Here is a 203,410-nt window from a genome sequence, read left to right as displayed (position 1 = left end):
GGCATGCATCGTGAGATACTCGGCGATGAGGCGCCGCATTGCGGCATCATCGTCAATGACAAGAACATGTTTCAACGGCACACCTTCAATCTTGAATCCCCTTGTCTAAACCTGTTGCCGAGCAACCCTGGGGCACCGACCCAGAACAGCTGCTCCTTGATACCACTCGCCGTTGCGTGCGGCCAATGTGAGGCCGTGCTCGTCCTGTTCTTTTCATCCCCAGCGAATTGACCGCACCAAGGCAGCCCGTGGCCACCAGACAGGTTCAAGCGCCGACATGACCCTGCCGTGTGGTCCTTCGCTTTTTCGCTTCGAGCTCCCCCGTTGGTGCAGGCCTGCCGATATCACTCGAGTTCGACCTCATGGATGCCAAGTTTCCTGCTATGCCCTTGCATCCTGGTCATCCTGGAGTTTGCGGACCTGGATCATCTCGATATCCTCCGGCTCGTGGATCCAGCTCGGACATGATTGAGCAGCGCGGCGTTTGGCTTGATCGGAGAGGCGGTCGGCGGAAGAAGACCGTGATTCGCTGCAGCGGCCTTGTGCCAAATAGTATGTCTCCTGCCAAGCCGGCTTCGTCCAAGGTGGCCGGCGGCCTCAAATGCTGTTCGGGCGACCGGCAGGTCGCCGGTTGCGGTGAACGTCCGGGCTAACATTTCTCAGTTACTGCAACTCCTCCATCTTGAGCGTGTCACTATGCTTGTCCATTGCGCCGTCGGACTCCGTCAATGACGTGCGGTTTTCTGCCGATGGGACTGTGCATGATCCTCCCTTTGGCGGCGGCGGCGGCCGAACAGCTGAACCAGGCTCGCACCAGGATGGGCTGCGCCGCCACGTCTTCCCAGTTGACCCTCGCCCCCGCGGATTTGCGCCTTCGAGCCAGCTTCGCGACGAGCTCGCGACTCAAGCAATGATCTGAGTGTGCAGGGCCGCGCATGGCTGCTCTTTAAGCACCGGCAGCATACCGGCAAAGTTGGGCTGCTTTATCGCCTTCGTCGATTCCCCACGGTGATCCCGACCCTGAACAAACCCGCCAAGCTCCCCATTTTGTCCTTGGCTTGGCGCTGACAGAAGTACCATCCATGGCGCCGAAGTCGCGGCCCACAGTCTAGGAGCAACGGACGGCCGGGACGAGCAATCCTGCACAGGAGTCATTGTACCAAGATGCTCCGGATGTCGCTGGCTGATCGGGCCCGCGCCACCCACGCATGCGCAAGATGCTCACCCACGCTGACACGAACACGGTCTTTGCTTCAGTTGAAACCGAAAAGCTGAACTTGAACATCACACAGTAACAAACCTCCCCGATAAGCGCGTGCCGGACAGGGCCAGAACCCGTCCGGCGGCTTGGAAAGGTAGGTGATAGGAAATGTTTATTGCAGCTTGGCCGCTGGCCATCGTCCTGTTGACATCCATGTCGCTCCCAGCCGAGCCCGCGCCACTTTCTCCGCGTGAGTTCCGCAGCCTGTCGCGCAAATGCGCTCCCTGGGTTGCGCCGTCCACCCTGGCCGCGATTGCCAAGATTGAAAGTGGCTTTGACACGCTGGTGGCTCATGACAACACCACAGGTGAGCAGCTTCGCTGGATAGACCACCTGGAAGCCACGCGGGGCATCAAGGAACGCCTCGAAGCACAACATTCTGTCGATGTTGGATTGATGCAGATAAACAGCAAGAACTTTGCCATTCTCAATCTTACGCCGGAAAGGGCTTTCGAGCCCTGCGCCTCGCTTTCGGCTGCCGCCCACTTGCTTGAAAGCCGGTATGCCGGCGGCACCACTGCTGTGGCACAGCAACTGGCGCTCCGCCGTGCCATCTCGGCCTATAACACGGGCGACGTCACGCGTGGCTTCGCCAACGGTTATGTACGCAAGGTCGAGTCGGCCGCAAAGGACATCTCAAGTCTCCTTGAGCGAACGCTGGAGCCGACTGCTCGAGATGTGCCGCACCTTGAGGCACCCGGTCGGAAAGCCGTGCCGCCTCTGCTCCAGCAGGGCCAACAGGCCAATAGAAAGAAGCAGCCCAACCAAGATTCTTGGGACATTTGGGGCTCGTATCAGCCAGACCGCTCCGGGGCCGATCCCTCCGGTCCGACAGGCAGCCAGGCTGCGAAAGCACGGGAACCCGCGAACCCGAACAAACTCGTATTCGATTGAAACATGGAGATGCAATGATGACGCCACTAAAGATACTTCGTGCGCTTAAAACGCGTGTTCCTTCGCCTTTTTCCATGCTGCGCATGGCGGCTGAATATGTACCGGCCGCTGCTGCAGGCGCGGCGTGGACGGTCTTCTACAGCGGGCCAGCTGCGGCTCAGGTGACCGGAGGGACGGATCCTGCCAAGATGGTCCAGAATATCTGCACGTTCATACTTGGCCCCTTTGGACAATCACTGGCCGTGCTCGGGCTCGTAGCCATCGGTATCTCTTGGATGTTCGGTCGTGCTTCACTTGGCCTGGTTGCGGGTGTCGTTGGAGGGATCGTCATCATGTTCGGGGCCAGCTTCCTGGGCAAGGCGCTCATAGGCGGTGGCTGATGAGCGACCGGTTGGAAGTGAGCACCCTCTATGTGGCGGCGACGCGCCCCGCACTGTTTCTGGGGGTGCCGCTGACGCTGGCCGGATTGCTCATGATGTTGGCTGGGCTTGTTATCATTATCCTTCAGAACCCGCTCTACGAAATCGTTCTCGCGCCACTCTGGTTCGGAGCACGGCTGGTTGTTGAGCGTGACTATAACGCGGCAAGCGTCGTGCTGCTCTATTTGCAGACGGCCGGCAGAAGCGTGGACGGGCCGGTCTGGGGAGGCGCAAGCGTCAGCGCCAATCCGATCAGAGTGCCGAAACGCGGAAGAGGAATGGTGTAATGTTCGGCGCCAGCGGCCGGACCGAGAGGTCTGGCGAGATCTACCTTCCGTATGTTGGTCACGTAAGCGATCAGGTTGTCCTTCTGGAAGACGGATCGATCATGGCCATGGCACATGTGAACGGTGTGCCCTTTGATTTGGAAGACGCTGAGATGCGCAACTCGCGCTGCCGCGCGTTCAACACTCTCTTGCGCAACATCGCCGATGACAATATCTCGATATACGCTCATCTTGTGAGACACAACGATGTGCCGGCGCCGGCGCCGCGCCAGTTTCAAAGTGCATTCGCTGGCAGTCTGAGCGAGGCCTACGAACGTCGTGTGCTGTCGGGAAAGCTCTTTCGCAACGATCACTTCCTCACTTTGATCGTGTCCCCCCGCACCGCAATCGGCAAGATCGGCTTGCGGATTGCCAAGTCCCGCAGACGGAATGAGCACGATCTAGCCACCCAAATGCGGAGCCTGGAAGACCTCTGGCACATCACTGCTGGCGCACTCGGCGGTTACGGTCTGCGCCGGTTGGGCATTCGTGAGAAAGGCAACGTGCTCTTCACGGAAATCGGCGAGGCGCTTCGGCTCATGATGACTTGCCGGTTTCTTCCGGTTCCGATGGTTACCGGCTCCCTTGGCGCCTCGATCTACACTGACCAGGTCATCTGCGGGAAGCGGGCGCTTGAGATTCGAAGGCCCGGGGATAGCTCCGTCGGATCATTGTTTTCGTTCCGTGAATATCCGGCGACGACGCGGCCGGGCATGCTAAATTCCTTGCTGTCCGCCAACTTCCCGCTTGTCCTGAGCCAGAGCTTTTCCTTCCTCACTCGCCCACAAGCTCATGCCAAACTAAGCCTTAAGTCCAGCCAGATGACGAGTGCCGGCGACAAGGCTCTCACCCAGATCAATGAACTTGCCGAGGCAGAGGACGCACTGGCAAGCAACGAATTCGTGATGGGTTCGCATCATCTGAGCCTGTGCGTCTATGCCGACAGCCTCAATAGCCTTGCAGATCGCGCAGCAAGTGCCCGCGCACGGCTGGCCGACGCGGGCGCCGTTATCGTCCAAGAGGGCATCGGCATGGAGGCCGCATATTGGTCCCAACTTCCGGGGAACAACAGGTGGCGCACGCGCCCGGGGGCGATCACCTCACACAATTTTGCCGGGCTCGTCTCATTTGAGAACTTCCCAAGCGGTTCCAGTTCCGGCCACTGGGGCAATGCTGTTGCGCGCTTTCGGACAAACGGTGGAACTTCTTTCGACTACATCCCCCATGAGAATGACGTCGGCATGACGGCAATATTCGGGCCCGTTGGCAAAGGCAAGACGACGCTGATGACCTTTGTCCTCGCGATGCTTGAGCAAAGCTTGGTCGATCGCAATGGTGCGATCGTCTTCTTCGACAAGGATCGGGGTGGTGAACTGCTGGTGCGAGCCACGGGAGGGACATATCTTGCGTTGCGCAGAGGCGCTCCGAGCGGCTTGGCCCCTCTGCGTGGACTGGACAACACCTCCGCCTCTCGGGACTTTCTGCGCGAGTGGTTGATGGCCCTGATCGAGAGTGACGGCCGTGGTCCGATCTCGCCGGAGGAAAGCCGTCGGCTGGAACGCGGCATTGTTCGTCAGCTTTCGTTCGAACCCCCTATGCGCTCACTTGCGGGCCTGCGCGAGTTCCTATTGCACAGCCCCTCCGAGGGCGCAGGAGCACGGCTGCAGCGGTGGTGTAGAGGGGGGGCGCTTGGATGGGCCTTTGACGGCGACGTGGACGAAGTAAGGCTGGATGCCTCGATTACGGGCTTCGACATGACGCAGCTCCTGGAATATGAGGAGGTCTGTGCACCGGCCGCCGCATACCTTCTGCATCGAGTGGGCGCTATCGTCGATGGTCGTCGGTTCGTCATGAGCTGCGACGAATTTCGATTCTATCTACTCAACCCCCAATTCTCGGCCGTTATCGACAAGTTCTTGCTCACGGTCCGCAAAAACAACGGCATGTTGATACTCGCAACGCAGCAGCCTGAACACGTTCTGGAATCGCCTCTCGGAGCTAGTCTCGTTGCGCAATGTATGACGAAAATTTTCTACCCATCACCGACGGCGGACCGCTCTGCATATGTCGATGGCTTGAAGTGCACTGCGCAGGAGTTCGAGGCAATCCGCCAGGGAATGGCAATCGGCAGCCGCAAGTTTTTGCTCAAGCGCGATAGCGGGAGTATTGTTTGCGAATTCGATCTTGGGCAGATGCGCGAGTACGTAGCCGTACTCTCGGGGCGGGCCAACACAGTGCGCTTTGCCGACCAGCTTCGTAACCAGCACGGAGACGCCCCAAGTGGGTGGCTCGACAAGTTCATGGCCCGGTACCATGAAGTTCAAGACTGACGGAGGAATATTCATGAAATTTGCCAAACTTGCAGTAACGACCCTTGCTGCTTCCCTTCTGCTTCACGGACAGGCCCGTTCGCAATGGATCGTCACCGACCCTGTAACAGAAACACAATCGACCTTAACAGCGATTTCCAATGCGGCGATCCTTGAGAGGTCAATCGAGACGCTCGCTACCACGATCGAAATGGTGACAATGCTGACGTCGTCATTCGCTGTCACGGGACTGCTAAGCTCACTGAACCAAGGAAATCATTACCCGTCGAGCAATAAGCTGGAGGAGCAGATGTTTGATGCTCGGGCGCCAGCTTCGATTATGGCCCGTAACATTGCGAAGGACCCAAATCGGATTGTCAACGGCACCGATTCAGAAGCGAAACTGTTACAGGGACAAATCGCCGGGGCCGCCAATGCCGCAGCTATTGCAGCCGACACTTTGGGCATGATGGACAAGCGCCTTAAGGATAACGCCGGCACGCTTGGTCAGCTTTCCCGCTCGGGAAATATTATGCAGGCCACCGTGACCAACGGTCTGGTCCTCAAGCAGATTCACGATGCGATGATCCAAAATGTCCAGGCCACGAGTCTGCTGACGATGGCCACTGCACAAGGGAGCCTTCACGCCGTGGAGGAGGCCGCCACGCAGCGTCGCGAACATCAGGACACCGCTAATATGTTTAGCATCCTCCCGTAAACCACACAGAGTTCATCAGGCTCAGCTGCGCTGATCAGGGACACATCAGGCTCACGCCATGAATTTCAAAATTCCCGCGCCATTCACGACTATACACACGATCTTTCATGGGGCCTTCACGTCCGGGCTGCACAAAGTGCTTGAAAACGTCCAAGCGGCGGTCAGTGCGCCTCTGGTTGCGTGTGTCACGCTCTGGATAATAATCCAAGGCTGTCTGGTCATGCGTGGTCAAGTCGATGCGCGCGGGGGTATCTCGCGCGTAATCATGGTGTCGATTGTCGTCGCCCTTATCTTAGGGCAGGCCAACTATCAGCAGTACATTGAAGCGCTCTTCGACGACACGATTCCGAGGTTGGCTCACGACATCAGTGGCAGCGACTTGCCCTTCATCGGAATCCCCCAGAAGCTCGATCTCATGTTTGCTTCAAGCCAGTATGTCTTTCAGCTGATTGCTTCCGAAATTGGGCCTATGAACGGCCAGGACATACTTGCTTTCGAGGGAGCGCAATGGATTTTCTACGGCGCGCTGTGGACAGCGTTCGAGATCTACGATGCCGTTGGAATTCTGACGAAGGTGCTCTTGACGATCGGCCCCCTGGTCCTTGTAGGCTACCTTTTTGATCACACTCGAGACATAGCCACCAGATGGATCGGCCAACTGCTCTCGTACGGGCTGCTGCTTCTCCTCCTCAACATCGTTGCAACGATAGTAATCGCTGCCGAAGCAGTCTCGCTGGCAGCCATGCTTTTGATGATCAAATTCTCGGGCACGACAGCAGCCAAGATCATCGGGCTTTACGAGCTCGACATGCTTTTCCTAGCTGGTGACGCTCTGATCGTCGCGCTTCCGACGATCGCCAGCAGCATCGCCGGCGGCTCTTGGGGAGGTGCGAACCGACCTCTTAACAGCCTCAATCGCCACTTTGCCAAAACGGCGGGTGGTTAATCAATCGACAAGCTCGGTGCCAAAAACATGAAATATTGCCTACTTCTGTCAATCCTCGCTTTGGCCGCCTGCAAGACGAGCCATGGGCTTGCGACGTGCGCGGGTGCCCCATTCCAACTGAACGTGGGACAATGGGAAACCACCCCTGAGGATCTTCAGGTCGAATGCGCGGAAGAGCCAAAGTGAAATTTCCTGAACATGCCCTTCTGGTGGAGAGAGAAACGCTAGCCGCCCACTATAAGAAGGTGGAAGCGTTTCAAACGTCACGAGCGAAGTCTGCGCGGCGCCTGTCAAAGGCCCTGATCGCCTTTGCCGCAGCGGCGGTCCTAGGAAATGTTGCCCAGGCATTTACCATCGCTGCCATGGTCCCGTTGGCCAAGCTCGTACCTGTGTTCCTCTGGGTCCGGCCGGATGGGACCGTCGACAGCGAAGTGTCAGTCTCTCGACTGCCGGCAACCCAAGACCGAGCCGTCATAAATGCTTCGCTGTGGGAATATGTACGCCTGCGCGAGGGGTACACAGCAGATACAGCCCAATACGCCTATGACCTCGTATCCAGTTTCAGCGCGCCGGCTGTGCGACAGCAATATCAAGATTTCTTCAACTATCCGAATCCCACCTCGCCGCAAGTCACGGTCGGCAAGCGCGGCAAGCTCGAGGTCGGGCATATTTCTTCAAACGACATCAGTCCGGACGTTCAACAGATCCGTTACAAACGTACGCTTGTTGTTGATGGGCAGATGCCGATAGTGACCACCTGGACAGCTACCATCCGCTACGAGCGCTTGACGGGTCTGCCTGGGCAATCGAGGCTCACCAATCCGGGAGGTCTACTCGTCACTTCTTATCAAGGCTCGGAAGATAGCGTATCGAACCTGGGCTATGTGCAGCCATGACAAAAAGAGCGTTTCTCGCGCTGGTCTGTTCACTCTTCTTAACGATGGAAGCGTCCGCGGAAGACACACCACTTGCCGGCAAGCATGATGCGCGCATGCGCTACCTGGCTTACCGTCCCGACGAAGTGGTGCGCCTGTCTACCGCAGTGGGGGCAACGCTGGTTGTCACATTCGCGGCCAACGAGACAGTCGCAGCCGTGGCCGTTTCCAATAGCAAAGACCTGGCTGCGCTCCCGCGCGCCAACTATCTCTTTTTTAAGGCTAGCCGGATGCTCCCGCCGCAGCCGGTCATCGTGCTGGCCGAGAGTGAGTCCGGTACACGGAGATACGTCTTCAGTATTTCAACAAGAGCGATGCCAAAACTCGATGAGCAGCAACCTGACCTATACTACAGTGTGCAGTTCACCTATCCTGCTGATGAGGCTGCTGCTCGGAGAAAGGACGCAGAAAGGCGCTCGATTCTTGGTCAGGCCCGGGCGAAAGTGCTGCACGACGAGAGAGTTCAGGATTTGTTGAATCGGCCCGCCGCAACTACCAGTCCGGACGAAAGCAATTTTCACTACGTCGCAAAGGGCGATCGATCGCTGTCGCCGCTGCAAGTTTTCGATAATGGCTTTACCACCGTATTTGGCTTCGCAAGCAATTCCCGCATACCCTCTCTCTACATTATCAATCCCGACGGCAAGGAAGCCGCTGCCAATTACACGGTCAAAGGGGACTATGTTGAAGTATCCGCAGTCGCCCGGGAATGGCGTCTGAGAGATGGCAATACGGTCTTGTCCATTTTCAACAGGGCTTATGACCCTGTGGGACGAGCGCCAGGGACCGGCACAGTGACACCCGACGTGTGGCGCGTTTTGAAAGGCTCGGCCGATGAATGAAACCGGCCCACAGTCGGGACATGATGTCCATGCCTCCGGATCGATGGTCTCGGAGCCGGCCCGCCGGCATGTTTCGGGATTGCAGAAGTTGGCCGTCGCTGCTCTTGTTCTCATCTCATCTCTATCGCTCATCTGGCTCGGAGGTCGTCCCAGCACACAAGACGAGCCAACTCAGCCAAAACCTCCAATTGTCGCCGACGCCGAGCCATTCCGCCCCGTGCCGATTGAGATTGCTCCCGAACCTCCAGCACCCGTACAGGTGGCGCAGGCAGGAGATCCTGCGCCATCTACGCCGCCTCCGGCGCCAGCTGATCCGCCGCCGGAGGAATCACCAATTTTCGCCTACAGTGGCAGCGGTCAAATGCCCAACGACGGTCAGCGGAGCGAAGACAACCATAGGGATGCTCCCGCAACCTCGGATGAGATTTCAGACGCTGGCGATCTGTCGGGGCGATTGAAGCCAGATATACAGGAGCCGAGCCGGGCCACACTTTTGCCGCACCCTGATCTCGTGATTACTCAAGGAACGATAATTCCCTGCATTTTGCAAACGGCAGTCGACACAAACTTACCGGGTTATGTGAAGTGCGTCTTACCTAAAGACGTCCGCGGCGCCACCAACAACGTGGTGCTTTTGGATCGCGGGACGACCGTGATTGGCGAGATCCAGCGTGGTCTCCAACAGGGGGATGCGCGTGTCTTCGTGCTGTGGACGCGCATCGAAACGCCTGACCATGCCCTCGTTTCGCTAGCATCGCCGGGCGCTGACGAGCTCGGCCGCTCCGGAATGCCTGGCACGGTGGATAATCACTTCTGGCAGCGCTTTGGCGGAGCAATGCTCATGAGCGTCATTCAAGGCGCGTTTCAGGCCGCCGGTCAATACGCTGGCAGCTCAGGTGGAGGAAGCGGCATCAACAGCTTCCAGAGCAACGCCGGACAAGCCGTTGACACGACCCTTAGAGCAACGATCAACGTTCCGCCAACTCTGAAGAAAAACCAGGGAGATGCTGTATCCATCTTTGTGGCTCGGGATCTCGATTTCTCAGATGTATACGATCTTAGAGCGACCGCCGTGGCGCCAGCCCCCCAACATCGTGAACGCCGGAGAGACAACAATGCGACCGGAGGCTGACCCTCAATTGCGTTTGCTTCTCAACCCTGTTCTGAAATGGCTTGAGGAGCCAAGGACCGAAGAGGTCGCTATCAACCGGCCTGGGGAAGCCTTTGTCCGACAGGCCGGCGTTTTCACGAAACATCCGCTACCGCTATCTTATGACGATCTGGAGGACATCGCGATCCTCGCTGGAGCGCTGCGCAAGCAAGATGTCGGACCGCAAAGCCCCCTCTGTGCGACTGAGCTGCCGAACGGAGAGCGGCTGCAGATCTGTTTGCCGCCCGCTGTTCCCTCAGGAACAATAAGCCTGACGATACGGCGTCCCTCAAGTCGTGTGACCGAACTCAAGGAAGTTTCTTCTCGCTACGAATACTCGCGTTGGAATCAATGGCGGTCACGAAAGGAGCGCCAAGAGCGGCAGGACGAAACGATTCTTCAGCACTACGACAATGGTGACTTGGAGCAATTTTTGCGAGCGTGCGTTTGCGGGCGGCTCACGATGCTGCTTTGCGGACCTACTGGAAGCGGCAAAACGACAATGAGCAAGACTTTGATCAACGCTATACCCCCGCAAGAGAGGCTGATAAGTATCGAGGACACGCTCGAACTTGCAATCCCGCACGAGAACCATGTCCGGTTACTCTATCCGAAGGACCGAGCAGGCGTAGGTGCGGTGACAGCCGAACAACTGTTGCAAGCCAGCTTGCGCATGCGCCCTGATCGAATATTGCTTGGCGAGATGCGCGATGATGCTGCTTGGGCCTACCTTAGCGAAGTCGTCTCCGGCCATGCGGGATCAATATCAACGATTCATGGGGCGGATCCGGTCCAAGGCTTTAAAAAGCTCTTTTCACTCGTCAAGAGCAGCCCGCAAGGAGCTGCTGTGGAAGACCACACGCTTCTTGACCTGCTGTCGGCTGCCATTGACGTCATTGTGCCGTTCCGTACCCACGGCGACGTGTATGAGGTGGGGGAGGTGTGGCTCGCCGCCGATGCCCGGCGACGCGGAGAGACAGTAGCCGACCTTCTTAACAAGCACTAAGGCTAGAGCATGTCGGGGATCGGTAAGTGGTTTGTGATACGATGGCGTAATTTGTTCAGATTGAACGTCCACTTTGATTTGACGGAGGTGGATAATGGGAGGAGGACTGGGCGTAGACCTTCGGTCACAAGTCTGAAGTCTTCGGGCGCCCTGTCGGCGAGGCAAGCTGCGGCACGATTCGACTGGGTGTATCGAGCGCGTCCGCTGAATTGCGCGGGCGACGCTCAGCGAGCTGGTGCCGATGCCTGCTTCAAAAGCGGCATCGACACCCGGCAGGTCGTACCCTTGATTTACCTAGCCGCGCTCAATGAGCGTGTTCAAAGCCGCCGAACGTGGTTCGGAATGACCGGTTGGTAAATCGGGAAGTGCCATATAGGTAATCCTCCTGGTGGTCCTCTCAATGAACAAAGCCGCAACCTGCCCTTGCGACCTCAGCTGGAGTTTGCGACGCAACCCATATAGGAGGATCGATGCGCAGAGAAATCGCACGCAGAGTCGGTGGCATTGTGGGCTGGCCGACCGACGGCTTCAGCCCGTCAACAGGTCTTCACGTGTTCCATCCCCGACTATTGCAGGCGTGCGGCTTGCATGCTCCCGCGATCACCCATCGGAAAGAGCGTTACGAACACTACGACGAGTTGCGCGACTTCTGCTGTCGCCCCGGTCTTACAGCGGACGGTGACCTGTCCTACCTTGATAGGACGTGAAATGCGAACGCTGCTCATTGATCATCATGTGGATCTTACGCGCGCCGTGCGAGCTGCGCTCGGGGATAGCGGTTTTGCCGTTGATGTAGTTGGCAACCTGGAACAGGCGTCGAGGGCATTTTGTTGCGCAACCTATGAAATTCTCCTGCTGGAGTTGGCTCTGCCAGATGGCGATGGCTTGGGCTGGCTGAGACAGCTAAGGAGCGACGGGCATTCAGTTCCAACCCTCATTATGAGCAGCATCAACGATCTCGAGAAGCGAATTGCAATTTTCAACGGTGGCGCGGACGACTTTCTGCTCAAGCCCGTCTCTTTCGATGAGCTCATCGCCAGAATGAGAGCCATTCTGCGCCGGTCGACACAGGTGACCGACCCCATCGTTGTATTTGGCAATCTCAATTTCGATCCGATCGGCCGACAGGTTTCCGTCTCGGGTCATCCTCTGAAGATCGCACGCCGCGAATTATGTATTTTAGAGCATCTGCTTATCCGTGCAGGCCGCATCGTGCCTCGTGCGCAGTTGGAAGATCACCTCTATTCGTTCAACGACGAGGTATCTGCCAACGCGCTTGAAGTCGGAATCTATCGCTTACGTGGACACCTGAGTAGGTCAGGTGCAACGCCACGGATCACGACCGTGCGCGGCATTGGTTACCTTCTTGAATTGACTGAGGCGGCATCCGCATAGTTGGTCTAAATTGAAAGAACAGACTGCCTGCCCGTCGTCAGGTTGAGCTTATATGAGGAAGGTAAAGACGGAACGGGTGTGTCAGGGCAACATTTCTTCACCTTCTCGATGTGTTGCGGAATCCATGGTCTGAGCCCGATGGCATGACGCGGCCCGTTTATCCGAGCCCAATCCAACTTATATACGGTCGCTGCTCGAAACAGCGGCACCAACATCCCGCTTGCGGCGGGTACGGGCTCAGGAGGACGGGACCATTCTTGTGGCGGGGCATTTCAGGCCATCCCAACCTTCGGTTCGTCCACCTGGATCCGCCAGGACTGATCAGGCCCTGGAAGAAGTGCTTAGTTCACATTCCATGGGTGAGCGGCAATCGGCATCAGGCGCTCTTCATGACCGCCCCCTCGATGACGACGCCGGCGTTGACGTATTTCCACAGCGCCACGAGTAGCTTGCGGGCGAGCGCCACAATCGTCGCCTTCTTGAGGCGCCCGCCGTTCTGCTTCACCCGCTCCTTGAACCACAAGGAGAGCGCCGATTGCGATTGATGGCGCAGCCATAGCCACGCGAGCTGGATCAGCGTAGTTCGCAGCCTTGGATTGCCGGATTTCGAAACGCCCTGGTCGTGTGAGACGGAGCCGCTTTGCCAGGGGGTCGCCGCCAGGCCAGGCCGGCGTAGGCGGCCAGCTGTCGTCGGTTGTCGTAGTGCCGCGACAGGCCCTCCGTCCACAGCACGGCGGCAAACTCCTGCCCGATGCCCTTCAGGTCGAGCAGCATGGCCGGGGCTGGCGAGGCACTCTGCTCGGTCGCAAGCATGGCGTCGCGCTCGGCCTCGACCGCCTTGATCTGTTCCATCAGCAGCTCCAGCCGTTCGAGTTCGCGATCAATCTGCTGCTTCAGATGGTCCGGCAGCGGACGCCCGTCGCCGGTCTTCAGCGCCTCAAGGCACCTGCGCCGATCGCGCCGCAACGGCTCGTAGCCGGAGACACCCTGTGCAAACAGCAGGCCTTTGATGCGGTTGACATGGCGGGTCCGCTCGTTCGTCAAGGCCTTGCGCTCACGCGAGAGGCGGCGGCGGTCCTCTTCCTCGGGGGTGGGCACCCGCAGCATGGCGCAGACGCGCGGCTCGCCCCTCTTATAGGCGAGCAGCGCGCGCACCAGCGCCTCGCCGTCGATCTTGTCGGTCTTTGCCCGACGCCGCCGGCGTGAGGTGGCAATCGAGGCCGGATCGACGACGTGGCTTTCGATTCCTTCGGCCTGCAGCACCCTGTGGATCCAAAAGCCGTCGAGCCCGGCCTCTTGGACGACGATGATCGGAAAGCATTTCCCGGTCCGCGCCTCGGCCTTCCGGTTGAGCTCGGCAAACCGCGCCAGCATGCCGGCCACGTCGCCGGCCGCCACTGCGTGTTTCGACATCTTCTCGCCAGCGCCCGGCGACAGCGAGGTGATCAGCCATTTCGAGCGGCTGAGTTCCAACGAGACGAAAATTGCGCCAAGATCAGTGCGGATGGCGGTCAACGCATCGGGTCGGTGTGCTGCAACGGGCATGCTCGGCCTCCAAGGTAGGGTGTCTAGGGTTTAGCAACCTCACCTTTGCCACAGCGCAGGTCGCTAACCACCCTCCTCATAGGATCTTGTGGCCATATTCGACATCGCGGCCGCCCTTGACGATGGTGTCGGCATGGGGTTCGAACGGCTCTGTCGCAAACCTTTTGGTAAGCGGAGCATGGCAAGAAACACTCCTCAGCTGTGGAGGAGCACGTGATGTTCAACGGCCACCATATCGACCAGTCGGTGATCCTGCTGTGCGTGCGCTGGTAGCTGGCCTACACTCTGAGCCTGCGCGATCTGGAAGAGATGATGGCCGAATGCGGCTTGAAGGTCGCCCATTCCACCGTGCATCGCTGGGTCGCCCACTTCTCGCCGTAGCTGCTGGAGCGCTTCAACCGGCGCAAGCGTGTGGTCGGCAGCAAGTGGCATATGGACGAGACGTACATCAAGGTCCGCGGCCATGGATGTATCTCTACCGCGCCATCGACAGCCTCGGCGACACGGTCGAGTTGTTCTTCAGCGAAAACCGTGACCTGGTGGCGGCCCAACGCTTCCTCCACAAGGCGCTGACGCGCCATGGCCGGCCGGAGCGCATCGTCATCGACGGCAGCCAGACCAATTACGAAGCGATCCTTTCCTGCGACGCTGAAAGCCGGCTGCGGCAGCGATCGCGGCGACCGCTGAAGCCGATCCGCATCCGCAATAGCCGGTATCTCAACAATCGGATCGAACAGGATCACCGGCGTATCAAGCGCCGCATTCGATCCATCGGCTTCAAGTCGCAGGCGAGCGCCGTGGTTATCCTCTCCGGCATCGAGATGATCCACATGATGGGCAAGCGACAGGCGAGGTATGCCTACAAGTCTGTCGATCGCTGTTTCGATATCCTAAATGCCGAGATGGGCGCCTTGCCACGCTCCTCAATGCCCCTCATGATTCACCGCCTATAGCTACCAACTGAATGAATCATCGTGATTGTCGCGCAGCGGAATCCTCAAGGATCGGGCAGTTCGTAGGGGGCGCCGGTTTGACCAGGTTGAGCCCGCGAATTGCTCGATCGGACAAGATCCTAATTCTGACGAGATCCTCGGGACGCACTCCAAGTTGTCGATCATGTTCGGCACACAAGGAAAGGGCGGCATTGCTGCCGCCCTTTCCGCTGTAGGTTGATAGGTGCTGGATTAGAAATCCATGCCGCCCATGCCGCCCATGCCGCCCATACCGCCGCCGCCCATGCCGCCAGGCATGCCGCCGCCAGCCGACTCCTTCTTCGGAGCCTCCGCGATCATGGCTTCGGTGGTGACGAGCAGGCCGGCGACCGAGGCCGCGTCCTGGAGGGCAGTGCGCACGACCTTGACCGGATCGACGATACCCATGGCGATCATGTCGCCATATTCGCCGGTCTGGGCGTTGTAGCCGAAGGTCGCGCCCTTGTTCTCAAGGATCTTGCCGGCAACGATCGATGCTTCCGCACCGGCGTTGGCCGCGATCTGGCGGGCCGGAGCCTGCAGCGCACGACGAACGATGTTGATGCCGGCGGCCTGGTCGGCATTGACGCCGGTGACCTTGATGTCGGCCGAAGCGCGCAGGAGAGCGACGCCGCCGCCTGCAACGATGCCTTCTTCGACGGCCGCGCGGGTCGCGTTGAGGGCGTCATCGACGCGGTCCTTCTTTTCCTTGACTTCGACTTCCGTCGCGCCGCCGACGCGGATCACCGCAACGCCGCCGGCGAGCTTGGCCAGACGTTCCTGCAGCTTCTCCTTGTCGTAGTCCGAGGTGGTCTCTTCGATCTGCTGCTTGATCTGGGCGACGCGGCCCTGGATCTCGGCCTTCTTGCCGGCGCCGTCGACGATGGTGGTGTTCTCCTTGGAGATCGACACCTTCTTGGCGCGGCCGAGCATGTTGAGGCCGACGTTCTCGAGCTTGATGCCGAGGTCTTCGGAGATGACCTGGCCACCGGTGAGGATGGCGATGTCTTCCAGCATGGCCTTGCGGCGATCACCGAAGCCCGGCGCCTTGACGGCGGCGATCTTCAGGCCGCCACGCAGCTTGTTGACGACCAGCGTGGCGAGCGCCTCGCCTTCGACGTCTTCCGAGATGATGAGCAGCGGCTTCGAGGTCTGCACGACGGCTTCGAGGACCGGCAGCATCGCCTGGAGGTTGGAGAGTTTCTTCTCGTGCAGGAGGATGTAGACGTCCTCGAGCTCGGCAACCATCTTGTCGGCGTTGGTGACGAAGTAGGGCGAGAGATAGCCGCGGTCGAACTGCATGCCTTCGACGACCTCGAGTTCAGTCTCGGCGGTCTTGGCTTCCTCAACCGTGATGACGCCTTCGTTGCCGACCTTCTGCATCGCTTCGGCGATCATCTTGCCGACCGACTCGTCGCCATTGCCGGCGATCGTGCCGACCTGGGCGACTTCCTCGGAGGTCTTGATCTTCTTGGCAGCCTTGCCGAGCGCCGCGACGACTTCGGTCACGGCCAGATCGATGCCGCGCTTCAGGTCCATCGGGTTCATGCCGGCGGCAACGGCCTTGTTGCCTTCCTGGACGATCGACTGCGCCAGAACGGTCGCGGTTGTGGTGCCGTCACCGGCGATGTCGTTGGTCTTCGAAGCAACTTCGCGGATCATCTGCGCGCCCATGTTCTCGAACTTGTCGGAAAGTTCGATTTCCTTGGCGACGGTGACCCCGTCCTTGGTGATGCGCGGTGCGCCGAACGACTTGTCGATGACGACGTTGCGGCCCTTGGGGCCGAGCGTGACCTTCACCGCGTCGGCGAGGATGTTGATGCCGTGAAGCATGCGCTCACGGGCATCGCGGGAGAATTTTACGTCTTTGGCAGCCATTTTTTTACTCCTGGGCATCTCGCCCGAAATTCAGATTTGATGGTGCGAAGGAAAGGCGGCAGCGTGTCAGCCGATGATGCCCATAATGTCGGATTCCTTCATGATCAGAAGGTCTTCGCCATTGAGCTTGACTTCGGTGCCCGACCACTTGCCGAACAGGATGCGGTCGCCGGCCTTGACGTCCAGCGGGACCAGCTTGCCAGCTTCGTCACGAGCGCCGGAGCCGACGGCGATGATCTCGCCTTCCTGCGGCTTTTCCTTCGCCGTATCCGGGATGATGATCCCGCCGGCGGTCTTGGATTCGGATTCGACCCGGCGAACGACCACGCGGTCATGCAGCGGCCGGAAATTCGACTTTGCCATTTTTGGATGTCCTTGGTGCAGATGTTGAACGGTTCTCCGTTGCCGGAGCGTGCTTAGCACTCAGCGGAAGCGAGTGCTAACGCGGCAATGAGATAAGCCGCATGCTCCTGCTAGTCAAGACGGAAGAGCAAAGAGCAAAGAGAAAAGAGCAGACAGCAAAGAGAAGAGAGCAAAGAGCGTGTAAGCATCGAGCCTTTTATGTGAACAATGTCGGGTATCAGACATATATGGGGCGGCTCACCCTTTGTATTTGAGCTTTATTCATATGGCACGAATGATGCAAGGGTGATGCATTTGATCTCATCCAGAGGCTCGCACGGGGTCGTGCTGCGTCAGCTCGATCATGTCGAGCTTCAGAAGGCCATTTTGGCATTGGTTCTGTTGCCCTATTGCCATTCATGACCAGTCCTGCGCGCGTGAGCCGGCCGGCTAGATTCCAACCACGAGAGCGCCGCCGCTGAGACCCGCACCCGCCGCCGACAGAAGGATTTTCTCTCCAGGCTGGAATGGCTCCGTCTGGTTGGCGAGCGAGAGCGACAGCGGGATCGTCGCGGCCGAAGAGTTGCCGTATTCGGCAATCGTCTTGACAATTGCTTGGTCCGCGATGCCGAGGTTCCTCCCGACCGCGTCGAAAATCCGAGTATTGGCCTGATGCGGCACGAACCGGCCGAGATCGTGTGGCCGCACTCCGGCAGCGGCTAGCGCGCTTGTCGAGCAATCGGTCATCATCTCGACGGCCTTTGCGAACACTTCGCGGCCGTCCGTCATCCTCATTCGGGTTTGCGCGAGATCGAGGTCACCGTGGAACGGCTTGTTGCTTCCTCCTGCGGGAATCTGGATCAGCCCGTATCGCGAGCCGTCCGAAGCCACCGAGGCACCGAGAATGCCCCGATCAGCATCATCGCACTGACCGATCACCAGGGCGCCGGCGGCATCGGCAAACAGGACCGAGCTTGCGCGCTCGGCTGGATTGATGCGGCGGCTGAGGATGTTGGCGGCGATAACAAGGCTCGCTTTGCCGTGCAGGCGGGTAAATCCGTCCGCAAACATCAGCGCATAGATGAAGCCGGCGCAGGCGCCTGTCAGATCCACCGCGCCTGCGCGGCCAAGGCCAAGCTTGTGTGCGACCAGCGGCGCGCTCGGCGGCAGAAGATGGTCGGGCGTCGAGGTGGCAAGCAACAGCAGACCGATGTCGTGGCGCGCAATACCGGCGTTCGCCAGCGCCATGTCGCCAGCCTGGGTGGCAAGACCAGACAGCGTGTCTTCGTCGGTTGCCCAGAAGCGCGACCGTATCCCGGTACGCCTTTCGATCCAGCCTGGATCAAGACCGAGATTGCTCTCGATTTCGGCATTCGCCACCTTGCGCCCAGGCGCATGATGGCCAAACCCGAGAATGCGCGACGACTTGCTCATGGCCTGGACCCGAAGCGTTCGCCCGCCTCCTCAATGGCGTCATAGAGTCGCTCGAGCTCGTCGCCGGTGATGCAATAGGGTGGCAGAAGGTAGAGGACATTGCCGAGCGGGCGCACAAGTAGCCCTCGCTCGAGGAAGAAAGCGCGCAGTTTCGGTCCGATCTCGGCGAGATAACCTGCGGAACCGGTTCGCAGGTCGAGCGCCGCGATCGTGCCGGTCGCCCGGCAGTCGGTGAAGAAGCTGTTGTCGCGAAAGCGTCGAAGCCCGGTGGCCTGCATTGCGCTCAAGGCCGCAATGCGCTCGGCCACCGGCTCGTCCCGCCAGATCTCGACATTGGCAAGTGCTGCCGCGCAGGCAATCGGGTTGGCAGTGTAGGAGCTCGAATGGAAAAACGTCTTCTTCCGGTCCTCGGAATAATGAGCCTGGAAGATGGCATCGGTGGCAAGCGTTACGGCCAGCGGGATGGCGCCGCCGGTCAGGCCTTTCGAGGTGCACAGGATATCTGGAGAGATCGATGCCTGCTCGCAGGCGAACATGGTTCCGGTCCGCCCCCAGCCGGTCATCACTTCGTCGGCGATCAGCAGCGTGCCGGAGGCCTCAGTGATCTTCTTCAATTCGGCCAGAACTGAAGCCGGATACATCAGCATGCCGCCGGCGCCCAGCACCAGCGGCTCGACGATTAAGGCTGCGGCTCGTCGATCGCGGGTCACAGCCTCTAAACGATCCAGCGTCTCCTGCTCGCGCCCCGCTGCCGGAAAGGGGATGGTGTCGACCTCGAACAGCAAGGGTTCGTAGGCGGCGTTGAACACGCCACGCGCACCGACGCTCATCGTGCCGATCGTGTCGCCATGATAGCTGTGATCCATGACGACGATGCGCGAGCGTGGGGCGCCGATGTTGCGGAAATAACTGAGTGCCATCTTCAGCGCTACTTCGACCGAGGTCGAGCCACTGTCGGAATAGAACACCCAGTCGAGTCCAGCGGGAGCGAGGCCGACAAGCGCCTTGGCCAAGCGCTCTGCCGGCTCGTGCGTGAAGCCCGCAAAGATAATCTGGTCGAGGCTCGACGCGGTTGTCTCGATTGCCTTCATGATGCGGGGATGGCGGTGGCCATGTGTGACGACCCACCAGGAGGAGATGGCGTCCAGGATGCGGGCGCCGTCGGCCCTGCGGAGATAGGCGCCTTCAGTCCGGACGATTTCTGGGATCGCAGGCTCGAGCGCGTGCTGGGTGAAGGGATGCCACACATGAGACTGCGACATCAGTCACCTCCAGTAATCGAGGCGAAGGCGAAGCCGGCAATCATTGCGTCCCTCAGTGTCTTGCCGGTCAGCAGATCGAGGTGCGGCAGCCTGCCGAGCTGCGGCGCACCGCTGAATTCCACGATGGTCCGTTGCGTATCGGCCATCTCATCGCCGATGAAAGCGATGCCGGCCAACGGGATGGATCGGGCGCGGAGCGCCTCGATCGAGAGCAAGGTGTGGTTGATGGTGCCGAGCGTGGTGCGGGCGCACAGAATGACGGGCAGCCGCCATTCAGCGAAGATGTCGATGAGCCTTGTGCGCCGGTTAAGCGGCACCATCAGGCCGCCGGAGCCTTCGATGACGAGCGGCGTCGGTAGCACGGGAAAAGCAAGATCGGCAGCCTTGATCGCCACGCCGTCGATCTCGGCCGAACGATGCGGCGACAGCGGGCTCCGCAAGCGGTAGGCTTCCGGCAGCACGCGCTCTGAGGGCAAGCCGGCAAGCCGCGCGACCACCTCGCTGTCGGTCTCGCCGTCGAGGCCCGATTGCACCGGTTTCCAGTAAAAGCCGTCGAGCAAACCGGCGAGCCCAGCCGCAAACACGGTCTTGCCAACTCCCGTGTCGGTTCCGGTGATGACGATGCGTTGGGTCATATCGCCTCCGGCAATCTTTGGGCCAACACCTCGACCAGCGCCTCGACCATGGCGGAAATGTCGGCTTCGCCGATATTGAGCGTCAGTGAGATGCGCAGCCGCGACGTGCCCTCGGGCACGGTCGGAGGACGAATACCGCGTATGTCGAAGCCGCGGGCCTGCAGGCGCGCCGCCACTGCCATGGTGCGCCTGACATCGCCGATTACCAGGGGCTGGATCTGCGAGCCGCTGGGTATCACGCCGCAGCGCTCGGCCAGCTGGCGGCCGGCGAGGGCAACGCGTTCATGCAGCTGAATACGCCGTATAGGCTCGTCGGCGAGCATTGCGAGTGCTTCGCGCACTGCCACTGCCATCAGCGGCGATGGCGCGGTGGCGTAGATGAATGGCCGGCAACGGTTGATCAGATACTCGCACAGTGTCCTCGGCCCGGTCACGAGCCCACCAGATGCGCCGAGCGCCTTGCCGCAGGTGTGGAGCGCGACGATGTTGTCGCGGCCCTCGAAAGCGGCGGCAAGCCCCCGGCCGTCCGGTCCCCAGACGCCGGTCGAATGCGCCTCGTCAATGACGATGAATGCGCCGTGCCGATCGGCAAGCGCGACCAGGCTCTCCAAAGGCGCGCAGTCGCCATCCATGCTGTAAAGGCTTTCCACCGCGATCCAGACGCATCCTATGCCGCCTTCGGCGCGCCAACGCGTGATCGCATCGTCGACAGCGTTGGCGTCGTTGTGCGCGGCCAGCACGAACTGTGCGCGCCCGGCCTGCGCACCCTCATGCATGCTGGCATGGGCGAGCTCATCGAGGACCAAAAGGTCGCCCTTCTGCGGCAGCGCCGTCAGTAGAGCGAAGTTGGCGATGTAGCCGCTGCCGAAGAACAGCGCGCGGTCGGCTCCAAAGAATGCCGCCGCGTCTGCCTCGAGCTGCTCGTGTTCCGGTGCATTGCCGCGCAACAGCCGCGACCCGGTGGCGCCAACCGGCGTGCCACGCGCAATCGCCGCCGCAACCGCTTCGCCAAGTCTTTTGGAGGCGGCAAGCCCGAGATAGTCGTTCGACGAGAAGTCGCGCCCGGCGCGCGGCTTCAGCGTCCGCAGCCGGTCCTTGCGCGCCAGTCCCTGCAAGGTCGCCTCATAGCGGGCAAGCGGTGCCCCGTTCATTGCGCCTCGAGTTCCATCGGCTCGATGCCAAGGCGCCGGAACAGCAGGCTATCCTTGTCCTCACCGGGATTGTCCGCCGTCAGCAGCGTGTCGCCGACGAAGATCGAGTTGGCGCCGGCAAAAAAGCACAGTGCCTGCATCTCGTCGGTCATGGCCATACGGCCGGCGGAGAGACGGATATGCGATTTCGGCATCATGATGCGCGCCAGCGCGATCACGCGCACGAATTCGATCGGCTCAATGGGCTTGGCATCGGCAAGCGGCGTGCCGGCGATCGGAATCAGCATGTTGATCGGAACGCTTTGCGGATGTTCCGGCAGATTGGCCAGCGTCACCAGCATGTCGATCCGGTCCACCGGCTCCTCGCCCATGCCGATAATGCCGCCGCAGCAGACCTTGATGCCAGATTGGCGAACGTGCTCGAGTGTCTCGAGCCGCTCGGCGAAACTCCGCGTGCTGATGACCTCGCTGTAGTAGCGTTCCGACGTATCGATGTTGTGGTTGTAATAGTCGAGACCCGCCTGCTTCAGACGAGCGGCTTGCTCAAGATCGAGCATGCCCAGCGTCATGCAGGTCTCCATGCCCAGCGCCTTGACGCCCTCGACCATCGCCACCATCGCATCCATGTCGCGCGCTTTGGGGTTCCGCCAGGCCGCGCCCATGCAATAACGCGTGGCGCCGGCGTCACGCGCTTTCTTCGCCTCGGCGACGACGCGCCTGACCTCCATCAGCTTCGACGCCTTCAGGCCGGTCTCGTGATGCGCCGACTGGCTGCAATAGCCACAATCCTCCGGGCATCCTCCCGTCTTGATGCTGAGAAGCCGGCTGAGCTGGACCCTGTTAGGATCGAAATTCTGGCGGTGCACGGTTTGCGCGAGGAAGAGGAGATTGTTGAAGGGGGCATCGTGAAGTGCCTGAGCCTTCTCCAGGGTCCACGCTCCAGGGTCAGGGGATTGAGCCTGTGGCGATGTCTGCGTTGGACTGGCTGTTTGCATGTCCATGCTGTTCCTCCGGTCTGTCTTGCGGGGTCTTTGCTATCTGACTGTCGACGATCGGAGAGGACAGTTGACCAAATCCTGTTCGTTACTCAGACAATCATGAGCCCCGATGGTCGAGGCCGATATCCAGGATCGGCGCGCTGTGGATGAGTCGGCCGACCGAAATCAGATCAACGCCGGTCGCGGCAATCGCTCGCGCTGTATCGGATGTGATCCCGCCAGAAGCCTCGGTGATAGCACGGCCGCCAACGATTGCGACGGCGCGGCGAAGATCGGCGAGGGACATGTTGTCGAGCAGAACCGCATCGGGAGCGAAGCCAAGCACCTCCTCCAACTGGGCCAGAGTATCGACCTCGACTCCGATCTTGACGAGATGACCGGCCCCTCTTCGTGCGCGCTCGAGCGCCGGGCGAACGCCGCCTGCGATGGCGATGTGGTTGTCCTTGATCAGAATTGCGTCGTCGAGGCCGAAGCGGTGATTGGATCCGCCACCCGCGCGCACCGCATACTTTTCGACTGCCCGCAATCCAGGCGTCGTCTTGCGCGTGCAGACGATCTTCGCGCCATATCCACGAACCGCAGCGACGATCGATGCCGTTGCTGTCGCGATGCCGCTCAGATGGCACAAAAAATTGAGTGCCGTCCGTTCGGCTGTGAGAATGGCCCGGGCAGGGCCAACCACTGATGCAATGACCTCTCCATCCATGACATTGCAGCCGTCTGCCCGCTCCACCGAGATTTCGACATCAGGATCAATCAAGCGGAAAGCGAGCATCGCCAGATCGAGGCCGGCGACAACTCCGGACTGGCGCGCCGCCAGCACGGTTCCCGCTTGGTGTTCCTTCGGGACGATGGCCTGCGTGGTCAAGTCGCCGGCTCTGCCAAGGTCTTCAAGAAGAGCTGCCCTTACAAGCGGCTCAAGCATGACCGTGGGAAGCGGCGAGAGCTTCATCACTTTGCCCCTTCGAGGCTTGGGGAGTGTCCGAGTTCCCGCGCAGCGGCCAAGGCGGCTTCGAGGGTGATTTCGGACCGTCTGGCGACAGTCGCATGATGAGGAAAGTCTGTCCGGTAGTGAGCGCCGCGGCTTTCTTCGCGCAACAGGGCGGCAACCGCGATCATCAGCCCGACAGCCGCCGGATCCGAGACCGCATCCTTGCTTTCGGCGAGCGGCAATAAGGCACGCGCGGCTGCTTTCAACCCTTCACCGTCCCGGACGATGCCGAGTGCGCGCGACAGGAAAACACGCACGGGTATCGGAGCGGGCGGTGGGTAAACGTTCGCAAACGCAGGTCTTGTTCTGCGAGCAGGCGTTCCGGCGACACTTTCAGCGACCCAGCGGGCGCACACGATTGCCTCGGTCAAGGAATTGCTGGCGAGCCTGTTGGCGCCATGCAGTCCTGTCGAAGCGACTTCGCCGCAGGCCCACAGCCCCTCGACGGAGGTCCTGCCAAAGCTGTCCACGGCAACGCCACCCATGTGGTAGTGTTGGGCCGGACGAATGGGGATGAGATCGCGCGCGGGATTGATGCCCGCTCCACGACAGGCTGATGCGATTGTCGGGAAATGTCGAGCGAATGCCGGGCCAGGCCGTTGTCGGGCGTCGAGAAAAACACGGTGGCCGTTCGCAAGATGGTTCCACACGGCGCGGGCCAAGACATCGCGAGGCGCAAGTTCCGCCCCTGGCACGCTTTGAAGAAAAGCCTGGCCGGTTTCATCGATCAGGGCAGCACCTTCGCCTCGGACAGCCTCGCTGACCAGGGCCATAGGGCGTTCTGGGCCGTCAAGCGCGGTCGGGTGGAACTGGATGAATTCGAGGTCGGCTAGGACAGCTCCAGCGCGGGCCGCAAGTGCAAGGCCTTGTCCGCAACTGCCACAAGGGTTCGTGGTGTCGAGAAACAGTCCCCCGATGCCACCGGTGGCGAGGACGACCCGCCGTGAGCCGAAGAAGAAAGGTCCGATCGAACAGCTCGCCCAGACGCCCCGGATCGCATTCTCTCGCACGGCCAGCCGGCGCGCTTCCACGGCCTCCACGACAACTATCGACGGAGTGGAACGCACAGCCGCGATCAGGGCACGCATGATCTCACGCCCGGTGCCGTCCCCATGCGCATGAACGATGCGACGTCGACTGTGTGCGGCCTCCAATCCGAGGCACAGTGATCCTTTCGGCGTGCGGTCAAAGGGAACCCCAAAGGCCGCAAGCCCCTCTATGGCCTTGGGCGCGGCTTGGAGGATGCGGCTCGCCACTTCTCTGTCGCAGAGACCATCCCCGGCAGCAAGCGTATCGGCCAGGTGCATTGCCGGATCGTCGTCTTCGCCGAAACTTGCAGCCAGACCCCCCTGTGCCCAGGTGCTCGAATTGTCAGCTCCCAGCAGCGACCTTGACAGAAGAAGCACCGGCTCCGGCGACAGTTGAAGCGCGGTCATCAGTCCGGCGATGCCGCCGCCGATGATGATGGGCCGCCCGAAGAAGCTGCGGAGGTCGGCGCTCAAACTGCCAGCATCCGTTCGACCGCAAGCCGCGCGCGCCCGGCGATCCCGGGTTCGATGGTTACGACATGGTGGTTCTGCTCGAGCGCCGTGCGGATGTTGGCAAGCGTGATCCGCTTCATGTGCGGGCACAAATTGCAGGGCCGGATGAACTCGACCTCTGGGTGCGCTAACGCGACGTTGTCGCTCATCGAGCATTCCGTCATCAGCACGACACGTGGCGGCCTTTGCCTGTCGACATAGTCGGACATGGCAGCCGTCGAGCCGGAAAAATCTGCTTCAGCCACGACGCCGGGCGGGCATTCGGGATGGGCGAGCACGACCACGCCGGGATGGCTTTCGCGCAACTCGCGGATGTCGGCCGGTGTAAAGCGCTCATGCACCTCGCAATGCCCTTTCCAGGCGACGATCTGCACATCTGTCTGGGCGGCGATATTCTGGGCCAGATATTCGTCCGGCAACATGATCACCCGGAGAACCCCCAGGGATTCGACGACCGCCTTGGCGTTGCCGGATGTACAGCAGATATCCGACTCGGCTTTCACTTCGGCCGACGTGTTTACATAAGTAATGATCGGAACGCCGGGATAACGCTGGCGCATCAAGCGCACGTCTTCTGCCGTGATTGATTCCGCCAACGAGCAACCGGCGCTGAGATCCGGAATGAGCACCGTCTTGTCCGGATTAAGGAGCTTGGCCGTTTCGGCCATGAAATGGACGCCGGCCAGCACGATGACTTGCGCCTCGATCGTCGCAGCCGTGCGGGCTAATGCCAAGCTGTCGCCGACGATGTCGGCCACGCAATGGAAAATCTCGGGCGTCTGATAGTTGTGCGCCAGGATGATGGCGTTGCGCTCGCGCTTCAGTGCAAGGATCGCCTCGATATCGTCGACGAAAGCCGGCCATTCGATCGGCGGGATCACTCGCCGGACGCGCTCGTAGAGCAACGCGGCCGCAGGCAGCATGGCGCTCATCAACCCCCTCCTGCTTATACTCTAATTGAAAATAACCAGCATATACTTGCTGTGAGTATAAGGGATGTCAACCCCGCGCCAGCGGCAATTTTGTCCCGGCGATGAGCCTATCGTCGAGAACGGCGTGGCGGAAACGGAAAAGCTTCGCTGGCCGGCCGCCGGTCTCAGTGGTGGCCTCTCCGGTCTCCTCGACCAGCTCCTGCTGTTCGATCAGTCGGCGAAAGTTCGGCTTGTGGATGAGCCTGCCGGCGAGCGCCTCCACGGTTCGCTGCAGCTGCAAAAGCGTGAAGACCGGCGGCATCAGCTCAAAGACGACCGGCCGGTATTTGATCTTGGAGCGCAGCCGCGCAATGCCGGTCGCCACGATGCGGCGATGATCGGCGACCATGGACTTGCTGGGCACCAGCGGAGGGGGCGCCGCGTCCCGCCCTCTTACGGCCTCTTGGACCAGGCCTGCTTCGTAGACTAACTCATAGCGTTGAAGCGTGAGTTCCTCGTTCCAAAGGCGGTCGTCGAAGCCGAAGGCTATCGTCGCCCGCTGCCAGCGTTCACGTCGCGTGGCCGAATCGCGGACGCCGTTTGCCCATTCAATCAAGCGTGGTCGCAGAACGTCCAGCACGACCGGAGGCGTGCCGGAGCGGTGGTCCTCCCATGGAAAATATTCATACCAATTCTGCCATCCGCACTTGGGCGAGCCCGCTGCCTGTTCCTTGCGGGTCAATGCAAGATAGCTGATGGAGATGACGCGCTGCTGGCGCTCGGCGCCGATGCGATCCCGATCAGCGAACGTGTAAAGTTGCTCAATGTACCCCAGCCGATGGCCGGTCTGCTGCTCGACCCACCCCCTCAAGCCGGATTGCAGCGATCGGTGCTCAAGCGCAAAGGGACCGGAGGGCAAGGTGTCTGCCTGGCCGATGGTGAGGACACAGGGTTCACTGTCGTTTACGGCGACGACAAGGGCGATCAGGTCCACTTTGACGTCGTCGGCCTTGAAGGCGGCTCTGTCTTTCCTGAGTCGTATTGCCTGATCGTCCATGTTCGCGAATTACTTGGCCAGCTCGGGGGACCTTAATCGATTTAGTGTAAGCGCGCCTGTCGGCACGTCAACACCCCACAGCTGCACGGGCATTTTTAGCTCTTCGCACCTGCACAGAAATGTGCCAAAGGCGACACCCGCGGTTGGTAACGTAGGGGAAGGAGGATCCATTGAGCGCGTTTGGTGACACCAAGGCGATCACACCGCCGGATATTCGTTCGCGCAAAGGTGGGACGCCGCTCGTCTGCCTTACCGCCTACACCACCCCAGTCGCCCGGCTTGTCGATCCCCATTGTGATGTGGTGCTCGTCGGCGACAGCGTCGGCATGGTTCTCCACGGCCTGCCCTCGACGCTCGGTGTCACGCTGGAGATGATGATCACGCACGGCCAGGCGGTGCGCCGTGGCATCAAGCAGGCGCTGATGGTGGTCGACCTGCCGTTCGGTTCCTACGAGGAAAGCCCAGAGCAGGCTTTCCGAAATGCTGCGCGCGTCATGTCGGAGACCGGCTGCACTGCCGTCAAGCTCGAAGGCGGCGAAACGATGGCAGAGACGATCGGCTTCCTCGCCGCACGCGGCATGCCCGTCATGGCTCATGTCGGCTTGACGCCGCAGGCCATCAACGCCATCGGTGGCTACCGCGTGCAGGGCAGGGGCGGGGATGCCGAGCGCATCAGGCGCGACGCAATTGCGGTGAGCGAAGCGGGCGCCTTTGCGGTCGTCCTGGAAAAGGTTCCTGAAGCGCTCGCCCGCCGGATCACCGGGGAGGTGGCGGCCCCGACCATTGGCATCGGTGCCTCGGCAGCCTGTGACGGCCAGATTCTCGTCGTCGACGACATGCTGGGCCTCTTCGGCGACTTCCGACCCAAGTTCGTCAAGCGCTATGCTGAACTGGGGGAGGCGGCTGCGGCTGCGATCGCTTCCTATGCGCACGAGGTGAAGGAGCGCCAGTTTCCGGCCGCCAAGCACGTGTTTGCCGATGCGCCCAAGCCCGCCGACACGGACGCCACCAAGAGCGGAGAAGCAGCGTGAGCGTGCCGATCGTCAGGAGCGTTGACCAGCTTCGCGAAATCGTCGCCGCATGGCGCCGCGAGGGCGTGAGGATTGCCGTGGTGCCAACGATGGGCGTCCTGCATGAGGGCCATCTCAGCCTGGTGCGCGCTGCACTCAAGAAAGCAGACCGTGTGATCGTGACGCTCTTCGTCAACCCGAAGCAATTCAATAGCCAGGCCGATCTTGCCGCGTATCCGCGCACCGAGGACGAGGATGCCGCCAAGCTGGCACCGGTTGGCGCGCACCTGCTTTATGCGCCAGATGCAGAGGAGATGTATCCGGCGGGCTTCGCCACCACCGTTTCGGTGTCCGGTGTCAGCGAGGGCCTGTGCGGTGCCTTCCGGCCGGGACATTTCGATGGCGTGGCGACCGTCGTCGCCAAGCTCTTCCTGCAGACCAGCGCTGACTTCGGCTTCTTTGGCGAAAAGGACTTTCAGCAAATTCACCTGGTCAGGCGCATGGCCCGGGATCTGGATATTCCAATCACCATTGTTGCCTGTCCGACAGTCCGTGAAGCCGACGGTCTTGCGCTATCATCGCGCAATGTGCGGCTCTCGCCAGCGCAACGCGCTGTTGCTCCCAAGCTATCATCGGTCCTGCTCAAGACGGCTGAGCGGCTTGGGCGCGGCTCACCCGTCCTGCCAACGCTTGCAGAATCTCGCGCAGCAATTCTGGCTGCAGGCTATCGCGAGGTCGAATACCTGGAACTTCGCGAAGAGGCAGATCTGCACCCGATGACAAGCTTTGATCGACCGGCACGGTTGCTTGCCGCGGCCTGGCTCGGCGGCACACGTCTCATAGACAACGTCAGACTATTTCGGATTGGTTCAACAGATTAGCCACGTTCTCGGCACGCGCCGTATCCGTCCGGGATCGTTTAAAACAAGGTCTCTGCCTGGCATTGAGCGAACGGAGGTTACGCACAGGGCAAATGCATCGCGTGTTTGAGAACTTCGTCGAGCAACTGTCTGCAAGTGTTGATGCTGCCGATCTCTGTGAGGCAATGGCCTCCGCTGCAGCCGGCTTCGACTTCCCGCTATTCGCCTATTTCACTTACCCGTCGGCCTCCGGCGACGCCCCCCAATTGATTTCAAACTATCCTTCATCCTGGACATCACGTTATCTGCAACAGCGGTACCACAGTCTTGATCCGGTCATCCTGCGCGGGCTGCAAGGCTGGGATACATTCGATTGGGGTGTGGACCGCGCTCGACACTGTCTGCCGAATTCGCAGCAACAAATTCTGGAGAGTGCGGCTGAGTTTGGCATCTGCGGCGGCCTGACGATGTCCATGCATGATCATCTCGGCCGGTTTGCTGCCCTGACCTTTGCTTCCGACGAGTCCCGTCCGCCTCTGTTGCGGTCACTGGCACGTTACGAAAAAGCATTGCAGCTGGTGGCCATAAACTTTCATATCCATGTCCGGCGCAGGCTCGCCGATGATCGCGTGGTGGATGGTGTAACGCTCACCCCGCGGGAGTTCGAGTGCCTGAAATGGGCGGCGCGCGGCAAGTCGGCTTGGGATATCAGCCAGCTTCTCGGCGTCTCAAAGCGCACCGTGACTTTTCACTTGGAAAACGCCAAGGCAAAGTTCGGCGTCCGAACGATCAACCAGGCCGTTGCACGAATGGCTGCCTCCGGCCAGACGAGATCCTGATTCTTCAGCCACGATACCTGTAAACCTCTACAGGCTGCATCGCTGTCAGCTTTGCCCTTCGATGGCGGGAACACATCCCACATGGAGGCGACCATGATGCAACTGATAACACCAGACTTTTACAACGAGTTTGCAGGCGAACTCAAAGAGATGCACGGGCTCAGGTTTCGGGTGTTCAAGGAAAGGCTCGATTGGGAAGTTGATACCGAAGACCAGATGGAATCCGATCCGTTTGATGCTCTGAAGCCCGTCTATCTGCTCCTCAAAGGATCCGACTGGCGAATTCGCGGTTGCGTGCGTCTTCTGCCCAGCACCGGACCCACAATGTTGCGCGACACCTTCCCGGTGCTGCTGGGTGCTGACGTCGTGCCCTCGACCACCGACATATGGGAGAGCAGTCGTTTCGCGCTCGATCTTCCTCCGTCGGCGCCCAAGGCTGCGGGCGGGCTGGCCCAGGCGACCTACGAGCTCTTCGCGGGCATGATCGAGTTCGGCTTGGCCAAGGATCTGACCCGGATAGTAACGGTGACGGATACGCGCATGGAGCGGATCCTCCGCCTGGCTACGTGGCCATTGTCGCGCATCGGAGAACCCAAATGCGTCGGCAAAACGCAGGCGGTGGCTGGGTTTCTCGAGATTTCCCACGCGAGCCTTTTGCGCATCCGCAGCAGGGGACGTCTGATTGGACCGGTACTGTGGCAACCGGTTCTAGGCTCGTCGGCATAGCGCCATAGTGGACACCTGAGCCATGAAGGATGCTGGTCTGTCCAAGGAAGCGACGGTCGGCCTTGTATGCTGGCCGGACTGGCGTCGCCACGACGCTTACCACTATGCCAGACGATTGCCACGCACTGGCTGGGCCTGGGAGTTTCTTCGGCGCAATCCACAATTCCAGCGCGACCACGCCAAGATGGCACCGTCCGCCTGCATTGTCGGACCCCAAGGCGACATGCAGATAATCGAGTTGACGACAGGATCAGCTCTCCTAAGACAATGGAGCCTTCTTTTTCGCCGACGCGCCACTTTCGGATGCTACATCGGCAAGGGTCTTTTGGGATCCGCGCGATTGCGCCTGTATTCTACGAGCGGCCGCGGAGCCGCTTGGGCTCGACCACGATTTTGAACCGCTTCACCTTTCTTCGCTCTCATGCTGCAAGGACATCCTGCTGACAGCTGCGGGCGTGCAGCACGTGCTGCTGAGGGAGAACTGCCGGAGTCTGCAGATCGCCGTTTCCGGTGCGTCCGTCCTCCGCCCGTTGCGGCTATATGTCGACGCGATCGTTCAGCCGCAGCACCTCAAGTTCCATGTCGCTGCCCTTCAGTTCTTGAACCACGTCAATGGTTGCGCCCGCCTGTCAGCTGCTTGCTTTCCGCCGGAACACCGCGGAGCGCGTCTGCGTATCGTACTCCAGGCTTTGGATGGCTCGCTTGCCGGAGCATCTCATCAGGAGGTCGCCATTGCCTTGTTCGGGACACGCCGCGTCGAAGAAGATTGGCGTCATCCAGGTGGCCATCTTCGCGATCAGGTACGTCGCGCCATCCAACGTGGCCGCTACCTGATGGGCGGCGGCTACAGACAGTTCCTGAGGTAATTGGGGTGGTTGTGATTGTCTTATTCGAACGCGCAACCTCCATTTTCTCACTGCAATTGTGCGTTGCGCAAAACGTGGCAAGCGCCTAGTTCTTCCCGCGGCGAATCCGGTTTCGGCGAAGCACTGAGACCCAACCTTCGTCGATGAGTGCATTCATGCCTTGAGGATCCCGATGACCACTTCGACCTGGACGACTGGCGGATGCTGAAGTTCTTTTTCTATCTGGTGCCCGTCGACGAGGGGACCGGTCCGCATATCTATGTTCGCGGCAGCCATGATCGCCGCGCCCTCAACACCAATTTACGCTTGTCGTCGGCCATCCAGCGCAAGAGATTCTGGACGTCTACGGCAAGCAGAGTCCGGTCACGCTGACCGGCGAGGCCGGTTTCGGTTTCGTCGAGGATCCGTTCGGGTTCCATATGGGCACCGTGCCGGCGCACAGGCCACGGCTAATGATGGAAGTTGGCTTCGGGGTTTCTCCTCCATCACGCCGCCGCTTCCATGCCGAGCCTGTGATCCGCTGATTTCGAAAAGTCCCGAAACAGCCTTCCCGGACCGCAAGTCTTGTGGGGCAAGATAAGGCTATGCCGCCAATCGATCTGTTCGGCGCCCAAAGCGGTTGTCTGCACATGCCTTGGACTGGGCTGGTGCAATGGAGTCGCGCCATTGCTCCAACCAGCGCATGAATGCCTGCTTAATCGAGGTTAGATGGCAGTGCGCCCAAGATACTCCTCGATATCGCCAGCCGCGCGAAGCTCAGATGCTCTTCGAAAACCTCCTCTACGGACCGGGTCATCTCGGGTCCCCTTTGCAGTGGCCGGAAGGTGGTGCACAGCCGTATCGTGCTTCGGAATCCTGAATGGATGCGAGGGGCGGTTTGTTCCTCGGGCGGCGCATGCAGCGGTGCCGGCATGACAGCTTCGTCTTGGATCTGATGCTCGGCAACGTCGGCGGTGAAGGCTCTGTTTAGGCGGCTTACCCGGGCATGGCCTCGATGCAGGAGATCGGCCATCTCCCTGTTCGAGCACATTCATTGGCGATCACCGTCGCGGCGCTACGGACGCCGCGGCGCCTGCGGCCAAGGCAGTTGGCTGATTAGCCGAGCGTATTCGGCTTCAGCCCTGCCATACGACCCGTCAGCCAGCGCAATCAGACGCGTGCGATCAAGGATAACGACCTCTCCTCGCATCGATCGTATCAGACCTTGCCCCTCTAACGTTTGCAGCGCTATGGTGACGCCGGGCCGCCTGACACCGAGCATGACTGATAAGAACTCGTGCGTAATCGCCAAGCGGTTTCCCTCGACGCGATCATCACACATCACCAGCCATCTTGAGAGCCTATCGACGATGTTCATCCGGGCATTGCTGAGCGCGGTGAAGCTTGCCTGGAGGTGAAAGTAGTGAACGTAGCGGAGCAGAAAAGTTCGCAGGGTTGGGCTTGTCAAAAGCGCCTTGGTGAAGAGGCCCGCGTCGATAACAAAGGCGCGGGCTTCTGATTGCACGTAACAATCGTGCGTTGATCGGTCATCGCCCATGATAAGCGCTGAGCCGGTCATGCCCTCACAACCAATGATTCCGATCTCAGCTTCAATACCAGGCCGCAGTTCGCCCACCACTGACCCGAGACCGCTCTCGAAGAAGTACACGGTTCTGATTGGTGACCCCGCCACTTCGAGATGCGTCTTCAGTCCAAGGGAGACGCTTTCCAAATGAGGTTGCAGCAATGCCAAATCTGCCGAGCACATTCGAAGCAGCAGCGAATTGCGATAGATGGAATTTTGGCGGGTGTCGTGTTGCGCGGCAGTGTGAGTTTGTGAACTGGAGTCTGTCATAGCTCCCTCTCCCTATTGGGGCGGAAGCATGTTGATCGCTCACAGCCGACGGACGCCCTTAGAGTTGCCGTCGATGGCACACTGTATGCCTGCGAACCCCGGATGTCCCATTTTTTTGATTAACTGCGTTGATCGGCGCGAGCCAAGGTTTGGCGCGCCCGCGCTAAGACGGCATTCAGATACTCCAGGAATTCGTCATCGCTTTTCGTTGACAAGCCGACTTGTCGAGCGCGAGTCACAATGCGCTGCTGGAGTGAAACCGCTGCCTCATAGTGGTCCACGACCAGCTGATATGAAGCGCCTACCGGGGCGGATTCAAAGGGCTGTGCCATCATCCCAAACGTAGTTCCACAATGATGAGAGTCCATCCCGGCTGCCGCTTCGGTAACAATCCTACAATATGCTCGAGACTGGCCGCGCTCTTTGTTATCCTCCCAGAAATCCAGCAGCCTTGCGTGTCGCAGCTTCGCTTAGCCCTTGAGGGTCTTGACCCGGCCGACCAGTCGAGCTTCAGCCACTCGGCCTTGTCTTCCTTATGTCACTTCGGAACCGGGCCCCCCTGCACACGTTCCCAGAGCGTTTGCCGCTTGTCGGCCTTGAAGGCTACCATCGCCCGCCCTTGTAGGGCCGCTTTCAGCCATGATCACCTGCGCAGCTTTGCCGCGTTCGTGTTGCACTCCAATGATGTCCATCTGCTTTTGCCCGAAGCATTTGATTTTGCGCCAGGCGGTCGTTTTGCCGCTTTGGTAGGGACTGTTTCTGAGCTTCGAGATCATGCCTTCGAGGCCGGCCTGATCAACCAGATGATACACCGCGTCATCGATTCCTGGCGTCGCTTCGCTGAATTGGGAACGAGAAGCGAAGGCTCTGGGGAAGCGATAGGTAGGCCAGCGTGCAGACCTTACGGAGGCCTCACCGCACAGGGCGGTGCGCACTCCGGCTCGACGACGGCTGTCGAAATCAGACTGCTGTGGATGCACTACCATTGACCGGTACTAGGATTCTCGACCTCGCCGATAAGCTCGTCTGTATAGCAAGCGACCTTCCTGCCTATCCCAATATCAAAAGTCAAACCCGTCCGCAGATGCATATGCCTGGCAGCATGTGTCGGTCTTTGGCCACGCATCTGCGACACCGAAATCAAGTAGCCCGCCATGGCGCGACCCTCAATCTTCCACTTCACGGAGCCTGCCCCTGCCATTCAAGGTCAGTCAGCACTTCGGCCTCCACAGTCATATTTTCCGCGAATTCACCGGCATGTTCGGCGAGAAGCTTTCTCGCCGCGACGACCGCTGAACGCTTTCCTTCGCACTTCTCGTGGAACCTGGCTACGCTCTGGCCTACGTGGTCGCCGTTCCATTTTATTACGCCCACTATGGCATACCAGACGCCTTTCCCGGTCCTGCGACGTCGCAGAATTTCGAGTCGCTGATCTGCCAACTGGGCGATGGCTTGGTAGAGAAGTTCGTGCTCCGGGCGGTCGGCACCTCTCGAACGAGCCTCATGGGCAAAGCCCTTCAGGCTAGGCTCCTTAAGTTCAGCTACTGCGTGCGAAATCTTCCACAGATTTGCGGTAGCCTCGTCGAGTGCGTGCCGAGCATCATAGGTAAGCGGCGGTCGCTTCACCGAAACCCCCTGCGCGGATCTCATCTTGTCCGACTTCACCTTCGGCCAGATGTCTGCGGCAATCCTGTCGAGTTCGGCCTTGCCCACTACCCAGCGGTGCTCCTCCTCAGCCCTCTTCTTGGAGAGCTTTGGCTGAAGTGCCACCACCGTTCCCTTGTTGTCGGAATCATTGAAGGTGGCGCTCATAATGTCGCTAGTCGACCGTGTGAGGCCTTTTCGGATATCGCCCGCAGCATCGAAAACCCAATAGGCTCCTTGGGCATCTAGAATCCGATTCGGCGCGGTGCCTTCGTTCTCAACTATCACCGAGACGACCCGCTGGCGTGTGCCGGCGTATTGCGGGAGAGCGTCCTTTCCGAAGATCATTCCCTCTACAAGCCGCCGCGATAGCCGCAGAGGTTCGCTGTTCTCCGGGAATATGTAGTGACGACTGGACACCCGGCTTCGCTCCTTCGATCGCCGAAACGCGATGGCACATTCATGGTAGGCGGCTGTCTAAAGATTGCAGTATCAAAACTCATTGGCAGCATTTGATCAACTATCGCTCACGCTGCTGGATACGAGCAGCTGTCGCACTTCGCCGGAGAACAAATAAGTCAACCGCGAATTGACTGTGAGAGGGATGAGTCCAATTTGGGTGATGCCTGACACTGGTGGAAGGCGAAACTGCAGGCGACTGGAAGCTCAGCAATGCCCATGAAATTGGGCAGCTGGTGCTGGTCCGCGCTATGACGTCAGACGATGGTATCTGCCGAATGACCTGGCGAATCTTCGGGGACGTCGAGGCCGACGTGGTCGGAAGCAAAATGAGTTACAGGCGGTGCGGCAGGAACGAGTATATGCAAGCTGAGACGCCTGTCGCCGTCGCCGCGTTCCAGGCCGACGTTCTCCGCATTCCGAGGCCTGGTGAGCGATACGGGTGCGCCTGAGTGTCAATGGCGCATTTAGCAAAGGCCCTGGCACATCATTCACCGCCGTGCGAGCTGATCCAAACTGGCTTGCTGGATTGCATCGTAATAGCGCCGCCCACCAGGAAACATTTTTCTATCGTTTGCGGTTAGGGCCGCATGGCGCGCTTGTCGGACGCAACAAGCCAGCTTGGGCAATAGGCAGCAGGCAGTCCACACTGTACTCCCTACTGCAATCCCTAGCCCCGAACGAGACCGCCATGCCGTCACCTCCCGATTTCACCAACGATTTTCGCGCCGGGCTGATCACGCTGCTGCGCTGGCGCAGGGATGTGCGGCGCTTCGAGCCGACGGCTCTGCCGGAGGGCAAGCTGGAACGGCTGCTCGAGCTCGCCAGCATTGCGCCCTCCGTTGGCCTCAGCCAGCCCTAGCGCTTCGTAGTGGTCGACAGCCTCGAGCGGCGCACCGCCGGTGAGAGACTGCTTCGAACGCTGCAATGCCGAGGCGCTCACGTGCTTTTCGGGAGAGCGCGCTGCACTCTATGCCCGGCTGAAGCTTGCGGTCTCAACGAGGCGCCCTGTCAGTTCGCGGTTTTCGCCGACCGCACGACCGGACAAGGCCTTGGGCTCGGTCGCATAACCATGCCGGCGACCATCGACTATTCGGCCGTCATGGCGGTGCACACACTGTGGCTAGCGGCGCGGGCGGAAGGCATCGGCATGGGCTGGGTGTCGATCCTCGATGCGACCGAGATGGCCGAGATTCTCGACACGCCGCCCGAGTGGACGCTGATCGGTTATTTCTGCCTCGGCTAGCCTACGAGGAGCACGACATGCCCACCTTGGAACGCGAAGGCTGGGAACATCGGCGGCCGCCGGTGGTGATCAGGCGGTAGGGGGGTTGCCCATCACTTCGTCTCTTCCCCGGCGATGAGCTTGACGCAGATCGGGTCGCCCTTCGCCATCGGGGTACATTGCCATTCCGGACCGAAGCCGAAGTTCGTGTTCTTGCCAAGGCCAGGAAAGAGCACTGACAAACCGGACCGCAGCGAAGATGGCGCTGGCGGCAACCGGGCTGAAGCCGGGCATGGAGGTGGTCGACCTCTGCTGCGGCGACGGCTGTGCCGATCGCCACGGTCGCCCGCCATGTCGTCGCCATAGACATCGACGCCGACCAGCTGGAGGCCACGCAGCGCCGCTACCGGCGCCGGCGTGACCAATTGCGAATTCGTCGCCGGCGACGCCTATGAACTCGCTACTCTGGTGTCACGCCCCGTCGACCTCGTCTTCATGGCCAACGCTTTCCATGGCGTCCCGGACCGACCGCGGCTGGCACGTGCCGTGCGCGAGGCGCTCGCCCCCGGCGGGCATTATGCCATCGTCAACTGACACCGGCGCCGCGCGAGACGACGACGGTCCTGGGCGAGCCGCGCGGCCCGCGAAGCGAACTCAGGCTGTCGCCGAGACAGACCATCGCCGATCCCGAAGTCGGCGGCACAATGCTTCTACATGCCGGACTGCCTGACTAGGGCTCGCAGGCCGGTCGTCCGTCCACTGTCCAAGGCTTGCTGGCCTTTCTGAGGCCGTGATCCTGCCGCGGGTGAGTCTGCGATTCTCATAAGAGCGTCAGGCGCGAATAGAACTTTAGGTCCCCACAGCAGCCGACCTATCCATGGGGTGGATGGTAGTGATCACTACAATCAATTGTACCAATATTATGGAATCCTACTACAAGGCCGCCACTTAAAGCGGCCGGATGGGTATCCGTCTCGCGTGGGCTGATGCTGCCCGCAAAAATGCGGAGACGAACATGTGCGGGATTGTTGGCATCGTTGGGCAACAGCCGGTGTCGGATCGGTTGATCGGCGCGTTGAAGGGTTTGGAATATCGCGGCTATGATTCCGCCGGCGTTGCGACGATCATCGACGGTGCCTTGCACCGCCGGCGCGCCGAGGGCAAGCTCGTCAATCTCGAGAGGCGACTGAAGGAAGAGCCGCTGAGCGGCAAAGTCGGCATCGGCCACACGCGTTGGGCAACCCACGGGGCCTCGACGGAACGCAATGCGCACCCGCACTTTACCGACGGTGTCGCCGTCGTCCATAACGGCATCATCGAGAATTTCACCGAGCTGAAGGACGAATTGGCGGCGGATGGCGCCGAGTTCCAGACCGACACCGACACCGAGGTCGTTGGGCATCTCTTGGCAAGATACCGCCGCGAGGGCATGAGGCCGCAAGAGGCCACGCGTGCCATGCTGAAACGCGTCAGGGGCGCCTATGCGCTTGCCATCCTCTTCGAAGATGAACCGTCGACCATCACGGCGGCGCGCAACGGACCACCGCTGGCGATCGGTCACGGCGACGGCGAGATGTTCCTGGGCTCCGACGCGATCGCTCTTGCGCCCTTCACCAATGAAATTACCTATCTCATGGACGGCGACTGGGCCATTGTCGGCAATTCGGGCGCCCATATCTTCGATATCGACGGCCATCCCGTCGAGCGTCCGCGCCATATCTCCACGGCCGCGGCCGATCTGGCCAACAAGGGCAGCCATCGCCACTTCATGGAGAAGGAAATATACGAGCAGCCCGAGGTCATCGCCCATGCTCTTCGTCATTACATCAACATCATAGAGGGTCGCGACATGGTTCCTGGCATCGATTTCGCCAAGGTTCCGAGCTTGGCGATCTCTGCCTGCGGGACCGCCTATCTCGCCGGACTGATCGGAAAATACTGGTTCGAGCGCTATGCGCGCCTGACGGTTGAAATCGACGTTGCGTCTGAATTCCGTTACCGCGAGATCCCTTTGCCGCCGCAGTCCGCGGCTCTTTTCATTTCGCAGTCCGGCGAAACCGCCGATACGCTTGCATCGTTGAGGTACTGCAAGGAGCGTGGGCTGAAAATTGGCGCTATCGTCAATGCCTGCGAATCGACCATCGCTCGGGAGGCCGATACGGTCTTCCCGATCCTTGCCGGACCGGAGATCGGCGTCGCCTCTACCAAGGCTTTTACCTGCCAGCTTGCCGTTCTAGCCGCACTCGCCATCAGCGCCGCCAGAGCCCGCGGGACCGTCCCCGAAGGCGAGCTGCAGGCACTCGTCAGGAGCCTCGCCGAATTGCCGCGCGTCATGGGCCAGGTACTCAACAGCATCCAGCCGGAGATCGAGTTCTTGTCGCGCGAACTGTCAAAGTGTCGTGACGTCCTGTATCTCGGCCGTGGCACCAGTTTCCCGCTAGCGATGGAAGGAGCGCTGAAGCTCAAGGAGATTTCCTACATCCATGCCGAAGGCTATGCAGCGGGTGAATTGAAGCACGGGCCAATCGCATTGATAGACGAGAACATGCCGGTGATCGTCATCGCGCCCCATGACCGCTTTTTCGACAAGACCGTCTCCAACATGCAGGAAGTGGCTGCCCGTGGAGGGCGGATTATCCTCATCACCGATAAAAATGGGGCAGCCGCATCGAAACTCGACACCATGCACACGCTCGTGCTGCCGGTAGTCGACGAGATTATCGCGCCAATGATCTTCTCGCTGCCGATACAGCTTCTTGCCTACCACACGGCGCTCTTCATGGGGACAGATGTAGACCAGCCGCGCAATCTCGCAAAATCGGTCACGGTCGAATGATTGTGAACCTGTACAGATGGCGAAGCTCTCGATGGAAAGCTACCCTTTGTCTGGATCCGGATGAAAACCAGATGACCAGTGTTTGCTGGAATTTGGAATCCCTTTTTTCGGCCGGTCGATCGGGGCACAGGGCGATCGAGCTTCCTAGAGCCGACGTCAGCACGCAGCCGGGGGCTTTCAAGAGTGGGTCTTTCGCTCCCCCGCCGGTGGAGATTGGCCGAAGGAAGCAGTGTCCGTACCGGGAGTTCGAGTTGGTGTTCAGAGTTCCAGGGCCCCCTCCTGAGATGGCCTGATCGGCTGTAGCGCATCCGACCTGCGATCCTTCGCGAATAATTCTCGCCGTTGGCTTTCTTGATTAGAAGGAGGTGAGCCGCCATATTCCGACCCAGCTCCTAATTCAGGCGGCCCATTCCATGGATGAGGCCGGTCCGGCTGAATGGACGTCCATTTTTTGATTTGCTTGGTCTGCGCCGCCGGGGGGGTATCTCCCGAGGGAGCTCCCATGTTCTTGGAGATGTTTATGAACGATTCGCGCATTCCCGAACCAGTCTTGACGGCTATGTCGCAGGGGACCCACATCGTCCGCGCTTATCGTGAGCACCTTGGGTATTCGATCGAGGACCTGACGGTCGCGAGCGGGCTTGCCGCTGAGGAAATTCAAAACATCGAGCGAGGTCTGAGGTACAACAAGGGATATCGGGATCGGATAGCGAGATCGCTTTCCATACCTGTGGGAATCCTTGAGGCAGAGTCGCACATTTCGGACGCCGCCTGATCAGTCGGATGATCCGCAATGGGTGGACTACCGCTCTTGTGATGTGAAGCTTGCGGCTGATTGTAGACGCTGATTCCGTTGGGATGCCTCTGGCGCAGTACCGCCAAGAGAATCTCGTCAACTTTCCGATGCAGGAACCCTTCACATGGGCTCGCGAACAACAAGGCGATATAGCCGCCCGGAGTGCTACGAAACGTGCACGAGGGCATCGGCTCGCGACGAAGGATTGTAACGGCGAACTCTTGGTAGTTCGGCGAGGCGATGCTGGCGCTTGAGCATCAACTCGGCCTACGAGAGTGGCTACTCCTAGGCTGAATCGGCCAACATGGCCGGCATCGCGCCGCTCTGAAAATAACATGGCGGGCATCCTGACGTTTCCGGGTTGACTATGGGTGTTCGAACCACGAAAAGGGGCCGCTCTTCGTGAGTGGCGTGCGCCGGCAGTCTAACCCCAAGCCCCCCCGCCCAGGCTGCCGGCGCGCTTCTAGAAAGATCGAGGTAGGCACTCGCTGCGCTCTGCCCGCCGACACCTTGTGCTTCCTCCAGCGAGTCCAGCGGACCACCATGGGTGTTGCCAGTTCTGGTGCTTACCCACGTCCATTTGCGATCTCGGGTCATTGAGAGTACCGCAAGCACCCTCTCTGCTGGATGGCAACGCGGCTCGCGCCGCCCGTATGCAGCGCAAGCTCCATGCATGAGGTCGTCCCTTCAAAATACTTGATGCAGTTGCGCTTGCGTAGCTCCTTGCACGCGCTCGATGCCAGGAGGAGACCTCTGTCTACGCTCGCATCGATGCAACGCCGTTGATCACCATCATCGCGGCGACCGCTTCGCGGGGGCCGCAGCCGTTTTGGAGCATGACGATCATGCCGGCGCCATCGCAGTGACGCACATGCAAAATTCACAGATGCATTCTCGCCCAATGCTAGGTGCCCAGCATATGTCCGGCATCCCGCAACGCGGCTACGAAGAGACGGGCATTGCCGTTGGCATCCATCTTGGCCTGCATCGACAGGGGCATCCTGTGCCAGCTCTCCAAGGACGCAATGTAATGTGAGAACATACCGTTAACGATGCAATAGTGGGTAACTAGGCCGTGTACATCCAACGCCAGCACGCCGAATTGGCCGCCGTGATATCGGATGGCTGCGACCCGCTGGACCTGCGCGTCACCGTCGATCCGCACGTCGAAAAGCAGGATTCCGCGGCTCCTGGTGGCTATCTCGGCGGCTTTTTCAGCGAAGCTCAACGAGAGCGAGCGGACGCTTTCGACTGCCATCTGTAAAACCATCAAGTTCAGTTCATCCACTGACATAAGGTACCTGTGCGCAAGACATGGGTGATTGCAATCGACCACACCGCTTGTTCACAGATGTCGGCTCATCACCGGTTATTCAGGGTTTGCCGGTCATCTTTGCGGCAAGCCATCCGGGCTCCTTGTACCCTGCAACCGTTGCAGTGGCGTCCCTCGGCGCTCGGAACCGCCAGGCTCTGCTCGTCGAGAACTTTGTCCGCGAGCAGCGGCCGCTTGAGCATTCCGCTGAAGCGTGACGTCTCATCAGTCCGTGTCCTTGCAGCTCACCGCGAGGGCGTTTTGCGCACCGCACGCAAGCGCACGAAACTGGTCTCCGTTCACTTCACAAAATGGTTTTCCTGAAGTACTGGAGCGCAGAGAAATCTCCGGTCGCAGCCTACCCGGTTAAAACAAGGACCCAACGATGAAGACTCTCGTCGTCTGCTCCGGCGGATTGGATTCCGTTACTCTTGCTCACAAGGTGGCAGCGGAGCACCAGCTTACCGGCCTGCTATCGTTCGATTACGGCCAACGGCATAGGAAGGAATTGGGCTTCGCCACCCTTTGCGCGGAGCGCCTGGGCGTCCCGCAGCGAATCATCGATATCCACGAGATCGGCGGCGGCCTTTCCGGCTCCGCGCTGACCGACAATGTGGACGTGCCCGATGGGCACTATGCCGAAGATACGATGAAGGTAACGGTGGTGCCCAACCGGAACGCCATCATGTTGGCCATTGCCTTCGGCCTCGCCGCAGCGCAAGACGCTGACGCGGTGGCGACGGCCGTGCATGGTGGGGATCATATTGTCTATCCCGATTGCCGTCCGGCCTTCATCGATGCTTTCCAGATGATGCAGGACCACGCGCTCGACGGCTACGCGCAGATTCGCCTTTATGCACCCTATGTGAACCTGACGAAGGCGGACATTGTTAGGGATGGAGCCACATACGGCACGCCCTTTGCGCAGACCTGGTCCTGTTACAAGGGCGCCGAGCGTCATTGCGGGAGGTGCGGGACCTGCGTTGAGCGGCGTGAGGCGTTCCACATCGCTGGGCACCCGGACCCAACCGAGTACGAGGACTCCGACTTCTGGCTCGGAGCGCTGCGAAGGACCACCGCGTAATGTTCCGCATCACCAAGGAATTCCACTTCTCAGCCTCGCATCAGCTCACCTCATTGCCACCCGATCACCAATGCGCGCGCCTGCACGGACATAACTACATCGTCGAAGTGGAGCTTTCAGCGAATGGACTGGACGATCACGGCTTCGTGCGCGACTACGACGATTTGGCGCCATTCAAACGCTACATCGACGAGAGCTTCGACCACCGACATCTCAACGACGTGCTGGGACACGAGCAAGTCACGGCGGAATATCTGGCCAGACATTTCTACGACTGGTGCAAGGCACGCCTGAGCGAAACCGCGGCCGTGCGGGTGAGCGAAACGCCGAAAACCTGGGCGGAATACCGGCCATGACCAATACGCATCCCGCAATCCGCGTTAGCGAGATTTTCGGGCCGACGATCCAGGGCGAGGGCGTGCTCATAGGTTTGCCGACGATCTTCGTCAGAACCGGCGGGTGTGACTATCGCTGTTCCTGGTGCGACAGCCTCCATGCTGTGGACAATCAATTCCGCCATGAATGGGAGATGATGTCCGTTGGGGCGGTGTGGAAAAATGTGCTTGCCCTTTCCGGTGGCCGCCCGCTGATGGTGTCGCTATCAGGCGGCAATCCGGCCATCCAGCCGCTCGGCGCGCTCATCGACCGGGGCCATGGTGACGGTTACCGTTTTGCGCTGGAAACCCAAGGGTCGCTTGCCAGGGACTGGTTTGCGCAGCTTGACGTGCTGATCCTCAGCCCAAAGCCGCCGTCAAGCCGAATGACGACAGATTGGGCCGCTGTCGAGGCGTGCCTCCAGGCGGCACAAGGCAAGCCCCAAGTCGTGCTCAAGCTCATTGTTTTCGACGAAAGGGACTACACCTACGCGAAAGACGCCGCTGCGCAATTTCCGCAACTTCCGATCTATCTGCAGCCCGGCAATCACACGCCGCCACACCCCACAAATGATGACCCGCCTGTCGACCTTGACGGAATATTGAAGCGCATGGAGTGGCTGGTTGACAGCGTGACCCGCGACAGATGGTTCGAGGCCCGCGTGCTGCCGCAGCTGCACGTTGTGCTCTGGGGTAACAAGAGAGCCGTCTAGCCCAGGCCCTTTCCACTGGAACTGCGCCGGCAGAATTCGGGTGAACGGGTGGTTCAGGTCGAAGGGAGCTGTCGCCGACAACCATGATCCGACAGGCAGGGCTCGAGCGGACGATATCGTCGCTGCGCCAAGACGCGTCTGGTCCGCTCAGAATCTTGTCTCGATAGACGGTCGCCGATCAACAAACGTACCGCGGTCCATGATCGACTGAGAGGCATGACCGTTCCTCTGAGTGCTCAGACTGCCGCCGAGTGCCTGGCCGTTCCAGCTTCGAAATATTTGTCGAACCTGGCCGCGATGCTTCGGACGAAAGGGCGACTTTCAGCCGGCACAACGAATCTGTCGCCATCAAGTTCAAGCAATCGAACCGGATCGTGGAGGGCCATGGAACTTGACTGAAGGAGGAGCCTCTGGCCGGCCTCGCCGAAGCGTTCCACCAGATCGATGGCCGAGAAGGCGAAGTCGCACATCAAACGTTCGATGATCCAGCCGCGAACGCGGTCGTCGTTGGAAAGTGCGATACCCCGAACAGCGGCCAGCCCGCCGTCATCAACCGTGCATCGATATTCGCTGGTCGAAGGCATGTTCTGCGCATAGCCCTGCCGAAACTGGCTGATGGACGATGGGCCTAGCCCAATCAAGGTTTCGCAGCAATCGTCGGTGTAACCCTGAAAGTTCCGGTGCAGTGTTCCGGCGCGGGCGGCAAGGGCCAGGGCATCGCCGGGTTTGGCGAAATGGTCGAGGCCGATTGCTTCGTACCCCTGGTCCACGATCGCCCGCGCCGCCAGTTGCAATTGAGCAAATCTCTCCGCGGGACCGGGCAGCCATGCCTCGTCTATCATGGTCTGATGTTTCTTGAACCACGGCACATGGGCGTAGCCAAAAAGCACTATCCTGTCGGGTTCCAAGGTCAGCGCCTGCGCGACGGTGGAGGAGACGCTCTCCCTCGTCTGGTGCGGCAAGCCGTAGAGCAGGTCTAGATTGACCGATTCGACGCCGCGCGAACGAACACCGTCGACGACCGCTTTGGTCTGCAAAAAGCTCTGCTCGCGGTTGATTGCCTTCTGAACCTTCGGATCGAAGTCCTGGACGCCGAGGCTCGCACGGGTCGTGCCGATTTCGGCAAGCGCATCGAGGCGGGCATCGTCCATATCATTGGGTTCGATTTCAACGCTGATCTTGGCGCCGGGAAGAAAGGCGAAGCTGTTGCGCAGGACGCTTCCCAGCGCCACAATATCCTCAGGTTCCAGCGTCGTCGGGGAACCGCCGCCGAAATGAACCGCGCGAACTCGGCCCTTGCCGGTAACAAGGCCGCCAACCGTGGCGATCTCCGCATACAGCGAGCGCAGATAAGCGGCCACCGGCTCGTAGTGGCGGGTCTGTTTGGTATGGCACGCGCAGAACCAGCAGAGCCTGTCGCAATAGGGAATATGCAGGTAAAGCGATATCTCGTCACCACCTTCGAGCGCCTCCAACCAGCCTCGGTAAACGACGGCATCGACGCCCGCATGGAAATGGGGCGCAGTCGGATAACTGGTATAGCGCGGGACGTTCTCGCCAAATCTGGCAGCTAGCTTTTGTCGCATGTCGTGGTCCACCGTGTTTGCGTCGCCCGAACTGTGGATGCTTGGATGAGCCTAAGCCCTGATTTCGATCAACCTTCAGCACGGACAAACTGCCGCAAGGATTTTTCTACCGTGGATTGCTATCCTGCCCGCACTGGACCGGTAGAGCGATCGAATGACATTACGGCAAGATATTCACAGTTCCGGCATTCCCGTTCTTTGCCTGCCTTGCGAGGCACGGCGCCGCGGTGTCTGTGGCGCGCTCGAGCCAGACGATTTGGCTCAGCTCGCCAAGACGTCGTCGCGGCACAATATCGAGCCGGGGGTCGAACTGATCGGCGACGCCGAGGCGGTGGACTGTTATTCAAACGTGCTTTCAGGCGTGGTGAAGCTCACGAAGAGCCTTTCGGACGGCCGCCAGCAGATCGTCGGCCTCCAGTTCGCGCCGGATTTTCTGGGACGGCCCTTCAAGATGAAAAGTGCGATCAATGCGGAAGCGGCAACAGCTGTCTCGCTGTGCTCGTTTCCGAGAGCGGCCATCGAACGGATGATGAAGCAGTCACCCGAATTTGTGCATCGCCTGCTCAAGCAGGCGCTGAACGAACTTGACGAGGCCCGCGAATGGATGGTGACTCTGGGGCGCAAGACCGCACCAGAGAAGGTGGCGAGCTTTCTCCTCATGATTGCCCGGAACATCGACTCCAATGTTGACCCGGCGGCTAGGTCGGCGTGCTTCGAGCTGCCGATGACGCGTGCCGACATCTCTGATTTCCTTGGAATCACAAACGAGACCGTGAGCCGTCAGCTGACCAGCCTGAGAATGGACGGCGTGATTCGGATCGAGAACAACCGCCGCGTCACCGTGGACAGCATGAGCCGGCTGGAACGGCGCTGCGGCGGCCGAGGCGCAATAGCCGTTTGAATGACACGAAGCTGCATGGCCCACGCCACTTACTTCATTCGGGGCAGGGCATGCTCGCGTTGGTCTCAGAAGACATCGCGTAGCGACAGCCCGTTCTAATTCCGATCGTATACGCCAGTTGCGTTTGGGCTCGTCGGCGAAGCATCCACACTTGGCCGAAGTCAATATGCCTCATACGCAGGCGAAAATCGCCGTCCAAACCATAAATGTAACGAAGGCAGCGCAACGCTGGCGCTGGCTGTTCCAAGGCATTGAAACGATCGACGTTCGGTAAGGCATCGGCCTGCTTACCAGCGTCACAGAAGGTGCGCTTGCCCACACGCCCGCGATCGCCTCCATACCCGGGCCCCAACTGGGGACGCCGGGCCTGTCCATAAACCGGCGGCCGCTGCTGCACTTCCACATTCGACACAGTCTGATCGCACCGAACTCGATGCTGCTCGAAGCAAAATGGTGCGGCTCTGACATGGATCAGGGCGAGCGGGCGACGGCTGCGCAATAAGGCACCGCGGTTTGGCATCCGCCGGAATTGGAAATCGGGGCTTGCGATGAAATTCGGCAAAGAAATCGTGCTTCTAAGCCTGTTCGCATTCGCGGCTTTGGTGGCCGCTGGCGCTGGGGTGGATGAACCCTTTCGCCAGCATATGTGGGTCTTGTTCTTCGCCTTGGCTGGCTTCACTGCGATCCTGTTGCGCAACACTGAGTTCAAGCCTGCCGCGCCGATCGACCCGTCCGCTTACATGGACGGGCCAATCCGCTATGGCGCCATCGCCACCATGTTCTGGGGCGTCGTTGGTATGCTGGTCGGTGTGGTCATCGCGCTGCAGCTCGCCTACCCCGATCTCAACATCCAGCCCTGGTTCAACTTCGGCCGTTTGCGGCCATTGCATACGTCCGGCGTCGTCTTCGCCTTCGGCGGCAATGCGCTGCTCTGCACGTCCCTGTATGTCGTCCAGCGCACCTGCCGAGCCCGGCTGTTCGGCGGCGATCTCGGCTGGTTCGTGTTTTGGGGCTACCAACTCTTCATCGTCATGGCCGCGACCGGCTATCTGCTCGGCATCACCGAGAGCCGCGAATACGCCGAACCCGAATGGTATGTGGACATCTGGCTGACCATCGTCTGGGTCGCCTATCTCGTCCTGTTCCTCGGCACGATCCTGAAGCGCAAGGAACCGCACATCTACGTCGCCAACTGGTTCTACCTGTCCTTCATCGTGACGATCGCGATGCTGCACGTGGTCAACAACCTGTCGATGCCCGCCTCCTTCGTGGGCTCCAAGAGTTACTCCGCCTTTTCCGGCGTCCAGGACGCCCTGACGCAATGGTGGTACGGCCACAATGCCGTTGGCTTCTTCCTTACCGCCGGCTTCCTCGGCATGATGTATTATTTCGTGCCCAAGCAGGCAAACAGGCCGGTCTATTCCTACCGCCTGTCGATCGTCCATTTCTGGGCAATCATCTTTCTCTACATCTGGGCCGGGCCGCATCACCTGCACTACACCGCCCTGCCCGATTGGGCGCAGACGCTCGGCATGGTGTTTTCGATCATGCTGTGGATGCCGTCATGGGGCGGCATGATCAACGGCCTGATGACGCTGTCGGGCGCCTGGGACAAGCTCCGCACCGATCCGATCATCCGCATGATGGTGATGGCCATTGCCTTCTACGGAATGTCGACCTTCGAAGGTCCGATGATGTCGATCAAGGCGGTCAACTCGCTGTCGCATTATACCGACTGGACCATCGGACACGTCCATTCGGGCGCACTCGGCTGGGTTGGCATGATCTCGTTCGGCGCGCTCTACTACATGGTGCCGAAGCTCTGGAACCGTAACCGTCTCTATTCGCTGCGGCTGGTCACCTGGCACTTCTGGCTGGCGACACTCGGGATCGTCGTCTACGCCTCGGTCATGTGGGTGTCCGGCATCATGCAGGGCCTGATGTGGCGCGAATACGACGAGCAAGGCTTCCTGGTCTACTCCTTCGCCGAAACGGTCGCCGCCATGCACCCCTACTATGTCATGCGCGCCATCGGCGGGGCCATGTACCTCTCCGGCGCCCTGATCATGGCCTGGAACGTCGCCATGACCATCCTTGGCTACCGGCGCGAGGAGGATCCGATGCCCGGCTCCGTTCCCGCCCTCCAGCTTGCGCGATGATGAGACAGAAAATGAGGTTGATGAACAGACACGCGGTCATCGAGAAGAACGCTACACTTCTTCTCCTCGGGTCGCTGCTGGTCGTGACAATCGGCGGCATCGTCGAGATCGCGCCGCTCTTCTACCTCGACAACACGATCGAGAAGGTCGAAGGCATGCGGCCCTACTCGCCGCTCGAACTCGTGGGGCGCAACATCTATGTGCGTGAGGGATGCTATCTCTGCCATAGCCAGATGATCCGCCCGTTCCGTGACGAGGTCGAGCGCTATGGGCATTACAGCCTGGCGGCCGAGTCGATGTATGATCATCCCTTCCAGTGGGGATCGAAGCGCACCGGACCGGACCTCGCTCGGGTTGGCGATCGCTACTCAAATCTTTGGCATGTCGAGCACCTCACGGACCCTCGTTCCGTGGTGCCGGAATCCATCATGCCGAGCTATGGCTTTCTGAAGGATACGCCGATCGCGGTGAAGGATTTCTCGACGCATCTGGTTGCCAACAGGCGCGTCGGCGTCCCCTACTCCGACGACATGGTCGCTAACGCCAATGCCGATTTGATGGCGCAGGCTGATCCCAATGCCGACACGTCCGGCCTCGAGGCCCGCTACGCCAAGGCCAGGATCGGCGATTTCGACGGTGATCCGCAGCAAGTCACCGAAATGGACGCCCTGGTTTCTTATCTCCAGATGCTCGGCACGCTTGTCGATTTCAAGAACTACGATGAGACCGCGGGCTACCGCTGAGGACAATGGCGATGACGTACAATTTCATGCGGGAGTTTGCCGACAGCTGGGGCCTGCTTGCCATGGCTCTTTTCTTCATCGGATCCGTTGCCTTTGCACTTCGTCCCGGCAGCCGCAGGCAAGCCGGCGAAGCAGCTCAAATTCCTCTGAAGGAGGACTGATCATGAGCAGCGATCACATTGACGAGGTTTCCGGCATCTCGACGACCGGTCATGAGTGGGACGGCATTCGCGAGCTCAACAACCCGCTCCCGCGCTGGTGGGTCATCACCTTCTACATGACCATAGTCTGGGCGATCGGTTACACAATTGCCTACCCGGCATGGCCGCTGTTGCACTCCGCAACAAAGGGTCTGCTCGGCTATTCGAGCCGCAACGAGGTCGGGAACGAGTTGATTGCCGCCGAGGTTGCCAAGGGCAAATACGTCACGGCAATAGAATCGAAAACCGTCTCGGAGATTGCCGCCGACGATACGTTGCGCGAATTCGCTGTCGCCGCCGGCGGCGCCGCATTCAAGCTCAATTGCGTGCAGTGCCATGGTTCCGGCGCCCAGGGCTCCAAGGGCTTTCCCAACCTCAACGATGACGACTGGTTGTGGGGCGGCAAGGCGGACCAGATCCAGCAGACGATCACGCATGGCATCCGCTTCGCCTCCGATCCGGATACGCGCCTGTCGGAAATGCCAGCCTTTGGCGACATCATCACCGCCGACCAGATCAAACAGGTCAGCGCCTATGTTGCCAGCCTGTCCGGAACCGTCAGCGATCAATCGTTGGTCGAGCCCGGGGCCAAGGTTTTTGCGGAAAACTGCGTGGCCTGTCACGGCGACAATGCAAAAGGCAACAAGGAACTCGGCGCTCCAGATCTGACCGACGCCATCTGGCTCTACGGGTCAGGCGAAGCGGCCATCGCCGCCCAGGTCACCGCGCCGAAACAGGGCGTGATGCCGGCCTGGGGCGCGCGCCTCGGCGAGACCAAGGTCAAGGAACTGGCGGTCTACATCCATTCGCTTGGCGGCGGAGAATAGGAGCAGAAGCCTATTCTCGTCCTCCCCCTCCCGCCAAGCGACGAGGCCCGGCGCAAGCCGGGCCTCGGCATCATCCAGAACCGATGAGTCGGCTTCCGGCGAAATCGTCGCTGGTGACTGGAGCTTCTCGTGCTCGATAACACGCAAATAGAAAGGATCGAACCCACGCCGGTCAACTCCGCCAAGGTGCGTCAGCCAATGTACGCCGCGCGCAAGAAGATCTTCCCGAAGCGGGCCTCGGGCAGCTTTCGCCAGTTCAAGTGGATCGTGATGGCGGTCACGCTCGGCATCTACTATCTGACGCCGTGGCTGCGCTGGGATCGGGGCTCGTTTAGCCCGGACCAGGCCGTGCTGCTCGATGTCGCCAACCGGCGTTTCTATTTCTTCTTCATTGAGATATGGCCGCAGGAATTCTACTATGTCGCCGGCCTTCTGGTCATGGCCGGCGTCGGTCTTTTCCTGATCACGTCGACTGTCGGCCGTGCCTGGTGTGGCTACACATGCCCGCAGACCGTATGGGTCGATCTGTTCCTGGTCGTCGAGCGCGCGATCGAGGGTGACCGCAATGCGCGCATAAAGCTCGACGCCGGTCCCTGGACCAGCCGCAAGCTCGTGCTGCGGGCATCGAAACACGTCATCTGGCTGGTCATAGGCGCGCTGACGGGCGGCGCCTGGATCTTCTATTTCGCTGACGCGCCGACGCTGCTCGGCGAACTCTTCACCGGCACGGCGGCTCCCGTCGCTTACATCACCGTCGCCGTGCTGACGGCGACGACCTACACGTTCGGCGGGCTGATGCGCGAGCAGGTCTGCACCTATATGTGCCCGTGGCCGCGCATCCAGGCAGCCATGCTCGACGAAAATTCGCTCACCGTCACCTACAATGACTGGCGCGGCGAACCGCGCACGCGTCATGCCAAGAAGGTCCAGGCCGCCGGTCAGCCGGTCGGGGATTGCGTCGACTGCAATGCCTGCGTCGCTGTCTGCCCGATGGGGATCGACATTCGCGATGGCCAGCAGCTCGAATGCATCACCTGCGCGCTCTGCATCGACGCCTGCGACGGCGTGATGGACAAGCTCGGCAAGGAGCGCGGGTTGATCGCCTACGCGACCCTCTCCGACTACAACGCCAACATGATGTTGGCGACCGCGGGCGGCTCCGGTTCAGTCAATCCGTCGCTGGTCAGAACGGATGACGGCCTGTTTTCAGACAAGCTGGCTCATTTCCATATCCGCAAGATCTTTCGCACGCGCACCTACGTATACATGGCTATGTGGTCTCTGATCGGCCTGGGCCTCCTCTACTCGCTGCTGACGCGCGACCGGCTCGAGATCAATGTCCTGCACGACCGCAATCCACAATTCGTGACGCTCTCCGACGGCTCGATCCGCAACGGCTACACCGTCAAGCTGCTGAACATGATCCCCGAACCGAGAACGATCGTCGTCACAATTCGGCGCTTGCCCGGCGCAGAGATGAGCATCGTTGGTGTCGACCTCCCTGCCGATCGCTCTTTTGCGGTCCAGGTCGAACCCGACCGGCTCAAGATGTTGAAGGTCTTTGTCCGCTTGCCTGCTCAGCAGATCCGTGGCGAAGCGCAGACCTTCACTCTTCAGGTCGAGGACAAAGCGAGTTTCGAGTCGAACGGATACACCGCCACCTTCAACGCGCCGGAGATCGCCAGATGAGCGCCACCATGCGAAAATCCCGCGAATTCACCGGCAGGCACATGCTGGCGACTATTCTTGCCTTTTTTGGGGTGGTCATCGCGGTCAATCTGACGATGGCGACCCTTGCCAACACGAGCTGGACCGGCCTGGTCGTCGAAAACACCTATGTGGCCAGCCAGGAATTCAACAAGAAGGCCGAGGCAGGGCGCGCGCAGGCCGCCCTCGGCTGGACCGGCCAGCTGACCATCGCATCGGGCGAAGTCCGCTACAGCCTCACCGACGCCGCCGGCAAGCCGGTTCCGTTGCATGGCGTCAAGGTGCTGTTTCGCCATCCCGCTTACGAAAAAGAGGATGAATCCATCAAGCTCGTCCTCGCCTCGGGTCAGCAATTCGCCGCGCTGCACACGCCGAAGGATGGTGTCTGGATCGTCGAAGTCGACGCCGATGCCGGCATGAAGGAATCTTATCGCGACGTGCGCAGGATCATGATTTCCCATGGAGCGCTGAAATGAGCTGCTGTGCGCCGGGCGCCGAAATGGCGCTGGATATGGTCAGCGTGACCTCGGCCCTGCCGTCCAGCCAGGAAATCAAGCTGGCGAGCCGATCACTTGGCGACGACCTTCATCAGACCGAGCTTTCGATACCGGCTGTTCGCTGCGGTGCCTGCATTCAGACTATCGAGACGGCATTGGGAAAGCTCGATCATGTCGAAGCCGCCCGCGTCAACCTGTCAACGAGGCGGGTGTCTATCCGCTGGCGCGGCGACGACGTTCCGCCATTCGTCGCTATCCTCGGACGCCTGGGCTACCAGACACATCTGTTCGAAGCCGACACCGATACAAAGGACAAGACGCTCTCGGAGCTCATCCGCGCCGTCGCTGTTGCGGGCTTTGCGGCGGGTAACATCATGCTGCTTTCGGTCTCGGTCTGGTCCGGTGCCGAAGGCGCGACACGCGATCTGTTCCACTGGGTCTCAGCGCTGATCGCCATTCCCGCGCTAGCCTTCGCGGGCGGCATCTTCTTCCGCTCCGCCTGGAATGCGTTGCGCCACGGCCGCATGAACATGGACGTGCCGATCGCGGTCGGCGTGTCGCTTGCCTGCGCCATGAGCCTTTACGAGACGATCACCCATGGCGACCACGCCTATTTCGACGCGTCGGTGTCGCTGCTGTTCTTCCTGTTGATCGGCCGAACGCTCGATCACGTCATGCGGGAGCGCGCCCGGACCGCCGTGAAAGGCCTGTCGCAGCTGGCCGCGCGTGGCGCAATCGTGCTGCGCGCCGACGGTGCGCGCGACTACCTGCCGGTTAGCGAGATCGAACCAGGAATGCAGTTGCTGATCGCAGCCGGCGAAAGGATTCCCGTCGACGGCAAGATCATTCGGGGGGCGTCGGATCTCGACTGCTCGCTGGTTTCCGGCGAAAGCACGCCCCGAAACGTGGCGCCAGGCGAACCCGTGCAGGCTGGCGTGCTTAACCTTACCGGCTCGCTGACGATCAAGGCGACAGCCGACGCGAAGGATTCGTTCCTGGCGGAAATGGTTCGGCTGATGGAGGCCGCCGAGGGCGGCCGGGCACATTATCGCCGGATCGCCGATCGCGTTTCAGCGCTTTATGCTCCGGTGGTTCATCTTACCGCCTTCGTGACGTTCCTTGGCTGGATGGCGGTGACCGGCGACTGGCACCGGGCGATAACCATCGCCATTGCCGTTCTCATTATCACATGCCCGTGCGCGCTCGGCCTCGCCGTGCCGATCGTTCAAGTGGTCGCCGCGCGACGCCTGTTCGAACACGGCATCATGGTCAAGGACGGTTCGGCCATGGAGCGTCTGGCGACGATCGATACCGCGGTCTTCGACAAGACCGGAACGCTCACGCTCGGACAGCCCCGCCTCGTCAATGCGTCGTCGATCGATCCGGCCATGCTGGCAATCGCAGCCGGCATGGCCGTGCATTCCCGCCATCCGTTTTCAAAGGCCATAGCCGGCTTTGCCGCGCCTGGCGGGCAGCATAAATTCGATGCGGTAACCGAGCAGCCGGGATTCGGCATCGAAGCCGCTGCCGCCGGTAGCACCTGGCGGCTGGGTCGACGCGGAGGATGGAAAGCCCGCACCGGCCGCGAAGGCAGACATGGCTATGGCGGGACGGTTCTGACGAAAGACGGGATCATTGTCGCGACCTTCGATTTCGAGGATGCGCTGCGCGTCGACGCCAGGGCAGCCATCGATCAACTGCACAACGCTGGTATGTGCGTGGAGATGCTGTCGGGCGACACCGCGAAAGCCTGCGCCGAGGTTGCGGACGGGCTTGGTGTCGATGATTTCGTTCCCTGCCTGCTGCCGTCCGGCAAGGTTGAACGCATCGAGAGGCTGGCGAGGGACGGGCACAAGGTTCTGATGGTTGGCGACGGGCTCAACGATACGCCGGCGCTGAGCGCTGCGCATGTCTCGATCGCACCCGCCACCGCCGCCGACATTGGCCGCAATGCAGCCGACTTCGTTTTCCTGCGCGAAAGCCTCTTGGCGGTCCCGCTGGCTGTTGACGTATCGCGCAAGGCGGGAAGCCTGATCCGACAGAACATAACAATTGCGATCGTTTATAATGCTGTTGCCGTGCCGATCGCCATTCTGGGCCATGTTACGCCTCTTATCGCCGCGGTCGCGATGTCAGCCTCGTCATTGCTCGTGGTTGGAAATGCCATGCGTCTGCAAGGCTTCGCAACGGGTGCGTCGTCCGCAATTGCGCGGCAAGACAGGCCCGCGCGGGCCGGCGCCTTGGCTCAATCGTCATGACGACGCTCGTCTACCTCATCCCCGTAGCGCTATTCCTTGGCGCACTCGGCCTGTCCGGCTTCCTTTGGGCGTTGAGAAGCGGCCAGTACGAGGATCTCGATGGCGCGGCGGAGCGCATTCTCATCGACAGCGACGACGGCGCGGAGAATGCCACTCGTTCCAAGTGACTCAGATCAACGCGCCGCGGGTCGGGATGTCCTATCGTCGTCCGAGGAAAAATCAGGAGGGTGAGGATGCAAGCCGAATCCATAATGACAAAGCCAGTCATCACAACGGATGCGAACGCAACAATCGCCGAAGCGGCCGAGCTCATGCTTTCAAACAAAGTCAGCTGCCTGCCGGTAACGGACAGCGACGGTGCCCTGGTTGGCATTGTAAGCAAAAGCGACTTCTTGCGCCGAGAGGAACTCGGAACCCAGCGTGTGCGTCCGCGCTGGCTGGAGCTTGATCTTGGCCCGGGCACAACCGCCCATGACTATGTGCGCTCGAACGGACGGATCATCCATCAGGTGATGAGCCCACAGGTCATCTCGGCGCCTCCTGGCGCCTCGATTGCAGATGTTGTCGACCTGATGATGCAACACCGCATCAACAATGTCCCGATTGTCGATCGGGAAAGGGTCGTCGGCATCATCACGCGAACTGATTTGCTGCTTGTCCTGATCCGCGCCATGTCAAAAAAGGGCACTACGCCACCCGATGACGACCTGATCCGCAAGGCTATCCTTGCCGAGCTGCAGGGACAAACCTGGAGCGGTGGTGACTTGATCGATGTGAGGGTCAGCGACGGCGTTGTCGAACTGAAGGGGACGATTGTCGACGAGCGTCAACGGAAGGCAGCGATCGTTGCGGCTGAGAAGGTTGCCGGCGTCGGGCAAGTCAAGGACGGCCTCCTCCTCAGTACGGATCCGTTCTCGGTGATGGTTTCATAGCTGCGAAAAAAGCGGGGACGCCAAGCAGAGTCCCTTTGGTTCTGCTCCCTTCCCACATCACTTGGACATGAGGCCGTCGGCGAGTTCCTTCGGCGTCTAGCGCGTTATGGTCGGAGAGCACGCTGTCGGCAGCAAGACGCCCGTCCTGACGGAAATGCGATGGCCGCTGCCTGTTTTGGTGGGGCTTGGACCGGGGCTTCCTGTGGATCTTGAAGAGCGGCCAATACAAAGATCTCGACGGCTCCGCCGAGCGGGTCCTTATCGATCGGGAAGAGCCGCGAGGCTGAACCGGTTGGCGGCGCCAACGACTGTGCGGATGCTGGTCGTCAGTCGACCGAATCTTTGCTGGCGATTGCCCGCGTCATGACGATATCGGCGCGCGTGCGAAGAACTGATCAGCCACAATACGTTGCCGAACCTTTGGCCAGGAGGGGCACGCGATTGGGAAGCCGACCATTCAGAATGCCCAGACATGCAGACGTTTTCACGGCAATCGACCACTCGACCGTGAACCCGCCGCTGCCGGGTTTGTCGAGCCTGGTTGATCCAGATCAGCGTTATCTCTTCAACGGCGTGGTTTCATTGACCCGTCTCTGAACGGAGAACGCATGTCTATCGACGCTGGGGAGATGAGCGGCAAACCGTGGGTGATTGCGATGCTTCAAGAGCGCTTCGTATCGCAGATAGCCGCTATGGCGGCACGCTGATGGCCGGCTCTGTGGAAACATTCGACATCATTGTCGTCGGAGCTGGGCCGGTCGGGCTTGCCTTCGCAGCATCGCTCGCCCGGAGCCAACTCAAGGTGGCAGTGGTTGAACGGCAGTCGCTCGACAGCCTGGCGAATCCGGCTTTCGACGGTCGCGAGATCGCGCTGACCCACGCATCAGTGAGAATCCTGCGCGAGCTCGGCGCCTGGGACGCCATCCCCGCATCGGACAAATCACCGCTTCATGGCGCGCGCGTGCTCAACGGATCGAGCCCTTTCGCCCTGTGCTTCGATGCTCTCAGCCGATCTGGGGAACCACTCGGATTTCTGGTCCCAAATTTTCAGATCCGCGATGCCCTGTTCAAAATTGTCTACTTCCAGGACCATGCCCGGCTGCTGTGCGGCAACTCGGTCGTCAATGCAACAAATAGCGAAGACGAGGCGGTCATAACGCTTTCTGATGGCAGGCAATTGGCCGCTCGGCTGCTCGTCGCAGCGGATTCGCGTTTGTCCGCGATGCGCGACCTGCTCGGCATTGGCGCAAACATCCATCCGCTTGGCCACTCCATGCTGATTTGCCGAGTGAGGCACGAGCGCTTCCATCACCAGATCGCGGTCGAATGGTTCGACCACCATCAGACCATCGCGATGTTGCCGCTCATGGGAGGCGTGTCGTCGCTGCTTCTGACTTTGCGCTCAAGTGAGGCCGACAGACTGTTTGCTCTCGATGACGAATTGTTCCTCATGGAATTGATGAACCGGTGTCGAGGACATCTCGGAGAGATGACCCTGGCAAGCACCCGCCATGCCTATCCGCTGGTCACGACCTGGGCGCACAAGTTCTCGGCTCCGAGTGCGGCACTGATCGGAGACGCTGCCATTGGCATGCACCCGGTGACCGCGCATGGCTTCAACATCGGCCTCAGCGGCCAGAAGCAACTCGCTCATAAAATACTGACAGCATGTCGCGCCCGCCGCGACATTGCCGATCCCGACATGCTCGGCAGATACGAAAGCCGGCTGCGGCTGTCGGCGGCGCCGCTCTATCATGCCACCAACATGCTTGTCGGTCTTTACTCAAGCGAGCACCCGGCGGCACGGCTTGCAAGACATGCTGGGCTCCGCTTTGCCCAACATCTTCCCTTTGTCCGCCATGGCATTTCGGCCATGCTCAGGCGGTGAATCGCACAGAGCGCTGCCGCTCTGGAACGCTGTCTCGGCGAGGCTTCCTTGTCTTGCTGGCGCGCGTCGTCGCGGGGCAAGGCTGTCTCCTGGTGACGTTGCCGATCATGGCATGATTCGGATCAAGGCACGCGCGCGGGCGAAGCCTTGATGATTCGGCAATGCTAAGCCAAAGGTGTGACCCGAAGCATGGTGAGCGCACTGGTTACCCTCGCTGGGTAGTTAACCCGTCCTTCAGTGGGCTTGCATAGGTTTGGTCCTCGCGAACAACGACGCAAGCAAGCTGGTCCATTCATGGCACCCCTAAAGGAAGAAGAATCGCTGGAGGCCAAAATCCGTCAGGATCAGCTTGCTGACCTGAGGGCCGGGCTCTTCGTGTCGATGCCGATAAGCGCGATCCTGTCAGGCCTGATTTGCGCGGTGCAGGCCCTTTCTGGCGGCGGCTTTGCCGCTGCAAGCTGGTTCCTGGTCGTCAATGCGCTAAATGCCGCCCGGCTTGCACTCGCCCGTTTTCAGCTAAAGGAAACGGGGCGCCATCAGGATTTGCTTGGCGTTTTGCCGCGCCTTCGCATGTTTGGCGTCCTTGCCCTTCTGGCAGGGTTTGCCTGGTCCTTCCCGGCCGTCCTGACTGTTGGATACACAACACCACAAGCACCGATGCATCTGGTCATACTGGCGGGCATTTCAGCTGGTGCGGTTACATATGGCAGTTCGTATGCCGCGGCGGCGACCAGCTTCATCACACCTCCACTCCTCATCACGGTGGCGTGCCTTTTGGCGAAAGGCAATTTTGAACGCTACATTCTGGCTTTCACCGTTCTGCTCTTCATGGGCGGCTTGGTCCGAGCTTCGTTTGTTGGGCAGGCGCGCTTCCGCGAAGCAAGCCGCCTGAGACATGAGGCAGAGCGATTTGCGTCGGAAATGGAGCGCAACTCCAGGGAGGACCATCTGACCGCCCTTCTCAACAGGCGGGGCCTTGAACACGCCATCGGTCGGTTCAAGACCGCGGATGGCCCCTTCGTGGCAATGCTGATTGATCTGGACGGCTTCAAATCTGTCAACGACACCTACGGTCACAGGACCGGTGATGAACTGCTTGTCATGATCGCCCGCCGCATAGAGCAGGAAGCACCCGAAGGCTCAACGCTCGCTCGTATCGGCGGCGATGAATTCGTGCTGGTTTTTCCCTCAACGAGAGCTTCGCTTTCTGCCAGTGATCTCGCCTCCAATATCATAGCCAAAATTGCTCGCCCCTATATCGAGGTCGCGTCCGTGCGGGTCGGGGCATCGATAGGGATATACTTGGCGCAGACGCCGAGCCTGACTGAAATGTTGTTGCGGGCGGATATCGCCCTGTATACGGCCAAGCGCCATGGCAGGAACGAATTTTGCCTGTTCGATGCCGAACTCGACAGGGAACTGCAACGTCGCCAGTCCATCGAACGGGATCTTCATTCGGCGATAAAGACGGGAAGATTGCAACCTTGGTTCCAGCCGATCGTGAAACTCGAAACCGAGACCGTGGTCGGTTTTGAAGCCTTGCTGAGATGGTGCCATCCGACGCATGGTGCCATCTCTCCACCCGAAATAATCACAGCCGCACGCGAAACCGGAATGCTTCAGCTGCTGACGCAAACCGTATTCGCCGACTGTTGTGCTTTTATCGACGGCTTGGTGAAGGCTGACTGTCGTAACATTCGTGTGGCGATGAATGTTTCCCCTCGCGAACTGGAAGCCGGCGATATCGACGACATGGTTCTGCATGGTCTGGCGGCAAGAGGCCTGCCTGCGACGATGTTCGAAATCGAGATTACCGAAGAATCGCCGGTGGACCCGGACAGAGTGGATGAAAAGCTCGGACGGCTTTCACATGCCGGTATTTCCATCGCGCTCGATGACTTCGGCACCGGCTTTTCTACCTTGGCATCTCTCAAGGACCGTCGGATACGCAAGGTGAAAATAGACCAGGGCTTCATTCGCGGCTTGGCCAAGTCCCGAGAGGACCGACTGCTTGTCAAATCAGTCATCGAACTCGGTGAGATGCTCGGGATCGAGGTCATGGCCGAGGGCGTCGAAACAGAGGCGGATCGGCAAACCCTGCACAAGCTTGGCTGCCGAACCGCTCAAGGCTTCCTCTTCTCCAAGGCTGTGCCTTTGATGCAAGCACTGGAAATGGCAGTCAAACAGCACGCGAACCAGTTGTGACCGCTCCCGCCGCGCCGGCTGTCGCGGCCGTGCGCTGCCGAATTTGGCTACAGAGACTTGCCTGCTCGAAACACGTGGCAGTGGGCGTTGTGCATCAGCCGGCGAACAGTTCCTTGTAGCCGGTCGTCACCATCCAGTTCGCACGGTCGATATGGCTGCGAAGAGCTTTGCGGGCGCGGACCGGGTCAATGGACGAGTCGATGCCGAGAATGCGCTCGGCCATCTCCTTTTCGCTGGCATTGTCGGCGCAGGCATCCAGGATCCGCAGGTAGATTGTGAAATGCTCCCTGTCGTAGCTCGTGAGGTTCTCCGACCAGGGGACTTCATCGCTCAAAGTTGAGCTTCGAGTCTCATCTGTTCCCATTGGTCCATTCATGCCTGCGAACCTCGCCTGTGAGCGCACGCAGTATATCCCAAAATGGGATAATCCGAAACCGGGATTAGTCGCTGATCCGGTCTTTACCCGACCGGTTCGCCTCCATGCCCAAATCCCTTCGATCGCCCCGCCACCAGCGGTTTCTGGCCCAGCTGGTTTCGCTGCGCAAGGCCAAAGGCCTGACCCAGGAGCAGCTGGCTGACAAGCTTGGTCGTCCCCAATCCTTCGTGGCCAAGTACGAGGGCGCAGAGCGGCGTCTCGACGTCATCGAGTTTCTCGACATAACTGCGGCCATTGACGCTGATCCGTGCGATATTCTGTCCAGCCTCCGGTCCTAGCGGGCGCGCCGCATCTATCATGATCCGGACAGGAATATTGTCTAGGACAATGCCTCAATTTGTTGAAAGGCGAGCGCTGGTTTTCGGAGGAAGCCGCGCGCACGGCGGCGGTGCCTGTGGGTTCTCGACGTAACTGCGCCGCCTGACCATGTGCGAAAAAACTTGGCTGCGCCCGCGCGCCTGACGACGCGCACCAGGTGCTCGTGAACCGAGCCCGCTTTTCTTCGGCCAGCTCAGGCGGTCTCGGCCATTCGGCTTCGCCCCTTGGCGTGGGCAGCCCTTCGGGCCGTGACGGCCGCCGCCCTTGTGGGCGGCGCGGTTTGTCTGTTGGCCTTTCCCGGCGGCGCGGGGTGGGCGGCACTCCCTTCTAGACCCGCCGCGGCAGCCCGCAACCCTTCGCGTGCCGGTCAGGGTCCTCCTCTTCGTTCCGGTCCTTCGGATGCGGTCCGCCTACCACGGCGGGCCTTTCCGGTCGCGACTCGCCGCCCACCCCGCTTCCGGGGAAAGGCGCGGCGATTGGTGAGCGGAGGATGAAACGATGCATACAAACAGCAAGCGTACCACCAGCGGAGAGGCTGGCGCAGGCAAGGGCAGGCGCCCGGGCGCCAGCCTCTATCAGGAGATCACAGACCGCATCATTGCCGAGCTGGAGCGCGGTACCGTGCCATGGGTCAAGCCATGGGGCAGCGCAAAAGCAGGCCTTGGCCTGCCGAGGAATGCGTCCACGGGGCGCAGCTATTCCGGCATCAATATCCTCATCCTGTGGGGCGCCGTCATCGAGCGCAGCTATCCCAGCCAGAATTGGCTGACCTTCCGGCAGGCGCTTGCCCTGGGCGGCAATGTCAGGAAAGGCGAGCGCGGCACGACCATCGTGCATGCCGACCGCTTTGTCCCCAAGGACGAGAAGGAGCGCGCACGCCACGAGGGCGATGCACCACAGGCCGTGCCTTTTCTGAAGCGCTTCACCGTCTTCAATGTCGCGCAGTGCGACAGTCTTCCGGAACCCCTCCATGCCCCCGCCGAGCCGCTGCCTCAGTGCGAGATCGTGCCGCAGGCCGAGACGCTCATTCGCGCCAGCGGTGCGGATTTCAGGGTCGGCGGCGATCGCGCTTTCTACATGCCGGGCAGCGACCACATTCAGGTGCCGCCGCAGCCAGCGTTCCACCAGGAGATCGACTATTACCGGACCTGCTTTCACGAGCTTGGCCACTGGACCGGCCACCCGACGCGGCTTGCTCGCGACCTCTCCGGCTCGTTCGGCTCCAAGGCTTACGCGCGTGAAGAATTGGTCGCCGAAATCACTGCCGCCTTCGTCTGCAGCAATCTCGGCATCGAGCCGACCGTGCGTCACGCCGATTACATCGGCTCATGGCTGAAGGTGCTGCGCGAGGACAACCGCGCTATATTCCGTGCCGCCAGCCTCGCTTCGAAGGCCGCCGATTTCCTGCTTGGCCTTCAGGCCGATGCCGAAGGCGAGGCGCAAGAAGGGATTGCGGCATGACGATGCACCATGCTCAACTGGCCGACGCCGCAAAGCGAGCAGATGCCCATTTCTGACGGCGCCGGAACTCACCGGTCCGATGCTGAACTATGCCGATCTGCATCGCCAAGGTGCGCCCCGAGCCGCAGCGCGCAGCCAACGAGACAGTGACTGCCAGCCTTGCCGGCTGCAAGGCTGACGCCGCATTCGGCAATATGCGGCACAAGCTGTTGGCCTGCCCGGTGGTGGCCAGCGGCAATCGCGACCCCTTGCTGCCGCCGGCATGTTCGCGCGCAAGGTGGGCGCATGGCGACGACAATATCGTGCGCGTCGTCGGCATATGGCGGCAACCGGACAATGGCGTTTCGATCGCTTGCGCGACAAGGAAATCGCCGATTCGATGCTCGCCGAAATCGGCGGCAAGCATGGCGCGGACAGCAGTTTCGCTTGGAAGGTCCGCGGCTTGCTGGTGGCGAGAATGGCCGCCGCCTCAAGTTGAGGCCTGGCTGCACGCTGGATCAAATTCCCGGCCGAAAGCTGCCCAGCTGCGAGGCCTTCCTATTCGCCGATCTGTGCGCAAGGAAGCAGTCGCTGTTCGTGGCGAATAGTCGATCAGGGCCCGAGCGGCGTTTTCTCGAGTACTGCCGCTAAGGACGCGCGCGCCGCTCCGGGCCGCGCCGGCTCCGATTGATCGTCTTGCCGAGCCAGTGCCGCGTGCGATAAATTCCAACGCCAATTCGCCCCCATTTCGGCAGCCCGCACCGGCCCGAATTGCTTGCTGAGGCGCTAGGCGCGTGGGTCCAATTGCCAATCCGATTGCCGAGAGAGCCCGCGCCGCCGGCCCCCCGCATATTGCCGCCTGCTCGTTGTGCCCCCGATCGCGCAACCTGTCTCCATTGTGTCTCAGGGACCATTCCCCTGCGCCTGGCTTGACGACCTATGGGCGGATCCGGCCCGCCCGAAACCCTCGCCGGCAGCTTTTTTCCCCGCCGCCTGCGGCGGCTTCCTCGCGCCGCTTCGCTTCAAAAAAACTCCCCGCTCGGGTCCTCCGCTATCGCTGCGGCCGTGCCGGTTCCGGCGGTCCGGACGCGCCCATCACGGTCCGCCATCGCAGGGGAATGGTCCCCTGCGAGCACCAAGAGGAGACTGAAAATGACCGCAATCGGATACGTCACCAAACAGGAAAACGGCGGCTACAAGGGCCAGCTCAAGACGCTCAGCGTCCGCGCCGACATCGACATCGTGCCCAATCAGGCAAAGAGCGCCGACACCCATCCCGACTTCCGGGTGCTGACGCAAGGGGTCGAAGTGGGTGCGGCCTGGATCCGCACCGGCGAGACCTCCGGCAAGGACTATGTGAGCCTGTCGATTGCGGCCCCCGAGTTTGGCCCGCGCAAGCTCTACGCCAATCTGGGCCGCGCCGCCGGCCAGGATGACGACGACACTTACGCCATCATCTGGAACCCGGTCGACTGACCGGCCGACCCGCAAAGCCCTGCGCCGCCCACCGGCGCAGGGCCTCTCTCAGGACCCGTGAGGCCGCCGAAGAGGCGGCGAAAACTCGCCCCCCACTCTTCGCCCGTCCCCAAAACGATCTCGCTCGCCGATCCTCGCCTCGCTTGCCCGTAACGAACCGAGGATCATCATGGACGACGAAAACGAACGCGCAGCCCGCGCCAAGAAGGGCAGTCCGTTTCTCAACACCGCGCAGGCGGCCTTCTATATCGGGCTGTCCCAGCGCACGCTGGAGAAGATGCGCCTCAAAGGCGGTGGCCCACAATTCCGCAAGCACGGCCGCTATGTCCGCTATCACATCGACGAACTCGACGACTGGTCGAAGGGGCACGCGCAGGAGACCGCGCCCGAGGATGGCGCGGACGAATCCGGCTCGGCCGGTGAGGGAGGCCGCTCATGAGCCGGCGTCCCACCATCCGTCTGATCGGCAGCCATCTGCGGCGCATTCGACGCAAGACGATCGTAGTTGCCACAATCGGACTTGGCCTGATCGGCTTCGCCGCCTTCGGCAAACCATCGCCCTGGCTGGTCTGGAACGCCTCGGCGAGTGCGCCGGTCGGCCTCTATCGCGCCGCATCCGGATCGCCCGCTCGTGGTGATCTCGTACTCGTCCGCCCACCAAGACCGGTCGCCGATCTCGCCGCCGAACGCTTCTATCTGCCCAGCAACGTGCCGCTGATCAAGCGCCTTGCGGCGCTGCCCGGCGAGCATGTCTGCACCTTCGGCGACGCCATCATCATCGGCGGCGAGATAGCCGCGCGCCGGCTTGCAACCGACACGCAGCACCGTCCGCTGCCTTGGTGGAATGCATGCCGAAAACTCGCCGCCGACGAGGTTTTCCTGCTCGGCAGCGATAAAGATCGCTCGTTCGACAGCCGCTATTTCGGGCCGGTGCCGACCGAAAACATCATCGGGAGGCTCGTGCCGCTATGGACCGAGTGACCCTCCTTATGCTGAGCATGGCGTGTCTCGCACCATGCTCCTGTTCCGCCGCGACCAACACGAAGCCGGTCGTCATCTCCCATAGTCCGCAGCTTGCAAGATGGCAGCCCTTCGTAGCCGAAGCAAGCCGGCGTTTCAGCATTCCACAGACCTGGATTTATGCCGTCATGGATGCCGAAAGCCGGGGGCAGACGACGCTCAATGGGCGGCCGGTCACGTCGAGCGCCGGCGCCATTGGCCTCATGCAGGTGATGCCAGCCACCTACGAGGAGTTGCGCGCAGAGCTTGGCCTCGGAGCCGTCCCACACGACCCTCGCGACAACATTCTGGCAGGCACTGCCTATCTGCGCGCCATGTATGACCGCTTCGGATTTCCAGGCCTGTTTGCAGCCTATAACGCCGGGCCGGAGCGCTACGAGCAGCATTTGCAGCGCGGGCGACCGCTGCCCAGCGAGACGGTTTCGTATCTGGAAGAGATCAAGGCGGCGGGCATTTCGGCCGGCGATATGGACGCGCTCACCGGCAAATCCCGTTCCAAAAGCGCGCCGGAAATCCCGTCCGGGCAGCCGCTGTTTTTTCTCCGAAACGGTGTTTCCGTGACCGGCCCGAATGGCCAACTCCTGGTGCCGCTCGGATCGGAGCGAGCAAGGTCAGGCCGGCCGGATCGCAGGTGAGGGAGCGGCTACCGTGGTTCGGGCGGGGGCCAGGGGGCAGGTGCGCGGAAGGCAAGATAAAGGCAGCGCCTCCTGGAGGCCGCGAAGTCTTTGTCTGCACATCGTTTTCCCAGGAGGTTGCCTCCGGGTCCAGGAGGGTCTGGCGGGCAAGCCTCTGATTTCGCTGCTGGTTCATCGGAGGCCGCATGCAGGATGACGAATTCACGCCGAAGCTCGGCAAAATTGGCTGGCGCGGCTCGAAGGCGGGCAAACGCTACGCTGGCCAGGTGCAGGCCGCGGTCAACCGAGCAGGCGGCAGGAGCGGACGCGGCAGCCGCTTCATCGGAAGCCGGGTGGGGCGCGGCGGGGCTGCTGCCACAGTTCTTAGAGCGCGCGACCGCCACGCGGCGTTTCGGCAGCGGCGCGCAGTCGTCAAGGCACGCATCGTCAAGCTGGCCGGCAAGGGAGTCGACGGGGCTCGTGCGCACCTCCGCTACCTCCAGCGCGACGGCGTCACCCGGGAAGGCGAGCGTGGCGAGCTCTACGCTGCCGACAATGACCACGCGGACGGCAGGGCCTTTCTCGATCGCTCGAACGGTGACCGTCATCAGTTCCGCTTCATCGTCGCCCCTGAAGACGGTATCGAGTATGATGACCTGAAGCCGCTCACCCGGCGCCTCATGGCGCAAATGGAAGAAGACCTCGGCACCAGGCTAGACTGGGTGGCCGTCGACCATTTCAACACCGGCCATCCTCACACCCACATCATCGTGCGCGGCAGGGATGATCACGGCGAAAACCTCGTCATAGCGCGGGACTACATCTCCTCTGGCTTGCGCGAGCGCGCAGCCGAACTGGTTAGCCTCGACCTCGGCCCGCGCACCGACCGCGAGATCGAGCAGCGCTTGCGCCAGGAGATGGAGCAGGAACGCTTCACCAGCATCGACCGGCAGCTGATGCGCATGCGCGACGATGAGGGGTGTGTCTCACCGGCCAGCCGAGACACCTTTCGCCAGACGCTGCACCAGGGCCGCCTGCGCAAGCTCGAGCGGATGGGCCTCGCCGAGGAGATGCCTGCCGGTCGCTGGCGCTTGGAGGATGAGCTCGAAGCCACGCTACGCCGCATCGGCGCGCGCGGCGACATCATCAAGACCATCCATCGCGAGCTGACCGGCAAGGGGCTCGTCCGCAGTGCCGCCGACCATCTTATCCACGATCGATCCGACGGGTCGGCTCAAACCGTGGTCGGACGTGTCGTCGGGCGCGGGCTGGCCGACGAAATCACTGACCGCCATTACCTCGTCGTCGACGGCGTGGACGGCAAAAGCCACTATTTTGATATCGGCAAAGGCGAGGCCACCCAACCGACACCAGAGGGCTGCATAGTGCGGGTCAGGCCGAGGGACACCGGGCCAAGAAAAGTCGACCGCACAATTGCCGGCATCGCCACGGTCAACGACGGGCGCTACAGCATCGATATCCATCTCAAGCATGACCCCTCGGCCACCGAACGCTTTGCCGAAACGCACGTGCGGCGACTGGAGGCGATCCGCCGTGCGACCGGTGGCGTCGAGCGCGAGCCGGACGGCACATGGACAGTCGCGCCCGACCATCTCAACCGCGTCGCGGATTACGAGCGTCAGCGAGCGAGGGCCCAGCCTGTTGTCGTCGACAAGCTCTCATCAATGCCGCTGGAGAGCCAAGTAGGCTTCGACGGCGCCACCTGGATCGACCAGGAGCTGGTATCAGCCCACCCTGAGTCCTTGCGCGACTCTGGCTTCGGTCGCGAAGTACGTCAGGTCCAGGCCCGCCGACAGCAGTGGCTGATCGCGCAAGGTCTTGCCCATGATGCGCAGGATCGGGTCATCTATCGCGCCAACATGCTTTCAATGCTGCGCCAACGAGAGCTGAACCGTGTTGCCAGTCAGCTCTCGGACGAACTCGGGCTCTCGTATTCTGAAGCACAGCATGGCAATCGAATAGACGGTACGCTGCGCCGCTGCGTCGAGCTCGCCGGCGGAAAATACGGTGTCATCGAGAAATCGCGCGAGTTCACGCTGGTGCCTTGGCGGCCGGTGCTTGAGCATCATATCGGCAAGGAGGTGTCTGGCATGGTGCGCGCCGAGGGGATTTCCTGGACGATCGGACGCCAGAGGAGCGGGCCCGGCGTTTCGTGAACTGGCTACAATTTATTCGTCCGCGTTGAAAGAGGTACTCAGCCCAGACGGAGTTCCTCCGCCTGCTGCTCGCTCGCAGGCATTCATTTGGCGGAGAGTCAGTGTTCTGCATTTTGTAGTTCGCTCTGTCAAAAAGCGCTGGGAACATGCATCATGTTCTGCGTTGACACGGAAGGCGCGCCGACAGGTGCTGCGGATCGGCTCCCGATGGCTGCCAGCTAGAAAGGTGGGCTGACTCGTGACAGCGCAAGGGGCTATGGCGGCCGCGATACGGCGACGCGAGCTCTGGCATCGAGAATGAAGCCGCACTTCCCGATCTTATTCTACTCGCAGGACCGGCAGACGCGGCCGTCGCCCCTGGGGGCAACCATGCGGTTGGCCCTGGCGTGAACTGGCAGTCCGTCCCGGGGGGACTTTGTAACGGAGAAAACTAGGCGGAAAGAGGCGCGCGGCCCGTCTCCCCAGCAACCCGCCTTGCGGATTCCTCCTCTGCCCGCTTCGCAGACGGGGATACCCTCCGCCCCCTTGCTATTCGTTGCCCGCCGCTATGCAAAGGACAGGCGACCTGCATCCGTGCTCAAGCCGATCTGGCGGCAGAGAGGGGGGTGTCGGGCTGAACATGGGCGTGATGGACATAATTGCCACGCGAATCCTCATGCTCGCCTAACCGGCCGGAACGATTTGCAATCCGGGCAGGCTCAACAAATCAAGGAGTAGCTCGTTCCGTGTCCAAGCCCAGACAAGTCTTGGTTTTCTCACGGGCGCGATACAAAAGGCACAGGCTGGACTTGGCTGCCGGGGGCGGGGCTTGTCGACCGCTCGATTGAAAGTGAGATGCGAGGCGGAGAATCACCCATGTGCAGAGCGGCAAGGCGCTCGCCTATGTCCCTGTCATTCACCGTTAGTCGATGGTTTAGACGAAGATAGTCCGTCCATGTCGGCGTGCGGAATGTCTCGGTCCAAAGCGTCGACTTCTGAAGGTCGCGCTGGAGGGTCCAGTCCCGCGCACCGGCGCGGCTCTGAACGCGCCGCCTTTCGCGCATGCAGCTCAGAAATTCATCGATACTCTCCTCGAGTATCGAGTACTCCATCTTGATCACGATCGGACCGCTCCTGGGCTTCAAAGGGAGGGCCAGTTCTGGTGGCCTGAAGTCGACGGCCGCTTGATCCGATTCCTCCCATAGCCGCACCGGCAATAGCTTTCCCACAGCCGCGACCAGCAACAGTGCCGCTGCAGCACCTTCCAAAGCCCACGTCAGCGAATAGTACTGCGCGACAGCACCCCAGATCCAGCTACCCGCTGCCATGCCGCCGTAGGTCAGGGCGTAATAGATGGACAGGGTGCGACCAACGACCCACCTTGGGCTTGCCAACTACACACACACGTCGGTTCCGGTCCAGGTGACAACCCAGCCAGCGCCACCGATTGCAAGCGCGATCGCCGCCACAGCCACCGACGATGTGAGGGCCATCAAAAGGCAGCACGTTGCGCAAGCAACGGATGCGAGCGTGATCAATCGGTTCTGGGACGTGATGCGTCTCAAGTAGCTGCTGCCAATGCCGGCGATGAAGGCGCCTGTGCCGAAGCCGGCCAATAGCACGCCGTACACAATTGGCCCTCCCGCCAGTTGGTCGCGAACCAGGAGGGGGAGCAGAGCAAGGATCGAGATGCTTGACAGCCCGAACAGGGTTGCACGCACAATCGCCACTCTGATCTCTGAGGATATCGCCGTGAATCGCATGCCATCATGAATGGCCGTAGTCATCCGCTCGCGCGGAAGAGGCGAAGAGCGAACTTGCCACTGTGAGCGCAGAACAGCGCTCAACGGGACCAGGTCACTTAGCGCAGCGAGGGCGAAAGCCGTAAGGGGGCCCAGCAAAGCTAAGATTACACCGCCCAGCGCCGGTCCTATGCTGCGAACCACGTTGTACCCCACCGACATCAGCGTCACTGCAGCGGGTATGTCGCGCTTTTCCAGGATATCGCCGACCGAGGCGTGCCAGGCTGGATCGTTCAAGGCAAAGCCGCATCCGGCCAAGAAACTCAGTCCCAGGATCAGCCATGGACTAGCAAAGCCCAGTCCCACAGAGAGTGCCAGCGCCGTGGATGCCAGTGCGATCAGGCAGTGTCCGGCAAGCATCACGCCGCGGCGGCTGAAGCTGTCTGCAATGGCTCCAGCAAGGATCGACAAGAAGAACGCGGGCAGTGTCGATGCAGCCTGTACGAGCGCAACCATCAGATCGGAGGCTGAAATCGTGGCCATGAGCCAGCTTATAGCCACGCTCTGCACCAGCCAGCCAAGGCTGGATATCTGCGTGGCTGTCCAGATAGAACGAAAGACCGGGTTGTGAAGAGGGATCAGTGTGTTTGCCGCAAAGCGCGGAGGATCTTGACGCCGCATCACTTCTCACCTCCACTGGGTGTCGTTCTTCCGCTCATTTGCTTACAGCGCACTGACTGCGTCACAACGAAGTTCCGAGATCGCGCTCGCAACAAGGACAATGTGGCATCCACGGTGCTGATGCGCGTTGAGGTACCAACCTGGCCGTTAGCTGATGGGTCCGCAGCCCGCTTGGTGCGGTCAGTTCTGCCCTGCGACTCTTGGCTTTGGACGGTGCTAGCGCCCCGATGGCCGGCTTGTCAAACTGCCGTAGTGCCAGCACATCCATCCCATCTGTTGACCGCGATCTCCGACGAGGTCGAGCAGGTCAACGGCAAATCTGGGTATTTCCGCTTCCGGTCGAGCGCGTGGCCATCGTCCGGAAACCCGAAGACGTTCATCACCCATGCGACCACGCGCCCGAGACGATGCGACACGGCGGTAGCGGTTCACCAGAGGACGTGCGTTCTACTCAGCAGGAACATTGTTCTGCCGATCGTCGGCTGCGCCAGCCGCCACGTTCGGCGCCAGAGTTCTTGCACCCGTCATTGGACTCCCGCTTTGCAGGTTTCGCCTAGGGCCTGCATCAGGTCATCGATAATGTCCTGAGGATGTTCAAGCCCTACAGAAATTCGCAGCAATCCGCCTGGCGCTTTGGACTTCGCACCTTCAACGGATGCGCGATGCTCTATCAGAGAATGCGTCCCGCCAAGGCTTGTCGCCCGGACAACAATCTTCAGGCGGCCGGCCACGGCCATTGCAGCATCGGCTCCGCCCTCGACGATAAAGGATAGCATCGCTCCGTAATGGCTCATTTGCCGCGTAGCAAGATCGTGTCCCGGATCAGTTTGCAGACCAGGAAAGAGCACTTTTTCGACGCGCGGATGAGACGCCAGGGCCTCGGCCACTTTCTGGGCGCCTTCGCAATGGGCGCGCATGCGGACCGGCAATGTCTGCAGGCCCCGCAACGCCAGCCAACAGTCGAAGGGCGCTGCGACGCTGCCCTTGTGTTTCTGGACCATCCGCAATGGGCGACCGAGGGGTGACGCGTTTGGGACAATGACGACACCGGCCATCAAATCCGAGTGGCCGCCAATATACTTTGTCGCCGAGTGCATTACCGCGTCTGCCCCGATTTCGAGTGGCAGTTGAAGCACTGGGGTGGCCCACGTATTGTCCACCACCGCCAAGGCGTTTGCCTCGTGCGCGATTGCGCAGATGGCCGCAATGTCGACAACGCGGATCATCGGGTTTGACGGCGTCTCGATCCAGACGAGGCCAGTCCGCTTCGATGTCACCGCGGCGCGCAAAGCGTCCAAATCGCGCATGTCGACTGGGGCAAAGTCGAAGCGAGACCCAATGTCGGTCTCTTCGATCAGCGAACGAATGCCGAAATACATGTCATCCGGCAGAACGATCCGACCCGCCGACGGATGGCTCTCGAAAACTGCAGCGATTGCGGCCATGCCCGAAGCGAAGGCGATGCCGTCTTCCCCTCCCTCAAGCCTCGCCATGGCCGCCTCGAACGCATTGCGTGTAGGATTTCCATCCCTTGTGTATTCGAAGCCGGACGGAAATGACCCGTTGGCGCCGCGTTCGAACGTCGTGCTGGTGTGCAGCGGCATGGATACGGCCCCCGTGAACGCGTCGACCCCTCGGCCGCAGTGGATCGCCTTCGTCTCAAAACGCATCGGTCATTTCCTTCCTGACGGGCAGTTGCAATTTCGCCCCGGTCATTATACTGACCGCAATAGGTGAGCCGAGGTCCTAAGTCAATATAATGACCGATGTTACGACAGCCTTTGATGCCGAGCAGGTCCTTGGGCAAGTGATAGCGGCCCGGATCCGAGACTTGAGGCGTGACCAAAACCTGACCCTAGATCGCCTGGCTAAACTAAGTGGCCTGTCAAAGGGAACCGTGGTCGCGCTGGAGCAGGGTAGGGCGAACCCCAGTATCGGCATACTGTGTCGGCTGGCGGCGGCGTTTTCGCTCTCGGTGGCCGATTTGTTGAACGAGCACCCTTCCACGGTGCGCCTTCCCATCGAGCGGTCAGAGACCAGGAGGCTTTGGACGAGCGCCAAGGGAAGCTCTGCGCAACTGCATTCGTCGACCTCGGGACGCACGATGTTCGAACTGTGGAGCTGGGTCATGATGCCGGGCGACGTGTTTTCCGCGGACGCTCATAGTCCGGATACGCGCGAGCTGATCTCGGTCAGTCACGGTGCCCTGAGCGTTGTGGTAGGTACCCATGTGGTCATTTTAAGCGAAGGCGAGAGTGCGCGGCTTGTCACTGACCAACCGCACTCATATGCGGCGGCATCTGATGTGCCCGCCCATTTCTCGATGGCGGTGCTTGAGCGTGGTGGACACCGAGATCCGGGGCACTCGTCGACGGCAGCGAAGATTCAGGGGCCCGTTCCGTAAGGCTCCGCCGATTACTAACAACCGCACATTCGCGACAGGAGATAAACCGTTGTACGTTCCGCCTCATTTTGCCGTCCCTGATCAGAACGCCCTGTTCGAGCTTATCGACAAACACCCGCTCGGTATCCTCGTCACCCAAAGCAAAGGCACACTGGACGCGAACCACCTCCCCTTCGAGCTTGACCGCTCGAAGGGAGACAAGGGCGTTCTCAATTGCCATGTCGCTCGCAAGAACCCAGTCTGGGAGGAAGTCGCCAATGGCGATGAGGTTCTCGTAATCTTCCGTGCGGCCGACGCTTACATCTCGCCGAACTGGTATCCGAGCAAGCATGAATTCCACAAGCAGGTGCCGACGTGGAACTATCTCGTCGTCCATGCCCACGGACGCATCACTGTCCGGGATGATGAGCGGGATGTGCGCCGCAACGTGGCGAAGCTCACTCACAAGCAAGAAACCTCGCAGCCGGTCCCATGGAAGATGGGCGACGCGCCGAAGGACTTCATCGACACGATCGTCAAGGCAATCGTCGCTCTGGAGATCGAGATCACCGGCCTGGTTGGAAAATCAAAACTCAGCCAGAACAAAGACTTGCGCGACATTCAGAACCCTGGTGAAATGCTGCGTGCCCAAGGGGCCATTGCGATGGGAGAAGCGATGCTCGCGGCTGCGGCGGCCAAATCCCAATAGCATGTGTCTTGTCCCGACAAAGCCGCTGGTGCCGGCCTCCGACGGGTCACTTAGCCCGCCTTGACGCACGGCAATAGCTTTTGACGGCCTGAAGCGACGCTGTGGTCACCGTTGTGATACTTTTCCACGCGCCTGGTCAGGCGGCAGGATTGCTCCGTAGTGGCCGACGGGTTCGTTTCAGTCGCCTGCGCCCCGTTGTATGTCGGCGACCACCCGCTACCGGTCTTGAATGAGGCGCAATCGCACGCGTTTCGAAGCCACGTACCTTGGGCGGCAAGCTCGACCATGCACTCGACGCAGCTCCCAAGTGGCGGCGCCGTCAACGATCTCCTTGAACCTGCGGAACTTGCCTGAAAGCACTTCTCTTACGGGAGATGATTGGCTATGTCGCCGAACCGACTGATGGAGATGGTGGCGGGCGCCGCCGTAGCGATCAGACCCGCCTTGCAGCGCAATGGCTACCCGGGCCCGACCGGGAGATGCGGGCGGGACTGTGGAACTGCGGAGACGGAGCGGATCGGCATGGAGCCGTGACCGCTTGCGGTCTGGCTCTGGAACGAGTTAACGAAGCGCGGACTTCCGATCGTGTCAAGCGCCGCCCTCTCGATGATGCCGAACAAATCGGGCCGCCACGAGCGGCGGGCCTTGCTCAGATCGGACGGACCGGATGGTTCGCATCAAGAGCCACGGCACCTGTGTCGTGCGGGTGCTGCTGTCGGCACGCGACCTTCTCGTCAGCCTAGTAGGCAAAATCGAGAACAGATGCCTGGCCTTCTTAAGGCCTTCGGCGTCATACTCGGCAAGAAGATCGATGCCCAGGTGATCCTGCACATGCTCAGGATCCAGGCGACGCAGGTCTACCATGATCCGCTGCGAGCCGGCATCAACGACGTGCAGGAACTGTCGAAGACACATGAAGCGATCGCCAGGGCCAAGACCGAGATCCAGCACCGCATCCTGACACACTACCTGCCGCTGTATTTTCCCGAGATCGATCGCTTCCGGGGGAACAGCCGCAGCGATTGGTTCTTTGCCTTCCTCCATGCCTTTCCGACCCCAGCAAGCATCACGGCGCTGACGAAGGAGGAGTTTGTGGCAGCAGCTTGGGATGTCGTCGGCCGCAAGGTCAGCAAGACACAGATTCTGATGGATGTTCGAGACGGCGCGCCCATCGATCGGATTGCCGCTGCCACTTGATGCGCCTGCCATTCGCATGTTCCGGATGGTCATTGACGAAGCACGCAGCCTGATCCGGCAACGCAATGAGATCGAAGCACAGGCCGACGATCTGCTGCGGCACAGCCAGGATTATCAGCTCCTGAGACAAATCCCGGGCATCGGACCGATCAAGGCATTGACCGTCATTGCCGAAGTCGGCGATCCTCGCCGCTTAGGTCATCATCGCCAGTTACTAAAGTTCTGCGGGCTGGACCTCTCGACACAGAAGTCCGGTCAATATCGAGGCCAGACCCGCCTTTCCAACCCAGTCTCCCCGGTTCGGTCCGAATGGACAACCTCCCGAAAACTCACAGCAAGCACACGACCCATTCAATAGCATTCCTAAGCATACTGACCAGGGCGACCTCGACCCCCCTAATCACAGCGGTGAGCTCGCAGGCGGGGTCGATGAACACTATTGATGGCCGAGCTTGAGCGGCATCTCTATCACATTGATAGCCTATTAGGCTGGTCCGGCGTTTGATCGGACCCATGATCCATCCGAGCAGCTTGTGAGGGATGCAGCCGAACCAGGCGCTGCTCCCACAGTCTTCGCAGGTCCTCCATCAGAGCTTCATGCTCAGCCTGATCCGGCGCAATTATATTGAGGTGATCGCTTAACACGGCTTCGCCCTCAATCCGCATCAGCAGATTAAACAGGTCGTTTGAAATTCGCACACTGTCGATGCTGGAGTGGTTCGGAATAATCTCGCAGACAGTCTCCTGATGATCTCGCGCTGTGTAAGCACGGGTTTGATGGAGGGAGACTGAGGGAGGCAATGAAATCGCAAGCGCAGTCCAATCCTGCAGCGTTGCAGCCCGTTTTTTTACCAGGAAGGGCCCGACCACAAGTCCATCCAGCTCTGTCGTCAAAAATGTGGCAATCGCGTCTGCAACCGTATCCACGATCGGTTCAGCATTGTTGTTAAAGGACGTATTGAGCAGAATTGGAGTGCCTGTCCGCTTCTTGAACGCATTGATGACCTCCCAGTAAGCGGGGTTGGCATCGCGCGATACTGTTTGCAGCCGAGCCGTACCGTCGACGTGCGTAATGGCACCCAACAAGGCGCGCTTTGAGTCACGCACGCGAACGACGAAATTCATGAATGGAAATTCGTGCTTACCGTCCGGGAGGTCGAAAAATTCGCTCGCATCCTCTTCCAGCACAGATGGTGCGAAAGGCCTATAGCCTTCGCGCTTCTTGACCATGGCATTGATCCGGTCCTTGTTTGCAGCGGGCCGAGGGTCGGCAAGAATGCTGCGGTTGCCCAGCGCACGTGGCCCAAACTCCGAACGACCCTGCACCCAGCCGATCACGGCGCCGTTGGCGATCCAGTCGGCTGCACTGCTCGCTACGTCGTCAGAGCGTTCAACCTCGAGATGTCCGGCCCATGCATTCAGTTCCTGTTCCACGGCGCGGTCGCTCCCGAGATCAGGACCCCAATAGACCTCCTGCAGTCGCTCACGCGGCGCGGGGCGGCCCATCTCGTTAGAGACTATCAGCGCAGCTCCCAATGCGCAGCCAGCGTCGTGAGACGCGGGTTGCACGAAGATGTCTTCGAAAAGCCCTGAATACAGCAGCTTGCCGTTCATCGTGCAGTTGTGGGCTACCCCTCCCGCCAGACACAACCGCTTCATGCCGGTGGCCTCACGGTGGTGCCGGAGAATGTGGAACACGATCCGCTCAAGCGCTTCCTGCAGTGACGCACTCACATCTCGATGCTGCTGGGTGAAAGGCATTCCCTTTCGCCTGATCTCGATGTTGCGGAGCAACGCCGGACCGATGCGGTCGAGGTGAACACGGTAGCCACCGTTGGCGGAGAGCTCGTAGAACTGCTCGAAGAGCTCGCGATAGGGAGCGGGGTCGCCATAGGGCGCGAGTCCCATTACCTTATACTCGTCGAACATGCCGTAGCCGAGACAGCGGATCGTCTCGAGATAAAACAGCCCAAGAGAATTGTCCTCCGGGAAAGCCTCGATTTGCGTAATTTCTGTGCCAGACCCTACCGCCACAAGGCCCGACAGGAAATCACCACAGCCATCAATCGCTAGAATGAGACTTTGTTCGAAGCCCGACATTGCAAAGGCGCTCACGGCGTGCGCCTGATGATGACCTACGAATGAAATACGCGAACTGTCCAACTTAGTGCCGAACTCACGCGCTAACAGGTTCTGCACCAACATTTTAGCATCCAACGGAGTGGAGAGAATGTCCGGTTGGGAAGCGGACATACCTTCAAGCATGGCGTTGGCGTAGGTCTCGCTGGCGTAGACCGCGACACGATCAATGTCGCTGAGCTGAACCCCGGCCGTCGAAAGACAGTATTGAATCGAACCACTTGGCAGCTTGTTCGAGTGCTTGATTCGATTGAGGCGTTCCTCTTCTACGGCGGCTATCACCTTTCCGTCTCGGACGAGCACCGCGGCGCCATCGTGCATAAAGGCGTTCGGACGCTCGAATCGGTTTTCATGGACTTGGTCAAGTCCGCCGCTGATTCCTAGACACAGCATTTCTTTCTCCAAATAGTAACGGGGAAGCCAAATTGGCCTACCTCGACTGTTTCCAACTAAATAGGCCGTGTTGTCGCCTGCAGCTGCGACCGCCCGTCAGGCATCAGCGGCATCGAAGAAAGCCTCATAAACGATCAATGAGATGCTTCGACTGTGACACCTACGGTGCCATCACGCCGAGAGCTTGGCTGGATCATCCAATCCTGAGCGGCTGCTGACATGTATCCGGCGCTGTCGTTTTCATCGGCAGAACCAACTTGCGATGCCGCCTGTTCTTGGGAAGGGCGGCCGTCGACGAATAACAGTACCGCCCCCGTGAACTGGCCCGATTTCATTCTCCGAAGCGACCATGGTCGCACCGCCCGACATTGTCGGCCAGTTGCAACTCACTTTCTCGGCACGACCTCCACTGCACGTCAGGGCGCATCGAAGATTTTCTCCTTTGGATTATTCCTAAGGCAGCTTTCGTCACGCGATAGAGCAGCGTGTGATTGGTGCGTGAGGCCCTTTTTTTGTCCATGCACGATTCCGGAAGAGTGATGAAATCGATTGTTTTGATCAAAGTCATCCACGCTATGAATAGTAGCCGCAGCACATGCGTTTTCAAAGCGCTTCAGGCTTCCCGGATGGCTACTCCGATGTGAAGCGCATGGCATTCCAAGCGCTCTGTCAACCAAACGATGAGTATCGGCGTCGACCCTCATTGCCTTCGTCTTCGCGACTCCGTGACAGCGGCTGGCATTGTGTTTGTAGGGCATCGGGCGAAGATCATGTCGATCGGCCATCTCGCCTGCCTATCGGCAAACCCTTGAACAATGATCCACGCACCAGCGCGATTGTGATCACGAGCGCCTCTGAGCTCGGGAGGTTCGGTTTTCTGAGGGTTCCTGGGTCTCCGAAGCGATGGAGGTAGCTAGCCTTCCTGGTGCTATACGGTTGTGCTCTTCATGGAGTGGACGCATTTGCGTCTCGAAAGCGGTTCTTCAGTGGAACCGGCGCCAAGGCCCGTCTGTGGTCGTTCAGAACACGGGGTGCCGTCTCCAAACCGGATATTGGAGCGGGCAGCCGCCGGAATTTGACCCATGGAGATGAGCGCCTGTCAGGAGGCGTTCGAAAACGGCGCGATCTTCATCGCGGCTGTTTCATGGTGTCATTCCTGACATGTTCTTTATAATCGGCAGCTTGCGGATAGTCTTGCCCGTCGCCGCCCGTAGCGCGTTGGCGACGGCCGGGCCGATCGGCGGCACACCTGGCTCACCAACTCCCGTGGGCGGCTCCTCGGACGGCACAATGTGCACCTCGACTCGCGGCATCTGCTCGATCCTGAGCGGTGTATAGGTATCGTAGTTCTCTTGGTCTACGACACCGCCCTTCAGGGTCAGCTCCTCCTGGAGGATCGCGCCTAGCCCGAAGCCGATACCGCCCTCCATCTGAGCGCGAATCTGGTCAGGATTTATCGCGGTGCCGCAGTCTACCGCGCAGACGACGCGGTCGACCTTGAAACCATTTTCATCGTTGAGGGTGATCTCCACCACATCGGCGACATAGGTCGAGAGGCTTTCATGCAGGGCCACGCCGCGGAAACGGCCTTCCGGCAGAGGCTTGTCCCAGCCTGCCTTCTCAGCAGCCACTTTAAGCACGGCGGCATGCCGTGGATGGTGACCGAGCATTGACAAGCGGAAGTCGACCGGATCACGGTTCGCAGCGGCGGCGAGCTCATCGATCAGGGTTTCCACCGCGTAAGCGGTGTGGGTGGAGCCTACCGAACGCCACCACAGCACTGGGATGTTCACGTCCGTGGTGGTCAGCTCGACCTTCAGGTTCGGGATCGCATAGGGCAGGTTGGTGGCGCCCTCTACGGAGGTTGGATCGATGCCGTTCTTGATCATCGCCGCAGAGGTCGAACCGCCCAAGACCGATTGGCCCACGATGTGGTCATGGAGAGCGACGACATTGCCTTTCTTGTCGAGCCCCGCCTTGACTGCGTGCACATAGGCCGGCCGGTACCGCCCACCCCGCATGTCATTCTCGCGGGTCCACTGCACCTTCACTGGCTTGCCGCGTCCCAGTGCACGCGCTGTGGAAACAGCTTCGATAATGACATCTGCATCCAAGACCGCGCGGCGGCCGAAACTGCCGCCGGTCTTCATCACGTGCAGCCTCACCTTGTCCGGCGTGGTGCCGCCTACCTGAGCGGCAGCCGCCTGATAAAGGTCGGGCATCTGGTGTCCGCCCCAGACGTCGATGGTGCCGTCTTCGTTGATTCGGGCGGCCGCGTTGAGTGGCTCGATCGAAGCATGGACAAGATAGGGGAATTCGTAGTGCCCCTCGATGATTTTCTCAGCACTGGCGAACGCTGCGGGAGTGTTACCGTCGTCGCGCGCGGTGGCCGCGCCCAGATCGTCTGCTGCCTTGTTGTATTCGGCCATGATCTCGGCCGTGCCGCGCTCTTCGGCCTTCTCCTCGTTCCAGGTCACCTCCACGAGGTCGCGGCCCTTCAGCGCCGTCCAGGTGTCCCTGCCAACCACGGCAATGCCTCGCGGCGTCTGGACGACATCGACAATGCCGTCGAGTGCCTTGGCCTTGGTTGCGTCGAAGCTCTCGATCTCGGCGCCGAACTTCGGCGGATGGATCATAACGGCCGTCTGGAGTCCCTCCATCATGAGGTCGATCGTGTAGGTCTGCGCGCCGTTGGTCTTGCCGGCGGAATCGTAGCGCTTGAGGCTGTCCGATCCGATCTGGGCCCACTTGTCGCGCGGCTTTAGCGGCACGTCGTCGGGAACCGGCATTCCCGCTGCGGCTTCAGCCAGGTCACCGTAGCGCGCCTGCATCCCTGAGGCGTGCGACACGACCCCGGAAGCGACTTTGATCTCGCCGGCTGGCACGTCCCACCGCTGCGCCGCGGCCGCCACCAGCAAGGCCCGTGCGGCAGCACCCGCCTTGCGGTAGCGTTCCCACGACGAGCCCATCGACGTGGAGCCACCAGTTGCCTGTGCGGCCCCGCCCCAGGCGAGATTGCCGTAGAACGCGGTATTGCCATATCCGCCGACCACGTCCACCTGCGCCCAGTCGCCGTCGAGCTCTTCCATAACCAGGGTGGCGATGCCGAAATAGGAGCCTTGTCCCATCTCGAACTGCGAGGAGTAGATGATGATTCGGTTCTCCTTTGTGATCTCGACATAGGTCTGGAAGGGGTTCGCCTGAACCTTTGCAGTAGTCGTTTGTGCGATGTCGGACGCCGCCAGCACTAGCCGGTAGCCCACGGCGAGGCCAGCGGTGGTGACGCCCGCGCCGACGAGGAACCGGCGGCGCGTGGGCCGCACGGAGTTATGCTTCGAGAGAAACTGCGACATGCCTCAAGTCTCCAGCCGGTTGGCGGTCTCGTGGATGGCCGCGCGGATGCGATGATAGGTGGCGCAGCGGCAGAGATTGCCGCTCATCGCCGAATCAATATCATCGTCCGACGGCTTAGGCGTCTCTGTAAGGAGGGCCACGGCCGACATGATCTGGCCAGACTGGCAATAGCCGCATTGAGGTACGTCGAACTCGGCCCACACGGCCTGGACCGTCTCGCCTATCTTGCCCGACACACCCTCAATGGTGGTGATCGAGGCTCCTTCGATGTCGCCGACTGCGGTCTGGCACGAGCGCGTCGGCATGCCGTTAACGTGAACCGTGCAAGCGCCGCACTGGGCAAGCCCGCAACCGAATTTCGTTCCCGTGAGTCCGATGACGTCACGGACCGCCCAGAGCAGCGGCATCTCTGGATCGACGTCGAGTGTTCGCGCCTCGCCATTGAGGGTAAAAGCGACCATTGCTTGCTCTCCTTGTCCTGAGCTGGCTATCTCCGTTGAGCCTCCGCCCGCCTGGCAACCGAGCTCTTGTTGCTGAGGCCTAGCGACCACACCCTAGGAACGCGCAGCTCAAGCAACAAGCCGCTAGGTTGGCGAGTTACGAGATCGTGAAGTGGGTCGTGTCGAAAGGCTGGAGGCAACTGAATGTCATTTTTTGGGCGGACAGGCCGCTTTAGGCTGGGTTACACGAGACTGGACATTCGGGTCGTCGCGAACATCGACCGCTGGTCGGCCGCGTCCGGCAGGGCCCTGATTGGCTACACGAAATGAAATGGGACGACTATCGATGGGGGTCTACCTCGACCCGCAACCTCCACGACTGGACCCTCAGGTTTCCGGCTATCGTCCCGGGCGGTGGCCGAGCTCGGCGCCTCGGACGCGATAATAGACGGTGAGGCGTTCGTCGTTGACCAGAAGGCTTGTCGCGCATTCCCAGTCTTCAGCGGGCTCTTGGCCGCGGCGGGAGACGTCAGGACCATGCTTGCCGGCTTCGACCTGCTCAAGATCGACGGCGAGGGTCTTCGCGATCGGCCACTCGTCGATCGGCGCAAAGCGCTAGTTAACCTGCTGAGACGCCGCCAAACGGCATCGTTCTGAGCGACGAGATCAGCGGCGGCAGCGACATTCTCGCGCAAGTCTCCCAGTTCGGCCTCGAGGGCATCGTCTCCAAGCTGCGTGTCAGTCCATATCGATCCGGCCGGCGCCAAGAATGGGTGAGACAAAATGCGTGCTGAGTGATGAGTTCATCGTCATCGGCTGCGAACCCGGCAACAGTTACGGCGGTCGGGAAGCGTGCTCTGGCGAATGTCGAGGACGGAAATCTGGTGTTCGCCGGCGGCATTGGCACCCGCTTCAATGCGCGCACCGGGCCGGAAGTAAAGCGTCGACCGTGAACTATCCGCAAGCTGTTGATCTAGCATGTTGATTGAGGCGGATAGCGGCTTTCGGATTGCAGGATTAGCGGTTTATGGGGGCTGTTTTCCTGCAATTCGTTTTGCGATTCCCTTGTGCTGCGGAGCGTGATTCACTCGGTACGGCGGCGGCGAATCGAGGGGACGGCGAATGTCCAGGCCACGCGAGAAGCGGGAGACGGGAAAGCAGGATCTGTTCCGCTCCAGGCTCGATCAGATCATCAATATGAAGCACGAGCTGGTGCGGCTGGCGCAGGCGATCGACTGGCCGGTGCTGGAGGAGCGTTTCGGCGCCGTCTATTCGGACGGCCCCGGCATGCCGCCCTTGCCGACCCGGCTGATGGCGGGGCTTGCGATCCTCAAACACACTTTCAACGTGTCGGATGAGGTGCTGTGCGAGCGCTGGGTGGAGAACCCCTACTTCCAGTACCTTTGCGGCGAGGAATTCTTCTGCCACGCGCTGCCGTTCGATCGCTCGTCGATGACGCGCTGGCGCGGCCGCATGGGCGAGGAGCGGATCGTGGCGCTGTTGCAGGAAAGCCTCAGCCTCGCGGTCAAGACCGGGGCGATGAAGCCGTCCGACACGCGCCAGGTGATCGTCGACACCACCGTGCAGCCGAAGAACGTCATGTTCCCGACCGACGCCAAGCTCATTCACCGGGCGCGTGAACGGCTGGTGCGGCTGGCCAGGAAGACGGGGCTCAATTTGCGCCAGAGCTATGTGCGGGTCGGCAAGCTGGCGCTGATCAAGCACCAGCGCTATGCCCACGCCAAGCAGTTCAAGCGGGCCAACAGGGCACTGCGCAGGCTCAAGACCTATCTCGGCCGGACCATTCGCGACATCGCCCGCCAGATTGCCGGCGATGCGGGGCTGGACGCGCTCTTCAAATGGCCGCTCTACCAGGCCGCCACCGTTCTCGAACGGCGTCAGCGCCAGCGCGGCCGCAAGATCTATAGCCTGCACGCGCACGAGGTGGAATGCATCGGCAAGGGCAAGGCGCACATGCCCTACGAGTTCGGTGTCAAGGTCTCGGTGGCCACCACGCTGAAGCGCTCCAAGGGTGGCCAGTTCGCTCTGCATGCAAAAGCACTGCCCGGCAATCCCTACGACGGCCACACGCTGGCAAGCGTCATCCCCGATATCGAAGAGACCATCGGCAACGAGATCGGCCGCATCCTCGCCGACGCCGGCTATCGCGGCCACAACGCACCCCAGAGCCACAGGTTCAGGGTCTTCACCAGCGGCCAGAAACGCCGCGTCACCCCGGCAATCAAACGCCAGATGCGGCGCCGGCTACAACTTCTCCCTCCTGCTCAGGTGGCTGAAGGGTTTTTTGTCGCTCTTGATCGCTCTCTTCCAACTCCGGCCCAAGCCGGTCGCCGCTTAGGGGCTGGATTGTTCACGATCGACTAAAGCGCCGGCTCGATGCCATTCCAATGGATAAACCACCGATTCCTAGTTTGAAGGCGAACGGTGCGGCATGGGCGGAGTGCCCTGCGCAGTCTGTACCTCCGCAGTCGATTGTCGAGTTCGAAGGGGGTGTGATTGGCGTCGAGACCGCTCCAGCCATGGCTATCAGCACGCCGAGTGCGTTGTTTTCGATCAGTTCTCGAAATGAGCGGGTAAATACCTTTCACTTGCCGAACGGGGTTTGCTGTTCACCGGCTGGCATCCGATGGCAAACCTTTCAACGCGGCGGCGATCTGGCGCTTCGCTGCTGGGGGCAGAGGCAGGATGGGACGCGGGGGGGCGGCGCAAATGTCGAGCAATTCAGCGAGTGCATAGACGACGCGAAGGCTCGAGAACTCCTTGAAGAGGCTCCAGATCGGGACCAGCGCGGCATTGATCCGTCGCGCTTCGGCCGCATCGCCCTGTTGCGCCGCTGTGACGATCGTCATGCAGACCTCGGGCAGGATGCCCGCGAGGACGCTGTACCATGTGTCGGCGCCGGCGATCATGGCCTCGGCCGCGTTCCAGTCGCCGCTGTAGCCAATCGAGAACCCTTCCGGCAGTGTGCGCCTCTGGGCGGTCAGGTGGTTCTTGATCGCATCGCTTTTGTCTGTCGGATTCTTGATGGCGACAATCCCAGCCACCTTTGCCAGGCGGCTGACAAGGGGTGGACTGAAATGGAAATGCGTCGTTCCTGGATTGTCGTAGACGACGATCGGCAGGCCACTTTCGCGCGCCACAGTGGAGAAATGTTCGAACACCTCGTCATCAGTAAGCGGGGTGTAGGAGGCGGCGGCAAGCAAACCCGCAGCTGCTCCAAGGGCCTTGGCGTCTTGCGCGAGCCCCACGGCTTCATCGGTGCGCAGCGCGCCCACACCCACCACGACCGGCATTTGCCCCGCCGTTTGGTCCAAGGTCTCGGAGAGCGCCCGCCGCCGTTGCTCGCGCGACAGATAGATGTATGTGCCGGTGCTGCCGAGAAGACCGATTGAATGGACCTGAGCGGCGCCAAGCCGAGCAATCAGCCTGCGCAGGGCAACGCTATCGACGCGGCCGTCACGATCGGTCGGCGTAATGGGGAACGCGGAAAGACCGCTCAGGAATGCCATGGCAAGGCTCCAGGTTCATGCGTGAGCGCAAGGGTGGCCACACGACAGGTCATCATAAGCCGTCCAGACCCCGCCGCAGGTCTGCGATGAGGTCATCGGCGTCTTCAAGACCCACCGAGAGACGCATGAGGTCCTCGCCCACTCCATCGGCCAAATGGGCATCCTTGCGGATCGGCTGCCGAGCACGGGTGAGGCTTGCTGGATGATAGATAAGGCTGTCGGCATCGCCGAGGCTGACGGCGCGAGTGATCAGGTTGAGCCGGTCCATCATCAGGCGCGCTCCTTCGTATCCAGCGTGGAGGCCAAAGGCCAACATGCCCGATCCGTTGGACATCTGTTTTCGCGCCATCACCTGATCAGGGTGCGAGTCGAGGAACGGATAACTCACAAATGCCACTGCCGGGTGCGCTTCCAGCGCCCGAGCCACCGCAAGGGCCGTGGCGCTGTGCCGTTCCATACGCAGCGTCAGCGTCTTGAGACCGCGCAGGATTAGGAAAGCTGACATGGGCGAGAGTGCTGCGCCGGTGATGTAGCGCAGGCCCGTTTCATGCAGCGTACGGAGCGTTTGGGCGTCGCCGAGAAGCGCCCCGCCAAGGGCATCGCCATGACCATTGATGTACTTGGTCAGCGAATGGAGCACGATGTCCGCCCCGTGCTCAAGCGGTCGCTGGAGCGCGGGCGAGGCGAAGGTGCTGTCGACTGCAACCCTTACACCGCGCGCGTGAGCGCGCTCGGCAATTGCCGCTATGTCGAGGATGCGGCTCAGCGGATTCACCGGCGTCTCGAAGAAAACCAGCCGCGTCCGCTCGGTGATCGCAGCATCGAGATTGTGGGGATTTGACAGATCGACCGCGACGACCTTGATGCCGAAGCGGGGGACCGCCTGTTCGACCATGGCAAGCGTGTTCGCATAAAGCGTCTTGTGGACGATGAGTTCATCGCCCTGGGACAGGAGCGACAGGATCAGAGTGCCGAAGGCCGCCATCCCAGAGGCAACAACCAGCCCCGCCTCGGCTCCTTCCAGATTCGCGAGCCGCTGCTCGAGGATCTCGGTCGTGGGATTGTATTCGCGCGCATAGAGCCGTCCACCAAGGGCGGCGGCGGCATCGTTTGCTGCCACGCTTTCGAACCCATAGGTTGACGTCAGGAACACTGGCGGCTGGACGGCATTGGAAAAGCCGGCCGGATCGTAGCCATGATGGATCGCCCGGGTGGCAAATCCGGGGCTGGTGCGGTTGAGCGACCCCGTGGGAGCATCGGTTTCGGATGGATGGGAGCTGGTCATTCGGCCTCTGCGATCTCTCTTGGGGTTCCGAAAGATTGACGGCAACCTGGCCAATGTGAAATATCCAGTTGGCGATGAAAGAGATGGTCCAGTCTTCAAGTGCCGGGTCTGCAGCGCGCTCGCACGCGATGGGTGCACGCCAGATTTACGAGGCCCTTCGCGAGCAAATCCACGGCGGTGTCTACGAAACCGGCAGCCAACTGCCATCCTCCCGGGGCCTGGCAAATGACCTGGGCGTATCGCGAACCACGGTCACGGTCGCCTACGAGCAATTGGCTGCGGAGGGTTTCATCGAAGTCCGTCAAGGCGCGCGACCTCGCGTTGCCTCTTCGTTGATCGGCCATGGGACGGGGCGCACTCACGCGCAACGGGTCGGCCCGATCCACCTGTCCGCATATGGCGAGCGGCTGCGCGCGACGTCACCCTGGCCAGATTATCTGCCGACTGGGCTGAAGGTCGAGTTCCGCTATGGCGACCTGGCGCCGTCGGATTTCCCTTCATTGGTCTGGAAACGCGCGATGAACGAGGCGATGGGGCAGCGCCCGCTGCGTCTTGCCTATGACGATCCTCGCGGCTCGCGCCGGCTCCGCCAGGCGCTTCAGGGATATCTCTGGCGCGCCCGAACCCTAAGCTGCGACCTCGACCAGATCATCATCGTCAGCGGTTCGCAGCAGGGCCTTGATCTGTGCGCGCGCCTGCTTCTCGATCCCGCCGACCGCTTCGTCATCGAGGATCCGTGCTACAGGATGGCGCGTCAGGTCTTTGCCAGTACGGGTGCCTCATCCATCCCGGTCATCGTCGACGAAGACGGGATGAAGACCGAGTTGCTGGCGGGGATCGGGGCACGACTGGCTTATGTCACGCCATCGCATCAGTTTCCGCTGGGCGGCGTCATGCCGATCGCGCGCCGCCATCAGCTTCTGAAATGGGCGCGGCACAACAACGCCTATGTGATCGAGGACGACTACGACAGCGAATATCGCTACGACATCAATCCGGTTCCACCGCTGCACAGTCTCGAGGATCACGGGGCTGTCATCTATCTCGGCACGATCTCCAAGACGCTCTCGCCAATGCTGCGCATCGGCTACCTCGTCGTTCCGCCCGAATTGCAGGAGGTCTTCGCAACCGCCAAACAATTCGCAGACCGGCATTCGCCGGTCGCTGAACAGGAAGCGCTGGCATCGTTGATCGAGAGCGGCGGCTACGAAAGCCAAGTGCGCCGTGTGCGCAGGCTGAACGGCGAGCGTCGGGAGACGTTGTTGGGCGCCTTGCAGCACAGCTTCGGGGATCACATCACTGTCCAGGGAGCTGATGCGGGACTGCACGTCGCGGTTTGGTTCAATGACCTGCCACGATCGCGGGAAACGGCCTTGGTCGAATCCGCCCGCGACGCTGGCCTGGGGCTACACTTGATCTCGCCGCTCTACGAACGGCCATCGGACGAAGGCCGCACCGATCGCGTCGGACTTGTCATGGGCTATGCCGCCTTGAGCATTCGGCAGATCGGGAAGGGCGTTGAGGTCCTGCGAGAGGTTGTCAAGCAGGTGCAAGATGCGATGCCGGCGCGGAACAACTGAGACGGGGCGACGCCGAAAGCTGGCGCTGAAAACGGTCCGAGGGCCCCCCGTATTTCTTTCCACACAGCCAACTGGACCGGGAAAATGCCATGCAACTGGCGCTGTTGATCAGGCCAGTTTTGCAGCAGGTTTCCACGAGACGAATTTCCGAGAGCGATGATGACCTGGCGAGGAAAGCTGCTTCACGTCCATATCGCGCCTGCCGCCTCCTATGAAATGGAGGAGCTGGCGCAGGCGCAGCTTATTGCCGGCCAAGGCATTGTCGGAGACCGCTACTACCTGGGGACGGGGACCTATTCCGCGCGTCCTGACGTTCGCGAAGTGACGCTGATCGAAGCTGAAGTCTTGGACGCCATCGCGCAGGGCGAACCCAGAATTCCGGGCTTCAAGGCCAAGCTCGCACCCGAAGATCACCGGCGCAATCTGACGACACGAGGCGTTCCGCTTAGCCATCTTGTCGGCAAACGCTTCCGGGTCGGGGAAACGATTCTCAGGGCCGCCCGGATGAATGTGCCGTGCAAGTATATCGAGGAGTTGCTCGGGCTTCCGGGTCTCTACGAGGGGCTTCTGAACCGCTCCGGCCTGAACTGCACAATCGAGGTCGGGGGCGTGATCCGCCCCGGTGATCTGATCTTGCCCATCGACGAGTGAAACGCCATGGCCTCGCCGCGCATCATCATGAAGCTGACCGTGACCGCCGCCCGCAAGGAGCCGGGCGACGTGCTGGTCATCGACCTGAAACACCCACGCAAACCTGTGCTGCCGGCGTTCGAAGCGGGTTCTCACGTCGACGTCCATCTGCCTGAAGGGAAGGTGCGTCAGTATTCACTTTGCGGCGACCCGACCGAGCTTGGCCGCTACACCATCGCGGTGAAGCGCGAGAATGACGGCCGTGGCGGCTCGGCGTGGATCCACGAAACCATTGCCGTCGGCTCCACACTGCCTGTCTCCGCGCCACGCAACCATTTTGCGCTCAAGCCAGGCGAGGGGCCGACTTTGCTGCTGGCAGGGGGGATCGGGATCACCCCGATTCTGGCCATGGCGCGCGCGCTCACCCGGCAGGCCAAGCCCTTCGAGTTGCACTATTTCACCCGCAGCCGGGCGCTCACGCCACTCTTGGCGGCGATCGGGAGCGATCTTCCTGGCGGCAATGTGCGGATCCATTTCGACGACGAGCCTCAGACCCGGCAGAACATCGCCGCGCTGCTGGCGAACCGTTCGGACGACGCGCAGACATACTACTGCGGACCGCCTGGCTTCATGGCGGTTGTGGGGCGCGCGGCTCAACACTGGCCCGAGGGTACTGTTCATTTCGAAACTTTCCAGCCTCCCGAGTTTGATGGCGCGCCACCGGAACCATTCGTCATAGAACTGGCTGAGGGCAGGGTGGTTGAGGTTTCGGCTGAGACCACGGCACTGGCCGCCTTGCGTGCGGCCGGTGTGCCGTTGATGGCCTCGTGTGAGAACGGGGTGTGCGGGACCTGCGAATGCGCAATGCTGGCGGGACAGCCGATCCATCGGGATGCCGTCCTGTCCAAGGAGGCACGCGGCCACCGCTTCATCCCCTGCGTGTCGCGCGCGACAGGTGTGTTGAAACTCGATCTTTGACCATTTGGGCGGGGGTCCTGTGAGACCGGCAGCTGATTTGCGGGAAACTGAATGACGAGGAAACTGGAATATCTGAACGAGATCGAGCGCTGCGTCTCCTGGCTCGCAGCCTGGACGATCCACCACGCCAACCACGTCCGCGAGGGCGATGAGATCAAGGTCGGGGGGCATCAGGCCTCGTCCGCGTCGCTGAGTACCATCATGACCGCGCTCTACGGTTCGGTCCTGCGCCCGCAGGATCGGGTGGCGGTCAAACCCCATGCGGCGCCGATCTTCCATGCACTTCAGTATCTGGCGGGCAACCAGACCCACGAAAAGCTCATGAACTTCCGCGGCTACAAGGGCGCGCAGAGCTACCCTTCGCGGACGAAGGATGTCGACGATGTCGACTTCTCGACCGGGTCGGTGGGTCTCGGCGTTGCTCAGACGCTGTTCTCGTCGCTGGTGCAGGACTACGTCTCGGGTCACGGCTGGATGAAGGAGCGTGCCGAGGGCCGAATGGTCAGCCTGATCGGCGACGCCGAGATGGATGAGGGCAACATCTACGAGGCCCTGATCGAAGGCTGGAAGCACGGGCTCAGGAACTGCTGGTGGGTGGTCGACTACAATCGCCAGTCGCTCGACGCCGTGATCCGGGAGGGCCTCTGGCAGCGTTTCGAGCAGATTTTTCGCAACTTCGGCTGGGACGTGATGGTCCTGCGCCACGGCGCTCTGCAAGAGGCTGCCTTTGCCGAGCCGGGGGGCGAGAAGCTGCTCGAGTGGATAGAGCGCTGTCCGAACCAGCTCTATTCGGCGCTGACCTTCCAAGGGGGTGCTGCCTGGCGCAAGCGGCTGCTCGACGAGATCGGAGACCAAGGGCCGGTCACCACTCTGATCGAACGCCGCTCCGACGACGAGTTGCAGGCGTTGATGACGAACCTTGGCGGGCATGACATGCCGAGCCTCCTCGAAGCCTTCGAGGCGGCGTCTAGGCATGACCGTCCCGTCTGCTTCATCTGTTACACCATCAAGGGCTACGGTCTGCCGCTTGCCGGACACAAGGACAACCACGCGGGGCAGATGACGCCCACGCAGATGGAAGACTACCGCCTGCAAATGGGCGTAAAGCGGGGTGAGGAGTGGGACAAATGGGCGGCCGCCACCTTGCCGGAAGCGGAACTTGACGCCTTCTTCGCAAAGGCGCCGTTCTTCAGTGAGGGGCGTAGGAGGCTGTCTGCGCCGTCGGTGCCGGTGCCTGAAACCCTTCCGTCACCGGGGCAGCCCGGCAAGCCGCTCTCGACCCAGATGGGGTTCGGCCAGATCCTGAACGACATCGCACGCGAGCGCAGTCTGCTTGCCGACCGCATTGTCACCACCTCGCCCGATGTGACGGTCTCGACCAATCTCGGTGGCTGGGTCAACCGGCGCGGCCTTTTCGCCCGGGAGACCATGGCGGACACCTTCAAGGCCGAACGCATTCCGTCGACCTTTACCTGGGAATTTGGGCCGAAGGGGCAGCACCTCGAACTCGGGATCGCCGAGTCGAACCTGATGATCATGCTCGGGGCGCTCGGTCTCTCGCACTCGATCAATGGCGTGCGCCTGCTGCCGATCGGGACAGTCTATGATCCCTTCATCTACCGATCGGCCGACCAGCTAAACTACGCCTGCTATCAGGATGCGCGCTTCATGCTGGTCGCAACGCCCTCGGGCGTGACGCTAGCGCCCGAGGGCGGAGCACACCAGTCGATCGGCACCCCATTGATCGGCATGGCGCAGGATGGGCTTTGCGCCTTCGAACCGGCCTTCGTCGACGAACTGTCCGTGATCATGCGCTTTGCCTTCGATTACATGCAACGTAATGGCGAGGGGGATCCGGATGAGACGACGTGGCTGCGTGATCAGACCGGAGGATCGGTCTATCTTCGCCTGTCAACCCGGCCGCTCGAGCAGCCGCTGCGCGACATGAACCCGGCGCTCGCGCGGGACATCGTCAATGGCGCCTATTGGCTGCGTCCGCCTGGGCCCAACGCGAGTGTCGTCATTGCTTATCAAGGCGTCGTCGCGCCGGAGGCGATTGCCGCGACGGGTCTTCTGGCGGAGGACCGGCGCGATGTCGGGCTGCTCGCGATCACCTCCGCGGACCGGCTTAATGCGGGCTGGCAGGCGGCGGAACGTGCCCGGCAGCGTGGCGCGATTGGCGCGCTGAGTCATATCGAGCGGCTGCTCGCGCCGCTATCGCGTGACTGCGGCATCGTCACCGTGATCGACGGCCACCCGGCGACGCTCGCGTGGCTCGGTGGGGTTAACGGGCATCGCGTGAAGGCGCTCGGGGTCGAGCAGTTCGGCCAGACGGGGACTATTGCGGACCTATACCGTCACCACGGCCTGGACACCAACGCCATCGTACATGCGGCGCAGGCGGTGAGTGCGGGACCGGCTGTTCGCTACCGGAAGGCGCTGCCTTGACCATGAGCTACCGGATGCTCCGTGGCTGGTACGGATCGGCTGTTTCCACGGGCGTTCCGGTTCGCTTCAAAGCGGACAGGGCCGGGACACTGTGGACGTTCTGATCGCGCTTGAGTAGCTTGTGCGACCCCCAGGGTCACCTGGAATATGCAGGGAGGCGGCTTTTATTTAGCCTTGCGTCCAATTACGAATTCGATCCAATCCAGTCCGGAGCAAAAGCTCCGCGTCCTCCCGATTTTCGGCTTCGACGTAGCACCGCATTTCCGGGGCATTTCCGGACGGACGCAAATGCAAGACACGCTTATCCGCGAGAGTGATACGAAGTCCGTCGACATCACTAACCTTGCTTACCACTCCAATCGACCCGACGAAGGCGGCGATGTTAGTTTCCGCCGTACGAAGGTATGTCATGAGGCGAGTGCTGCTTTCGACGGAAAAATTTTCCAAGCGATCCGCCGCCGCCGCCGGCAATTGAAAGGAACTGCCAATTTCCGACAGTGGCTGCCCACTTGTATTAACAAGGGAAAGTGCCGCAAGGATGGGGAGAAAACTGTCGCGTGTAGGTAGCGCTGGCAGTTTAGTTCCGTTCGGGTCAAAGTCCGTGCCGGTCAACAAACCACCGTTTGCTTCGAAACCAACCACGCGCTCGTGACCCGACGCAACCAAATCGAGCATGGCAGCAATAACAAATGGCGATCCAACCTTGGTACGCACGACTTTAAAAGAACCTGCGGTCTCGATACCAGAGTTTGATGTGACCGGCGTGACGACTGCCTTCGCTTGCAGGAAGTTCGCCGTAATCAGGCCTAACAAATCACCGCGAAGGGGGTCTCCGTGGTCGTCAGCTACCAGTGGGCGGTCACCATCGCCATCTGCCGAGACGACCGCATCAAGCCGATGCTCTTTGGCCCAGAGCTTGAACTGTTGAGCAGTCTCGTCAGAGACCGCTTCAGTGTCGACAGGAATGAAACCTTCCGAACGTCCCAGGGTTACGACCGTCGCACAGTGATATGAGAGAATGTCAACCAAGAGATCGCGCGCGACTGTGCTGTGCTGATATACGCCCACCCTTAAGCCCTTTAGAGCATTAATCTCCATAAGCTTTCGATTGCGCGCCATGAAAAAGGCCTTGCATTCGGCCTCCCGGTGCTGCCGACGTGCAACAGCACCTTCAAGGACGTATCCGCGCTTCTCCAACTGCAAGGCGATGCGCGTTATCTCCCGCTCATCACCCTTGTCGATCTCACCGTCGGGTCGATAGAATTTTATTCCATTACGGTTGGCCGGAATGTGCGAGCCTGTGATCATCAAACAACCACTCTTACGCGCCTGAGCATACAGTGCCAGGGCAGGGGTGGGGACTGCGCCGCAATCGACTACGATGAAGCCGAGCGCGGACAGTGCCGCCGCACAGACGGCGGCGATGGCCGGACTCGAGGCGCGAAAGTCGCGCCCTATGAGTATCTCGTCGCCAATTCTGGCCAGGCCGGATTCCAGCAGGAATGTCGCGAATGCCGTTGCATATAGGGCAGAGGCGGCTCCTGCCAATTCTGTCGCCAGGCCCCGTAATCCACTTGTTCCGAATTTCATACCAAATCCGACGTTGCTAACCGGGTTTTGAAGGTAACATGCTCAAACCTTGGCTCGTCCGGAATGCCCATCGACAGATCCCTCGGACGAGAACAAGAAGTACATTCGGTTACCGTAGACGCGTTCGGTTATCGACGGTTACCCTTGTGAGGATTGACGCAGTCGGCGTCGGCGTGGGCAGCGCACCGTGACCTTCACGGCGACGAGGTTGGAGCGGATGGGGTCCCTGGTCCGGCAGGGCTCCTCGCGGCTGGCTCACATGAGCGCTATCGCCATCGAGTGATTGTCTCAGTCTACATTAGCTCTGGGTCCAGAAAGCGCGTACAGGCCTGAGACGCAGCAAATCCTCTTATCTATCGCCGTTCGGTGTGGCTCCCGTTCAGAAATGCATGATAGACACTCTCGATGCCTTCCATGAGAGTGATCTTTGCTGCCCATCCCAAAGTGCGCAGCTTGTCGACGCTCATCAACTTTCGCGGTGTACCGTCAGGTCTAGAGTGATCATGCGCGATCTCCCCAGTAAATCCGACTACACGGCAGATCATTCTGGTCAGCTCTAGGATCGTGATGTCCTGTCCGCAGCCGAGATTGACGTGATCATGGTCAGAGTAGTTCTTCAGAAGGAAGACTAATGCGTCGGCGCAGTCGTCGACGTGCATGAATTCCCGACGTGGTGTGCCCGTGCCCCAGATGGTGATTTGCTTATCATTTATGAGCTTAGCTTCATGCGCTTTCCGGATCAGCGCTGGGATGACGTGGCTTGACTGCAAGTCATAATTGTCGCCTGGCCCGTAGAGATTCGTCGGCATAGCGGAGATGTAGTCGCGGCCATATTGCTGGCGATAGGCTTGAGCCATTTTGATGCCGGTGATCTTGGCGACGGCGTAGCATTCGTTGGTGCGCTCTAGTGGCCCGGTCAAAAGCGCGCTCTCAGGAATGGGCTGTGGTGCCATCTTCGGATAGATGCAAGACGAGCCGAGGAAGAGGACGCGGTCGACATTGTTTTCGTGGGCTGCCGCGAAGATATTGGCCTCGATCATCAGATTGTCGTAAAGAAAGTCGACCGGATAGGTGGCGTTCGCGAGAATACCACCTACCTTTGCCGCCGCCATAATGATAGCGTCCGGTTTCATCACTGCCACGAAGTTTTCAACCTCGGTCTGTCGCTTGAGATCTAGCTCTCCCCGAGGGGCGGCCACAACTTTGCAGTCTTCAGACGCGAGTCGGCGTACAACAGCGCTGCCCACCATACCTTTGTGGCCAGCGACCCACACGGTTTTTCCGTTCAGATCATACATTACGCTTCCTTCATGACTACAGATGTCTGCATGACCTTCAGGTCTTCGCGTACCATTTCCGCAGCAAGCTCGCGCACGGATGTCTCATGCACCCAGCCGAGCTTCTCCTTCGCCTTGGTAGCGTCACCCAGGAGAAGATCGACTTCCGTGGGGCGGAAGTAGCGTGGGTCCACTTGGACTAGGCATCTGCCGCTCGCTACATCATAGCCCTTTTCGCCGACACCCTTGCCACGCCATTCGATCTCGACGCCGATATCTTCGAAAGCCCACTCGACGAATTGGCGGACAGGAGTCGTTTTGCCCGTAGCCAGCACGTAATCATCCGGTTGATCCTGCTGTATCATCATCCACATACCTCGCACGTACTCACGCGCATGGCCCCAATCGCGTTGAGCATCGAGATTGCCGAGATAAAGCTTGTCCTGCTTGCCCAGGTAGATAGCAGCGGCAGCGCGGCTGATCTTGCGCGTCACAAAAGTTTCGCCACGAAGGGGGCTTTCGTGATTAAAAAGAATGCCGTTGGAAGCGTGCATACCATAGCCCTCGCGATAATTGACGACCATCCAGTAGGCGTAGAGCTTGGCGGCGGCGTAAGGGCTGCGCGGATAAAAGGGCGTCGTTTCGTTCTGCGGTACGGACTGCACGAGGCCGTATAGCTCCGAAGTCGAGGCTTGATAGAAGCGGGTCTTGTCCGTCAGACCGAGGAGGCGAATCGCCTCAAGAAGTCGCAATGTACCGATACCGTCCGCGTTTGCTGTGTACTCAGGTGTTTCGAACGACACCTGCACATGGCTCTGAGCAGCCAAGTTGTAAATTTCGTCTGGCTGAGATTCCTGAACCACGCGGATGAGGTTAGTCGAATCAGTGAGGTCACCGTAATGCAAGATCAGGCGCGGATCGGATTCGTGCGGGTCTTGGTAGAGGTCTTCGATACGACCCGTGTTGAAGGAAGAGGAACGTCGCTTAATCCCATGAACGATGTAGCCTTTTTTGAGAAGAAGACGGGCAAGATAGGCACCATCCTGTCCAGTTATGCCCGTAATAAGAGCAACTTTTCTGCTATCGCCCATTCTATTCCTGCTCTATTAAAGTTTAAAGTTTCGGCTCCGGCTCGCCACGCCGACACAATGTGCGGCCAGCCCCGTGCGCTATGGAGCACTTCGACAGATGCGGCGCGAAGCTCGTCATTGACAGTCCGCCAGCCGAGCACACCTCTTGCTTGGAGTCACAGCAAAATAGAGTTGCGCCGCTAACCTGTCGGCTTCGTACATGCGGTCTGAGTGCCGCTCAGCTCACGCCGTGAGCGACATGTACTCCCAGCACCTTGCAGCTGATTTGCTCATCCATCAGTGAGTGAGGACGCCTTTCTTTCTTGCTTCAGCGTCTTCTAATGGGAATTGTTTGGATCAGTGAAATCGATTGTTTGGATAAAGTGCATCCACAGAATGGATGGTCTGACCGAGCAGCGGGGGCGCATCGCCGGCCCGGAGTCGTAGGCGCGAGCTTCCGTTCGGGGCGAGGACAACGTTCGTGGCCGCGAGCCCTCACCACAGCATCCGGCACAGGTCGTGCAGAACTTTGGGAGCAGACTGCAGATTCTGTCGATCAGCTGGTTCCAGGCGCGTCGAGCTGTCGACCTCATCTCGCCCGGTACCGGTTGCTGTATGCAGCCTTGCACCCTTGGCGTATGGCGTCGACGGAACGATTTGCTCCGGCAGGCAGTGTCGCAGCGTTTCCCGGCTGTTTCGGCTCTATTGGCCGGGCCCGCGTCAGCCGAGCCCCTTCATCATGGCATCCAACACATGGATGGCCGGCATCCACTCAATAGATTTTACATATGCCGCGGAGGCCCAGTAGAGAAGGCTGAACCGGAAGCGAGGGCATCGGCTTCAAGCTGTGCGAGCGTCACGGGATTATTGGGCAGTGCTGAGTGAGCTCTTCTGCCCTATGGCCCGGCCTCTGCCAAGCGCCCGGCGTCAGGGTCTACGTGTCGACTAAGGATACCAAACCGGGCAACCTCCCCTCTGAACGAGATTTCCGAAAATGCATGTTAGTGGATTGGAAAAGCGCCGGTTCGTCGTCTCTCGGAGGCGTACGGGGTTCGGTGATTGTCTGTGGTCATTGGCGGCCGCTTGGCGCTACGCGCAGCGGTCGGGACGAACTCTAGTCATCGACTGGCGGGGGGCCTGCTACCTCGACCAACCCTTCACAAATGCGTTTCCGGTGTTCTTCCAGCCGATCAATGACATCGCTGGCGTGCCGGCTATTTCCGACGACCGGATGAACGACGTTTCCTTCCCTGGTCCATTCTTCCCGGAGTGGTGGAACAGGCCGGCGATCGAGTGCCTTTACCGGCCAGATGAGCAGATTTTCCAAGAGCGCGATGAGTTGGGCGAGCTCTTTCAGGCCGAACACGATGTCGAAGCGAACACAGTAGTGTGTGACGCTTGTCTGATGTGGCGGTGCGATGAGGATGCAGAGCGGCAGGTGTTCCAGAGTGTCCAGCCTCGGCCAGAAATTCAAGCCCGCATAGATGCCATTTATCAGGAATGTTTTGAGGGGCACAGCATCATCGGGATTCATGTTCGGCACGGTAACGGTGAAGACATCATGGAGCATGCGCCCTACTGGGCCGATCCGGAGCTAGCCGTTCGGCAAGTGTGCGCTGCAATTGACAAGGCTAAGGCGTTACCGCACCCCAGGCCTGTGCGGCTGTTCTTATGCACGGACAGCGCGCGGATACTGGATCTTCTGTCGGCCAGGTTTCCCGATCTGCTCACTGTCCCGAAGCACTTCGGATCCAATCAAGGTGGCCCCTTACACACTGCAGCACTCGGGATTGACGGCGGAATTTCCGCCCTCGTTGAGATGTATCTTCTCGGGCGCTGCGATACCGTAATTCGGTTTCCCCCGACGAGCGCCTTTACACGATATGCACGCCTTTTCGCACCACGGGTAATTGAATTCGATCTGAAAGAGCCAAGTCGTTTGACTTTGATAGAAGGCAGCCAAGTCTCTGATCTCAGTTAAGACCCGCCACCTGCGCAATTCGGCAGACGCAACCAACAGGCATAGTTGAATGCGCATTTCTCACCGACGCCAGTGGAGGCGTCGTACATTATCGATACCGTCGTCATCTGACGCCGCCTGCAACGCGCCAGAACTTCGCTGTTACGCGGGGGCCGCAGACAAGCCAGAGCGACGGCGATCGTGACGCTGACGCTCGAAAGAACGCGGGCGATCACTCCAGAGACGAAATTGAGGTTGGTTATGAAAGTCATTCCCGTGATCATCAGCGGCGGAGCCGGATCGCGGCTATGGCCCGCCTCAAGGCAATCGCACCCCAAACCTTTCCTCAAAGTGGCGGATGGATATTCTCTCATTCAGCAGACTGTGCTGCGCGCCGCTTCGATAGAAGGTGTCGTGGAACTCGTCGCTGTGACATCCGGGGACCACCTCTTCCTGACCAAGGACGAATTTGACGAACTGGATTCCGTGGTCCTGCCACGCACCTTTCTGCTCGAGCCCGAACCTCGGGATACGGCCGCCGCCGTGGCTGCAGCCGCGATCCATGCGAGGGCAACGCAAGGCCCTGACGCGATCCTGTGCGTCTTCCCGGCCGATCACCTGATTGGCAACCTGCCTGCGTTTCTAGACGTCATGGGCCTGGCCATGGAACATGCGAAGCTCGGGCGGATCGCCACATTGGGCATCACCCCAACCAGACCGGACACAGCATTCGGCTACATCGAAGCAGATGGTGAGAACGTCGTCCGTTTCGTTGAAAAACCGGATCTGGAGACAGCCAAAGCCTATGTCGCGTCTCAACGCTTCTTCTGGAACGCCGGCATCTTCTGCTTCAGTGCGCAAACCATGCTCGACGAGATGGTTTTGCATTGTCCCGAGGTGCTCCAGGCCGTCGCCGACAGCTATGAGAACGGCCGCGCCAGTCAATGCCAAGGCTTTGCCAAAATCGAACTCGCGCCTGAGCATTTCGGTTCCGCGCCGCGAATCTCGCTCGACCACGCTGTCATGGAGAAGACTAACAGACTTGCCGTGATTCCCTGCGACATGGATTGGAACGACATCGGATCTTGGAACGCAATGGCCGATTTGATCGCCCCCGACGAAAGCGGGAACAGGATACGCGGCGATGTGCACATGGTCGACACGACCGGCACCTATGTGAGCTCCGACAAGCGCGTCATCGGCACGGTGGGCGTAAGCGATCTGGTGATCGTGGATTCCCCGGACGCTTTGCTTGTCACATCCCGCGACCGCGTTCAGGACGTTAAGAAGCTCTTCGAGGGCCTCAAGGCTTCGGGACATGAAGCTCATCTGGTCCATAGCACGGTACACCGGCCCTGGGGTACCTATACGGTTCTGGAGGAAGGCGAGCGCTTCAAGATCAAACGCATCGAGGTGAAGCCCGGTCGCCAGTTGAGCCTGCAGATGCACTATCATCGTTCGGAGCACTGGGTCGTGGTCAGCGGCTCCGCCAAAATCGTCAATGGCGAGCAGGAGTTGTTCCTGGGGACAAACGAATCTACTTACATCCCCTGCGGCCATAAGCATCGGCTCGAGAACCCAGGCAGAATTGACCTGGTTATCATTGAAGTGCAGAGCGGCGATTATCTCGCCGAGGATGATATCGTTCGCTTCGACGACGAATATGGTCGAACGTAGATAAGAATACAAAAAACGTTAAACGGCGAGCCGTCGCTCAAGGATCTCTGTCGTGGGTTCTGGGCCTGACATTGGCAAGCAGCGGGCCGAGCGTGTCATAGTATCCGCCCCGCACTCTCATCAGGCACTCGATCGTGGTCCAAAACATCGGTGAGCGCTTGACAGCGCGCCGTCGGCGGCAACGAAGACTTCAGATCTTTCTTAGGCGGACCCGTTGCTCAGCTGTTCAACGGCACAGCCGTATTTCAGCCTGTAGGCGGCAACGAAATCCTCATCGCTGCAGATGCAGCGGCCGCTGGAATCTTTGGCTTGCGGATCATGGAGGTAAGAACCAAGGGGGCGCAGTAGATTCACGCGAGTGCTGGTCGTCGGACTCATCGGAAAACCCGCACTATGCTTGACCAGGTCTGCGGCAAGCATGATCCCGGCAAGCGCTGATTGAAAGGCCATCGGAACCACGGTTCGAAGGAGACGACTTCCATCGCTAAGCTGGGATGTCGGCCAGTTCCTCGAGTGGTGCCAGGCGCAGGGCGTGCGCGACATTCCTGACGGACCGCAAAGCGCCTCATTTTCGGTCGTTCAGGCTCGCTTGACGATTACCTAAAACCTGTCATTCGGGCCAATGTCCGCTCAGGTCCCTAAAGCTGGTTCCGCCATGGTCCAGAATCGGGCCAACTATTGTAGGCGGGTACAGTCCTTTTACCTGGTCAGATGCAGGTGTGAATCTCGACTTCAATAAGCTTGGTGGCCGCCCACGTCGCGAAGCTTGCTCCTCCGACACCGATGAGACCAACTACCACGAAAACCACGCGGTGCCAGAAGGCGCGATTCGTCAGTTGCTCGAACGCCGTGTTGAAGTCACCCCTTACCTCGGCAAAATCCTTCACTAGCCGATCTTGTTGGCGCCCGAACTCAAACGCTATAGCCTTGAGAGTCAGCCATTGGTTCACGATGCTCGCGAGAAGGAACAGGACGAATATCCAGGCGCCGGCTATCACCGCGATGTTCGTCCATACCTCAATTCCACAAGCCTTTGCGACCTTGAGTTGCGAAGCGACGACGATCGTGGCGATAGGAATGCCGAGTATCTGACCTTGAAGGTCCACGAAAGTCTTGTGGATGCGGGTGATGAATTCGGCCTGCGCGGTTTCGACCTCTCGCCGGATCTTGGAATAGGTGAAGCTGGAGGCGAATAGCCGGTAGCCTGCGGCCACCTTTTCGACGATCTCCCCGACCCCACGAATGACATGACGAAACCTCTGTCCGGTCGGCAGACCTGCGACCAAGTCTATGACGGCCTCCGACAGGATCGTGAGCTTCTGCTCGAGATGCACTGGATCCGCGAACAGTCCGACGAGTTTAGCGACTTGGTCGGCCTTGAGGCTGGCCAGGTCGTTCTCATCGTAGTCTACCGGGATCGCTATGCGGCCATCGCGAAAGAAGACGATTTCCTGCTGAACTCCATCGAGGAAGGCGGCAGCCCGCGCCAGCAATGCCACCAGCGAAAGAACTAACCGGTAACTCAATTGTAGGTCCGCCGGTGGTTGAGAGTGCCGGGTCAACCTGCCGTCCACGACGAAGTAATTGGCCGGCTCTTCCACACGGGCCTTCGGTCCAGCAATCAGGTTGGCGAAGGACAATGCGAACCTACCGAGCGACGTCCGCGGCGCATTGAACTGGACATGCGCTTGCTTGCCGAGCTCGAGCTGGTCTCTTTCGGTGAGCAACGCCATGCCGGCATCGGCGGCTGCGTCCTCGTCCTGATCAATCAGCAGCAGGACGTTCAGAATGGGCTGCGTAGTGATGGTCAGCGTGCCGGAGCCATCATCGGCGAAGGCCGTGACCGCATAGATGGGCTCGATGTCTTGCCAACCGAGCCTAGGCATCTTCGAATTCACCGCTCAACCTGTCCTTCAATTCCGCAGGCAGATTGCGGAGGGTGAGCGTCTGCTTCTCCGGATCGTAGGTCACCTCGCCTGCCTGGATCGCCTTGCGGTCGAACTCGAGTGACCAGTGGTCCGTGCGCCCTTTGAAACGGACGAGGGTGTTCAGCACTGACCTGTTGGGTATGAACCAGTCGTTGAGCTTCAGGTCCGGGTTGGCGAGATAATCGCGGAGGCTCCCTGGATCCTCGGGCAGCAACTCGTTGGTGAGTGCGTCGAATGAGAGTTCCTCCCGCTTGAGCGCGGCGCGGTCGCATATTTCCTTGGCTTTGGTCAGGAAGGCCGTCTTCGCCTCGGGCTTCAAGCTCTTGTCGTCGGCAAAAGACATCAAGGCCTCCACCAGGTTCTTGGTGTCGGCCTTCTCCTGCACGGGATCGATGCAGCCGAGGAAAGCCTGAAAATATTCGGCGACGTTCCCTTTGCCCTTAAGGAAGCCTATGTAACGATCCTCCTTGTTCGCCCATCCGGAGATGTTGATGCGCCCGGCGAACCTGAATCCTTCGATGTCGAGATGAGCCACATCGTGCACGTCGTTCTGCCGGGTAAGCGCGGCGCTGAGCGTATCGGTGACGATAGCGACCATGAGATAGTGCCGCTCGTCTCGGGTGAAGTGTGAGAAGAAAACGTGACCACCAGTGGCAGCCGCTTTGGTCTGGGCGTTTGCCGCCAACGTCTTCATCAGCGATTCCGTAAGGGTAGCGAAATCCTTCTCCTCGGCCTCCACGTATTCTCGAAGATGCCGTTGAGTGGGGTAGTTGTCCTCATCATCGGAGAATTTACCATGGGACTTGGACGTGCGGCGGCCATAGAGCTTATCCAGTACGTCCACGAGTCGCTGGACCGGTTCGGTGACCTTCAAATTCGATTTGCCCAACGCGATGTCGAACTTGTCGGCGTCCTTCTTCAGGTCATGCACGGCAACGCTGATGATGCTGTTTTCTGCCAATGGTCTATCCCCCGTGTGCGACCAGATTACTTACGGCGCCGACAACATGATAGTGGTAGACGGCGGCGTCCACTACGGGCGCCAGATGAAACTCCAGGAGGCGATCCAGTCCTACCAACTCGCCAAGGTGGCTTTTCGGCGGCGCATCATAGACGGGTTCTTCCGCCTTCCCGCATCCCGTGCTGTAGTAGACTTGAAATAGAATGGGCCTTACGCAAGCGCTACTGAAAATGGAGTTTAGGGTGCGCAAGATTGGCGAAATTGCGGTCGAAGGCAACGAGGCGCTATGGAAGTATTTTCGTTTCGAGCGCTTCCTTTCAACGCTCGCGGAAAGCAGACTCTATTTTGCATCGGCCAATCAGTTTATCGATCCTTTCGAAGGCGCCGTCGCCGTCCAATTGAACGTGCCGCCGCCTGATCCGCGCTACGCCGAGGTGGAGGGCGTGGAGCGCGCCTTCTTCCAACTCAAACGTTTGACCAAGATAAGCTGCTGGCACCGTGCCGTCTATGAAAGTGACGCGATGTGGAAGCTCTACTCCGGAGAGCACAAAGGCATCGCGATCTGTACGACGCCCGATCGCATGCGCGCCGCCTTCAAACCCTTTCGGCTCAAACCGGAATATGGCGTCGAAGATCTGTGGGGCGGTCCGGTCCAATATGTCGACTTGACCCAGGTTCGGATGCGCGGCATCGGCATGCTCGACCGGTTCTTTTTCAAGCACCGGGCTTTTGAATGGGAGCGGGAATATCGGCTCGCCATCTCCGTTAGAATGGCTGAGGAATTTGGCGTCCGAGTTCCCCAACACGGCATCCTCGTCGACGTCGATCTTCCCACTCTGATTGAACGCATCGTCCTCGGCTCAACCACAACCGAAGCCGAGCGCGCCACCGTGTCTCAACATGTGGCTGCGGCCGGGCTAGGCGATCGCCTTGAGCTTTCCACCCTTCTCGGTCAACCTCGCTATGTCTAAGGCCCAGCAAGTAGGCACCAGTGCAAGGCGAGGCTCGGCAGAATGATATCGTACTCGGACACCGCACTCACGATCTCGGAACCGCTGCAGACCAACGCGGTCGTCTGGGTTCACTCGCTACCGGAACAGGAGATGGGCCCCAGCCGGCGTATCCTAGAAGACCTTGAGGGCCTCTCCACCGCCGGTGGTTTCCCCGTGTTGGAATATGCGGTTCGAGATCGTAGCGAACTGAGCGAGCTGTTCAGGCAGTTGACGACGAAGGCCGAGCAGGGATTGAGGCCGGTGCTCCATGTCGATGCTCACGGAACAATTGCCGAGGGGCTCCTGCTAGCACCGAGCGGCGAACGCGTCGGCTGGGCCGAGATCATCGAAGATCTCCGTGCCCTCAATGTTGCGACGGCCAACAATCTCATCTGCATCTTCGCTCTTTGCTTCGGGTTGCATCTTTACAAACAAGTGAGCCTGAGGCGTCCCGTGCCGTCCTATCTCTTCTTCGCGCCGCCCGCTGAAATCAGCGTCGGCTTCCTCGAGGCGCAAACGTTGGACTTCTATCGAGAGATGAACCGGACCTCGAATGTGACAGCCGCATTCGAGCAGACCCTGGGCGGGGTCATGCAGTCATTTCACTGCCAGGGTTTGTTCCTGCAGTCGCTGTTGCGATACGTCCGAACCTACTGTTTCGGGCGCATGCGGCATGATCGCCTCGAACGTATGGTCACGACCGTCCTACAACGCGACGGCATCGTAAACCCGTCCAGCGCGCAACTGAAACAGATCCGGCGCAAAATACGGGAATCTTTGAAGCCAGGTCAGAAGTTGATCGATGACTTCGCGCCGTTATTCCTGATCGGCCGCGCACCGGCCTTCAGCTACCGCGATCTCGACCGGATCCTGAAACGCTCTTTCGCTTCCGGGCGATCTCAACGGCGCTCGGCGTCGAGCTGAACGCTGAGCGATCTCAGGCTCGGATCGCGATGGACTACCCGAAACCAGCCGGACGACGGCTCACCAAAACACTCAACCATCGCTTGACCCATTCCACGCCTCATCTGCCGATCGACATAGAGCTCAACCCGCAACATCCCGGTGTCGGCAGCGACTTGGGCGAGCAGATCGACCTGTCTGGTTCTTGCCGTCAGGCCCTCGCCGCTCTCGTCGATCTCTTCAATTGCCAGCGCGCAGTGATTGAGCGGACCGAAAATGACGAGGTGCGTTCCTGCGGGCATGCCCGGCCGCGGCGGAGGCGCATGCCCCATTTCTCCAAGTTCGGCATGCGTCTCGACGCTCCGCAGGTCCTCGTCCTCTCGCAGAATATCGCGTGCGAAGTCGAACGCATCTGTGTCCGCATATAGATAGCCTGCGCTTTGCGAGACCTGGAGACCATTCAGGGAGCGCACCATGTCGCCATCGACGGCGATTGGCGCACCGGATCGCAAGCCATCGCGATAGCGGATCATTCCTGCCTTGCGTTCGGGCTCGATATCTGCGCTCGCCGCCAGTTCGTAACGTTGCACGATCGTCGGGCAATGCAGGGCAAGCGTCAGGCCAGGTGAAACCGGCAGCATCACCACTACGCCCGGCGAAGTGAGCCCGACATCTCCATGGGGGAAGGCGTTGATGCGGCTGACCGGATGGTCCGAGATGATGAAGCGATGCTCGCCGTCGCTCGCGTAGATGGCGGGATGAAGATCGAGTAGCGCAATGGTGTGACCTTCCCGTCCAAGGAACGCCTTGACGGCGCCAAGTCTCACTGACGCATCAGATGGCATAGCCATGTGCGGATCGGCATCCGGGTCATAGCCGACCTGGCGCATCATCTCCCGCAATTGGCCCGCCAGATGCTTTGGTCCCGTTCGGCTAAAATGCGTCCGCAGCATCTGAGTCGCGAAGAAATCGGCCAGTGCGATACGATCATCCGCCGTCATCCACGCGAGCGAACGTCGCGAGACGATTTCGGCGACCAGGCGGGCGGAGAGCGCATCGACCTCCTGGAACAGATCCTCGAAGTTCCATTTGGTATCGCCCAGGCTCACCGCATTGAAGTCATTCTCGGAGCCAGCATTGGCAATCGACGTTAGAAAAGATCGGTCGGACCGCTTGGCGAAAACGTAGATGGAGCGTCGTTCTGGATCGGCCGCAAAGTGCTGAAGCTGGGCCTGAGGAACAAAGTGATGCTTTCTGGATGGCCGGTTCATCGTTCCCTGCAGTGATGCGGTGCTTCGGCGCCGTTGAAAGTGCGGAGGTATTTCGTCGGGCACCGCATGGCGGCAAGCCCGTCAGATTTTGCCCACTTGCGATGTCCGACCGCAATTAACTACTGCGGGCACGGATAACCCCTACGGGCACGGATGTTAGCTTCTGTAAACGACTCAGCCAAAAGTCAGAGTCGCCGTCAATTTGGGTCAACGGATGGCAAGTTTCGTGTATTCGCAAATTCGTTCCGAATGACCACGATGGAGTCGTAGACGGATCGGCAAACTTTGCCTACTGGGTCCGAACGACCGCTATCCGCGGTACGCTCACCACAACCGGACCGTCCGGAGACGGCCCCAAAGTTGTCGATCCGGAATGCGCCTCAATGACAGTCATTCCCACAGTCCCATCCATTCACCAAAAGCGGACATCGCTAACGGATAGGCCACGGCCAAGTTGTGCGCACGACATTTGTCTCGAACGACTGGAGTCGATCCTACGCGGACCATCCGACCAATGGCTCGGAGCTATCTTCCTTTGGCTCGGCAGTAGTGCCAGACTGGATGGAGGGAGCACGACATGAGGGAGACCCGTAAAATAGCAGCGATCCTGGTCTCGGATGTGGTCGGCTACAGCCGGCTAGCCGGCGCGGATGAAGATCGCATCTTGGCACGGCTGCGGGCGCTGCGCAGCGATCTCATCGATCCTACCATCGCCGTTCATCGTGGTCGCGTCGTCAAGCGCACAGGCGACGGAAGCCTAGTCGAGTTCAGCAGCGTGGTGGAAGCAGTGCGCTGTGCGATCGAAGTGCAGAACGCCATGCTTGAGCGCAATGCCGGGGTGCCGCATGATCGCCGCATCGAGTTCCGGATCGGAATTCACTTGGGCGACGTCGTGCAGGAACGCGATGGCGACCTGATGGGCGATGGCGTCAATATCGCCGCGCGCCTAGAAGGCATCTGCGAACCTGGCAATATCTGTCTTTCCGAGCAAGCCTATTGGCAGGTTAAGTCAAGGCTGGATATCGCGATCAACGATCGCGGTGAGGTTCAGCTCAAGAACATCACCGAGCCCGTCCGGGTTTATTCTCTACAGGTCGGCGTTCCCTCCAAGGCAAAGCCCGCGGCACCGGCGGAGGCCAACGTGCCGGAGAAGCTTTCGCAGCCGCTCGCACCGCCCGACAAGCCTTCGATTGCTGTGCTGCCCTTCATCAACATGAGTGGCGATTCCGAACAGGAATTTTTCACCGACGGGCTGACGGAGGACATCATCACCGATCTGTCGAATGTGTCCGGCTTCTTCGTCATCGCCCGCAACTCCACCTTTGCCTATAAAGGCAAGCCCACCGACATCCGTCAGATCGCTCGCGATCTAGGCGTCAAATATGTTCTCGAGGGCAGCGCCCGGCGATCCAACAAGCGGTTGCGCGTCAATGTGCAGCTTATCAATGCGGCGGAAGGCGGCAATCACGTGTGGGCCGAGCGCTTCGACCGCGAAATCGCCGACATCTTCGACGTTCAGGACGAGGTCACGCGACGCGTTGTTGTAGCGATTTCTGGCAAGCTTGGTGAAAAGAAACTTGTTGCCCGTTCCCGACCGTCAAATCTCGAAGCCTATGATCTTTGCGTTAGGTCGCGAGGCAAGTGCAACAATTCCAGATCGGACAACAGTGAGGCGTGTGCTGACTTGGAACGTGCCGTTCAGATCGATCCAAACTACTGCGAGGGGCACAGCAATCTTGCCATCTCACTGCTATTTGGCTGGATTGTCTGGGGAGAGCCACAGGACCCCGGCCGCGCAAAGGCTCTGATACACGCGCAACGGGCCGTGGAAATCGATCACGACGATTCCCACGCTCGTAGGATCCTGGGCTGTGTTCAGCTTTATGAGCGCAATTGGGATGAAGCAAAATCCCAATTCGATGCTGCCGTTCGGCTTAATCCCAACAATGCAGATGCGGTTGCATGGATGGGTGAGCTTCAGATCTACTTAGGCGATCCGCAAGCGGCGCTGATAGCGTGTGGCGCGGCGCTCCGTATAAATCCTCGTCCACCCGGTTGGTATTTCTGGATCATGGGAATGGCGCAGATTTCCTCGGGTCACTATGAAGAAGCTGTTGCGTCCTTGAGCCGGGAAGAAACGTACGGGACGGGTTCGAGGGAGCACCTGGTTCCCGCGCTTGCGCTTGCCGGTCGCGTTCCTGAGGCACAGGAGGAAGCCCGCCTATTTCTTGCGGGCAATCCAAATTGGAGGGTCGGTGATTTGGTGGCGAACTCACCTTTCAAGAGCCCTAGCGATGCGCAGCCGTATGTTGATGGCTGGCGTCTGGCGGGCCTGTCAGATTAGGCGGCATAGCAAGGGGGCCGCTTCCTATGTTGAAAGACTCAAACATTCGCGACTCTTCGCCGCCCTAGCAGCCTGAAATGCCCATCTGTCTAGCTGCTGCACATCTCATCGCCACCCCGTTTCCGTCCAACGAAAAGACTCGAAAAGTCTCGTCGTTGTTGCACGTCGCGGTAATCGTGCCATCGCCGAGGCGGCGAGCGTCGATCACTAGGGGACAAGTGTCGGCGGAGAAGTTATCCTGAATGATCTGCTGGGCTATCTCCGCCGGTTCTCCGTCAGGGGCGCGACCGAATTGCGCAAATGCCAAGGACGGCGAGAGAACCGCCACTAAGACAAATGCGGCAGTTTTTCGAGCACGTTTCGAAATCATCGAGATGACCTTCATTCCTTCAGCAGCAGGAATTTGCAAGAGAGGATTCCTACTTGCGCGCGCAGCTGCGGATCGTATCCTCAGTATTTTCTGCCACCGAGGTAATCGCCCATCTCGTTGGTGAGCCTTTGGATTGCCTCGGCCAATTGAAGGAGCGACGCAGACTCTTCGGACCCAAAAGATCCGGTCGTGACGACAGAGCTAGTCACTGTGCCGGATTCTTTCAAAACGTCGTAGAGATACCGGACCGACTGGTTCGAACTCGACAGCGGACCTATCAAGACCTTGCAATTTTGCGACGCGCTCTGGGTCAAAGCGGGCGCTGTAGAACACAGGAGAGCTAAGAGCACCGACAACCAGATATTCATTCCAAAGTCCCCCAAGGGTCAGGTCTCGTTGGCGGCCTTCAGCCGTCTTGTCAGCATAAGCTCTCGCACGGAATGCCGTCCTTATCGCGATCGAGCTTGCCGCCCCAAGAACAATTGGCCAGATACCAATTTGCTTCATTGCACGAACTGATCTGCGGACAGGTTCGCCGCGGTTGGCAGGAGTAGCTTTGTGCCACTTGCCTGCTGATCAGGCCCAGGGGTTGGCGGGTAGCCGGTCGAGTGCCATCAGCGTGCGCTGCGCGCCATTCCCAGGGCACTTGAAATTTTCCGATCCAAAGGCCGACCTTGGCCGCCTCGGCCTTCCCCTGTTGCTTGGCATAGGCCCCGTGACTGTAGCGGGGCCAATCCAAGGCCTGGCCATGCTCGACCACCCACGCGGCCACGCTGGCGCCGTCAGCACGCTTGCAATCGCCGACATATCGGCCGTAACGATCCCAGGAAACAAAGGAGCACTACGCGGGCTTGGAGGTCGCAAGGAACCTGTCGAGCGCCTCGGCCGCTAGTCGGCCGCAAGGATATTCGAACCCTTTGGCGTCGTCGCAATACTGCTTGCTCTCGGGGGCGTCGATGCCATTGAAGCGTATGCGCTGCCCGTGGATCTCGATCGTGTCGCCGTCTATCACAGAGGCAACACCGGTGATCGGCGCCGGCTTCGAGCCGAACCAGTTCGATGCATTGATCTCTGGCAGCCTTTCGCTGTGCTCGATGGCGGTCTGCGCGGCCAGAGCACCAGCCGCAACTGCAGTCACCAAGATCAGACGTAACGGCACGCTCGCCCATCGGCGCGCACGGCTATGCTTGGCGCCGTTTCGGTTTCGCCAGCGATCAGATCGATTGTCGTATCGGTACTTGTCCACGCTTGCGACCCATCATTATCCCAACAATCGTGCGAGGAAGCCGAGGAGCAATATGCCTGCTACCATCTTGAACCCCCCACAAATAGCCGGACCAAAAGACTTGGGCGCGACCCGGGTGCCTGGCTCACATCCTCTTCCACGGCTGGCGCGGTATCTTTCGCGCCAAGCCTTTTCGTGTAGCTGAGCCCGGTGCCGGGAACTCCACCACTCATGCGGCTACCGGCTGTTCCCGACGTCAGCCCAAAGCCTTTGACTCCTGCCCGAACACTCAGGCTTTTCCTGCCAACGTTTAGCCTGAGGCCTGGGGCGATCTTGAAGCGGCGACGAAATCGAAAGCTCATTACATTGCTCCCCCTGGACGGCTTTCAGCGGAGCGCCCGCCGCACCGCGAACCATCGGCGGCCGTGCTGCCGTCCTTCGGACAGTTCGCCACGGCTGGGGCGGCATTGGCCGGCCCCCGATATTGTCGAACGATAACAGCAATGCGCTGCCCGTCTCCCTCGATGTTCGTGTTCTGGCTATTCGGATTGAATGGGTCGACCGTCTGGGCGAGGCTGTTGGCGCGATTGGAATCGCCGGCAGCGAGCGTCACGCTGTCGTAGTGATTGAGATAGTCCGCTGCGCAGCCGCTCAGCACCAGAACGATACCAAGGCAGATCGCCAGGTTCCGCTGCATGGCCCCTAGACCGGCGCCGGGTTTATACCGGCGGCTCTTAGTTGCGCACCAAGCTTCGCTCGCGTTCCACACGCGGCCTTGTCGCCGGCGACGCACTTGTTATTCGCGTCTGACCAGTCCAGCAGCGCCGTATTGATCCAACTGCCCGGTGCGCGCTGTGTTCCATAGGGTGTCGGCGGCGCACCAGTGGCAACAGCCGCTGCGGCGGCTGTACCCTGGCCATGCGGAGCGCGCTTCCAACCGCTCAGGATCAGGCAGTTCTTCATGTACTGGTCTTCTGCGGCTAAGTTGCCAAGTGCGTTGCCAATACCCGCTCCAGCCACAAAGGCCGGCGATCCGATGGCAAGATAACCTTGGTCTACCGATCCTTTCCGCATCTCGCACTGAGCGTGCGCGACCTCGAAACTTGGCCCGTATCCGATTTGCATGTAGTCGGCTTGATTGCTTGTTTGACAGCCGCATAGCGCTGCCACGGCACCAAGTGCCATGAATGCTTTTATTTTCATCCCCAGCCCTCCCATGGCTGAGTTAACATCTCCTAAAGTTGAAATCGGCGCAAGAGTGAAGAACAAATCTGGCAAATTCTGCAAAACTCCGCCTGCTGGCAGTTCGTAAACTTGCCTGTAACGCCAGAGATGCCCCGTTATTATCCATCGGTCCGTGGGGTTGAAGATGCGAGACAGTGAATTGACGGAACGGCCAGGCAAGGGCTGTACGCCATGGGCAAAGGGTCCAGGCGATCACGACACGAGAAAACGTGGTGGGCGGCACGGGTGTTGCATTCCCCAAGCTGAACGTTTCGACGTGGTTTGATGGGTCCGAGATCGTTGGTATCTTGGCATTGGGGATATCGCCAGGAGAAGTGGTGCATGAAGGTCAAGTCGGCCGACTGGCAACCGCTGCCTGAGGTCTACAGGAAAGCGCGCGAGGCAGAGAAGCAGCGGGATCTCGACCTATTCCGGCACTGGCACTTCCCCCCGCATGGTCGCCGCGACTTATGGGCCGCCGTGAGCGATATGGGACAGCGCGAGCAGCAAAGTGCCCATTGCGATCGTCAGTAGCAGATAGGCTAGCACCTCCAACGGCCTATGCGTCCAGTGTGTCGGAAGGACCGGCGCCTGCGCCCACGTTGTCCATGGTGATCCCGCACGCTCTGCTTTCCGGGCTCGTTTCAAATCCAGCCGTTGCTGAGCGAATTGCTGCCGGGCTGTTCGGATGACGAGAGCGAGTTGTCCTGGAGCCAGGCTTTGAATTTGCCTGCGTGGACGCTCACTCTGATAGCGGGAAAACCTTGGCGGCGTTGCTCAGATTCAGACGCTTTGAAATTCTCCCACCACTCCTCCCACGTTGGCGGCAGATCACCAACTTCCGAAAGCTTGAGGATGAGAGCGTAATCACGAGGGCTGTAGACCGGGACGGCCGGCCATTGACTGGTGTCCGTCATCGCCTCGCCTTGCGCCAGCCTGCAGCGCGCGCCTCTGACTCACTGCAGAACCAGCGTTCGCCATACTGCGGGCTGATCTTGGTTTCGGAATAATGCTCTTGGCCCGGCACATGGTAGATGCGCTCGCCGGTATTAATCGAGATGTTGCCTTTGATCTCGCAGCTACCCGCGCCGCCGCCGGCTATGCCAATGAGCCAGCCGGCAGGGACGACGCCGGCGGCACTATCGAGAGCTTGTGGGTTCACGGTGAGAAACGTGGCTAGGGGGACCATCACCAGCGCAAGCAGATATTGCCATCGCCACAACCACCCTCGACGCCTCCTGGCGTTTCTTCGCCAGCGGTCAGCCTGGTCGGCACCACTATGACGCTGGACTTTGCCCACACCCCTTCTCCCCGAGGGAAGAATGCTTCCAAAGCGGCAGTGAGTCCAGAGAGGTTTAGCTAGGGCTAATGGGGCTGGGTACGCGCGCTAGGCCGTAAGGACTAGTTGCCCCCAAAGTGAGCTTCATCTAATTTATTCTACGACGAGAATTCAAACCCTCGTCACCCCTTTGATGATGTTTTACGCCCGCTGGCTCCGGCCGGCGGGGCTTTTTGGCGCCTGACGACGTGCTTTTTCTGTCATTGATCATTTCAGTTCGGTGAAACCGCATGCTTTGCAGCGGTACTGATGGCTCGGCTCCTCTTCGGGACGGAGCATCCTGACAGTGCCGCGTTCCACCCAACAGATTGGGCAAGAGAAATTGCCTCCATAGTGCGGGCGGTACATTTGCAAGCGCCCGTCCGCGAGATCTGCGGCCTTGAGGCGTTCGGACATCTCAGCCAGGTTTTTGTACGCTTTCGCGATTTGGTTTCGCAGGGTTTCCCGCTCGTTCGCTTATGCGAGCGCTTGGTCCTTCGCGCGATGAGTGAGTTTTTGGCAAACCGCTCCCTCGGCTCGGCGCCGTGTGCTTTGGCTGTTGATGCTGATCCATTACAATTCGGGCGATCTCGACCGCAGTGTTGCAATATTCGCTCACCGTTTCAGCATTGCTAGGCGAGCTGATCGCTAGCGCGATCGCCAGCAAAAGGCCGGCTTGGTTTCGCACTTTGTCATCCTCAAAAAAAGTCCGTGCTAGAGGCGGAATACGGCACGGCATACATACGCGAAACTTGCCAACTCATTCTTGGTCGCCGAGTCGGTAACAATTTCGATCATCCTGGTCCCATTCGTCATTACACTGACGTTGACCGGGCCAAAAGACTTCCCGCAGAAAACACCCTTGGCCAGTGCTACGCACGGCAAGGACCGTTGCGGCATGGATTTACCCGCCAATTTGCCGGTAAGCGTCATAGTCGTTCCGCGAAGATTGGCCTGACGTACTGCAGCCACACGCAGGCCGTTTAAGATGCCAGCTGCCGAGCGGCATTCGACGGCTCCGGCCGAGGCGGTAGAAGCCATTAGGATCAAGCCTGCGATTACCTTCAATGCGGCCACTGTTGAGTCCTAGTCACCTTGATGAAGCGAATTAGCCGTACATCTATGCCACTTCATTTGGTAGCCAGCTTGGCCGCGCTTTCCGTAGCACCAACCTGCTGCATACAGCCTCGTCTCAACGGCATTGCGATCATCGCAGGCTTGCAAGGTCTTTGGATCGTCGCCCGATCCACCGCGGCACAGTTCGTTGAGCGCACCTTCGGCATTCAGCAGCACTTTCACGTTTGCCGGAATCGCGTTTCCAGCGAAGGCTTCGTCCGGATTTTGCCATAAAATAATTGAGGCGATGGTCGACGCGACCAGTGCTTTGCGCATCATAGATATTTGGTCCCACTCCCCGACAATACTTGCGCATATGTGCCGTGCGCGCAAGCTTCGCCCCCGAAAGGGCGGCAGCTATTCTATGATTGTCGGGTGAGGCTTACCGCTGTCGCGAAGAGCTCTCGCCAGCTTGTCGAACAGATGCGGATTGCTCAGGCGCTGGCGGCATTTGCGTTCACCGTCGAAAGGCCGTGACCTTCGATGCTAACATGGATGTCGCCAGCTTCGATGTCCAACCAGACCCCGATCTTCGGATATGCCGTCTTGCCATTGCGCACTGCCATGACCAGCCTCCTTCTCACTCAACCTTGAGGCATGCGAGATGGGCGTCATCGCGAAACTCGGCAATCGCACGCTGCTGATATTCAGGGCTGTTGAAGCGGGGAATTGAATACGCGTCCACCACTAACTTTCGCACATACTTATGAGCACCAGCCGGATAGGAGGAAACCAGCGCATCCATGGCGTCCTCTAGCGATACGCCCGACTGCCTAGCATTCATAAGTCTTTCAGAGCCGCGTCTCTGCCTTCGCTCAAAACGGGCCAAGATTCAATTTCCTTGAAATACGCGATCCCGCGCTTGGTGGCGGGCTCCCGGCCACGAAATCATTGGCCTACCATTAGCATGCATGCCGCCAACACGTCGCGGATGGCTGTATCAGTTGCGCAGGGCGGAGCGAATGTGGCTGCAACGCAGGCTTGGATGTCAACGCGGTGGGCGAGGTAATCGGTGCCCGTTGTCGTACTTGTCCCAACGATCAAGTCGTGGACGAAGCCAACACGGTCCAACGCTGATGATTCGTTGTACTGGGCGCAGGTCGAGGCAAGCGTCAGCCCGCCGAAATCGCCGGCCATTGAGGGCAGCGTCGTGAGAGCCAACAAGAATCCAGCAATTGCGCCTTTGATCATTTTCATTCCCGCCGGTAGCGTTAGAGATGGCTCCAGGACAGAAGCCCGCAATCAAGATTTCGCAAGGCTGCGGTTGCGTATCCGGTTTTGAGATCGCCGAGCCCGTTCCGAGATCGATACTCCATGACGATCGTATGTTGGCCCTTCCTGTCGACCGGGAGAACTTTGGTTTGCACGTGCTCAAACGAGCTTGGGTTTTTGAGAGTTTCAGCGACCTTGGTGACCAGATCTGGGTTTGATCCGTTCTGAACAGACAGGCACGGATTACCTAAGGAGTCTTCCATTGCAGACTTTGGGGGGGTCGGTTCGCAAGCTTTGAGAGCTAGAACGCCGAGCACAACCAGTATGATGGCGGAAACCCAGGACTGAGCGGACCTCCTGCCTTGGTTGATCGGTTCTGTCTGGACGGCTTTCGCCGCTTCGGGATCGTGCTTTGGTTCAACAGGTCGTCCTGATATTGGCTGCCTATGCGCGCTAAACAGGCCGTTCCGTCTCGGAGGCGGTGCTGGCGCCGCCCTTCGCTGCACGGATCCAACGCTGTAGCGCTGCCAAAGAAGCGCGCGCGCAGCCTCAAAGTCTGATTGGTCTACCTCGCCTCTGGCGCGCATAGCAGCGAGTTCGGCCATTGCCTTGCTGAAACTAGGATCTTCCCCCACGCCACGACCCCCGATCCGAGGGTAATCCTTATTAGGATTTTCTTATTTAGCCAAGGCGCACAGCAGGGTTCGGCCCGCTGCGTGCTTTCGCGTTGGGTTAGCTGCCTTTAAGAAACGTATCTGTGGTGCTAATAGTGTGAAATACCCATTTCACACTCACGGACGTCCTCAAGGATTTTAGCCCCCAAGCGCTGACCCAAATGTGACGCACTTGCTAGCGGGTGAACGGCAGCTTTGCGCCTCATCTCGGTCATTCGGAAGCGAAGGCGCGGCCCTGAAAGCTGCCATCGAAGGTAGGGAGCGCTGACGGTTCGAGAGATTGGGACGCCGCTTGTTTGCACGTTCAGCCCGTAGTGCATACTTTTGCCGCCGTCACTACTAAGATCCGCAGCTCCACCGACTTCATGCGCCTGCGTCTATCGGTTAACAGACCGGCAGGTCGCCGATCACGGACAATCGTTAGGCAACGGCCCGGCGTCATTGGAGGAAGCGGAGGCGCGCAAATCCGCAATGGCGTCAAGCACTCGCCTGATCGTTGCTGCGCCCTCCGGCGTCTCGTCCCAGATGCGGCGAAGGCTCGCGTGCGCTTTCGCCCATTCGGCATCCATGTCGTCTTCCTCCTCAAGGCGGGGAACCTTGACCCTGAGCATCTTGCATATTTGCACGACGTTGTTGCTAAGCGTCTTGAAGTCTCCTGCGCAAATTCTGCTGACCTGACTGGCATGCACCCGCGCCATCTTGGCTAGGTCGGCGTAGCTCAGATTTCTTTTCGTCCGAGCGAGAAAAATTCGCTTCTGGAGATCGCGTATTTGCTTGCTACTTGGCTTCATGCAAATTAGCATGATCTATGGCAATTAAATTTGCAAGGATGTAACAATGGATGAAATCCGGTTCTACCGGGCGAGCGAAAAGCCCTACGGCGCGTTCAGCAATCTCTATCGGCGGAACGTAGTGTTCGAGGGGGAGGTGTTCGCTACCAGCGAGCATGCGTACCAGGCGGGAAAGGCCCGCAAGCCGGCCGTGCGGAAATGGCTCATGGAAGCGCCGTCTGCCGCGCTCCTCGCCATGGCAGCTCACGGCCTGTACTACTGGGACATCGCTCCAGGCTGGTCTACGACTAAGTTCGATCGTATGCGGGCGGTCCTTCGGGCCAAGTTCACCCAGCACCCTGATTTACGAAGATTGCTCTTACGCACGGGCGATGCCAGGCTCGTGGAGAGCGCGACCGCCGACAACGAGGTCAATCGGCTGTGGGGCGAGGTCAACGGCGTTGGACGGAACATGCTTGGCGAGTTGCTGATGGAAATCCGCAACGAACTCCGTACCGGTGCCGATGAAAATGAGGCCGGCCTAGTCGCCGCCGAGTGAACAGCGCTTAAAATCTCTCGCGTATGCTCAGGATCTCACGAACGTAGTTTGCGCCTCGCCTCTTGAAAAGCCCGCGGGCACCCGCAAAGGCACAGTTCTCAGCTGCGAGGCGTTGACCGGCGACGATCCCTTCGAGCAAGTCGGTCGCCTTCAGGCAAGCGGTCTTGAATTGCTTGGTCAGCATCCAGTCGATGACGCCCACACTCACCATGTCGCCTGATCCGCACGTGTCCAGGACCGTCGGGGCGTCGATCGCCTCGCACCAGATCGCTTCGCCACGATCGCGGACCTCGAGGCCGGCAGCGCCATAGGTAACTATACGGACGCAGTCGGTTAGGCGGCCCGAAAGACGTTCTCCCAGTCGGTCCTCCGAATATTTGAGGATGGTGGTGAGTCTCAGCGCTTCGTCGAAAACCTCACTCTCCTCGAAAGCCGATGGTTCGAAGAATATGATCGCGCCCGCTTCACCCGCTGCCCTCATCGCTTCGAGGATGTTGTCCGATAGACGGTCGGCATAGAAGACAGTGCAATGAGCCAACATCGGTAGCGCGAACGCGAGCTCCGTCTCGCTGATCGGCTGATAGCGAGGCAGGTCCTCACAGGTCTCCGGGCAGACGAAGCTGAAGTCGTGTCGACCCGACGCGGTGTCCAGTTCCTGTGCCAGGACGGGAGACCGCAAGTCGGGGCGCCGCGTGATATAGCGGATAGTCGCTCCTGCCTGCATGAACTCGTCGATCAGGCGCGTACCCGTATCATCGTCACCGAGCGCAAGGACCGGCGCAACATGACGACGCAGCATGGCCAGCGAGACGAGAACGTTCCCGCAAGATCCGCCTAATGCCTCTTCCGTCAGGTCGCCGTCGGCATAGACGCGGTCAAGGACCGTGAAGCCGGTTCCGACAACGTCGACGCGATGGTCGTAATGGCAGGTTGAGTCTAGCATATCCAACCTTGTGTATCGGCCTTTCATCGCCTGTCGAGCCCAAGTGATGCGACGTCCAAGCGAATCCTGCCATTCTCGGATGATACCAGGGCGCGAAGGATCTTGAGAACGGCGTCAGGACCGATCGGGTCTGCCCCGAACAGAGACCAGCACCCATTCGCCGCTCCGCAGACTTCACCAACGCTGATCCCGAACCGATGGGAGAGGAGTGCGTAATCATTGCCGGGGCGTGATCCGCTGTCCCCGAAACAGAGTACCTCCGCCCAAGCCGGCAGTTGACCCCGGAGGGCATCGACGACGACGAGCTTGGTCGAGGTCGCCGGAATGATATCGTAGCTGTGGCCCGACCCGGTAACCCGGACCCGATTGTCGGCGAAGGGCGGGCAGGCCTCCATGTCGACGGTGAACCTGTAGGGCTGGCAGAGACGGTCCATGTCGACGGTGATCTGGACCTCGCGGTGCTTGAACTCGTGCTGGAGAAAGAGTTCCCCACGCTGGCGCAGCCACTCTGCGGTCTCCGCAATCGCTGGATCGGCGGGCGGATGATCGTGGTCGATGTCGACGTCCGCAGTCCGGAGATAGCCTCCATTGTAGTAGCCGATCGGGATCGAGGGCAGCATTTCGGCCGGAAGGACCTTCCGAAGATCTTCGCCAGCCGAGCCGCCACGGCCAGTCGCGAACCCGATCGCCAGACCTGCGCGGTGGAGGCGCACCAGCTCGTCGACGATCGCCTGGTCCGGAACCGACCAGCGCCCCACGGTGGTGACGATGGTGCCATCGTAGTCGAAAACGGCGCCGCCGATCTCTGCTTGGGACAGGGTGTCCAGGCGACTGCGTCCGATAACGTATAGGGGATCATCAGCGGGATCGTGGGCATCCCACTTAGCGATCGCTGCGCGCTTATGGCGAACGTGCGAAGGCATCGCGTTAGCGAGATTGGCAAGAGAAGGGTCTTCATATACCGATCGCCCGAACTCACCAATGCCGGGCTTACCAGGATCGATCCCAAGAACTGTTCCCATGGCCTCGATCATGCCCAGCCCGTCGATCAGCGAAAAGGCGTTATCGAGACGACCACAAGATCCGAAATCAAGCGTGAGACGGTGAAGCGACATCGGGAGTAAAGTTTCCATCGCCGCCCACGTCGCGCGGGAGTCGGTGCCAGTTAGGGCGAGGATGAGCGTTTCGGTCAGGCGATGATGCAGCCAGGCATGCCGGCCGTGGGCCAAGTTCCGGAAGTCGGCCGTCTGCACGTGGCATAACGCCGCCTCCCAGATCGAGGTGTCGAATAATACCGCAGTCGGCCTGAGAAGGGGATCGGCGGTGACAACGACGGTGTCCGTGCGCCGCAGGTGTGACATGGCGGCGGTGCGTGACGTCCTCGTGGCGGGATCGCGCATGTCCGTAAGGCGCGAGGAGAGCGCGTCTAGAAGGAGTATTGTTCCACGAGGATCCCGCGAAGCCTGGTCGCAGGCGAGGAGCAAGCCGACGACGGAAGACAGAAGGGAATGGGTGGCGAGGTAACCGTCCTTGGGCTCGGCGACCGGCACGACATGGACGGAGCCGCCGCCTTTTTCGACGATGTAGGCGGCGGCTCCGTCGGGATTGCGTGTGACGAGATGGATGCTACGGGCTTTGCGATCAAGCGCCGCTCGTGAGGCAGCTGCAGCGTCGGGATTTTCGCCACCAGCGCTGAACAGCCAGACGTCGCTCTCCGTCAGATCATGTTGATCAAGCACTGCCTGCATTGGGGTCTGCACGGTCGTGGGGCCGAGACCAAGCGTGTCCCGACATCGAACTAGATACTCCGCCGCAATCGCGGATCCGCCGGATCCAATCGAGAGCGCGTGGCACCGGAACCCCGCTGCCAAGGCCGCGGCAAGACCACCCGCGTCATAATCACGAAAGAGCTCGAGAGTGGCAGGCAGCGCATCCAGCTTTGCACTAAAGACCGGAGTCGTCATGACGGTCCTGCCGCTTGATCGTAGCCAGCATAGAGCGGTCCGGAAAGGATTAGGTGAACTGTCATATCCGGTAGGTCGGTCGGCGTCGGTTCAGGACGGAAGAGGTAGCTCTCAGTCTCGAGATACTGCACGGCCATCTCGTGCTCTATGGCGGCCATCAGGGCACCGGCAGCGAGCACCTTGCTGCCGACGGGCGAGAGAACCATACGGGGTTCATAGGTCCCCTTCATGGTAAGGTCGAATCGCGTCTTCAAGGTCGAGAGCGTACGGAAGCAATCAAGCGGGTTGCGCTCGGAGGCGTAGACGACGTCCCTCGGATCCACCTCCCACTCGTCGACGAGGGCGGTCCGGTATTCGGAGAGCAGGTCGTCGGCTCGGCGCGGATTACGGGCCGGGAAGGGCAGGAGTGGGCAGATCTTGTAGCAGCGTCCGATTGCCGCGCCGATCTGGGTGAGCGCCGAGGTGCATCCACGCGTGAGTTGCGGGATCCAGACTTGCGCCAGTCCTTGGCCATCAGCCTCAACCGGCAGAGAGAAGCCCTTGACCGACCCGGCTCGGCTCGACGGCACGCTCGAAATCTTGTCGTCCATTTCCGGGTTCGAGACGATCATGAGGTGGAAGGCGCGATTGCTGGCCGCTTCGCAATCCTCAAGAAGCATCCTAGCGACCGGAAAGCCGACCCCGATGGAGAGGGCGCTGAGGTCGAGGATCACATCTGTCACATCGCCGGCGACTGGGTGTTGTCCGAGCAGCGACACGATTCGCGAGCCGCCGACCGGCGCTCCGTCGTCGGCGAAGACATCGACCCTTAAGACGGTGCACTTCTGGACGATAACCCTGAGGGCGCTCTCGTTTGTGTCGGCCTCTTGAATCAATGCGTCGGACGCTCCGGGTCGCTCCTCTCGGATAAAGACCGCCGACAAGCGGTCGCCGAGAGTGTCGGCCAGCATCTTGGAGACGCGGCGCGACCGAGGGTCGAAACCCGCCGCTGCCACGAGCAGGACGCGGCGCGATGCGTCGGCGAAGTAGTCGGCCACGAAGCCATCTACTGCCTCGTCAAAATTAACAATGCAGTTGTGCCAGTGCCTACGCATTGGCAAGCCCAGTAACCCTGCGCAGATAGTCAATCTTCTGCGGCAGGAAGCCGCCACGATTGAAGGTCAGGCCGTATACCAGTCCGACTGTGCCGCTGATTTCGATGAGCGCCCAGAGTTTATTGCCCTGCCCGTAGTTGCGCTCGATAGTAATCGCGCCGTTGGCGATCGCGTATTTCAGTACCGAGCCAAGTTCGTCGTCGAAGGACAGTGACTCCATTTCCTCTTCAAGGATGGCTATGGCGTTGGCGCCCGCCCCAAGTGGGGCGTTGGGAAGGAGCGACTCCTCTCGGCAGTCATGGCCGATCGCATCCACCATGGCGCGCACACGCTGAGCGTAAGGAAACGCCCACGCGTCCATAATAGACTTCGCCTTATCGATCAGGATCGATTGCTGGTCGCGCGCTGACAGGGCCAGGGGATTGTTGCGGATCGCCCGGGTCTCGACGTTGGCGACGAGTGCGCCGGCGAACTGCAGGAAGACCTCGGCATTTTCGTTGCTAGCGTCGCAGACGTCATCGACGCCGTAGTGGAGTGGTCGGCCGTATTCGTGATGAAGATGCAACCGAGCGCCGTGTGCAACGTCCGCGTCGGCCTTCAGCGGCGTCTTGGGATCTGGGTCGATCTCTTCAAACAACGAGGGTGTCGAGCGTGCGACACGAACCGAGTAGCGGTGCAGTAGTATGCGCTTCATCGCAAGCGCAACCTCAGGCCCGTCGTCGTAGGATTTCGTGCGTTTAATGAAGTCGTCGACGATTTCATCTATCTCATTGCGCCGAGTTGGTCCGATCTTCAGCTTGTTCTGGTCTTTGGCGACGCGGCCTTCGAGTTCCTTGACCTGGCCGGGGCTCAGCTTCGGCGGCTCGCTGGGGACGAGACGGTCGATGTCGGTTGCGTTGCGATTGCGAAGACCCTCGACCATCGGTAGGTATCGCTTGGCCATGTCGCGCGCCATGGTCCGAAACTGGCGACGCGAGGCGTCCTTCTTCTCGTCGCCCTGCATGAGGATATCGACGAAGTCACGCCCGGTTGCGCGGTTGTGCGTGGGCTGGATGGCCGGCGAGCGCATAACTGCGCCGGGACTGAACGCGTCGAGCCGCATCATCATCCAACGGCCGAACTTCATCTCCCTGTGCGAGAGCATGCCGAACATTGCTTCAAGCTGATCATGGTGCAGCGCGTGGACGTCGTCGAGCATGACCAACGGGCTCATCTCGATGATCTCACCATTCCACTCAATGCGAATTCGGCTGATAGCGTCGAACGGCGCGTAGGGCGCGGTGGCGTCGACCGGAAGATCCTCGAGCTTTGGCGCCCGGAGGCCCGCGCCGACAGCGTAGATGGCACGCTGGACAGCGAGCGCCCGGTCGCGGATGCCTAGGGCGGACAGGCCGCCAATTTGCTCTAGATGGGCTTCGTAGTTGGCCCGCGGGATGAACTCGATGGCGTCAATATTCCGCGTCCTGTTCGCAGTAAGATTGCGGATGAGGCCGAGCATGGCTCGCGCCTGTACAAGCCAGAAGGCGAGCTTCGTTTTGACGGTGGCATCGTAGGGGAGTTCCCAGAATTCTCTGTATTCGGATTCCATGGGGACCCGTACGGCGGCGACATGAGGCTTTCCATTCTTTAGAAAGCCTGCCTGTGCGAGGGCATCCGCCAGCGTGCGGTTGGTGGCGTTGGTCTCGTCCTTGAGGATTGTCTCTACCATCCGGAACTCGGCCAAGGTAGCGAGCATTGTCTTGCCGCTGCCCGGGGCGCCGATGATGCGGACTGGCACCTCGAACATGTCGTCCTTGTTACGGCTGGTGGCGAGGAAGGTCGTAAGCGGAGCGGGGCTAACGATCGAAAGGAAGGACTCGTCCTCCCGGACGTATTCGGTCGCGCGGCGAAGGAAGGGATTGGCCATCGCGTCAACCGTGTCTGTCGCGGCGGAAATAGAGCGGATGCATGCGCTGCCCGTGCTTGCCGTCGGTCTCCGCCCAAAGAATCGGGATGGTGTTGTTCGGTGTGTTGTGTTCTAGGATCAGCGGCAGCGCGCAGTCGGCATAGCCGTATTTCATGTCGGTTTGTCCTGCCTCCGTGCAGTGCTTTTCGAGACGCAGGTAAAGGTCGTGATCGTAGTAACGCCCGCATAGGTCTATGATTGGCTCATCGGCTTCTCGGGTCGGCGTCGCGACTCTAGTCGCCTTGTCGATCGTGGCGATCTTTAGGTCGCTCGGTAGCAGCATGCCCTCAGTAATAAGGGCCCGCCCAAAGCTCCTATTATCGAGCTTCTCGCTCGCCTCGGCAACTCGCTCCACCAGGGCGTCATGCGCTTGCTTGGTCGATATGTAATGGTGGATGTGGATCGTGTAGCCCTCAGCCAAAGGGAAGTCGCCTTTGAGGCGTTTCTTGGCGTCCTGGACAATTTTCTCGAATTTGTGGAGCTTGCCCTTGGGCTTGCCCTCAGGGAAGCGGATGAAGGTCGTGCCTGAGGCGGTAAAGTCGTCGATGAGGTAGACATCGCTAAAACGCGCGTTGCCCCCGAGCTCTTCCTTCAAGTCGTCGGATAGGCTCTTCCACTTGTCGTTGTCTACGTTCATCATTGGCACGACCTGCTCTTGCGAGAGACGCCCAGCGTTAGCTCGCCGGAGCACGTCGATCCGGCTGCCGTCGCTGAGTCCGACGAAGAGGCAGCGGCGCAGACGCATCCTGAAGGCCGCTGCGGCTTCCGCTGTCTTCCACACCTCGTAGGGCTTGATGCCAAGCTCCTCGCCGACGGAGCCGCGTAGGTAGGGGGTTACCGTCTCCGGGATGAACGTCTCGATCACGCGCTGCATCTCGAGCGTCGAGATGTAGACGAGGCGGGTCTTGATGAATCCGTAGGCAGTGGGACGATCGGCCTCGGCGAAATGGCGCAGCCATGACACCAGGCTTTCGAGGAAACGGATCCCGGCGCGGAAGTCCGAGTAGCCGTCGTATTTCATCGATGAGATGAGGCGCAGCCATGCGTACTCTTCGGTGGCGACTTCGTTGTCCCATTTCATCACATCGGCTACGAGATTTAATGCAAGGGTGTTGATCATCGAAGTGATAATCTCGTCAGGCTAAATGTTTGGTTCTCGTGGATTTTTCGAGAATCGGTTGGGATTCTTTCACTCATACAGGATTTATAAGGCGAGAACCGGCTTTCGACAATTCTGTCCAAGCATTTCGGAAGGCATTAGGCTAATCAATGGAATACGACTGGCTTGTTGAGCTGGTCCTGCGTCCGTCGATATCTTGCCGCCAGGCGCGGTAGGAATTTTCAGGACCGTGATATCCGGATCGCATGAGACTGCGCGGGCGATAGACGTCCGCTTCATCGGCATGCCGGCGTCAAAGTTTTCGGCCGGTAAGCGCCTCAAGGTCGGTCATTGAGATCGGGTCTTCCGTAGCCTCAAAGCAGACATTCCAATCGCGCTATAGCTTGCGGCCGCGCAGTAAAATAGGCGCCACAGCTAGATAGGCAAACCTGATCCTTCCGTCTGATGAGGTCGCGCACAAAAGCTCAATGGGTGCAGCCCGGTCCTGGCCACATTCCGCGGGCTCCACGACAGCTCAGATTGCCTGCGACAAGCAAGCGATCAGCAGCTAACTCCTGCTCATAGCAATTATCTGCGCCGCAAGTTGTTTCGGCGCGATGAGAACGATTGATCGCCGCAGTTCTCAAAGGGCGCTCCGATTTGCGGGGGGACGCCGGTTGGGCCTGTGCACTTAAATTGCAAGCGCCACGTCAACCGCTAGGCCGCTGTGTGGCACCGCAGGCTGCACGTCAGGGCGGGGCGGGGAAGGTGTGTTCCTTGCAAACGACATCAAGGACAACCTTCGCCGGCGGCTTCTGGTCTTGGCCGGGCGGCTTATCCGGACACAACCAGACAGATAGTGCGGGCGTGAACGAATGCAGCGTGCCCAACATCTCCTCGGTCTTGGTCGCGCAAATCGGGTCGTCGCATCCCGTCAGAATGAGGCCAGGGGTCCGGGGCGCCGTTCCGGCCGTCGCCTGCCGGAAATCGCTAGCCTGCCGCAACACTCGCTGCAGCGCGCTTTCCCATAGGTAGACGGGATCGATTGCAAGAATCTGCTTGTCGGAAAGGCAGTCGATGGGACCGCTGCCCAGATCGAGGCCACGCACCATGTCGGGGCAATAAAGCTCTCTCAGTCCAATTCTTCGGTCATCAACACCTCCCAACGAGAGGGGGTTAATGCTCAAGGTCTTTTTCGGCTTTTCCTTTTTCGGCTGCCCGTCATCAAACGGCATAACCAGATTCTTAAACCCATATTTGTCGGCATACGCCATCTCACAGGTGAAAGGCTTCTCGGCGGCTTGGTACCCATCTTCGGTAGTTCCGGATTCCGCCAACACGATGTTCACGAAAACCGATTCAGCGGCCGACAACTTGAAATCACTTAACTGCCGCTTGGTCGTTGCTATATCGATCAGATTAAAGTGGCCATTCAGCTTATCCGTCGAACAGGTCAGCTGCGGCCTGACGGTTGCCGCTGTCGGTCCTGCGTTCGTCAGGGTGTAGTGGTACACCGGCACGCTGACGAAGACCTCGTTGGGTTGTTGCGCAATGGCAGTGTCGTCCAGGCCAAGGTTGAGGCTATCGACATACTGATAGTCCAAGGACAGTGTTGGCGCGTCCCAGCCCAGGACAGCGAGGGCGTTGTTTTTGGCCGGCACGAACAGTGCGGTGATTGCCGTGATCACCGCGGCGGGGAACCCGATCCAGTCGCGGACGAACTTCGCATAGTCGCCAAAGGTTTTGGGCTCGGCTTTGGTCTTGGGTTTGGCCTTCGCCGGGGGAGCCAGTGTCATAGCCTATCTCCTGCCAAGAGGCGCTCGTTTTCGCTCTGGAACGCCCAGCGCCGGTCGGCTTCGGAAAAAGTCAGCAGCCAGATGCTGTCGTAGTCCGCGTCGTCCCACACAGCTGGGGCGATCGCGGTCGATGCGACGATTACAGCTGCCAGGCGTGGAATCGCCTCATGTTGCCAGCTCACGAGCACAGGGGAGGGGTGCTGCAGAATCGCGGGTCCCGCCTGTTCCTCTTGCCCCTTGGAAAAGGTGGTGTCAGGGACGAGTTGCAGGCGCCGCGCGAGAGGCGCGACGGTTTGTGTTGGCCGCAGGCTTCGCATGCCGCTGCCGTCTTTCTTGATCGGCGCCGAGGCAACGATGGCGACCGGCACCTGCAGCGGGGGCGGAGGATCGAAAAACAGGTGGGCAAGAGCGCCGGCACGTTGCCAGCCGCGCACGGTCAACGACTTGTCGTCAGCCTGGCCAAGTTCATCGACACCGAGTTCCGGCTGTTCCGGAAGCGGTTTTTCGGCGTGTCGGATAATCATAACCAGCCTGTCGGCCATTGTGGCAAACCTTGGTGACTCTCGTTTGCTGAACGATCCTGCTGGCCTTCGCGGACGTTGGATTGCCGCGAAAACCTATCCCGCGAAATACTCCGATATGCGCCTGTCCGCCTTATCCTGCCAGCTGGCAGTCGTCTTCAGGAACCCCTCTGTAGGGTCCGCCGGTGCCGAAATGCCTTTCCGCTTCAGGGCGGCCGACTCCTCGGCTTCGGCCGCTCGGAAGCGGTAGTGGTCGAACACATCGAGCACATGCGTTGCGTAAGCCTTGGCGAGCGCCGGGTCGCGCTGAATTATGGTCAGGTTCTCGTCGTTCGAATACGAAGCCTTGTAACCCAGATTGTGGCTGCCGAACGCGACAAGGCAGTTCTCTGGATCGAGGGGGTCGATGACCAGGATCTTGTCGTGGATGATCGCCTTGCCGGCACTTAGGATCTCATCGTTCACGAAGTTACCGAGTTGACGGCCGATGTCTTTGTCGGTCAGCGCTGTGGCGCGGACCACGTTCACGCCACCCTGCCGGATGATGTAGGGAGAGGCCGGCACCAGGGGGTTGCCATTCGCATCTTTGCCGGACGGCTGGTAGCCCCAGGCCAACGGATCGGACACCGCGCCAACGACCTCAAGCTTGGCGTCGGCAAGGCCGAGGTCGATGGCTTGCGAGATGATCGAATGCACGCCGGCCTTCGAGGGAAGAAACACGGCGAACAGGATGATCTTGTGAGCCTTGCGCATCAGGGAAAACAACCGGCTCAGGTCCGGCGGGGGCGGGGGCTGGATCTTGGCCTTCGCCGAGGGCGGTTGCTGCTTCTTTGGCACATTGGGCGAATACCAGCATTCGAAGCTTGCGCCGTTGATCAGATTGCCTGTGACAGGGCTAAGATTGCTTTCCTTGAGAGTGTCGCCCTGGTCGGCACCGGGGTTCGGGTCGGAGGGCTTGGCTGGCTGGTGCAAAGGGTTGTCGAAGAGACGCTGCCAGTACTTCAGATAGGCGTCTGCCACACCGGCATCCTCGATGACGATGCAGTTGTTGCTCTGGCCGCAGATGCCGCTCCAGGTCCAGTTCGTCGATCCCGTGAGCACCGCCTTCGGCCCCTGGTCATCGGACCAGACGACGAACTTGTTATGGCCGATATGACTGGTGCCGTTGAATAGCCGGTCCTGCATGATGAACTTGGCGTTCGGCTCGCTTGCAATGGCACGCAAGGCCGCACGGGCATCGTCGTTTCGGGTGTCGTATGTGTGGGTCGGTTTGCCTGTGGTTTTATCCTTGCCGTCCCGCTTGCCGGCATCGGAAAGGATCAACTGCATCCGTGGCGCTGCGGCCTCCAGCAAAGAGACAAGTTGCCGGTCCTCGAGCTCGTATAGTGCTGCATGGAAGTGCCCGCCAGGCCGGCTCAGGAACTCGGTCATCGTCGTCGGCACGTCGCCTGCGAGGTAGCGTCGCAGCTTGTCGCCGGGGTCACGGAGACGGGCTTCCAACTCGCCGGGTCCGATTTTGCCGTCATCCTCCTCAAGGACCCGGATCAGGAATTGCGTCGACAGAATGCCGTTGGTGAACGTCGAGATGAAGGGACCGACGCGGCGGGTAGCCACAACAATGTTGGTGAGCGCTGCCGGCCCTAGATAGCCCAGGCGGATGGGCTTACCGTTGTAGTGATGCTCGACGAACTGCCCGGTCTTGGCGTCCTTGTGGCTGCTCGGCACCGGTACGACTTCTTCCAGTCCTGACCGAAAGCGCCCCACTGGGCGAATACTGTAGCGCAGCCGCTCATTTTCCTGTCGCAGCCCTGCCTGGTCACGGCGGCGCCGCAACGTGAGATCTCGCCAGTTGAATTTCTGCACCGGCCAGATGGTGGTATTCTGCGCCTGCCAGTCGGGGTTGGATTGACCGTCGAAGGCAACGTATGCAGCAAGAGGCCGCTCTTCGACAATGTCGTCGCTATCATCCTTCAGGATTTGGCGAACAATGTGGAAGCCAAGGCAGTCCGGAATCGGATCTGGATCGGTTCGCCACGCTAGGAAGGCGACCTCGTTATTGACGATTGCAGTAGCCTTGACGATTTGCACCATCTTGCCCTCTCACAAGAAAGACGCGCGCCACCATAGAACCAAGGCCGATATCGACCTCGTTCGCTTAAAATGCGGGACTAAATGTTTTAAACAGTCGCTCTGTTATGCAAATGAGCTAGTTTCTAGCCTCATATTATACTTCAGAAGCAAACGCTAAAGTAAAGGTCCTTTCCAGTATTTATTTTGCATAAGCGCACTGGAGGTGGCGTTGACTGCGAAAGCCGGAGCCTCCTGTCCGCGCGCGGCGCCTCTGGTCGTGCTTCCCGGGACCGCCGAATTCAAGGAGATCGCCCTCCAGGTGACGTCGGCTCCCCTTCCTCCTCAGTCGTTGAATGGACCAGGCTGATCATTGACCAAAATTCAAAATTGTATTGGCGCCGGCTTTTTCTGTTAACTCATAGCGATACACGTCCGTCGACATCATCACCTCCCTTGTTTTTAGACCGCACTATGTGCTTGCGGAACCGCCCTGATTTTATCAGCCCTTAAGCGCCCGTGAACGAAGTGGACATTCCGCCCCTTAGTCGACGAATGGCCCTTGAGACCTCGAAAGGCCGGCAGGTCAAGCAGCCCAGACCGCCGACCCAATTACGGCTAGCGCGAAGGGTTGCGGACCGTTGGGTACATTCGAAGCTACCACCCGGACGCGCCAGTCGCCAGCGGACGCCACGTCGATGTCGATGACCTCAACGTTATTAGCAGCGTCGAACTGAGTGGCTCCTGCGGCTGCATTGCCCAAGTGGTTGACACCATCGGGTCCTGTAAGGATCACGTTGAGGTTGTTGACGAGACGAGGTCCCGGGAAGTCGGAATAGGCAAGGACCACACGAAGCGGACCGGAGGCTGGACCCAGGGTCAGGATACGTTCCATTTGGGTGCCGGTAGCGAGGCCGACTCCTTCATGAAAGAGGTTTCTCAGCGGCGGGCGAGGCGTAAGCACTGCGTCGAGGTTCACCCGCCCATGTCCCTCGTCGTTATTGGGGCGTTGAGCGCCGTTTAGGCTGACCGCACCGGCGATCAGGGTCGCTTTGACAAGCGCGGCTGACGGGCTGGTAATGTTGGCTTTCTTGCGCAGGTATTCGCGGATGATGCCCACCGCGCCGGCCGTCAATGGCGTGGCCATGCTGGTGCCGCTGTCGAGCATGTAAAGGGTCGACGAACCGAAGCGACCGTAGCCCCACTGGTTGGAGGCCACCACGCGCGATCGTGTCGATAGAATGTAAGTGCCCGGCGCGACGACATCTGGTTTAATCCGGTTGTCAGCTGTTGGCCCCCGGCTCGAGAAAGCCACCATCTGGTTCGGATTGTCCGCAAGCGCGTCGTCGTGAAGGGGTGGGCTCGGATAGTCGTTCGGCCAATATTTTCCGTAAGTCCCCGGCGAACCGGGACGGTTGTTTTCGCTCGCTCCGACAGTGATGCAGTTCTTGGCCGTACCCGGTGAGGTGACGCTTCCGGCATCGACAACGCCGTCGCCATTTCTGTCGGAGCCGTCGTTACCCGCTGCAAACAGGATGCAGAAATCGGGATGATCCCAAACGAACTGATCGAGTTGCTGGCACTGATCGTCATAGGCGCCGGGATCGCCGCCGCCCCAGGAGTTGGAGTGAACGCGCGCGCCCTGTTGATAGGCCCAGGCGAAGAGTGTCTTAAGGTCCGCAGGTAGACCGGACAGCAGGTAGCGGCCGGACTTTTCATTGTCGCTGGGATCCTTCCACTTCATTTCCTGTTCGACAGCTTGGAACACCAATTTGGCCTTGTAGGAAAGTCCGCGGACCGGACCGACCAAGCCGGGAAGGTTTGCGCTACCGGTGCCATCGCCAAGTACCGAGCCTGAGGTATGCGTACCGTGTCCGCTATCAAGGTCTGCTGGGCCGTCATCACTACCGGGATTCTTGACGTAGGGCGCGTAATAAGCCCCCATGGGATAACTCTTGATGGCGACCACGCGGCCTTTGAAGTCCGGGTGGATTGTCTTGGGGTCGCCGTTGTCGAGACCGGTGTCGCACACCGCGATGATCTCGCCCGCGCCCGCGAGACCGAGACCGCTGGCATTTGTCGCGGCCAGACTGACCGCCGACCCCATGATCACCGCAGCCTGGTCATTGGACGTGCGTCGGATCGGTTGCGGCGCGATGTTCCGCACGCCGTGGACCCGCGACAAGTCACGCAACCGCACCTCAAGCCGGTCACCCTTGCCCTTGCTGGAACCCTTGGCGCGCACAATCATCATGGGAGATTTCGGCGGGAAATCGAGAATTTCGAAGCCGAGACGACGAACCTTGGATAGCGCCTTTTCAGCCAAGTCTCTGCGGAAGAACTGTAGGGCATAGGCACCTGGCAGATACTGCGAACGCGGGGTCAGCGGATCGGGTTTTTCCTCTTTGCGGCCGGTCGCCTGCGGCGACAGTCGCGCCGAGTAGGGCAGGTGGCCCATCCATCGCACGGAAGGCAGAGCAGCCACCTTGGACACAGACTTGAGGTCCAAGCGAACGACCATGGTGAAACCCGACCACGGCGCGACGATCTCACCCCCGGCGCCGCGAACAGCTGAAAGCCAGGCCTTCTTGATGGGGCCGACGAACTGAACCAGATAGTGATGCGGCCCCGGCGGCAGGGTCAGCGCGCCGCGATATCGGGGATGGGCTTTGGCTTCACCCGTCGCTGTGATGCGCGGGATGTTCGTGTCGATACCGCCATCGGCGCCTTCGATTACGTATTGGTCGCTGATGTCTTCGGTCAGTCGCCCTTGGCGGACATCGTTAATGGCCGTGTCATCGACCTGCGCCACGAGGAAAGCAGGGTAAGTGGCGAGAACCCGTGCCCCGGGCGTCGCCTCGATCGTCTTGCGATCGACATCGTAGACCTTGAGCGTTTGAGTCATCGCCAGACTTCTCGGAAAGGATCATTAAAAGCCGAAGTGGGTCGGCGCTGTATGCCGCAGTATGCAAAGCATGACATCGAACAGGGTCGAGTTCGTCCCTTATGCCGGCAAACACTATATTCAAGTCTCGCTTCTCTGCAAGGTCAAGTCTGGATTTCTAGTAAAATTCTGTCTGCTTGTCTCAATCGAATTTCATACAGCAACTTGCCTTGATGATAAGACGGCAAATTGCACATCCCCCCGGCGCCTAACTCCGTCCACCCTACTTCATTTTCAAACGCGGGCCGTTGGCGCAAATAGAATTAGGCAAGATCGGGTGCGTCTGGCGAGAAATCATTTCGCGCCTCAGGTTTCGTTCGGACATTGATCCCCCAACGATCAGGTCGTGGCCAGGATCGCCTAAGATCTCTTTTCTCCATAAGTATCCGCAAGAAATTCGTTCGGCTTGTGGCTTCAGGTTCGTCGCGAGACCGCAGTGCTAGAGCCGATCGGCTCGGCGGGCAGAAAATCAATTTTACTTTCTTGAAAAAGAGGAACAAATCATTCTCCCAGAGGGTCGCAGTAAAACGACTGGTTGGGGAGGCTGGGGAAATATGGGCAAGGCTCGATGGGCTTGGTTGGTTATGCCTATGCTTGGTGGCTGTGCTGCCTATCCATTGCCCGACGATGTCATGGGTTACAGCAGCCGCGACATTGCGACCCAAGTCCGATGTGATGCGCGATATGCGGTACAGGATCTCTGGCTCGTTGACCGCTTCAAGGCATACGGGAAGAGTGTGCAATATGAAGGCATGGATGGATCCGAAACAGCGGCATGGCTGCTGAGCAATCGAGAAAACTTTCATGCGCTTGACCTCAACAAGATCGAACCCAAGCACGAACGTGACGCCTTTGATTTCTATCGGAACATACTCATTAGCTATGATTTTTCCTTGGACGGCACTCTCCAGAACGATTCAGGACTGTCGGCTTCTGTTCTCGGCGAATTCACCAGCCGCACCGACACGATTGGCATCGATATAGGCAGCACGCGTACTCGCCAGGGCAAACGGCAGTTCCGCGTCTTCGACACGTTTGAATCCTTGGGGATCAAGACACCTGAAGGACTGTGCAAGAACTTCAACCTAGTGACGCCCACGTCGAAGTTGCCGGACAAGAGCTATACAAGCGCAACCAACCGCCTGTTTCCGAGCACTGGTGCGCTTCGGATGCACAATCTGTTCGACGACTTTCTCGTTCAGAACGAGACCGGAAATTTGGGCGGCGAAAAGGACGACTGGAAAACCGCGCATATGACTGACACGATCACTTTCACGACAAGGACCAAGGGCGATCTGTCTCCATCGACCAGCTTCGATGCGGAAGGCACGGGATGGAGGCTCGCCAGTCTAGGTCTGACCAGCAAGAACTACAGGCTGGACGTCCACACGATCATCATTGACCTGAGCCTATCGAGCAAACCGTCGACCATTGTGACGGATGAACTCGGACGTCTCAAGCTGCCTGGTGCCAAGCCGTTGATCGAAACCGGAAATCGAAATCTCGATCGTGCCAAGGATGATAACTTCAAGGATGACTTCCGTCGCCTCTCGACAATCGTGACGGACAAGTAGGGTTTTCTAACAGTGAGCCAACGGGAGGACCAGATGGCATCGTTCGACGCCGCGGAATTCATTAAGGCCATGACTAAGATGGCAGCAAACGAGAAATTCCAGAAGAAATTCATCGATCAGGTGTCGTCGTCGGGATTGGCTATCCGGGTCAGTTCAGACTTGGAAAAGATTTACCTGAATGTCGCGGCAACAGCGAACCCTAATGGCGACCCCCTCCATCCCTTTCCAAAGCCCATGCCGACTCCAAAGCCCAAGAAAGGGAAGTAGGCTTATCGCGCACGTCCCCTTTGCCCATTCGATAGTACTACCCTTGAGGGCGGCTGAACTGTGCGAAAAGGTACGGTCAAAACACTGTCGAGTTTCACCGTTATGAGCAGCTACTGCTCGTTTGAGCAGCGGGCTTGCCCTTGTCAGCTTATCTGGACGTCCGTTATCGAAAATCGGACCCGGGAGCGGCCAGTCGGCTACCGGCCCCGATGCTGCCTGGCGGCGATGCGCCCGCATGTCGGTCACCCCGTCGACGTCAGGCGTGCACTGAAAGCAGACATAATACCGCAGACAAGACACGTGAGCTTGTGGCGTTATCGTGATCCCGATTAGGCCTATATAGATGCAGCAGGCGAGAAGTTATTATTCGAATTAAACTTTATGGTTGCAAGTTTCTCGCGATATTCACATGATCAGCGTCGACTCTAAAGGGTAGAAATGCTGCCCGCCGAGGAATCGTCTTTTAGCCTAAAATGAAGCCTGACGTGCCGACACCGAACCACTTGGAGTAGATCATGCGTTACGTCATGCGGGCACCAAGTCCGCCAGCAGCCCTCGGAGACTCGCTTGCGAGAGAAAGGCGGCAATCCTTTCTTCGATATCTGCAGCTCGATCCCTTGAAGCGTGAACAGACCCGTGTTCCGATCATGCAGTTCGAGTCACGGGAGATCATGCGTGATCTCTCGCACATGTTCCTGGGGAAATGCGCTTTCTGCGAGCAGGCTTCGAAAAGCATGTTCCTACACCGTTTCAGGCCAATGAACGATGCCGAGCCAACGATCGGCAGCGAGGAGGACGGCCGCGCGCGCGATGCCCATCTTTATTACGGTTGGCTGTCGGATGCCTGGATCAACCTCTATCCGATCTGCGGGGACTGCAGGCCGAAGCGAACCACGTACTTCCCCGTCAAAGGACAGAGGGCGCACATCCCGACGCCGGAAGAATACGCCCGGTTCGTCGAGAATGGCGATGGGACGTGGCCGGATCTAGAGCTTGACGAGACACCGCTCCTGGTCGATCCCGGTGCCAACGACATTGCCCGCCATCTCGTCCCGCGCGACGACGGATCGCTGGAAGCCGCAAGCCCGCAGGGCGAGGAGACGATCAAGCATTTCCGGCTCAATCGGACGCGATTGAGAACCAGGCGAAAGCAAGCCTTCGACGACTACGCAAAACTCGAAGGCGATGGGCCGAACGACACCAATGAATTCGTCGGCCTCTGGCGGATGCTGAGGCGTCAGGCCGATGCCGGCGACGCCGAGATCGCAGCGATCACCGCGTCTGCGAATATCGTCGAGGAAGCCGACATCGCTGGAGCACGACCTCGCCTGCAGGAAATCCGGCTGACGAACTTCAAGGCGATCGAGACCCTGTCGATACAGCTGCCGGCTGCGCCAGATCCGACCGAACGCATAGCGCAGGCCCTTTTGATCCTTGGTGAGAACGCTACCGGCAAGAGCTCGATCCTGGAGGCGATCGCGCTTGCGCTCATCGGCGATGGAGCTCGCCCTGATCTTGTCGAAGAACCGGGTAGCCTTAGGTTGAACCCGAGTTTCATGGGTGCCGAGGACCTACCTCAGAAGTCATCGGCCAAGGTCCGGCTTCAATTCGACAACGGACAGGTCTCGACACTCGCGGTCGGCGGCAAGGGCTATTCCCAAACCGGCGAGAACCGGTTGCCCCTGGTCTTCGGTTACGGCGCATACCGTCATTATGTGCGTGACCTGCATGCCTGGAAACCGTCGCGACCGGTGCTCAGCCTGTTCCATACTGACAGCCTGCTCAGCAATCCGGAGAACTGGCTCCTAGGCCTGCCGCCAACCGAGTACAGGGCCGTCGTCCAGGCGCTGGGCGTGATCTTCGGGGCGGCCGAAGAGATCGACGTCATCTATCGCGACCAGGCCAAGGGCCGCTGCTTCGTCGAGATGCAGATCGATGCGTCCGGCAAGAAGAGCAGGACGCCGCTTTCGAACGTCTCGTCAGGCTTCCGCACCATTCTCGCATTGTCCTGCGACATCATGCGATGGCTCATGGATCGCGCCATCAATCCCAACTTCACGACGCTGCCCTCGGCGGAGGGAATTGTGCTGATCGACGAGGTGGAGGCCCATCTCCACCCGCGCTGGAAGATCCATATCATGAAGGGCCTGCGCACCGCCTTGCCGTCAATGACCTTCATAGTCACGACCCATGATCCATTGTGCCTCAGGGGAATGCGCGACGGGGAGGTGGTGGTGTTGAGCAAGGTCGCAAGGCAGCATGGCAGTGGCCAGATCCCGGTCATGGTCGACAGCCTGACGCAGTTGCCGAAGGTGTCGGCGCTGACCATCGAGCAACTCCTGACCTCGGACCTGTTCAGCCTTTTTTCCACCGACGATCCCGAGACGGAGGCAAGCCTCGCCCGTCTTGGCGACTATCTCGCGAAGGCCGGAAGTGCGCCGGACCAGGCCGTCAGGGCTGCGATGGACGCGATCCGCAGGCAGGTGGTGGACGCCCTTCCGGTCGGGATGAGCGAGGCTGCCCGGCTCGTGCAGGAGGCCGTTGCGGACTACCTTGTCAAGCGGCGCAACCTTGCCGGCAAGCCACGCGAGGACCTGCGCGACGAAACGAAAAGGCGAATCCTGGCCGTCCTGGAGGGCATCTGATGCGGCGCGTCGATCGGGCCCTGGTTTCGACGCCGGGTGTCCTTGTCGGCGACAAGAGCCGCGGCGGCAAGGAACTAGCGAAGGCGAAGATATTCTTCGAGGCGAAGGCAAAGGCTGAAGCTGCGGGAGCAGCCGCCGGCGCGCTGGCTCCAGCCACGAAAGCAAGGAAGAAGAAGGAGAAGACGTTCGATTTTAGCGCCTATTCCGACGAAGCGGTCAAATATGCGCTCGACAAGCTGTTCTTCGGCAAATGCGCCTATTGCGAAAGCCGATATGCCAACCAGGCACCGGTCGATGTCGAACATTACCGGCCGAAGGGACGCATCGCCGGCGTTGCCAATCATCCCGGCTACTGGTGGCTCGCCATGGTATGGGACAACCTGCTGCCGAGTTGCATCGATTGCAATCGCCGGCGTTGGCAGGATTTGCCGAAATTCCCGGTAAGCCTCGCACAACTCCTGTCGGCGCCCGAGATGCAAGGGGTCAAGGCATCGCTTGGCAAGCAGGATCTGTTTCCGATCGCCGGCGCGGACAGGGCGACGGCGGATTTTCCCGGCATCGACGAGCAGCCCGACCTGGTCAACCCCTGCGTGGACGATCCGGAAGAGCACCTGGTATTCCACATCGACCGCGGTGACCCCCTCGGGCTCGTTCTTCCCGCCTTCAAGGATAACGTCCCCTCCCGGCGTGGCCTGACATCGATCCATGTCTACGGCCTGAATCGTCTCGGATTGGTCCAGGAGCGAACGCGGATCCTGCGCAAGCTCGATTTTCTGAGCCGGTTGATCGACGAGATCGGCAAGATCTCGGAGGGGCTGCTTGCCAGCCGCGATAAGAAGAACAAGACGATGGGTGCGCGGCTCGATCTCCTGGTCAACCAGATCCTGGACGAAATCCGCGCGATGGCGGAGCCTGACCAGCCCTATTCGAGCCTTGTGAAGGCTTGGTCGAAGACGCTTAAAACCAACTGAGGGAGATGGGACATGAGCGCGCCTGAAAGGAGCTGCGACCTCGTCATGAAAGGTGGGATCACCAGCGGGGTGGTCTATCCGAAGGCCGTCGTGAAACTCTCGCACAAGTACCGCTTCCGCAATATTGGCGGCACGTCGGCCGGTGCGATTGCCGCCGTCGTTACGGCTGCGGCCGAATACGGACGCGCGGACGGCGGATTCGAAAAGATCGAGGCGCTTCCAAAGCAGTTGTCGGCGACGCTCCTGGAGAAATTCCAGCCCCGCCTGGAGCTTCGTCCGGTCTTCAATCTGATGCTGGCGGCGATGTCGAAAAGTATCGCGGGCACAGTCTTCGCACTTTTGAAAGGCTACCCAGTGCCAGCGCTCCTGGGTGCCATCCCCGCCATCATTGTTGCCTTCATGATCCCGTTCACCTGGCATTCGACTGCGCCGGCGATCCTCGCTGTCCTGCTGTTCCTGTTCCTGCTCGTTCTCCTGCCGGCCGCCACGGCGAGTTTTGTCGCCGCCCGCGATGTCGCCCGCAGGCTTCCGGAGGCCGATTACGGCCTCTGCAACGGAATGACCCAACCTTACATGCCGGCCGGCCATCCCGCCCTGACCGAGTGGCTGGCCGATACGATCGATCTCGTCGCCGGGCGTCCGGCCACCGCCGCGCCGCTCGGGGTCAAGGACCTTCAATCCCGCGAGATCAGGGTGCAGACGGTGATCACCGACATCACCTCGCATCGCCCCTACGTGCTGCCGATGGAGAACAATCTTCATTACTTTTCCGAGCGGGACTTCCGGTCTCTTTTTCCGGCCCGTGTCGTCGACGCGATGCTGACGACGCCAAAAGAGGGATCAAGCGACCTCTATCCGTTCAAGATCGACAATCTTCCGCTAGTGGTCCTCGCACGCATGAGCCTCAGCTTCCCGGCGTTGATATCGGCGGTGCCGCTCTACAGGATCGACTATACGCTGGTCGGCGTTCCCGAACAGGACAGGTTGGTGCGTTGCATGTTCTCCGATGGTGGACTGTCGTCGAATTTTCCGGTTCATTTCTTCGACCGCTTCCTGCCGTCGCGCCCGACCTTCGGCTTCTCGCTCGGGGAATATGACCATCGGCGGGAGAAGCCGGAAAACACCGAGGAAACCCGGGTATTCCTCCCGACAAAGGCAGGACAGGGACAACTCCTTCCGACCCGAGGATTTTCCGGATTGATCGCCTTCGTATTCGGCCTCTTTGACAGCGCCAAGGATTGGCAGGATACCCTCCAGTCCATCCTCGCCGGCTATCGCGAACGGACCGCGACGGTCAACCTCAAGCCTGAGGAAGGCGGCCTCAATCTGGACATGCCGCCGGAACGCATCGACCAGCTTACCGGCTTCGGCGAACGTGCCGGCGACCTGATCAACAGCGATTTCGAACTCAACGAGCACAAGTGGCGTCGCTATCTGGTCGAAGTCCGCGCGCTCGACGAGATGCTGCGCCAATTCGCCGATGCCTACGCAGAAGCACCCGAACCGGGCTCGCTTGGATACGCAGAGATCGCAACCAGCTACGAACCGTCATCCTACAAGGATCTCTCGGTAAGCGAACGGCAGATCTTGCGAGAACGAGCGGAGGCGATCGCCGCTCTTGGAAAAGTGTTTCAGAAGCAACAGCCGCTGGAAAGCTTCGACGATCATATGCCGAAGAGCCGCAGCCGGATCCGCTCTGTTGCCCGGATGGACTATTGACCGCAACAATTGCAGCCGGACCGCGAAGGTGTCTGATCGACAAAGGTCAAGACGTCGCGGAAACGGGGTTGGTTGCCGAACGGCAGCTATTGCACAGCAGCAGCCCAAACCTGACAGTCCAGTCTCGGCCCCATACAAGTCATTCGCTCGTCGCCCTTCGCGATGACACTTCTTGGCGCCCCAGTCTTCCAAGCCTGCAACGTTCACTGCATCGCACGGGCGCGTATATTGGGTATCTTCGATATTCTGAAACGTCACGTCATGCTGCTTCCATCTACTACCAAACAGTGGAGGCTGTGCCCGTGACACCGACGAAGCTCCTTGTCGGCCAGATCGTAGTTGTGTTCGCCATCGTCATCGTTGGCGTATGGGCGGCAACGCAATGGTGCGCCCACATGCTGGACTATCAGCCGCAGCTTGGCGCGCCATGGTTTGCCGCGGCGGCCCGGCCGATCTACAAGCCGTGGAAACTGTTCGAATGGTGGTTTCACTTCGACGCCTATGCGCCTGAGGTCTTCGACAAGGCCGGCATGCTTGCCGGAGCCAGCGGATTCTTGGGGTGTGCGGCCGCAATAGCTGGCTCCCTCTGGCGCGCGCGGCAGAGGGGGTTGGTCACCACCTACGGTTCCTCACGATGGGCCGCGGCTCGGGAAATCGAGAAGGCAGGCCTGTTTGAGCCGGCCGGCGTTTTCCTTGGCAAACTGAAGGATCACTATCTGCGACATGACGGGCCGGAACATGTCATGGCCTTTGCGCCGACACGTTCGGGCAAGGGCGTGGGATTGGTCGTTCCAACGCTTCTTTCCTGGACCGGCTCGGCCGTCATTCACGACATCAAAGGCGAGAACTGGCAGCTGACTTCCGGCTGGCGGTCGAAGTTCTCTTTCTGCCTCCTGTTCAATCCGACCGACTCGATATCGGCGCGCTATAACCCGCTGCTGGAAGTGCGCAGGGGTTCAGATGAGGTCCGCGACGTTCAGAACATCGCGGACATTCTCGTCGATCCGGAAGGCGCGCTGGAGCGGCGGAATCATTGGGAGAAGACTAGTCATTCACTCTTGGTCGGGGCCATCTTGCACGTGCTCTACGCGGAAGAAGAAAAGACGCTCGCGCGCGTCGCCACTTTCCTGTCGGATCCGCAACGCTCGTTTGCCGCGACACTGCTGCGGATGATGACCACCAACCACCTCGGCACGGCGGACACACCTCGGGTCCATCCCGTCGTGGCCTCGGCGGCTCGCGAGGTGCTGAACAAGTCAGAGAACGAGCGTTCTGGCGTTCTCTCGACCGCAATGTCGTTTCTCGGGCTCTATCGTGATCCGACGGTTGCCTCGGCAACATCGGCCTGCGACTGGCGCATTGCCGACCTCATGGATGCGGAACGACCGATGTCGCTCTATCTAGTGGTGCCGCCATCGGATATTTCGCGCACCAAGCCACTGGTGCGACTGGTGCTCAATCAGATCGGCAGGCGACTGACGGAGCGGCTGGAAGGTGACCCGAAGAAAAGCCGCAAGTACCAACTGCTCATGATGCTGGACGAATTTCCGGCTCTTGGTCGCCTCGACTTCTTCGAGACCGCGCTCGCCTTCATGGCGGGTTACGGCATCCGCGCCTATCTGATCGCGCAATCCTTGAACCAGATCTCCAAAGCCTATGGCGAGAACAACGCCATTCTCGACAATTGCCATGTGCGCATTGCCTTTTCCTCCAACGACGAGCGCACGGCCAAACGCATATCGGATGCGCTCGGTACGGCGACGGAACTCAGGTCCATGCGCAACTACGCCGGCCACCGGCTGGCGCCCTGGCTTTCGCACGTCATGGTCAGTCGCCAGGAGACCGCTCGCCCGCTGCTGACGCCTGGCGAAGTGATGCAGTTGCCGCAAGCTGACGAATTAATCCTTGTTTCCGGGTTGCCGCCGATCCGCGCCCAGAAGTTGCGCTATTACCAGGATCCGAATTTCACCGAACGGGTGCTGCCGGCGCCGGTGTTGCGCGACGGTCTGTACGCGGACTGTCCTGCGTCGCGCCCCGACGATTGGAGCGGACAAGTCCGCAGTGTTGACCGCCGTCTCCCTGCCGATGACGAACACGCCGGCGCGGCAATCGAAGAAGGGAGCGGCGTGCAACAGCAGCGTCATCCCGGCCTGCCTGAAGAACACGTCGTCGTCTCTCGGGAGCCTGATCAGGATGACCTCTTCAATCTGTCGGACGATGACGCCGAGGCACTCGCAGACAAGCGCGTCATGGACCGGGTTTCTACCGCGGCGAGCGCCTACGGCCTCAACGAGGGAAGGGCCGACGACAAGGACATCATCCCCGGCTTCTGAACGCTTTCCGCAACTGAGGCGTATCTCGGCGTAGATAACGCCCATAAGCGATTTTGCGGATCTCGGCGATGTTCGTTCGCACCGCCGGCGCATCAGCGCCGGCCAGTCGGAACGAGACGTATGAAGCCCCATCGCATTCGCCACCAGTTTCTGCTCGAACCCGAATTGAGCGAGAAGCTGGAAACCCTCAGCCGCAACCCGTCGACCACGAAATCGGCAATCGTCGCGAAAGCGGTCGAGGCCTTCATCGAACGGCGTGGTGAAAACGAGCTCGACCAGCGCTACGGCAAGCGGCTGGACCGTCTTTCCCGCGATCTCGACCATGTCAGGCGCGACGCCGAAATAACTCTGGAGAGCCTGGCGCTCTTAATCCGCTTTTCAATCACGCTTCATGCCCACACGCCAATTCCGGATCGGGCGACACAGGCGATCGCCCAAGAGCGCTTTGACAAATTCGTCGAGCAGGTCGGTCGCCAGATAGCCTCCGGGAAGCGCTCGCTTGGTTACGGCAATGGCAATGGAGGCGAAGGATGAACTCTCATCCCGCAGCGGACCACCGCCGCCGAGCCATGCTGCGCACAGCCATGGGCGCCGCGATCACCGAGGCCCTTGCCGATCCGACCGTCATCGAGGTGATGGTCAACCCCGACGGCGCGCTGAGGCTCGACCGGTTGGGAGAAGGCCGGGTCGATACAGGCGTGCATATGCATCCTTCCGAGGCGGAACGCATCATCCGGCTCGTCGCCTCCCATGTACGCGCCGAGGCGCATGCAGATAGTCCGATTGTCAGTGCCGAATTGCCATCAGGCGAGCGCTTCGAGGGTCTGCTACCGCCGGTCGTGCTGGCGCCATGCTTCGCCATCCGCAAACCGGCGGCAAAACTCTACACGCTGGCCAACTACGTCGCCGATCGCGTCATGCTCCCGCTGCAGGCTGATGCCCTGAGGAAGGCAGTGCGCGAGCGGCGCAACATCCTGGTCGCCGGCGGCACATCGTCGGGCAAAACGACACTTACCAATGCTCTACTGGCAGAAGTCGCCGAATGCGATGAGCGGGTGATCCTGATTGAGGACACCCGCGAGCTGCAATGCGCGGCCAAGGACTGCGTTGCCATGAGGACGAGGCGGGGCTCCATCACACTCGCCGATCTCGTACGCTCGACCTTACGGCTGAGGCCCGACCGCATCATCGTCGGCGAAGTCAGAGGCGCGGAAGCGCTCGATTTGCTGAAGGCATGGAACACCGGACATCCCGGCGGCATTGCCACGGTTCACGCCAATTCGGCACGCTCCGCACTCTATCGTATTGAGCAGCTCGCCCAGGAAGCCGTTGTCACCGTTCCCCGCCGGCTGATCGCCGATGCCGTCGACTTGGTCATCTTTATTGCCGGAAGAGGACCCGCGCGCCGCGTTGACGCGATCGCCGAGGTCACGGGTCTCGACGGCAGCGGCGATTACGCCGTCACCCCGCTCACACTTCCGCAACTCCAGCAGCTCTGAAAGGTCACCTCATGCGCAAGAAGCTTCGCTTTCTTTCGTTCGCCGCCGTCGCGCTTCTTCTCACGGCCCAGGCCCACGCTGCCGGCTCCGGCATGCCGTGGGAACAGCCGCTGCAGCAGATTCTGGAATCGGTGCAGGGGCCGGTCGCCAAGATCCTCGCGGTGATCATCATCATCACCACCGGTCTGACCCTTGCCTTCGGCGACACGGCGGGCGGTTTCCGCCGGCTGATCCAGATCGTCTTCGGCCTGTCGATCGCCTTCGCGGCCTCGAGCTTCTTTCTTTCCTTCTTCTCCTTTGGCGGCGGGGCAGTCGTCTGATGAGCACCGGAGAGCAGCATATCGAAGGCTTCGAGGTTCTGGTCCATCGGGCGCTCACCGAGCCGATCCTGCTCGGCGGCGCGCCGCGGGCGGTGGCGATCCTCAATGGCACGGTGGCCGCGGCCATCGGCCTAGGCCTGCAGCAGTGGATTGCCGGTCTGATCCTCTGGATCGCCGGCCACACGCTCGCGGTCTTTGCCGCACGGCGTGATCCGGATTTTGCCAGCGTGCTTGTCCGTCATCTTCGTCAAAAGGGCTGGCTTGCATGCTGAAGCTTTCCGAATACCGCGGCAAAGCCGACCGGCTTGCCGACCATCTGCCGTGGGCAGCACTCGTCGCGCCCGGCATCATGCTCAACAAGGACGGCAGCTTTCAGCGGACGTTGCGGTTTCGTGGCCCCGACCTTGAAAGCGCGACGGAGGCCGAACTTATCGGCATATGCGCGCGGGCAAACAATGCGCTGAGAAGGCTCGGCTCCGGCTGGGCATTATTCTTCGAGGCCGAGCGCAGCGAAGCGCTGGGCTATCCGAGCTCGGCGCTTCCCGATGCTGCCTCATGGCTGATCGATGAGGAACGGCGCGCGGCCTTCGAGGGCAAGGTCGCGCATTTCGAGAGCATCTATCATCTGACCTTGGTCTTCATGCCTGGGCCCGATGGCCAAGCGCGCGCGGAAAGTGCTCTCGTCGAGTCGCATGACTTGGGAGGGGAAAGAGACTGGCGCCAGGAGCTTGCCCGGTTCCGAGACGAGACTGACCGCGTTCTCGATCTTCTTTCGGGCTTCGTGCCCGAGGTGCGCGCGCTCGACGATGCCGAGACCCTGACGTACCTGCACGGCACGATCTCGACACGCCGTCATCCGGTCGCCGTGCCGGAAACGCCAATGTATCTCGACGGCGTCCTGGTTGACGCGCCGCTGACCGGCGGCCTAGAGCCGATGCTGGGCGAGCAGCATCTGCGCACGCTCACAGTTCTCGGCTTTCCGAACGTCACCCGGCCAGGAATCCTTGATGCGCTCAATAACCAGGATTTCGCCTATCGCTGGGTGACGCGCTTCATTCCACTCGACAAGGCGGAAGCCACGAAGACGCTGACTCGGCTCCGGCGGCAGTGGTTTGCCAAGCGCAAATCGATCGCGGCTATTCTGCGCGAGGTGGTGACCAACGAACCGGTGCCTCTCGTCGACAGCGACGCCGACAACAAGGCGCTCGATGCCGATGCAGCACTGCAGGCATTGGGCGGCGATCATGTCGGCTTCGGCTATCTCACCACAACGGTGACGGTGTGGGATCAGAACCGTAAAGCCGCCGCGGAAAAGCTTCGCGCCGTCGAGCGGATCGTCAACGGGCTCGGCTTCACCACCATTCGCGAAAGCATCAATGCCGTCGAAGCGTGGCTTGGTTCATTGCCGGGTCATGTCTACGCCAACGTTCGCCAGCCGCTCGTTCACACGCTTAACCTTGCCCATCTCGTGCCGCTGTCGTCCGTGTGGGCAGGTCCAGCGGAGAACGAGCACCTTGCCGAGGTCACCGGCGATCGCGCTCCGCCGCTTCTTTTCGCCGAAACCAGCGGCTCGACGCCGTTTCGGCTTTCGACCCATATCGGCGATGTCGGCCACATGCTGATTGTCGGGCCGACCGGTGCCGGCAAGTCGGTTCTGCTTGCCCTGATCGCTTTGCAGTTCCGGCGCTACGCTGGCGCGCAAATCTATGTCTTCGACAAAGGCAATTCGGCCCGCGCCGCCGCGCTTGCCATGGGCGGCGACCACCATGCGTTGGGTGCGAATGGTGCGCTTGGTTTCCAGCCGCTGCGCCACATCGACGACCCGGCCACACAGAGCTGGGCGGCCGAATGGATCGCCGGCCTCATTGCCCACGAGAATGTCACCGTCACCCCGGAGGTGAAGGAGGCAATCTGGTCGGCGCTCACCAGCCTCGCCACCGCGCCGGCGCAGGAACGCACGCTGACTGGCCTGTCGGTCCTGCTTCAGTCCAATGCGCTCAAATCGGCATTGATGCCCTACACGCTCGACGGACCATTCGGCCGACTGCTCGATGCCGATGACGACCGGCTGGCCATCTCGGATGTGCAGTGTTTCGAAACCCAGGAGCTGATGCACAGCCAAGGCGCTGTGCTGCCTGTGCTCACCTATCTGTTCCATCGTCTTGAGGACCGGTTTGACGGGCGGCCGACGCTGCTCATGCTCGACGAGGCCTGGGTCTATCTCGACAACCCGCTCTTTGCCGCCCGCATCCGCGAATGGCTTAAGGTGCTGCGTAAGAAAAACGTCTCCGTCATCTTCGCGACGCAGTCGCTTGCCGACATCGCCGGCTCTTCTATCGCACCCGCAATCATCGAGAGCTGCCCGCAGCGCATTTTTCTCCCCAATGATCGTGCGGTGGAGCCGCAGGCACGGGCAGCCTATGAGCGCTTCGGTCTTAATGAGCGACAGATCGAATTGGTCGCCCGCGCCACGCCGAAGCGCCACTACTATCTGCAGTCGCGCCGCGGCAATCGCCTCTTCGAGCTCGGGCTAGGCCCGATCGCTCTTGCGCTTTGCGGCGCCTCCGACCCGGCCGCGCAGACCCTGATCGACAATATTCTTTCCGAAGAAGGGCAGGGCAGCTTTGCCGCCCGTTTCTTCAGTGCGCGCGGCCTGGATTGGGCTGCCGAGCTTCTCCAGCAATTTCCTCAACCTAACAAGGAGCAATCGTCATGATCGGACGCCGCCTTTTTACTAGCCTGGTCACCGTTTCCCTGATTGCCAAACCGATGGCTGACTACGTCCAGCCGGCCTATGCGCTCATCGTGTTTGACCCGTCCAACTATACGCAGAATGTGCTGTCGGCAGCACGCGCATTGGAGCAGATCAACAACCAAATCCAGTCGCTTCAGAACCAGGCGACCATGCTGCAGAACATGGCGCGCAACCTTCAGCGCCTGGATTTCTCTTCCGTGGGCCAGCTTACCGGCTCGCTCCAACGGATTGACGGTCTGATGACCCAGGCGAGCGGCCTGAGCTTCGATCTCGACAAGCTGCAGGACCAGTGGCGCCAGCAATATCCGGAAAGCTACGACGCCACCATCAAGGTCAGCGATGTGGCGAGCGCCGCGCGCGAGCGCTGGCAGAGCGCCATGCAGGCGTTCCGCCAGACCATGAGCGCGCAGTCGCAGATCGTCGAGAACGTGCAGGCCGATGGCGACCTGCTTACCGATCTCGTCAATCGCAGTCAGAGCGCGGCAGGTGCCCTCGAGGCAAGCCAGGCTACGAATCAGCTGATCGCGCTTTCGACCAAGCAGCAGATGCAGATCCAGACGCTGCTTGCGACCCAGTTCCGGGCCGAGGCCGAGGATGCGGCGCGCACGGCGCAGTCTGAGGAAGCCGCTCGCGAGACGACGAAGCGTTTCCTGGGCACCGCCACCGCTTATCCCGGCAACTGAGCGGCAGTTCTTCAAGACAACGAGGAAGGCGGCGACATGAACGACCTCGGAGTCATCGATCGCTTCATGGAGACCTTTACCCGCTATATTGACAGTGGGTTCGGTCTGCTTTCGGGCGACGTCGCCTTTCTCACCACCATTCTGATCGGCATTGACATCACGCTCGCGGGCTTGGTCTGGGCGTTCGGCGGCGAGCCCAACATTCTTGGCCGGCTTGTTCGCAAAGTGCTCTATGTCGGCGCCTTCGCCTTCGTCCTGAACAATTTCAAGAACCTCGCCGACATAATTTACCGCTCCTTTGCCGGTCTCGGCATCAACGCATCGGCCGGCAACCTGTCCGCCGACAGTCTCCTGCGGCCAGGCCGCATTGCCGCGGCCGGCTTCGAGGGCGCCTGGCCGCTCCTCAATCAAGCGAGCCAGCTAGTAGGCTTCCCCGAGATCTTCGGTAACGCGCTCACCATCTTCGTGCTGCTTCTGGCCTGGTTCCTGGTCCTCATCGCCTTCTTCATTCTTTCCATCCAGCTCTTCATCACCATCCTCGAGTTCAAGCTCACCACGCTGGCCGGCTTCGTCCTGGTGCCCTTCGCGCTCTGGAACCGTTCGGCGTTTCTGGCCGAGCGCGTGCTCGGCAATGTGATTTCGTCGGGCATCAAGGTGATGGTGCTTGCCGTCATCGTCGGCATCGGCTCCACGCTCTTTGGCGAGTTCGCTTCCGCCCTGCAGGGCCAGGAGCCGGACCTGGCGGCGGCCATGTCTCAGGTGCTGGGTGCGCTGGCGCTGCTTGGGCTCGGCATTTTCGGCCCCGGGATTGCCTCGGGTCTTGTTTCCGGCGCGCCGCAGCTTGGCGCCGGCGCGGCACTTGGAACAACGGCGGCCGCAGCTGGATCAACGGCGGCCGCAGCTGGATCAACGCTCGTTGCCGGAGGCGCTGCGTTTGCCGGCGCGCGCATGGCAACAGGCGGCGGCCTCGCCGCAGTCCGTGCCGGCGCCGCCATGGGGTCCGCTGCCACCGTCGCTTGGCAAACGGGGCGCGCGACATCGCCCGAGTCCGGGCTGTCCGGGGTAGCTGCTGGGCTGCAGGGGGTTGCGAGTGCCGCTAGCGGCGCCGCGATGCGGGGAATGCGATCCGCAGCAGAACCATTCCGCCGTAGTGCCGACGCCGGTCGCCATGCCGGCTGGACCGCGACCGGCGGCATGCCGACCAGCTCGATGAGCGGAAGCTCTCCAGTTATAGCTCCCGCGGCCGCGCCTGCCTGGGCAAGGCGTCTGCGTTCCGAACAGACCGCACGCGCCCATCGCAATGCTGCCACGCAGGCGGTGCGCGATGGAGATCGGGGCGGAAGCGGCGCCAATCCCTCCCTCAATGACAAGGAAGACTAGATGCTCTTCAAGCGACCCGTTCAGCGTTATGGAAAGACGCCCGAACCCGTAACACCCTACCAGAAGGCCAGCCAACTCTGGGATGAGCGCATCGGCGCGGCGCGCGTCCAGGCCAAGAACTGGCGCTTCATGGCCTTTGGCTGCCTGGCTCTGACGACGGGGCTTTCCGGCGGGCTTCTGTGGCAGTCGATGCAGGGCCGCGTCGTGCCTTATGTCGTCGAGGTCGACCGCTTTGGCGAAGCGCACGCGGTCGCGCCGGCAGTCCAAAACTACCAGCCCGACGATGCCCAGATCGCCTGGCATCTCAGCCGCTTCATCCAGAATGTTCGTTCGGTTTCCACCGATGCGGTTCTGGTGCGGCAGAATTGGCTGTCGGCCTACGACTTTGCCACCGACCGAGCGGCGCTCTTCCTCAACGAATATGCCAAGGCGAACGACCCTTTCGGCCAAATCGGCACGCGTAGCGTGTCAGTGCAGGTGACCAGCGTGGTCAGGGCTTCCGACAGCTCGTTCCAGGTCAAATGGACCGAGCAGGTGTTCGAGCGCGGCAGCCTCGCCAGCACGACGCGCTGGATCGGGATCCTCACCATCCTCATCCGCCCGCCTAGGACAACCGAGCAGCTGCGCAAGAACCCGCTCGGCGTCTTCATCAACGCCATCGACTGGTCGCGCGAGCTCGACAGCGCCGCGCCAACCCCCGTTTCCCCTAAGGAGCCCGCCAATGACAAATAGAGCCTCATCGTTTCGTGCTGCCTTCATGCTGTCGGCGTCTGCTGCGGTTCTTTCGGCCTGTGCCTCGAAGCCAGTGCCGCCGCCTCAGATTTCCTATGACCACGAGGACTTCAAACCAGCCGCGATCGAGAAGGCGCCGGAGAAGCCGGTCAAGGTCGTGGAAGTGCCGAAGCCGTTGCCGTTGCCTGGTCAGTTGATGCCCGCACCCGGCAAGCCCGCCCCAGATAAGCGCTCGCCGGAAGAACAGGTCGCCGATGCCAACAAGGCGGCGACGCAACAACCCACCAAGTTTGGCTATGTCAATGCGGTGCAGGTTTACCCCTTTGCCGACGGCGCGCTCTACCAGCTCTACGCCGCGCCGGAGCGCGTCACCGATATCTCATTGCAGCGGGGCGAGAAGCTGACCTCGGTCTCAGCCGGGGATACGGTCCGTTGGGTGATCGGTGACACCGTTAGTGGCTCAGGCGATGACCAGCGCACTCATGTGCTGGTGAAGCCATTCGCGCCGGGGCTTGCCACCAATCTGGTCATCACGACGGACAGGCGATCCTATCACCTGCAACTTCAAAGCACTGAGAAAACTGCCATGGCGGCGCTCTCCTGGATTTACAGCGAAGACCAACTCGTGGCGCTTCGGCGGCGCAACGCTCAGGCCGAGGCTGAAATGCCCGCGGCCTCGAACGTAGCACTCGAAAACATCCGCTTCCGCTATTCGATCGCCGGCGACACGCCACCATGGAGACCGACGCGCGCCTTTGATGATGGCAGCAGGGTCTATATCGAATTCCCGCGCCGTATAGACCAAGGTGAGGCGCCGCCGCTCTTCATCGTCGGAGCCGACGGGGACAACCAGCTCGTCAACTATCGCATGCGCGGCAACTACTACATCGTCGATCGCCTCTTTGCTGCGGCCGAGCTAAGGCTGGGCACCAAACAGCAGCAGGTGGTGCGCATTACGAGAACCGACGGTCGGAAACCGCCGCGGCGGGTTTCGCTGTTTTCGCGTTTTGGCAGGTGAGGGGAGGCTCATGACCGATACTTCCCATCCGAATGCTCCGCCGAAGCTCAATCCCGAACAGCTGCAGCTGCGAGCCTCGCCCCGCCGAGCGGTGCGGTTCAGGCGCGGCATAATCGTCGCGATCGCTGCTGTTGGTTCCGGCGCTGTTTTTGGCGTCACGATGATGGCGCTGCGGGGACCCGCATTGCGCCTGAAACAGCAGGCCGAAGAGCTCTACAGCAGGGACCGCAAGCCGACCGCCGAGGGACTTGAATCGCTGCCCAAGGACTATTCCGGGGGCAAGCCGAAGGCTCCGGTGCTTGGACCGCCGCTGCCCGGGGATCTCGGCCGTCCTATTCTCGAGCACCAGCGCCAGCTTGGCATCGCACCTGGGCAAGACGTTTCCGCCGAGGCCCAGCGGCTTGCACAACAAGCGATTGAGGCGCGCGAGTCGCAAGTCCTCTTCCGCATCGAAAACCGGCCCCAGCAGGCGGAAGCTTTTGGCAATGGGCAGGGCGGACGTTCGCCTTTCGAGACGGCGTCTCCGCAGCCAGATACCGAAGGCCAGCGAGCTTCCGTCGCGCCGGCCGAGGGCGACCAGAACAATCAACAGCGCAAGCTCGATTTCATCGATCAACGGAACACCGGCGGGATCTACAACCCGCATGCACTGCAGACGCCGGCCTCGCCGTATCAGATCATGGCCGGCAGCGTGATTGCGGCAAGCCTGATCACCGGCATCAATTCCGACTTGCCCGGCCTCGTCGTCGCGCAGGTTACCGAGAATGTGCGCGACAGCGTCACCGGCAGCATCCTGCTCATCCCGCAGGGCTCCCGGCTGATCGGCACCTACGATAGCGTTGTAGCCTTTGGCCAAAGGCGCGCTCTGTTGGTGTGGCAACGCATTGTGATGCCGGACGGCTCATCGATCGAAATCGACAATCTGCCCGTGACCGACGCGGCCGGCTACGCCGGGCTCGAGGACAAGGTGGATTTCCATACTTGGCAGTTGATCAAGGGCGTCGCGGTGGCCACATTGCTGGGGGTTGGTACCGAGTTGAGCTTTGGGGAAAATGAAAGCGACTTGGTCAAGGCAATTCGTGAATCCACCCAGCAGAACGTCAGTCAAGCGGGCCAACGGATCACTGAAAAGAACCTGAACGTCCAACCCACGATCACCGTGCGCCCTGGTTGGCCGTTGCGCGTCATCGTGCACAATGACCTCGTGTTGCGGCCATACACGGGGTGAACAGGAGGACTTCATGGCTAACCTGAAACTCGGAAAACTTCCGGATCGGACACCTTCGAAGATCACCATCACCGTTGGCGCCGCGTTGAGCCAAGCACTCAACGACTATGCCGCTCTTTACCGTCGGACCTATGGCGAGTCCGAAACCGTGGCTGACCTGATCCCCTTTATGCTGGTCGGGTTTCTGGAAGGTGACCGCGCATTTGCCAAGGCCAGAAAGGAAGGTTTGCCGGGCGCCGGCGCGTCGGAGAAACCGCGAAGGCAATCATCTTCCACACCTGACAACGCGTAACGCTTGGTGTCGCACCGCTAGGTTCTTGATGCTGACCGCGTTGCCACCGATCCCAGCAAGCGCTTCGCAAAATTTGATATCAGGCGTTCGCTTTACGCTTTGAGATAGGTTTCTTGGCCGGAGCAGCCTTCCCTCCCCAAACCTAACGATTTTGCCAGCGCTGATCGGGCGGCCGAATAGTTCGGGGCGACCATGGGATAGTCCTTCGCCAGTCCCCACCTCGCCCGGTATTCATCGGGCGTCATCCCGTGCCGGGTTGCCAGATGGCGCTTGAGTGACTTGTATTTCTGCTCCATCTTCAAGACTGATTATGTAGTCTGGGAGGACGGACCTTTTAGGATGACGGCTTCGGAGCCGTTTCTTCAGTTGGCGCCCTGTCCGATCTTAGTCAATGCCGAATTTACACTAGCGATCAAATCGGGCAATCCAGAGACCGGAACCGCGTTCCTCTGGATAGGCCGAAAAGATATCCGCAGTAAGTGCGAATAGATTACTGCCGGCTTCTTCAGACATCATCACCCTCCTAGTCCTCTGATTGCAACTGAAGCGGCCGCCTGAATCTAGTCTCTGCTAGTCTCGGTTGAGCGTGAGATTCAATACCAATTCTTGGCGGAGAATTTGCGATAGAGTTGCGTCAGGAGGTCACGCTGGCAGTTCCAACTCTGGTTTTAACCCAAAACGTCAATGAACTTTGGAAATTGGTTTTTTCCAGTGAGCTTGACCTTTATGTAGAGCTTGCTCGCCACGGCATTACTCCCGGGCCAGCCGAGCGAATAACGATCGACGACTTCCTGGCTTGGCGCCCTCGCGGTCCCTCCATAAGCAAGCGCTCAAAGCGCTGGTGGCTTGGCTCTGGCACTAGTTCGCAAATGCCGCCAGCACCTCCAATGGTGGGGTCTTGCGAAGGATACGTCGATCTCTTCCGTTCGATGGGAAGCGCTTCCACCGCATCACGGGCTGCGGCCAGCTCCCGCACGGGTATGCGCCGAGAAATCGCCGGTATGGTCAGTCTTTTCCCGGCCCACAGCGGTCAGTGTAAGGTTCTGCAAACAGGGGTCAGATTTTTTCTCGGCTCTACGGAAGGATGTTTCGCGCCGCGCGCCGGCCGGCCCAGCTCATTTCCTATTTCCTACGTTTCGACCTGCCAGGCCAAGGCAGCTCGCCGTCAAGCTCGCGGAGGCCGTAGGTCTCCTCCTCCCATCGCTTCCGTTCAGCCGCCGGGGGCGGGAGATCTTCATCATCGAACCAGAGCAGCGTCAGGGTCTGATCCCAGGCGGCGAGGTGGCGGACGTCTTCGTAGAGAGAACCTTCACGCTCCCAGCCCTCGAACCACTGATCCGGCTCGGCTTCCTCGGGGCCTGCCGCCGCTGCCCCCGCCCGCACCCGGGCGCTGTAGGAGTCGCTTGGCAAATCCATTCCGAGGCGCACCCAAGCCTTGGCGCCTCGCAGGGATGTGGAACGCGAGCAGTAGCGAACCTTGCCGCCCTCGGAGAGCACGAAGGCGCACAGTTCGCGCGAGAAGGTGGCGAAACGTGAGCCCGTCGACATCAAGGAAGCGTCGAATTCGTCGGCCAGGTCGCTGACCGCGGCGAAATTCATGTCAGCCGCATCGACTCTCGGCTTGAACAGCTTGAATGGAAGCAATAGCTCGGCCGCGAACACGTCGCAGGCGATCTCGCCGGGCGGCCTACGCGTGAAACTCCAGCTCGGCGACCTATGATCCGCCGCTATGCCGAGGGCCTCGTGAGCCACTTCGTGACAGATGCTAAAGCGCTGCCGACGGCTGTTGTGGGCGCAGTTCACGCAAATGCGGTACTTGCCGTTCGACAACCGCACCGACCATGCGTCCTCATGTTCCTGAAGCACTTCCTGCTTCACGGTACCTCCGACTTGCGCCGCGTAGGCGTTTACTGAGACCGGAAGCGCCAATGGACCGCTCTTGGCGATGAAGTCGCGTGCCTTCATCGCGACGGAGAGTTCATCCATCTTCGTCCTCGCTCATGAACCGGCGGATGCGGGCAAGGGAGGTCGCGTAGTCGGGGCGGGCGCCACGGTTCACGACGGTGGTAAGCATATGGAACTCTTCGAATGAAACTCGATCATCGGCCCTCGCGAACTCGGCAAGATCGGGGTCGACATTGGGGTGACTTGATAGAAACCGCAGGATCTTGACTTCCCGCTCGGACGGCGCCAGACCGCCGAGCAGCTTGTTCACCACCTCGTCGGACGGCGCTTCCTTCGCACCCGTCTCGAGGCGGTAGATGTAGGCGTGATCGACTTCGCTCCGCTGAGCCAACTCTCGCAGGCTAAGATCGCCGCGAAGCCCCTTCAGCCAAATTCCTAACGCAGACTCCGGCATCCGCCCTCCTTGACATTCGCCACAATATCTCCCATTCTGTTGTCCAGACAGACAACGCGCTCTGGGTTGGTCTCGTGCCGAACAGGGCGTTTTTCAGAGCCTAAGTGTTGTCTGTCCGGACAGCAAGATGCCATCCGGCAGAGCGAAACGCAAGCACCGCGAAGCGGAGAAAGTAGTAAAAATGTCAGTCAATGTCGCTGCGCACCTGGTGCGTATCCATGTCGACCGGGAGATTTTCGAGTCGCCCGACCCCACAACGGGCAAAGCGCTCTACGCGCTGGCCGAGATCCCGAACCACCGTGAGTTGTTCCGGGAGGTGCCGGGTGATCACGAGGACAAACTCGTACCGCGCGACGACGCTGTGATCGACCTGAAGAAGGATGATCACTTCTACAGCCAGAAGGCTGTGACAGTTGGCATCAATGGCGAGCCCTTCGAAACCACTGAAACTCGTCTCTCGTTCGAGGAACTGGTGAAGATCGCGTTCCCCATCCTGCCGACGGGAACGTGCATCGAATTCACAGTGACCTACCGTGATGGCCCCCCGTCGAACCCCAAAGGCACGCTCACGGCTGGCCACTCCGTGAAGATCAAAAACAGGATGAAGTTCGATGTCACGGCGACCGATCGATCGTAGCCCGCCGCTGAAGCGGCTTCGCGACGAGGGCTACAGCGTCGACGTGGTCACGGGATATCTCGTGATCCGTGACGTACCCTATGTTGACAGCAACCGGCAGGTAAAGCGCGGCGTGTTGTTCGCCCCATTGGAGGTGACCAACGACGTTGCGAAGCCGCCCAAGGATCACCAGACCAAGTGGTCCGGCGATCACCCTTGCAACGAGGACGGCAGCAAGATCCAGGGGCTTGGCGACAGCGACTTGGGTGACGGCCTGAAGATCGACGGGATGCCGGTGCGCTGGAACTTTTCCTGTAAGCCCAAGCCCGCCGACCGCTACGACGATTTCCATCAAAAGATGGCGCACTACGTGGCGAAAATCTCGGGCCCGGCACAGGTGATCGAGCCGGGTGTGATGGCGCAATCCTTCAAGCCTTACGCGCCCGACGAGGACGACAGCGTCTTTCTATACGAGGACACGGCCAGTAGTCGCGCCGACATCGTGGCAATCGCGCTAAAGCTCAAGCCGCTGAAGGTTGGCATCGTCGGCCTGGGCGGCACGGGCTCCTACGTCCTGGATTATCTCGCCAAGACCCACGTCCGCGAAATCCACCTCTTCGACAACGACGGGTTCAACCAGCACAACGCCTTTCGGGCGCCGGGCGCGCCTTCAGGCGAAGAACTGGAGGAGGAGCTCTCCAAGGTCGAGTTTCACGCGCGTACCTACAGCAAAATGCGCCGCGGCATCGTCCCGCACAAGGTCAAGCTTACCCCTGAGAACCTTCACCTGCTGGAAGGCCTTGACTTCGTGTTCCTGTGCATGGAGGGGACCGGGAAGCGGCCGATCGTCCAAAAACTGGAGGCGATAAACATCCCGTTCGTAGATGTGGGCATGGGCCTGACGGTGCACAACGAGAGCCTGCGGGGCCAGATACGTACAACGACCAGCACGCCTACCAAGCGCGAGCACGTCCACAACGGGAAACGCATCGCGTTCATGACGACAGAAGAGGTCAACGAGTACGACAAAAACATTCAGGTGGTGGAACTCAACGCTCTGAATGCTGCCTTTGCAGTCATCAAGTTCAAGAAGCTTTTCGGTTTCTACGATGACGACACCCACGAACATTTCAGCATCTTCGTGCTCGCGGGCGCCGAGACGATCAACGAGGACAGCGAATGAAGAGACCCTACAAGATCCGACACGAGTTCGTGGAGTTCGTCCCGAGGGTCCGCGAGGCCGGTGTCCTCTATGTTTCGATCCCGTATGCAACCGCAGTCCATGATTGCTTCTGCGGTTGTGGCACCAAAGTGGTGACACCGATTAGCCCGGTAGGCTGGCAACTCACCTTTGACGGCGAGAGCGTCAGTCTCTCGCCGTCAGTCGGGAACTGGTCATTCGCCTGCCGGTCCCACTATTTCATCCGTATGGACACAGTGGTCTGGGCAGGCGACATGTCGGAGGACGAGATTGCGTGGGGCAGGATGCGCGACAAGGCGGCGCGCGAAGGTCACTTCGGTGGCCATGTCGAGCCGCTCGCTTCGCCGAAGGCCGAGGTCGCGAAAACCAAATCTAGAGGTTTCTGGTCGTGGCTGACCGGCGGTCGTTAACACGTGCCGCGCTTCGGGCCCGCGCAGATGCGAGTCTCATAGACCTACGTCTGGGCCGGGACCTTGAGGCCGCTCTCATAGGTCGCGCTTTCCGTAGAGCATCCAACTCGGCTGACCTTTCAGAGTGGCACCTAGGCCCGAATCGCGTCAGGCGGAGGCCGTTTCCCAAGAGTGCACTGCGGTCTCCGGTGAAATTTCGAATTTTGGCAGAATAAAAAGGCCAGCAAGCGAGTTGATAGTCGGCCTCGTGCTGCTTACATCGTGCACTGCGAAGTAAGGGGGGTGGCGTGGTTTATTTCAACAAAATTGCCGGATGGATGGGTTTTCCTCACCTGAGTGTGTCTCTCGGGCTGACGTATTCGTTTACAATTGCCTATAAACTGAAAGACAGGACTGACGAGAAGTGGACCGCCTGGTTTATTCGATTCAAAGACAAGAATAATAAAGCCGAGTGGGGTGCGGCGACGGTTCTATACGATGCTGCTCCGACTCTCATCAAGCACTTAGGTATTGATCCCAAACGCGCCTCATTTATCCCCGCGCTTTCGTCCAAGGAAACGAAAGCCGACCCAAGCCGCTCAATACCGTGGATTACCAAGGAATGCGCAAAAACTGTGGGGGCGCAATATTCCGACAGCATCCTATCCAAGAATGTCCATCAGAAGATTCATACGATTTATTCCGCTGAGGGTCGCTCCGCTGAGCTGGATAAGGCTAAGTATCAGTCGGCAAAAATAGATGCGGACCATGTCTTCGTTTTCGATGACTTCATCACGCGAGGTGATACGCTGTCTCGCATCGCGCTAGCGGTGCTTGCCGCCAATCCGAAATGCAAGGTGTATGGGATTGCGCTCGCGAAAGCGGAGAGTGTTGCTTACTGCCCGAATCCCGAGAACGATCATGTTCCTGCTAGGTGGGATACGCTATGGGGGCAGGGCGAACGGGAGCACGACGCGAAGTTCAAGAAGGATTAGAGCAATGGCTTCATCGCCCGTATCATCGACATCAGTAGCGCTAGTCGCTTTGATGAAGCTCAAAGGTCTCGGCCGGCGGGGGGCCTTGCGCATCGTTTATGGGCCTGTGCCTGACCGTGATGCGAAAGACGTTGTGGTGGACAGGGCGGCGCGGGCGAAGGTATCGGAAAGCGCACTGTTAGAGGCATGGGATCGAGCTCAGGACGAGTTGGAGAAAACGCTAAATAGCGATACGAAGTTTTTCTCATTCCATGACGAAGGGTACCCTCAGCGCCTTCGTAATATCCCAGATCCTCCTGCCGTCTTGTATGTAAGGGGAGCCGTGGCAGGACTCCACGCGACGAAGTGCCTTGCCGTCGTGGGGACGCGTGAGCCAACTCCTTATGGTGAAGCTGTTGCTAGGAAGTCGGCAGCGGCGGCAGCAAGCGAGGGCTTCACTATCGTGAGTGGCTTAGCACATGGCTGCGATACTCTTGGTCACGAAGGCTGCTTGGATGCCCACGGTGTGGGGGTCGCAGTGATGGCCCACGGCTTGGACAAAGTTTATCCCGCCGCCAATCGGGGACTGGCAACTCGCTTAATTGAAAACGGCGGCTGTTTGGTCAGCGAATATCCTCTTGGTGTCACTCCTATGCGGACAGCTTTTGCCGAGCGAGATCGCATCCAAAGTGGTCTCTCCGACGCAGTGCTAGTGGTGGAGACGGATGTGAAGGGTGGGACCATGCACACGGTGCGGTTCTGCCGAGAGCAGAAGCGTGCGCTGGCGTGCATTGATCATCCCGATAAGTGGAAGCACGAGGACAAGACGAAGGGCAATCAGATGATGATTGCTCAGCACTGGGCCCGCGCCATATCCGATGGGGTCGCCTTGACGCAGTTCTTGCTGCACGTCCAGCAGGTCGAACGCTCTCCAGCAAAAAGACCGGAGCGCGCATTGGACATCGATCCTCAAACTCGGTTGGGTTTCTGAGATGATTATTTTCGACTTCGATCAAACTCTCGTGGACACCTCCACAGTTGAGCACCTTCGCGCCGCTCGGGACTGGAAGGCGGTTATGGCCCAAGCCCCGAAGCTGGCCGTCTACGGCGGAATTACCGAGTTGCTCATCGAACTACATGCGGCTGGTCACACATTGGCTATCGTTACAAAAAGCCCCGACATGGTGCCGAAGGCCTTCATAAAGGCACATGCCTGGCCGATAGATATTGTGGTCGGCTATCATCACGTGAAAAACCGAAAGCCGCACCCGGAGGGTCTTTTGCTTGCGATGTCAAAAGCGGGAGGAAAACCTCACAATACTTATCATGTCGGCGATCAGCCGCAGGATACCGAGGCTTCGCGTGGAGCCAACGTCGCCGCGTTGGGCTCGGCATGGGGCTGCCTCGACGTGGCAGGTTTGGAAGCCTCGAAACCAGACGCTATTTTCTCGTCTGTCGGCGAACTGCGCGACTACCTCAAAAAGAAGCTCGACCTGAAATAACCCGCTCAGTCGAAGGTGTCCCCGGAGTCGGTGACAGGGCTCTCCTGCATGACCGTGATCGACGATCCGTCGCGCTTCCACCGTTCGCGTGATGTCGCGCGGTCTACTTCGGGCAGACGTCGCGGCGCTGCCAATCCGGCTCCTCCATCGACGTTCAGGGGGGCATCTCGAAGGCCGGCGACGAGGACGTGCGGCGGGCGCTCTGCGAGACGGCGTTGGGCCTGATGACGCGCTTCAACGGCTCCGACAAGGTCAAAAGCTGGGGCCAGGGATCGCCGAACGCTCATTCCACTGCAAGGCCTGCGTCAAGTTGACCGTGATCATGCACGCAGTCTATGGACGGCCGCGCGGTGCAAGGGAATTCGAAACGGGTGGTCGAGTACGGTCCGCGCCAATCTATCCTTCCTCTCACTGGAGCCTATGCTCCGGGCGATCATGGTAATCCGCTCACACCCGATCTTCCTATTTGGCAGTCGCAAAACTCGAAACGGTCACGCTAGAGACTTTGTACGACGGGCGCGAAAGCGGCTGGTCCTCTGACGAGTTTGCCTATCTCAATATAGGTTAATATATGAGGATCACCGATATAAGAACCTATATGGCGGTAAGGTTTGATATAGGGACACATATTGACACCCGTCATATAGGAGCCTATATCAGGCTAGCTCATATAGAGATCGTATACGCCATGAAGATCAGAACAGCTCGGGACATTGGTATCCTGATCAAGGAGGCCCGCACCCGTCGCGGCCTGTCCCAGGCTGCCTTGGCCAAGATAATCAACACCACGCAGACGTGGGTGTCGTGGATCGAGAACGGCAAGCCCAGCGCCGAGATCGGTAACGTGCTGCTGGCGCTGACTACGCTTGGTGTGGAGCTGGACTTTCAGATCCCGCCGGCGCCGACGTCGGCTGCTGATCATCATCATAATGCCGATGAACGGCATGTCGACGATGACGACGACGAGATTCCCTACAAGCTCTAGGTGACGATGATCATGGTGAACCCGATCGACACCCTCGACGTCCATATCGCTGGCAGACCGGTTGGGTGGCTCCACCACCTGCAGGGCGGCAAGCTTTCGTTCTCCTATCAAGAGGCATGGATGGAGGGCCGGGTGGCGATCCCGCTTTCCCTGTCCATGCCGACGATCACCAGGACCTACGAGGGCAAGGTCGTCGAGGCATTCCTCTGGGGTCTGCTGCCGGATAATGAGCAGACCCTCGCCAGATGGGCGCAGAGGTTCCAGGTCTCCGCCCGAAACCCGTTTGCCCTGCTCAAGAATGTCGGCCGCGACTGCGCCGGCGCCGTCCAGTTCCTTCCGCGTGGCCACCAGGTTTCCCGCGGCGAGAACGTGGAGTTGCTCACGGAGGCGCAGATTGGCGACCGCCTGCGCGACCTCCGCAAGGATGGTGCGGCGACCCGGCGAATCGGCGATCCTGGTCAGTTCAGTCTCGCTGGTGCGCAGGCAAAGACGGCGTTCCATTTCGACAAGGGCAGCAATCGCTGGGGGATCCCTCTAGGCGACACGCCCACGACACACATCTTCAAGCCGCCTTTGCCGCACTTGCACGGGCATACCGAGAACGAGCATTTCTGCCTGCAGCTTGCATGCAAGCTCGGCATGGACGCTGCACACAGCCAGGTTCTCGACTTCGCAGGCGAAAAGGCGATCGTTCTCGAGCGCTACGACCGCCGCAACATCGACGGCAAGACCATCCGCATCCATCAGGAGGACATGTGCCAGGCCCTATCGGTGATGCCGACGCTAAAGTACGAGAACCAGGGTGGGCCAGGTATCACGGCGATCTCCAAAAAGGTGCTGGCGGCCTCCATGGAACCCGTCCAAGACCGTCAGACCTTCATGGCCGCGAACGTCTTCAACTGGATCATCGCCGGCACGGACGCGCATGCAAAGAACTATTCGATGCTGCTGGGTGCCCAGGGCGAGGCCCGCCTAGCTCCGCTCTACGACATCTCCTCCATTCTGCCGCACCTCGGCGAGGGAGAGATCCAGGCTGAGATGCGCGACCTTAAACTGGCGATGAAGATCGACAGAGTCTACCCGATCGAGGAGATCATGCCGCGCCACTGGCGTCGCTGTGCGTCCTCAGCAAAGGTTGGCGGCGAGTACACAATGCGGACGATCCGCCATCAGCTCGCGGTGATACCGGACATGTCATCGGAATGCGCGCAAGAGCTTCGCCAGGAGGGGATCATCCATGAGATCGTTGGTCGCCTCGTCGACGCGATCACGACGCGCATCAAGGGCTTGTCCCGGATCTATGGAGAGGAAGCCGCCGCGGAGCCCGTGTAGGTTGTGGAGGTGAAAGTCGGGCGGGGATAGCGGATCCACGGACTAATGTCGGCGAAACGGACGGACCGCACACTGCCCATGGCATTCTCGCTCTGATAGGCCCGGGCCGGGTAGGTGGCCGGTTTCGGAACCGGCCATCGGCATCTTGAATGACGGGAATGGGGTCGGTTGCAGAACGGCAGCTTCCCGCCGAATGTGGTCAACTTTCTCTCCAGGAAATCTGACAATGCGGGCCTACGATTTGGCGTCGAGTTGTGGCTTTTTTGACGGTCAGTATGATTTCCGGCGGTTGGAGATCTGTTTCGGCGTTTGATCAACGGCCGCTGTTGGGTTCAAAGTGGATGGTCGCGTTGGTGTGTGGACAGCAGGCTTGCGGCGTCCCTCGATTGAGATCACCCGCAGGTTTTTGCTCTTGAGTTCATCCAGATAATCGGCCCACCACTGCATCATCTTGACGCGCTCCTCCCAGTGCTCTGCCCGGGCGTAGGCGCGCCGAACGTCGTTGTTCTCAATGTGGGCCAGCTGCCGCTCTATGGCGTCCGGATGCCACTTGCCGCATTCGTTCAGCAGAGTTGATGCCGTTGCTCGAAAACCATGCGCGGTAGCTTCATCCTTGCTGTAACCCATACGACGCAGTGAGGCGTTAAGCGTATTGTCGGAAATCGGACGCGAAGCCGACCGAACACTAGGAAACAGCAGCGATCCATCACCAGAGATTTCTCTCAGTGAAGTCAGGACGCTGATCGCTTGCTTTGATAGGGGTACGCGGTGCGGCCGTCGCATTTTCATGCGTGCTTCAGGGATCGTCCACACCGAGCTTTCAAAATCGAACTCTTCCCATTCAGCGGCGCGAAGCTCGCCGGGGCGGGGAAACAGCAGCGCTATCAGCTTTAGACCGGCTCGGGTTGTAGGCTGTCCATCAAATGCATCGATCCCCCTCAGCAAACCGCCCAAGGCCTTCGGATCGGTAATCGCGGCGCGAGACGTTACCTTCGGACTGATGAGTGCGCCTCTGAGGGCGAAGGTCGGATCTGTCTCGGCGCGTGCGGTCGCGATTGCGTATCGAAACACGCTGCCGATGGTGGAGCGCAGTCGCCTGGCCGACTCGTATCGACCGCGAACCTCGACGCGACGGAGGGCGGTAAGGATGATAGCCGGATCGATCTTCCGAATGCACTTATCGCCGATTATCGGATAGGCAAAGTCGAGCAGCCATTTGACCTTGCTGATCGTCCGGACGGCACGTCCCTCCTTCTTCAGCTTGTCAACATATTCGTCCGCGATTGAGCGAAAGGAGTCCTTTGCCGAATCGGCCTTCCGCAAGCTGCGTTCCTTTCCAGGGTCGACGCCAGCTAGCAGGAGCCTTTTAGCATCATCGCGCGCCTCCCGTGCCTCGGCGAGAGAGATAAGCGGATAGCTCCCCAGCGCGAGCAGTTTCTGCTTGCCGTCAAAGCGGTAGGCGAGCCGCCAGAGGCGAGAGCCCGTGGGCTGTACCCATAGCTGCAGCCCGCCCCCGTCAGACAATTTCACGAGTTTGGAAGCAGGGCGGGCGTTTCGACATTTCACGTCGGATAGGGCCATTCGTCAGGTCTCCCTTGGCTGTTTCGATACCATCAGAATGTCGAATACCAACGGAAATACCATCCCCCCGCCTCGTTGGACCAAATGCGCCCGAAGCGCTCTCTGTCCCGCTTAATTGCGCAATGCGACGGAAAAAGATCAACAATTCCAGTGGCTTGCAGAAGCTGCAGCGTAGAAGGTTCGGCTTAACGGAGTGTCGGGAGAAGAGGGGATGGTGCCCAGAGGCGGATTCGAACCACCGACACGCGGATTTTCAGTCCGCTGCTCTACCAACTGAGCTATCTGGGCCTGTTCCGGCAAAACGAAAACTCGTTGACCGGATTTCATCGAGGCGCCGTGGGGGCGCCCCTTGAAAGCGCGTGGGTTATAGCACGGGAATTCGGCCTGTCCAGCGCCTAGGTGGCGATTTCAGACAGGAAAAGCGATGCTGTGCAGTGCCCCGGTTTCCATGCCGCTCGCATGGCCGCAATGGCGCACAGCATGGCACGATCCGGCCTTCGTCACCCTTGCCCGCGCCGTTATTGGGGGGCTGACATGCCGTGACGCGTCTTTTAGCCAGCGACCGAGGCGCAGCACTGCTTTCGCGGCACCAGGCGCGCCGCTGGTCGCCGCTATCTATCTGGCGCCGGTCACGCCTCTGCGAAAATCGGAGGGCGACATGCCGGCCAGTTTGCGGAACGACTTGTTGAAGGCGCTGAGCGAGCCGAAGCCCGAGTCCATGGCGACGCGCAGCACATTGGCGTCCTGGTGCATCAAGAGCGCTTGCGCATAGCTCAGCCGCAGCAGGTTGACATATTCGTTGAGCGTCATGCCGGTCGATTTCTTGAACAGGTTCATGGCGTATTTGGGATGGATGTCGGCGGCGGCCGCTATGTTCACGCAGTCGATGTCGTAGAGGAAATTCTCGGCGATGAAATCGCACATGCGCCCGACATTGCGCGACGATTGCTGGTCGAAGGGGCTGCCGGTTTCCTGCCCGGGTGCGGTTTCCGGCACCAGCCGGTAGGGCTCGAACCGCACCCGCTCCAGTCTGAGCAGCAACTCGTTCACGGCATGCTCGATCATGGCCGGATCGCCCGAGCGGAAGTAGCGATTCCAGCGCTCGAAATTGTGGTGGTCCGCCGGATCGGTCGCGCCGGTCACCAGCGTGGCGCCCGTCATCAGCCGATGGCGGACATCCGTCGGCAAATGCAGGCGAAAGAAATGCACCAGCGGCAGATGCGCTCCGGCATAGATGGCGTCGTCCGAGAGATCGTCCATCTGGTGCGGCAGACCGCCCCAGAACAGGCACATGTCGCCTGCCGACAGTGCGATCTCATGTTCGTTCATGCGGTAATGCACGCTGCCGCGCACAATGAAATTGACCTCGACCTGGGCATGCCAATGCGGCTTGAGCATCACGAGCGGATGGTTGTGAAACATCTGCAAGGCCAGCGGCAGGCCTTCCACGCTGCTGGCGCCAGGCTGATAAAACGGACGTTCCGGCATCTTACTTTCCGCCAATTTCATATTCCCTTTGACGGCGACAGGCCCTGCCCACTGCATAGTCTAGGCATGCTCACAGTGAGAGAGCAAATGAAATGGGAGGATTTCTATGCGCATCACAATGACCTGCGCCGCGCTCGTGCTTGCCCTGGGCTCTGCCCCGGCCTTCGCGCAATCCGGCGAAATCACCATCTGGAGCTGGAATGTCGCGGCTTCATCGCTGAAGGCGACCATTGCCGGCTTCAACAAGCAATTTCCCGACGTCAAGGTCACGGTCCAGGATCTCGGCAACCAACCGACCTACGACAAGTCGATCGCCGGCTGCGCCGCCGGCGGCGTCGGCCTGCCCGACATCGTCACCATCGAGAATGGTGAGGCCGAGAATTACTGGAGCCAGTTCCCCGACTGCTTCGTCGATCTGCATACGCTGGGCTACACTGCCGAGGACCAGGCGAAATTCCCCGACTTCAAACGCACCGAACTCGAAGTCGGCGACAAGGCCTACTCGATGCCGTGGGATTCGGGCCCGGTCGCCGCGTTCTATCGCCGCGATTTCTACGAAAAGGCTGGCGTCGATCCGGCGTCGATCAAGACCTGGGATGATTTCATCGCCGCAGGCAAGAAGATCCAGGCCGCCAATCCGGGCGTCACCATGACCAACGCCGATTTCAACGGCGACTCGGAATTCTTCCGCATGATCGCCAACGAACAAGGCTGTGCCTATTTCTCCGCCGACGGGCAGTCTATCACGGTCAACCAGCCCAAATGCGTCGACGCCATGACCAAGGTCAAGGAGATGAAGGACGCCGGCATCATCTCGTCGGCCGACTGGGGTACCAAGATCACGAACAACACTGCCGGCACCGTCGCCACCCAGATCTATGGCGGCTGGTATGAAGGCACCATCCGCACGGAATCGGCCGGTGAAAACGGCAAATGGGGCGTCTATCTGATGCCGAGCCTCACCGCCGACGGTCCGCGTGCCGCCAATCTCGGCGGGTCCTCGCTGGCCATCACATCAGCGTCCAAGAACAAGGAGGCTGCCTACGCCTATCTCAAGTACACGCTAGGAACCAATGAGGGCCAGATCACGATGCTGAAAGAGTTCGGCCTGGTGCCGTCGCTGGTGTCGGCCCTCAATGACCCCTATGTCTCGGAAGGCCTGCCCTATTGGGGCGGCCAGGCGGTGTGGAAGGACATCCTCGGCACCTTGCCGAAAGTTGTTCCGAGCCGCGGCACACCGTTCCAGAGCGATGCCGAAATCATCGTCCGCGCCGTGCAGACCAAATACCTGGCCGGCGGCTATCCCGATGCCAAGGCAGCGCTCGACGACGCCGCAAGCCAGATCGCCGCGGCGACCGGATTGCCCGTCAAATCTTGATCTGGACGTGATGGTCGCGGGCGGCATGATGCTGCCCCGCGACCGAACGCGCCGCGCGTTTCAGCAGGGCGCGCCACCCTTGAACGCGGAAAGGAGGCAGCAATGCGCCATCAGAATGCCACGGCGTATCGCTTCCTCGCGCCCTATCTGCTGATCTTTGCGGTCTTCTGGGTGTGGCCGATCATCAGCTCCTTCATGATCTCCTTCCAGGCGACGCGCACCGTGCCGTGGCGGTTCGCGCCCGGCTTCAACTGGGGCCGGTTGATCGGCGACCCGGCCTTCTTCAACGCGCTTAAGAACACGCTGCTCATCCTTGTCATCCAGGTGCCGGTGATGATCTCGCTGGCGCTGGTCATGGCGGTGCTGTTGAACTCGCCGCTCTTGAAGGCGCGCGGCCTCTACCGCTTTGCCTTCTTCGCCCCCGTGGTGGTCGGCGAGGTCGCCTATTCGGCGGTGTTCCGGCTGATGTTCAACCTCGATTTCGGCATCATAAACAAGCTCCTGAACAGCGTCGGCCTGCCTAAGATCGACTGGTTCTCCAACGTCACGCCGGCGATGGCGCTGATCATGATCGCGGTGACCTGGCGCTGGGCCGGCTACAACGCCATCATCCTGCTCGCCGGCATGCAGTCCATTCCCGAGGATGTCTACGAGGCGGCGACGCTCGACCGCGTCAGCAAGCTCAAGCAGTTCTTCTACATCACCCTGCCGTTGCTCAAGCCGGTCATCGTGTTTTGCCTCGTGCTGTCGATCATCGGCACCATGCAGCTGTTCACCGAGCCGTTCCTGATCACCGAGCGCGGCGGACCGGGCGGCGGCACTGAGACGCTTGGCCTGCTGCTTTACCGCCAGGGTTTTCGGTCGCTCAATTTCGGCTACGCGTCGGCCGTTGCCTACACCATGGCCGGTCTGGCGATCGCCATCACGCTGGTGCAGCTGTGGCTGACGAGGGAACCGAAATGAGTTCGCGCTCCTCCGCCAGGCTGGGACGCAGCATCGCGCTGCATTTGTTCCTGACGCCGCTGGCGCTGATCTGGCTGTTTCCGCTGTGGATGATGGTGGTGTTCTCGACCATGCCGGACAACGGCATCTTCAGCCCCGGCATCGAGATGTTGCCGCACGGCAATTTCATCGACAATTTCAACAATCTGCAGCGGGACACCAACTTCGTCGGCGCCATCGGCATCTCGGTATCGGTGGCGGTGACCTACACATTCCTGTCGGTGCTGCTGACGTCGATGGCCGGCTGGGCGCTGGCGCGCTACCAGTTCTTCGGCAAGGGCGCGGTTGTCGCCATCATCCTCGGCACCATCACGCTTCCTTATGCGGTCGTGCTGATCCCGCAATTCATTATGGTGGCGCGCGACTTCAAGCTCGCCAACACCTGGGTGGCGCTGATCGTGCCGCCGCTGTTCAATTCGCTCGGCGTGCTGTTCATGCGGCAGAGTTTTTCGATGATGCCGGACGACCTCTTCGATGCGGCGCGCGTCGAAGGCGTGAAGGAATGGCGCATCTTCCTTTTCGTCGCGCTGCCCTTGGCGCGGCCGATGCTGGCAGCGCTCGCCATCATCCTGTTCCTCGCCTCCTGGAACAATTATCTGTGGCCGCTTTTGATCAACAGCCAGCCCGGTTCGATGACGGCGCCGGTTGCACTCGGCACGCTGATCGGCCTCACCAAGGTGTCATGGGGCGGCATCATGGCGGGCGCGGTGATGCTGACGGTACCGATGCTCGTCGTCTTCGTGCTGCTGCAGCGCCATTTCATCGCCGGCATCGCCGCAGGCGCGGTCAAGTAAGGGGCAGAATGGCAACGGTTACGCTGAACAATGTCGTCAAGCGCTTCGGCGTCTTCGAGGTCGTCCATGGCGCCAGTATCGACATCAAGGACGGCGAATTCGTCGTCTTCGTTGGCCCCTCCGGCTGCGGCAAGTCCACGCTGCTCAGAATGATCGCCGGGCTCGAGGATATCAGCGACGGCGAGATCGCCATCGGCGGCAAGGTTGTGAACGATGTCGAGCCGGCGGACCGCGGCATCGCCATGGTGTTCCAGTCCTATGCGCTCTATCCGCACATGAGCGTCGAACAGAATCTGAGCTTCGGGCTGCGCATGACCGGTAACCCGAAAGCCGACACCGATCGGCGGGTGAAGCGGGCGGCCGAGATCCTGCGCATCAGCGAATTGATGGACAGGCGCCCGAAAAAACTCTCCGGCGGCCAGCGCCAGCGCGTCGCCATAGGTCGCGCCATCGTGCGCGAGCCGCAGGTCTTCCTGTTCGACGAGCCGCTCTCTAATCTCGACGCCGAACTGCGCGTCCAGATGCGGGTCGAGATCTCTCGGCTGCACAAGGAACTCGGCGCCACCATGATCTATGTCACGCACGACCAGACCGAGGCGATGACGCTCGCCGACAGGATCGTCGTGATGCGCGCCGGCCATATCGAGCAGATCGGCCGGCCGCTCGATCTCTATGACAATCCCGACAATCAGTTCGTGGCGGGCTTTGTCGGCTCGCCGAAGATGAACTTCATCAAGGCTCATATTGTCGGGCACGATGCGCGTGGCGTGATCGTCGAACTGGCGGGCCAGGAGAAGACCCGTTTCACCCAGCCGCTGACAGGCGCCATGCCCGAAACGGGGAGCAAGGTCATCGTCGGCGTGCGGCCTGAACATTTCGGCAGTGCGGGAGAAGGGGGCGCCGACCTCGTCGTCGGCATCGACGTGGTCGAGCACCTCGGCGGCACGAGCTTCCTCTACACCAGAACGGCCAATGGTGAAGACGTGGTGATCCAGCGCGACGCGGCAAAGGTTCCCGATACGTCCGAAATCACCGTTTCCATCCGCAAATCCTACCTGTTCGATGAAAAAGGACTGCGGCTGCGCTGACCGGCCGTCCTTTCCAGCCTCCAAGGAGAATGACAATGACTGCAACCACGCCCATTCGCTGGGGCATTCTCGGTCCGGGCAGCATCGCCCAGTCCTTTGCCGGCGGCGTGGCCGATTCGCGCACCGGAAAGCTGGTCGCCATCGGTGCCCGCAATCCCGCCAAGCCTGGCCTCGCTGAGAGTTTTCCCGGCGCCCGCATCCTCGACGGCTACGATGCCTTGCTCGCCGATCCCGACGTCGACGCGGTCTACATTTCGATACCGCATCCCGGCCATGCGCAATGGGCGATCAAGGCGACCGAGGCCGGAAAGCATGTGCTGTGCGAAAAGCCGCTAGCGCTGACCGCCTTCGAGGCCGACGCCATGATGCATGCCGCGCGCAAGGCCGGCACGTTTCTCGGCGAAGCCTTCATGTACCGGCTGCATCCGCAGACGCTGAAGCTGGTGGAACTGATCAGATCGGGCGTCATCGGCGAGATCAGGATGATCAAGTCGAGCTTTGGTTTTGCGATGCCGCGCTTCATGCCGGAGCACCGGCTCTACGCCAACGATCTCGCCGGCGGCGGCATTCTTGACGTCGGCGGCTATCCCGTCTCGATGGTGCGGCTGATTGCCGGCGCCGCAGCCGGAAAATCCTTCGCCGAGCCTGACAAGGTGGTCGGTACTGCCCATCTTGGCCAGTCCGGCGTCGACGAATGGGCCTCGGCGCTGCTGCATTTCCCGGGTGGCATTGTCGCCGAAGTCTCCTGCAGCATCTCGCTTAACCAGGACAATGTTCTGCGCATCCTCGGCACCAAAGGCCGCATCGAGGTGCCGGACTTCTGGTTCGCCGGCGGCAACCGCGACGTTGGTCTCGGCCAGATCGACGTCTTTGCATCCGACGGCACGCGCGAGACCATCAGCGTCAACGAGAAGCGCCATGTCTATTCCTTCGAGGTCGACGCAGCCGGTGAGGCCATCCGCGCCGGACGGCAGGAATTCGCCTGGCCGGGCATGGCCTGGGCGGAAAGCCTCGGCACCTTGCGTGTGCTGGACAGATGGCGGGCGGCAGCCGGCCTCGAATACGGGATCGAGAAGGCCCAGCAACGCATCAACACCATCTCCGGCCGGCCTTTGCTATCGGGTGGGACGGCGATCGCCAAGCGCATGATCCCTGGCCTGTCGAAGCCGGCATCGGTGGTGGCGCTCGGCTTCGAGGATTTCCGTACGTTTTCCTCAGGCTCGATCCTGCTCGACGCCTTTTTCGAGGCTGGCGGCAATCTCTTCGATACCGGTTATGTCTACGGCGCCGGCTATACCGAGAAGCTGCTTGGCGAGTGGTTGAAAAACCGCGGCGTGCGCGCGCAATCGGTGGTCATCGCCAAGGGCGCGCATTCACCGCTCTGCTACCCCGACGTGATCGGCAAGCAGCTCGACCAGTCGCTCGACCGCCTGCAAACCGACCACGTCGACGTCTATTTCATGCACCGCGACAATCCGGATGTGCCGGTCGGCGAATTCGTCGATGCGATGGATCGCGAGGTGAAGGCTGGCCGCATCCGCGGCCCGTTCGGCGGCTCGAACTGGACAATGGAACGCATGGATGAGGCGATTGCCTATGCCGAACGCACCGGCAAGCAAAAGCCCGGCGCGCTGTCCAACAATTTCTCGCTGGCCGAAATGCTGGAGCCGATCTGGGCTGGCTGCGTCACGTCCTCCACGGATGCGTGGAAGGCCTGGCTGACATCCAGGCAGATGCCGAATTTCGCCTGGTCGAGCCAGGGGCGTGGCTTCTTCACCGATCGCGCCGGACGCAACAAGCACGACAATGAGGAACTGGTGCGGGTCTGGTACTCGGAGCGGAATTTCGGCCGCCGCGACCGGGCGATCGAACTTGCCGCGAGACTGGGCAAGAGCCCAATCCATATAGCGCTCGCCTATGTGCTCGCTCAGCCCTTTCCATCCATCCCACTGATCGGGCCGCGCACGCTTGACGAGTTGGACGACAGCCTACTCGCCCTCGACATCACGCTTTCACCGGCCGATCTCGAATGGCTGGATGGCGGCAGTCTGCGCGCTGCCTAGTTTAGCTGCCTTGTTTGACGGCGCGACGTCAGGTCTCGTCATTGGAGACCCTGACGCCGCGCCTGGCCGGCGTTCGCATGTTGGCATACATGCCGGTGGTGCGGAATTGGCTTGGCGTGATGCCGTAGCAGCGGCGGAAGACCTTTGAAAAATAGTTCGCGTCCTCGAAGCCGCACAGGATGGCGACTTCCTTCACCGGCAGGAAATCCGCCTTGGTCAGCAGCTTCGCCGCGCGTTGCAGGCGCTGCTGCAGCACGAATTCGGCGGGCGGCAGGCCTTCGCTCTCAGCGAAACAGCGTGAGAAATGGGCCCGGCTGAGCCCGCTGATCTGGACCAGGTCCGCCACCGGCAGCGGTCTGTCGAGATTGGCACCAATGTGATCGATGACCGGCTGCATGACGCTCTGTTTTTCGGCAAAGGCGTGGGAGCCGAAGACATCGTCATAGAGCGCCATCGCAGCCTCGTAGGCTATCGCCGAAGCAGCACCCGGCGAAGCGGCCCCTTTGATCAGGCGCAGGCTGCAATCGGCAAGATGATCGATCGTCGCCGGCTGCAGCCGAAATACAGGACCAGAGACGCTGAGGATCGACTTGTGGATGCGCAGCGCTTCCTCGCCGTTCATCGAAATCCAGAAATACTCCCAGCGCTCATCCCCAGCCAGCCAGTAGCGGTGGTTGTGCGGCACCAGCACCAGCAATGTGTCGTTCTTCTGCAGGCGGTAGTTGCGGTTTTCGTAGCGCAGCCGGCCGGCTCCGCTGATCGTGTGCTGGAGCACCGTGAACGGTGTCTGGCCGCGCTTGCGGCCGTCCCAATCGTAGATCTCGTCCTCGCGCACCTCATAGCCCGTGCTCGTCGGCATGGCGTGCAGGCGCTGGCGACCGCGCGGCAGCGAGATCGTGCGCATGGATTGTCCGTTGGCTATCAAATCATGCAGCACAAAATTACCCTCGAAAGCATAATCCTTCTCTGGTCGCGCTCGCGAATAAGCGCATAATCCCCGTCGAAAAGCGAGAGAGATCCGTAGTCGAGGAGCGGACAGGGAGGTTGGCAGGCCGGATTCCGGCTTGTCGTGCATACATGTCACGGCATGTGGCTACAACTTCCCATTGTCATTCCTTGCCTGCAATTCGAATGGAATGAGGTGCGGCTGATGAGTTTCAAAATCGCTATCATCGGTGCAGGCAGCGTCGGCTTCACCAAGAAATTGTTCACCGACATCCTGTGCGTGCCCGAATTCAAGGACATCGAATTCGCGCTGACCGACGTCAGCGAGCACAATCTCCAGATGATCAAAGCGATCCTCGACAGGATCGTCGAGGCAAACAGATTGCCGACCAGGGTGACGGCGACCACCGACCGCCGCAAGGCGCTCGAAGGCGCACGCTATGTCATCAGCTGCGTGCGGGTCGGCGGTCTGGAAGCCTATGCCGACGATATCCGCATTCCCCTTAAATACGGCATCGACCAGTGCGTCGGCGATACGATCTGCGCCGGCGGCATTCTCTATGGCCAGCGCAACATCCCGGTGATCCTGGATTTCTGCAAGGACATCCGCGAGGTCGCCGAGACGAACGTCAAATTCCTGAACTACGCCAACCCGATGGCTATGAACACCTGGGCAGCGATCGAATACGGCAAGGTCGACACCGTCGGGCTCTGCCACGGGGTCCAGCACGGAGCCGAGCAGATCGCCGAGGTCCTCGGCGCGAAGTCCAGGCAGGAACTCGACTATGTCTGTTCCGGCATTAACCACCAGACCTGGTTCATCGACCTGCGGCTGAACGGCCGCCCCATCGGCAAGGATGAATTGGTGGCCGCCTTCGAGGCGCATCCGGTCTATTCGCAACAGGAGAAGCTGCGCATCGATGTCCTGAAGCGCTTCGGCGTCTATTCGACCGAAAGCAACGGCCATCTTTCCGAATATCTGCCCTGGTATCGCAAACGTCCCGACGAGATTACGCGCTGGATCGACATGTCCGACTGGATCCACGGTGAAACGGGCGGCTATCTTCGTTATTCCACCGAAACCCGCAACTGGTTCGAGACGGAGTATCCGCAGTTCCTCGAAGCGGCGTCAAAGCCGATCGACCAGGAGAAACGCTCCAACGAGCATGCCAGCCACATACTGGAGGCGCTGGAGACGAACCGCGTCTATCGCGGCCACTTCAATGTCAAGAACGATGGGGTGATCACCAACCTGCCGCAGGATGCCATCATCGAGTCGCCCGGCTTCGTCGACCGTTTCGGCATCAACATGGCTGCCGGCATCACGCTGCCGGAAGCCTGCGCCGCCACCTGCATCTCCTCGATCAACGTCCAGCGCATGTCGGTGCATGCGGCGATATCAGGCGACATCGATCTGTTGAAGCTCGCCGTGCTGCATGACCCGCTGGTCGGCGCGGTTTCGACGCCGGAGGAGGTCTGGCAGATGGTCGACGAAATGGTCGTCGCCCAGGCAGCATGGCTGCCGCAATACGCCCATGCGGTTCCGGCCGCCAGAGAGCGACTGTCGACATCTCAGGTGAAGACCCGCGAGTGGGCGGGCGCCGCACGACGCAGCGTTCGCTCGATCGAGGAATTGCGCGCCGAAAAAGCCGCGCTGAAGCAAGCCGGCTGAAACCACATGCGGTGATGGTGGATCCACGGGAGGCGGATCCACTGCCATGAAGCCGTTTGAATTCGAGGAGAAGCGGAGCAGGCAAAACTGCTCCGAATAAACAAGAGGGAGAGAGACAGTGAGGAATTTACGCAATATCGGCCTTGCTGCCGGACTGGCGCTGAGCGTCTCGGTCTCGGCACTCAATGCATACGCTTCCGAGCCGACGGTTCCACCGGCACCAACGCCGTTCCCCGCCGAGGGCAAGATCAACTATGTCGCGCGTGACTCCATTCTGGAGTTCAAGGCGCTGCCCGAATATCACGAGCCCGACTGGGTCACCGATAAATACGTCAAGACCGGCAAGCTGCCGCCGCTCAAGGACCGGCTGCCGAAAGAACCGCTGGTCTTCAAGACGGGCAACATGCAGGACGGCATCGGCGTCTACGGCGATACGATGCGCCATGTCATCGGCGGCCGGCCGGAAGGCTGGAACTACGGCGCCGGCCAGACCCAAGGCTGGGGCGGCATCGATATCGGCCTTTCCGAATGCCTGACGCGCACCGCGCCGCTGTTCCAGGTCGAGGCGAAGGACACCGAGCCGCTGCCGAACCTGGCCAGGAACTGGGACTGGTCGAAGGACGGCCACAAGCTGACCATGCACCTGGTCGAGGGCGCCAAATGGTCGGATGGCGTTGCCTTCAATGCCGACGACGTCATGTTCTACTGGGACGACGAGGTCGTCGACCCGAACGTCTCGCCGCTGAACGGAGCGACGCCTGAAACCTTCGGTGTCGGCACGACGCTGAAGAAGATCGACGACTACACCGTCGAGTGGACCTTCAAGGAGGCGTTTCCGAAACAATATCTCTACGCGATGGCCTACGGTACGTTCTGTCCCGGCCCCGCGCATATCCTGAAGCCGCAGCATCCGAAATATTCGAAGAACACCTACGACCAGTTCAAGAACGCCTTCCCGCCGGAATATATGAATCTGCCAGTCATGGGCGCCTGGGTGCCCGTCGAATACCGGCCTGACGATATCATCGTCCTGCGTCGCAACCCCTATTATTGGAAAGTCGACGAGAAGGGCAACCAGCTGCCTTACCTCAACGAGCTGCAGTACAAGCTGTCGACCTGGGCCGATCGCGACGTCCAGGCGGTCGCCGGCTCGGCCGACTTCTCCAATCTGGAGCAGCCGGAGAACTTTGTCGCCTCGCTGAAGCGCGCGGCGGAAGCAAATGCGCCGGCCCGGCTGGCCTTTGGCCCGCGACTCATCGGCTACAATTTGCGCATGAACTTTTCCGCCAATGGCTGGGGCAACCCGGACGAGCGCGGTCAGGCGATCCGCGAGCTGAACCGCAACGAGGACTTCCGCAAGGGCGTCACCATGGCGCTCGACCGCAAGGCGCTCGGCGACTCGCTGGTCAAGGGGCCGTTCACCGCCATCTATCCCGGCGGCCTGTCGTCGGGCACCAGCTTCTATGACCGCGATTCGACCGTCTACTACCCCTTCGACCTCGAGGGCGCCAAGGTCGAACTCGCCAAGGCCGGCCTCAAGGATACGGACGGCGATGGGTTCGTGAACTTCCCGGCTGGCACCGCCGGCGGCAAGAATGTCGAGATCGTGATGCTGGTCAACAATGACTATACCACCGACAAGAGCCTTGCCGAAGGCGTCGTCGCCCAGATGGAAAAGCTTGGAATTCGGGTCGTGCTCAACGGGCTCAACGGTACTCAGCGCGACGCTTCGCAATATTCCGGCCGCTTCGACTGGCTGGTCCGGCGCAACGACCAGGAACTGACCTCGGTGGTGCAGAACACCGAGCAGCTCGCCCCGGTCGGTCCGCGCACCAGCTGGGACCATCGCGCGCCGGAAAACGGTGAGGTCGATTTGATGCCTTTCGAAAAGGACCTCGTCGACATCGTCAACAAGTTCGTCTCGACGCAGGACAATGACCAGCGCGCCAGCCTGATGAAACAGTTTCAGAAGATCTCGACGGAACACGTCTACAATGTCGGTCTGACGGAATATCCTGGTGCGCTGATCGTCAACAAGCGTTTCTCGAACGTTCCGCAGGGCACGCCGATCTTCATGTTCAACTGGGCCGAGGACTCGATCATCCGTGAACGCGTCTTTGTCGCGGCCGACAAGCAGGCGAAATACGAATTGTTCCCTGAGGAGCTGCCCGGCAAGCCCGGAGAAAAAGGTCCGATGAATTAGGTTTACCTCCCCTGACCGAGAGAATTCGGGGCGCGCCGCGGGCGCGGGCCGCCAAAACCCACCACCGGACGCAACCACAGGCGCGATCGGCGAGACAAGAAACGGACCGTCCATGTTGCGATTTCTGCTCACGCGCATAGCGTCGGCACTACCGGTCCTCGCTATTCTGAGCCTGGTCACCTTCGCCATCATCCAGGCGCCGCCGGGCGACTATGCCGACTACATCCGCTCGCAGGCGATCAACCAGGGCGGCGCCTCCTTCGCCGAGGCCGACGCGCAGGCCCAGGCCTATCGCATCGACCATGGCCTCGATAAGCCGCTGCCCGTGCAGTATCTCAACTGGATCGGCGGCATCGTCACCCGCGGCGATTTCGGCTACAGCCTCTATTACAACAAGCCGGTCGCCGATGTGGTCGGCGAGCGTCTGCCGCGCACGCTCATTCTGGCACTGGTCTGCCATCTGCTCGCCTCGGTGCTCGGCATCACATTCGGCATATGGGCGGCGACCCGGCAATATACCTGGATAGACAGCACGCTTTCGGCCATCTCCTTCCTCGGCATGACGGTGCCACGTTTCCTGATGGCGCTGATCATCGTCTATCTCCTGGTCTTCCAGTTCAATGTGTCGGAGATCGGCAGCTTCTTCTCGCCGCAATATGGCGGCGCGCCGTGGTCGTGGGCCAAATTCGTCGACTTGGTCAAGCATGTCTGGCCGGTCGTGGCGATCGCCACATTCGGCGGCCTCGCCTACAATATGCGTGTCATGCGCGGCAATCTGCTCGACACGCTCAACGCGCAATATGTCGAGACGGCCAGGGCCAAGGGGTTGACCGGCGCTGCCGTCGTCATGCGTCACGCCGTGCCCAACGCGCTGCACCCGCTCGTCATGTATCAAGGCGTGGTGCTGCCCTACATGCTGACCGGTGAGATCGAGACGGCGATCATCTTCGCGCTACCGACTGTCGGCCCCGCGATCGTCGGCTCCATGGCCGTCGGCGACGTCTATGTGACCGCCACCTTCATGATGGTGCTGTCGGCGACGCTCATCGTCGGCAACATCATCGCCGACATGCTGCTGGTCCTGCTCGATCCGCGCGTGCGCCAGTTCGGGGAGGGTTAGAAATGTTGGCGCGCGATCCATCACCTTCGCCGCTGCCGGCCGAGAGCCCCATCGTGGCCAAACCGGCGCGCGGCAACGAAAGCTACACCGCGCTTGTCTGGCGCCGGCTGAAGCGCTCCTGGACCGGCATGGCCGGGCTTTGGCTTGTCGTGCTCCTGCTGGTGATGGCTGTGTTCGCCGAGTTCATCGCGCCAATGGACCCGAAGGTCACGGACGTCGGCTTCGCTCCGCCGCAGGTGCCTGTTTTCCATGACAAGGACGGCGCTTTCAACGCGCGGCCGAGGGTCTATGCGCTGGCCGATTCCGCGGATCTCGATCCGGTCACCTTCCAGCCCGTCGTCGGTCCCGACTATGACCATCCAAGGCTGCTTGGCTTCTTCGTGCATGGCGCGCCCTACAAGCTCTTCGGGCTGGTGCCTGCGGACCGGCATCTGTTCGCCTCGCTGGACGGCCAGCCGGTGCATTTCCTCGGCACGGACAAATTCGGCCGCGACGTGCTGTCGCGCGCCATCCATGGCTCGCGCGTCTCGCTGATGATCGCGCTGACGGTCGTCTTCATCATCACCGTCATCGGCACCACCGTCGGCATGGTCTCCGGCTATTTTGGCGGCAGGTTCGATGTCTGGATGCAGCGTTTCGTGGAACTCGTGCTCGCTTTCCCGCAACTGCCGCTTTACCTGGCGCTGACGACATTGATCCCGGTTACTGCTCCCACCAACGTCTTCCTCGCTTTCGTCATCATCGTCATGTCGGCATTGGGCTGGGCGCAGATGTCGCGCGAGGTGCGCGGCAAGACTTTGGCGCTGGCGCGGATCGAGTATGTGCGAGCCGCCATGGCGGTCGGCGCCACCGACCGGCGCATCATCATGCAGCACATCTTCCCCAACGTGATGAGCCATGTGATCGTTGCCGTCACGCTGGCGATCCCGACGGTGGTGCTGCTCGAATCCTTCCTCGGGTTCCTCGGCTTTGCCGTCAAGCCGCCGCTGATCTCGTGGGGTCTGATGCTGCAGGACACCGCGACCTATTCCGTCATCGGCACCTATCCCTGGATCCTGTCGCCGGTCGGTTTCGTGCTCGTCACTGTCTTTGCCTTCAACGCGCTGGGCGACGGCCTGCGCGACGCCGTCGATCCCTATTGAGGTGGCACAGATGACCGTCGCGCTCGCCGAATCCTTCGCACCAACCGTTCGTCACGACCATGATGGACGCCAGGACCAACCCGTCATCGACGCCCGCAACGTCGCCGTGGCCTTCAAGGTCGAGCATGGCGTCGTCGACGCGGTCAAGGACATCTCGTTCCAGCTCTATCGCGGCGAGACGATCGCAATCGTCGGCGAATCCGGTTCCGGCAAGTCGGTGACGGCGCGCACGGTCATGGGACTGCTGTCCCGGCGCGCCGCGGTGTCGCCCGGGTCGAGCGTCTGCTATGACGGGCAAAACATCCTGAAATTCCCCGAGAGCGCCCGGCGCAAGTTGCGCGGCAACCGCATTTCGATGATCTTCCAGGAGCCGATGAGCTCGCTCAACCCGATCTATACGGTCGGCAGCCAGATCGTCGAGGCGATCAGGGTGCATCGCAAGGTTAGCCGCAAGCAGGCGTGGGCGCGAGCACTCGAACTTCTGCAGCACGTGCAGATTCCCGATCCCGCCGCGCGGCTCAGGCAATACCCGCATCAGCTCTCGGGCGGACAACGCCAGCGGGTGATGATCGCCATGGCGCTGGCCAACAATCCCGATGTTCTGATCGCCGATGAGCCGACCACGGCGCTCGACGTCACCGTCCAGGCGCAGATCCTGAACCTGATCCGCAGCCTGCAGAAAGAACTGCGCATGGCGGTGATCCTGATCACCCACGACCTGACCGTGGTGCGCCAGTTCTCCGACTACGTCTATGTCATGCAGCATGGCGAAATGTGCGAGCACAACGTGACCGAACGGCTCTTCGCCGATCCGCGGCATCCCTATACGCGGCGGCTGCTGGCTTCCGAGCCGCGCGGGCAGCCGAAACCGCTGCCGGAGGGCTGCGGCACCATTCTTGAGGCGAGCGGCGTGCGCGTCTCATTCGTGCTGCGCCACGGCACCTTCCTGAAACCGGACTGGCGAGAACTGGTCGCCGTCGACGATCTCAGCCTCAGCCTGTGTCGCCACGAGACGCTGGGGCTGGTCGGCGAGTCCGGCTCCGGCAAGACCACCTTCGGCCAGACCCTGTTGAGGTTGATCGACGCCAAGCGTGGCGAGATTCGTTTCGACGGCCAGCCGATCCACGGCCTGTCGCGGGCCGAGATGCGGCCGCTGCGCTCGCGCATGCAGATCGTCTTCCAGGATCCGTTCTCCTCGCTCAACCCGCGCATGACGATCGGCCAGATCATCGAGGAAGGGCTCATCGTCAACAGCATAGGGGCGACCCGGCGCGAGCGGGTCGAACGGGTGCGCGAGGCGCTGGTCAGCGCCGGCATGCCCGGCGATATACTGTCGCGGTTTCCGCACGAATTCTCCGGCGGCCAGCGCCAACGCATCGCGATCGCCCGTGCTATAGCGCTCGAACCCGAATTCATCCTGCTCGACGAGCCGACCTCGGCGCTGGACCTCTCCGTCCAGGCGCAGATCATCGACCTGCTGCGCAAGCTGCAGGACGAGCGCGGCCTCAGCTACCTCTTCATCTCGCACGACCTCAAGGTGGTGCGCGCACTGTGCCACCGCGTCATCGTCATGCAGAACGGCAAGATCGTCGAGCAAGGCCCCGTCGACGACGTCCTGTCCAATCCCAAGACCGCCTACACCGAACGGCTCGTCAGGGCCGCTTTCGACGTGGCCTGAACATATGCCGGAGGTTAGCATGGCAAGAAATCCCAAGATCACTTTCATCGGTGCCGGCTCGACGGTGTTTATGAAGAACATTGTCGGCGACGTGCTGCAGCGCCCGTCGCTTTCCGGCGCGACGATCGCGTTGATGGACGTCAATCCGCAACGGCTGGAGGAGAGCGCCATCGTCGTCAACAAGCTGATCGCGACGCTCGGCGTCAAGGCGAAGACCGAGACCCATTCCGACCAGCGCAAGGCGCTTGCCGGTGCCGATTTCGTCGTCGTCGCCTTCCAGATCGGCGGCTACGAGCCCTGCACGGTCACCGATTTCGAAGTGCCGAAGAAATACGGCCTGCGCCAGACGATCGCCGACACGCTCGGCGTCGGTGGCATCATGCGTGGCCTCAGGACCGTGCCGCATCTGTGGAAGGTCTGCGAGGACATGCTCGCCGTCTGCCCGCGGGCGATCATGCTGCAATACGTCAACCCGATGGCGATCAACACCTGGGCGATAGCGGAGAAATACCCTGACATCAGGCAGGTCGGCCTCTGCCATTCGGTACAGGGTACGGCAATGGAGCTGGCGCATGATCTCGACCTTCCGTACGAAGAGATCCGCTATCGCTCGGCCGGCATCAACCACATGGCGTTCTATCTCAGCTTCAAGCATCGCCAGCCGGACGGTTCCTACCGCAACCTCTATCCCGATCTCGTGCGCGCCTATCGCGAAGGCCGCGCGCCGAAGCCCGGCTGGAACCCGCGCTGCCCCAACAAGGTGCGCTATGAGATGTTGACTAGGCTCGGCTATTTCGTCACCGAAAGCTCGGAACACTTCGCCGAATACACGCCCTATTTCATCAAGGAAGGCCGCCCGGACCTGATCGAGAAGTACGGCATCCCGTTGGATGAGTATCCCAAGCGCTGCATCGAGCAGATCGAGCGCTGGAAGGGGCAGGCGGAAGCCTACCGCTCGGCCGACCGCATCGAGGTCGAGCAGTCGAAGGAATATGCCTCCTCGATCATGAATTCGGTCTGGACCGGCGAACCTTCGGTGATCTACGGCAATGTCCGCAACAATGGCTGCATCACCTCGCTGCCCAGGGACTGTGCCGCCGAAGTGCCGTGCCTGGTCGATGCCTCCGGCATCCAGCCGACCTATATCGGCGAGCTGCCGCCGCAATTGACCGCGCTGATCCGCACCAACATCAACGTGCAGGAACTGACGGTGCGGGCGCTGATGACGGAGAACCGCGAGCACATCTACCATGCGGCGATGATGGATCCGCATACTGCGGCCGAACTCGATCTCGATCAGATCTGGTCACTGGTCGACGATCTCCTCGCCGCCCACGGCGACTGGCTGCCAGCCTGGGCGCGCGTGAGGCGCAAGACCGAAGCCGCCTGACGACCTATTTCGGAGCGTCGGGGTCCGTCTCTTCCTCGTCGTCGCGGGCCTTGATGACATAGGCGCCCTTCAGCCAGCGGTTGAGGTCGATGTCCTTGCAGCGCGTCGAGCAGAACGGAAAAGTATCGCGCGCCGAGGGCTTGCCGCATTCGGGGCAGGGGCGCTTTGGGCGCAAGGGCGTGACTTTGGGGTCGGAACTCATAGCCGTGCGCCTGACAGCCAGCCGCCATGCACCTTGAAGCCTTCGCCGCTCAACAGCGCCACCGTCTCATAGAGCGGCAGCCCGACGACGTTGGTGTAGGAACCGACCAGCTTGACGACAAACGCCCCGGCGAGACCCTGGACGGCGTAGCCGCCGGCCTTGCCGCGCCATTCGCCCGACGCGACATAGGCGTCGATCTCTTCGCGCGGCAGCCGCTTGAAGCGCACCCGCGTCTCGACCAGCCGCTGACGCAGCTTGCCCCCTGGGGTGATCAGGCAGATGCCGGAATAGACCCGGTGCGAACGGCCCGACAACAGCCCGAGGCAGTTGGCGGCGTCGTCGAGGGTCTCGGCCTTGGGCAGGATGCGCCGCCCGACGGCGACGACCGTGTCCGCGGCCAGCACGAAGCCCGGCGAGTAGTCGGCTTCGGTTTTCAGCGACGCGAACGCCTTCTCGGCCTTCTCCTTCGACAGCCGCTTGGCCAGCGAGCGCGGATGCTCGGCACGCAGCGGCGTTTCGTCGACATCGGCCGGCAGCACGCGGTCCGGCTCGATGCCGGCCTGCTGCAAGAGCTCGATCCGGCGCGGCGAACCCGAGGCAAGCACCAGCTTCTGCAAAATGCTCATCGCGGACCAGTCGGGCTTTGCTTACTTGAAACGATAGGTGATGCGGCCCTTGGTCAGGTCGTACGGCGTCATCTCGACCAGAACCTTGTCGCCGGTCAGCACGCGGATGCGGTTCTTGCGCATGCGGCCGGCCGTATGGGCAATGATCTCATGTTCGTTTTCGAGTTTTACCCGGAACATCGCGTTGGGCAACAATTCCGTCACGACACCCGGAAACTCGAGGACTTCTTCCTTCGGCATTCGATACCTTTGCTTGGATGGCAGTTCCGGCGCTTAGAGCATGATGCCGAAAAGTGTGAAGCGGTTTTCGGACGACATCATGCTCTACTTCTTGGTTTAGAGGCGGATTCAGATTTCAGGTCGAACAGACCTGAAATCACCCGACTCTAGCCGGAATTTCGGCGGAACCTATATGATAATCGCTCGCTTGTGAACACGCTTAATCCGTGGCCTGCGGAGGCGCGAAACGGCGACCTATCCGAGACTTCAGCCGCTCGCGTACGTCCCTGTAGGCCGCCATGATCTGCTCTCGCGTGCCGCCGGCATCGGTGGGATCCGGCATCGGCCAGTATTCGACTTCGACGGCGAGCGAGCGGGTGAGTTCAAGCGCCGCGTGGTGCGCTTCCGGAGCCAGCGTGACGATGAGGTCGAAATAGTCGTCCTCGAGATCGTCCATCGTCCTTGGGTGACGCTCACCCAGCGTGAGACCCTCCTCGGCCAGCACCGCATCGACGAACGGATCGCGCTCGCCGGCGCGAACGCCGGCCGAGGCGACGAAGATGGTGGCGGGCAGCATCCGCCGCGCCAGCTGCTCGGCCATCGGCGAGCGCACGGCGTTCATGCCGCACAGGAACAGGATCGATCGGGGCAGGGTAGCCAGGGCTAGCCCCGCCAGTGCAGCACGCAGACCAGCGTGAACAGCCGGCGCGCCGTGTCGAAATCGATGTCGATCTTGCCGGAAAGCCGGTCCATCAGCGTCTGCGAGCCTTCATTGTGCAGGCCGCGGCGGCCCATGTCGATCGCCTCGATGTGGCTTGGCGTCGAGGATCGGATGGCGTCATAATAGCTTTCGCAGATCATGTAATAGTCCTTGACGATGCGCCTGAGCGGCGTCAGCGACAGGATATGGGTGACGACGGCATCACCATCCTCGCGCGCCACGGCAAATACCAGGCGCTGCTCGGCCAGCGACAGTTTCAGCCGATAGGGGCCGGCGCCGCTGTCATTGACGGGTTGAAAACTGTTTTCCTCGATCAGGTCGAAGATCGCCACCGCGCGTTCATGCTCGACATCGGGTGTCGAACGGCCGATCGATTCATCGAGTTCGACATCGATCAGCCTGGCGCGGGTTTGATCGGAGCCAGACATCGCGGCCTACATGTTCAGCCGTATGGCGACGGAGCGGCCATGCGCGTCAAGGCCTTCCGCCTTGGCCAGCGCAATCGCCGCCGGCGCCAAAATCCGTAACTGCTCCGGCCCAAGCTTGAGGATCGACGTGCGCTTGACGAAATCGAGCACGGACAGGCCGGACGAGAAACGTGCCGAACGGGCCGTAGGCAGCACATGGTTGGAACCACCGACATAGTCGCCGATGGCTTCCGGCGTGTGGCGGCCGAGAAAGACGGCACCCGCATTGCGCATCCGCGACAGGAAACCCTCGGCATCGTCGATTGCCAATTCGACATGTTCGGCGGCGATGCGGTCGACCAGCGGCAGCGCGGCGTCGATCGTGGCGACCTCGATCACCGCGCCGAAATCGCGCCAGCTCGCGGACGCCGTCTCGGCTCTCGGCAAGCTCTGCAATTGGCGCTCGACCGCCTGTTCGACGGCGATGCCGAAAGCTGGATCGTCGGTGACCAGGATCGACTGCGCCGATGTGTCGTGCTCGGCCTGGGCCAGCAGATCGGCGGCTATCCAGTCCGGATCGTTGCTACCGTCGGCCACGACAAGCACTTCCGACGGGCCGGCGATCATGTCGATGCCGACGGTGCCGAAGACCTGGCGCTTGGCCGCCGCGACATAGGCATTGCCCGGACCGACGATCTTGGCGACCGGCCGGATCGTTTCGGTGCCGTAGGCAAGCGCCGCGATCGCCTGCGCGCCGCCGACGCGGTAGATTTCCGACACGCCTGATATATCGGCCGCCACCAGCACCAGCGGATTGATGATGCCGCCGGGCGCCGGCACGACCATGACGATGCGCTCGACACCGGCCACCCTGGCCGGTACGGCGTTCATCAGCACCGAGCTTGGGTAGCTCGCCGTGCCGCCCGGCACATAAAGCCCGACCGCCTCGACCGCCGTCCAGCGCCAGCCGAGCTCGACGCCGGCGGCATCCGTATAGCGATCGTCCTTCGGCCGCTGCCGCTCATGATGGGAGCGGATGCGGTCGCGCGCGAATTCCAGCGCCTCGATCGTCTTTGGATCGGCGGCCTTGTAAGCCTTGGCGATGTCGTCCTTCGAGACGGCGATGCCTAATCCAGCCAGATCGGCGCGATCGAATTTCTGTGAATAGTGGATCAGCGCCGCGTCGCCTTCGGCGCGCACGCGCGCGATGATGTCGCGCACCGCGGCGTCGACATCCGCAGACACTTCCCGCTTGGTCAGGAGGAAGGCGGCGAAACGCTGCTCGAAATCGGCGTCGGACTGACGAAGCGTGATGGCCATCGGATGTTCAGGCCTTGTGTATGGGGCGCGAGGTGGCTTCCCACGCGCCGCCGACGTCGGCAAGGCGGGCCTCGATGCACTCGACATCGAGCATGATCGTGCCGCCGCCCGCAAAGATCAGCTCGACGATACCGGCAGGCTTGCTGATCTCGATGAAGCTGATCGCCAGCAGGGACAGGACCTCAGCCGGCTTGTCGCGGGCAATGCCGCTGGTCTTGGCGCCGAGCACGCGGTCGAAATGCAGCACGGCCTGCCGCCGCTCGTTGTGCTGGCGAAACAGGCCGGATTTGGCCTCCCAGACGAAACGGTTCATGGTCAGCAGGAAACGCTTGGCCGCAGGCAGGAATTCGAGGTCGCTGACCTTCATCACGGCATCCTGGACATGGGCCGAAACGATGCTCAGATCCTGGTCGTCGAGCGCGATAAGCTTAAGGGCAGTCATGCGGATTTCGCACCTGAAGGTTGATAACTGAACCTTCTGTTAGGCGGTCTTTCCCGTCCGCGCAACCGCACCGCAAGGCCTTGCGATTGGCCTATGCGGAAATCCGCTCGATCACCGCGCCGCAGTTGGACAGCTTTTCCTCCAGCCGCTCGAAGCCGCGGTCGAGATGGTAGACACGGTTGACCGTCGTCTCGCCTTCGGCTGCCAGGCCGGCAATGACCAGCGACACCGAGGCGCGAAGATCGGTCGCCATGACAGGGGCGCCCTTCAGCTTCGGCACGCCATCGACGATCGCCGTTTGGCCCGAAAGCGTGATGTGGGCGCCGAGCCGGGCCAGTTCCTGCACATGCATGAAGCGGTTTTCGAAGATCGTCTCGGTGATGCGCGACTTGCCCTTGGCCATGGTCATCAGGCCCATGAACTGCGCCTGCAAATCGGTCGGGAAGGCCGGGAACGGTGCCGTCGTCACATCGACCGGCGAAATGCCGGCGCCGTTGCGCCTGACGCGAATGCCGGAATTGGTCGGCGTGATCTCGGTGCCGGTTTGGGCGATCACGTCGAGCGCGGTCTGCAGCAGCTCCGGCCGCGCGCCTTCGAGCACGACGTCGCCGCCGGTCATGGCGACGGCCATGGCGTAGGTGCCGGTCTCGATGCGGTCGGGAATGACGCGCACGCGCGCGCCCGACAGCGATTCGACGCCGTCGATGGTGATGGTTGGCGTTCCGGCGCCGGAAATTTTCGCGCCCATGGCGTTGAGGCACTCGGCGAGGTTGACGATCTCAGGCTCGCAGGCGGCGTTTTCCAGCACCGTTTCACCCTTGGCCAGGGCCGCCGCCATCATCAGCACATGGGTGGCGCCGACCGAGACCTTCGGGAACACGTAGCGGTTGCCGACTAGCCGGCCGTTCCTGGTCTTGGCAATGACGTAACCGGTGTCGACGTCGATATCGGCGCCCAGCGCCTGCAGGCCTTCGAGGAACAGATCGACCGGGCGCGTGCCGATGGCGCAACCGCCGGGCAGCGACACCTTGGCCTCGCCCATGCGGGCCAGCAGCGGGCCGATCACCCAGAACGACGCCCGCATCTTCGACACCAGCTCATAGGGCGCCGTCGTGTCGACGATGTTGCGGGCGGAGAAATTGATGGTACGCGAATAGCCCTCATTCTGCTTCTCGCGGCGGCCATTGACCGAATAGTCGACGCCGTGATTGCCGAGGATACGGATCAGCTGCTCGACATCGGCCAGATGCGGCACGTTTTCCAGCGTCAGCGTGTCGTCGGTCAAAAGCGAGGCGATCATCAGGGGCAGCGCCGCGTTTTTCGCGCCCGAGATCGGAATGCTTCCGGAGAGCTTGTTGCCCCCGACAATTCTGATGCGATCCATGGAAGAACGTCCCTCTCGGCCAAAAAGGCCGGTTCAATCGTTTGAGTAGCGGCCCGTCTAGACCATTGGCCGGCTTGGTTCAAGAAATAGGATTTCGCCCACCCCGGGCCAAGAATGGCCGATTTGAGTTAATCTTTTTGTATTTCCCTTGCCGCGCCGAGCCCATCCGGCCGCTGATCTGCATCACCGGTGCGGCGCGAGCGCGACTGCGCCTTGCGCTTCTGCAGATTCGCCCGCAATTGCTCGGCGAGCCGGTCCTTGCGGTTGGTACCGCCCTTTTTTGCTGGACCAGCCCTTTTCAGTGGAATTGTCTTGTCGTCCATCATCCCGTCCCGGCCGGCGACCAGCCAGCTTGCCAATCAGGGATAGCCAACATTGTGGCGCCGCCGTGTCATTGAAAGCTATCCGGCAAAGCCTTTCACAGAAGCGTTGCACTTGGCCTTGCGCTTGCCGGTTCGATATGGCAGAAGCCCCGCCATCAGCGGCTGCGGTAGCTCAGTGGTAGAGCACTCCCTTGGTAAGGGAGAGGTCGAGAGTTCAATCCTCTCTCGCAGCACCATTCCAAGCCGTTGTTTGGCAACAACTATCTGACTTTATTGGTCTTTTTGCCGCCTGTCTGGTACACAGGGGTGGTACACATAAGCTTGAGAATGCCTGGACCTTGGCCACATCCGAAGATCGGCGTCTATTATCTTTGGCAACGCGCGCCCTCCGATTTGAGGGATAGGCGTTCGGGCTGGTGTCGGGCGTGTAGATTAGGCCCGACTTTCTTTTGCCGGCGGCCAGCAAGCACTGGTCCTTCTACTCCCCGACAATGGACGTCGGTGAGCGTACCGAGGTTATCGGATCGGCATGACGAAGGACGATCCTCCACGCGCCTTCCTCCCGGCGGAATATGGTGGTGACTCGAAGCGCAATCGGCACCAGCTTGTCGCCCCCACCGACCTTGGATTGGAACCGCTCGACCTCGATGATGTATCCCAAGTCGGCCGTCGCATACTCCGAGATGCGCTCAAAGCCGATGGCCTTGCCGTGCCGGTAATTGGTGGCGGCCCGTTCCATGGTCTCAGCGGCCTTTCTCCATCCCTTCGCCGGCGGGCCAAAGGGATTGGCAATAATGACGTCGTCCTGTCGCGAGTAGAGGCCTTTCAAGGGCTCAGGATCGCCCTTTACGAAGGCATCCAGAGCCAGATGATCCTGCTCGATAACTTTCGTTAGGTCGGAGGCTAACATCTTAACATTCCCACAGTCTTGCCATGCTTCCCATTTCAAAACTTCAGAAGCGGCAACTTTGTTCCGTTAGCCTGCGCTAAAGTGCCTGCCACCTCCCGGCAGTGGGCAGTGTCGTCGTGGGAACATGCACTGAATGGAGAACAGTGCGACAGCCGAACTGCCCCAACAGGTCAGGAATGTTTGGGACAAAAGTCTGAGCGACCCATCAGACGGGGCGAGTTCTGCGACGGGATCACGCCTGCTGAATCACCAATTCGCTGGTCATGGGAATTCCTCTGAGTGCCCAAGCACCATATTGTGCGAGATCGCGCGCTCATGAATTTTCTCCAGATCGGCACGCGGCGCCGAAGAACACACGGTCGCGTTGAGGTGCAGGGGCACATAAGCAATGCCGGCGTCCGTGCCGCGGAACAGGCAGATGCCATGGTCGTGCCAACCCAATCCATTGCCCGAACGGAATGCTTGTCTGACCTTCTCCTCGTCCAGCCATCTGCGCTGACGGAAGGATTGCGCTGGGAAGCCAGTGATAGCAACAGCGCGTGACAATGACGAGCGCTTGCCGTATATTGACATAAAGATATCCTTATGTGACACGAACAGGCTTGTCGCCAAAGGGATAAAAAATGTCGCAGAGTTCTGCATCGCTGGACGCATTGTTCGGCCCCGTCGCGGCAAAGCCCGACGGGTCGGAAGTGCTTGCGGCGCTGACGGCAGCGGCGCGTGAGCGCATCCTCATCCTTGACGGGGCCATGGGCACGCAGATCCAGGGCCTGGGTTTCGATGAAGATCATTTCCGTGGTGAGGCCTTCGCCGGCTGCGCCTGCCATCAGCAAGGCAACAACGACCTCCTGATCCTGACGCAGCCCGCGGCGATCGAGGAAATCCACTATCAATACGCCATCGCAGGCGCGGATATTCTGGAAACCAACACCTTCTCCTCGACTTCGATCGCCCAGGCCGATTACGACATGGAGGATGCCGTCTATGCTCTGAATCGCGATGGCGCGCGGCTGGTGCGGCGCGCCGCGTTGAGAGCACAGCAGCAGGATGGCAAGCGCCGTTTCGTCGCTGGCGCGCTGGGGCCGACCAACCGCACCGCCTCGATGTCGCCCGACGTCAACAATGCCGGCTATCGCGCGGTGACCTTCGACGAATTGCGCCTCGCCTATGGCGAGCAGCTGCGCGGGTTGATCGACGGTGGCGCCGACATCATCCTGATCGAGACCATCTTCGACACGCTGAACGCCAAGGCGGCGATTTTCGCAGCAGAAGAGATATTCATCGAGAAGGGCGTGCGTCTGCCGGTGATGATTTCGGGTACCATCACCGATCTCTCCGGCCGCACTCTGTCCGGCCAGACGCCGACGGCCTTCTGGCATTCGGTGCGCCATGCCAGCCCGTTCACCATCGGCCTCAACTGCGCGCTCGGCGCCAATGCCATGCGCGAGCATCTGGCCGAGATATCAGGCGTCGCCAACACTTTTGTCTGCGCCTATCCAAATGCAGGCCTGCCCAATGAATTCGGCCGTTATGACGAGAGCCCGGAATTCATGGCGGCGCAGATCGAGGATTTTGCCCGCGAGGGGCTGGTCAATGTCGTCGGCGGTTGCTGCGGTTCGACGCCAGAGCACATCCGCGCCATCGCAGAGGCGGTGAAGAAATATCCGCCGCGCGCCATTCCCGACATCGAGCGCAAAATGCGCCTGTCCGGGTTGGAACCGTTCACGCTGACGGATGAGATTCCCTTCGTCAATGTCGGCGAGCGCACCAATGTCACCGGCTCAGCCAGGTTCCGCAAGCTGATCACGGCGGGTGACTATGTCGGCGCGCTCGACGTGGCGCGCGACCAGGTCGCCAATGGTGCGCAGATCATCGACATCAACATGGACGAGGGGCTGATCGATTCGAAGAAGGCGATGGTGGAGTATCTCAACCTGATCGCCGCCGAGCCCGATATCGCCCGCGTTCCTGTCATGGTCGACAGTTCGAAATGGGAAATCATCGAAGCCGGTCTGAAATGCGTGCAAGGCAAGCCGCTGGTCAACTCCATCTCGATGAAGGAAGGCGAGGCGGCATTCCTGCATCATGCAAGGCTGGTGCGCGCCTATGGGGCTGCGGTGGTCGTCATGGCCTTCGACGAAGACGGCCAGGCCGACACCAAAGCGCGCAAGGTCGAAATCTGCACCCGCGCCTACAAGCTCTTGACCGAGCAGGCGGGCTTCCCGCCCGAGGATATCGTCTTCGACCCCAATGTCTTCGCCATCGCCACCGGCATCGAGGAGCACGATAATTACGGCGTCGACTTCATCGAGGCGACGGGCAAGATCACCGGGACGCTGCCGCATGTCCATATTTCCGGCGGCGTGTCGAACCTGTCGTTCTCGTTCCGTGGCAACGAGCCGGTGCGCGAGGCCATGCATGCCGTGTTCCTCTACCATGCCATCCAGCGCGGCATGGACATGGGCATCGTCAATGCCGGCCAGCTCGCCGTCTACGACACGATCGAGCCGGCGCTGCGCGAGGCCTGCGAGGATGTCGTGCTCAACCGCGTGCCCAAGGCCGGCGGCACCGCCACCGAACGCATGCTGGAGATCGCCGAACGCTTCAAGGGCACGGCGGGCCAAGAAGCCAGGGAGCGCGATCTCGCCTGGCGCGAGCTGCCGGTCGAACAGCGGATCAGCCATGCGCTGGTCAACGGCATCACCGAATTCATCGACGCCGACACCGAGGAAGCAAGGCTTGCAGCAGAACGCCCGCTGCATGTCATCGAAGGTCCGCTGATGGCCGGCATGAACGTCGTCGGCGACCTGTTCGGCGCGGGAAAGATGTTCCTGCCGCAAGTGGTGAAGTCGGCGCGGGTAATGAAACAAGCCGTCGCAGGATTATTGCCGCACATGGAGGCCGAGAAGCTGGCCAACGCCGCCAATGGCATCGACAATGGCGAACGCCAGACGGCGGGCAAGATCCTGATGGCGACGGTGAAGGGCGATGTCCACGACATCGGCAAGAACATCGTCGGCGTGGTGCTCGCCTGCAACAATTACGAGATCATCGATCTCGGCGTCATGGTGCCGGCGGCAAAGATCCTGCAGACGGCGCGCGAGAGACAAGTCGACATCATCGGCCTGTCCGGCCTGATCACGCCGTCGCTCGACGAGATGGCGCATATGGCCGCCGAGATGGAGCGTGAGGGTTTCGACATTCCGCTGTTGATCGGCGGCGCGACGACCAGCCGCGTGCACACGGCGGTGAAGATCCATCCGCGCTACAGCAAGGGCCAGACAGTCTATGTCACCGACGCCAGCCGGGCGGTCGGCGTTGTCTCGTCCTTGCTGTCGAATGACAGCAAGGCGAAGTATGTCGACACGGTGCGCGCCGAATACAAGAAAGTCGCCGACGCGCACGCCCGCTCCGAAGCCGACAAGCAGCGGCTGCCGCTGGCCAAGGCGAGGGCCAACGCGCACCGGATCGACTGGTCTGAATATGAGCCGCCGAAGCCGTCCCTCACAGGTGTGAAGGTCTTCGAGAATTGGGACCTGGCCGAGCTCGCGCGCTATATCGATTGGACGCCGTTCTTCCAGACCTGGGAGCTGAAGGGTCGCCATCCCAAGATACTGGAGGATGAGGCACAGGGACCCGCCGCGCGCCAGCTGTTCGAGGATGCGCAGGCGATGCTGAAGAAGATCATTGCCGAAAAATGGTTCGCCCCGCGCGGTGTCATCGGCTTCTGGCCGGCCAACACCGTCGGCGACGACATCAGGCTGTTCACGGATGACAAGCGATCACAGGAACTGGCGACGTTCTTCACCTTGCGCCAGCAACTGACCAAGCGCGACGGCAAGGCCAATGTCGCGCTGTCGGATTTCGTAGCACCAGTGGACAGCGGCAAGCCAGATTACATCGGCGGCTTCATCGTCACCGCCGGCATCGAGGAAGTGGCGATCGCCGAGCGCTTCGAGCGCGCCAACGACGATTATTCGTCGATCATGGTCAAGGCGCTGGCCGACCGCTTCGCCGAGGCCTTCGCCGAGCGCATGCATGAGAAGGTGCGCAAGGAGTTTTGGGCCTACGCACCAGATGAGAATCTGGCGCCAGACGAACTGATCGGCGAGCCCTATCGCGGCATACGCCCGGCGCCCGGTTATCCGGCGCAGCCGGACCACACCGAGAAGGCGACCTTGTTCCGGTTGCTCGACGGCGAGGGCAATGCGGGCGTGAGCCTGACCGAAAGCTATGCGATGTGGCCGGGCTCGTCCGTGTCGGGCATCTATCTGTCACATCCCGAAAGCTATTATTTCGGCGTCGCCAAGGTCGAGCGCGACCAGGTCGAGGATTATGCACGCCGCAAGGCGATGCCATTGGCCGAGGTCGAGCGCTGGCTTGGCCCCATCCTCAACTACGTGCCGGCACACTATGCCGAGGCGGCTGAATAGCGACGGCAAGTTCTGGTGTCAGCCAGGCCACACGACAACCACATCGCCATGGCATCGTCGAGACACGATGTGCCAATATCGGCATCTGCGCTGGTGGCTGGCCTCTGATCCAAGACGGCGATAAACCCGAGGCAGCCGTCCTTGCAGTTGGAGCGCCAATGACCCTACTCACACGCCGCAGGCTTTTGAAAACAGCCGCGGTTGCCGGCGCGGGCGGCATCGGGCTCTCGGCCCTGGGTCGGCTTGGCGGCTGGGCCGCTGCCGGGCCTGAGCCGGTGGTTCTGCAGACGGCAAAAATCCAGGCGAAGCTGATGGATGTGGGCCAGACCAGGGATGTGCTGACCTACGGCACCGTCGGAATGCCGCCCGTGCTCAGAATGAAGAAAGGCGAGCCCTTTGCCGCCCGTCTTGTCAACGCGATCGACGATCCGACGACGATCCACTGGCACGGCGTTCGCGTTCCAAACAAGATGGACGGCGTCCCGTTCCTGGTCCAGCCCTACGTCTATACCGGCGACCATTTCGACTACGCCTTCACGCCGCCAGACGCCGGCACCTTCTGGTATCACCCGCACTGCAACACGCTGGAGCAGATGGGCCACGGCCTGACAGGGGTGATCGTGGTCGAGAATCCGAACGATCCGAAATTCGATGCCGAGGTCGTCCTTAATTTGCGCGACTGGCGCCTCGGTGACGACGGCCAGTTCATCGACCAGTTCCGGCCGCGCGATGCCGCAAGAACCGGTACCTACGGCACCGTGCGAACCGCCAACTGGCTCGATCAGCCGCAATATGATGCGCCGGCCGGCGGCCTGGTACGGCTCAGGGTGGCGATCACCGACGTCACGCGCATCTATGCTTTTCGCGTCGACGGCGCCGAGGCGACAGTCATCGCACTGGACGGCAATCCGGTGCCGCAACGTTTTTCCCCCGATGCCTTGCTGCTTGGACCGGGACAGCGCATGGAGCTGGCCATCCGCATGCCCGATGGCGAGGGTGCGATCGTAAGCCTGCGGGACGTCAGGGGCACCAAGCCTAAAATTCTGGCGACCTTGCGCGCGGCCGGAAGCTCGCTCAAGCGTGATATCAGCGATGTTGCACCCCTGGAGGTCAATCCGGTGGCGGAGGTGGATCTCACCAGCGCCAAGCATATTTCCCTGGCGCTGAGCGCAACGGCGGAAAACGTCCCGAGCGACGGCATCTGCGGTTCGCTTGGCTACAGTTTCTGGGCAATCAACAAGATGCCGTGGCCGGGCGATACACCGGATCCGACCGCACCGCTGGCCGAATTGAAGCTCGGCGGAAGCTATGTCATCGACATGGAAAACCTGACGCCGCAATCCCATCCGATGCATCTGCACGGCATGAGCTTCAAGGTGCTGTCGTCCTCGACGCGCCAGGTTCAGCCTTTGATTTCCGACACCTATCTCATCCAGCCCAACGAGAAGGTTCAGCTCGGCTTCGTTGCCGACAATCCCGGCGACTGGCTGCTGCACTGCCACATCATCGAGCACCAGAAATCAGGAATGACGAGCTATATCAGGGTGGTGTGAAGCCGCAGCCGAGGGTTTCGTTGGCAAAAGGGGGCGCTTCCCTGCTATTGCCGCCTCCAACTCAAGAACCATAGGACATTTCCTGCATGACCAATGTCGCCCTGACCGGCCTTGCCCGGGATCTCGCCAGGCGTGCCGCCGAGGGTCGCCCTGTGCGCATCGGCGTCATCGGTTCGGGCGAGATGGGCACCGATCTGGTCACGCAAGGCATGCTGATGCCGGGCATTTCGGTCTGCGCCGTTTCTACACGCCGCCCGCACACCGCGCGCGATGCCATCCGTATCGCCTATGGCGATGAAGCCATGGCGGTCGAAGCCGACACCGCGTCGAAAGTCACCGGCGCCATCGAGAACGGCAAGATCGCCATCACCTCCAACGAGATGCTGGTCACCAATCCGTTGATCGATGTCGTCATCGACGCCACCGGCAAGCCGGGTGTCGCCGCCGATTTCGACCTGATGGCGATGGAGCACGGCAAGCATCTGGTGATGATGAACGTCGAGGCCGACGTCACCATTGGCTGCTATCTCAAGCAGCAGGCCGACCGGCTTGGCGTCGTCTATTCGGTCGGTGCGGGCGACGAGCCGTCGAGCTGCATGGAGCTGATCGAGTTTGCGTCGGCGCTCGGCCTAACCATCGTCTCGGCCGGTAAGGGCAAGAACAACCCCCTCAACCACGATGCCGTGCCGGACGACTACCGCGCGGAAGCGATCCGCCGCAACATGAACCCGCGCATGCTGGTCGAGTTCGTCGACGGCTCGAAAACCATGGTCGAGATGTGTGCCATCGCCAACGCCACCGGGCTCGTGCCCGATGTGCCCGGCATGCACGGCCCGAAGGCCGACCGCGACGACCTCGCCAAGGTGCTTATCCCGCGCGAGGATGGCGGGCTGCTGCTAAAGAAAGGCGTCGTCGACTACACGGTCGGCAAGGGCGTCGCGCCCGGCGTCTTCGTCATCGTCGAGGCGAAGCATCCGCGCATCATCGAGCGCATGGACGATCTGCATATCGGCCACGGCCCCTATTACAGCCTGTTCAGGCCGTATCATCTGACCTCGCTGGAAGTGCCGCTGACCGCCGCCCGCATCGTGCTTTTCGGCAAGCCCGACATGGTGCCGCTGCCAAGGCCAGTGGCCGAAGTGTGCGCCGTCGCCAAGCGCGACCTTGCCGCCGGCGAGACCTTCGATGCGATCGGCGAGACCTGCTACCGTTCCTGGACCATGACCGTCGGCGAAGCCCGTGCCCAGCGCGCCGTGCCGGTCGGCCTGCTCGAGGGCGGCAAGGTGCTGAAACCGGTCAGGAAAGGCGAATTGCTGACCGCCGACAACGCCGCTCCCGACCAGACGACGAGGCTGTTTGCCTTGCGCCGGCTGCAGGACGAAATGCTGTACGGGGCTGAAGGCCGCGCGCCTCTGGCGGAGCGGTTGGCCGACATTGCCGTCGATTTGAGGACCAAGGCGGGCGAGGACGGTCGCGTCGTGAGCAAGAACGAGATCGACGACATGTGGGGCGGCAGCCAGAATGAGGCCTGACCAGGGGCACACGGGGTTGATGGGTTGGACGGCCTATTGGCGGCCCGGATTTCGTCGTTCGTTTGGATTGATCAGCATAAACATTCGGGATTGACCGAAGCCTTCCCCTTCGTCATCCACGGGCGGAGCAAGGAGCGGAGCGACGCAGCGCAGACCCGAGGATCCATGCCGCGACCTTGATCGAGGAATGCAGCGGAGCAGAATTCTGCGCCGTAGCGGCGCTCGGATGTCACGGCATGGATCCTATGGTCTGCACCGCGTCGCTTCGCTCCTTGCTCCGCCATAGGATGACGAAGCGATGGGCGTTTCCGCCAAGGCGTCAACGCAAGGAGCTACCGGCCTACTTCCCGAGTTCGATCGATCGCAGCCGCGCAGCCTCCACCGCCTCTGTGAGAAGGCGCGTCAGCCGATCCTCACCCATCAGCACCGCCAGCGCTGCTGCCGTCGTGCCGTTAGGGCTGGTCACCTGCTGGCGCAGCACGCCCGGCTCCTCGCCGCTTTCGGCGGCGAGCGAGGAGGCGCCGTAGACGGTCTGCATGGCGAGCAGCTTGGCGGTCGCCGCCGGCAGCCCGGCCTTCTCGGCGGCCACGGTCAGCGCCTCGATGAAATGGAAGATATAGGCTGGCCCCGACCCGGACACGGCAGTCACCGCATCCATCAGGCCCTCGTCATCGATGGTGGCCACCTCGCCGCGCGCCGACAGCAGGGCGGCGACGAAACGCTTGGTGTCGTCGGAAACCAGCCTGTTGGAAAACACCACCATCATACCCTTGCCGATTGCTGCCGGCGTGTTGGGCATGCAGCGCACGATCGGCGCGCGGCTGCCCAGGATGTCCTCGAAGGTGGCGGCAGGCGTGCCGGCGGCGATGCTGACGAAGGTGGTGCGGCCATCGCCGAAGCGCTTGTAGGCCGCGGTGACGTCGCGGATCACCTGCGGCTTCACCGCGATGACGACGAGATCGGGCACGGCATCGGCCGGAATGCCATCGGCATCGGCTGATGTCGCGCAGCCCAGCGTTGCCGCGCGATTGCGCAGGTCGGCATTGGGCTCGACCACGAAAACCGCCGACGGCGCAAGCTTGCCGGATTTCAGCCAGCCCGAGAGCATGGCGTAACCCATATTGCCGCAGCCGGCGAGAACAAGCCTGATCGTCATCGAAAGCCCTCCGAAGGAAGGCCTTCACATAGACGCTGGCGCTTCCCTGGGGAAGCCCCCGTCAGGAGGAACGGGAAGATCGTGCGCCGCGATCGGGATCACGCACTGCCATCGGCCGCAGCGAAACTTGCCTGAGGCCAAGCACGCCGAGCACGAAGAACAGCCAGACCGGGTCGCCACGATGGAAGAAGAAGCTTTCGAGGAAAGCATTCAGCGCTGTGAACAGCACCACCATCATGAAGAAGTCACCGAGAAAGATGTTTTCCCTGCGCAGCGGAATGCGCATGTAGTCGCGCAGCGGCGCGATGAGGAAGGTGTAGACCGCCACGCAAAGTGCCGGAATGCCCATCAGAACGGCGATGTCGAGATAGCCGTCATGGCCGTGCACGATGGTTCTGATGTCCCATGGCCGGTCGAAAGGCTGGTCCTGGTTGAGCAAGAGCGGCGTGCCCCAGAAGCTTTCATAGCCGTAGCCGGTCCATGGCTTCTTCGCCAGCATGCTGCCGGCGAACTCCCAAAGCGTCGTGCGGCCGGTATAGGTCATGTCGGGGAAATAGATCGCCGCCAGATGTTTCACCGGCGGCAGGAAGACGATGCCCAGCGTGCCGACCGCCGTGGCGATGATCGCCAGCGCAAACAGGATCGGTGTGCCGAGCCGCATGCCCATCAGGCTCGGCAGCATGACGATCAGGATCGAGAACGGCACCAGCCCGGCGGTGGTCTTGGAGCCGGTGTGCAGCATGAAGATCATCGCCGCGAAGAATATCCCTGCGCCCCAGTACCGCTGCCCGCGCCGGTAGAGATACAGGCCGGCGAAGCTGAGGCAGGCCATGATCGGGCCGGCGATGTTCTTATGGGTGAACACGCCGCGCCACAGGCCGGCATGTTCGGGCTCCTGTGAGTCAGCGGTGTGCATCGCCTCGTGCGGAAAGACGATGAGGCCGAGATAGGACAGGCCCATGACCACGACGGCGGTGAAGATGATGACCTTGGAGAAGGCTTCGGCGTCGCGCGGCAGCACCAGGATCGTTGCCATCGTCAGGATGCCGATCAGCGTGAACGAAGCGGCGCGCATCGCCGAGGGCGGATCGGTCGACAGGACCACCGACAGGAAAAAGAAGCCCAGCATCAGCATCCAGGACGGGCTGAGCAGCGAGCGCACCACGCGCGGATCGGCAAAGGCCATCAGTGAGAAGATCGACATGGCGCCGAGCGAGCTGAAGCCAAGCTGGTTGACGATGTCGCCGCCTTCACCGGTCAGTTCGGCGCCGGCCGGCTGGAACGGGCGGAAGGACACCATGATGACGGTGAACAGCAGCGCGGCAATGGCGGTCGCCACGCCTTCGCGCGTGAACGCGGCGCTAAGCGGGGCGCGCTCAGTTTTTCTCAGGCTGGCGGTATTGCTCATTGGCATATCCGAATTCGGCCAGCACGCGGCCCAGCGCCACATGGACGGGGTAGACGGCGATCGCCGGCGATCCTGTTCGCGCCAGGCGGATCAGGCCGCGAAATGGCGAGGCGGCAAGCAGCGCCAGGCTCTTCAGCAACACCTTGGCGCCGGCGAGTGGCCTGCCGGCGCGTTTCTTCTTTTCGACCAGTGTCGAGATCACGCCGTTGCGCAGGCTGCGGGCTCGGATCCAGTCGGCTTCGATGCGCCGGGCCGGAACGGTTTCTTGCACCTTCGCTTCGGCGCACCAGCCAAGCACGAAGCCGCGTTGAGCCGCCCGGCTCAGGAAATCGGAATCGCCGCCGCCCATGAAATTGAATTTGAGGTCGAGAAAGGGCGGCCCCATGGCGGTCAGCACGTTGCGTCCGACCAGAAGATTGCCGGAGGAATAGAGCGCAGGCACGCGTCCCGTCCTCCGGTAGGGAGGCGCGAACACCGGATGCTCGGCCCACCCGGCATGGGCGGGATTGGCAAACACGGGCACCTGCGGGCCGCCGACTATATCGGCGCTGAGCGTCTCGGCCGCCCCGCACATGCGTTCCAGCCATTGCGGATCGGCGATCTCGTCGTCATCGATGACCAGCAGATGCCTGAAGTTCGGGAACTGCAGGATCGCTGTTTGCCAGCCGGCATTGTAGGCGCTGCAATTGCCGCGCTCATGCGCGATTATGACCAGGCCCGACATCTCGCCGCGCTCGAACAACGGCAGCGCTGCCTTGGCGCCGGCCCGCGCCTCGGCTTCGTTTTCCATGACAATGACGGCAAAGCGCCTGCCGGTTTGCTGTGCGCGCAGCGACGCCAGCGTTTCCAGCACCTGCTCGGGCCGCTTGAAGGTCGGCAAGGTTACGACCGCTTCGATAGCCTCGACGTCAAGCCGCAGCGAGCGTCCAGCGATCGATACCGAACCGTCCGATGGCAAAGGGATCATCCGTGTCCAGCCACATGGTGAGTTGGGCTCTGGTAGCACCCACGGTGATAAGGTTTCGTTAATCACCTTGCACGGAGAAGCCCGCCAGGCAGCGGCTTTCGGCCGTCGAATGTGCTGGCTTAATCAAGGGTTCACCGCACTTTGCTACCGGCTACACCACAGGATAGGTGAGATGCATCTGCTGTTCGCCACATCGATCGTGCCCGACGGCGCACTTGCCTCGGGCTACGAGATCGCCAACGCTGCGATCATCGCCGCCTTGCGGCGCGCTGGCGCGCGCGTGACCGTCATCGGCTTCACCTGGCCCGGAAAACCCGCGGCCGATCCCGAAAACACCGTGGTGCTGGGTGCGATCGACGTGCGCACGGACAATGCCTCGTCGCTGCAGAAGCTGGCCTGGGTCGGCAAGGCGCTGCTTTCGGGTCTCACCTTCGCGTCGGTCAAGTTGCGCGCCGTGCCCGACGGCGCTGTTCTCGCCGCCATTGAGAGGGCCGGCCCGGTCGATGGCTATGTCTTGAATTCCGTGCAGTTCGCAGGCGCTTTTGAAAAGCTGTTCACTGAGCGGCCTTCGATCTTCGTCGCCCACAATGTCGAGCATCTTTCGGCGCAAGAGAACGCTACTGCCGCCAGCAGCATCTTCCAGCGCCTGCTGTTTCGCCGTGAGGCAAGGTTGCTCAAGACCGTGGAAGAGCGTCTCTGCCGCCAGGCGCGCTTCGTCTTCACGCTAGCCGAGGAAGACCGTGCGGCACTCGGTGTCGCCTCCGACGACCGCTCAGCGGTGCTGCCTCTGGTGACCGGTGCTCAGGCGCCAACTCCGAAAGGCCCGCGCCGCATCGACTGCGACGCGGCGCTGATCGGCACCTGGACCTGGCAGCCGAACCGCATCGGCCTCGACTGGTTCCTGGAGAAGGTCGTACCGCATCTGCGGGCCGGGTTCCGCATCCGCGTCGCCGGCAGCATGCCTTCAGGCGTCACGTCGAAGCATCCCGGCGTCGAATTTGTCGGCCGCGTGCCTGACGCGCAGGCGTTCGTGCGCAGTGCCGCCGTCATCCCGTTGATCAGCACCGCCGGCAGCGGCGTCCAGTTGAAGACCATCGAAACCTTCGAGCTCGGCCTGCCGTCCGTCGCCACCAGCCGCTCGCTGCGCGGCATCGACCATCGCCCGTCCAATTGCGTCGTCACCGACGATCCCGCTGCCTTCGCCAGGGCTCTCGAGGCCGCGGCGGCCGATATCCGCGATGTTGACGGCAGCGCATTCCGGCGTTCGCAGGTCAAGGCGCTCGACGCTGCTATCCGGCTCGGCCTCGAAAAGCTAGGGTCCGTCAGGCAGGAGGCGTTTGCATGAACATGCATTCCGCCCGCGCCGCGTTCGGGCTCGACACGCTGAAGACGATCCTCGGCATCTCGGTGGTTGCGATCCGCTGGAACGATGCCATCGTCCTGCTGAACCGCTTGATCGCCGAGCGGCGTTTCACCAAGGTCAGTTTCCTCAACGCCCACAATGCCAACATTGCCTATACCGACCCGGTCTTTGCCGAAGCGCTCGACGATTTCCTCATCCTGCCCGACGGCATCGGTGTCGATCTGGCGGCGAGACTTCTCTATGGGGCGCCATTTCCGGACAATCTCAACGGCACCGATTTCGTCCCCGCCTTCCTGCAGGCCTCGACGACGCCGCTGACCGTAGGGCTTCTCGGCGCGACGCGCGTCAACGCCGAAGCGGCGTCGATCAAGCTTGCGGCACTGGCCGTGCAGCACCGGTTCGTGGTCATCCATGACGGCTATTTCTCGGCTGCCCAGCAGGCGGAAATCGTCGATCGGATCGAAGAATTGCGGCCGGACGTGCTGCTCGTCGCCATGGGTGTGCCGCGCCAGGAATTGTGGATCGAACGCCATATCGACGCGCGCCACTGCACGCTGCCGATCGCTGTCGGCGCGTTGCTCGACTTCCTCAGCGGCTCGGTGCCGCGGGCACCCTTGTGGATGCGCCGGTTGCGGCTCGAATGGCTGTTTCGGTTGGCTGTCGAACCGGGCCGCCTGTGGCGCCGCTATGTGGTCGGCAATCCCCTGTTCCTGCTGCGCGTCGTCAGGCAGAAATTCTCGCGTACACCCGAAGCAGCGAGGGACAGCCAGTGAACAGCAGGTTCATTCCAGGTGCCGCTGTCGAACCAAGCCCGCTTCGGCGGATGCCGACAGCGGCAATAGTCACGGCAAGCTACGCGCCCGATTTCGAGCGCTGCCGCCTGTTGTGCGAGACACTTGATCGCCACGTTTCCGGCGCGGCGCACCACTACATCCTGGTCGAACATCGCGATGTCAGGCTGTTTCGCCAATTGGAAACCGACCGTCGCAGCGTCGTCGATGAACGGGAATTGCTGCCGCGCTGGCTGCATGCCTTCGACGATCCGCTCAGCCTGTTTCGCCGGCGCGTCTGGCTCAGCATGAAGACACAGCCGCTGCGCGGCTGGCATGTGCAGCAGCTGCGCCGCATCGCGATCGCTACGCATACCAAGGAAGATGTGCTGATCTTCTGCGATTCCGACGTCGCTTTCCTGAAACCTTTCGACTGCGGCACGTTCTGGCATGACGGCAAGGCGCGGCTGTTCCGCCGCGACGGCGTGTTGGCGGACGACGGTCATGAAGAGCATCGCATCTGGTCGCGCAACGCGGGCTCGGCGCTCGGCATCGACCCGTCCAGGACATCCACACACGACTATATCTCGACGCTGATCGCCTGGCGGCGCGACGCTGTGCTGGCCATGTGTGGCGAGATCGAGAAGGTCCATGGCCGCAACTGGGTCGAGGTCGTCGGCTCGGCGCGCAAATTCTCCGAATGCATGATCTACGGCCGCTATGTCGACGATCTGCTGGAAGGCGCCGGCCACTTCCACGGTTCGGAAGAGTTCTGTCGGGTGCACTGGACCGGCGAGGCGTTGTCGGATGACGAGTTCCGCAGCTTCGTCGCCGCCATGGCGTCGGAGCAGGTGGCGATCGGCATGCAGTCCTTTATCGGCACCGACATCGGCCGCATCCGCCGTTTGATTGGCTTGGATTAGACCGGCTTGGCCGGCTTGCGCATCGCCGAATAGGTGAGCAGCGTCGAGGCGAGATACAGAAGCAGGAACACGACGTTGAGCGACAGCACCAGGTTCGGCGTGTCGAGGATGGTCGTCAGCACATAGGTCAAAAGCAGCGCCTTCAGTGCGGCGAGCAGACCGAGATTGAGCGCCCGAACCAGCGTCTGGCCGCGCGCGAACAAAAGCTCGGCCTGGTATTCGACCAGATTGCGCAACCCCGGCACGCAGATCGCCAGCACCACCAGCGGCGCGGCCTCGGCGACATTCTTGCCAAGCGCATTGGGGAAGAAATGCAGCACGATGCCAAGCGCCAGCAGGGCCGCCGTCGAGACCGCGAACACGCCGCCTTCGATGCCGCTCTTGACCGCCAGCCGTGACAAAAGTTCCGGCGCGCGCATCATGCGCTGCACCAGCATCATGGAGAAGGTTCGGATCGGAATGGCCGTCAGGTCGACCAGCCGCATGATGATGGCGTAGATACCGGCCAGATGCGGGCCGCCGATCGCCAGAACCAGCAGCTTGTCGAACTCCATCTGCAGGTAGAACAGCACTTCGGCGCCGGCCACATAGATGGAATCGGCCAAGCGCGTGACATAGAGCTCGATGCGAAGCCGCAGCCGTTGGCGTGGATAGAAGAAGCCGAAGGCAATCAGCAGCGAGGCGGCATTGGCGCCGATATAGAACCACGACCATATCCAGACGCTGTGTTGCGCCCCGAACATGAACAGCACCGCGCCGAGCGCCCGCAGCGCCGTCGCCAGGATGGCCAGCAGCGCGGCGCGGCCGAATTTGCCCAGACCGTTGTTGACGATCAGCGCCACTTCAACAGGCCGCCACAGCAGCGCTTCGGCAAAGACGATTGCCGCAAACACCGACAGCGGCACGGTGTCGGCGAAGAAAATCAGATAGACGCCGAACGAGGCCGCGGCCAGCAGCGGCAGCGACAGCACGCCGAGCAGCAGGAAGCCGGCGGTGAAGGTGCCGATCAGATTGGGGCGGATGGTGGCCGTGCGGTAGAGAGCCGAGATGAAACCGAAGGCGAGGATGCGCGACAGCATCACGCCGGCCGCCGATGCGGTGGCGAACATGCCGAACTCGGAAATGGACAGCGTGTTGGCCAGCGCGATGAAATAGGCGAGTGAAAACACCAGTCGCCCGCCGGCGCCGCTGATCGCCGAGAAATAGTCGCGAAGCAGCCCCCGTCGTTCGGCCAAAAAGCTGCCGATCCGGGCGAGGGGCCGCCTTTGCGGTATGTCACTGGCCTGCGTCATGTCTCAAGCAGAGCCTAGGGCGGAAAACTTAACGCGCCGTTCTGGGGCGTGGAGTTAGCCGGACGTCCTTCTGGGACGCGAATTCCGTTCAGAGCCCGCCGAATTCGTCCTGAACGCGGATTGTTAAGTCCTTGGGAAGGCCACAGGCGGCTATCATGTAGTCGCTTGCCGCCATGATGAACTGTCTTGCTCGCTTGTGGGTAGACAGCATCAGGGAGAGGCGCTTCTCCGGTTCCTTCAGTTTCCCGGACAGTATACGGATCGACATTTCTCGGCAGACGTGGACGCACCCAAAAAGCTCTTGAGGTCCTGCAATCACCAGGCCTGCGAAGGAGACGAGCCTTTCCCAAGAAGGAAAATCTTGAATGGCCCCTGCTGTATCCGTCTTCTGCCGAAGCTCTTGCCGGATCACATAGGATTCCTTTCCGCCCCAAATGTAATAGAGCAGTACTTTCTCAAAATCGGTTTTGCTCATTTTTGGATCGTAGAAGCGCCGGATGTCCCGGCCCATCGTCGACCACAGTATGAATACCGCAGCCATGACATCGAGGAAGATGGCCACATGCTCATCCTTCGCCGGATCAAACTGCCCCTTGGCACTCCGTAACTCTGCGACCATCTTCCTGAAAATTCGCCATGGTTGAACGCTAAGCGGAGCTGTATTGCGACCAGTTAAAAAGAGTGACTCAGACCAGGAATTCTTGCTGTAAATGTCGTAGACAGAGTTCCATCGATCTATGGACGATTGGTAGTTTAAGTCATCGTTGAAACCTATGTCCCTCGCGTTGCCGAGATCTTCGAACGACGCTTCATCGTGTAAATCGACGCCGATGCTTAGCGCGGATAGCCGATGATTATAGACCGCTTTATTCTTGAGGATGATGAATGCCTCGTCACATCCTGAATAAGCTAGGATGCCCGCAGCCCAGAAGGCTCGGTTCACTGCGCTCATCTTATTGGTTGTCTTGCAGTCGAATATCAACCGCCGGAACCCGCCGTCCGCGATAAAATCCAGTCCAACCACATCGAGGTCGGTCAGGACCTCCGTCGTGTCGCTCAGATCGGACGCACTAGCGATCACCACTTCAAGGCAGGGTGACATGCCTTGAGCAAGGCAATATCGTATCGCCATTTCCTTCTGATGGCGGTCTTTGTCATATTTTCCCATCAGGCTCAGTCCAGTTTCAGAAGGAGTTGCTCAAATTCGTGAACGGCCTGCTCGTCCATTAGCTGCTTCTGCCGCTTCTTCATCTCAGCAGAGGATATGAGGGACTGGACATACTCTTCACCCTTCGAGAGCGCGATCCTTGCCTCCCTATCCACTTCCATATTCGACATCGTGCCAGTCCGCAGCAGCTCAATAGCAAGCTTCAGAGCGGCCTCATTCTCCGGGGTCCTGTTCAGGTGGAGCTCCCACCTACTCGGCGAGGTTTGCTTGAGGTGGGCCACGCGCAAGACGACGAGATTCTGATACTGGTCGCGCGCTTCGGAGTTCGACCTAAGGAAGCCAGAATCGCGTAGTGACTCAAGTATGCGCACAGGCGACCGAATCCGGTAGGCATCGGGGAGAAGTTGTCCCTTTCGCACGGCCGAAATTAGCGCCATCGCGCGTTCATAAACCTCTCGATTGGCGGCATTGAGCCTTGTCGACCCGGGCTTGGGGGTGAAAAGGAACGATTCCGTTCTCCCCCCGAACTTAATGGTGGGAGGTCTGACGATGCCTTCGGCGGCAAGTTTCCGCACCAGTTGTGCCTCAGTCACGGAAAGCTTGGTGCCACCGATCTCGCCAGTAGAAGCCACCAATGACAGCGGCCATCCTTGATTGTCTTTCACCTTCTTCAGCGTTGACTGGAGAGCGGGTGTTCCACCTCCGGCGACGATATCTGCGAGGCCGTCGAGGTTGTCCGCGAAGTAGAACGGGCTAATTAGGATATTTTTCCCGCGCGCGATGTGCTGGGCCACGATGCCGCTTTCGGACCCAAGTTTGACGCACCGGTCGAAGACCTGACGATCAATCCCAAGTTTCGAGAAGAGGGAGTCCTTGTTCCGCGGCGCGTCGTACAGAGAGGAGAGGATAGAGACCGTTGCCTGCTCATGTTCATTGAAAACGACCTCGTTCTCCGCATATTCGCCAAGGCCTTCATACACATTTTCGAATAGCGGAATGTTGGGCGTAATCTTCTCGATAGTCTTACCGGTTTTGAATATCCTGATGAACTCAACCTCAGCCAGCACCTCAAGCACCGACTTGAGGGCGTAGGATGGGATCGACATAAAGTGGTCCGAGACCTTTCTCAGGACCTCATACTCAATGTCGCCTAGCCCTTTGATGTGGATAGCTAATGTCGCGGCCATGCCAATAATCTGCAGCTGATCGAATTCAGGCACTTGTAGCGTAGAAAGACCTGTGTGCAGGTCAAACGCGAATTCGGCCGTCTCCCGGGACATCGTTGGTCTCTTACTTCTTTGCTGCTGCAGTTTGTGAGAAGCACCCGAGAGAGGCTTCACCACTCTAAATGGGGGCAGAAATCAAAAGTCAGCTTAAATTTGAAAAAGGGCACGGTGATTCCTCACCCAATACCTAGTTATGACGCAGCCTGAGGCTCCTTGGCAAGCACAATGGATGGAAGATCCTATCATTTCGCAGACATCCTGGTCGCCAACAAGCATCCGATTTTCACTACCTACGTGCAGGGAGCACTTCAATGTCACTGGGCCGCTGCATGGAGCATGTTGGGACGCTTACCCAGCTAGTACAGGGAAGCCCAGGGCACAGAACGCGGCTACATGGTATAGGTTAGGAATGCTCTCCCTAGCTGAGTCGCAGATGCAACGTGTCTTCGATTTCTTTCTGCACCTGTGGGTTGGAATTGCCGATTTTCTGGGATCGGTCATGCCTATGGAGGCAACCGTTTGAAACCCAAAGAACATAGGCTGCTTCACGCAGCATGCCGAGCCACGGCAATAAGCGATCCAGCGCTCCAGCAAAACCAAGGAGAGACCTCGGACCAAAGCGCCAAATCACTTGAGAAAGAAATCTCAAGCTTCCTCAAAGCAGTGCGCCAAGATCGCGAAAGCGTCTACAAATCGTCCGAAGGAATGCTTCAGCCGCTTATGCTTCTTTATGATCTGGCGCTGCTTCAGGTCTGCGACATGTCCAATTTCGGGTTCGAAAACGTCGATCACCGAAGGAGAGTCATCTGGCCGAACTTGGCGTTGCCACGCAGGCCTCGGCCTAATGGCGTCTTCTATATCCTGACGGCGAACTTGGCCCATTCTATGCAGGCCTTCCGACTGCTGATCCTTCACGGCTTTGAAAGCCAGGCACGCGCCAGTTTCCGTAACGTCATCGAGGTTATTGACCTGATGACCATGGTGCTGGCGAGCGAAGCCACGTACCGCGAGTACATCAAATCTTTCGAGGATGACAAGGTCAGCTATCGCCACTGGAAAAGCCACCTGTCCCCAGCCGTAATTAGGGCCTCAATTTCGAAGCTTGAGGCCGACAACCCCATTGCGCTCCCGATTGATTTAACAACCGAAGAGATCAGGAAGGGCACATACACATGGTTGTCCAACTTCACTCACGTCAACTACGTCGCCCATGTGGTGGCGGCGCATCCGTTACGTTTCGATGGAACCTCCAGGCGACTAGCGATGCTTGGTGGGGTTGGTGAAATGTCGAAGTCCACGCTCGCCCATGTGCTCGTTAATCTTTGGATTAGCCTTTTAAGAATCGAACACTTGCTTTGGGAAAAGCACGGCTGGGGACGCTTCCGAGGGGATCGTTCCCGCCACTGGTTCCGCTATCGCTGTCGTGCGATGGATGATCTGTTCCGATCATACCTGCCGACCTTCTGGGAAGAGCTTTCGTCAGCCGACCTTTGACCTAAGAGAGTGAAAACACCAGTCGCCCGCCGGCGCCGCTGATCGCCGAGAAATAGTCGCGAAGCAGCCCCCGTCGTTCGGCCAAAAAGCTG

At 60.5% G+C, this 203,410-nt stretch carries 177 protein-coding genes, 2 tRNA genes and 10 pseudogenes; 110 read left to right on the top strand and 79 right to left on the bottom strand.

The window, feature by feature from the left end; all coding sequences use genetic code 11:
• Positions 1 to 75: pseudogene (locus NKI73_RS08945) on the bottom strand (DNA-binding response regulator); the annotation flags it as partial.
• Between the two features lie 1,294 nt (positions 76 to 1,369).
• Between NKI73_RS08945 and NKI73_RS08940 the strand changes: the two are divergent.
• The 12 genes from NKI73_RS08940 to NKI73_RS08885 all read left to right on the top strand — a co-directional run bounded on the left by NKI73_RS08940 (position 1,370) and on the right by NKI73_RS08885 (position 12,201).
• On the top strand, positions 1,370 to 2,155 hold the full coding sequence (locus NKI73_RS08940) for a type IV secretion system lytic transglycosylase VirB1 (RefSeq protein ID WP_352628634.1): 786 nt from the start codon (positions 1,370 to 1,372) through the stop codon (positions 2,153 to 2,155).
• 74 nt (positions 2,156 to 2,229) lie between these two features.
• Positions 2,230 to 2,535: a pilin major subunit VirB2 gene (gene virB2, locus NKI73_RS08935; protein ID WP_023673707.1), complete on the top strand. Its 306-nt coding sequence runs from the start codon at positions 2,230 to 2,232 to the stop codon at positions 2,533 to 2,535.
• Entirely contained in the window at positions 2,535 to 2,861 is a 327-nt protein-coding gene (locus NKI73_RS08930; protein WP_023679584.1) for a type IV secretion system protein VirB3, read from the top strand. The genes virB2 and NKI73_RS08930 overlap by 1 nt, the downstream gene beginning before the upstream one ends.
• Positions 2,861 to 5,230, top strand: a complete 2,370-nt coding sequence (gene virB4 / locus NKI73_RS08925; protein WP_023762838.1) for a type IV secretion/conjugal transfer ATPase VirB4 — start codon at positions 2,861 to 2,863, stop codon at positions 5,228 to 5,230. Before NKI73_RS08930 ends, virB4 begins: the two co-directional genes overlap by 1 nt.
• 13 nt (positions 5,231 to 5,243) lie before the next feature.
• Positions 5,244 to 5,927 (top strand): TrbJ/VirB5 family protein, encoded by a 684-nt coding sequence (locus tag NKI73_RS08920; RefSeq protein ID WP_352628633.1) that lies wholly within the window; start codon positions 5,244 to 5,246, stop codon positions 5,925 to 5,927.
• 58 nt (positions 5,928 to 5,985) lie between these two features.
• A complete protein-coding gene (locus tag NKI73_RS08915) occupies positions 5,986 to 6,873 on the top strand; it encodes a type IV secretion system protein (protein WP_023762840.1) in 888 nt (295 codons plus the stop codon).
• A 27-nt stretch (positions 6,874 to 6,900) separates the two neighbouring features.
• On the top strand, positions 6,901 to 7,059 hold the full coding sequence (locus NKI73_RS08910; RefSeq protein ID WP_081731114.1) for a type IV secretion system lipoprotein VirB7: 159 nt from the start codon (positions 6,901 to 6,903) through the stop codon (positions 7,057 to 7,059).
• A complete protein-coding gene (locus NKI73_RS08905; protein WP_023785251.1) occupies positions 7,056 to 7,769 on the top strand; it encodes a type IV secretion system protein VirB8 in 714 nt (237 codons plus the stop codon). Before NKI73_RS08910 ends, NKI73_RS08905 begins: the two co-directional genes overlap by 4 nt.
• On the top strand, positions 7,766 to 8,650 hold the full coding sequence (locus tag NKI73_RS08900) for a TrbG/VirB9 family P-type conjugative transfer protein (RefSeq protein WP_023766577.1): 885 nt from the start codon (positions 7,766 to 7,768) through the stop codon (positions 8,648 to 8,650). Before NKI73_RS08905 ends, NKI73_RS08900 begins: the two co-directional genes overlap by 4 nt.
• Positions 8,643 to 9,782 (top strand): type IV secretion system protein VirB10, encoded by a 1,140-nt coding sequence (virB10, locus tag NKI73_RS08895; protein WP_352567799.1) that lies wholly within the window; start codon positions 8,643 to 8,645, stop codon positions 9,780 to 9,782. The genes NKI73_RS08900 and virB10 overlap by 8 nt, the downstream gene beginning before the upstream one ends.
• Positions 9,766 to 10,806 carry a P-type DNA transfer ATPase VirB11 gene (gene virB11, locus NKI73_RS08890; RefSeq protein WP_023762844.1) on the top strand — a complete coding sequence of 347 codons (1,041 nt, stop codon included), beginning with the start codon at positions 9,766 to 9,768 and terminating at the stop codon, positions 10,804 to 10,806. The genes virB10 and virB11 overlap by 17 nt, the downstream gene beginning before the upstream one ends.
• Positions 10,807 to 11,514: 708 nt before the next feature.
• Positions 11,515 to 12,201 carry a response regulator gene (locus NKI73_RS08885; protein ID WP_023814396.1) on the top strand — a complete coding sequence of 229 codons (687 nt, stop codon included), beginning with the start codon at positions 11,515 to 11,517 and terminating at the stop codon, positions 12,199 to 12,201.
• Between the two features lie 376 nt (positions 12,202 to 12,577).
• On the opposite strand, the pseudogene NKI73_RS08880 reads toward NKI73_RS08885, so the two are convergent.
• Positions 12,578 to 13,746, bottom strand: a pseudogene (locus NKI73_RS08880) (IS110 family RNA-guided transposase).
• Positions 13,747 to 14,019: 273 nt separating this feature from the next.
• Between NKI73_RS08880 and NKI73_RS08875 the strand changes: the two are divergent.
• Positions 14,020 to 14,699 (top strand): annotated as a pseudogene (locus NKI73_RS08875) (IS6 family transposase).
• A 231-nt stretch (positions 14,700 to 14,930) separates the two neighbouring features.
• Here NKI73_RS08875 and groL read toward each other — a convergent pair.
• The 11 genes from groL to NKI73_RS08820 all read right to left on the bottom strand — a co-directional run bounded on the left by groL (position 14,931) and on the right by NKI73_RS08820 (position 26,917).
• Positions 14,931 to 16,595 carry a chaperonin GroEL gene (gene groL, locus NKI73_RS08870; RefSeq protein WP_352565742.1) on the bottom strand — a complete coding sequence of 555 codons (1,665 nt, stop codon included), beginning with the start codon at positions 16,593 to 16,595 and terminating at the stop codon, positions 14,931 to 14,933.
• A 66-nt stretch (positions 16,596 to 16,661) separates the two neighbouring features.
• Complete coding sequence (gene groES, locus NKI73_RS08865) at positions 16,662 to 16,958, bottom strand: co-chaperone GroES (protein ID WP_019863563.1); 297 nt, start codon at positions 16,956 to 16,958, stop codon at positions 16,662 to 16,664.
• Between the two features lie 429 nt (positions 16,959 to 17,387).
• Positions 17,388 to 18,371 (bottom strand): 3-oxopimeloyl-[acyl-carrier-protein] synthase BioZ, encoded by a 984-nt coding sequence (bioZ, locus tag NKI73_RS08860; RefSeq protein WP_352628629.1) that lies wholly within the window; start codon positions 18,369 to 18,371, stop codon positions 17,388 to 17,390.
• A complete protein-coding gene (locus tag NKI73_RS08855) occupies positions 18,368 to 19,633 on the bottom strand; it encodes an adenosylmethionine--8-amino-7-oxononanoate transaminase (protein WP_352628627.1) in 1,266 nt (421 codons plus the stop codon). The genes bioZ and NKI73_RS08855 overlap by 4 nt, the downstream gene beginning before the upstream one ends.
• Positions 19,633 to 20,268: a dethiobiotin synthase gene (bioD, locus tag NKI73_RS08850; RefSeq protein ID WP_023735844.1), complete on the bottom strand. Its 636-nt coding sequence runs from the start codon at positions 20,266 to 20,268 to the stop codon at positions 19,633 to 19,635. The genes NKI73_RS08855 and bioD overlap by 1 nt, the downstream gene beginning before the upstream one ends.
• Positions 20,265 to 21,419 (bottom strand): 8-amino-7-oxononanoate synthase, encoded by a 1,155-nt coding sequence (locus tag NKI73_RS08845; protein WP_352628625.1) that lies wholly within the window; start codon positions 21,417 to 21,419, stop codon positions 20,265 to 20,267. The genes bioD and NKI73_RS08845 overlap by 4 nt, the downstream gene beginning before the upstream one ends.
• Entirely contained in the window at positions 21,416 to 22,414 is a 999-nt protein-coding gene (bioB, locus tag NKI73_RS08840; RefSeq protein WP_352628647.1) for a biotin synthase BioB, read from the bottom strand. Before bioB ends, NKI73_RS08845 begins: the two co-directional genes overlap by 4 nt.
• A 100-nt stretch (positions 22,415 to 22,514) precedes the next feature.
• Complete coding sequence (gene nadC / locus NKI73_RS08835) at positions 22,515 to 23,369, bottom strand: carboxylating nicotinate-nucleotide diphosphorylase (protein WP_352628623.1); 855 nt, start codon at positions 23,367 to 23,369, stop codon at positions 22,515 to 22,517.
• On the bottom strand, positions 23,369 to 24,910 hold the full coding sequence (locus NKI73_RS08830) for an L-aspartate oxidase (RefSeq protein ID WP_352628645.1): 1,542 nt from the start codon (positions 24,908 to 24,910) through the stop codon (positions 23,369 to 23,371). The genes nadC and NKI73_RS08830 overlap by 1 nt, the downstream gene beginning before the upstream one ends.
• Entirely contained in the window at positions 24,907 to 25,881 is a 975-nt protein-coding gene (nadA, locus tag NKI73_RS08825) for a quinolinate synthase NadA (protein WP_352628620.1), read from the bottom strand. Before nadA ends, NKI73_RS08830 begins: the two co-directional genes overlap by 4 nt.
• 67 nt (positions 25,882 to 25,948) lie before the next feature.
• On the bottom strand, positions 25,949 to 26,917 hold the full coding sequence (locus NKI73_RS08820) for an NUDIX hydrolase (RefSeq protein ID WP_352604125.1): 969 nt from the start codon (positions 26,915 to 26,917) through the stop codon (positions 25,949 to 25,951).
• A gap of 170 nt (positions 26,918 to 27,087) precedes the next feature.
• Here NKI73_RS08820 and panB point away from each other — a divergent pair, with 170 nt between their 5' ends.
• From panB to NKI73_RS08785, 7 genes and pseudogenes are all read left to right on the top strand, one after another.
• Positions 27,088 to 27,948, top strand: coding sequence for a 3-methyl-2-oxobutanoate hydroxymethyltransferase (gene panB / locus NKI73_RS08815; protein WP_352628618.1), 861 nt, complete (start codon positions 27,088 to 27,090; stop codon positions 27,946 to 27,948).
• Positions 27,945 to 28,808: a pantoate--beta-alanine ligase gene (gene panC, locus NKI73_RS08810; RefSeq protein WP_352628616.1), complete on the top strand. Its 864-nt coding sequence runs from the start codon at positions 27,945 to 27,947 to the stop codon at positions 28,806 to 28,808. Before panB ends, panC begins: the two co-directional genes overlap by 4 nt.
• 92 nt (positions 28,809 to 28,900) lie before the next feature.
• Positions 28,901 to 29,626, top strand: coding sequence for a LuxR family transcriptional regulator (locus tag NKI73_RS08805; protein WP_023776416.1), 726 nt, complete (start codon positions 28,901 to 28,903; stop codon positions 29,624 to 29,626).
• Positions 29,627 to 29,719: 93 nt separating this feature from the next.
• Positions 29,720 to 30,352, top strand: coding sequence for an acyl-homoserine-lactone synthase (locus NKI73_RS08800; protein ID WP_352628614.1), 633 nt, complete (start codon positions 29,720 to 29,722; stop codon positions 30,350 to 30,352).
• A gap of 22 nt (positions 30,353 to 30,374) precedes the next feature.
• Positions 30,375 to 30,749, top strand: a complete 375-nt coding sequence (locus tag NKI73_RS08795) for a transcriptional regulator domain-containing protein (protein WP_352628612.1) — start codon at positions 30,375 to 30,377, stop codon at positions 30,747 to 30,749.
• Positions 30,750 to 30,807: 58 nt separating this feature from the next.
• A complete protein-coding gene (locus NKI73_RS08790) occupies positions 30,808 to 31,218 on the top strand; it encodes a DUF2285 domain-containing protein (RefSeq protein WP_023766596.1) in 411 nt (136 codons plus the stop codon).
• A gap of 177 nt (positions 31,219 to 31,395) precedes the next feature.
• A pseudogene (locus NKI73_RS08785) lies at positions 31,396 to 31,742 on the top strand (hypothetical protein); the annotation flags it as partial.
• Between the two features lie 530 nt (positions 31,743 to 32,272).
• Here NKI73_RS08785 and NKI73_RS08780 read toward each other — a convergent pair.
• Positions 32,273 to 33,052: a Crp/Fnr family transcriptional regulator gene (locus NKI73_RS08780; RefSeq protein WP_352628610.1), complete on the bottom strand. Its 780-nt coding sequence runs from the start codon at positions 33,050 to 33,052 to the stop codon at positions 32,273 to 32,275.
• Positions 33,053 to 33,639: 587 nt separating this feature from the next.
• Here NKI73_RS08780 and NKI73_RS08775 point away from each other — a divergent pair.
• Positions 33,640 to 34,041, top strand: a complete 402-nt coding sequence (locus tag NKI73_RS08775) for a hypothetical protein (protein ID WP_352628607.1) — start codon at positions 33,640 to 33,642, stop codon at positions 34,039 to 34,041.
• Between the two features lie 190 nt (positions 34,042 to 34,231).
• Here the strand turns inward: NKI73_RS08775 and NKI73_RS08770 are convergent, their stop codons facing one another.
• Positions 34,232 to 35,116, bottom strand: coding sequence for a hypothetical protein (locus tag NKI73_RS08770; RefSeq protein ID WP_352628604.1), 885 nt, complete (start codon positions 35,114 to 35,116; stop codon positions 34,232 to 34,234).
• Between the two features lie 730 nt (positions 35,117 to 35,846).
• Between NKI73_RS08770 and bluB the strand changes: the two are divergent.
• Positions 35,847 to 36,401: pseudogene (bluB, locus tag NKI73_RS08765) on the top strand (5,6-dimethylbenzimidazole synthase).
• A 92-nt stretch (positions 36,402 to 36,493) separates the two neighbouring features.
• On the opposite strand, the gene NKI73_RS08760 reads toward bluB, so the two are convergent.
• On the bottom strand, positions 36,494 to 36,805 hold the full coding sequence (locus NKI73_RS08760; RefSeq protein WP_352628602.1) for a hypothetical protein: 312 nt from the start codon (positions 36,803 to 36,805) through the stop codon (positions 36,494 to 36,496).
• Between NKI73_RS08760 and NKI73_RS08755 the strand changes: the two genes are divergently transcribed.
• The 3 genes from NKI73_RS08755 to NKI73_RS08745 all read left to right on the top strand — a co-directional run bounded on the left by NKI73_RS08755 (position 36,798) and on the right by NKI73_RS08745 (position 39,991).
• Entirely contained in the window at positions 36,798 to 36,974 is a 177-nt protein-coding gene (locus NKI73_RS08755) for a class I SAM-dependent methyltransferase (RefSeq protein ID WP_023762808.1), read from the top strand. The genes NKI73_RS08760 and NKI73_RS08755 overlap by 8 nt on opposite strands.
• A gap of 421 nt (positions 36,975 to 37,395) precedes the next feature.
• Complete coding sequence (gene glmS, locus NKI73_RS08750; RefSeq protein ID WP_352604115.1) at positions 37,396 to 39,216, top strand: glutamine--fructose-6-phosphate transaminase (isomerizing); 1,821 nt, start codon at positions 37,396 to 37,398, stop codon at positions 39,214 to 39,216.
• Positions 39,217 to 39,736: 520 nt separating this feature from the next.
• On the top strand, positions 39,737 to 39,991 hold the full coding sequence (locus NKI73_RS08745; RefSeq protein ID WP_023735822.1) for a helix-turn-helix domain-containing protein: 255 nt from the start codon (positions 39,737 to 39,739) through the stop codon (positions 39,989 to 39,991).
• A 925-nt stretch (positions 39,992 to 40,916) separates the two neighbouring features.
• On the opposite strand, the gene NKI73_RS08740 is transcribed toward NKI73_RS08745, so the two are convergent.
• Positions 40,917 to 41,306, bottom strand: coding sequence for a hypothetical protein (locus tag NKI73_RS08740; RefSeq protein ID WP_023735820.1), 390 nt, complete (start codon positions 41,304 to 41,306; stop codon positions 40,917 to 40,919).
• Between the two features lie 403 nt (positions 41,307 to 41,709).
• On the opposite strand from NKI73_RS08740, the gene queC reads away from it, so the two are divergent.
• The 3 genes from queC to queE are packed head-to-tail and all read left to right on the top strand — an operon-like array spanning position 41,710 to position 43,495.
• Positions 41,710 to 42,408 carry a 7-cyano-7-deazaguanine synthase QueC gene (queC, locus tag NKI73_RS08735; protein WP_023766604.1) on the top strand — a complete coding sequence of 233 codons (699 nt, stop codon included), beginning with the start codon at positions 41,710 to 41,712 and terminating at the stop codon, positions 42,406 to 42,408.
• Entirely contained in the window at positions 42,408 to 42,764 is a 357-nt protein-coding gene (gene queD, locus NKI73_RS08730) for a 6-carboxytetrahydropterin synthase QueD (protein ID WP_352628600.1), read from the top strand. Before queC ends, queD begins: the two co-directional genes overlap by 1 nt.
• Positions 42,761 to 43,495: a 7-carboxy-7-deazaguanine synthase QueE gene (queE, locus tag NKI73_RS08725; protein WP_352628643.1), complete on the top strand. Its 735-nt coding sequence runs from the start codon at positions 42,761 to 42,763 to the stop codon at positions 43,493 to 43,495. The genes queD and queE overlap by 4 nt, the downstream gene beginning before the upstream one ends.
• Positions 43,496 to 43,731: 236 nt before the next feature.
• On the opposite strand, the gene hemN is transcribed toward queE, so the two are convergent.
• Entirely contained in the window at positions 43,732 to 45,081 is a 1,350-nt protein-coding gene (gene hemN, locus NKI73_RS08720) for an oxygen-independent coproporphyrinogen III oxidase (RefSeq protein ID WP_352628598.1), read from the bottom strand.
• Between the two features lie 154 nt (positions 45,082 to 45,235).
• Between hemN and NKI73_RS08715 the strand changes: the two genes are divergently transcribed.
• The 13 genes from NKI73_RS08715 to NKI73_RS08655 all read left to right on the top strand — a co-directional run bounded on the left by NKI73_RS08715 (position 45,236) and on the right by NKI73_RS08655 (position 59,398).
• Complete coding sequence (locus NKI73_RS08715; RefSeq protein ID WP_023766606.1) at positions 45,236 to 45,982, top strand: Crp/Fnr family transcriptional regulator; 747 nt, start codon at positions 45,236 to 45,238, stop codon at positions 45,980 to 45,982.
• 548 nt (positions 45,983 to 46,530) lie between these two features.
• Positions 46,531 to 48,141: a cytochrome-c oxidase, cbb3-type subunit I gene (gene ccoN / locus NKI73_RS08710; protein WP_352628596.1), complete on the top strand. Its 1,611-nt coding sequence runs from the start codon at positions 46,531 to 46,533 to the stop codon at positions 48,139 to 48,141.
• Between the two features lie 11 nt (positions 48,142 to 48,152).
• On the top strand, positions 48,153 to 48,884 hold the full coding sequence (ccoO, locus tag NKI73_RS08705; protein ID WP_352628594.1) for a cytochrome-c oxidase, cbb3-type subunit II: 732 nt from the start codon (positions 48,153 to 48,155) through the stop codon (positions 48,882 to 48,884).
• Between the two features lie 11 nt (positions 48,885 to 48,895).
• Positions 48,896 to 49,045 carry a CcoQ/FixQ family Cbb3-type cytochrome c oxidase assembly chaperone gene (locus NKI73_RS08700; RefSeq protein WP_023766610.1) on the top strand — a complete coding sequence of 50 codons (150 nt, stop codon included), beginning with the start codon at positions 48,896 to 48,898 and terminating at the stop codon, positions 49,043 to 49,045.
• A 2-nt stretch (positions 49,046 to 49,047) separates the two neighbouring features.
• Complete coding sequence (gene ccoP, locus NKI73_RS08695; protein ID WP_352628592.1) at positions 49,048 to 49,911, top strand: cytochrome-c oxidase, cbb3-type subunit III; 864 nt, start codon at positions 49,048 to 49,050, stop codon at positions 49,909 to 49,911.
• A 129-nt stretch (positions 49,912 to 50,040) separates the two neighbouring features.
• Positions 50,041 to 51,600 carry a cytochrome c oxidase accessory protein CcoG gene (gene ccoG / locus NKI73_RS08690; protein WP_352628590.1) on the top strand — a complete coding sequence of 520 codons (1,560 nt, stop codon included), beginning with the start codon at positions 50,041 to 50,043 and terminating at the stop codon, positions 51,598 to 51,600.
• A complete protein-coding gene (locus NKI73_RS08685; RefSeq protein WP_352628588.1) occupies positions 51,597 to 52,094 on the top strand; it encodes a FixH family protein in 498 nt (165 codons plus the stop codon). The genes ccoG and NKI73_RS08685 overlap by 4 nt, the downstream gene beginning before the upstream one ends.
• Complete coding sequence (locus NKI73_RS08680) at positions 52,091 to 54,373, top strand: cation-translocating P-type ATPase (protein WP_352628586.1); 2,283 nt, start codon at positions 52,091 to 52,093, stop codon at positions 54,371 to 54,373. The genes NKI73_RS08685 and NKI73_RS08680 overlap by 4 nt, the downstream gene beginning before the upstream one ends.
• Positions 54,370 to 54,540, top strand: coding sequence for a cbb3-type cytochrome oxidase assembly protein CcoS (gene ccoS, locus NKI73_RS08675; protein ID WP_023762793.1), 171 nt, complete (start codon positions 54,370 to 54,372; stop codon positions 54,538 to 54,540). Before NKI73_RS08680 ends, ccoS (NKI73_RS08675) begins: the two co-directional genes overlap by 4 nt.
• 66 nt (positions 54,541 to 54,606) lie before the next feature.
• Positions 54,607 to 55,305, top strand: coding sequence for a CBS domain-containing protein (locus NKI73_RS08670; protein ID WP_352628584.1), 699 nt, complete (start codon positions 54,607 to 54,609; stop codon positions 55,303 to 55,305).
• Positions 55,306 to 55,475: 170 nt separating this feature from the next.
• Positions 55,476 to 55,592 (top strand): cbb3-type cytochrome oxidase assembly protein CcoS, encoded by a 117-nt coding sequence (ccoS, locus tag NKI73_RS08665; protein ID WP_352487495.1) that lies wholly within the window; start codon positions 55,476 to 55,478, stop codon positions 55,590 to 55,592.
• Between the two features lie 419 nt (positions 55,593 to 56,011).
• Complete coding sequence (gene ubiM, locus NKI73_RS08660) at positions 56,012 to 57,193, top strand: 5-demethoxyubiquinol-8 5-hydroxylase UbiM (RefSeq protein ID WP_352628582.1); 1,182 nt, start codon at positions 56,012 to 56,014, stop codon at positions 57,191 to 57,193.
• A 294-nt stretch (positions 57,194 to 57,487) separates the two neighbouring features.
• Positions 57,488 to 59,398 (top strand): putative bifunctional diguanylate cyclase/phosphodiesterase, encoded by a 1,911-nt coding sequence (locus tag NKI73_RS08655; RefSeq protein WP_352628580.1) that lies wholly within the window; start codon positions 57,488 to 57,490, stop codon positions 59,396 to 59,398.
• Positions 59,399 to 59,492: 94 nt separating this feature from the next.
• Here the strand turns inward: NKI73_RS08655 and NKI73_RS08650 are convergent, their stop codons facing one another.
• A complete protein-coding gene (locus tag NKI73_RS08650) occupies positions 59,493 to 59,774 on the bottom strand; it encodes a DNA -binding domain-containing protein (RefSeq protein WP_352609698.1) in 282 nt (93 codons plus the stop codon).
• 104 nt (positions 59,775 to 59,878) lie between these two features.
• Between NKI73_RS08650 and NKI73_RS08645 the strand changes: the two genes are divergently transcribed.
• The 8 genes from NKI73_RS08645 (at position 59,879) to rlxS (ending at position 66,879) form a co-directional block, all read left to right on the top strand.
• The gene (locus NKI73_RS08645) at positions 59,879 to 60,112 is read left to right on the top strand and encodes a helix-turn-helix domain-containing protein (protein WP_352609701.1); all 234 of its coding nucleotides are present in this window, start codon (positions 59,879 to 59,881) and stop codon (positions 60,110 to 60,112) included.
• Positions 60,113 to 60,650: 538 nt separating this feature from the next.
• Positions 60,651 to 61,613 (top strand): ArdC family protein, encoded by a 963-nt coding sequence (locus NKI73_RS08640; protein WP_352628577.1) that lies wholly within the window; start codon positions 60,651 to 60,653, stop codon positions 61,611 to 61,613.
• A gap of 262 nt (positions 61,614 to 61,875) precedes the next feature.
• Entirely contained in the window at positions 61,876 to 62,091 is a 216-nt protein-coding gene (locus NKI73_RS08635; RefSeq protein WP_352628575.1) for a hypothetical protein, read from the top strand.
• Between the two features lie 653 nt (positions 62,092 to 62,744).
• Positions 62,745 to 63,068 carry a DUF736 domain-containing protein gene (locus NKI73_RS08630; RefSeq protein WP_023762782.1) on the top strand — a complete coding sequence of 108 codons (324 nt, stop codon included), beginning with the start codon at positions 62,745 to 62,747 and terminating at the stop codon, positions 63,066 to 63,068.
• 169 nt (positions 63,069 to 63,237) lie between these two features.
• A complete protein-coding gene (locus tag NKI73_RS08625) occupies positions 63,238 to 63,507 on the top strand; it encodes a helix-turn-helix transcriptional regulator (protein ID WP_352628573.1) in 270 nt (89 codons plus the stop codon).
• On the top strand, positions 63,504 to 64,049 hold the full coding sequence (gene lepB, locus NKI73_RS08620) for a signal peptidase I (RefSeq protein ID WP_352628571.1): 546 nt from the start codon (positions 63,504 to 63,506) through the stop codon (positions 64,047 to 64,049). The genes NKI73_RS08625 and lepB overlap by 4 nt, the downstream gene beginning before the upstream one ends.
• Entirely contained in the window at positions 64,037 to 64,723 is a 687-nt protein-coding gene (locus NKI73_RS08615; RefSeq protein ID WP_352628569.1) for a lytic transglycosylase domain-containing protein, read from the top strand. Before lepB ends, NKI73_RS08615 begins: the two co-directional genes overlap by 13 nt.
• A 185-nt stretch (positions 64,724 to 64,908) precedes the next feature.
• On the top strand, positions 64,909 to 66,879 hold the full coding sequence (rlxS, locus tag NKI73_RS08610) for a relaxase/mobilization nuclease RlxS (RefSeq protein ID WP_352628567.1): 1,971 nt from the start codon (positions 64,909 to 64,911) through the stop codon (positions 66,877 to 66,879).
• 755 nt (positions 66,880 to 67,634) lie between these two features.
• Here rlxS and NKI73_RS08605 read toward each other — a convergent pair.
• Both NKI73_RS08605 and NKI73_RS08595 read right to left on the bottom strand, forming a co-directional pair.
• Positions 67,635 to 69,281: pseudogene (locus NKI73_RS08605) on the bottom strand (MFS transporter).
• A gap of 524 nt (positions 69,282 to 69,805) precedes the next feature.
• Entirely contained in the window at positions 69,806 to 70,951 is a 1,146-nt protein-coding gene (locus NKI73_RS08595) for a trans-sulfuration enzyme family protein (protein ID WP_352628565.1), read from the bottom strand.
• Between the two features lie 89 nt (positions 70,952 to 71,040).
• Here NKI73_RS08595 and NKI73_RS08590 point away from each other — a divergent pair, with 89 nt between their 5' ends.
• The 3 genes and pseudogenes from NKI73_RS08590 to NKI73_RS08580 form a co-directional block, all read left to right on the top strand.
• Entirely contained in the window at positions 71,041 to 71,685 is a 645-nt protein-coding gene (locus NKI73_RS08590) for a helix-turn-helix domain-containing protein (RefSeq protein WP_352628563.1), read from the top strand.
• A gap of 49 nt (positions 71,686 to 71,734) precedes the next feature.
• Positions 71,735 to 72,373, top strand: coding sequence for an FMN-binding negative transcriptional regulator (locus NKI73_RS08585; protein WP_352628561.1), 639 nt, complete (start codon positions 71,735 to 71,737; stop codon positions 72,371 to 72,373).
• Positions 72,374 to 73,183: 810 nt separating this feature from the next.
• Positions 73,184 to 73,853, top strand: a pseudogene (locus tag NKI73_RS08580) (transposase); the annotation flags it as partial.
• Between the two features lie 185 nt (positions 73,854 to 74,038).
• Here the strand turns inward: NKI73_RS08580 and NKI73_RS08575 are convergent.
• From NKI73_RS08575 to NKI73_RS08565, 3 genes are all read right to left on the bottom strand, one after another.
• Positions 74,039 to 76,102 (bottom strand): carbamoyltransferase family protein, encoded by a 2,064-nt coding sequence (locus NKI73_RS08575; protein ID WP_352628559.1) that lies wholly within the window; start codon positions 76,100 to 76,102, stop codon positions 74,039 to 74,041.
• Positions 76,103 to 77,244: 1,142 nt separating this feature from the next.
• Positions 77,245 to 79,455 carry a xanthine dehydrogenase family protein molybdopterin-binding subunit gene (locus NKI73_RS08570; protein WP_352628557.1) on the bottom strand — a complete coding sequence of 737 codons (2,211 nt, stop codon included), beginning with the start codon at positions 79,453 to 79,455 and terminating at the stop codon, positions 77,245 to 77,247.
• A gap of 3 nt (positions 79,456 to 79,458) precedes the next feature.
• Positions 79,459 to 79,917: a (2Fe-2S)-binding protein gene (locus NKI73_RS08565; protein WP_023708041.1), complete on the bottom strand. Its 459-nt coding sequence runs from the start codon at positions 79,915 to 79,917 to the stop codon at positions 79,459 to 79,461.
• A 393-nt stretch (positions 79,918 to 80,310) separates the two neighbouring features.
• Between NKI73_RS08565 and NKI73_RS08560 the strand changes: the two genes are divergently transcribed.
• Complete coding sequence (locus NKI73_RS08560; RefSeq protein ID WP_023766628.1) at positions 80,311 to 80,553, top strand: ATP-dependent DNA ligase; 243 nt, start codon at positions 80,311 to 80,313, stop codon at positions 80,551 to 80,553.
• Between the two features lie 465 nt (positions 80,554 to 81,018).
• Positions 81,019 to 82,176 (top strand): annotated as a pseudogene (locus NKI73_RS08555) (IS5 family transposase); the annotation flags it as partial.
• A gap of 350 nt (positions 82,177 to 82,526) precedes the next feature.
• On the opposite strand, the gene NKI73_RS08550 reads toward NKI73_RS08555, so the two are convergent.
• Both NKI73_RS08550 and NKI73_RS08545 read right to left on the bottom strand, forming a co-directional pair.
• The gene (locus NKI73_RS08550; RefSeq protein WP_352628555.1) at positions 82,527 to 83,426 is read right to left on the bottom strand and encodes a dihydrodipicolinate synthase family protein; all 900 of its coding nucleotides are present in this window, start codon (positions 83,424 to 83,426) and stop codon (positions 82,527 to 82,529) included.
• Between the two features lie 52 nt (positions 83,427 to 83,478).
• The gene (locus tag NKI73_RS08545; RefSeq protein ID WP_352628554.1) at positions 83,479 to 84,711 is read right to left on the bottom strand and encodes a trans-sulfuration enzyme family protein; all 1,233 of its coding nucleotides are present in this window, start codon (positions 84,709 to 84,711) and stop codon (positions 83,479 to 83,481) included.
• 74 nt (positions 84,712 to 84,785) lie between these two features.
• Here NKI73_RS08545 and pdxR point away from each other — a divergent pair, with 74 nt between their 5' ends.
• The 4 genes from pdxR to NKI73_RS08525 all read left to right on the top strand — a co-directional run bounded on the left by pdxR (position 84,786) and on the right by NKI73_RS08525 (position 90,347).
• On the top strand, positions 84,786 to 86,291 hold the full coding sequence (gene pdxR / locus NKI73_RS08540) for a MocR-like pyridoxine biosynthesis transcription factor PdxR (RefSeq protein ID WP_352628641.1): 1,506 nt from the start codon (positions 84,786 to 84,788) through the stop codon (positions 86,289 to 86,291).
• A gap of 159 nt (positions 86,292 to 86,450) precedes the next feature.
• Positions 86,451 to 86,942 (top strand): MOSC domain-containing protein, encoded by a 492-nt coding sequence (locus NKI73_RS08535; protein WP_023758446.1) that lies wholly within the window; start codon positions 86,451 to 86,453, stop codon positions 86,940 to 86,942.
• Between the two features lie 6 nt (positions 86,943 to 86,948).
• Positions 86,949 to 87,899 (top strand): PDR/VanB family oxidoreductase, encoded by a 951-nt coding sequence (locus NKI73_RS08530; protein WP_023697831.1) that lies wholly within the window; start codon positions 86,949 to 86,951, stop codon positions 87,897 to 87,899.
• Between the two features lie 51 nt (positions 87,900 to 87,950).
• Positions 87,951 to 90,347 carry a transketolase gene (locus NKI73_RS08525; protein WP_352487295.1) on the top strand — a complete coding sequence of 799 codons (2,397 nt, stop codon included), beginning with the start codon at positions 87,951 to 87,953 and terminating at the stop codon, positions 90,345 to 90,347.
• Positions 90,348 to 90,515: 168 nt separating this feature from the next.
• Here NKI73_RS08525 and NKI73_RS08520 read toward each other — a convergent pair whose 3' ends face one another.
• From NKI73_RS08520 to gmd, 3 genes are all read right to left on the bottom strand, one after another.
• Positions 90,516 to 91,937, bottom strand: coding sequence for a phosphomannomutase (locus NKI73_RS08520; RefSeq protein ID WP_352628551.1), 1,422 nt, complete (start codon positions 91,935 to 91,937; stop codon positions 90,516 to 90,518).
• Between the two features lie 353 nt (positions 91,938 to 92,290).
• On the bottom strand, positions 92,291 to 93,235 hold the full coding sequence (gene fcl / locus NKI73_RS08515; protein ID WP_352628548.1) for a GDP-L-fucose synthase: 945 nt from the start codon (positions 93,233 to 93,235) through the stop codon (positions 92,291 to 92,293).
• On the bottom strand, positions 93,235 to 94,305 hold the full coding sequence (gene gmd, locus NKI73_RS08510) for a GDP-mannose 4,6-dehydratase (protein WP_023692482.1): 1,071 nt from the start codon (positions 94,303 to 94,305) through the stop codon (positions 93,235 to 93,237). Before gmd ends, fcl begins: the two co-directional genes overlap by 1 nt.
• A 973-nt stretch (positions 94,306 to 95,278) precedes the next feature.
• Between gmd and NKI73_RS08505 the strand changes: the two genes are divergently transcribed.
• Positions 95,279 to 96,265: a nodulation protein NodZ gene (locus NKI73_RS08505; protein WP_352628546.1), complete on the top strand. Its 987-nt coding sequence runs from the start codon at positions 95,279 to 95,281 to the stop codon at positions 96,263 to 96,265.
• Positions 96,266 to 96,505: 240 nt separating this feature from the next.
• Complete coding sequence (locus NKI73_RS08500) at positions 96,506 to 97,921, top strand: mannose-1-phosphate guanylyltransferase/mannose-6-phosphate isomerase (RefSeq protein WP_352628639.1); 1,416 nt, start codon at positions 96,506 to 96,508, stop codon at positions 97,919 to 97,921.
• 707 nt (positions 97,922 to 98,628) lie between these two features.
• On the opposite strand, the gene NKI73_RS08495 is transcribed toward NKI73_RS08500, so the two are convergent.
• Positions 98,629 to 99,819 (bottom strand): hypothetical protein, encoded by a 1,191-nt coding sequence (locus tag NKI73_RS08495; protein WP_352628544.1) that lies wholly within the window; start codon positions 99,817 to 99,819, stop codon positions 98,629 to 98,631.
• Positions 99,800 to 100,810, bottom strand: a complete 1,011-nt coding sequence (locus tag NKI73_RS08490; protein ID WP_352628543.1) for a nucleoid-associated protein — start codon at positions 100,808 to 100,810, stop codon at positions 99,800 to 99,802. Before NKI73_RS08490 ends, NKI73_RS08495 begins: the two co-directional genes overlap by 20 nt.
• Before the next feature lie 242 nt (positions 100,811 to 101,052).
• Between NKI73_RS08490 and NKI73_RS08485 the strand changes: the two genes are divergently transcribed.
• The gene (locus NKI73_RS08485) at positions 101,053 to 101,781 is read left to right on the top strand and encodes a DUF2971 domain-containing protein (protein ID WP_352628541.1); all 729 of its coding nucleotides are present in this window, start codon (positions 101,053 to 101,055) and stop codon (positions 101,779 to 101,781) included.
• Positions 101,782 to 101,823: 42 nt separating this feature from the next.
• Entirely contained in the window at positions 101,824 to 102,726 is a 903-nt protein-coding gene (locus NKI73_RS08480) for a hypothetical protein (RefSeq protein WP_352628539.1), read from the top strand.
• On the opposite strand, the gene NKI73_RS08475 is transcribed toward NKI73_RS08480, so the two are convergent.
• Positions 102,702 to 103,976: a DUF4238 domain-containing protein gene (locus tag NKI73_RS08475; RefSeq protein WP_352628537.1), complete on the bottom strand. Its 1,275-nt coding sequence runs from the start codon at positions 103,974 to 103,976 to the stop codon at positions 102,702 to 102,704. The genes NKI73_RS08480 and NKI73_RS08475 overlap by 25 nt on opposite strands.
• Positions 103,977 to 104,553: 577 nt before the next feature.
• Between NKI73_RS08475 and NKI73_RS08470 the strand changes: the two genes are divergently transcribed.
• Positions 104,554 to 106,320, top strand: a complete 1,767-nt coding sequence (locus NKI73_RS08470; protein ID WP_352628535.1) for an adenylate/guanylate cyclase domain-containing protein — start codon at positions 104,554 to 104,556, stop codon at positions 106,318 to 106,320.
• A gap of 64 nt (positions 106,321 to 106,384) precedes the next feature.
• Here the strand turns inward: NKI73_RS08470 and NKI73_RS08465 are convergent, their stop codons facing one another.
• The 6 genes from NKI73_RS08465 to NKI73_RS08440 all read right to left on the bottom strand — a co-directional run bounded on the left by NKI73_RS08465 (position 106,385) and on the right by NKI73_RS08440 (position 109,202).
• Positions 106,385 to 106,729 carry a hypothetical protein gene (locus NKI73_RS08465; protein ID WP_352628533.1) on the bottom strand — a complete coding sequence of 115 codons (345 nt, stop codon included), beginning with the start codon at positions 106,727 to 106,729 and terminating at the stop codon, positions 106,385 to 106,387.
• 379 nt (positions 106,730 to 107,108) lie between these two features.
• Positions 107,109 to 107,255 carry an excalibur calcium-binding domain-containing protein gene (locus tag NKI73_RS08460; RefSeq protein ID WP_196815027.1) on the bottom strand — a complete coding sequence of 49 codons (147 nt, stop codon included), beginning with the start codon at positions 107,253 to 107,255 and terminating at the stop codon, positions 107,109 to 107,111.
• 276 nt (positions 107,256 to 107,531) lie between these two features.
• Complete coding sequence (locus NKI73_RS08455) at positions 107,532 to 107,936, bottom strand: thermonuclease family protein (RefSeq protein WP_352628531.1); 405 nt, start codon at positions 107,934 to 107,936, stop codon at positions 107,532 to 107,534.
• A gap of 59 nt (positions 107,937 to 107,995) precedes the next feature.
• Positions 107,996 to 108,277, bottom strand: a complete 282-nt coding sequence (locus NKI73_RS08450; RefSeq protein ID WP_352628530.1) for a DUF4236 domain-containing protein — start codon at positions 108,275 to 108,277, stop codon at positions 107,996 to 107,998.
• On the bottom strand, positions 108,277 to 108,612 hold the full coding sequence (locus tag NKI73_RS08445; RefSeq protein ID WP_352628528.1) for a hypothetical protein: 336 nt from the start codon (positions 108,610 to 108,612) through the stop codon (positions 108,277 to 108,279). Before NKI73_RS08445 ends, NKI73_RS08450 begins: the two co-directional genes overlap by 1 nt.
• A gap of 5 nt (positions 108,613 to 108,617) precedes the next feature.
• A complete protein-coding gene (locus tag NKI73_RS08440; RefSeq protein ID WP_352628526.1) occupies positions 108,618 to 109,202 on the bottom strand; it encodes a hypothetical protein in 585 nt (194 codons plus the stop codon).
• A gap of 279 nt (positions 109,203 to 109,481) precedes the next feature.
• Between NKI73_RS08440 and NKI73_RS08435 the strand changes: the two genes are divergently transcribed.
• Positions 109,482 to 109,673 (top strand): hypothetical protein, encoded by a 192-nt coding sequence (locus tag NKI73_RS08435; protein ID WP_352628524.1) that lies wholly within the window; start codon positions 109,482 to 109,484, stop codon positions 109,671 to 109,673.
• A gap of 110 nt (positions 109,674 to 109,783) precedes the next feature.
• Here NKI73_RS08435 and NKI73_RS08430 read toward each other — a convergent pair whose 3' ends face one another.
• From NKI73_RS08430 to NKI73_RS08395, 8 genes are all read right to left on the bottom strand, one after another.
• Positions 109,784 to 110,056: a hypothetical protein gene (locus tag NKI73_RS08430; protein ID WP_352628522.1), complete on the bottom strand. Its 273-nt coding sequence runs from the start codon at positions 110,054 to 110,056 to the stop codon at positions 109,784 to 109,786.
• Positions 110,053 to 110,439: a sunset domain-containing protein gene (locus NKI73_RS08425; protein ID WP_352628520.1), complete on the bottom strand. Its 387-nt coding sequence runs from the start codon at positions 110,437 to 110,439 to the stop codon at positions 110,053 to 110,055. Before NKI73_RS08425 ends, NKI73_RS08430 begins: the two co-directional genes overlap by 4 nt.
• A 732-nt stretch (positions 110,440 to 111,171) precedes the next feature.
• The gene (locus tag NKI73_RS08420) at positions 111,172 to 111,534 is read right to left on the bottom strand and encodes a hypothetical protein (protein ID WP_352628518.1); all 363 of its coding nucleotides are present in this window, start codon (positions 111,532 to 111,534) and stop codon (positions 111,172 to 111,174) included.
• Between the two features lie 9 nt (positions 111,535 to 111,543).
• Positions 111,544 to 111,852: a hypothetical protein gene (locus tag NKI73_RS08415; RefSeq protein ID WP_352628516.1), complete on the bottom strand. Its 309-nt coding sequence runs from the start codon at positions 111,850 to 111,852 to the stop codon at positions 111,544 to 111,546.
• A 155-nt stretch (positions 111,853 to 112,007) separates the two neighbouring features.
• Positions 112,008 to 112,139 carry a hypothetical protein gene (locus NKI73_RS08410; protein WP_352628515.1) on the bottom strand — a complete coding sequence of 44 codons (132 nt, stop codon included), beginning with the start codon at positions 112,137 to 112,139 and terminating at the stop codon, positions 112,008 to 112,010.
• 14 nt (positions 112,140 to 112,153) lie between these two features.
• A complete protein-coding gene (locus NKI73_RS08405) occupies positions 112,154 to 112,318 on the bottom strand; it encodes a hypothetical protein (RefSeq protein WP_352628514.1) in 165 nt (54 codons plus the stop codon).
• A 143-nt stretch (positions 112,319 to 112,461) separates the two neighbouring features.
• Positions 112,462 to 112,764 (bottom strand): hypothetical protein, encoded by a 303-nt coding sequence (locus NKI73_RS08400; protein WP_352628506.1) that lies wholly within the window; start codon positions 112,762 to 112,764, stop codon positions 112,462 to 112,464.
• A gap of 1,102 nt (positions 112,765 to 113,866) precedes the next feature.
• Positions 113,867 to 114,250 carry a helix-turn-helix domain-containing protein gene (locus tag NKI73_RS08395; protein ID WP_352628503.1) on the bottom strand — a complete coding sequence of 128 codons (384 nt, stop codon included), beginning with the start codon at positions 114,248 to 114,250 and terminating at the stop codon, positions 113,867 to 113,869.
• Positions 114,251 to 114,296: 46 nt separating this feature from the next.
• Here NKI73_RS08395 and ybiA point away from each other — a divergent pair, with 46 nt between their 5' ends.
• Positions 114,297 to 114,788, top strand: a complete 492-nt coding sequence (gene ybiA / locus NKI73_RS08390) for a riboflavin biosynthesis intermediates N-glycosidase (RefSeq protein WP_352628501.1) — start codon at positions 114,297 to 114,299, stop codon at positions 114,786 to 114,788.
• A 7-nt stretch (positions 114,789 to 114,795) separates the two neighbouring features.
• Here ybiA and NKI73_RS08385 read toward each other — a convergent pair whose 3' ends face one another.
• The 9 genes from NKI73_RS08385 to NKI73_RS08345 form a co-directional block, all read right to left on the bottom strand.
• On the bottom strand, positions 114,796 to 115,731 hold the full coding sequence (locus NKI73_RS08385; RefSeq protein ID WP_352628499.1) for a PfkB family carbohydrate kinase: 936 nt from the start codon (positions 115,729 to 115,731) through the stop codon (positions 114,796 to 114,798).
• Positions 115,732 to 115,754: 23 nt separating this feature from the next.
• Positions 115,755 to 117,695, bottom strand: coding sequence for an HAD family hydrolase (locus NKI73_RS08380; protein ID WP_352628497.1), 1,941 nt, complete (start codon positions 117,693 to 117,695; stop codon positions 115,755 to 115,757).
• Positions 117,692 to 118,732, bottom strand: coding sequence for a hypothetical protein (locus NKI73_RS08375; protein WP_352628495.1), 1,041 nt, complete (start codon positions 118,730 to 118,732; stop codon positions 117,692 to 117,694). The genes NKI73_RS08380 and NKI73_RS08375 overlap by 4 nt, the downstream gene beginning before the upstream one ends.
• A gap of 49 nt (positions 118,733 to 118,781) precedes the next feature.
• Positions 118,782 to 120,695, bottom strand: coding sequence for a hypothetical protein (locus NKI73_RS08370; RefSeq protein ID WP_352628493.1), 1,914 nt, complete (start codon positions 120,693 to 120,695; stop codon positions 118,782 to 118,784).
• 4 nt (positions 120,696 to 120,699) lie between these two features.
• Positions 120,700 to 121,854: a phosphoribosyltransferase-like protein gene (locus NKI73_RS08365; RefSeq protein WP_352628491.1), complete on the bottom strand. Its 1,155-nt coding sequence runs from the start codon at positions 121,852 to 121,854 to the stop codon at positions 120,700 to 120,702.
• A gap of 728 nt (positions 121,855 to 122,582) precedes the next feature.
• Entirely contained in the window at positions 122,583 to 123,629 is a 1,047-nt protein-coding gene (locus NKI73_RS08360; protein ID WP_352628489.1) for a hypothetical protein, read from the bottom strand.
• Complete coding sequence (locus NKI73_RS08355) at positions 123,626 to 124,171, bottom strand: hypothetical protein (RefSeq protein ID WP_352628488.1); 546 nt, start codon at positions 124,169 to 124,171, stop codon at positions 123,626 to 123,628. Before NKI73_RS08355 ends, NKI73_RS08360 begins: the two co-directional genes overlap by 4 nt.
• A 75-nt stretch (positions 124,172 to 124,246) precedes the next feature.
• Positions 124,247 to 126,241 (bottom strand): phospholipase D-like domain-containing protein, encoded by a 1,995-nt coding sequence (locus NKI73_RS08350; protein WP_352628487.1) that lies wholly within the window; start codon positions 126,239 to 126,241, stop codon positions 124,247 to 124,249.
• Between the two features lie 562 nt (positions 126,242 to 126,803).
• Positions 126,804 to 129,122 carry a S8 family serine peptidase gene (locus NKI73_RS08345; protein ID WP_352628485.1) on the bottom strand — a complete coding sequence of 773 codons (2,319 nt, stop codon included), beginning with the start codon at positions 129,120 to 129,122 and terminating at the stop codon, positions 126,804 to 126,806.
• Between the two features lie 593 nt (positions 129,123 to 129,715).
• Here NKI73_RS08345 and NKI73_RS08340 point away from each other — a divergent pair.
• From NKI73_RS08340 to NKI73_RS08260, 17 genes are all read left to right on the top strand, one after another.
• Positions 129,716 to 130,735: a Y4kA family protein gene (locus NKI73_RS08340; protein ID WP_352628484.1), complete on the top strand. Its 1,020-nt coding sequence runs from the start codon at positions 129,716 to 129,718 to the stop codon at positions 130,733 to 130,735.
• Positions 130,736 to 130,768: 33 nt separating this feature from the next.
• Positions 130,769 to 131,002 (top strand): hypothetical protein, encoded by a 234-nt coding sequence (locus NKI73_RS08335; RefSeq protein ID WP_352628482.1) that lies wholly within the window; start codon positions 130,769 to 130,771, stop codon positions 131,000 to 131,002.
• A gap of 671 nt (positions 131,003 to 131,673) precedes the next feature.
• On the top strand, positions 131,674 to 133,647 hold the full coding sequence (locus NKI73_RS08330) for an AAA family ATPase (protein WP_352628480.1): 1,974 nt from the start codon (positions 131,674 to 131,676) through the stop codon (positions 133,645 to 133,647).
• The gene (locus NKI73_RS08325; RefSeq protein ID WP_352628478.1) at positions 133,647 to 134,618 is read left to right on the top strand and encodes an HNH endonuclease family protein; all 972 of its coding nucleotides are present in this window, start codon (positions 133,647 to 133,649) and stop codon (positions 134,616 to 134,618) included. Before NKI73_RS08330 ends, NKI73_RS08325 begins: the two co-directional genes overlap by 1 nt.
• A 12-nt stretch (positions 134,619 to 134,630) precedes the next feature.
• Positions 134,631 to 136,337, top strand: coding sequence for a patatin-like phospholipase family protein (locus NKI73_RS08320; protein WP_352628476.1), 1,707 nt, complete (start codon positions 134,631 to 134,633; stop codon positions 136,335 to 136,337).
• A gap of 302 nt (positions 136,338 to 136,639) precedes the next feature.
• On the top strand, positions 136,640 to 138,670 hold the full coding sequence (locus tag NKI73_RS08315; protein ID WP_352628638.1) for a conjugal transfer protein TraG: 2,031 nt from the start codon (positions 136,640 to 136,642) through the stop codon (positions 138,668 to 138,670).
• Between the two features lie 120 nt (positions 138,671 to 138,790).
• Entirely contained in the window at positions 138,791 to 139,204 is a 414-nt protein-coding gene (locus NKI73_RS08310; RefSeq protein WP_023708017.1) for a CopG family transcriptional regulator, read from the top strand.
• Positions 139,201 to 140,169 (top strand): P-type conjugative transfer ATPase TrbB, encoded by a 969-nt coding sequence (trbB, locus tag NKI73_RS08305; RefSeq protein WP_352628474.1) that lies wholly within the window; start codon positions 139,201 to 139,203, stop codon positions 140,167 to 140,169. The genes NKI73_RS08310 and trbB overlap by 4 nt, the downstream gene beginning before the upstream one ends.
• A gap of 11 nt (positions 140,170 to 140,180) precedes the next feature.
• Entirely contained in the window at positions 140,181 to 140,489 is a 309-nt protein-coding gene (locus NKI73_RS08300; protein WP_023669260.1) for a TrbC/VirB2 family type IV secretion system protein, read from the top strand.
• A complete protein-coding gene (locus tag NKI73_RS08295; protein WP_023689361.1) occupies positions 140,489 to 140,761 on the top strand; it encodes a VirB3 family type IV secretion system protein in 273 nt (90 codons plus the stop codon). The genes NKI73_RS08300 and NKI73_RS08295 overlap by 1 nt, the downstream gene beginning before the upstream one ends.
• Positions 140,755 to 143,205: a conjugal transfer protein TrbE gene (gene trbE / locus NKI73_RS08290; RefSeq protein ID WP_352628471.1), complete on the top strand. Its 2,451-nt coding sequence runs from the start codon at positions 140,755 to 140,757 to the stop codon at positions 143,203 to 143,205. Before NKI73_RS08295 ends, trbE begins: the two co-directional genes overlap by 7 nt.
• A complete protein-coding gene (trbJ, locus tag NKI73_RS08285; protein WP_352628469.1) occupies positions 143,202 to 143,927 on the top strand; it encodes a P-type conjugative transfer protein TrbJ in 726 nt (241 codons plus the stop codon). Before trbE ends, trbJ begins: the two co-directional genes overlap by 4 nt.
• A gap of 36 nt (positions 143,928 to 143,963) precedes the next feature.
• Positions 143,964 to 145,307, top strand: a complete 1,344-nt coding sequence (gene trbL, locus NKI73_RS08280) for a P-type conjugative transfer protein TrbL (RefSeq protein ID WP_352628467.1) — start codon at positions 143,964 to 143,966, stop codon at positions 145,305 to 145,307.
• Positions 145,308 to 146,039 (top strand): conjugal transfer protein TrbF, encoded by a 732-nt coding sequence (trbF, locus tag NKI73_RS08275; protein WP_023692452.1) that lies wholly within the window; start codon positions 145,308 to 145,310, stop codon positions 146,037 to 146,039.
• Positions 146,029 to 147,057: a P-type conjugative transfer protein TrbG gene (trbG, locus tag NKI73_RS08270; protein ID WP_352628465.1), complete on the top strand. Its 1,029-nt coding sequence runs from the start codon at positions 146,029 to 146,031 to the stop codon at positions 147,055 to 147,057. Before trbF ends, trbG begins: the two co-directional genes overlap by 11 nt.
• A 10-nt stretch (positions 147,058 to 147,067) precedes the next feature.
• The gene (locus tag NKI73_RS08265; RefSeq protein WP_352628463.1) at positions 147,068 to 148,285 is read left to right on the top strand and encodes a TraB/TrbI/VirB10 family type IV secretion system protein; all 1,218 of its coding nucleotides are present in this window, start codon (positions 147,068 to 147,070) and stop codon (positions 148,283 to 148,285) included.
• 13 nt (positions 148,286 to 148,298) lie between these two features.
• On the top strand, positions 148,299 to 148,577 hold the full coding sequence (locus NKI73_RS08260; protein ID WP_023669268.1) for a DUF2274 domain-containing protein: 279 nt from the start codon (positions 148,299 to 148,301) through the stop codon (positions 148,575 to 148,577).
• 79 nt (positions 148,578 to 148,656) lie between these two features.
• Here the strand turns inward: NKI73_RS08260 and NKI73_RS08255 are convergent.
• From NKI73_RS08255 to NKI73_RS08245, 3 genes and pseudogenes are all read right to left on the bottom strand, one after another.
• Positions 148,657 to 149,090: pseudogene (locus NKI73_RS08255) on the bottom strand (Ros/MucR family transcriptional regulator).
• A 609-nt stretch (positions 149,091 to 149,699) separates the two neighbouring features.
• On the bottom strand, positions 149,700 to 150,563 hold the full coding sequence (locus NKI73_RS08250) for an ImmA/IrrE family metallo-endopeptidase (protein WP_031214820.1): 864 nt from the start codon (positions 150,561 to 150,563) through the stop codon (positions 149,700 to 149,702).
• Positions 150,556 to 150,936, bottom strand: coding sequence for a helix-turn-helix domain-containing protein (locus NKI73_RS08245; protein WP_352628460.1), 381 nt, complete (start codon positions 150,934 to 150,936; stop codon positions 150,556 to 150,558). The genes NKI73_RS08250 and NKI73_RS08245 overlap by 8 nt, the downstream gene beginning before the upstream one ends.
• Before the next feature lie 127 nt (positions 150,937 to 151,063).
• On the opposite strand from NKI73_RS08245, the gene NKI73_RS08240 reads away from it, so the two are divergent.
• The 9 genes and pseudogenes from NKI73_RS08240 to NKI73_RS08200 all read left to right on the top strand — a co-directional run bounded on the left by NKI73_RS08240 (position 151,064) and on the right by NKI73_RS08200 (position 157,935).
• On the top strand, positions 151,064 to 151,573 hold the full coding sequence (locus NKI73_RS08240) for a multiubiquitin domain-containing protein (RefSeq protein WP_352628458.1): 510 nt from the start codon (positions 151,064 to 151,066) through the stop codon (positions 151,571 to 151,573).
• On the top strand, positions 151,548 to 152,735 hold the full coding sequence (locus NKI73_RS08235; RefSeq protein WP_352628456.1) for a ThiF family adenylyltransferase: 1,188 nt from the start codon (positions 151,548 to 151,550) through the stop codon (positions 152,733 to 152,735). Before NKI73_RS08240 ends, NKI73_RS08235 begins: the two co-directional genes overlap by 26 nt.
• Positions 152,732 to 153,163, top strand: coding sequence for a ubiquitination-like system serine protease family protein (locus tag NKI73_RS08230; RefSeq protein WP_023669273.1), 432 nt, complete (start codon positions 152,732 to 152,734; stop codon positions 153,161 to 153,163). Before NKI73_RS08235 ends, NKI73_RS08230 begins: the two co-directional genes overlap by 4 nt.
• A 287-nt stretch (positions 153,164 to 153,450) precedes the next feature.
• Complete coding sequence (locus NKI73_RS08225; RefSeq protein WP_198022479.1) at positions 153,451 to 154,137, top strand: phosphoribosyltransferase; 687 nt, start codon at positions 153,451 to 153,453, stop codon at positions 154,135 to 154,137.
• Positions 154,138 to 154,141: 4 nt separating this feature from the next.
• On the top strand, positions 154,142 to 155,107 hold the full coding sequence (locus NKI73_RS08220) for a DNA-processing protein DprA (RefSeq protein WP_352628453.1): 966 nt from the start codon (positions 154,142 to 154,144) through the stop codon (positions 155,105 to 155,107).
• Between the two features lies 1 nt (position 155,108).
• The gene (locus NKI73_RS08215) at positions 155,109 to 155,618 is read left to right on the top strand and encodes an HAD family hydrolase (protein WP_023669276.1); all 510 of its coding nucleotides are present in this window, start codon (positions 155,109 to 155,111) and stop codon (positions 155,616 to 155,618) included.
• 30 nt (positions 155,619 to 155,648) lie between these two features.
• A pseudogene (locus tag NKI73_RS08210) lies at positions 155,649 to 156,060 on the top strand (transposase); the annotation flags it as partial.
• A gap of 246 nt (positions 156,061 to 156,306) precedes the next feature.
• Positions 156,307 to 156,603, top strand: a complete 297-nt coding sequence (locus tag NKI73_RS08205; RefSeq protein ID WP_023669277.1) for a helix-turn-helix domain-containing protein — start codon at positions 156,307 to 156,309, stop codon at positions 156,601 to 156,603.
• Positions 156,604 to 156,615: 12 nt separating this feature from the next.
• A complete protein-coding gene (locus NKI73_RS08200) occupies positions 156,616 to 157,935 on the top strand; it encodes a type II toxin-antitoxin system HipA family toxin (protein ID WP_352628451.1) in 1,320 nt (439 codons plus the stop codon).
• 270 nt (positions 157,936 to 158,205) lie between these two features.
• Here the strand turns inward: NKI73_RS08200 and NKI73_RS08195 are convergent, their stop codons facing one another.
• From NKI73_RS08195 to NKI73_RS08185, 3 genes are all read right to left on the bottom strand, one after another.
• Complete coding sequence (locus NKI73_RS08195) at positions 158,206 to 159,516, bottom strand: tyrosine-type recombinase/integrase (protein ID WP_352628449.1); 1,311 nt, start codon at positions 159,514 to 159,516, stop codon at positions 158,206 to 158,208.
• 212 nt (positions 159,517 to 159,728) lie between these two features.
• Positions 159,729 to 159,804, bottom strand: a tRNA-Phe gene (locus tag NKI73_RS08190).
• A gap of 327 nt (positions 159,805 to 160,131) precedes the next feature.
• Positions 160,132 to 161,004, bottom strand: a complete 873-nt coding sequence (locus NKI73_RS08185; protein WP_352628447.1) for a helix-turn-helix domain-containing protein — start codon at positions 161,002 to 161,004, stop codon at positions 160,132 to 160,134.
• Between the two features lie 106 nt (positions 161,005 to 161,110).
• On the opposite strand from NKI73_RS08185, the gene NKI73_RS08180 reads away from it, so the two are divergent.
• From NKI73_RS08180 to NKI73_RS08160, 5 genes are all read left to right on the top strand, one after another.
• On the top strand, positions 161,111 to 162,382 hold the full coding sequence (locus NKI73_RS08180) for an ABC transporter substrate-binding protein (protein ID WP_352628445.1): 1,272 nt from the start codon (positions 161,111 to 161,113) through the stop codon (positions 162,380 to 162,382).
• A gap of 102 nt (positions 162,383 to 162,484) precedes the next feature.
• Positions 162,485 to 163,345 carry a carbohydrate ABC transporter permease gene (locus NKI73_RS08175; protein ID WP_352628444.1) on the top strand — a complete coding sequence of 287 codons (861 nt, stop codon included), beginning with the start codon at positions 162,485 to 162,487 and terminating at the stop codon, positions 163,343 to 163,345.
• Complete coding sequence (locus NKI73_RS08170) at positions 163,342 to 164,178, top strand: carbohydrate ABC transporter permease (protein ID WP_352628442.1); 837 nt, start codon at positions 163,342 to 163,344, stop codon at positions 164,176 to 164,178. Before NKI73_RS08175 ends, NKI73_RS08170 begins: the two co-directional genes overlap by 4 nt.
• Before the next feature lie 8 nt (positions 164,179 to 164,186).
• Complete coding sequence (locus NKI73_RS08165) at positions 164,187 to 165,266, top strand: ABC transporter ATP-binding protein (protein WP_352628440.1); 1,080 nt, start codon at positions 164,187 to 164,189, stop codon at positions 165,264 to 165,266.
• A gap of 35 nt (positions 165,267 to 165,301) precedes the next feature.
• On the top strand, positions 165,302 to 167,329 hold the full coding sequence (locus NKI73_RS08160) for an aldo/keto reductase (protein WP_352628438.1): 2,028 nt from the start codon (positions 165,302 to 165,304) through the stop codon (positions 167,327 to 167,329).
• Between the two features lie 28 nt (positions 167,330 to 167,357).
• Here the strand turns inward: NKI73_RS08160 and NKI73_RS08155 are convergent, their stop codons facing one another.
• Positions 167,358 to 168,404, bottom strand: coding sequence for an AraC family transcriptional regulator (locus tag NKI73_RS08155; protein ID WP_352628437.1), 1,047 nt, complete (start codon positions 168,402 to 168,404; stop codon positions 167,358 to 167,360).
• A gap of 75 nt (positions 168,405 to 168,479) precedes the next feature.
• On the opposite strand from NKI73_RS08155, the gene NKI73_RS08150 reads away from it, so the two are divergent.
• The 6 genes from NKI73_RS08150 to NKI73_RS08125 all read left to right on the top strand — a co-directional run bounded on the left by NKI73_RS08150 (position 168,480) and on the right by NKI73_RS08125 (position 177,479).
• Positions 168,480 to 169,946, top strand: a complete 1,467-nt coding sequence (locus NKI73_RS08150; RefSeq protein ID WP_352628435.1) for an alpha-glucosidase/alpha-galactosidase — start codon at positions 168,480 to 168,482, stop codon at positions 169,944 to 169,946.
• 118 nt (positions 169,947 to 170,064) lie between these two features.
• Entirely contained in the window at positions 170,065 to 172,149 is a 2,085-nt protein-coding gene (locus NKI73_RS08145) for an ABC transporter substrate-binding protein (protein WP_352628433.1), read from the top strand.
• A 112-nt stretch (positions 172,150 to 172,261) separates the two neighbouring features.
• Positions 172,262 to 173,269, top strand: coding sequence for an ABC transporter permease (locus NKI73_RS08140; RefSeq protein WP_352628431.1), 1,008 nt, complete (start codon positions 172,262 to 172,264; stop codon positions 173,267 to 173,269).
• A gap of 2 nt (positions 173,270 to 173,271) precedes the next feature.
• Positions 173,272 to 174,411 (top strand): ABC transporter permease, encoded by a 1,140-nt coding sequence (locus tag NKI73_RS08135; protein ID WP_352628429.1) that lies wholly within the window; start codon positions 173,272 to 173,274, stop codon positions 174,409 to 174,411.
• A gap of 10 nt (positions 174,412 to 174,421) precedes the next feature.
• A complete protein-coding gene (locus tag NKI73_RS08130) occupies positions 174,422 to 176,089 on the top strand; it encodes an ABC transporter ATP-binding protein (protein ID WP_352628427.1) in 1,668 nt (555 codons plus the stop codon).
• Positions 176,090 to 176,108: 19 nt separating this feature from the next.
• On the top strand, positions 176,109 to 177,479 hold the full coding sequence (locus tag NKI73_RS08125; RefSeq protein ID WP_352628425.1) for an alpha-glucosidase/alpha-galactosidase: 1,371 nt from the start codon (positions 176,109 to 176,111) through the stop codon (positions 177,477 to 177,479).
• A 4-nt stretch (positions 177,480 to 177,483) separates the two neighbouring features.
• Here the strand turns inward: NKI73_RS08125 and yacG are convergent, their stop codons facing one another.
• The 9 genes from yacG to NKI73_RS08080 all read right to left on the bottom strand — a co-directional run bounded on the left by yacG (position 177,484) and on the right by NKI73_RS08080 (position 183,123).
• Complete coding sequence (yacG, locus tag NKI73_RS08120) at positions 177,484 to 177,681, bottom strand: DNA gyrase inhibitor YacG (RefSeq protein ID WP_352628423.1); 198 nt, start codon at positions 177,679 to 177,681, stop codon at positions 177,484 to 177,486.
• The gene (locus NKI73_RS08115; protein ID WP_352628421.1) at positions 177,678 to 178,307 is read right to left on the bottom strand and encodes a Maf-like protein; all 630 of its coding nucleotides are present in this window, start codon (positions 178,305 to 178,307) and stop codon (positions 177,678 to 177,680) included. Before NKI73_RS08115 ends, yacG begins: the two co-directional genes overlap by 4 nt.
• Positions 178,308 to 178,328: 21 nt before the next feature.
• Positions 178,329 to 178,547, bottom strand: coding sequence for a translation initiation factor IF-1 (gene infA, locus NKI73_RS08110; RefSeq protein ID WP_006200926.1), 219 nt, complete (start codon positions 178,545 to 178,547; stop codon positions 178,329 to 178,331).
• 199 nt (positions 178,548 to 178,746) lie between these two features.
• Complete coding sequence (locus tag NKI73_RS08105; RefSeq protein WP_352628636.1) at positions 178,747 to 179,202, bottom strand: arsenate-mycothiol transferase ArsC; 456 nt, start codon at positions 179,200 to 179,202, stop codon at positions 178,747 to 178,749.
• Positions 179,190 to 179,675 carry a UPF0262 family protein gene (locus NKI73_RS08100; RefSeq protein WP_352628419.1) on the bottom strand — a complete coding sequence of 162 codons (486 nt, stop codon included), beginning with the start codon at positions 179,673 to 179,675 and terminating at the stop codon, positions 179,190 to 179,192. The genes NKI73_RS08105 and NKI73_RS08100 overlap by 13 nt, the downstream gene beginning before the upstream one ends.
• Before the next feature lie 6 nt (positions 179,676 to 179,681).
• A complete protein-coding gene (gene hisD, locus NKI73_RS08095; RefSeq protein ID WP_352628417.1) occupies positions 179,682 to 180,974 on the bottom strand; it encodes a histidinol dehydrogenase in 1,293 nt (430 codons plus the stop codon).
• A 7-nt stretch (positions 180,975 to 180,981) separates the two neighbouring features.
• Positions 180,982 to 181,416, bottom strand: a complete 435-nt coding sequence (locus tag NKI73_RS08090) for a DUF2948 family protein (protein ID WP_352628415.1) — start codon at positions 181,414 to 181,416, stop codon at positions 180,982 to 180,984.
• A 91-nt stretch (positions 181,417 to 181,507) separates the two neighbouring features.
• Positions 181,508 to 182,800, bottom strand: coding sequence for a UDP-N-acetylglucosamine 1-carboxyvinyltransferase (gene murA, locus NKI73_RS08085; protein WP_352628413.1), 1,293 nt, complete (start codon positions 182,798 to 182,800; stop codon positions 181,508 to 181,510).
• A 128-nt stretch (positions 182,801 to 182,928) separates the two neighbouring features.
• Entirely contained in the window at positions 182,929 to 183,123 is a 195-nt protein-coding gene (locus NKI73_RS08080; RefSeq protein WP_352628411.1) for a hypothetical protein, read from the bottom strand.
• A 161-nt stretch (positions 183,124 to 183,284) separates the two neighbouring features.
• Here NKI73_RS08080 and NKI73_RS08075 point away from each other — a divergent pair.
• Positions 183,285 to 183,359: transfer RNA gene (locus NKI73_RS08075), tRNA-Thr, on the top strand.
• Between the two features lie 242 nt (positions 183,360 to 183,601).
• On the opposite strand, the gene NKI73_RS08070 is transcribed toward NKI73_RS08075, so the two are convergent.
• Positions 183,602 to 184,033, bottom strand: coding sequence for a YybH family protein (locus NKI73_RS08070; protein ID WP_352628409.1), 432 nt, complete (start codon positions 184,031 to 184,033; stop codon positions 183,602 to 183,604).
• A 261-nt stretch (positions 184,034 to 184,294) separates the two neighbouring features.
• Positions 184,295 to 184,675, bottom strand: a complete 381-nt coding sequence (locus tag NKI73_RS08065; RefSeq protein WP_352628649.1) for a hypothetical protein — start codon at positions 184,673 to 184,675, stop codon at positions 184,295 to 184,297.
• On the opposite strand from NKI73_RS08065, the gene metH reads away from it, so the two are divergent.
• The 3 genes from metH (at position 184,657) to NKI73_RS08050 (ending at position 191,551) form a co-directional block, all read left to right on the top strand.
• On the top strand, positions 184,657 to 188,466 hold the full coding sequence (gene metH / locus NKI73_RS08060) for a methionine synthase (protein ID WP_352628406.1): 3,810 nt from the start codon (positions 184,657 to 184,659) through the stop codon (positions 188,464 to 188,466). The genes NKI73_RS08065 and metH overlap by 19 nt on opposite strands.
• A 158-nt stretch (positions 188,467 to 188,624) precedes the next feature.
• Entirely contained in the window at positions 188,625 to 190,019 is a 1,395-nt protein-coding gene (locus tag NKI73_RS08055) for a multicopper oxidase family protein (protein ID WP_352628404.1), read from the top strand.
• Positions 190,020 to 190,105: 86 nt separating this feature from the next.
• Entirely contained in the window at positions 190,106 to 191,551 is a 1,446-nt protein-coding gene (locus tag NKI73_RS08050) for an NAD(P)H-dependent oxidoreductase (RefSeq protein WP_352628402.1), read from the top strand.
• 340 nt (positions 191,552 to 191,891) lie between these two features.
• On the opposite strand, the gene proC is transcribed toward NKI73_RS08050, so the two are convergent.
• The 3 genes from proC to NKI73_RS08035 all read right to left on the bottom strand — a co-directional run bounded on the left by proC (position 191,892) and on the right by NKI73_RS08035 (position 195,082).
• The gene (proC, locus tag NKI73_RS08045; RefSeq protein WP_352628401.1) at positions 191,892 to 192,707 is read right to left on the bottom strand and encodes a pyrroline-5-carboxylate reductase; all 816 of its coding nucleotides are present in this window, start codon (positions 192,705 to 192,707) and stop codon (positions 191,892 to 191,894) included.
• 61 nt (positions 192,708 to 192,768) lie between these two features.
• Positions 192,769 to 194,115, bottom strand: coding sequence for an O-antigen ligase family protein (locus NKI73_RS08040; protein ID WP_352628399.1), 1,347 nt, complete (start codon positions 194,113 to 194,115; stop codon positions 192,769 to 192,771).
• Positions 194,084 to 195,082 (bottom strand): glycosyltransferase family 2 protein, encoded by a 999-nt coding sequence (locus NKI73_RS08035; RefSeq protein ID WP_352628397.1) that lies wholly within the window; start codon positions 195,080 to 195,082, stop codon positions 194,084 to 194,086. The genes NKI73_RS08040 and NKI73_RS08035 overlap by 32 nt, the downstream gene beginning before the upstream one ends.
• Before the next feature lie 172 nt (positions 195,083 to 195,254).
• Between NKI73_RS08035 and NKI73_RS08030 the strand changes: the two genes are divergently transcribed.
• The 3 genes from NKI73_RS08030 to NKI73_RS08020 are packed head-to-tail and all read left to right on the top strand — an operon-like array spanning position 195,255 to position 198,138.
• The gene (locus tag NKI73_RS08030; RefSeq protein WP_352628395.1) at positions 195,255 to 196,427 is read left to right on the top strand and encodes a glycosyltransferase family 4 protein; all 1,173 of its coding nucleotides are present in this window, start codon (positions 195,255 to 195,257) and stop codon (positions 196,425 to 196,427) included.
• Positions 196,424 to 197,218, top strand: a complete 795-nt coding sequence (locus tag NKI73_RS08025; RefSeq protein ID WP_352628393.1) for a WecB/TagA/CpsF family glycosyltransferase — start codon at positions 196,424 to 196,426, stop codon at positions 197,216 to 197,218. Before NKI73_RS08030 ends, NKI73_RS08025 begins: the two co-directional genes overlap by 4 nt.
• Positions 197,215 to 198,138, top strand: a complete 924-nt coding sequence (locus tag NKI73_RS08020; RefSeq protein ID WP_352628391.1) for a DUF6492 family protein — start codon at positions 197,215 to 197,217, stop codon at positions 198,136 to 198,138. Before NKI73_RS08025 ends, NKI73_RS08020 begins: the two co-directional genes overlap by 4 nt.
• On the opposite strand, the gene NKI73_RS08015 is transcribed toward NKI73_RS08020, so the two are convergent.
• From NKI73_RS08015 to NKI73_RS08005, 3 genes are all read right to left on the bottom strand, one after another.
• On the bottom strand, positions 198,135 to 199,430 hold the full coding sequence (locus NKI73_RS08015) for a lipopolysaccharide biosynthesis protein (RefSeq protein WP_352628389.1): 1,296 nt from the start codon (positions 199,428 to 199,430) through the stop codon (positions 198,135 to 198,137). The genes NKI73_RS08020 and NKI73_RS08015 overlap by 4 nt on opposite strands.
• 88 nt (positions 199,431 to 199,518) lie before the next feature.
• Positions 199,519 to 200,598, bottom strand: a complete 1,080-nt coding sequence (locus tag NKI73_RS08010; RefSeq protein WP_352628387.1) for a hypothetical protein — start codon at positions 200,596 to 200,598, stop codon at positions 199,519 to 199,521.
• A 5-nt stretch (positions 200,599 to 200,603) separates the two neighbouring features.
• A complete protein-coding gene (locus tag NKI73_RS08005; protein ID WP_352628385.1) occupies positions 200,604 to 201,878 on the bottom strand; it encodes a hypothetical protein in 1,275 nt (424 codons plus the stop codon).
• A gap of 465 nt (positions 201,879 to 202,343) precedes the next feature.
• On the opposite strand from NKI73_RS08005, the gene NKI73_RS08000 reads away from it, so the two are divergent.
• Entirely contained in the window at positions 202,344 to 203,318 is a 975-nt protein-coding gene (locus NKI73_RS08000) for a hypothetical protein (protein ID WP_352628383.1), read from the top strand.
• Positions 203,319 to 203,410 lie beyond the last annotated feature (92 nt).

The organism is Mesorhizobium sp. M0496 (assembly GCF_040321205.1).
Classification (GTDB): domain Bacteria; phylum Pseudomonadota; class Alphaproteobacteria; order Rhizobiales; family Rhizobiaceae; genus Mesorhizobium.
This window is presented reverse-complemented; position numbering and strand designations above follow the sequence as displayed.

What these genes read in the sequence shown, in the direction of transcription:
- groES (WP_019863563.1), bottom strand. Translation starts at nt 16,958, where the DNA reads ATGGCAAAGTCGAATTTCCGGCCGCTGCATGACCGCGTGGTCGTTCGC.
- ybiA (WP_352628501.1), top strand. Translation starts at nt 114,297, where the DNA reads ATGGATGAAATCCGGTTCTACCGGGCGAGCGAAAAGCCCTACGGCGCG.
- NKI73_RS08240 (WP_352628458.1), top strand. Translation starts at nt 151,064, where the DNA reads ATGCCATCCGGCAGAGCGAAACGCAAGCACCGCGAAGCGGAGAAAGTA.
- ccoP (WP_352628592.1), top strand. Translation starts at nt 49,048, where the DNA reads ATGAGCAGCGATCACATTGACGAGGTTTCCGGCATCTCGACGACCGGT.
- trbE (WP_352628471.1), top strand. Translation starts at nt 140,755, where the DNA reads ATGCTGAAGCTTTCCGAATACCGCGGCAAAGCCGACCGGCTTGCCGAC.
- NKI73_RS08150 (WP_352628435.1), top strand. Translation starts at nt 168,480, where the DNA reads ATGAGTTTCAAAATCGCTATCATCGGTGCAGGCAGCGTCGGCTTCACC.
- NKI73_RS08635 (WP_352628575.1), top strand. Translation starts at nt 61,876, where the DNA reads ATGTTCGCGCGCAAGGTGGGCGCATGGCGACGACAATATCGTGCGCGT.
- NKI73_RS08295 (WP_023689361.1), top strand. Translation starts at nt 140,489, where the DNA reads ATGAGCACCGGAGAGCAGCATATCGAAGGCTTCGAGGTTCTGGTCCAT.
- NKI73_RS08215 (WP_023669276.1), top strand. Translation starts at nt 155,109, where the DNA reads ATGATTATTTTCGACTTCGATCAAACTCTCGTGGACACCTCCACAGTT.
- NKI73_RS08855 (WP_352628627.1), bottom strand. Translation starts at nt 19,633, where the DNA reads ATGTCGCAGTCTCATGTGTGGCATCCCTTCACCCAGCACGCGCTCGAG.
- NKI73_RS08165 (WP_352628440.1), top strand. Translation starts at nt 164,187, where the DNA reads ATGGCAACGGTTACGCTGAACAATGTCGTCAAGCGCTTCGGCGTCTTC.
- lepB (WP_352628571.1), top strand. Translation starts at nt 63,504, where the DNA reads ATGAGCCGGCGTCCCACCATCCGTCTGATCGGCAGCCATCTGCGGCGC.
- NKI73_RS08745 (WP_023735822.1), top strand. Translation starts at nt 39,737, where the DNA reads ATGAACGATTCGCGCATTCCCGAACCAGTCTTGACGGCTATGTCGCAG.
- NKI73_RS08140 (WP_352628431.1), top strand. Translation starts at nt 172,262, where the DNA reads ATGTTGCGATTTCTGCTCACGCGCATAGCGTCGGCACTACCGGTCCTC.
- NKI73_RS08910 (WP_081731114.1), top strand. Translation starts at nt 6,901, where the DNA reads ATGAAATATTGCCTACTTCTGTCAATCCTCGCTTTGGCCGCCTGCAAG.
- NKI73_RS08250 (WP_031214820.1), bottom strand. Translation starts at nt 150,563, where the DNA reads ATGGATGAACTCTCCGTCGCGATGAAGGCACGCGACTTCATCGCCAAG.
- queE (WP_352628643.1), top strand. Translation starts at nt 42,761, where the DNA reads ATGACCAATACGCATCCCGCAATCCGCGTTAGCGAGATTTTCGGGCCG.
- infA (WP_006200926.1), bottom strand. Translation starts at nt 178,547, where the DNA reads ATGCCGAAGGAAGAAGTCCTCGAGTTTCCGGGTGTCGTGACGGAATTG.
- NKI73_RS08395 (WP_352628503.1), bottom strand. Translation starts at nt 114,250, where the DNA reads ATGAAGCCAAGTAGCAAGCAAATACGCGATCTCCAGAAGCGAATTTTT.
- NKI73_RS08565 (WP_023708041.1), bottom strand. Translation starts at nt 79,917, where the DNA reads ATGGTCGCTTTTACCCTCAATGGCGAGGCGCGAACACTCGACGTCGAT.
- NKI73_RS08940 (WP_352628634.1), top strand. Translation starts at nt 1,370, where the DNA reads ATGTTTATTGCAGCTTGGCCGCTGGCCATCGTCCTGTTGACATCCATG.
- NKI73_RS08015 (WP_352628389.1), bottom strand. Translation starts at nt 199,430, where the DNA reads ATGACGCAGGCCAGTGACATACCGCAAAGGCGGCCCCTCGCCCGGATC.
- nadC (WP_352628623.1), bottom strand. Translation starts at nt 23,369, where the DNA reads ATGAAGCTCTCGCCGCTTCCCACGGTCATGCTTGAGCCGCTTGTAAGG.
- NKI73_RS08245 (WP_352628460.1), bottom strand. Translation starts at nt 150,936, where the DNA reads ATGCCGGAGTCTGCGTTAGGAATTTGGCTGAAGGGGCTTCGCGGCGAT.
- NKI73_RS08385 (WP_352628499.1), bottom strand. Translation starts at nt 115,731, where the DNA reads ATGCTAGACTCAACCTGCCATTACGACCATCGCGTCGACGTTGTCGGA.
- NKI73_RS08805 (WP_023776416.1), top strand. Translation starts at nt 28,901, where the DNA reads ATGCATCGCGTGTTTGAGAACTTCGTCGAGCAACTGTCTGCAAGTGTT.
- NKI73_RS08080 (WP_352628411.1), bottom strand. Translation starts at nt 183,123, where the DNA reads ATGGACGACAAGACAATTCCACTGAAAAGGGCTGGTCCAGCAAAAAAG.
- groL (WP_352565742.1), bottom strand. Translation starts at nt 16,595, where the DNA reads ATGGCTGCCAAAGACGTAAAATTCTCCCGCGATGCCCGTGAGCGCATG.
- NKI73_RS08070 (WP_352628409.1), bottom strand. Translation starts at nt 184,033, where the DNA reads ATGTTAGCCTCCGACCTAACGAAAGTTATCGAGCAGGATCATCTGGCT.
- NKI73_RS08200 (WP_352628451.1), top strand. Translation starts at nt 156,616, where the DNA reads ATGGTGAACCCGATCGACACCCTCGACGTCCATATCGCTGGCAGACCG.
- ccoN (WP_352628596.1), top strand. Translation starts at nt 46,531, where the DNA reads ATGAAATTCGGCAAAGAAATCGTGCTTCTAAGCCTGTTCGCATTCGCG.
- queC (WP_023766604.1), top strand. Translation starts at nt 41,710, where the DNA reads ATGAAGACTCTCGTCGTCTGCTCCGGCGGATTGGATTCCGTTACTCTT.
- NKI73_RS08885 (WP_023814396.1), top strand. Translation starts at nt 11,515, where the DNA reads ATGCGAACGCTGCTCATTGATCATCATGTGGATCTTACGCGCGCCGTG.
- trbF (WP_023692452.1), top strand. Translation starts at nt 145,308, where the DNA reads ATGCTCTTCAAGCGACCCGTTCAGCGTTATGGAAAGACGCCCGAACCC.
- NKI73_RS08180 (WP_352628445.1), top strand. Translation starts at nt 161,111, where the DNA reads ATGCGCATCACAATGACCTGCGCCGCGCTCGTGCTTGCCCTGGGCTCT.
- murA (WP_352628413.1), bottom strand. Translation starts at nt 182,800, where the DNA reads ATGGATCGCATCAGAATTGTCGGGGGCAACAAGCTCTCCGGAAGCATT.
- rlxS (WP_352628567.1), top strand. Translation starts at nt 64,909, where the DNA reads ATGCAGGATGACGAATTCACGCCGAAGCTCGGCAAAATTGGCTGGCGC.
- NKI73_RS08115 (WP_352628421.1), bottom strand. Translation starts at nt 178,307, where the DNA reads ATGAGCATTTTGCAGAAGCTGGTGCTTGCCTCGGGTTCGCCGCGCCGG.
- ccoO (WP_352628594.1), top strand. Translation starts at nt 48,153, where the DNA reads ATGAGGTTGATGAACAGACACGCGGTCATCGAGAAGAACGCTACACTT.
- metH (WP_352628406.1), top strand. Translation starts at nt 184,657, where the DNA reads ATGTCGCAGAGTTCTGCATCGCTGGACGCATTGTTCGGCCCCGTCGCG.
- NKI73_RS08205 (WP_023669277.1), top strand. Translation starts at nt 156,307, where the DNA reads ATGAAGATCAGAACAGCTCGGGACATTGGTATCCTGATCAAGGAGGCC.
- proC (WP_352628401.1), bottom strand. Translation starts at nt 192,707, where the DNA reads ATGACGATCAGGCTTGTTCTCGCCGGCTGCGGCAATATGGGTTACGCC.
- NKI73_RS08900 (WP_023766577.1), top strand. Translation starts at nt 7,766, where the DNA reads ATGACAAAAAGAGCGTTTCTCGCGCTGGTCTGTTCACTCTTCTTAACG.
- NKI73_RS08265 (WP_352628463.1), top strand. Translation starts at nt 147,068, where the DNA reads ATGACCGATACTTCCCATCCGAATGCTCCGCCGAAGCTCAATCCCGAA.
- queD (WP_352628600.1), top strand. Translation starts at nt 42,408, where the DNA reads ATGTTCCGCATCACCAAGGAATTCCACTTCTCAGCCTCGCATCAGCTC.
- NKI73_RS08480 (WP_352628539.1), top strand. Translation starts at nt 101,824, where the DNA reads ATGATATCGTACTCGGACACCGCACTCACGATCTCGGAACCGCTGCAG.
- NKI73_RS08220 (WP_352628453.1), top strand. Translation starts at nt 154,142, where the DNA reads ATGGCTTCATCGCCCGTATCATCGACATCAGTAGCGCTAGTCGCTTTG.
- NKI73_RS08350 (WP_352628487.1), bottom strand. Translation starts at nt 126,241, where the DNA reads ATGGTGCAAATCGTCAAGGCTACTGCAATCGTCAATAACGAGGTCGCC.
- NKI73_RS08595 (WP_352628565.1), bottom strand. Translation starts at nt 70,951, where the DNA reads ATGCGTTTTGAGACGAAGGCGATCCACTGCGGCCGAGGGGTCGACGCG.
- NKI73_RS08780 (WP_352628610.1), bottom strand. Translation starts at nt 33,052, where the DNA reads ATGACAGACTCCAGTTCACAAACTCACACTGCCGCGCAACACGACACC.
- NKI73_RS08380 (WP_352628497.1), bottom strand. Translation starts at nt 117,695, where the DNA reads ATGACGACTCCGGTCTTTAGTGCAAAGCTGGATGCGCTGCCTGCCACT.
- ccoS (WP_023762793.1), top strand. Translation starts at nt 54,370, where the DNA reads ATGACGACGCTCGTCTACCTCATCCCCGTAGCGCTATTCCTTGGCGCA.
- NKI73_RS08630 (WP_023762782.1), top strand. Translation starts at nt 62,745, where the DNA reads ATGACCGCAATCGGATACGTCACCAAACAGGAAAACGGCGGCTACAAG.
- NKI73_RS08920 (WP_352628633.1), top strand. Translation starts at nt 5,244, where the DNA reads ATGAAATTTGCCAAACTTGCAGTAACGACCCTTGCTGCTTCCCTTCTG.
- NKI73_RS08320 (WP_352628476.1), top strand. Translation starts at nt 134,631, where the DNA reads ATGAGCGCGCCTGAAAGGAGCTGCGACCTCGTCATGAAAGGTGGGATC.
- NKI73_RS08025 (WP_352628393.1), top strand. Translation starts at nt 196,424, where the DNA reads ATGAACATGCATTCCGCCCGCGCCGCGTTCGGGCTCGACACGCTGAAG.
- NKI73_RS08410 (WP_352628515.1), bottom strand. Translation starts at nt 112,139, where the DNA reads ATGGCAGTGCGCAATGGCAAGACGGCATATCCGAAGATCGGGGTCTGG.
- NKI73_RS08175 (WP_352628444.1), top strand. Translation starts at nt 162,485, where the DNA reads ATGCGCCATCAGAATGCCACGGCGTATCGCTTCCTCGCGCCCTATCTG.
- NKI73_RS08525 (WP_352487295.1), top strand. Translation starts at nt 87,951, where the DNA reads ATGACGAGGAAACTGGAATATCTGAACGAGATCGAGCGCTGCGTCTCC.
- NKI73_RS08915 (WP_023762840.1), top strand. Translation starts at nt 5,986, where the DNA reads ATGAATTTCAAAATTCCCGCGCCATTCACGACTATACACACGATCTTT.
- NKI73_RS08655 (WP_352628580.1), top strand. Translation starts at nt 57,488, where the DNA reads ATGGCACCCCTAAAGGAAGAAGAATCGCTGGAGGCCAAAATCCGTCAG.
- NKI73_RS08575 (WP_352628559.1), bottom strand. Translation starts at nt 76,102, where the DNA reads ATGCTGTGTCTAGGAATCAGCGGCGGACTTGACCAAGTCCATGAAAAC.
- glmS (WP_352604115.1), top strand. Translation starts at nt 37,396, where the DNA reads ATGTGCGGGATTGTTGGCATCGTTGGGCAACAGCCGGTGTCGGATCGG.
- NKI73_RS08500 (WP_352628639.1), top strand. Translation starts at nt 96,506, where the DNA reads ATGAAAGTCATTCCCGTGATCATCAGCGGCGGAGCCGGATCGCGGCTA.
- NKI73_RS08505 (WP_352628546.1), top strand. Translation starts at nt 95,279, where the DNA reads ATGCATGTTAGTGGATTGGAAAAGCGCCGGTTCGTCGTCTCTCGGAGG.
- NKI73_RS08155 (WP_352628437.1), bottom strand. Translation starts at nt 168,404, where the DNA reads ATGCACGACAAGCCGGAATCCGGCCTGCCAACCTCCCTGTCCGCTCCT.
- NKI73_RS08235 (WP_352628456.1), top strand. Translation starts at nt 151,548, where the DNA reads ATGTCACGGCGACCGATCGATCGTAGCCCGCCGCTGAAGCGGCTTCGC.
- NKI73_RS08685 (WP_352628588.1), top strand. Translation starts at nt 51,597, where the DNA reads ATGAGCGCCACCATGCGAAAATCCCGCGAATTCACCGGCAGGCACATG.
- NKI73_RS08230 (WP_023669273.1), top strand. Translation starts at nt 152,732, where the DNA reads ATGAAGAGACCCTACAAGATCCGACACGAGTTCGTGGAGTTCGTCCCG.
- NKI73_RS08470 (WP_352628535.1), top strand. Translation starts at nt 104,554, where the DNA reads ATGAGGGAGACCCGTAAAATAGCAGCGATCCTGGTCTCGGATGTGGTC.
- NKI73_RS08590 (WP_352628563.1), top strand. Translation starts at nt 71,041, where the DNA reads ATGACCGATGTTACGACAGCCTTTGATGCCGAGCAGGTCCTTGGGCAA.
- bioB (WP_352628647.1), bottom strand. Translation starts at nt 22,414, where the DNA reads ATGCAAACAGCCAGTCCAACGCAGACATCGCCACAGGCTCAATCCCCT.
- trbL (WP_352628467.1), top strand. Translation starts at nt 143,964, where the DNA reads ATGAACGACCTCGGAGTCATCGATCGCTTCATGGAGACCTTTACCCGC.
- NKI73_RS08640 (WP_352628577.1), top strand. Translation starts at nt 60,651, where the DNA reads ATGCATACAAACAGCAAGCGTACCACCAGCGGAGAGGCTGGCGCAGGC.
- NKI73_RS08625 (WP_352628573.1), top strand. Translation starts at nt 63,238, where the DNA reads ATGGACGACGAAAACGAACGCGCAGCCCGCGCCAAGAAGGGCAGTCCG.
- NKI73_RS08300 (WP_023669260.1), top strand. Translation starts at nt 140,181, where the DNA reads ATGCGCAAGAAGCTTCGCTTTCTTTCGTTCGCCGCCGTCGCGCTTCTT.
- NKI73_RS08125 (WP_352628425.1), top strand. Translation starts at nt 176,109, where the DNA reads ATGGCAAGAAATCCCAAGATCACTTTCATCGGTGCCGGCTCGACGGTG.
- NKI73_RS08310 (WP_023708017.1), top strand. Translation starts at nt 138,791, where the DNA reads ATGAAGCCCCATCGCATTCGCCACCAGTTTCTGCTCGAACCCGAATTG.
- NKI73_RS08035 (WP_352628397.1), bottom strand. Translation starts at nt 195,082, where the DNA reads ATGATCCCTTTGCCATCGGACGGTTCGGTATCGATCGCTGGACGCTCG.
- NKI73_RS08445 (WP_352628528.1), bottom strand. Translation starts at nt 108,612, where the DNA reads ATGCAGCGGAACCTGGCGATCTGCCTTGGTATCGTTCTGGTGCTGAGC.
- virB4 (WP_023762838.1), top strand. Translation starts at nt 2,861, where the DNA reads ATGTTCGGCGCCAGCGGCCGGACCGAGAGGTCTGGCGAGATCTACCTT.
- NKI73_RS08325 (WP_352628478.1), top strand. Translation starts at nt 133,647, where the DNA reads ATGCGGCGCGTCGATCGGGCCCTGGTTTCGACGCCGGGTGTCCTTGTC.
- NKI73_RS08055 (WP_352628404.1), top strand. Translation starts at nt 188,625, where the DNA reads ATGACCCTACTCACACGCCGCAGGCTTTTGAAAACAGCCGCGGTTGCC.
- NKI73_RS08650 (WP_352609698.1), bottom strand. Translation starts at nt 59,774, where the DNA reads ATGAATGGACCAATGGGAACAGATGAGACTCGAAGCTCAACTTTGAGC.
- NKI73_RS08545 (WP_352628554.1), bottom strand. Translation starts at nt 84,711, where the DNA reads ATGACCAGCTCCCATCCATCCGAAACCGATGCTCCCACGGGGTCGCTC.
- NKI73_RS08535 (WP_023758446.1), top strand. Translation starts at nt 86,451, where the DNA reads ATGACCTGGCGAGGAAAGCTGCTTCACGTCCATATCGCGCCTGCCGCC.
- bioZ (WP_352628629.1), bottom strand. Translation starts at nt 18,371, where the DNA reads ATGAGCAAGTCGTCGCGCATTCTCGGGTTTGGCCATCATGCGCCTGGG.
- NKI73_RS08090 (WP_352628415.1), bottom strand. Translation starts at nt 181,416, where the DNA reads ATGACTGCCCTTAAGCTTATCGCGCTCGACGACCAGGATCTGAGCATC.
- NKI73_RS08435 (WP_352628524.1), top strand. Translation starts at nt 109,482, where the DNA reads ATGAAGGTCAAGTCGGCCGACTGGCAACCGCTGCCTGAGGTCTACAGG.
- NKI73_RS08005 (WP_352628385.1), bottom strand. Translation starts at nt 201,878, where the DNA reads ATGTCCCGGGAGACGGCCGAATTCGCGTTTGACCTGCACACAGGTCTT.
- NKI73_RS08370 (WP_352628493.1), bottom strand. Translation starts at nt 120,695, where the DNA reads ATGGCCAATCCCTTCCTTCGCCGCGCGACCGAATACGTCCGGGAGGAC.
- nadA (WP_352628620.1), bottom strand. Translation starts at nt 25,881, where the DNA reads ATGAGCGCCATGCTGCCTGCGGCCGCGTTGCTCTACGAGCGCGTCCGG.
- NKI73_RS08415 (WP_352628516.1), bottom strand. Translation starts at nt 111,852, where the DNA reads ATGATGCGCAAAGCACTGGTCGCGTCGACCATCGCCTCAATTATTTTA.
- fcl (WP_352628548.1), bottom strand. Translation starts at nt 93,235, where the DNA reads ATGTATGATCTGAACGGAAAAACCGTGTGGGTCGCTGGCCACAAAGGT.
- virB10 (WP_352567799.1), top strand. Translation starts at nt 8,643, where the DNA reads ATGAATGAAACCGGCCCACAGTCGGGACATGATGTCCATGCCTCCGGA.
- NKI73_RS08845 (WP_352628625.1), bottom strand. Translation starts at nt 21,419, where the DNA reads ATGAACGGGGCACCGCTTGCCCGCTATGAGGCGACCTTGCAGGGACTG.
- NKI73_RS08700 (WP_023766610.1), top strand. Translation starts at nt 48,896, where the DNA reads ATGACGTACAATTTCATGCGGGAGTTTGCCGACAGCTGGGGCCTGCTT.
- NKI73_RS08475 (WP_352628537.1), bottom strand. Translation starts at nt 103,976, where the DNA reads ATGAACCGGCCATCCAGAAAGCATCACTTTGTTCCTCAGGCCCAGCTT.
- virB2 (WP_023673707.1), top strand. Translation starts at nt 2,230, where the DNA reads ATGCTGCGCATGGCGGCTGAATATGTACCGGCCGCTGCTGCAGGCGCG.
- NKI73_RS08330 (WP_352628480.1), top strand. Translation starts at nt 131,674, where the DNA reads ATGCGTGATCTCTCGCACATGTTCCTGGGGAAATGCGCTTTCTGCGAG.
- NKI73_RS08715 (WP_023766606.1), top strand. Translation starts at nt 45,236, where the DNA reads ATGACATTACGGCAAGATATTCACAGTTCCGGCATTCCCGTTCTTTGC.
- NKI73_RS08100 (WP_352628419.1), bottom strand. Translation starts at nt 179,675, where the DNA reads ATGTCTGGCTCCGATCAAACCCGCGCCAGGCTGATCGATGTCGAACTC.
- NKI73_RS08185 (WP_352628447.1), bottom strand. Translation starts at nt 161,004, where the DNA reads ATGCCGGAACGTCCGTTTTATCAGCCTGGCGCCAGCAGCGTGGAAGGC.
- NKI73_RS08030 (WP_352628395.1), top strand. Translation starts at nt 195,255, where the DNA reads ATGCATCTGCTGTTCGCCACATCGATCGTGCCCGACGGCGCACTTGCC.
- NKI73_RS08135 (WP_352628429.1), top strand. Translation starts at nt 173,272, where the DNA reads ATGTTGGCGCGCGATCCATCACCTTCGCCGCTGCCGGCCGAGAGCCCC.
- pdxR (WP_352628641.1), top strand. Translation starts at nt 84,786, where the DNA reads ATGAAAGAGATGGTCCAGTCTTCAAGTGCCGGGTCTGCAGCGCGCTCG.
- yacG (WP_352628423.1), bottom strand. Translation starts at nt 177,681, where the DNA reads ATGAGTTCCGACCCCAAAGTCACGCCCTTGCGCCCAAAGCGCCCCTGC.
- bioD (WP_023735844.1), bottom strand. Translation starts at nt 20,268, where the DNA reads ATGACCCAACGCATCGTCATCACCGGAACCGACACGGGAGTTGGCAAG.
- NKI73_RS08365 (WP_352628491.1), bottom strand. Translation starts at nt 121,854, where the DNA reads ATGATCAACACCCTTGCATTAAATCTCGTAGCCGATGTGATGAAATGG.
- NKI73_RS08040 (WP_352628399.1), bottom strand. Translation starts at nt 194,115, where the DNA reads ATGAGCAATACCGCCAGCCTGAGAAAAACTGAGCGCGCCCCGCTTAGC.
- NKI73_RS08360 (WP_352628489.1), bottom strand. Translation starts at nt 123,629, where the DNA reads ATGACACTGGCTCCCCCGGCGAAGGCCAAACCCAAGACCAAAGCCGAG.
- NKI73_RS08530 (WP_023697831.1), top strand. Translation starts at nt 86,949, where the DNA reads ATGGCCTCGCCGCGCATCATCATGAAGCTGACCGTGACCGCCGCCCGC.
- NKI73_RS08400 (WP_352628506.1), bottom strand. Translation starts at nt 112,764, where the DNA reads ATGATCAAAGGCGCAATTGCTGGATTCTTGTTGGCTCTCACGACGCTG.
- virB11 (WP_023762844.1), top strand. Translation starts at nt 9,766, where the DNA reads ATGCGACCGGAGGCTGACCCTCAATTGCGTTTGCTTCTCAACCCTGTT.
- NKI73_RS08010 (WP_352628387.1), bottom strand. Translation starts at nt 200,598, where the DNA reads ATGGGAAAATATGACAAAGACCGCCATCAGAAGGAAATGGCGATACGA.
- NKI73_RS08550 (WP_352628555.1), bottom strand. Translation starts at nt 83,426, where the DNA reads ATGGCATTCCTGAGCGGTCTTTCCGCGTTCCCCATTACGCCGACCGAT.
- NKI73_RS08670 (WP_352628584.1), top strand. Translation starts at nt 54,607, where the DNA reads ATGCAAGCCGAATCCATAATGACAAAGCCAGTCATCACAACGGATGCG.
- trbJ (WP_352628469.1), top strand. Translation starts at nt 143,202, where the DNA reads ATGATCGGACGCCGCCTTTTTACTAGCCTGGTCACCGTTTCCCTGATT.
- NKI73_RS08260 (WP_023669268.1), top strand. Translation starts at nt 148,299, where the DNA reads ATGGCTAACCTGAAACTCGGAAAACTTCCGGATCGGACACCTTCGAAG.
- trbB (WP_352628474.1), top strand. Translation starts at nt 139,201, where the DNA reads ATGAACTCTCATCCCGCAGCGGACCACCGCCGCCGAGCCATGCTGCGC.
- NKI73_RS08520 (WP_352628551.1), bottom strand. Translation starts at nt 91,937, where the DNA reads ATGAAATTCGGAACAAGTGGATTACGGGGCCTGGCGACAGAATTGGCA.
- NKI73_RS08355 (WP_352628488.1), bottom strand. Translation starts at nt 124,171, where the DNA reads ATGGCCGACAGGCTGGTTATGATTATCCGACACGCCGAAAAACCGCTT.
- trbG (WP_352628465.1), top strand. Translation starts at nt 146,029, where the DNA reads ATGACAAATAGAGCCTCATCGTTTCGTGCTGCCTTCATGCTGTCGGCG.
- NKI73_RS08160 (WP_352628438.1), top strand. Translation starts at nt 165,302, where the DNA reads ATGACTGCAACCACGCCCATTCGCTGGGGCATTCTCGGTCCGGGCAGC.
- NKI73_RS08570 (WP_352628557.1), bottom strand. Translation starts at nt 79,455, where the DNA reads ATGTCGCAGTTTCTCTCGAAGCATAACTCCGTGCGGCCCACGCGCCGC.
- NKI73_RS08065 (WP_352628649.1), bottom strand. Translation starts at nt 184,675, where the DNA reads ATGCAGAACTCTGCGACATTTTTTATCCCTTTGGCGACAAGCCTGTTC.
- NKI73_RS08450 (WP_352628530.1), bottom strand. Translation starts at nt 108,277, where the DNA reads ATGAGCTTTCGATTTCGTCGCCGCTTCAAGATCGCCCCAGGCCTCAGG.
- NKI73_RS08335 (WP_352628482.1), top strand. Translation starts at nt 130,769, where the DNA reads ATGGCATCGTTCGACGCCGCGGAATTCATTAAGGCCATGACTAAGATG.
- NKI73_RS08820 (WP_352604125.1), bottom strand. Translation starts at nt 26,917, where the DNA reads ATGGACGATCAGGCAATACGACTCAGGAAAGACAGAGCCGCCTTCAAG.
- NKI73_RS08615 (WP_352628569.1), top strand. Translation starts at nt 64,037, where the DNA reads ATGGACCGAGTGACCCTCCTTATGCTGAGCATGGCGTGTCTCGCACCA.
- NKI73_RS08795 (WP_352628612.1), top strand. Translation starts at nt 30,375, where the DNA reads ATGAAGGATGCTGGTCTGTCCAAGGAAGCGACGGTCGGCCTTGTATGC.
- NKI73_RS08430 (WP_352628522.1), bottom strand. Translation starts at nt 110,056, where the DNA reads ATGACGGACACCAGTCAATGGCCGGCCGTCCCGGTCTACAGCCCTCGT.
- NKI73_RS08195 (WP_352628449.1), bottom strand. Translation starts at nt 159,516, where the DNA reads ATGGCCCTATCCGACGTGAAATGTCGAAACGCCCGCCCTGCTTCCAAA.
- NKI73_RS08405 (WP_352628514.1), bottom strand. Translation starts at nt 112,318, where the DNA reads ATGGATGCGCTGGTTTCCTCCTATCCGGCTGGTGCTCATAAGTATGTG.
- NKI73_RS08930 (WP_023679584.1), top strand. Translation starts at nt 2,535, where the DNA reads ATGAGCGACCGGTTGGAAGTGAGCACCCTCTATGTGGCGGCGACGCGC.
- hemN (WP_352628598.1), bottom strand. Translation starts at nt 45,081, where the DNA reads ATGCGACAAAAGCTAGCTGCCAGATTTGGCGAGAACGTCCCGCGCTAT.
- NKI73_RS08645 (WP_352609701.1), top strand. Translation starts at nt 59,879, where the DNA reads ATGCCCAAATCCCTTCGATCGCCCCGCCACCAGCGGTTTCTGGCCCAG.
- NKI73_RS08345 (WP_352628485.1), bottom strand. Translation starts at nt 129,122, where the DNA reads ATGACTCAAACGCTCAAGGTCTACGATGTCGATCGCAAGACGATCGAG.
- hisD (WP_352628417.1), bottom strand. Translation starts at nt 180,974, where the DNA reads ATGGCCATCACGCTTCGTCAGTCCGACGCCGATTTCGAGCAGCGTTTC.
- NKI73_RS08800 (WP_352628614.1), top strand. Translation starts at nt 29,720, where the DNA reads ATGATGCAACTGATAACACCAGACTTTTACAACGAGTTTGCAGGCGAA.
- NKI73_RS08050 (WP_352628402.1), top strand. Translation starts at nt 190,106, where the DNA reads ATGACCAATGTCGCCCTGACCGGCCTTGCCCGGGATCTCGCCAGGCGT.
- NKI73_RS08740 (WP_023735820.1), bottom strand. Translation starts at nt 41,306, where the DNA reads ATGTCAGTGGATGAACTGAACTTGATGGTTTTACAGATGGCAGTCGAA.
- NKI73_RS08170 (WP_352628442.1), top strand. Translation starts at nt 163,342, where the DNA reads ATGAGTTCGCGCTCCTCCGCCAGGCTGGGACGCAGCATCGCGCTGCAT.
- NKI73_RS08130 (WP_352628427.1), top strand. Translation starts at nt 174,422, where the DNA reads ATGACCGTCGCGCTCGCCGAATCCTTCGCACCAACCGTTCGTCACGAC.
- ubiM (WP_352628582.1), top strand. Translation starts at nt 56,012, where the DNA reads ATGGCCGGCTCTGTGGAAACATTCGACATCATTGTCGTCGGAGCTGGG.
- NKI73_RS08340 (WP_352628484.1), top strand. Translation starts at nt 129,716, where the DNA reads ATGGGCAAGGCTCGATGGGCTTGGTTGGTTATGCCTATGCTTGGTGGC.
- gmd (WP_023692482.1), bottom strand. Translation starts at nt 94,305, where the DNA reads ATGGGCGATAGCAGAAAAGTTGCTCTTATTACGGGCATAACTGGACAG.
- NKI73_RS08680 (WP_352628586.1), top strand. Translation starts at nt 52,091, where the DNA reads ATGAGCTGCTGTGCGCCGGGCGCCGAAATGGCGCTGGATATGGTCAGC.